Origin of the sequence: Paraburkholderia kirstenboschensis (genome assembly GCF_032806925.1) — a bacterium.
In the GTDB taxonomy this organism is placed as follows: Bacteria; Pseudomonadota; Gammaproteobacteria; order Burkholderiales; family Burkholderiaceae; genus Paraburkholderia; species Paraburkholderia kirstenboschensis.
The window spans coordinates 1498725-1729410 of sequence record NZ_CP136511.1 but is presented as its reverse complement, the minus strand read 5'-3'; the positions used below and the strand labels follow the sequence as shown (position 1 = coordinate 1729410).

Genomic DNA, 230686 nt, shown 5'->3' with positions numbered 1-230686 from the left:
TTGAACAGCGCTACGTCCGGAGCTACATCTAATGACTACCGGCGGTAGATATCCGCGAGCACCTGCAATGGGTGACGAAGCGTCTTGCCTCGCAGACGCTTGACCTGACAGCGACAGGAATAGCCTGTCGCCAGGACCTCTCGGCTTTCCTCGTTCCTGACTGGGCAATCGGACTCAGGAATCTGCTGCGCCCACGACAGCGCGAAAATGTCGGTCGATGTAGTCACGTTCCTCGCTTCATGACCGTAAGTGCCTGACATCCCGCAACACCCTGTTGAGGGCATCGCCACGTCCAGACCTGCCGCGGCAAAAACCGCTTTCCAAAGCGCTGTAGCTTGCACGGCATTGGTTTTCTCCGTGCAATGAGGTAGTAACTTGAACGACACGCGTGCCGCTTTGGGCATGTGCGACGAACTGATCGCAGTCGCGAGCCACTCCTGTGGCAACAACACATTCGGGACATTTTCGCTCCCGAGTACTTTGGAATATTCCTGGCGATACGTCAGCGTCATGGCCGGGTCGACCCCAACCAGCGTGACACCCGTGTTTGCAATATCGAGCAGTGTCTGGGCGTTCTGCCGCGCGGCCCGCGCGAACCGTGCCAGAAAGCCCAGAACGTGGAGAGGCTTCCCATTCGGATGAAAGGGTGCGAAAAATACGCGAAATCCCAAAGAATCTGCAAGCTCGACAAATGCGGTTTCGACGTCGCCACTAAAAAAACTCGTGAAGGTGTCGCGGACCATGACCACGCAACGTTTCCGTTCGCTTGCGTTCATCCGCATCAGAATCTCAGGCGTCGCGATAGCGCATCGGTTCGACTTGCTGGCTTCGCTCTGGCCAATAATCGGTGTGTCGACTACTCCAACAACGTGCTTGAGCAATAGTCGCGCGAACCGGCTTTCCACAATGCCGTTGTAAAACTGTCGCCCCCCGGGCACGGAGACCAGCCGTGGAATCGTGTATTCGAGAGAAGCAATCATGTAGTCGCGAGCCGGGCGAAGATATCGCGTGTGGTAATGCTCCAGGAATCGTGATCGGAACTCCGGCACGTTCACCTTGACAGGACACTGAGCGACGCAAGATTTGCAGGCGAGGCAGCCGCTCATCGCTTCATACACCTCGTGCGAAAAATCATCTTTGTTTCGACCGCGACGCAGCGAATTCAAGAAACGTACGGGCAAGCGCTTCGCACGCGGTCGAGCGATCAGATCGGTACCTGCAGCTACCTGCAGACGTAACCACTCACGCATCAACGACGCACGGCCTTTCGGAGAATGAATGCGTTGACGTGTCGCTTTCCATGAAGGACACATCGAATCGTCCGGATCGAAATTAAAGCAAGCGCCATTGCCGTTACATTGGACGGCGTCACCGTTCGCTTCCCACACAGCGTCGCTGATCTCGCGATCGAGTTCACCTCGCCAGGTGGTGGAGTCAATCTTGAGAAGTGTGCTATCCACGCCTGCCGGTACGGCGATCTTTCCGGGATTTAGCTGGTTATATGGGTCAAACGCTGCCTTGATTCGCTGCAAGGACGGGTAGAGGCTCCCGAAGAAGGTCGGTGCGTATTCCGAGCGCACGCCTTTCCCGTGCTCTCCCCAAAGAAGTCCTCCGTACTTCATCGTGAGCGCCGAGACTGCATCCGAGATGGGCCTGATCAAGGCGGCATCCTCGGGGGCTCTCAGATCGAGCGCAGGACGCACGTGCAGCACGCCAGCGTCAACATGCCCGAACATCCCATACTTCAAGCCATAGGAATCGAGCAACGCGCGAAACTCTGCGATGTACTCCGCAAGTTGCTCCGGAGGGACAGCTGTGTCCTCGACAAACGGCTGCGGCCGCCTTTTTCCGCGTACGTTGCCAAGAAGGCCGACTGCGCGCTTTCGCATTGCATAAACACGGCTAACCGCCACATCTTCCCAGGCGATCGTGTGGCCGAGACGCCGAACGCTCTGGTCCGTGCTGATGTGCTCGACAAATTCAGCGACACGGCTTTGCAGCTGACCGAGATCATCGGCGCTGAATTCAACGAGGTTGATACCTTGAGCACTTCGCTCGTCGTTATAGTCCGGGAAGAACTCGGATATCGAAGTCCAGACAACGTCATCGCGGGCTAGCGCGAGTACCGTGGAGTCCACCGTCTCGATGGACAGCGGTCGATGTTCCATCAGAGCGCGCGCATCCCTCAGCGCATCCATGAATCCTTCATACTGGATGTTCACCAGCGCCGAATGAAGCGGTATCGGCAACACGTTCAATGTCGCCTCTACAACGAAGCCGAGCGTACCCTCTGCGCCGCAAATCAGGCTTTTCAGGTTCAGCCTTCCGTCACGTTCGCGAAGATGCGCGAGATCGTAGCCCGTCAGGCAGCGATTAAGCGGCGGGAAAGTGTCTCGTATGAGTTCAGCCTGGTTGTCGGAAATCTCGCGGGCGGTTTTGTAGGCCCGTCCGACAATATCCGTCCGTGCACAAAGCTGTTCCAGTGCTGCATCGTCGACCGGCTCGGAGACGAGCGGAACGCCTCCAAGCAACACGCTCTTCAGCGCGATGACGTGGTCGCGCGTTTTTCCATAGGTGCAGCTGCCTTGTCCGCTGGCGTCCGTGCTGATCATTCCGCCAATTGTGGCGCGATTCGACGTGGACAGTTCCGGAGCAAAGAATAATCCGTGCGGTTTGAGAGCCGCATTCAATTGATCCTTGACGACGCCTGCCTGAACCCTTGCCGTGCGTTTAATCGGATCGATTTCAATGATGCGGTTCATGTGGCGGGACAGGTCGACGACGATACCGTCGGTCAATGACTGGCCGTTGGTGCCGGTGCCACCGCCTCGGGGCGATACCACGACGCTTCGAAATCGCTCCTCGGCGAGCAGCCGCGCGATGCGCTCAACGTCAGCGGCGTTGCGAGGGAAAATCGCAGCCGTGGGTCTGCGCTGATAGATCGAGTTGTCCGTTGCGAGTACCGTGCGCGTCGCATGGCTGACGTCGATCTCTCCCACCAGTCCCGCAACCCGCAGAGCTTCGAGAAACGCTGCTTCGGAAGTAGTGTCTCGTGCTTCTTCTAGTTTTATCTTTATGACCTTCATGTCGCTTACCTTTCATGCGTCCTTGCGCGGCACTCTGCGTACGTATTGCTTCACCTGCGTCCATCAGAGCAACAGGCCTGACGCGTCGTCGTGATGGCCGCATTCGGAGAGAAAACGCGAGGTCACGCGTCGGCGACATTCAGGAGATAAGGCTTACCCTGTTGATGTGACTTGCCGCTGCTCGCCAGGTACATGCGTCCCGGCGAGCGACGCGCGCGCAAGTTCAGCCGATCTGAACTCTGTCGAGAATCTCGTCTGAGCCAACCTCGAGAGGAACGAAATTGGTCGAGCGCACATAATCCGGTCGCGGCTGCTCGACCTGTTCAGGCTTGTTCTTCACCTGGTTGTAGACGACATAGGCCTGCCATCGATCGTCACCGGACAGGTTGTGACCCGAGGAATGCACGATGTTGGCGTCGAAGAACACGACTGTTCCCGGGCGGCCGATGATAGGCACGGCCTTGGGATGACTGGACAAAATATCGAGCATCGTCGGCTTGGGTACAACGTAGAAGCGGTAACCGGTTGCCTCATCGAACGTCGGATCGAGTGAACCAAGCTTGTGGCTTCCCGGGATGAAGTAGAGACATCCGCCCATTTCGGTCGGCTCGTCGAGCATGACCAACGCGGTTGTCATCCGCGGTTCTTTCACGCCGTCGATATGCCAGGTGCCGAAGTCCTGATGCCATTGCCAGACGGAGCCGTCGATAGCCGTCTTCAGATTGCACTTCGTGTGATAGATGTAGAGTTCGGGATCGTCGATCAGTTGTTGTGCCGGCTCGAGCAATCTGGGGGAGCGCACGGCGGAGTGAAAGACCGCCGATGCCGTCGGACTTTCGGTTTCGTGAACTTTGTAGATCGTCTTCGCGATGCCGCCCGTTTTTTCACGGACGAGATGGTCGGTGTCGATCTTCTGGATCCGGCGCAACTCGCTCTTCATATGCCCGACTTCTTCTTCCGAGAAAAGCTCCGGCAGAACAACGAATCCATCGCGCTCGTACGCTTCCAATTGTGACGCGGTAAGTTTCATGAGGGCATCTCCTGACTTATTGGTGTGATGTCATGATCCTAAGACCCGTCGCGTCCAATGTAAAAGATATAATAAGTTGCGTATCGATACCTAAAAGGTTTCAAATGGAGCTGCGTCATCTTCGCTACTTTCTGACGGTGGCACGCACACTCAACTTCACGAAGGCGGCGGAGGAACTGCACATGGCCCAGCCGCCGTTGAGCCGGCAGATACGGGAACTGGAAGAGGAACTCGGCGTGGCGCTTTTCGAGCGCCGGGGCAAACGCGTTTTCCTTTCATCGGCGGGCCAGGTTTTCGAAGAACGGGCCAGGCGAATTCTGGCGGACACGGACTCCGCGATCGTGGATTCGCAACGCGCAGCAAGAGGGGAAATCGGCCGGGTGGCGGTCGGGTTCTTTGAGCACATCGCGTACACGCTGCTGCCGCCGCTCTTGCGTGAATTCCAGCAGCGTTACCCCGCGGTGACAGTCGAACTTCGATGGTTCTCCTCTGCGGAACAGATCAATGCGCTGGATCGAGGGGACGTCGATCTGGCGTTCGTTCGCTCTTTGCCGTCGGATACCCAACTGAACAGCGTCTTGTTGCTACAGGAGCCGTTTTACGTTGCCATCGCGAAGGACAACCCTCTCGCAGCGAAACGGCAGATTTCCATCAAGGACTGTATGCACCTGCGCGTCATCAATTACCGGAAAGATGTCGCGCCGGACTATCACGCCACCATCAACCAGTTGTGCGCACTGGCAGGCTTCTCTCCTTCCACGAGCTTCGAAATGGGACAGATCTACGCCTCCCTTGGCCTCGTAAGCGCCGGGTTTGGTGTGACGCTCGTACCTGCGTCGGTTCAACGAACGCACATGGACAACGTCGTTTATCGTCCTCTGCGCGAACAGCACGCGCAAAGCGAACTCTATCTTGCATGGAAGGAGCCGAATCCGCCCGCTGCGCTAGGCAGTTTCGTTGAACTCGCTTGCGAAATAGCCGCGGACACACCGCAGAAAGCGAACGTCGAATAAGCGAAGCGGTACCGCTTCAATTGCGGTGAGCGGTTCGCGGCTTCCCTATGCGACGCTGATGCGATTACTGCCGATTTTTCGATTAATCCAGCGCAAATGACCGGATCATACGACGCCTGGAATTCACGAGTCGCCTCTCCCACGCTTGCATGTTGTCGTACACGGGTAGGTCCGACCGAGTATCAAAGTCTTTGACAGGAGCGGTGGCGCCGGTGGTCGTGCCTAGCCCGATCTCCACAACCATCGCAGCTGAGTATCAGCTGTTTAGCGACTGCGCGAAGCTCGCCGCGGATTCCGGAGCGAGGCCGAGAAACTTGCCCGAACGGCCGGCGCGTACCGTCACGCCCTGACAATGGCGGGGCAGGCACGACGCGTCGTAACAAAATCAGTTGTGCGAGCGGTTGTTGCCGCCCTGGTCCGTCGACGTCTATAAATGAAGGGTAGATAGCCACAACTTTCATCCCCTTCATTTCTGGACGTTTCCCGCACAAGACCGATTGCTGATAAAATGTATCGCAAATGCAATACATGGAGCTCCTCATGAAGACAGCCACGATCCCGGCGCTGCGCGTCGAACCCGAATTGCGGCGTGCGGCCGAAGAGGTCCTCAACGACGACGAAAGTCTGTCCTCGTTCATGGAGACATCCCTGCGCGCAAGCATCGCGCAGCGAAAGCTTCAGCGCGAGTTCATCGCCCGGGGACTAGCCACCCGCGACGAAGCGCGCAAAACCGGTAAATACTATCCGGCCAGCGATGTTTATGCCGAGCTCGAGGACATGCTGCATACAGCGAAGCGGGCGAGAGACAGCGAGTGACATACCGAGTCCGCTACAGCGGCGGCGCCCGGAGTGACTTGCTGCGGCTCTACGAATTTCTGCTTGACCGTGACGTGGTATTGGCGGAGCGCGCAGTGGAAGCTTTGCGCAAGTCGACAGACGTGCTAGAACAGTTTCCTTTCACTTGTCGCAAGGCCGATGCCGACAATCCCTTCCTCCGAGAGTTGATCGTGCCGTTCGGATCCTCCGGCTACGTTGTGCTGTTCGAGATCGAGGACGCAGCAACCGTTACAATCTTGGCCGTGCGGCATCAACGCGAAGCGGATTACCAATAGGAAACGAGAGTAAGTGCGCACAGTTCGGTCAGCCCTATGACATATCAATCGGGCCGACAATATCGGTTTAAGAGGTCGTCAACTCGGTCATCGCGGCTGACACATGGCCGTGCCCGCGCCGTGCCCCGAAGCGGCCTGAATTTCCCAACTGACCGATGCGCAGCACCGGTGATGATGTCCAAGCTTCACCCCGGCTCCCGCAAAATTTCACCTTCCATTCCTTCTGCTCATGAAGCGCGTCGCGATGCGATGACATCACTCCCATGGACTATTGCCGGCTTTGCGTTGCAAAACTTCTGAGCCGTTGTGCAATCGGAACCTCGTCAGCGACCTCAGGCGACTCTCGGAAAACGGCGGCTAAAACCGCGCTATTAGGATAAGTTTTCTTATCTTAAGATGCCTGTTGATGCGCTAAACTCCCCTGCATGAAAACGCGCCTCACCCCGCCCTTCACGCCCGCCGCTGATGCTGCATCGACTTTCCCCGATGCCGACGAGCTCGCCGTGCTGCGCGCGTGGTATGCGGGCGTACCGGTGCGCCAGGCCGTCGCGCGTTACCTGCGCTCCGCACTCGGTGACGGGAAATCCGCAATCGGCGTGCTCGGGCGCATCCGGTGCAGGCTGGTGGCCCATCGCACATGCCGCCCATCGCGATGACCTTGTTGCACTCCTGACTCATCCGGCGGCGGGACGTCAACAGCATGCAAAAGGTGCCGCGCTGGCGATCGACGCTTTGCGCACCGCCCGCCCGCCGGAACCGCAGATCGCCGACGACATCGCGCAATGGCTCGCGCCACGCGCGGTGCTGGTGCTGCGCGCGCACGGCATCACGACGCTCGCTGATCTCACCGTGCGAGTTCCGCGCCGGCGCCAGTGGTGGAAGGCGGTGCCGGGACTCGGCGCCGCGAGCGCCCGCGCGATCGAGGCGTTCTTTGCGGCATGGCCCACGCTCACGGATAAGGCGCGCGCACTCACCATTGCCAGCCAGCGTGGCGACATCGTGCCGTGGGAAAGCCTGAAGCTGCCGCACGAGGTCGACGGCTCCGCAGGCGTATTCCGCGCATCGCCCGCTACCTGTACACTCGACGCGTCCAACGACTACGATGCCGTGCAGACGTGGCTGTCCCTGCACGAGTCGCCCGCCACCCAGCGGACCTACCGCAAGGAAGCCGAGCGGCTGATCCTCTGGGCCATCGTCGAGCGCGGCCGCGCGCTGTCGTCCCTGACGACCGATGATGCGATCGCCTACCGGACGTTCCTGCGCCATCCGTCTCCGCGCGGACGGTGGATCGGCCCGGTGCGCCCACGCACGTCGCCTGACTGGCGGCCGTTCACTGGCAGTCTGTCCGCGCGTTCGGTCGCGCACGCGCTTTCGGTTGTCGGCGCCCTCTTCCGCTGGCTGATCGAACAGCGCTACGTGCTGGCCAATCCATTTGCGGGCATCAGGGTGCGCGGTGGCAAAACCGCATCGGCGCTCGACGCGTCGCGCGCTTTTACGGACGGCGAATGGGCACTCCTACGTACGATCGCCGACGGCCTCGAATGGTCTTACGGCTGGACGGTTCAGGCCGCACAGCGCTTGCGGTTCCTGCTCGACTTTGGTTTTGCAACGGGTCTGCGCGCGAGTGAACTGGTCGGCGCGACGCTCGGCCACGTCGAAACGGACGCACGCGGCGAGCACTGGCGCGTTATCTGGCTGAGCGCCAGCTGCCGGCTACTGCTGCACGCTGGGGCCGGACACGCCGGTCATCGGGAGCCTGGAAGCGGACAGCGCCGCGACGATCAGCAGCGTGCGGCTGTGGGGTGTCCTTGAGCGCTTCTTCTGTGTTGCCGCCGATGCGATCGAAACCGATCACCCGCCGCTCGCGGAGAAACTGCGCCGTGCCAGCCCTCACTGGATGCGGCATACGCACGCCACCTACGCGCTCGGGCACGGCGCAGGACTGACGACGGTGCGCGACAATCTCCGGCACGCCTCGGTGTCGACTACCTCGATCTACCTGCACAGTGACGAGGTTAAGCGCGCGCGGCAGATCAGTGAGGCCTTTACAACCCGGAAGTGAGCGCGACAACCTGCATGACCCACCGAGGCCCAGTGGTTGACTGTCTCCCGATAATGGTTCGATCGGCCGGTACAACCCGGCAAGCGGAGCGCGCAATGCTCCGCCGACTTTTGTGATGTCAGGCAGTCTGTGGGCTGATGCCAGCGACCATCGCTGACATCATCGGAGCGATCGACAGCCTGCTCCCTCGCCTACGAAATGACGCCCGGAGCCAGCCATGGAAAAACCTGAACTTGAGCCGCAAATTCTGGCAAATCGACAAGGCGTGTCGTTCTGGCTCGTCCGCGGAAACACCACCGTCGAATGCATCGTCACGATTGCAGCGCTGGAGGCCCGCTTCTGGCTTGAGCCGCGGGCCGGGGACGCTGGGATCCTGGGGATTTTCCGGGACGGGTACAGCCGCATCCGCGTGATCGCCGAACGGAAGCTGCTTGCGCATCCGTGCGCACGCCTGGAACTGACACCCGATGACTTCGAGCGCCCCTGAACAGCGTGGGTGAATTGGGCACTCTCCTCGAAGCATGAACAATCTGCCAGTGGCTTTTTTTGCGCAACGCTGTTGTGGCGGAGCCAAGCCGGCCGCTGCGAGGGCCTGACCGTTAGTTGCATACCAACCAATCGGTTTGATTCTCGGGAACGCGACTATCTTTAGCACTTCTTAGCTGGAAAGGAGAATCGGCGGCCGCTGCGGCCTATACCCATGCGCGAAAGCGCCAGCGCTGCTCCTGCCTGCGATCGTGGCACTGCTGCTCGGCACCGGCATCACGGCGGCCGAACTCAGCGCGTTGAGCGTCGGCGATCTCGACACAGAAGGATCACGAGCGAGCGTGTTCGTCAGAAAGCGCGGGCCGCGCATCGCACGGCGCGTGCCCGTCGACGGGTTCGCGGTTGAAATCCTGCGGGAGTATGCGAAGGCGTGCGCTCCGCTCCGCGCTTCGGATGATCTGCTTTTCATGGCTACGGCGGGCGGCAAGCCTATGAAACCCGCCACCCTCGGGCAATGCGTGCGGGCCGCGTTGCGCGCTGCCGGCGCTACGGCCGCCGACGAAAGTCCCGGTTGCTGCGCAACACCTATGGCCGCAGGCATCTTCTCGGAGGCAAGACCAACGAGCAGGTCAGTAACCTCCTGGGCCTGTCCAGCCACCGGACGGCAACGCGGCTGCGCGAAACCATCCCTGACACTAACGGGACGGACGATGAGCAGAGGCTCGACGAGTCAGGAAACGCCGCCTAGGTACTCTGCGTTGGCGGCGTCCCCTTGACTTTGGCCAGCGACGCGTGGCCTGGTGAGTGGGCCGTACACGGGGTGCGGCAACACTCGCGGGGTGAGGCATGATTTATAGAAGCTCGTTCAAGGACATTATTTACCCGGCGCAGAGCCGGGAGCCACGCGTCACGCGATATCGCATCGTGCTCGCGAAAAGTTCAAAGCTTGTCCGCGCCATCGTTCACATCATGGCGGACCAGCCGTTGCGGATCTGTTGCAGTAAGACGCTCCGTTATGATGTACTGAACGACACGAACAACTGAAAGCCCGATGAAGACGTTGAATCCGGTAGTGGCCCGAGTGCTCAAGCGCTTGCATTTTCCGCTGGACGTGATTCTGACCTGCGTGCGCTGGTATGTAGCCTATCCTCTGAGCCTGCGGCACCTCGAAGACATGATGGCCGAGCGCGGCGTTTCGGTCGATCATTCGACTGTGCACCGCTGGGCCGTCAAGCTGTTGCCGGTGCTGGAGAAAGCGTTTCGCCTGCGCAAGCGGCCAGTTGGCAAGAGCTGGCGCATGGACGAGACGTACATTCGCGTCAAGGGCGAATGGCGATATCTTTATCGAGCCGTCGACAAGGACGGCAACACCATCGACTTTCTGCTACGTGCCCATCGGGATAAGACTGCAGCCCGGCGTTACTTCGAGAAATCCATCGCCTGGAATGGCGCGCCCGATACAGTGAACATCGACAAAAGCGGTGCCAATCTCGCCGCGCTCGATGGGATCAATGCCGACCGCGAAACGCCCATCAAGATCCGCCAGTCGAAATATCTTAATAACCTGGTTGAGCAGGACCATAGGGCGATCAAGCGGCGAACGCGACCCATGCTGGGGTTCAAGAGTTTTCGCTGTGCCCGGATCCTTCTGGCCGGAATCGAGTTGATGCACATGATCACGAAAGGGCAGATGAAGTGTGTTCGCGGAACCCATCCGTCGGCCGCTGATCAGTTCTACGACCTCGCAATATAAGTTGTACTTCGCATATCGATCTCGCTCGCCGTTCGGTTCTTATCGCGACAGGGCCCTCGCATGTCGCCCCGTTGCTGCCAGTCACTGAGCCTGCCGTATCGTCCGCTTTCTGACCTGAACGCGAAAATCACGGTTGCGTGGGCTGCTTGCGCGCCGAGACACCGCTGCGCGGTAGGGCGCCGACCAGGTAGTTCAACTGCTGCCGATGAACCCTCGAGGTTCCATGAACGTGTGCCGGAAGTACTCGCGCACCGCATGCATCGCCGGACTCAAGTCGGCGCTTCTGCGCCATGCGAGGCCCACGCTCATCGGTGGCACCGGGTCGCGTAGCTGTATGGTCTCGATGCGTCTGCCCTCCAGCGACCACGGGCGATACACCATGTCCGACAGGATCGCCACGCCGCTTCCATTTGCCACCATGCTGCGCACCGCTTCAACGGACGATGTGCGTAGTTTCACGTTCGGCCGGTATGGCGTCTCGTTCCAGTAGCGCAAGGCCGTAAAGGCCGCTTCGTCGACGGTCAACATCACGAACGGTTCGGCGGCGACATCGGCAAGCGTCACGTTCTCGCGCTTTAACAGTGGGTGCTGCGCGCACAACCACAGGCGCCGCACCGAATGAATGACCGGCTCAAGTATCAACGCCGGATTCGCAACGTTCGATGTGAGCAGCACGGCCATGTCGTATCGGTCTGCGATCAGCCCCTCTTCGATCGACTCACGGTTTAGCTCGTGCAGCTGGATGGTGAGCCGTGGATAGAGCGTGTTCAGACGCTGCAGATGATGCGGCAAAAAATAGCCGAGTACGGTGTAGCTCGCGGCAAGCGTCAAGGTTCCCGTGAGCGTGCTTTCGAGATTCGGAATGCGCATTGCCTCATCCACCGACGACAGGATCGTGTACGCCTGGTTGAGGAAACGCCGCCCGGTATTGGTTAAGGTCATCCCGGACGCTGTGCGCATGAACAGTTGCGCGCCGAGGCTGTCCTCCAGCTCCTTGATGGCATTGGTCACTGCCGACTGCGAAATCGTCAGTTGAATGGCCGCCTGTGAAATCTGACCGAGCTCAGCCGTGGCGACGAAGTATTTCAGCTGCCGGAGAGTCAATGCCATGGAGTCCACCTGAAAAAATGATATTGCCCGGTGCAATATCTTACTCTCGCAAGTGATCGAAAACGGCTTTGGATCATCCCCCCAAGACTAGGCTGATGCATGCCTGATCTCCCCCGTCCTCCGTCTGCCGCAGTTATCTGAAAAACAGATACCGTGCCATATAAAAATAGAACTATTTTGGCGGCCGGCGAGCGGATAACGTCTTCTGAGCCGGTCTGGCACGTGTCCTTCAAGCTGACCGGGCTGCTGACCCAGGAGAGAGTGAGTATGAACAAGCATAGTGTCGACTTGAATTCCGACATGGGGGAAGGTTTCGGCTCATGGAAGATCGGTGATGGCGTCGACGAGGAGATCATGCCCCTCATCAGCTCCGCCAACATCGCAACCGGGTTTCATGCAGGCGACCCAAACATCATGGCGCGCACGGTGCAACTCGCAAAACAGGCAGGCGTCGGTATCGGCGCGCATCCGGGATTTCGCGATCTGGTGGGCTTCGGCCGCCGCAATATTGCCGAGACGCCGCAGGCGCTCGTCAACGACATCACCTACCAGCTCGGCGCACTGCGCGAATTCGCACGCCTCTACAACGTCAGCGTGCAGCACGTGAAGCCGCACGGGGCGCTTTACATGCTCGCTGCGCGCGACGAAGACCTGTCGCGCCTGCTGATCGGGACGCTTCAGACGTTGGATCCCACACTATTGCTGTATTGCATGGAAGCGTCGGTGACGTATCGGATCGCGCGCGAACTCGGCCAGCCGGTGATCCGTGAGTTTTACGCCGACCGAGACTACGATCGCAGCGGGTCAATCGTCTTCACCCGTCGCGTCGGACGGCTCGATCCGACGCAGGTGGCGGCGAAGGTGTTACGCGCCTGCGTGGAAGGACGGGTGGCCACAGTCGACGGCGATGACATCGACATCGATTTCGACTCGGTCTGCATTCATAGCGACACGCCGGGCGCGCTCAAACTCGTCGAGGCCACTCGCGCCGCACTGACCAATCACGATATCCGTGTGGCAGCCCCCTTATACCCGGTCGCCCGCTAATTCCCGTTATCCGAAAAGACTTGAGGAGCACATCCATGGCACTGCACGATATTGTCAGCCCCCTACCCGGCACCTTCTATCGGCGCGCGTCGCCGGAGGCCGCGCCCTACGTCGAAGCAGGCGTATCCGTCGAAAGCGGCGCGGTGGTTGGGCTCGTCGAGGTGATGAAGCAGTTCAACGATGTCGAGACGGGCGTGGCAGGCCGCGTCACCGAAATTCTTGTGGACGACGGCGAGCCGGTCGATGCAGGACAGGTCTTGATGCGGATCGAAGGGTGACCACGATGAATACGTCGAACACGGGCCACTCCCCGGGCATGTTCTATCAGCCGAAGCGAATCCGCACGGTGCTCGTTGCCAATCGCGGCGAGATCGCGGTGCGCGTTATCCGCGCGGCACATGAACTGGGTATGCGGGCGGTCGTGGTGGTTAGCGATGCCGATCGCGACAGCCTAGCCGCGCGCATGGCCGACGAGGCCATTCACATCGGCTCCGCGCATGCGGCGAAAAGCTACCTAAACCCGGCGGCGATCCTCGCTGCCGCACAGCAGTGCGGGGCGGATGCCATTCATCCAGGATACGGTTTTCTCTCGGAAAACGCCGCATTTGCAGCGCAAGTTGAGAACGCCGGGTTGATCTTTGTTGGCCCCTCGCCGAGTGTCATTGCGACCATGGGCGACAAGGCAAAGGCGCGAGAAACAGCGCAGCGCGCCGACGTCCCGACAGTCCCCGGTAGCAACGGCGTTGTCCTGTCTCTCGACGAAGCGCGCGAGATCGCCACAAGAATCGGCTATCCGGTGATGATCAAAGCAGCAGCCGGCGGCGGTGGACGCGGCATCCGGGTGGCGCACGACGCTACCCAACTCGACGCTGAATTGCCTCTTGCGCAACGCGAGGCCCAAGCAGCATTTGGCAACGGCGGCGTGTATCTCGAACGATTCATTGCGCGCGCCCGGCATATCGAAGTGCAGGTACTCGGCGACGGCAACGACGTTGTCCATCTGTTCGAACGCGAGTGCTCGCTGCAGCGGCGGCGCCAGAAGATTCTGGAGGAAGCGCCGTCACCTTCGCTCACGCCGGCGCTGCGCAATGCGCTGTGCGCATCTGCGACGCGGTTAGCGAAGCAGGTGGGCTATCGCAGTGCCGGAACGCTGGAATATCTGTTCGATGGAACGCGCGACGAGTTCTACTTCATTGAAATGAACACACGCATCCAGGTCGAGCATCCGGTGACCGAGGCTATCACCGGAATCGATCTGGTTCGCGAGACGCTTCGTATCGCGGACGGCGAACCGTTGCGTTTCAGCCAGAGCGACATCGTGATGCGCGGCGCCGCACTCGAATGCCGGCTCAACGCGGAAGACCCCGAGCAGGATTTTCGTCCAAATCCGGGCCGAATCGACGAACTGGTTTGGCCGACGGGCCCTGGCGTGCGCATCGATTCGATGCTCTACCAAGGTTACACCGTCCCGCCGTTCTACGATTCGCTACTCGCCAAGCTGATTGTCTTTGACGAAAGCCGGCCTGCAGCGCTTGCCCGGCTTAATCGGGCGTTGAGCGAACTGCGCATCGTGGGCATCAAGACCACCGCGACGCTTCACCGCGCGCTGCTTGAAGACGACGACATTCGCGCCGGCCGTTACCACACCAACTATCTGGAAGTATGGATGACGGACTGGCGCACCAAACGGGTGGCAGCCACGACAGGGAACGAGGAGGCGGTATGACGATCCGCTACACATTCGGCGGCGACGAGTTCATCTTCGTGGAGATCAGCGAAGACATGTCGCTCGAAGCGTTCTTCAAGGGGACTGCGATCACGCGAGAACTGCAGCGCCGCAAGGTGGATGGCGTGACAGAGATCTGCCCGGCTAACGCGTCTTACCAGGTCCGCTACGATCCAGACGTGATCGAGCCGGACGCGCTGCTCGCGCTACTCAGGCAGATCGAGGCCGAAGCCGCTGGCGCAACCGAGCTGGACCTCGCGACACGCATTGTCGAGGTGCCCGTGCTTTACAACGATCCGTGGACGCACGAGACACTGATGCGTTTTCGCGAGCGCCATCAGGATCCTGACTCGACAGACCTGGAATACGCGGCACGGATCAACGGGAAGAAGGATGTCGACGATTTCATCGCGGCGCACTCCGGCTCCCCGTGGTTTGTCTCCATGGTGGGCTTCGTGGCCGGCTTGCCGTTCATGTTCCAGATGGTCGAACGTGCCCGTCAGTTGCAGGTGCCGAAATATCTTCGGCCTCGCACCGATACCCCCAGGTTGACGGTCGGTCATGGTGGCTGCTTCGGCTGCATTTACTCGGTGCGCGGCGCGGGAGGCTACCAGATGTTCGGCGTGACGCCCGCACCGATCTTCGATCCGGCACAACGTCTGGACTACCTGCGCGACTTCATGGTGTTCTTCCGGCCCGGTGACATCGTAAAGTTCAAGCCGATCGATCGTGACGCTTACGGCCAGGCCGCGGCCGCTGTCGATGCAGGGACTTATTCGTTGCGCGTGCGCGATGTGAATTTCTCGCTCGGATCCTTTATGCGTGACCCCGAAGCCTACAACCGTTCATTGATCGAGGTGCTCAATGCGGACTAATCTTCTCCGCGCTATCGAGGTCGTCAAGCCCGGACTGGCTACCTCGGTGCAGGATACCGGCCGGCAAGGGTTTTACCACGTCGGCATTCCGCCGTGCGGCGCGCTGGATCAATATGCATTGCGCGCGGCCAATCTTCTGGTCGGCAACCCCGAAAATGCGGCTGCCCTCGAATGCACGCTTCTCGGCCCCCAGCTTCTGTTTCATGTGGACACGCTGATTGCCGTGACGGGCGCTGAAATGCAGCCCAAAATCGACGACGTGGCCCAGGCCTGCAACGTCGCCCTGCGAATCAAGGCAGGCAGCACGCTGACGTTCGATTATGTGAAAGGGGGGGCGCGGGTCTGTCTCGCGGTGGCAGGCGGCATTGACGTACCGATGGTGCTCGGAAGCCGCTCCACATACGCGCTCGGGGCTTTCGGCGGCCACGAGGGGCGGCGCCTGCAGAAGGGCGACCGGCTCGGAATCGGCCGCGCCCGAGGGCCTGCTCGCGAAGGCACTGAATTGCCGGAGCGGTTGCGCACGCCGCTCTCTCGCGAAGTCGAATTGCGCGTGCTGCCGGGCCTCTACCATCACCGTCTAACGGGCGAGTCGGCCATCACGTTTTTCGAAGACACATGGACCGTCGCCCCTGAAGCAGACCGTATCGGTTATCGCTATAAGCAGGGCCGGGCGCTTAAATTTCGCGAACGCGAGCAGCCGTTTGGCGCAGGCTCCGATCCCTCAAACATCGTCGACGCCTGCTATCCGATCGGCTCGATCCAGGTCCCAGCCGGACTCGAACCGATCATCCTGCATCGTGACGCGGTGTCCGGCGGCGGGTACGCCACGATCGGCACGGTCATCAGCGCCGATATGGATCTGATCGGGCAAATGCAACCCAACCATCAGGCGCACTTCCTGTCCGTCACCATGACGCAGGCGCTCGCTGCCCGCCGCGACGCCCAACTGCGGCTCGCCCGGTTGCGCGAGGTGTTGCTGCGCTAGCGTGCAAGGGACGCATTCACGGGCAGGCTACCTCACGCGCCTGCCCCGTGATCCCGTAAGTGCATTTTCGCCAATCCGATCGTGCGGCGCCACGCGTTGCATGCGGACGCGTGCGTTCGTCATTTTTCGCCACATTGGTTGTCTTTCTTTCACACGTCGCCTTGGTACCGGACACGGTCCCTATCACGGCGTCGTTTCCAAACCTGCAAATGCATTGAGGAGCACGATCATGGCCAATCTGGCACAGGAACCAGCCGAAAACGATCTCGATCTATCGACCGTCGCCATTCCGGAGAACGCCCGCATGCCGGCGTTTTCGCTCACGATGGCTTGGTGGGCGGTTTGCAGCGCGGTGTTCTACATTGTGGTCGGCGCGACGCTTGCACTCAATTACGGTGCGCGCAACGCCTTGATCGGGATGTCGCTTTCGGTAGTGTCGTACGGTCTTGTCAATTCCATCATCAGCCGCTACGCGGTTCGTACCGGCCTGTCCGTCGCGCTATTTTCGCGGGTCCTGTTTGGCAGCGCGGGCGCTGCGCTCGCCACATTGATCTTCTTCGCGACTGCGATCTACTACGCGGTATTCGAAGGATCCGTGATCGCCGTTGCGGCGCATAACCTGTTTCCTGTGCTCGACTACCGGTGGGCGGCGCTGATCGTTGTTTGCTACAGCGTGCCGCTCGTGTTCGGCAGTGTGCAGCACTGGCTCGACAAATTCAACGGCGTGCTGTTGCCGTTCTATCTGCTCGGACTGGTCGCTGCCGTCGCGCTGGCTACACATGAATATGGCTACAACGCAGCGTGGCTCGACTTCGGCCCGAAGGGCAGCACACCGGCCAACGGCTGGTGGAGTTGCTTTGTGTATTACATGGGCGTCTGGGTGCTGATGATGTTCACCTTCGACTACGCCCGCTTTGGGCGCAAGGAGGACGCGGGCTACCACGGCCGCTTCAACTTTGGCATGCCGTTCTATCTGGTCACGTTCCTGCTGAACGGAGCTGTCGGCATCTATCTGGTCAGCACGATTCCCGGCCTCGGCACACTCTCTGAAGTATCCGTTGTACTTGCGCTGCTCAAGCTGATGGGGATCTGGGGCCTGCTGTTCGTGTGGGTCACTCAGTCGCGCATCAACACCGCGAACTACTATCTCGCTGCCATCAACATGCAGGCTTTCTTTCAGAAAGTGGCCGCCCTTCGCGCGCCGAAGTTCGTGTGGGCACTCGTCGTCGGCGCTGTTATTTATGCCTTGATGATGGCCGACGTATTCTCGAAAATCCTGCAGGCGCTGGCGTATCAGGGAATCTTCGTGGTCGCGTGGGTCGGTGTGGCGCTCGCACACATCCTTTCAACACGCTACGACGAACTGATCGGCAGCGAAATCGAATGCCGCGATTCGCATGTGCCTGCTTTCAATCCGGGCGGGTTGACCGCATGGTTTGCAGGTGCGTTCGCCGGCCTTGTATTGATGAATGTGCCGGGACAGGTGCAGTCGTTCTCCGCGCCAGCAAGTTTTGTCGTGTCCTGGCTTGTGTATCGGGGCATGCTCGCTTCGGCTAAACGAACATGGTTCGTGCGTGGCTAGAACATAGGCAGACATCGGAAGGCGGCCAAGCCGCCTTTCAGAAACTTATATCTCGGGGTTTGTGCAGGGTGCTTAGCCATTAGGAGGCGGTGACGGCTTGCGGAGCCTTGCCGATCCAACGCCATTTTTGTGTTTTTCACGCTGTGGGTAGAACTTGCAGTCGGCACCTGCGGTTCACACTCAGCAACCGACTGCACAGATTAATAAACTGAAGCTCAGCGTCTCACCATCCACCGTCTCACCATCCACCGTCTCTCGTTAGTAGACCAGGGGCGCTCGCATGACTCGTCATATCGGACGAAAGTGGCCGGTCTGAGCTGCTCAGCCAGCGTACGCAAAACAGTTGCCGCGTTGAACACCCTAACAGGAAATTTTGATGTTAGTGGTCACGGGCCGGGCGCAGTGGCCGGAATCCACCGCGCCGCGCCTTCGGATCCTCACGCCACACGTAATCGCCTGTCAGGTTGATGTGCTCCCAGCCGAGTGGAGAAAGGTATGGTAGTAGCGTTGCGTCGGCCGACTCGCCCCGGGCGGCCATTGCCTGCACGGCCCGCTGCAGATAGACGGTGTTCCACAGTACGATCGCCGCAGTCACCAGATTCAGGCCGCTGGTACGGTAGCGCTGCGCTTCAAAGCTTCGATCGCGGATTTCACCGAGGCGATAGAAGAACACTGACCGTGCGAGTGCGTTGCGGGCCTCGCCCTTGTTCAACCCGACGTGAACGCGGCGACGCAGTTCGACGTTTTGCAGCCAGTCGAGGATGAACAATGTGCGCTCGATTCGCCCGATTTCGCGCAACGCCACGGCGACGCCATTCTGCCGCGGATAGCTACCGAGCTTGCGCAGCATTAGCGACGGTGACGGTGCCTTGCCTGATTGATGTCGCCAGGCGCAGCACTTCGTCCCAATTCCTCCGGATATGGTTCTCGTTATATGAGTCGCCAATCATCGAGGCCAGCGCGGGATAATCCTTGATGCTGCCCGGCACGTACAGCTTCATGTCATGCAGATCACGGATGCGGGGCTGATGCATCTACTCGGCATCAGCGCGAAGACGTGATCCGTGAAACCATTGGTATCGGTGTAATGTTCCTTGATGTGTAGATCCGACTCGTGATATAGAAGCCCGTCGAGCACGTAAGTTGAATCGCGCACACCGACATTGACGAGATGCGGATAGAACGGTGCGTACTGGTCGGAGATGTGAGTGTAGAACATCCTGCCGGGCTCAGTGCCGTACTTCGGGTTCACGTGCCCGGTACTCTCAGCGTGACCGCCCGCCCGGAAGCGTTGACCGTCCGACGACGAGGTGCTGCCGTCGCCCCAGTGGATTGCGAACGGATGCGCGAACTGTGCGTTGACCAGTTCGGCCAGGGCCTGGGAATAGGTTTCGTCGCGGATATGCGAGGCCTGCAACCACGACAGCTTCGCGTAGGTCGTGCCCGGGCATGCCTCTGCCATCTTGGTCAGCCCAAGATTGATCCCGTCGGCCAGAATCGAAGTAAGCGGCAACGTCTTGTCCTTCGCCGTCTCGTCGGTCTTCAGGTGCGTGAAGTGACGGGTGATCGGTCCACGCATCGACTTCCATCAATAGTTCGGTGATTTTCACGCGCGGGAGCATGAGCGACGTCTGGTCGATCAGCGCTTGGGCAAGGTCGGGTACCGCCGCGTCGAGCGGCGTGATCTTTAGCCCCGCTTCAGTGACGATGGCGTCCGGCAGATCGTTTGCAGCGGCCAACTGGCTGACGGTTTTCAGCCGCTCCTCCGCAACTGCCGCCGCTCGTTCAGGTAGTGGTCGCAGTCAGTGACGATAGGCAACGGCAAAGTATCGTGCCGCCTGATTTCCTCGAACTTGTCCGCCGGCAGCAGATACTCGTCGAAGTCCTTGAACTGCCGGGAGCCCTGTACCCAGACGTCGCCCGCGCGCAGCGCATTCTTCAGTTCGGACAGGGCGCACAGTTCATAGTATCGGCGGTCGATACCAGTGTCGGTCAACACCAGCGGTTTCCATCGTGGCTTGATGAAGGCAGTCGGCGCATCGGGTGGCATCCTGCGTACGCCCTCGTTGTCCATCGTCCGGATCGTGTTGATGGCAGCGAGCACGTCAGTGGCCACCGGTGCCGCGCGCAGTTTCAGGACTTCGAGAAAGGCTGGTACGTATCGTCGCAGCGTCGAATAATGGTCGCCGATCTGATGCAGGAAGTCGAACGCTTCAGGCTGGGCAAGTTGCTCGGCCTCGCTGACGCTTTTCGTAAAGGCCTCCCACGACATGATGGATTCGATTGCGCCGAACGCATCATCGCCGCTTTCCTTCGCCTTCAGGAGGGCCCGGCCAAGCTTCCCGTAGAGTCTCACCTTGTCGTTGATCGCCTTGCCGGATCGGTGAAACTGCGCCTGGTGCTTCTTCTTCGCCGCATTGAATAATCGGCCAATGATCCGGTCATGCAGATCGACGATCTCGTCGGTAACCGTTGCGCTAGCTTCCATGACGATCGCCGCCAGTGTCGCGTGACGTCGTTGCGTTTCGAACTTTGCAAGATCGTGCGGCGTCATCTGCGCGCCTTCCCGTGCGATCTTGAGCAACCGGTTCCGGTGCACCAGCCGGTCGAGGCCTGCGGGCAGGTCGACGGCATGCAGGATTCGCAGACGGTCAATATGTTGCAGCATCTGGCGAGAACTTGCCTTACCAGGCGGCAGGCGCAACCACGCGAGCCAGGGCATCCGACCATCCGCCCGGCGCTGCAGCAACTGGTCGAGGCGTTGCCGATGGTCATCCGACAGTGATTCAGTGAGCACGCCGTAGATCCGGCGCGTCGCACGCGTAACCGCTTCCGCACAGACGCGCTCGATGACACTTGACCCGGGAACCAGTATTGCCAGTCGGCGCAGGTGCTCAAGGAGCGCCTGCGCGAGTACGATGCCTTTATCAGTCTGCATCGCAAGGTCGACGAGCGATTGCACCGCCGGACGATATAGTCGGCTACCGTAAGCAGGCGCATTTGCAGGGCCGCCTGCAGCTCGAGCGCGTGTTCACATTTGGGGTGTTCTCCAGCATTGCGAGAAGGTCTTCTTTGGCGAGCACCAGTTCACACAGCTTGCGCGGTTGGTCGTCTTCGCCCATCGTCATCACATCGACGAACATAAGTGACCGAGATGGAATGGACACCGCCCTCCCTCCGGGGAATTGGGCCGATAGAGGGCCTCCAGGACCGAACGGCATCAATGTGCCAAAGTGGGAGTTGCGACACAACCACTTAAGGAACGGAGGCCCCAGATGAATGCTACGACATACGGACTCGATATTGCAAAGCGGGTGTTCCAGATGTACTGGGTCGACGCCCAAACTGGCGAGATCGCGAATCGGAAGTTCGGACGCGACGATTTAATTGCATTTCTGGCGCAGCGCCCCGCTGGTCGCGTCGCCCTCGAAGCTTGCGGAAGTGCTCACTGGTGGGCGCGCAAGATTCGCGCGCTCGGACACGAGGTGGTGCTATTACACGCCCAATTCATTCGACCTTTCGTGCAAACGAACAAGACTGACGCGGCGGACGCCCGGGCAATCTGGACTGCGGTGCAGCAACCCGGCATGCGCACAGTTGCCGCCAAGACGGAGGATCAGCAAGTGATGCTAAGCCTTCATCGTATGCGCTCGTTGCTCGTCAAATTTCGAACGATGCAGATAAATCAGCTGCGTGGGCTGCTGTATGAATTCGGCGCTACGTTTCGCGCAGGACGCGTAGCAGGACTCGACGAGATCAGGGAGCGCATGGCAGAACTCGAAGACACCCTGCCAAGATCGATACTTCTTAACCTTCTCGAACAGTTGCGTCGCATCAACCTGCTTGACGAGGACATCGATCAACTCGAGAAGCGGATTGGCGCCTGGCAGAAACACGAAGCGGCATATCGTGCGATCTCCGAAGTGCCGGGTATCGGCCGCCTGACTGCAACGGCGCTGGTGGCTACAATTGGAGATGCGAAGACATTCAGGTCGGGGCGCGAGTTCGCTGCGTTTCTGGGACTTGTTTCTCGTCAGAATGGTACCGGAGGAAAGATACGGCTGGGCTCGATCTCCCAACGTGGCGACCCATACTTGCGTACGTTGCTGATACATGGGGCGCGTTCTGTTCTGTGTCACACCAAGGTACCAACCGCATGGCAAAAGGCAATACAGGTGCGACGTCCAGCAAATGTAGCAACAGTGGCCATGGCGAACAAAATGGCACGAATCGCTTGGGCGATCCTCGCTCACGGGACTTCGTATGAAGCGCATCATGTGAGCAACAGACCTGCATAACAGGACGAGCACTTTGAATCGTTGTGGAACTGGTAGGTTGCTAAGGTTGATTTCAATGTGATGGCGAGACAGGTCGGACCGCAGGAACGCAAACCTGAACACAGTCTTGTGCTTCAAGCACGTGACCGAGATGAGGACGTTCCTGGCGAATTCCATCAGGGCCCGCAGCTTCGGCTTGCAAAAGGCCGCATATAAGACCGCAGCCGATACCTTGTTCACGTATCACAAAGGATCAACTTGGCAAACCGGGCGGTGTCCATATAAGGCTGTGTGAATACGCCATGATCGCCTAAACTGGATTAACTCATTCAGCCTGGGTGACCGGATGAAGCGATTCATAGAAGGTGAAGATCGCAAGCAGGTGACGCTGCTTCCAGAGTGCCTCGATGACTTCGTCGCCGAGGACAATCCGGTCAGAATCATCGAGGCGTTCGTTGAAGAGCTTGACCTTGAATCACTGGGCTTCGATGGAGCGATGCCATCGACTACAGGTCGCCCGTCATATCATCCGGGCGTGCTGCTGAAGATCTATATCTACGGCTACCTGAACCGGATCCAGTCGAGCCGCCGCCTGGAACGTGAATGCCAACGCAATGTTGAATTGATGTGGCTCACCGGCCGTTTGGCGCCGGACTTCAAGACCATAGCTGACTTCCGCCGTGACAACGGCACCGGCATCCGCAACGTATGTCGCCGCTTCGTTATCTTATGCCGCGAACTGAAGCTGTTCTCGCAAGCGCTCGTTGCCACCGACGGTAGCAAGTTCAAGGCAGTCAACACCCGCGATCGCAACTTCACAGAGGGTAAGGTCGACAAGCGTCAGAAGCAGATCGAGGAGAGCATCCAGCGGTATCTGAACGCGCTGGAGACTGCCGATCGTACGCAACCCGCTGAGCTGGAAGCGAAGACGACCCGGTTGCAGGACAAGATCGCACGCTTGCGCGAGCAGATGCGAAACCTTGATCAGATCAAGGAGCAACTCAAGACGCAGCCTGATGGCCAACTCTCGATGACTGATCCCGACGCGCGCTCCATGGCGACGAGCGGCAAAGGCTCGGGAATGGTCGGCTACAACGTACAGGTGGCAGTAGACGCCAAACACCACCTCATCGTTGCTCACGAGGTCACAAACTCTGGCAGCGACCGGGCGCAACTCAGCCCCATAGCGAAAGCTGCACGCGATGCGATGGGCAAGACCAGACTGCGCGCAGTCGCCGATCGTGGCTACTACAGCGGGCTTCAGATCAAAGAGTGTGCGGATGCCGGGATCGCGGTAATGCTGCCGAAACCCACGACATCGAGCGCGAAATGCCATGGTCGATTTGATAGGGCTGACTTCATCTACATTGCGCGGGACGACGAATACCAGTGTCCAGCCGGTGAACGGGCAATCTACCGTTTCACAGGAGAGGAACACGGTATGCAATTGCGCCGTTACTGGAGCAGCGCCTGTCCTCATTGCCCAATAAAATCTCAATGCACGCCAAGTCCATATCGACGAATCACCCGATGGGAGCACGAGTCGGTGTTGGAAGGTGTTCAACGTCAAATCGACAAAACGCCAGAGGCGATGACGATACGCAGACGCACCGTCGAACATGTCTTCGGGACGTTCAAGCACTGGATGGGGTACACGCACTTCCTGACACGCCGGATGCCCAACGTGGGGACCGAGATGAGTCTGAACGTGCTTGCCTACAACCTCATAAGAGTGCTGAGAATCCTGGGATTCCAAAGGACAATGAAAGCGATGCGGCTGGTGGGTGCCTGAGTACCCATCGACCGTAAAAACAAGCTCACAATCGCCAGTTAAAGGGCGCTAGACCCCTTCAGCAGTTCGTCATCGCCGAATGAACCGTCAACATGCAAACCGCCACACGTGTGATGCGAGGTCGGAACCGCGTGCATTGAAACTCTCTTGGCGTTTCCACACAGCCTGGACCCGTTGCGGACGGCGGTGGCACTATCTGAGAACTGCAACCAGCGGCCGGACACAGCACAACGCACCTTGCGGGAAATCAGATCGAGGCGCTTACGGTTTGCCGCACGGGGCGACCCGTTGAATGAACAAGAGCGCCGGTTTTTCTTCATTGCCTCCCTCGCCGCGCCAATCACGCGACAAGCACGCGCTAGCGATACCTCAACGGGCTCGGGCGCGCTTTTCGTGTGAGTTGTGATATCCGCCTTTTCCATACTTCGATGTTACTGGAAATGCAGCCGCCCATTTGTATCGCGCGCGAGCCGCGCTTCATCGAACAGCACGGTCAGCGCCGGCACGGCGGTGTCCCATTCGGTCAGCGTCGGCATCGCACCGAAACGGCGCAGCGCACGCTCGTAGAGCGGCCAGACATCGGATGCCACGCGCGGACCGTGATCGTCAATCACAACGTCTTCGGTCACATGAGCCTGAGTGCGAAGGCGGAGGCATTAAGTTCATCAGGCAGCAAAGACAGTGGTGAGCGCAACGGGAACGTGGAGCAACCCATACGTGCCGGAATATCCCGGACAGGCGGACTTCGAGGGCGTCCAGGTGCATTCAGCGCGCTACCTGGGGCAATCGTCCTTTGCGTGCAATTTCTGGCGGCCATGCCCGCAGAGCCCCGTCCAGCAAGGATCCGCTGTGCTGCAACATTTCCTCGAAACACACATTCACCAAGCCTCTGATAAACAAGCGTTCTTAGACACTAACCGCCAGAAATTGAACGAAAAGGACGATTACCCCACCTTCCACATGGCCAAGCAGCAAAGCAACTGGAAAAGAAAGCCGCTCACACGCCGGGTCAAGAGTGAGTGGGCTCCGCTCTTCGTCGCGTTCCTTGCCCACCGAAAGATGGAGGGTGTTACTGGTGCCGCGCGTTTCTTTACGGTTGGTTCGAGCTACGAAGCTGTGCACGGATTGCCGCCCCCGTGTGGGACCTTGGGCGGCGTTCATAAGGCCGCATGCCGAGGTTATCGTCCGGCGCGTGAAGGCGACGTTGCCGAGCGCACCGATGCGCCGCTCGGCAGGTTACCGGCGTGAGCAAAACCTGCACAATTGTCTTGTTCAACCCCACGGCTTACTTCAAACGCCAACACGTTCAAACGATACTATCGAGCAGGTCCAGCAATGCGTCTCCATCTACAGGCTTTCTGAAGAAACCTAATGCGCCTCTCTGCAGAAAGTAGGCTTCCGTATCCTGGCCCGGCTTTCCTGTGATGGGCGTCGTTGTATCAGAATGAACTGTTCTCTCGAGCATTTGAATGCCGTCAATCGGCCGCATTCCGAGGTCCGTGATAACGCATACGAGGCCCGCGTAGCCGTCGGCAAAAAAATCTTGTGGAGATTCGTAGGCCCGTGTTCCATACCGGCCAGAGGCAAGCAGGTTCGCAAGAGACATCAAAACGCGCCGATCGTCATCAATTACGGCAACGGTCCGAACCGAAGGCGTGGGGATTTTTTTCTCCGGGTCATCGAGTCGAACAAAGAATGAGCGTGAGCGTCAGACATCGAACGTGGTCGTCGACGCTGTTTCGAGCTGCAGTTTGCTTGCCTGCCTGACCAGCGTGGCAAATGAATCGGCCTGCATTTTTCTCATGATCTTGCCGCGATGTACCTGTACGGTGTATTCGGTGATACCAAGAACTGCGGCCGCCTGTTTGTTGAGCAGGCCGCCTCCGAGTAACGGTAAAAGCTCCTGCTCACGAGGCGTCAGCGATTCGTAAAGAGCCCGGAGCGCCGCTGTATCTTCCGCCTGCTTGCGAAGAACGTGCGCCCTGGCGAGTGCCGCATCAACCGCGCGCATCAACGTATCTTCATCGAGGGGCTTTGTGAGGAAGTCAACCGCCCCGCCCTTCATGGCCAAGACCGTGGACGGCACATCTCCCCTCCCGGTAATGATAATGACGGGAATCGGAGATTCCATGCCGACAAGCTTCTGGACTTCCAGCCCACTCATGCCTGGCATTCTCAGATCCAGGATCAGACATGCAACGCCATTCTGACGTGGTCTGTCCAGAAACTCTCTGCCGGAGTTGAATGCGTGGACGTCTCTTCCGTTTGCGCGCAGCAGTGCAGAGAGTGCTTCTCGCACACGACTGTCGTCGTCGACCAGATACACCAATTCGGTTGCCGATACCATGGAACGCCTCGGGCAGCAGGTGAAAGCCTATCCTATGAAGGCCCCTCACGCGGTGGGCCGCCAAAAGAACTATAGCGGCCGAAATCGTCTGACGTTAGCACGGGCAGCCGTGTTGCGCACTACATGAATATGTAATAGCACCGCCAGACGCGAAGCTATAGATTTATCTTTTCACTGCGGCGTCCCCGGACGGGCATCAGTGCCGTCAGCCCGGCCATGCTACGCTGGCTGTGTGGCGTACACGCTCGAACCTTCCCGCTTTCGCCACGCCCGGCGACAATGTTAAGTCGAAGGCCTGCATGAGGGCTCCGGCGCGTCGGATGCAGTGATCGGGGACGAATACAACGAAATGGATCCTGTGACGCTGACCGCGCCTCTCCCCACCGACGCTCGGTCAGGACTCACCGCAACCCGGCAATCACCACTTTTCGACAACCACGGTCATCTGTGCCAACGGGGACGGGTTTATCTTGGACGGCTAATAGTTTGAATTCTCTGATACTCTTTCGGCGGTCGTAATGATTCGATCGTAGGCGCTCGATCATCCCCAGCCAGCCTGCCGGACCCGGCCTTCCAGCGTTTTCGCGAAGTACAAGAACGGCGTCCTCATGAACGCGTCGTAGGCAGGCCGCTTATGACTTGGGCAAGCATCAGAATGGACCGGCATTCCATGAACCAGATCGAACCCGATGTAGATCGCGCTCCGTGGCTCCGCGAGCGCGACCGAACAGTGCTTGTTCCCGACGATTCCGGCTACAAGCTCCTGGACGGTCTCCTCGATGCGCCGATCGACTCCGGAATCTTCCTGCGCCGCGCCATCGGCATCGCGTCGGCGCTGGCCACAGTCCACCGGAGCGGGCTCGTTCACAAGGACGTCAAACCGGCCAACATCCTGGTGAATCCCGATAGTGGTGAAGTCAGGCTCACGGGTTTTGGCCTCGCGTCGCGGCTCACGCGAGAGCGTCAACGGTTGCCCCTGCCGCCCGAGTCGATCGCCGGTACGCTCGCCTATATGGCACCGGAGCAGACCGGGCGGATGAATCGGTCGGTCGACTCCCGCAGCGATCTCTACGCGTTCGGCGTGACGCTCTACCAGATGCTCACGGGATGTCTGCCATTCACTGCTGTCGATCCGATGGAATGGGTGCACTGCCACATTGCGAGAAAGGCAGTGCCGCCCCACGAGCGTGTGGCCCACCTGGCACCGGTCCTTTCCGCGATTGTGATGAAGCTGCTCGCCAAGACGGCGGATGAGCGCTATCAGACCGCGGCAGGCGTTGAAGCGGACCTGCAACGCTGCCTTGCGCAGTGGGAAACCGAACGACGCATTGGCGAATTCCCGCTCGGCGAGTTCGACACGCCAGACCGCCTGATGATTCCCGAAAAACTGTACGGGCGGTCGCGCGAGGTCGAGACATTGCTTGGCGCCCTCCAGCGCGTCGTCGAAAGGGGGGCGCCAGAACTGGTGCTGGTCTCAGGATATTCCGGCATTGGCAAGTCGTCCCTCGTCAACGAACTGCACCCGGTGCTGGTGCCTCCGCGCGCGCTCTTCGCCGCCGGCAAATTCGACCAGTACAAACGCGACATCCCCTACTCGACACTGGCGCAAGCCTTCCGGAGTCTGTTACGGCCGCTGCTTGGCAAAAGCGAGGCGGAGCTTGCGACGTGGCGCGACGCCCTTCGGGAAGCGCTCGGGCCGAACGCCGGACTCGTTGTGGATCTCGTTCCCGAAGTGGCGCACATGATCGGACAGCCCGCGCCAGTCCCCGAGTTGCCTCCACAAGACGCGCAGCGCCGGTTCCAGCTCACGTTCCGGCGGTTCATTGAAGTGTTCGCCCGGCCAGAACATCCGCTGGTGCTCTTCCTCGACGATCTGCAATGGCTCGATGTGGCAACGCTCGACCTGATGGAAGACCTGTTGACGCGATCCCATCCGCGCAACCTCATGCTGATCGGCACGTATCGCGACAACGAAGTCACGGCCGGGCATCCGCTGATGCGCAAGCTGGACGCTATCAAGGCCGCTGGCGGCAAGGTGGAGGAGATCACGCTCACGCCGCTTGCCCGGGAGCATCTCGAACAGTTGATGGCGGACGCGCTTCGTTGCAGGCCGGAGCGGATCGCGCCGCTGGCGTGGCTGGTGCATGACAAGACCGCCGGAAATCCGTTCTTCGCCATTCAGTTCATTTCTTCCCTGACAGAAGAGGCGATGCTTGTCTTCGATCATGATGCGGCGCGCTGGTCATGGGACCTCGATCGCATCCACACAAAGGGTTATACCGACAATGTGGTGGAGCTCATGGTCGGCAAGCTGAGCCGCCTGTCAGACGGAACGCGGCGAGACCTGCAACTGCTTGCGTGCATTGGAAACAGCGCCGAACTCTCCCTACTGGAAACAGTGTCCCAGCGCAAGGGAGACGATCTCCATGACGGGCTTTGGGAAGCAATTCGTGCCGGCCTCATTACCTGCACGGAGCATTCCTGCGGCTTCGTGCACGACCGGATTCAGGAGGCGGCGTACTCGTTGATTCCGGAGGAGGCGCGTGCGCAGATCCATCTCCGGATAGGCAGGCTGCTCGCGGAATGCACCCCGTTGGAAAAGCTGCCGGAGATGATCTTCGAGATCGTCAACCAGCTCAACCGCGGTACACACCTCATCACGTTACAGGACGAGCGCGAGAAGCTCGCCGGGTTGAACCTGATCGCCGGCAAGCGTGCGAAGGCCGCATCCGCCTACGCCTCTGCGCTGACGTATCTGCGCGCCGGCGCAGCGCTGCTGCGGGAGGATGCGTGGGAGCGCCAGCAGGAGCTTGCCTTCGCCCTGGAACTGCATGGGGCCGACTGCGAGCTCTGGATGGGGGGACTGCCGGCCGTGGAAAAGCGTCTCGCAGCGCTTGCCCCGCGCGCTGCCGACACGGTCCAACGAGCGGCCGTCGCGAGCCGGCGCGTGGATCTTTACACGATGCTCGGGGACTGCGATCGTGCGGTCGCTGTCGGTCTGGAATATCTCCGCCATGTGGAGATCGATTGGGCAGCCCATCCCACCCCACAGGAAGCGCATCGCGAGTACGAACGGATCTGGTCCCAGCTCGGAAGTCGTCAGATTGAGGAAATCATCGACCTGCCGCTGACGAACGATCCGGAGTGTCTTGGTACGCTCGACGTGCTCATCAACCTGGGCGCCCCGGCGTTATTCACCGACGGGAATCTGTACGCGCTCACCGTCTGCAGGGCGGCGAATCTCAGCCTGGAGCGTGGCAACAGCGACGGTGCACCCGCGCACTACGTCGCGGTTGCGCTTATCGCCGGCGACCGCTTCGGCCATCACGACGCAGGTTATCGACTTGGAAAGGTCGCCTGCGATCTGGCCGAACATCGCGGATTGACGCGCCTGGGAGGAAAAGCCTACCTGCTCTTCGCACTCGTGGTGCCGTGGACACGACCGCTGCGGGAGGGGATCGATCAGGCCCGACGTGCCTTTCAGATGGCGAACGAGCAAGGCGACCCGACGTTTGCTGCCTACGCCTGTCGCACGTTCAGTTCCGATCTTTTCGCTGCGGGCGATCCACTCGATCAGGTTGAGCGTGAATCAGAGCAAGGCCTGGAGTTTGTGCGCACGGTACGGTTCGGACTCGCTGCCGACATGATTGTGCCCGCGCACACACTGGTCCGCACACTCCGTGGCGAAACCGCGAAATTCGGCTCGCTCGACGATGGCTCGTTCACGGAGCGCTCGTTCGAGGCGCGCCTCACCGGTCATCCGGCTCAGGCCATGCCTGAATGTTTCTACTGGATCCGGAAGCTGCAGGCGAGATTCTTCGCTGGCGACTACGCATCGGCTGTCGATGCCGCGGAAAACGCGGAGGGATACTATTCGACGGCCACGTCGCTTTCAGTGATGCTGGTGGAGCGAGCGGAATACCATCTCTATGCCGCCCTCTCCCGTGCCGCCTGCTGCGAGCCCATGGGTCCCGATCCGTATGCGAAGCATCGGGATGCGCTGTCGGCACACGAACAGCAACTCCGGGCATGGGCTGAAAACTGCCCACAGAACTTCGAGGATCGCGCGGTGCTGGTCGGCGCAGAAATCGCACGCATCGAGGGCCGCTTGCCCGACGCAATGGATCTGTACGAGCAAGCGATTCGCTGTGCGCGTTCGAATGGCTTTATCCAGAACGAGGCGCTGTCGTACGAACTGGCTGCCCGCTGCTACGCGGCACGCGGCCTTGAGGAGTTTGCGCATCTCTACCTGGGAAACGCACGGCGTGCCTATCTGCGATGGGGAGCCTTGGGGAAGGTGCGACAGCTCGATCAGCTCCATCCCGCGTTGAGGCAGGACGATCGTGCCCCGGCCCCTGCAGTCACGATCGACGCGCCGGTCGAACATCTGGATCTGGCTACGGTGATCAAGGTGTCGCAGGCGGTGTCGGGTGAGATCGTGCCGGAAAAGCTCATCGAATCGCTGTTGCATACGGCCATCGAGCATGCCGGCGCGGACCGTGGGCTGCTGATCCTGCCGCGTGATAGCGAATTCCTGATCCAGGCGGAGGCGAAGACTTCCGGCAGCTCCGTTTCGGTCAGCCTGCGCGAGACGCCAGTTGCCGCGGACGAGCTTCCCGACTCGGTGGTACGTTACGCCGCGCGTACCCGGGAGATTGTGATTCTCGACGATACTTCAGTCCCGAATCCGCATTCCACTGATCAGTACATCGCTGCACAGGCCGTCCGGTCGGTACTCTGCCTGCCTTTGATGAAGCAGGGTGCGCTGGTTGGGCTGCTGTACCTGGAAAACAGGCTCGCTTCAGGCGTTTTTACGCCAGGCAGGATTTCTGCCCTGAAGGTGCTCGCTTCCCAGGCGGCGATTTCGCTCGAAAACAGCAGTCTGTACGGTGAAATCCGGGGACGGGAAGCGCAGATCCGCCGGTTAATCGACGCCAACATCGTCGGGATTATCTTTGGGGACCAAGGTGGTCAGATCTTCGAGGCCAATGACGCGTTTCTTCGCATGGTCGGATACGAGCGCGAGGATCTCGTCGCGGGTCGCTTGCGGTGGACCGACCTGACACCTCGCGAATGGCTCGAACAGCAGCAGGAACAAAACTCGCAGCAGTTCAGGCGGACCGGCAGCGTGCCGGCCTTTGAAAAGGAATATTTCCACAAAGATGGCAGCCGGGTGCCGGTGCTGATCGGCGTGACCGCTTTCGACGAGGGCTGCGAGCGCGGCGTGGCCTTCGTCGTCGACATGACGGAGCGCAAGCGCGCGGAGGCGGAGCTGCGGCGCAGCCGCCAGTACCTGGCGGAGGCGCAGAAGGTCAGTCACACCGGAAGCTGGGCATGGAGTCCCGTTTCAAATGCCATTCTGTACTGGTCGGACGAGTGTTATCGCGTCCACGGCCACGACCCCGCGAAGGGCCTGCCCTCGTTCGAGCGATTGGTCGAGGACGTTCATCCTGACGACCGTGCCCGAATCGTGGAAAGCTTCACGAAGGCCGTGCGCGATGGTGCTGACTGGGAACTCGAGTACCGACTCAGGAACTTTGATACCGGAGTGAGAACCCTCCGTTCCGTGGGAAATCCGGTTCTGGACCGCTCGGGCCAGGTGATCGAGTACATCGGCACCGTGATCGATGTCACGGAGCAGAAGCGTGCAGAGCAGGAGCGAGAGGAACATCTATGGTTCCTTGAGTGCATGGACCGCATCAACCGCGCGATGCAGCGAACGAACGAGGTCGAGGGCATGACGCGCGGCGTGCTTGAGGAGGCACGGGCAATCTTCGATTGCGATCGCGCCTGGCTGGTCTATCCCTGCGATCCCGATGCGCCGACGTGTCGCGCGTTGATGGAGCATACGCATCCGGACTATCCGGGCGTCTTCGCGCTCGACCATGAGCTGACGGTGGACGCCCGGACGGCGCAAACCCTGCGCGACATGCTGCACACCCCAGCGTCGGTGGTGGATCCAGGCATCCCGCCGGAGGTTCGCGAGCGGTTCAACATCCTGTCGACGATCGCGATTGTGGTGCGTCCCAGGGGCGACAGGCCGTACCTGTTCGGGCTGCATCAGTGCTCGCATGTACGCTCGTGGACTACCGTGGAGCAGCGGCTCTTCGAGGAGATTGGCCGGCGCCTGGAAGACGCGTTGACGAGCGCGCTCGCGCACCGCAACCTGCTCGCCAGCGAGGAGGCGCTGCGCGCGAGTGAGGAACGCTTCCAGACCCTGGTCGATCACGCGACGGATGCCATTTTTCTGTACGACGACGAAGATATCGTGATCGACGTCAACCGTCAGGCCTGCGAGGCGCTGGGTTATACGCGCAAAGAGCTCATCGGCATGGGTACGTGTCAGTTCGACCCCGACCTCTCGCCGGAAAAGCTCCAGTGGATCAAAGAGCGACTGCGCGAGGACGGAAGTGCGACGTTCAACGCCCGTCACCGCCGCAAAGACGGAAGTCTCTTTCCCGTCGAGGTGCGTGCGCGGACGTTCAACCGCGGTGGGCGCCTGTTCGCCATTGCACTCGCCAGCGACATCACCGAGCGCAGGCACCGCGAGCAGCGGCAGTTCGCGCAATTCAGCGTCACGCGCACGCTGTCGGAAGCGGGCTCGCTCGAAGAGGCGGCACCGCACATTCTGCGCGAACTGTGTGAGGCACTCGAGTGGGATCGCGGCGCATTCTGGTGCGTTGATCCGGAAGCGGGCGTGCTGGTGTGCGTGCAAACATGGCCGTCGGACACCTTCGCGCGTGCCGGTTCCGGGTTGCTGTCCGCGACGGGCGGCGTCGGCAAGGAGCTCCCCTGGAGAGTGTGGTCGAGCGGCGCACCTGCATGGATTCCTGACATGGCACTCGATCGGGAGTTCCAGGAGGAAGCGGCCGCGAAGGAAGGGCTCCGCGCGGCCTTCGCCTTCCCGGTCATGCTCAGGACCGGTGTACTGGGCGTGATCGAATTCTTCAGCCGCGAGGCCCGCGACGCCGATCCCGAACTCCTGCGGATGATGACCTCCGTCGGCTACCAGATCGGGCAATTCATCGAGCACACGCGAGCGGAAGACGCGCTGCGACTTGCGCGGGAAAAGCTTGTGCAGGCATCACAGATGGCGACTGTTGCCGAGCTGTCCGCGTCCATTGCCCACGAAATTAACCAGCCGCTGCAGTCCGTGGTGGCCAACGGGCAGGCGTGCCGGCGCTGGCTCGCTGCAACGCCGCCCGACATCGACAAAGCCCGACTCAGCGCCGAAGCCATGGTCCGTGACGGATATGCCACAGCGGACGTGATAAGCCGTATTCGCGCGCTGTTCCAGCGCACGACTCCTGCGAAGGTCGATCTTGACATCAACAAGCTGATACTTCAGGTCTGCACACTGATGGATAACGAAATCCACGGAAACCTGATCTTGCTCGAGACCCAGCTAGCCCAGGACGTGCCGATGATCAGAGCCGACGCAGTGCAGATTCAGCAGGTGATCGTCAACCTTGTGCGCAACGCCATCGAGGCGTTCTCAGCGACGGTGGAACGACCGAAGTCGCTAGCGATCCGCTCGCGGCGCGATCGAGACAACGTGGTGGTCGACGTTGAGGATGAAGGCATGGGAATCCCGAATCTGGAGACGATATTCGAGCCATTTACCACCACAAAGGAAACGGGCATGGGCATGGGGCTGGCGATCTGTCGGTCGATCGTCGAAGCACACACCGGCCGTATCTGGGTCGTGCGCAACGAGATCCGTGGCGTGACGTTCAGCTTCAGCCTTCCGACCGGGCCGTCGGATGCGACGTGAAACCAGTGACCATACTGCTTCATGTCCTCGATCGATTGGACTACCGGCGACAGTGTTATTCACCGTCCGAACATAAGCATCTTCAACGAGCGCGATTCACGACCAACCCTCCCACTTCTGGATTGCATGCATCGAGCCTTCTGCTGAAAGCACGTTTTGGGCCGCTACGCGACTAGTCGCGGCGATGCGCACCGCGGTGTATGCAGGAGTTCGGCGACGAGGTGCCCGACGTTTGGGACGCGCATTTCAACCGCGCAGTCGGACGTGAGAAGCTCCACAAGTGGTCCCGTACACTTGTCCCGAAGTCGGCTCCAAATTTAGGTCGATGTAGACTTTGCGAAGCATGAATGCTCCCTGACGTATATGCTTTTGTTGGACCGGAAACTCCCTTAGTCGAGCACCGAACATGGGCCTTATACACGAAGCGACGACCTTTTACGAACAGTAGGCGTACGGCGTTGTAGAGACCTACGATGTACTGGTTGATATCGCGCACGCGATCGGGCACCTCCGCGCGTTGCCGGCGCTGCAGCCGCAAATCGCCGACGACATTGCAGGCCTGTACGCTGGATGCGCCCAACGACTACGAAGCGGTGCTGGCCTGGTTGGCGCCTCTCGCTGGGTGCGCTGCTTCGCTTGCTGATCGATCAGCGCTACCTGCTTGCTAACTTTTTCGCTGGCATCAAGGTGCACGGCCGCACGCGCATCTCGCCACTCGTGTTCAGGCGGAATGTCATTACGGCCGACCATCCTGCGGTCGCCGACGAGCTGTGGCGCTCCAGCCCGCACTGGACGAGGCATACCCATGCCACCCATGCGCTCGCGGTCGAGGCGCCTACCGTAAGGAGGCTGAGCGCCTGATCCGGTGGGCGATCGTCAAGCGCGGCCGCGCCTTCATCACTGACCTCTGAAGATGCCATCGCGTACGGGAGCAGGGTTGACCGCAAACGGCCGCCAGTGGGAGGAGTGTGCGGTCGCGGCGGAGCGGGCAATTACGAGCGACACGGTGATTTCCAACGGGACGCATTCCAGCCAAACTTGAATTTTTCATGTGCGACCCATTAGGGCGTGTTTCCCCATATAGCTGGCGCTAGCGTCGCGCCAGCCTTTGCTGAACTTGAGTGAAGAGCCAACTGACGAGCAGCGTGGACACCGTGCCGAGGACGACCTGCACGAGCCGGAACAACGGCACGCCCCATAGTGGCCCTTGCGGGGGAAACAGCAGCACGATAGTCGCGGTGATGGCGCCGAGGCGCGCTGCGCTGCCCACGTTCACGCACCAGCAGACGATGATTACCGCGGCAATTGTCGTCGCGTAGCCTAGGATCTCGTGCGTGCCAGCGCCGAGAGACGCGCCAACGAAACCGAACAGGCCACCCGCCATGGCTCCGACGAACTGGTCGCGCGACAGGTTGCGGGTGTCCGAGTAGCTGCGCTGCGTGACGGCGATGGCCGTAATCGCGGCCCAGAAAGCCTGCTGGGTGTGCAGCGCGCAGGCGATGCCGTAAGCGAGACATGCGCCGCAGACGGCCTGCAGCGCCGTCAGGCTGCCCTCGGCGAGCCGGTCGCGAAACGGCAGGCTCTTGAGCAGGTCGATCAATACGTCGGCGGCGCGGATGCGCGCTTCGTTTCGCGTTTCTTTCGTTTCAGTCATCGTTCGTGCTGGTTTTTTTGAGCGCAACGGGGCGGAAAAGGTAGCGGCGTATCCGCCATCTTGAAGGCGGCGCTCCGGCCGAACGCCGCAAATTTGCAGCGCTCAGGACTACCGGGTGCCCTTCAGCCCTCCAGGCGCAGCCCGAACCGTTTCGTCCTAGATGGCCGCGACCCAAGGTCGCAGTACGTGCAATTCTGGCGTTTCCTGGAAACGCCGCGTATCACCTGACGCGGACCGTTCGAGGGCACGACTCGCGGCCTTCCTGAGCATAGTCAGCACGCTGGAGAACGGCTATTACATAAAACTGTAGTTACCTGCGCCCCAGCCTCCCTCGCGAACCAGGCCGCGGCCTTCAGGAGCGGTTCTCACGAGGCAGCCACGCGAGTTGCAGCGTCGACCGGGGTCTTTTCGGGCACGATACAAAAACTTCATCAGGACCGGCCCCTCGCCCTTTCAGTCATCCACGGCGACGGTACGACGACTGTGGCGAAGACAGGCGGGCACAACCTCGGGTACGGCCGGCACAGGCATCTCAAGGGGGACAAGGTCGTGGCCTTCCGCGATCGCGACTGCAACATGGGGTGCCTTTCTATGAGCAGGAAGTTGTCAATACCTTTGACGATCTGCGTCGTAAATCATAGAGATCCTTTCCGCCACGAGCGCGAGACAAGCAGTTGCGAACTTGATTGCATCCGTGCGTCACTGCATGCGGGCTGGACTCCAGCTTTATGTAATAGGCAACGCCCCGCGGGCTTCCTATCATCAACGCAATGTCGGCGAGCCGGGCACATATCGAGTCCATCATTTCGCGACTGCATATCATCGAATCAGGTAGAACGGCCGATGTCATTGCTCAGTCGACAGCTACGCATTGTTTTCGATTGGTCAAGGTCCAAGAGGCGGACGTTACGTCAACCAAGGAGTAAACATGACGATCTTCGTGGAATTCTTTGCGCTGTCCATGATATTTATTCTATGTGTTCTGGTTGGCATCGATCAATGGTCGGAGCGTCATCAGTACTACGCCGCTGCAGACCCGTCTTTTTTGGATGAAGCGTATCCGCGCGATGAGGCTTGACAGTCATCGTAAATATAAGTGGCTCGGTGGCTGTAGAGCCGAGCAAATATCGGTTTGGCCTGTCGCGGTGGCACGCCAAATCAGGTCCTCGGCGCTTTAGGGAGAATGGGATGACATTGCTGAAACGGATGCTTGCGGCGCTCGGGAGTTTAATCGTCGCGAGTGCGAACGCTGGTGACGTCCCGTGTCCTTCGATGACACTTCGCGCAGTGACGACTACGGACGGGTCAGGTGTCACCACAATATCTACGGCTGTGGATGGTGGCGCGGACGGCGGGCAGCACGCAAGGCAAGACGCGTCCCCGCAATATTTGACTTCGGTTATTGGGTCGTTACATTGGATTCAAGGCCCGAAGATCGTCACCATTGATGGAAAGGCCACTTTTGCCGTGCCGGCTCGATTTGTATTCCTCGGAAGGGAGGACACGGACAAGCTTATGAAGCTTCTCCAGAATCCAATAGAACGTCAATATTATCTCTTTAGTCCCCTTGATTTCTCTTGGTACGGCCTAATTTCATACGCGGAGACGGGGCATATTAGCGAGCATGATGTTCTTAACGCTAATGAGCTCCTCGAAAAGATCAGGTTAAGCACGGAGGCGAGCAACAAGCGGCGAGACGCTACCGGATGGGGCCGAGTCGCGATTTCAGGATGGCGCCAACTCCCTAGCTTCGACTCTCTGACAAAGAAGCTGGAATGGGCGGTATCTGCTCTCGACGCCGATCATGTTGCTGTGACCAATTTCAACACGCGGATATTGGGACGAACAGGCATCCTTTCGGTTGACCTTGTTGCCGATGAATCCCAATTCGAAACAGCAGTGCTCGACTTTCGCGCCGCAATGAAGAGCCTAAGGTTTGTTTCCGGGCAAAAATATGAAGACTACCGGCAGGGAGATCAGATGGCAAGCTACGGAATGAGCCAACTTGTAGCCAATGAAACCAGGCCGCGAGGTGACGTTCCATTGAGCGAATGGGGATTGGCAATGTTCGCTGCGATGTCCTTGATCGCTATCGGAAGGAAATCGCTGAGGCGACGTAAGTAGGCAGTCTGCTTCATCAGTCATGTCAGTCGTCTCGTTCGCTCGAATCATACCGCAGCGTCTTATTGCGACACCCATTAGCCGAGCGAAGTCAAGGCACAAATTTACTCCACCGCCCGATTGCAGTGGCGATGGTATTTTTATCGCCACTGCAATCGGGCGGAATTCTTTCTGTAACTTGCCATGCTGTCTGCCGATCGTAGTCGCATCCGTTTTCTCCAAACTGGTTGCGAACCGGATCGCACCAGACACCCATCTATAAGGACTTGCCCGTTTTAGCAAGAGGGGTTGAAGGGGTTTGTGCTGGCTCGTAATGCGTCTCCTGAGTCATCGGGACGGGACATATGCGGCGTGTAGCGGCGGGAGAGACTGCGCACCTATAAACGGCCTTGCTGGGCGACGTGGTTGCTGCGCCCGGGCCCGGATAGTAACCGCGCAGCAGGACTCCATTCGGGATGCGGCGAATACAGAGGCTGTAGCGCCTGATGGGTGTTCGAGTTCGCCTGCTGCCGGTCTGACCTGTCGCTATCGTTGCCTGTTGCGTCCTCTATGGGGAGTGGTGTTCAGTTTGAGGCTGTGCGGGCTGCTTCACGCGCCCGCCGTCTGGACGGGACGCGCGGGCGCGTGGGATGGATCGAACTTCTCGCCCTTCGCAAGAATTGCCCACAGAATGCGGGCGTGTTTGTTGGCGATGGCGATGAGTGTCTTCTGGTAGCCGACGCGGGCCTGCAGCTGGACAATCCACCGTGAGAGCCGGTCAGCGCGTCGGGGCGCGGCGGCAATGGCTGAGCGTGCCCCCAGGACCAGCAGGGTGCGCAGGTAGTCGTTGCCCTGTTTGGTAATACGGCCGAGCCGCTGCTTGCCGCCGCTGCTGTTCTGTTTGGGCACGATGCCAATCCAGGCTGCCAGCTGGCGACCGTTCCTGAACTGGCGCGCGTCGACCACGGTCGCTACCGTGGCGGATGCAGTGAGGGGCCCGACGCCACACATTTCCATGCAGCGCTTTGCCTCGGTATCCTGATTGGCGTGTTCGGCAATCTGCCGATCGAACCAGGCGATTTCCTGATCGAGCGCCTGCCATTGGACCCACGCGCGCATGAGCGCCTCGCGCGCGGATCCGGTGAGTTCGTTGCTGCCGTCTTCGACGCAGTCGACGAAGTATTTGTGCAGCTGGTTGATACGTTGTGGGAAGAAGACGCCGAACTCGGCGAGCAGTCCCCGCAACCGGTTGATGAGCGCGGTGCGCTCCTCGACATAGCCGGTACGCATCCGGTGAAGCACGAGCACGCTTTGCTGGGCGGGTGACTTGACGGGCACGAAACGCATCTGCGGCCGGCTCGCGGCTTCGCAGACGGCTTCGGCGTCGCGCGCGTCATTCTTCACGCGGGCGCCACCCTTGCGGTAGGGCACGACAAACTGGGGTGGAATCAGGCGGACCTCGTGTCCGAGCGCGCGGAGTTTGCGGGCCCAGTAGTGGGCGGCGCTGCAGGCTTCCATTGCGATCAGGCACGGCTTGAGATTGGCAAACCAGCTCAGGAGCCGGTTCCGCGCAATTGCCCTGCGGGCGACGACGCGCTCGGCGGCATCGACCGCGTGGATCTGGATGACATTCTTGGCGAGGTCAACACCGACGCGGGTGATCGTGTCCATGACTTCCTCCTTGGCGGAAGGTTGCTCAGCGGCCCCATGATCGCATCTGCGTGTGGTGTTCCGCTGGCCGGGCAAGTCCTTTACCAATTCGGGATCAAGCATGCCGTGATGTAACTAACGGCTGCCCTGGCGGCCATTGCCGCCCCAGAGAAACGTTGGTGCCAGACGAGGTCCAATGGGTTTCGCAGAACCGTGGCTGTTGCTTGCGCAACGCCAGTCAATGGTGGCTCATCGCCTGGGCGACCCGGTCATCCGCAAACAGTCGGTGGGGCAAAGGGAAGGCCCAATCAAAACCATGGCTTTCCACCAGTCGCAATACTGGGCTCGTTCCCCTTGCACCACCTTTTAGTCAAAGCAGCGGGTTACCTCAAATGACTTGTGCTCCCGAAGCATGTGATAGCAGGCGCGCGCCAGTTTGTGCGCCAGCGCCTTGATCGCCACAATTCCGTTTCGCGCGCGTTTCTTGCGCTCGTAAAAGCGCCTGGCTTCCGGGCACGAGCGGATCGCGAAGTTGGCCGCCTCGACAAACGCCCACGCGAGATATTTGTTGCCGTTCTTCGTATTGCCTTCGCCTTTCTTCCTGCTGTTGCTTTCACGCCGGCTGTCTACGCAGCGGCAATACGAACTGAAATTGCCAACCTTGGTGAAACGGGAGATGGTCCCGGTTTCCAGCATGATCGTGGTTGCGAGAACCGGGCCAATGCCCGGCACCGTGTTCAGCAACGCGTAATCCGGGCGCAGTTTCACCCGCTCCATGAGTCGCTTCTCGATGATCCCGATTTCCTCCTGCAAGGTTTGCATGACCGCGAGATTGGCTTGCATCGCGAGCGTCACGTCAGATGCAAAACCGAATCCATTCACCTGCATCTCATCCAGGCGCTTAACCCGCTCACCTTGCATCTGCCCACCAGTATGGCGTGAGAACAGATTCTCAATCGCGAGGATCTGGGCCGTACGACACTGCACCAGTTGGATTCGCTTGCGAGAGAGGTCACGCACCGGACGTTCTTCTGCTGGATAAATGTAGCCTTCAGGCAATAGTCCCAGACGCAGCAGTTGTGCGAGATGGGCGGCATCGGCGAAGTCACCACTGTATTTCAGTCCCTCGTACTGCCTGATTGCCGCGGGGTTGGCCAGATGCACCCGGTAGCCATCGTTCATCAACTGATCCACCAGCCAGTACCAGTTATACGTTGCTTCGATGACCACGCCCACCAGATCTTCGCGGTGCGGCGCCAGCGCCGCCCGGATCTGCACCGGATCGTTCGGCAACCGTCGCTGGTAGACAACCCGGTCAGCGTCATCGCTGACGACGACCACACTGTTGTTCGAGTGCAGGTCGATTCCACTAAACTTATTCATGCCGGCCTCCTGTGCGTCACGTCGGTGTTCGCACCCTGACTGTACGCCGGCCGTTCGATTCGAACGGAGGGAGGTCGGCTATATGATTATCAAAACCTCAACTGGAAGCAGCCTTCCCGAACGCGCACGGCACTGTCGATGTTGTAAACCACGCGGGAGGTGCGTAAACTCCCGCGCATGCCTGATACGACGCCGCTTCCTGACGACATCGATGCCTTGAAGGCGATGCTGGCCGAGGCCCGAGCGTTGCTTGCCGAGCGGGACCTATTATCGAGCAGCTCAAGGCGCAGATCGACAAGCTCAGGCGCATGCAGTTCGGCCACAAGCGTGCGGGAAATGGGTGTCATGTTTCTCGCTGATTTCCATCGCCTTTTGGTTGTCAAAGCCCCCACCGACGGCCAGCTCGGAGATGGCCCGGAAGTAGTGGTCCTGGCCGCCTGGCACGCTCCAGTCCAGCATGTGTCCAACTGTCGTTCCGATGTTCCTGAAGCGATGGGTGACACCCCGCGGGACGAACAGCATGGTCCCCGCTCCCACAGTGCGAGTGATCCCTGCAATGGTCACTTCATAGCTTCCGTCGACAATGAAAATGCATTCTTCCAGCGTGTGGTGAAGATGGTCCGGCGGCCCTTCCCCCGGCTTGTGGCTACAGTAGATGACCGAGACGGCACGGTGGGTTTGCTCGCTAGTTAGTAATACTTGCATCTCCAGGCCGAATGGTTTGATCGGCAATGCTTCTTCGAGCGTGACGATGAGCGGCTTGATTGCGGTATTGGAAGTGACCACGTTTTCTCCTGGTGGACTGATGACGCTTGAGCGGGTGAGAACGATGCGATCTCGACTGCAGAGAACTGCATGCTTCCCACAACTTCCAGAACGCTTGAGTGTTGTTGTTATTCCATCGGAGTTCGACGGATGAGTTCGCGCGGGTGCTCGAAGGTGATAGACCTCGCCGGGGCTAATCCGCGTCGCGGGTCGGATTGCAGCGAGCGGCGCATTGGCATCGCTGGGCACGACAGTCGAGCGAGCATCGTGGGTACGCTCGTCGCGGTCGACGCTTCGTTTTCCCATCCGGGGCTTCCCATCGCGAACCAACTCAACTGCCCCATTCTGTCCGCCGCGCAGCGCGCGCTTGCCAGAGGCTCACAGCGGGCGATGGCTGACATGCAGGCCGAGATCCCACGCTCGCCCAGAAGTTTCAGCAGGACGCGACGAAGGGTGACGGCAATGCGATGGTCGAAGATATGTACCAGTTGAAGCGCGAAGAGCAGAACGGACCCGTGCCGAATACGTTTAGCGGCCAGGACGCGCAGACGCTCGGCGGCGAAGTTGGCGATCTGGGTAAAGGCAAGGTCAACTCGACGGAAGAGCAGAACTTCACACAGGCTTTCGGGATGGATGCGCTCTATCGCGGGTCCAGCTCGGCGTCGAAGACGTGGGACAAGATCGTGAACGCCGCTGGCGGCTTCATGCAGCCCGCGGCGTGTCCCGAACGACGAGTTACGAGTTGATGTTTTCACCGGCATCCGTTGTGTAAATTACCTTGCGCAGTAATCAGTCTGTCGCGGCATTCAGTTTCGGTTGGAAAATAACCCTCATTCCGGTGCTCCTTGTTCCCATACCCGCTTCTGTGCATTACGGTTTTGGGGTAGGGAGAGTGTGAAAAAAGTTCTTGATTTGGAAACGATTACTTCCTAATATTCCACGGATGAACAATCCCCTCGATCACGGGGCCGAATCACGCGGCCCTGGCCGTCCGCGTGAATTTGCTCTAGACGACGTGCTGGACAAGGCGATCGTAGTCTTCAGCGAATTCGGTTTCCATCCCACGTCGCTCGGCAGGCTGACGAATGCGCTCGGCATCGCGGAAGGCAGCATCTACAAAGCGTTCAAGGACAAACGCACCATTTTTCTGGCGGCTTTTGACCGCTATGTCAACCAGCGGAACAACCGGATGGCGCAGGAACTGGCGCGCGCACGCTCGGGTAGGCAAAGCGTCAAGGCAGTCCTGAGCCTTTACGCGGAAACCAGCCATGGCGTGATGGGTCGACGCGGCTGTCTCGTGGTTGGCAGCGCGGTGGATCTGACGAGCTCGGACGCGGAGATCGCGAAGCGCGTGGCCAGCGTGCTAAAGACGCTCGAGAGGCGTCTGGTGGAGGCGGTCCGGCAAGGCCAGGCAGACGGCTCGATCATGTCCGGTCTGGATGCCGAGTCTGCCGGACGGTTACTGCTGTGCGTCGTTCAGGGCATGCGAGTGCTGGGCAAGACGGGGCGGTCAAATGGCGAAATGATGGACGTTGTGGAAAGCGCGCTCACGTTGCTCGACTGATTTTTTTGTTCAATTTGGAAGTATCCGCTTCCTATTATCGAAATGCGAAACATGACAACAAATCAACTTGGAACGGCAGCGGATCCGATGCAATCATCCCGCGCTCGCTCTGATCCTTGTGACGGCAGGCGTGTTTCACTACCGCGAACCTCTGTTCGGCGCAGTCTGTGGCGCTTAGTGCGATAGCTTACGACGTCTCACATCGCTCAGCAAGTGCGCAAGCCAGGGTTCTTTTTGGTCGACGAGACAACTGCGTGCCGCTCACTGGGAAATGGCACCGCCCGTAGCAGAGACGCGGTTCCGCGAACGGGTTCCCCATCATGAACACAGGAAGAGACCATGACCTTTGACGGCTCGGCTATCAAGGCGCTACTGGCCGACGCGGTTTCGAACGGTGCTGTTCACGGCATTGCGGCACTGGTGGTTGACCGCAGCGGTCCGCTGTTCCATCACGCCGCCGGGGAGGCAGGCCAACACGCGATGTTCCGCAATGCCTCGATGACGAAGGCAGTGGCCACTACGGCAGCGCTCCAGTTCGTGGAGAACGGGCGGCTGAGCCTTGATGCCGCCGTCGAATCGATTCTGCCCGAGTTCGGTCAGTTGCAGGTGCTGGACGGTTTCGACGGCGACAAGCCACGCTTGCGTCGTCCTGCCAGCAAGGCCACGGTGCGCCAACTGATGAGCCACTCGGCGGGCCTCGGCTACTTCTTCTTCAACGAGAAGCTGATGCGCTACCACAAGCTGACGGGTGAGCCCCACCCGCTCACCGGACTGAAACGGAGTCTCTCTGTGCCACTCGTCAACGATCCCGGCACGGCCTGGGAGTACGGCAGCAGCACCGACTGGCTAGGGCTCATTGTCGAGAAGCTATCGGCACAGAGTCTGGGCAGCTACCTCAAGCAGCATGTGTACGCGCCGCTGGGAATGCACGACTCAACATTCGCGCCCAGCGACGAGCAGCGCGAGCGGCTGCTGCGCGTGATGCAACGTGAGGCCGACGGCATCCTCACGCCTTCCAACGTCGATCTGCCGCCGACCTCCGAATGGGACGCTGCCGGCCACGGCTCTTACGGCACGGTGCAGGACTACGGCCGCTTCCTGCAGGCATGGCTCAGCGATGGTGCCGGCATCCTTGAACCGGCGACCGTGCAGATGGCACTGCGGAACCATCTCGGACAGATCAGGCTCCCTGAACTGTTGAAGTCCACCCTGCCCGGACTGTCGAACGACGTGCCGGCATCGCCGGTGCCGCAGGGCTGGGGGCTGGGCTTCCACCTCACGCTCGCCGACGTGCCGGACATGCGCAGCAGGGGCACGGGTGACTGGGCCGGCGTCTTCAACTCCTACTACTGGATCGACCGCTCGAAGGGCATCGCCGCGGTGCTGATGACGCAGCTGCTGCCCTTCTTCGACATGCCTGTCATCGAGACACTCGTCGGGTTCGAGATGGCGGTGTACCAGCAGATGGAAGAGGCCGTACCCGCCGCATGACGCCAGAGCGCGAGCGGTGTGATCGGGACCAACTGTCCGTGTGCTCAGGTTGGTGCGCTCGCTGTCGTCCTTGAATGATAGCTCTCAGCCGGTCAGCTTCGGCGGTTACGTGCCCGGCTTGGGGCGGGTATGAAAGTACAACGTAGGACCAGGTCCGGACAACTACTGCCGTTGATCCGGCCAACGCAAATCTGAAGGAACAGTCATGGCCTCATTGATCCGCGCAATACTCGTCGCTCCGGTTGTGGCCGCGCCGGTTGCATTGTTCGCGCAATCGAGCGCGTCAGTAGCCGCTCACGGGCAGGCGAAAATCTTCGACATCTTCGTCGACCAGCCCACGGGTTTCACGTTTGTAAAGATGCCGGACGGGTGGAAGTTTGTGGGGGGCTGTCCCATTCCCCAGCGCATCTAGTCATAGCGCTGGGCCGGGGCGACAAGTGGTACCTCGATGAAGTGGCGGTCACGATCAACGGCAATAGGCACTGGCTTCGGCACGTGGTGGACCAGCACGGCCGTGTTTATTCGGTAGCACTCTTTAACATGTCAATTCACTACTAACCCGCAGCAAATCAGGAGTGTTCCAATGACAATGCGCCAGGCAGCGGCCGAGGAAAAGGCAAAAGTCCAATCGATCGTGGGAGACAAATTCGGCCTTATTACCGGCGATATCGAGCGCGTCCGCAACGAAGGGACGATCGAGGACGCACTGAAAGTCGGGCAGTCCGTGCCGGATTTCACTTTGCCGGACGCCTTCGGCGCTCAGACCTCCATCAAGACTCTGCTGGCCAAGGGCCCCGTGGTGATCATGTTCTATCGTGGTGAATGGTGCCCGTTCTGCAATATCGAGATGCACGCCATGCAGAAGGCACTGCCTCAAATGCAAGAGTTTGGTGCAACCCTGGTCGCGATATCCCCGGAGAAGCCGGATCATGGAATTGTCATGGCCGAGAAGAACAAACTGACTTTCCCGGTGTTGAGCGACTACGACAACAAGGTGGCGAGGCAGTTTGGGATCGTGTTCCAGATGAGCAGGGAGTTGACCGATTTTGTGAGGGATACTTTCAAGAACGACATCGGCCTTCGCAACGGCCTGGATTCACGGGAGCTTCCGGTTCCGGCGACGTACGTCGTTGACTCGGCTGGTGTCATCCGTTTCGCCCGCGTTGAGGTGGACTTCATGGTGGGCCGCGCGGAACCTGACGAAGTCGTTGCGGCACTTCAGGCGTTCGCGCTGAAATGAGAATCCCGCCGTCAGCAATCGAACAAATTAATTGCTGACGTTTAACTCAGCCCTCCTCAATGGAGGCTTCGGCCGATGACTTGTCGTCGAGCGACGGTGCGGAATGACCGTTCCACCCCGATGCTGTTGAAAAAGTCGGCGACCGTCGAATCGCGAGGGTTTCATGGGTCGCTTTACCCTTACCCAAGGGCTGCGAGCGGCTTGTAGGCCGATCTGAGAGGTCGATTTCTTTGCTGTTGCACGACAAACCGTATGGCGCGACTTTTTCAACAGCATCCCCCGATACCTGCCTTTAGAGCAGCGATGGCTCGACCGGCAGCAAAGAGTCGAGCTTGTGTGAAAACACGTCGATCGCCTAAACTGAAGTAACTCATTCAGATGGGTGACCGGATGAAGCGATTCATAGAAGGTGAAGATCGCAAGCAGGTGACGCTGCTTCCAGAATGCCTCGATGACTTTGTTGCTGAGGACAATCCGGTCAGGATTATCGAGGCATTTGTTGAAGAGCTTGACCTTGCATCATTGCGCTTCGATGGCGCAATGCCGTCGGTTACAGGTCGCCCGTCCTATCATCCAGCAGTGCTCCTGAAGATCTATATCTACGGGTACCTGAACCGGGTTCAATCAAGCCGGCGTCTTGAGCGCGAATGCCAGCGCAATGTTGAGTTGATGTGGCTCACGGGCCGACTGGCGCCGGACTTCAAGACCATAGCCGACTTTCGTCGTGACAACGGTACCGGCATTCGCAACGTGTGTCGCCGCTTCGTGATGCTGTGCCGTGAGCTGAAGCTGTTCTCGCAAGCGCTGGTCGCCATTGACGGCAGCAAGTTCAAGGCAGTCAATACACGCGATCGCAACTTCACCGAGGGGAAGGTCGATAAGCGCCAGAAGCAGATCGAGGAGAGCATCCAGCGGTATCTCAACGCGCTGGAGACGGCCGATCGTACGCAACCCGTTGAGCTGGAAGCGAAGACAACCCGATTGCAGGACAAGATTGCACGCTTGCGCGAGCAGATGCGAAACCTCGACCAGATCAAGGAGCAGCTCAAGACGGAGCCTGACGGTCAACTCTCGATGACCGATCCAGACGCGCGCTCCATGGCAACGAGCGGCAAAGGCTCGGGAATGGTGGGGTACAACGTACAGGTGGCAGTAGACGCCAAACACCACCTCATCGTGGCTCACGAAGTCACAAACTCCGGCAGTGACCGGGCGCAGCTGAGCCCCAGGCAAAAGCTGCGCGCGACGCGATGGGTAAGACGAGACTGCGGGCAGTCGCCGATCGTGGCTACTACAGTGGGCCTCAGATCAAGGAGTGCGCGGATGCGGGGATTGCGGTCATGCTGCCGAAGCCGACAACGTCAGGTGCGAAATACCATGGCCGGATCGACAAGGCAGACTTCATCTACATTGCGCGGGACGACGAATACCAATGTCCAGCTGGAGAGCGGGCAATTTACCGATACACCAGCGAGGAACACGGGATGCAGCTACATCGATACTGGAGCAGCGCCTGTTCGCAATGCCAAATGAAGTCACAGTGCACTCCCAGCGGCCAACGACGGATAAGTCGATGGGAGCATGAGTCGGTGCTGGAGGCAGTTCAACGTCGGCTCGACAAGACGCCGGACGCAATGACAGTGCGCAGGCGAACCGTCGAACATGTCTTCGGAACGTTCAAGCACTGGATGGGCTACACGCACTTCCTGATGCGCAGGTTGCCTAACGTAGGTACCGAGATGAGTCTGAACGTACTCGCCTACGACCTCGCCGCCGCAGCACGAAGCCTGGCGCGTGCAGTCATCCAACTTTCCTAGAGTGACGAACGTTGCATACCCTACGAGTGCGCGCCGATGCCGGCCGTATGTTCGGTAGCCACTCGGTCGAACCAACCACCGAATTTTGGCAGATCGCGCGACGATCGGGTTAGAGCGAACGCGAGCGGGTAGAACATGAAATGACCGCATAGCGTACTGTAACGGACGCCCGGAGCCAGCGGCTTGAACGGCCGCAAACGGCCGACGGACTAAACCGCTCGCGCGGTATGGGGCTCCGGTCCAATGCTAGTAGTTCTGGAGAGGAAGCCGACTCTGTTTTCATGTTGAAGGGCGAGGCAATCCGCCTCGTCGTTCAACGGGAGCAGAGTCATGACCCACACACCTCAGCCCATCAGTCCGCTGCGCCAGCGCATGACCGACGACATGCGCACGCGTCAGCTCGCACCGAAGACGCAGGCCGGTTATCTGCGTGTCGTACGCGAGTTCACGCGCTTTCCCGGACGCTCTCCTGACACCGCCACCGTCGGGGACCTGCGGCGCTACCAGTTGCATCTGGTCGACCACGGCGTGTCACCCGTGTCGCTCAATGCGGCGATCACCGGACTGAAGTTCTTCTTCGGGATCACGCTCCACGAGCCCGACCTGATGGCACGCATGCAACCCGTGCGCGTGCCTCGCGTCCTGCCGGTCGTGCTCAGCCCGGACGAAGTGGGCCGCCTGATTGCCGCCACCGGCAATCTGAAGCACCAGACCGCACTATCGGTCGCCTACGGTGCCGGCCTGCGCGCCAGTGAAGTGGTGGCGTTGAAGGTCGGCGACGTCGACGGCCAGCGCATGACCCTGCGCATTGAACAGGGCAAGGGCCGCAAGGATCGTTACGCCATGCTCTCGCCGGTGCTGCTCGAACGCCTGCGTGTCTGGTGGCGAGTGGCGCACGCGCAGGGCCGGATGCTGGAGCGCGGCTGGCTGTTTCCGGGCCTCGATCCGGTCGATGCGCCCAGCACGCGGCAGCTCAACCGCGCCATCCATGCCGCCGCCGAAGCCGCGAACATCAACAAGCGTGTCTCGATGCACACGCTACGCCACAGCTTTGCGACCCACCTGCTGGAGCAGAAGGTCGACATCCGCGTGATCCAGGTTCTGCTGGGGCACAAGAAGCTGGAGACGACAGCACTCTATGCGCCGGTCGCCACCGACCTGCTGCGCGAGGTGATCAGTCCGCTGGAGAAACTGCAGAACAACGGCTGAACGCGGCGCACGGCCGTGCCCGAAGTCGCGGACGTGTTCCGCGCGCATGGGCCCGTGTGGCGACAGACCGCACAGCTGAGTCTGGGACAGCTGAAGGTCATGTCGGCGATCGAACAGTGCCGCAGCGCGGCGCTGGGTGGTCACGTGTTGCGCTGTTCCGGCTGCGAGCAGATCGAGGTTGCCTACAACTCCTGCCGTAACCGCCATTGCCCGAAGTGCCAGGCGAGCGCCGCGCACCGTTGGCTCGAAGCACGTCAGGCCGATCTGCTACCGGTCGAGTACTACCATGTCGTCTTTACATTGCCCGCCACGATCAGCGCGATCGCCTGGTACAACAAAGCGGTGCTCTACGGCCTGCTGTTCGACGTTGCCGCCGAAACCCTGCGCACTATCGCCGCCGACACAAAGCATCTGGGCGCGCAGGTCGGCGCGACACTCGTGCTGCACACGTGGGGCTCGGCGCTCACGCACCATCCTCACGTACACGGCATCGTTGCCGGCGGAGGCCTCTCGCCAGACGGTGAGCGGTGGGTCGCCTGCCGGCCCGGCTTCTTCCTGCCGGTACGTGTGCTGTCGCGGCTGTTCCGGCGGCGCTTCCTGGAAGAGCTCACCCATGCACATCGCCGGGGCCAGTTGCGTTTCTTTGGTGAGTACGCCGGGCTTGCCGATCCCACTGCCTTCGCACAGTGGCTCGCGCCGCTGCGTACGTGCGAATGGGTCGTATATGCGAAGCGCCCGTTCGCGGGACCGAAAGCGGTGCTTGCGTATCTGTCGCGCTACGCGCATCGCGTGGCCATCTCCAATCAGCGGCTCATAGCACTCGACGAACGCGGCGTGACCTTCCGATGGAAGGACTATCGGGCCAGCGGCCGCACACGCCAGAAGACGATGACGCTTGAGCCACGGGAATTCATGCGGCGTTTCCTGCTGCATGTACTGCCTGTCGGCTTCCATCGGATTCGCCACTATGGTCTGCTGGCCAATCCCGTGCGTCGGCAGAATCTGGCTGCGATACGGGCGCTGCCAGACGTGCCAGCTTCCATTATTGTGAGCGAAGGTCCGTCACCGGGCACTCCCGCCCCGAAGTTCGTCTGCCGGCATTGCGGCGCGCCGATGATCATCATCGACATCCTCCTGCGCAGCCACCCAATTCGCGCTCCGCCCACTTGCCGAAGCAACGTATGAAGACGAATCACCCTGGCTGTCCAGACCGACTGTCGGCTCTTCGGCAACGAGCGCCAGGAGAAGACGCTTGTGCCTGTCGTTACCAGCAGACCTTGCCGCGCTCGCGACACCTCTACAGACGTGCAGCATGGATGCAGCAGAATATTTACGTGACCACCAAACCCTCGCTTCGACTGAAGATTGTGAGTCTCCGCAGTTCATGAGAGCACTTAAATCCCCATAGCTGCGCAATATTCCTGCCGTCCTGGACCACTCCGCGGTTTCCTCCCTCGAGCGTTGTCCAACGCCTGCCCGCATGCCTCGTCGTGTACTCACGCGGTGGCAGACATGGGCAGGCGTCGAACAACGCTTAACACATGAGGTCGGGAGTACGCACTGGCGACTGGCCGTTTCCAGGCAGCGAAATCACTGACCGCTTTCGGGCGATGCATGTGACGAGCGGACTGACGCAGCCCGACCCGTTGCCGTCGTTCAACCGAGCGCGGCTCTGGCGGCCGCTTCAGGTGAAACGGCGCTTGGCCTTTTTGCCTCGCCAGACACCGTAGCACAGACGCGAACGGACAGAATGGCGGACAACCCGACGATGCCGTCGGTGAATCATCATCCTCCCGGCTCAGTGACCCAGACCGCGGCTGGCGATCTGCTGCTCCACGTACTGGGCGAACAACGCGTGCAGATGCGTCGTCGGATGAAGGTCGTCGGCGAACATGTACGTCTGGTCCGCGTTGGCGGTCACGTAGGTTCGCGGCGAGCACAGCAATGCCGTGGCATGGGGCGTTTTCGTAGGGTCGCAGGCGACGCTGGTGTTCGACACGGCGAAGCCATTGGCCTGAAAGTTCGCGACGATCTGGTTCACCCAGCTATAAGAATCGATCTGGATGACCTTGCCTTGCAGGCCATTGCTTTGCAAGGCCGCGTTCAGGCTACCGTTGAAGAGTTGCGACAACTGGGCAAGGTTGGCCCCACCGTCGGCCGACGCAAGCCCCTTGGGCGCCAGACCGATGTTTGGAACATTGACCACCACGATATGCGTGGCGCCGTTCTGTGCAATCTGCCTGACCACCTCGGCCAAAGTGGTAGCCGCCGTCTCCACGGTCTGCGCAGCGGCCGGCAGCGCCCCGGCGCGAAGCACATCGTTCGCGCCGGCCCAGACGAGCACCAGTTGATTCGTGTTAAAGCTCCCGTGAGCGGCCAGATAGCGCGACACCTGCTGATTGACGGGCATTTCGACGTCGCCGATCACGTCGGTTAGAAAGTCGGACTGGTTTGCCGGCGTTGCCACCGTGGCACCACCTTCCGCATAGCTGAGGCCGCTCTGCGCACTGAGCTTATGCGTGAGGTCGATCGTGTACGCAGCGCTTAGCGTATCTCCGTAGTATTGCGCAACATCCTGAGTCCACACTTGTCCAGGATTGGTCGTGAAACGCCCCCCGCCAACCGCGCTTGCGATCGGTGCATAGGTGCCGACGTCCGAAAGACTGTCGCCGAACGAGACGATCTGCAGATTGATGCCGCCTGCAGGTGTGGCCGCGCTGCCATTACTCGAACTGCCTCCGTTCCCGCCGCATGCCGAAAGCAGTGAGATCGCCACGGCAAAAATTGCAGCACGTACCTTGTTATTTATTCCTCGCATCGCTACGCCTCCTTAACGGCTCGGCAGCTGAGCAACATGGCGCCCTGTCGCGTGTCGCTCTCCTGATAAGAATCTCTCGCAGCAAAAAGTGTGCGCGATCGCGGTTGGACACGGGCGTACCACACACGGTGTGAGCCTGGCCGTGAAGGTCGATGCAGAGCAAGACATCATTGCTCGCCGTTAAGCCGAAACGCTGTGAAATGAAACAGGTGCTGCCCGGTCGTCGAAATATCTGAACAACGTGATCGAGCAGGACCATCGCCACATAAAATCCAGAACGAATGTGATGCTCGGTTTCAAACGGTTCAGGAGCGCCGCGATCACGATTTCAGGCATCGAGCTGACGCATCGAATTCGCAAGGGCCAGTTCGATCTCGCGAAGCTCGGCCTCAAGGATGCCGCTGCGCCCGCCGTATGGAATGCTGTCCTGTCCACTCGATAAGGTATCCTGCCTATAGGAAACTTCTCAATCGGGTTACCTATTTGCACCAGAACCATCCATACTTTGGGCATGCTGGCGAGGCGAGCAATGGCTGAGCAACGGACAGCCCGGCAACCAGGCGCGAAGGAGCGGAATAAATAGCAGACGAGGAGCCATGATTGAAGGCGATGCCAGCTGGAACAGAGAGGATCCGAAGCGGTCTGTGGCCTGCGTCTCGCGGCAGTCGGCCGAGGGACTGTGGAAACGGTTTTCGTATGGCTGGAAACGAACTCGCCAGCCCGATCAATCGTGGTCGCCAGTCCGGGCACACGCTAACGTAGGCGCTGGGGTGCAACCGGAGACGGCGTGACTTCGCGTGACCATCGACGCCGTCCGCTCCATTCACGCTTACGCTGCCATCACGTGACGAGCGTGGGGAGTCGGGTCAATTGTCGCGCTGGCCGCCTTCGCCAGGCCGTACCCTTGCTGTCGCTGCGCGTGCGCCACGCGATCGCGCTCCGCTTGCACGGCGGCCGTGGCGTCGACCGGGTCGTCGCGCTGCCGCATCACCAGTACACGTTCCCCAGCGCTACGAGCGCAAAAAGCAAGCGCCGCGATCTGGGCGGGCGCACTGGCCGGATCGAGAATGATGACTCTGCGGGCGATAGCCAGCAGCGCAACCAGAAGCACCGTTTTGACCTGCACGATGTGATCGCGCCGCGCCATCACGCGCGTAATTGAATGTTTGAATTCCATAGCGATCAGCAGCGTCATGACCATGCCGAAGATGGTCTGACATACCGCGTGATCCAGCGGGTTCAGCGCGTCCGAAACCAGCAATGAAATCACGGCGCCAATCAACTGCCACAGCGACACGAGAACGATGATAGAAATCACGACGCTCAGCACATGCGCGACAAGCTGCTCGACTCGTTGATAAAGGGTGAGCATGTCCCACTGCAGACGCAACGCATCGAGATCCTTGCGCAGCAGCTTTTCTTTTTTTTCATGATTCGGCTCCCGGGCGGCCATCGCTGCGCCGCGAACGCACGACGCGCGTGCAGGGATTGCATATGCGCCGTGCACAGTTCATTCGACGGTCGCGTAACGCACACGCTTCGGTCCTTCGCGTTTGCGCGGGTTCTTTGCGGATAGCTGCCCAAAGCAGAACTGACGTATTCAGTTATTGATAACAAAGGTCGAACTATTTCGCGCTTCGGATACAGGGTACCTGTCATATGTTGGAAGAGGTACCAAGCTTGAAGTAGCAGGTTCCCGCACTGTACCCCGACGAACGAAATATGGAATACGCCATTTGGGTAGCGCGCATCAGGGATTACGTCACCAACCGCCCCACCCACGATGCGCCGAGCGGTTGTCAACCGCTCATACGATCTGTGCAGGTCTTAGGAGGCATCGCGTGACGCACGATGCAGCCTCGCACGCGTCACGCGCGGCCTTTTCCCCTTGGTCCGCTTGCGTATGTTGGATAACAAACAACCAGTCTCCATCGCGGGCGGGTGTCGCCTGCTTCAAGACCACAACTTGGGCCTAGCACGTCGAGTATCTTCTTTTTGGCCAGCTCACCAGCAGCTCATCAGTTGCGGACACCCGCTTCAGCTACGATGCGGGCTGACCTGGAGAGGATCGGGCCTTTGCTTCTTTCGGCTTTGCGCATTCTTCCAAAGAGCAGCTTTGCGGCCCGCCCTCCCTTGATGCAGTCCGCAGAAGCGAGCGATTATCCGAACATCTCGGGATTAGCGACTAGACTTAAAGCATCGTCGGCGCATGCTCAGGCAGGAGGAACGTATGCGCGATTCAGTCACGATCCGGACGTGCGACCGAAGGGAGGCAGACCGATGCCGAAGACCGTTCGAACCGCTGAGCGAATTCGCGACGAACTGCAGAACCGCATGACGAAAATCGCCGCTGGCGTGCCGGGAGCTTTGCGCGTGCGCATACCGCTACCAGAGCGGCATCCGCCCGATGCATCCGGCCCCAACTGGAACCTGGTGCCGCTCAATGACCTCGGCGCAGATTGCGCACATCATGTCCGGAAGGTGATCGAAGACATGCGTACCGAGTTCGTGCTTCCGGATTGACGCCTTGATACGGAACCGGAGCGGCTCATGCAAACGCACGTATTTGAGCATCGAGGCTACGAGATCGTGGTAGAGCCGGAGCAGAACGCGTATGGGGCGTGGCAGGCGAAAGTGAGAGTGCGCCATGCCGATAGCGCCGTGGCCGAATTCCGTCCGGATACGGTTCAGCCGGAATGGCTTGCGCAGGAGGAGGCGGTGCGGGACGGCATCGAATGGGGCATGCGTTTTGTCGATCGCAAGCTCCAAGAATCGCACGATCAGACGTGATGGAAAATCAGCGCAAAGGAAACAAACCCGGCAGGGTCGCGAAAGACGCTACTCTCCGATGCGCTTACGGTGCACGGATATGGGCAACCGCCGTTATTCTGGCGGGGGGCGCCTACTTGTGAAGCGCGTGAAACGAAAGAAAAGTCGCTAACCTCCTCAAAGGTGGATAGCATTTTCATGGTCACCATTATGGACGCATGCGCAGCGCAAATGGATACGCGATACGCGACTTCCTGCATCGCTGCGACATACCGTTCGAATGGGTAGAATTGGGCAGCGATAAGGAAGCGGAGGAACTGGCGCACGTGCAGCATCTTCGCGATTCGCGCTTGCCGGTCTGCATTTTCCACGACGGCACGCGGCTCGAATGTCCCACCATCCGGCAAATCACCGAGAGGCTCGCCTGGTTTGCAAGTCCATCCCGTGAGGCCTACGATCTTGCGATTTACGGCGCAGGACCGGCGGGAATTGCGCGCGGCGGTGTACGGTGCATCGGAGGGCCTGCATACCATACCGGTGGAGCGCTGGGCACTGGGCGGACAGGCAGGCAGCAGTTAGAAGATCGGGAGCTATCTGGGCTTTCGACAGGGCGTCAGCGGCGCAGAGCTCGCTGAACGGGCGCGCGTTCAGGCCATTAAGTTCGGCGCCGAAATCCTGCTGGCGCGCGCCGGCGTGCACGCGGAGTTTCCACCAGGCCTTGGCATCGTGTACCTGGAAGACGGCACACGTATCACGGCGCGCACGTCTATCTGCGCGACCGGCGTGGCATATCGCACACTGGCTCTGGCGGGTGAAGAGCGCTTTCTCGGCACGTCTGTATGCTCGTGCGTGCCACATCGCTTAAGAACACGTTGTCCCAGTACCTGGTGGATCGCATCACGTCGGCGCCGAATATCGAAGTGCGTACGTGCACCGAAGTCACCGCGCTCGCAGGCAATGACGTGCTGGAGGAGATCACGCTGACCGATGTCCGCACCGGCCGGCAAAGCACGGTAAGGACGAATTGGCTATTCGTCTGCATTGGCGGGGTGCCGCAGACCGAATGGGCGCAGGAGGTCGGCATTGTCCGCGATGAAGGCGGCTATCTTGTGACCGGTCCCGACCTGCAGGAATATCGGGCGAATTTGAACTGGCCGCTGGAACGCGCGCCGCTGCATCTGGAAACATGTGTGCCCGGCGTATTCGCAGCAGGCGACGTGCGTCACGCGTCGATCAAGCGCGTGGCGTCGGCAGTCGGCGAGGGAGCAATGGCTGTCGCGCTGGTGAATCGCTATCTCAATAGCGCCTGAGCGAACGCGCGGCCCTGATCCGCGCGCGTCTCGCGTACCTTGTCCGAGGAGGACGATCATGACCCCTGGTTGCACGCACCAAGGCGCGGCCCGCATTTTCCACACGTCCATCGACTATTGCGAGGACTGCGTGGAGCTCGGCCAGCCGTGGGTACATTTGAGGCTTTGTCTTTCATGCGGACACGTCGGCTGTTGCGATTCGTCGCCGAACCGGCATGCAAGCAAACATTTTCACGCGACCGGCCATCCGCTGGTACGTTCAATCGAACCCGGCGAAACGTGGATCTGGTGTTATCGCGACGAGATCGTCGTAGGTGAACTTGAATCGTGACGGCAACACCGGCCGCATGTGCGGCCGGCGTTGCGTTCTTCAGCATGCCGGTGTCACGCATGCGCCGGTGCTTGCTTCGGCGCCTCGCTTGGCGCTTCCGTAGGCGCTGCTCCTTTCTGCACACGCACCGAACGCGTACCCGAGTCGTAGGTCATTGTGACCTTGTCGCCGTCGCGCACGTCGCCTCGCAGCATCGCATCGGCGAGTTGCGATTCCACTTCAAGCCGAATCTTGCGTTTGAGCATCCGGGCGCCGAACTCGGGGTCATAGCCGATCTTCGCGAGGTAATCGCGCAACGCATCGTCGAACGACAGATCGATGCCCTGGGCCAGCGCCGTACGCCGTACACGCGCGAGTTGGAGATCGACGATGCTGCGAATCTGCTCCTTGCCGAGCGCATGAAACACAACCACCTCATCGACGCGATTGAGAAACTCCGGCCTGAAATGATGCCGCAGGATCTCCATCAACCGGTCGCGCAGTTCAGGATAGTCGAGCTGCTTCGAGTCGGCCTTCATGTTGTCCTGGATCAGCTGTGAGCCGACATTGCTCGTCGCGATGATGATCGTGTTGGTGAAATCGACCAGACGTCCCTTGCCGTCGGTGAGCCGCCCTTCGTCGAACAGTTGCAGCAGAAGGTTGTGCACCTCCGAGTTCGCCTTTTCGATTTCGTCGAGCAGCACCACGCAATATGGCCTGCGCCGCACGCGCTCGGTGAGTTGCCCGCCTTCCTCGTAGCCGACATATCCGGGCGGCGCGCCAACCAGCCGTGCCACCGTGTGACGCTCGGAATACTCGCTCATGTCGATGCGCACCAGCGCGTTCTCGTCGCCGAACACCGAAGCGGCAAGCGCCTTTGCGAGTTCGGTTTTGCCCACACCTGTAGGCCCAAGAAAGAGGAAGCTCACAGTCGGCTTGCCGGCTTCCGTCAAACCGGCGCGCGAAAGCCGCACGGCTTTGGCGACCGCGGAGACGGCTTCATCCTGGCCGACCACGCGCTCCTTCAGGCGGTCTTCCAGTCGCAACAACTTTTGACGGTCCTCAGCCGTGAGTTCAGATACCGGTACGCCCGTGAGCGACGAAACGATCTGCGCAATGTCCTCCGCCGTCACTTCCTGCGAACTGGTGCCGCGCTCCTTCTTCCACGTTTCAACGGCTTCATGCAGGCGCTTCTGTTCGGCGACGAGCTGTTCTTCCAGTTCCTTGGCCTTATCGAATTTCTTTGCAGCGCTGGCCGCGTCCTGTTCCTGTTTGATGCGGCGGATGCTCGCCTCGACATCGTGCAATGGCTGCGGACGCGAATTCGACGAAATGCGCACGCGTGCTGCGGCCTGATCCAGCAAATCGATCGCCTTGTCCGGCAAAAAGCGCGCGGCGATATAGCGGTCCGAGAGCTTTGCCGCAGCAACGACCGCCTCTTCGGTGATTTTCACCTTGTGATGCGCTTCGAGCCGGTCGCGCAGGCCACGCAGAATCTCGATCGTTTCCTCGACGCTCGGCTCAGGCACCATGATTGGCTGAAAGCGCCGCTCCAATGCAGAGTCTTTCTCGATGTACTTCTGGTATTCGTTCAATGTGGTCGCACCCACGAGGTGCAGCTCACCACGAGCGAGCGCGGGCTTGAAGACATTGCCGATATCCAGACCGCCTTCCCCGCCGCCCTGGCCGGCGCCGACAATGGTATGCAGTTCGTCGATAAACACAACCAGACGGTCCTGGTTCTCGATGATCTCGTCCAGCACCTGCTTCACGCGTTCCTCGAACTCGCCTCGATACTTCGCGCCTGCCACGACGCTGTTGATATTCAGTTCCACCACGCGCTTGCCGCGCAGCACTTCCGGTACCTGGTCCTGAGCAATGCGTTGCGCGAGGCCTTCGACGATAGCGGTCTTGCCCACACCCGGTTCGCCGATCAGCACAGGATTGTTCTTGCGCCGCCGCGCCAGCACTTCAATGGTGGTTTCGATTTCCTTGTCACGGCCGATCACCGGATCCAGCTTGCCTTGACGCGCAAGCGCGCTGAGATCGCGCGCGTACTTGTCGAGCGTGGGCGTGGTGGAGCGGCCTTCCATCTTGCCGTCTTCGGCACCCTTGCCGACCACCTTGACTGCTTTTTGACGCAGCGATTGCGACGACAGCCCGAGCTTGCGCAGCAATTCACCGGCAAAGCCGTCTTCTTCCTCGACGAGCCCAATCAGAATGTGTTCCGGTCCGACGTAGCTGTGGCCCAGTTCCAGCGACGCCTTCAACGCATTTTCCAGCGCACTTTTGGCGCGTGGCGACACACCGAACTGCTCGTTGTCGCTCGGTTCCTTGCGGGTGCCGCGAGGCGCGGTCTGGTCGATGGTCTTCTTGATCTCTTCTGGATCGAGCTTGAATTCGCGCAGGATTTCCTGCACGACATTGTTATCGGCGAGCGCCAGCAACAGATGTTCCGTATCGACCTCGTTCTTGCCGTATTCGGCGGCTGCTTGCGCCGCGGCTTGCAGGCGGTCCAGACCGCCCTCGCTCAGGTACGTCTGCAGGTCGACCGCTTCGCGCGCCCGGCGATGCCGGCGCGTGCGGCCGCCAAGCTGTGCGCCCGCTGAATCGCCGGCTTGCCCGCTGCCGGTGCCTGTGTCCTGATCCGCGCCGCCGGATTGTCCCGGCGCGCGTCTGACGCGTGACCGGCTACCGCGGCCGTCTTCCATCTGTGGCCACATGTCGTCGAACAGACTGTCGAAAAGTCCGCCGTGAAAGAGGGACTCGAGCGGCGACAGGCGGCGCTGATTGCGCGCCATAAACTCCATGTAGTGCTCATCGCACAGCATCAGCTGACGGCGTTGACCGTTTTCGGTGATCGTGATCTGCGAGGTCGCGGGCTTTCCGCAAACACTGCACTTGGCCATGATGATCTCCTGTTCGTCCGTGAGCGCATCGCTTCCCGGGCGGGTAAGGGGTGGGTGGAAAATACCTGTTGCGCTGCTTATTCCGATGCCGCCTTGTTTGCGCGCTGGACTTGCACTGCACTCGAAACGACGCAATCGGGTGGGCGGCGTCGATTGATCTGTTGTTCGCGGCACCCCGTTCCTCTAGCCGTGCGCGCAGGAACGCATCGGCATGCTCAAGGCCGTGCCGCACGGTGGCTTCGTCCGTGCCGAGGCCTATCGCCACTTCCGCCAGCGGCACATCGTCCACTTGTACTGGCAGCACCGTGAGCCGCCACGCGTTGGGCAACTGGCCCAGCAGCATGCCCGTGAGCGAGCGCACTTCATGCTCGCTCGCTGCCTCTTCGGGCTGTTCGTCGCTGCTGGGCAGCACATCTTCGAGCTTGAGCGCGTCATCCGGTTGCCAGAATCCAAAAGTCTGCTGATCGCCTCGTCGATTTGGTCTGGGGTCGGAACGAGCGTAGCGGCGCCGCGAGATTCAGGCGAAATCCGTCTTCCTACGTCGCGTCGGCCGCGCACTGCTTCGTCGTGCGGTACCGACAGCACGAGGCGGTGCAGCGTGCCTCTTCAATGGATATGCCTGGATGCCCGCGAACGCGCTGAAATCGGCAACGCATTCGGCTTCTTCTCCGGCCGCCCGCAAGGTAGTGGTAGTATCAGCCGCAGCTTCACGCGATAAGTGTCGCCGGCGCGCAGCGTGTCCCTTTCGACACGCGCCCGCGAACTGATCAGTTCCGTCGAAAACGGGTGCAGATGCCGCTTTAGATGGTGCGCGGCCAGTACACCAATCTGCTGCTCGATGCTGACATGGGCCAAATCATCGCGACCGCGGAACATGACGGGTTGTCTCACGATAGGCCTGAGCGCGGAGTGCGGATTGTGTTATTTGATCTCGATGCGCCGCTTCGCTGCCGGTTCTCCGGCCGCTTTGGGGACGCGCAGCGTCAGCACGCCGTTTTCAAATCTGGCTTCCGCCCGATCGAGATCGACGCCCGCGGGCAGCGGGACCGCGCGCTGGAAGTGTCCAAACGACCGCTCGACCCGATAGCAACCCTGTTCTTCGCTCGTCGATTCGACGCGCTTGTCGCCGCTGATGATCAGCATGTCTTCAACCACTTCGAGTTCGACGTCGTCGCGGGTCATGCCTGGCAATTCGGCGACAACACGAAGTGCGTCGCCTTCGTCGGTGACATCGATCCGCGGTTGAAACTCGCTGGCGCTGAAGTCGCCGAACCAGCTTCCGAGCGGTCCACGGCCGCCGAACGGATCGCGTATCAATTCAGCGAACAGATGAATCGGATCAGGCAGCGGCCAGCTGGCAGGCGCACGTGATACCGGGGCAGCAGCGGCTGCCGTCGGTGTCCCGTTACCCGTTTGCGTGCCGGTCTGCGGCCCATTTTGCTGGGCGCTTTGCTGACCGGTGCCGGGCGCACCCGCGTCGCCCGATGCGATTTTTTGCGCGGGGTGCGACCGTGAAAACCGGAACGGATTCCATTTGTCAAGATCCAGAAGCATGTGATTCTCCTTACACGAAGTACGCCAGTGCGAGACCTGAGGCTGGACCACTGGGGATCACGGGCGGTCCATTCGACCTCCCGATGCGACATTGGCCGCGGGCTTGACCTTGCGACCCGCGCGCTGAACGGTGCACCTACGGATGCAATGGCGCGTGTGGCTCGCCGGTCAGTCCGTCATGGTGCCAGGCACGCGCACTGATGCCGAGTACGAACAGCAGCGCGCCCGTGAACAACGCATACACGCCGATCAGCCAGACAAGCGTGTTTGCGCCGATGACGGCGATCAGCACGAGTGTGGTAATTCGCGGCACTAACGCGGCTATCACACCAGCGCCGATGCTGCAGATGCCCAGCAGCAAGGGCACCCACCAGCTGGCGTGCGTCGAGCGGTAGCGGATGGCCGCGACAATCGCGACAACGCCGCCGGCGATTGCGTAGGCGCTAAAGAGGGTGATGAGCAGTAGCAGAGTGAGACCCGGCCAGAACAGCGCCAGAATGCCGAACAGCAGCGCTACCTAGTTCACCCATGTGGGACTCCAAGCTGTAGCGTCAGATGACGAACTTCAGTCTAGGCCGCACGCATCTGCGATTCTTTCGCGTTTCCGCCATGCGTTTCGCAATTCTGCGTTCATTCAGGACGCGTGCTGAACGGCATCCAGATTGGCATCGCGGATGCACCGAAATGACCCGATCCATCACCGTTTTTTTAAAGCGGCTCGCCGTGAGGAGTTCTAACACGAACTGATGCAGCGGACGGTCGGCATTGGCGTCTTCATTGCCGTCCCGGTGTCGCACCGTCAACCCAATAATTAAGGGAATGTCACGAAAACGAATCTGCTTGCATGGCTGCTCGTGTCGTCGCTGGGACTCCCTCTAGACGCGCACGCCCAGGTGGCGATCTTTCACCGCTTTTTTGATAGCCGCTCCCCGTGAGGCGTTCTAACATGAATTTACGCCGCGCACGGAATGGCACTAGCGTGATCATTGCTGCGGAGCCCAGCCGCTTGGTGTCAGCGTGGAAGAGTCAGGCGCGATCGTGGCAGGCTGGAGCGTGAGAAAGTCGATCATGGACAAGCCAGTCTCCAACGAGAAGGGTGAGCGTGTCGGCGTCGTTCACGACATTATCGTGGCACCGGACCGGTCGATATCGTTTGCAATCATCGCCGCGAACCAGTTGCTGGGGGTATCGCATCGAGACGTGGCCATTCCAGTCGAGCAGCTCGATTTCGTCAATGGCAAACTGGTGCTTGCCGGTGCGACGAAAGATGCGATCAAGGCGCTGCCCGAGTTTCAATATACAAAGGTACGCGCGACACCGAAACCAACGTCCGGCTACAGCAAGCATCACTGACATAGGTCTCGCATCCTCCATGGTGGCTGCATTGACGCGCGGCACATTTGTTCCGTGGGCAGCGCGCCGATGACTGCGCCGCTGGGTGTCTATTCGTCGTGCTGCGTGATCGCCGCCTGCTCTTCAGGCGATTTTCTCAACCAGCGCCGGTGCAACGCCCGTTCAATACTGCTGCCCACCGAGAGCAGCAGCAGGAGCAGGGCGGTGGCAATACCCGCAATCTGCCATGCGCCAATGCCGCACACAATGCCGAGCTCAGTTATTCCTGGCGCGGCGCAGTTGACCACGATCGCTGACAACGATCCCAAGGGGTGGGTCATCGCACTGAAACCGGGCATACTTGGGCAAGTCTCGGAGGAAGCGTTTGGGGCGGTCCCGAAATTTTCGAAGTCTTGGGATCCGTTCCTGCGCGAGGCCGCGGATGCACTGGGTGCTCTGGATAGTGCGGATCTTGTCGACGCTGCCTGCGCCGACGCTTTGCCGATGTCATCTCGGCGCACATCGCCGTGCGCTACGGGCACTGTGCTGGGGCAGTCGAGCCGGAGATGCCTCTTACCCGACAAATGCTGGCTCGCATTCAAGCCTTCGTTCATGACAACATAGCCGAAACCATTTCGGTCGAGCAACTCGCAGTTCTGGTGCACATGAGTGCTTCAAAGTTTGCGCGCGTTTTCAAAACGGCGACGGGCAACCCGCCCCATCGGTACGTGACACTCGAACGGGTGAAATTAGCAAGGACGATGCTGTGCGAGGAGACCATCCCGCTGGTTGACGTTGGCGCGCGCGCGGGGTTTCAGACCCAGCAGCATTTCACTGACGTGTTTCATCGATACACCGGTGTGACGCCGCGCGCATGCCGACTTGCCCACCGGAACGTCGGTAGCTGATTCATTTAGCGACGTTGCGGACAAAACAATAACCGCGGGACGCCAGCGCTCGCGCTTAAACCAGAGCGACAAGAGCTTCTCGAAGTAGCTTATCTGTTGTCTGCCTTGGCAGTGGACGGGTCAACGTTGATCGGGACCGTGGCCCGGCGTTTTCGTGTAGTACAAGATAAACGTGCAAGCTCAGGCGCATGTATCACCTCGCTGGATTGGTTTCGGGTCTCGGACCTGCTGGCCCTGGTCGTCTTGCCATGACTCGCACCTTCAACACAACCGTCGTGTCAGGCGATGCTCAGCCTCGAGAGCAGCGCTTCTGCTGCTGCTTCCGACGACGCGGGGTTCTGCCCCGTAATCAGGTTTGCCGCGACAACCACATGTGACTGCCAATCTGGCCCCTTCGAATACTTGCCTCCATTCTTCTTCAACATCTTCTCGACGAGGAAAGGCACTACGTCCGTAAGACCGACGGCCGCTTCTTCCGAATCGGCAAATCCGGTTACGGGCTTATTGCGGACGAGTGGAAAGCCATCAGGCAGCTTTGCATGACGTAGCGCACCGGGAGCATGGCAGACCGCGGCGACTGGCTTTCCCGCCGCATACATGGCTTCGATCAACGCGATCGACTGCGGATCTTCTGCCAGATCCCATAGCGATCCGTGCCCGCCGGGATAGAACGCGGCGTCATAGTCCGCAGCCGAGACAGTTGAAAGCTTCGCTGTATTTGCCAAAGCCGCTTGCACTTCGTTGTCCTTCTTGAGACGCCGGGTCGCTTCGGTTTGCGAGTCCGGATCGTCGCTCCTAGGGTCAAGGGGCGGCTGCCCGCCTTTGGGCGAGGCGAGTGTCATCTCGACACCTGCGTCCTTGAACACGTAATAAGGCGCGGCAAACTCTTCGAGCCAGAATCCGGTCTTTCGGCCCGTATCGCCGAGCTGGTCGTGTGAAGTCAGTACCACCAAGATTTTCATGACGACCTCGCGAGTCCGTTAAATTCGCGTTGCAATGGGCCGAAAAGGGGTGTCATCCACCCAAGTCATTCTGGCAGTATAGGCGGCTGTCAAGAGCACCGAGGGTGTTTCCGGTCTTAGGGCTGTGCCCTTTCCCACCCTCGGCCATTCGGTATGCAAGCGAGCCGCCCGGTCTCCAGCGGCCTGTCAGTAATCGATGGTGATCCGGTTGTCGACTCGCATCACACCGGGGGCAAGCCATGCAACCCGCTCGGCCTCCTCGCGCTCGGCCCACGAGCGGACCGAGCCACGCAGGACGACCTTATTGCCTTCGGCCTCAACCGTGATGTGCTGCGCGTCGATTTCCGCGTTGCGCTTGAACGCGTCCTCGATCTTGCGCTTGAGGTCCTCAGGCTTGACCTTCGGCTTGATCTCGATCTCGTTCGTCAGGCCGGTTACGCCGCTCACCCGCAGCGCCGTGTCGGCCGCACGGCGGCGCTGGTAGTCCCATTCGACTTCGCCCTTCAGCGTCACGTCTCCGTCCCTGACGACCGCCTTGATGGCGTCCGCCGCATCAGGCAGCTCGGCCTTCAGTTGGGCAACGATCTCGCGCGCGATCTCCGGATCGGGTCGCTTGTCGATCAGCGGCACTCGCACTTCCACGTCATTGGCGACGCCCTTCACGCCGCGCACGCGCGCCGCGTCCTCTTCGGCCTTGCGCCTTTGCCGGAAGCTGCGCGCGAAACCGGACAATGTGACCGCACCATCCTTGACCGCCACCCCGATATCCGATGAGTCGATGTCAGGATCCCACTTCAGTTCGTACTCCACATCCCGCTTGATGTCTTCGTCGGTTCTCATCGCTGCTCCTCGTCGGTTTGTTGATGGACTAACGCGCGCACGCGGGCCGCGTCCAGCGTCACACGCATCCCCGTCCACGGTAGGGCGCACCGGGCCGGTTTTCTTCCCTACGCCTGTGCAGTTTTTGCGGAATGCTGCTGCACGTTCATATGTGAAAGCCGCGCAGCAGGAACTGCAGAGATCCGACACGTCTCCGCAGGAATGAGAAAGAAGTGCAACCGGCAAGAGGCCAGTATTGATGTCATCTTCATCGGGCTAATGGCCCTGTCAACATCCGACGGTACGCGCGGCGCGGCACATGCAGGGCTCGCTGGCGCCGCCTCCGTTTTGCTGCGCGGTCCACCGGCTTGCGCGCGGCGCTGAGCATGAACTCAACCGTCCTGCCGCGGTCGGTCCTCGTTTATTTACCAGAAAAAAGGAGCAAATCGATGAGCGATCTGGTCGTTGTAGCTTTTAAAGGCGAAGAGACGGCCGACAAGGTGTTGACCAAACTCCACGAGATGCAAAAGGAGCACCTGATCGACCTTGAGGATGCCTGCGTCGTGGTCCGTAACGCGGAGGGCAACGTACACGTCAAGCAAGCCGTCGATCTCGTCAAGATCGGCGCGCTCAGCGGCGCGGCTTGGGGTGGTCTGTTTGGGTCGCTGGTTGGCCTGATGTTGCTCAATCCGCTCGCGGGGCTGGCGACAGGCATGGCCATCGGTGCTGGCACGGGTGCATTGTCGGGCGCGCTCTCAGACTATGGAATCGATGACGATTTCATGCGTTCGACGGGCCAGAACATCGAGCCGGGTTCGTCGGCGCTGTTCATCCTCGTGCGTCATGCGAATTTCGACAAGGTGCTGCCGGAGCTGAAGCCTTTCGGCGGAAAGGTACTAAAGACGTCTCTCACGAACGATCAGGAGGAAGGCCTGAGGAAGGCGCTAGAGAGCCTGAACCGCAGTGGCACGACAGCATGAGCACCCCTCGCTGCATCAGGGTTCTCATATTAAGTTCTGTTGAAGTTCGTATTTGGGTCGGATCGGCACCCCGACAATCTGCCGGACCATACCTTGTGGACGTCGATCACATCGACCCGCAGTTCGGCATTGGAGAGTGCTCCCGCTTAAGCTTCCGAATACTGACAGGACCGCACCTGAAGGCCGGAAAGGTCGAAAAATCAGCAATTAGCGAACTGAGCGTCGGCCGACCGTGCTGTAGCGGACGCTTCCTCGCTGGATGAGCTTCCCGGGGCAACAAGGTCGTCTTGAGAACACCGGGGCGCGCCGGACAAGCGGCCCGGCGAAGTCTCTTTCCGGTCGTGAACCAGGAGCGTAGAGCAACGGACTTTTAATATTGTTCGTCACCCGTTCGCATGCAGCACGGCGCGTCCGCTGCAGGGCGGTAGGCAAACAGGAAGCACCCCTCTTGTGTTGCTCGAAGCGGTCGCCCTCTCAGGGCTGGTCTATATGAATTGACCACGCATAAGATCGATATGTACTGAACGCATGGCACTCGACTTAAATGTCTGCGCTGGTCCTGGATCCAGGTCGCATGTAAAACTGAAGGGTCCAGTTCGGGACTGACCTTCGCAGGCGATGGACTCTCGCGCCACCCGACAGATCAGTGACGTCGATTTCGATGTCGTCGATGCCGCGATTTTCGATCTGCGCAGGAAGGTGGCGATCTCCGCCTGCAATAACCGTGATTGCATGCAGACAACGCCGCTGCAATAACGAAATGCCGCTGGTTCTCTTATGGAGCGCAACATGACGAAGGAAAGTCGCGTCGACATCCCGAAGTCGAAAGCCGGGGCGCAGGAAGCGCCGATGACCCTGGACGAACAACTGGACGAAGCGCTCGAAGAGACCTTTCCTGCGAGCGATCCAATTGCCGTTCACCCCGAGCCCGAGCAACGCGCGAAGAAGTAAACTCAATCGCCGTGGGTACTGGAAAGCCACAGAGCGAGCTTCTCGACGCGCTGCAAACAGCGTTTCCTGTGCGTAGATTTGTTCGACGCGCCCGAACAAGTCGGGAAGTCTTGTGATCCAACGTGCACATTTACCGCGATCGGGGCGACGCAGTTCGACCGCCGAGTAACTGCGGCGAACACGAAGCGTCCCGGGGGATGGCGCCAGCCCGATTTCATTGCGTTGACAATTCCGTTCGACGTTCGCAAAGTCGCCACGTTCATTCGCAAAGAAAGGATGGAATTGAAAGCAGCATTGCGCAATAACTGCGCAGGCGAAGGGAAGAAATGCACGTCGGCACGCTTTACGATGGGCCAATTCGTGCGGCGCAGGCGCAGCCCGCGTGCGCGCGTTAGTCCATCAACAAAGCGATAAGGAGCAGCGATGAGAACCGACGAAAACATCAAGCAAGACGTGGAGTACGAACTGAAGTGGGATCCGGACATCGATCCATCGGATATCGGGGTGGCGGTCAAGGACGGCGTAGTCACGTTGTCTGGTTTCGCGCGCAGCTGGAGGCAAAAGCGCAAGGCCGAGGAAGATGCGACGCGTGTCCACGGCGTGAAGGGCGTCGCCAATGACGTGGAGGTCCGGTTGCCTCTGATCAACAAGCGGCCCGATCCGGAGATCGTGCGCGAAATCATTGCCCAACTGAAGGCCGAGCTCCCTTATTCGGCGGACAACATCAAGGCGGTCGTCAGGGACGGATACGTGACGCTGAAGGGCGAAGTCGAATGGGACTACCAGCGCCGCCGTGCGGCCGACACGGCGCTGCGGGTGAGCGGCGTAACCGGCGTGACGAACGAGATCGAGATCAAGCCGAAGGTCAAGCCCGAGGATCTCAAGCGCAAGATCGAGGACGCGTTCAAGCGCAACGCGGAAATCGACGCGCAGCACATCACGGTTGAGGCCGAAGGCAATAAGGTCGTCCTGCGTGGCACGGTCCGCTCGTGGGCCGAGCGCGAGGAGGCCGAGCGGGTTGCATGGCTTGCCCCCGGTGTGACGCACGTCGACAACCGGATCAACATCGGGCGCTGACGGGCTAGAGACCGGTCGGTTCGCTCCCAACCGGTCATCGCGCTCGCTTCGGCGGTCTCTATCGACCCGAGTGCGCGATACAGCAAAGCCTTAACCGGCTTGGTTCGCGTCAAAGAGCCCTGCTGTGGCCCAGATTCGAACGGAGCGCAGCGCCTATGTCGTTTGCGCCTACGAGAGCTATGCGATGACCTACAAAATAATCGTCGTTTTCAACTCAACGCGAGCGAGCACGTTCATCCGCGACCCGGAATCACCCTGCGGCTCGCGAAGCGCTTCAGCGCGCGTCTGACGGGCCTCTGCTCCGTGCTCACCCCCGTCACGCGCTCGGCATGTGATGCGGGCGCGGTTGAATGCTTTCAAAACGATGAAAAGCGCGTCATGAACAGCGTGGCGCACTCGAGAAGCTCTCCCAAGCAAACTCGCGCGTGGTGAAGTGTCGGGACAAGACTGTCGTTGACCGGCGAGTTCGCTGGCGTCACGCGGCGATTTGCGATGGCCGCGGAGTAGGCGACCGATCATGCTGAGAGGCGCACCGTGGCTGTCACCACCTGGGTTGTCGTTGCCGACGGCAGCCGTGCACGAATCTTCGAGACGCCGGGACATAAACTGGACTTGCCGGAAATTCAAGACCTCGTCAATGTCGTCGCTGGTGGACCGGCGCTGAGCGAGAAGGATCGCGAAAAATTTGCGAAAACCGTCGCCTGCGTCGAACAGGGACGGCTTCATCACCGGTACCAGCGATTGCGATTTGCCGTGCAGCCGAAGTGCACCAGTCGCCTGGTGCTGCTGGCGAACATGGAAGACGCCACCGCCGCCTCGGCACTGGCGGGCTTCACTGCCAAACTGAATTCGATCGCCTCCCCACTGCGCCAGGGCTTCACCTACGACCAGGGTAAGGAAACGACCCGGCATCAGGAGCTCAGCGCCGCCACCGGCGTGCGCCTGTACTTCTGCGATCCGCACAGTCCATGGCAACGCGGTACCTGCGAGAACACCAATGGGCTGTGCGGCAGTATCTGCAGATAGGGTACTGACCTCTCGATCTACAGTCAGGACGACCTCAATGCCATCGTCGACAGCCGACCTCGCGCCACCCATGTATTTTATCCGCCATTCGAGCTCTTCGAACGTATGCTCGCAACCGCTTCGATAACCTCAGCTTCCATTCATTAGGCACTGTTGCGCTTCACTCTTGAAACCGCCCACCACTCCGTCGACCTATTCGCGACGTTGCAGCGCGGCAATGCGCTTGTCGATCGGAGGGTGCGTCGCGAACAACCCAAGCCAACCGGGTTTGTCCGTGATGCCGAATGCCTTGAAAGTTTGCGGAAGTTCGCCGGGTTCAAGCCCACCCAAGCGGGCGAGCGCGCTGATCATCGGCCGCGGTGAAGCCAGCAGGTGAGCAGATCCCGCATCGGCGCGAAACTCGCGCAAGCGCGAGAAGTAGGCGACAATCACTGAAGCGAGGATACCGAAGACGATCTGGCAGGCAATAACGGTAACGTAAAAACCAGGGCCCACCCCGCGTTCAGTGCGGAAGAAAGTCTTGTCCACGAAGTAGCCGACTACACGCGCGAAGAAAATCACAAAGGTGTTCACCACACCTTGAATGAGGGTCAGCGTCACCATATCGCCGTTGCTCACATGCGTAATTTCATGTCCGAGGACCGCTTCTATTTCCTCGTTATTCATCGATTGCAGCAAGCCGGTCGAGACGGCCACCAAGGCTGAATCCCTGAATGCGCCGGTGGCAAACGCGTTCGGCTGACCTTCAAAAATTGCAACTTCCGGAATACCGATGCGGGCTTTCTGTGCGAGTTGCCGTACGGTGCCCACCAACCATTGCTCGGTCGCATCGCGTGGGAAGTCGATGACACGCGCCCCGGTTGTCAATTTCGCCATCGGCTTTGAAATAAGCAGCGAGATAATCGAACCGGCGAAGCCTACCACTGCGGAGAACATGAGTAGGGAATTGACTTTTAGCCCGCTCTTAGTCAGGAAACGGCTGACGCCGAAGACATTCAGTACTATCGAAAACACCAATATCACCGCGAGGTTGGTGGCGAGAAACAGTATGACGCGTTTCATTTGCGAAGCTCCTTTAGAAGCTTGCTACGGTTGGCCTGGGGCAGAGCATACGTCCATGGTTCTCGCGCTTCTTCCTCCTTCCCGCCCAGACATGTTGGATTCCTGCGTTTGTGCGCGAACTGCCTCCGCAACGGCGGCACGATGCATCGAGACTCCCTTGCCGCATGTGAGGTAAAGATGGGGGACCTGGCGTAGCGCCGGGGTATCAATCGATTGGCCAACCATCAATGCCATCCAATCCAATCAAGCTGTCTCGGGAACAGCACAGCGCGCGGAATTTTCGTCGGAAGTGGAGGGCAGCCGGACGATGAGTCCGGCTCCAAAGATCAACGCGCCATGTTCGTAACCGAGGCCAAGGCCACCCCGCTCTGAACCGGCCATCCAGTCGGCGCGCGCAACGCCGCAGGCTCAGCCACATGGACGATGCCGTTCAGGCGGCATCGCCTACGGCCGTGCATCGCGTCAGACGTGCGCCGGTTTCCTGGTCGACTTGTTCGGAGTTCCGTCTCTGGTGACTGCATCTGTACGAGCACGGCGTTTGCAACCTGTCGTAGGTCATAACGACTTTGTCGCCTTCGGGCACGTCGCCGCGCAAAACGGCATCCGCGAGCTGCGACTCCCCTTCCTGAGGGATTTTTCCCTTGGGCATGCGTGCGTCCAACTCCGGGTCATAGCCGATGTCCGCGAGATGGATTGCTGGCGGCGATGATTATCGTATTCGTAGAATCAACCAGACGTCCCTTGCCGTCCGTGAGTCGGCCTTCGTCAAAGAGTTACAGAAGCAGGTTATGCACCTCCGAATTCGCTTTCTTGCGCTCGTCGAGCAGCGCCACGCTATACGGCCGGCGGCGTACGCGCCACATGAACGGGGCCAAGGGTGAAAATCGGATTATCTGCGGCTGATTTCAACCCTTGGCGTATTCGAATTCCGGGAGCTTGCTCAGCGCATCCTTGCTCGCGCCCTCCAGTATCATCTTCGGTGTGATCTGCTTAAACCGCTGCACCGGGATAGCGACGCGGTGCGCGGCGATGCCGAGAAATCCGCCAACATCGATAATGGCCACGGAAAGTGACCCGTCGGGCGCGATAATCAGGTCGTCGATCCGTCCTATCTTTTCGTTTTTGTCGTTGTACACGTCGGTGTGGACTAGCTTCGATGCACGCCACCCCTTCGCTACGAGTTGCGTTTGGGTGACGCTCACGCCGAGAGGCACCGTGCCTGCGACCGGGGCTGCGGGCTGCTGCCCCGTCGCGGAGCCGGCCGGGAACACGGTAGCCGTCACGGCGAGCAAAAGTGAGAGGTTTCTCGCAGCCTTTTCGAGTCTTTCATTCATGATGTACTCCCAATGCGTACGAATGAATAATGGAGCACCCTGCCGGCCGGCGGCCTTTATGGGTGCAGTGGCCCGCTCCGCTTGCCGGAGAAGTTGCTACGCCGACGGCCGCGCGGACTGTTGCGGAGTGCTATCAGCAGCACTGCAGTGATCAGGGTCTGCATAGGCCGAGCGGCAGTGGAATCCACCGGTCTTTTTGGCTCGAGCGAGGCCGGAACGCTGTGACGACCGCCGCGGCGCACCCTAACAGAGCGCCAGGCGCCAACAGCGCGAGCAGGCCCAATAGTCGTCCCGCGATGCCTCGCACCTGGAGCAGCATCCGCCATGCATGCGCTAACAGTTCGTCCATCGGTGGTGCTCCGATCTGAACCAAGTGAATTTCATCTTGGGCGTCAGCTTTTGCGCCGAGCTGGTTCGGCCCATGACGTCAATCCTAAGCTCGCCAAGGGCGGGCTTCTTTCTCTTTTCTGCCTATAGGTATCGAAAATCTGCAGTGTGATCCGCGGGCGGACCGGTCGCGAAACCGGGACGAAAGGATCGGCGGAGGCGATGTTCATGTCCTCCTGCAACTCGCGAGTTGCCGCACCGATCAACCCTACTTCCGGCTTCACTTTTTCGCCCGGCAACTACCACCTCGAACCCCACCTCGCGACGAGCAAAAATGCGGCTATCCGCTACCAGGCGGGCGTCCAGCTTACCGCTGACTACGGCGTCAATTACCACATCAAACACAACTGGCTCGTCGGCGTGGACGGATAGCCGCTCGTGCTTCAGCGCCATGGCGAACTCGAGTATCTCGCAATCCGTGGCCGAGAGTCCGTGAGGTTTGCGAGCCGCGCGATATTTGCGCTGAGGCAGGCGAAATCTCGGCGTCGTCGCGTTGATTTTCGGCGACGCGATAAAAGATTGCTCAGCTTCTTGCGCGCCGCCCTTGCATCGAGCGGCACCTGCTCGGGGCCGATCCACTCTCCGAGGCCCAACACATCAGCGAGGTGTCGTCACTGAAGCAATTGTGTTGAATGAAGCCCAGGTGCCCTTCGAGGGGTAACTGTGGAGTGCCTGGACCACGTCCGCATGAAGCGACAGCGCTTCCGCCTCCCCAATGGCCTGCTCGAATGCTTCCTCGAGCGCGGCGGGCCGCCTGTCACCGGAACACGCGGCTGCCACGAGCCGCGCCATCAGAAGCTGAATGTTGAGGCGCACGCGCTCACTTCCGGGCGTTATTGCGCGAGCGTGAGCGATCCCACGTTCAGCGACAGCGAGGGCTTCAGCAACGGCGAACACCCGAAGACAGTGGTGGCTCGCTTCGACACCTGCCCGCGCGGTCATCAGCGGGTCCTCGGCCAAGGTAGCGTGATGAACGACTGCGCGATGCAATTGCGGATCGTACCTGCTCGCTGCCAGCGACTGGCTGGGATGCGTTGCGCGCCTATTCGGCTGTGAAAGCGTCTGGTACAGACGTCTCACGCACCAGGTCATGTGCGAAATCGAACCCGCTCTGGTTGGGCGCGATCAAACCGCGGCGTTCGAGTCCCGTCAGGGACGAGAGAATGTCCTGAAGCGGCTTATCGGTCAGTTCCGCAAGTTGCTCCGGGGCGAAGCTGCGGCCGATGGGTCGCCGCGAAACAAAGCAGGTTTCGAGTCGTGTGATCCAGCGCAGTGAGACGTTCTTCGATTAGCGTGGCGATAGACGGCGGCCAGTCGCCCCTCTCCGGTGTCGCGGCCCGACTCAGTTCAAGCAGATAGAGCGGATTACCACCGCTTTCACGCAACGCCCGCCCGACCGACATGTTGTTGCCAAGTGCGGCAACGACAGCAATGCTAACCCGCGCTTAATTCCCCTCGGCGGCCAGCCTTGCCGAACGGGAGTCATACTGCCTCTATGAACGCGTCCCGTTTTGCAACAGTTTTCGTTTGTTCAGACTGACAGGCTGGGTTGCAGCTCTCTATCCGGCCTTCATGCAGCCGATACAGCCGCTGCGGGCCCCTATGAAATCCGCTGACTCGCTCCTCATTCTTACCACGAGCTCGAAGCTCAAGACAGTATGCAGGTTTAGCGAGTCCCAGGTCCTACCTGACTGGTCATCACAATCTCTATGAACGCGTCCCGTTTTGCAACAGTTTTCGTTTGTTCAGACTGACAGGCTGGGTTGCAGCTCTCTATCCGGCCTTCATGCAGCCGATACAGCCGCTGCGGGCCCCTATGGAATCCGCTGACTCGCTCCTCATTCTTACCACGAGCTCGAAGCTCAAGACAGTATGCAGGTTTAGCGAGTCCCAGGTCCTACCTGACTGGTCATCACAATCGATTGCTGCGCAACTTTCTCGACGTTCACCCTGTGTTGAAACGTTGAAGTTCTATTTAGCGAAGACTTTTTCAGACGGGCTTTACACTGACGTAGTCTTTGCAGTATGGCCTGTCGTGAGCAAGTACCGCCCAGATTGTGCGTGCCATCTTGTTTGCCAGAGCGACGACTACGACGTTCTTGGGTCTGCGCCTGAGCATCTGCTCAACCCACGGACCAGGCTCCTTCCCGTGCTCCAGGACCGATCGCGCGCCGTGAATTAACAGGGTGCGCAGGTAGGTGTCTCCGCGCTTCGATATGCCGTGCAAGATCACCTTACCTCCGGAACCCGTTTGCCCGGGTACAAGACCGGCCCATGCCGCGAACTCTCTGCCTGAACTGAATGCCTTTGGATTGCCCATGGTCGCGACGGCTGCTGTCGCGGTCAGCAATCCCACGCCCGGGATTTCGCTGATGGCCTTGACCGCCTTGTCCTCTTTTTTCCACTCCCGCATCCGAAGCTCAATCTGCGCGACCTGCTCATCGAGTTTCGTCAGTCCGTTCCACTGCTCGCGAAGTGAGTCGATCACAACCGCCGGCAGTCGCTCGGCAACCCGTTCCAATACCGCTGGAATCGCCTCGTCAAGCGCAGCACGGCTCTTGCCCATCACCTCGCCGTATTCCGTCAGCAATCCACGCAGGTTGTTGACCTGCATCGTGCGAAACTTGATGAGTTGCTGGCGCATCCGATGCAGCGCCAACATCGCCTGCTGTGTCTCCGTCTTCACCGCAACCGGCTTGCCTGGTTGCTGAACCGCCAACCAGATCGCGCGTGCATCAGCAGCATCACTCTTGTTTCGAATGTTGAACGCCTTAGCAAATTCAGCCGGTATCAGTTTGACGTCATGTCCCATCCTGATCAGCTGACGTGCCCAGTGATGCGCACCGCTACACGCTTCCATTCCGATGAGGCACGGCGCACGATTCGCAAAGTGCTCAAGGAACTTCGCCCGCTTGATCGGTTTGTTCACGATCTCACCAGTTTCCTGATCGACGTAATGCACCTGGAAAACGAGCTTGGCTATGTCTACGCCCACTGCCATACTGTTCATCGTGGATCCTCCGGTTGCCGGGAAATGCGTGCATTTCCCATTTGGGCACATCGATGCCGTTGGCCCGTGAGGGTCCACCTTACCTCTGCTCTCACATTCACGGGTGGGACGCGTTCATTTCATTCTTAACCGGCAAATCGCTGGCATTGGCGTTACCTCAGTGGCGCGCTCCTCCAGCAACCCGCACCTCCACGACACCCCTCTCAAAGACGTCCTCGCCAACAACGAGAAGCCGGGGTGGCCGCGTGTAGCCCTCAACATTAACCGCCTGCCGGCTTGGTTCTACGTTATGCCACCGAGCGGGCGGCCTGGGGTTTATTCAGGTCAGGATTGCATTAACATCAGTGTGACAGTCTGGCAAAGCCCGAAGAAATCCAAATCTTATGACCGCATCGATTTCTGCGGTGACGATATCGTACCCAACACCTCATTCAGCCAGGTCATGACATGGAAAGACATGGCTTTCAGCATGAATGGCGCGAATACCGGCGTCCGCCGGACCATGGGTCCAACAGCGCCGCAGCACCTGTTCCCGAATAATCCCGGCACGCAGACTTTCACGATGCTTAACGGCTCATACTTTTTGGGCAGCATCATGGCCACAATTGGATATAACTGGGACAACATGCAGGACATGCGCTTCTGGGTGGTGAACGTACCGTCTATGCAAGATAGCAAGTCGGGGACCGAGCGCCCGGCCAATATGCCGAGTTGATCCACGATAGGACTCAATGATTGATTCTCGTAGCGACAATGCGGGGGTTACCTAGCGCTCACTCGCGTTGCTGTTGACTGCTGTAGCGATAGCGATGTGGATTCCATCGTTATTCTCGTCTGCACGGGCTCGTATCGCCCGAACAGACGCCGAGCTAATCGCAGCGGAAAACTGAATCTTAAGTAGGGGGAGAGAGCGATGGGAATGTTCGGATGGGGTAAGCGGCAAGATCGTGAAATCTCGAGCGCGGAGATTGAAAAGGACCTCATTGCCGTTGAGAAGCCTTTGGCGCGTATGTATCTTTTGAAATCGCCCCATCCACTCGATTTCCGCCGAGCAGAGGAGCGGTATCTTTACGTGGTCGGCAAGCACTATCCCAAAGCGGACGCGACCCGATTGCTATCAGCGTTGTATCTGGACTACGACGGTTACTATCAAAGCGCCGCAACGAAGGACTGGGGCGACGGTACTTCAATGCTGTTCGTCAAAGAGCAAGACGCGGTGGGTTGGGCGAAAGGATTGCCGGAATATGAAGAGCAATTGAGACTGCAGTACCCCTGGCTGTACCGGTCTGACAACGGAAAACCGCAAAACTGACTCCGCGCCCTTCCCCGCCTCGATCCCGATGATCCGTTGCAGCGCGAGCAAGTCCACCGATGAACGAGACGTTTCCCGCCAGGCTACCAGACCACGTCAGCGACGCGACGCGAATAGTCGCAACAGATCGTCGCGAAGGTCCGATACGTCCAGCAGATGCTGGGCACGCGTGAAGGCGACATACAGCAGCCGAAGCTCGTCTTCATCGACCGCCAGCCTGCCGTCGACGTACTTGAACAGGAAGTCGTTCACGACCTTCACCCTCCTCCACTCAAGCCCCTTAGCCAGAAAATCAAGGAGACGAAAAAACCGGGAGTCGACGTGACAGTGCCACATCCGCACGGATTCAAGCAGGCAAGATTCCTGGCAAGCTGGACGTCGCCAATTGCATTACGAGCGACTGGATGCGCGGGCAAACCACGCGCGGCGCATCGGCTTGAGTGCGGCGATCGCGAGCACGGCGGTGCAACTATCCAATGCGATTGCCGTGCCGAACACCGCGTCCCAACCGCCCGTATGCTCGTGGAGTAGCGCCGCCACCGGTCCGCCCAGGATCGAACCGATACCTTGCGCATAAGACAGGCACGCGTAGTTGACGATCGCATGCTTGCCGCCAAAGGTGTCCGTGAGCGTCGAAGGGAAAAGCGAAAAAATCTCGCCCCAGCCGAGAAAAACGACGCCCGACAGCAGCACGAACAACAATGGGTCGTGCCGCGACGTGAGCCACAAGGTCATCGCTATCGCTTCCATGCCGAATGCGACCAGCATCGTATGCTCGCGGCCGATCAGATCGGAGATCCATCCGAACATAGGCCGCGTCACGCCATTCGCCACGCGATCGATCGTCAACGCAAGCGGCAGCGCGGCGAGACCGAACACGGTGACTCCCGCCATGCCGAAATCTCGCGTGAAGACTGCCATTTGTGAGGTCACCATCAGGCCGGAGGTCGCCATCATCGACATCATCACAAACATCAGCCAGAACAGCGGCGTGCGCAGCATATTGCCGGGCCGCGTGTCGGGTACGGCCGCGGCGGCTCTCTGCGACCGCCAGTCAGCCATATAGCCGGGAGGCGGCAGCCTCATGCCGAGGGCGGCAAGTATGCCGACCACGCCAAGGATCACACCATAGACGACCAGCGTATGCTGATAGCCGTACCTGGCGATGCTATTGGTGATCGGAAACGTCGTGAGCATCGCGCCCATGCCGAAGCCTGCCATCACCACGCCGATTGCAAAACCGCGACGGTCTGGGAACCAGCGTGCCATCAGCCCAATCGTGCCGACCACGACAATGCCAACGCCGATTCCCCCGAGAACGCCATAGCAGAGATAAACGGACAGCAGAGATTCCGCGCGGCTCGTCAGTACCCAGCTAAGTCCCGTGATCGCGCCACCCGCGGAGAGCAGCCAGCGCGGCCCGAAGCGCTCGATCAGATAGCCCTCGAGCGGCGACAGAAACGTCTGGCAAACAATGAGGATGGAAAAAGTGACCTGCAGACCCGGCAGCGACACACCGAGCTGGGCGGTCAACGGGCGCGTCAGCAAAGTCCAGATGTATTGTGGATTGGACGCGACCATCGCGCACACGAGGCCGCACAATAATTGCCACCAGCGGCTGTGTAGCGAAAGGACAAGCGGCGCGCGGGTGCGGGCGCCGAAATTCTGGGTGCTCATGCTCCAACTCCGTACGAATAAGTGACACGAAATGACTCAGGCAGCGCGCTTGCCCGAAGGCCTGACGCGACGCTTCCTGGACGGCGCGCTCAGTACATCGAAACGTAAGTTCAGATGACCCGGCCGTGAAAACGACACCTTTCGACAATCCACCAGTGCATCTGCATCATGCCGATTTAGTTGCAATTTCCAATAATTTACATTTACATGTGCTTTCGATGTGCACGAAGTGTGCCATGTCCCAATAAACCCCTGTTCATGGACAGATCAGGCGTTTTTCATACCGCGATGAAAGCGCGGCCATGCGCAAAAACCATGCGCGGTGCGCGAGAAAGGTGCACTGCGCGAGGCGAGATCACCGTTGCACCGATTCCGGGCCAACATTGGCCAGTCGTCGAGCCCGTACGGCTGCGACGACCCCAAGGAACGATTTAAATGCGAAGATGCAAACTGCCGAAAACACCCGACGCAATTCGCCGCGGTGTGCAGTATGTCGTTCCCGCCGCTTGCCGATGATGGAGAACGCCGCCGGTTCGTGTGAACCGTCTTTGATGCGTTACCGGTCTGAGAGCCGCGCAGGTTGCTGCATCAGGCGGCACGCCATGCATGCGGAATGGTCCGCTTCGAAAGCATGTGGAGAGAGTCGCGCGATCTGGGATCAGGGCTCGTTGGGGCGGATGATTGCCATGCCGAGGACGCCTGTGACGTTCCAACCGACATGGGCAGTAGCACTGCAAATCTGCTTCAGCGATCTCCGCAATGGTTTTCAACAGCATCGGCGCAGGGGCCTGCGATGCCGATGAAGGACTGCACGAGAAACACGAGACGCCGCACGTTAGTCCTCAAGAAGCCCGGTTATTGCAGCGGAAATAAACGCGGCATCGTCCAGATTGGCTGTCGGCAACCCGGCGCGATGGCCCCATATCGACGAAATGGGAAGGAGCCTGGCGTTTTGCATTTGCTCGACCTCGAGACGATTGTCTTCCACCTGAAAATACAGATCGGTTTCGCTAGGCATGATCAGCGACTTTGCCGTAATCGCTTTCAGCGCCGCGTGAAAATCGCCGTTATATTTGGAATTGGCCGCGATGTTCGCATGCTGCCACGTCCACAGGTGAGCCAGCAGATTGTTCCCATCGCGCTTCAGGAAATTCGCTTCCCACGACATCACGAGAAAATCTTCGAGCGAGGAAAACCCGGCCTGGCGCCACACCTCGTCACGATAAAACGTCTGCGACATCGCCATGGCAGCGTAGTTGCGGCCCATGGCCCGCAGACCGCGCTCGGGACGCTGGACGAATGTTCCGTTTTGAAAAGCGGGATCCGTCGTCAGGGTCGCACGCACACCCTCGATGAACACCTGATTGTGCGGCGAGGTTTTTGCCGCGCCGCAGAGCACAACGAGGCGCCTGACCATCTCTGGATACATTGCCGCCCACTGATACGCCTGCAAGCCACCCATCGACCATCCGCACGCTAACTGCAATACGTCGATGCCGAGTTCTTGCGTCAGGAGCTGGTGTTGAATCGCGACGTTGTCAGCGATCGTGAAATTCGGCCAACGGCTTCCGCTAAAGGGCTCGGTTGCGTTGCTGGGCGAGGACGACAGTCCATTGCCGAACAGGTTCGGAACCACGACGAAGTACTTGTCGGTGTCTAGCGCCTTGCCCGGACCGACCATCCACTCGATGTCATAGTGATGCGCGGAAAATGACGTCATGTACAGAATGACATTCGATTTGTCTGCGTTCAACTTTCCGTAGGTTTGATAGGCGAGCTTGGCATCTCTGAACGTGATACCAGATTGCAACACCACGTTTCCGGCATTGAATACAAAATAGTCCTGCATGGATCGGGATCCCTCTTGGTGAAATTTGATGAGCGGATAACTGAAAAAGTCAGACAGAAGGTATCGATGCACAACTCGGCCCGGTGGGTCGATTGCATCCTGGCGGAAGTGCCGAGATGTGCCTGCGACAGGCTGATCTCCGACTCCACGGTGCCGCGTTAATTGCAACTTGCAACAATTGCAGTTCACATGCTTATAGGCACGAAGCGTACCATTATGCGGCAAATCCTATGTGTGGGCAGATCAGGTTGTTGCGTCACCGACATGAGCACGCTGCAATGCGCGAGACTTGTGCAAGTGCGCGCGAGGACAGTTCCGCTGTATTGAGCGCACCCTCAAGCCGCAACATAAACGTCAGACGTGGCTCGCCCGCAAAGCCGCAGCCCTCGCCGGGCAGGCTCATTCGGGGCCGCTTCTCAATCATGTCCACAGGACATGGTGGTTTGCGGAGTTCATCGGCCGGAAGCGGCAAATGAAGTACGATCGCGAACTGGTTTATCTCGCATCGCTGCTTCACGACCTGGGTCTGTCGGAGAATCATGCTGCGGAAAGATCTATTCCGACGACCAGAACAGGCTCGACACAACGGCACGCGCGGTGGCCGCGCGAATCGGGAAGAGTCAGGGCGTGGTCGATGTGAATGACGGCATCAATCCAGTGGGCGACGCGCTCGAATTGCATATACGGCCCGAAGCCGCTGCCGCAGAAGGCATGGACCCGCAGTCGATCGCACAAGCCGTTTCCGACATGGTCGAAGGCACCTGCTCAATGAAGCAGTGAACGGCTGATTGTCGACGCGTAGCTGACGCCTGAGCGTGGCATCGCGGCAACAGCGGCTGACCATTCATGACCGAGCTGTGCCCGACGCGGTCGCCCGAAGCCGACCCCAAGCGGCGACCCGACTCAGCGTCTATCGTGTGGCCGGTTTCGACATTAGACCGGTCTTCCGGCCGGGCTGCCCTGGCTACGACCGCGCTTGCGCGACGACCACGCTAGCCGATGCCGATGCGGCGGAGCTGTTTTCGATCCAGCGCTTTCTCATCGGCGCAAGTATGAATTTGGCTGACACGGCTGCCGCGATCGACACCACCGCCGCAGAAATAAACACCGTGCTCCACCCGCCGTTCGCCGACAATACCGAGGCGATCGGCACCAGCATCGACGCCGTGCCCTTCGCGGTATAAAGCGTTCCAGCATTGGCGGCGGCGTACTTGCTGCCGAATGTGTCCGCGCAGGTCGCCGGGAAGATCGAGAAGATCTCGCCCCAGCACAGGAACACAGCGGCCGCGAAGAACATGAACGCGTACGGGTTATGGCCGAATTGCATCAGCCCTAGCAGGGCCACGCCCTCGCCCAGAAAGATCATGAACATCGTGTTTTCGCGGCCGATGCGATCCGACAGAAAACCGCACAACGGACGCGTGAAGCCGTTGCACAGATTGTCGATCGACAGCGTCATCGTCAACAGCGGCAACGTGATGCCCATCAGGCTGACAGGCAGCTTCGCAAAGCCGTATTCCTTCGCGATCGGACCAAGCTGCGCGGTCGCGATGATACCGCCGGCGGCGACGAACACGAACATCAGATACAGCACCCAGAAGAGCGGCGATCGGATCATCTGACCGGGCGTGTAGTCGACCTTGGTGGCGACCACGCGCTTGGCCGCGACCGCGGTTGCGGGCGGCTTCGGTCGTATCAGCATGGTGGCGAGCAGCAGAATGCAGACGCCCTGGAAAATGCCGAAGAACATGAACGTGTGCTCATAGCCCGAGCGCTGAATCATGTTGGCGATTGGAATCACGGTAACCGCCGCGCCAGCGCCGAAACCTGCCGCGGTCAAACCGGCCGCAAGACCGCGCTTGTCGGGAAACCATTTGAGCGCCGTGCCGACACACGTGCCGTACACGCAACCCGCACCGATACCAGCGATCACTGCGGCGACGTAAAGTTCGGTGAGACTGCTCGCATGCGCGTCGATGATCCAGCCGAGCGCTGCGCACAGCGAGCCGCCGATGACAACCGGACGCGGCCCGAATTTGTCGACGAGCCAGCCCTCAACGGGAACGAGCCAGGTTTCGGTGACGATGAAAATTGTGAACGCGGTCTGAATCGCCGCCTGCCCCCAATGGTGCGCGTTGTCCATAGGTACTACGAATAGCGTCCACGCATATTGCAGGTTCGCGACCAGCCCCATGCACACTATACCGATAGTCAGTTGCACCCAGCGGTTATGCGTGAACGGCGCAGTGCCTCGCTGGGCTACGTTGGGATATCCCATGTCTCCGTCTCTCCTGTAGATTCCGTCACGCTCGAACGGCGCGTTGGACTCGCTGATCGAATCGCCTCATTGCTGTTTGATCTGCTGCAATGAGACGGAATGGCCGGGCAGAGGAATTGTATTGATGAAAACCCTTGCCCTCGTTAACCGCGCAGCGACAGGAACAAAAAAGAGGTTGCGCGGACAACGGGTCTGAAGGCATCCTGCGCGAGAAGAGCAATCAGCGAAAGTTAAAACATTTTATGGATTGCATTAGGCATCCCTAATAGATGGGGTTTGCCCTTACTGAGTAACGTTCATGAGAAACGGACTCTTCGCCAATTGAAGATCTTCGAGACGGTCGCCCGGCACCTGAGTTTCACTCGGGCAGCCGACGAGCTGTGCCTCACGCAGCCTGCCGTCTCCACCCAGGTCAAGCAGTTCGAAGACCATGCCGGTCTGGCGCTATTCGAGCAACTCGGCAAAAAAATCTATCTGACGCCGGCTGGCTCGGAAATGCTTCATTACGCGCGTTCGATCATCGAGCAGTTTCGGGAAATGGCAGCAATGCGCCGGTTGCAAGGCATCGCGGGCGGCCAGCTCAACATTGCGGTAGTCAGCGCCGGCGACTATTTTTTCCCGCGCCTCTTGGGCGAATTCACGCGTCGCAATGAAGGCGTGCGACTCAACCTCGCAGTGCACAGGGTGAATGGACAACCCGACGACCTACCGAGCGTGACCGTTTAGGGCGGCGTGCGGATCTTCATGTTGCGGTTGCTCAAACGGTCTCTATAAGAAAAAGGCTATCGTTATCCATTGTAACTTTAACTGTTGTTTATTTACCGCCGCTTTTATCCTTGGTTCATGCCACCTGCCTGAAGGAGACGATCATGAACCCCTTTCAATTCGACGCTCACAGCACGCTCGATGCCCAAGTCCAGGCGCAACTGTGCGCCTACAACGCGGCGTTCGATGAACTCGGTCTGCGCTTTCGCTGGGATGCGCGCACGCTGACGTCGCTGGCCGCAATCGACGGTGAGCAGGCGCGGATTACCGCTTACATCGAAGCACACCATGCGCATTTGCTGAAGGCGTATAGCGCGGAGTTTCTGAGCCGGGCCATTCTCGGGAAAAAGAACGCGCGCTATCCGGCATGCCTGTCGACGCGCGTGGAAACCGTACCGCATGCGGGCCACGCGGCGCGTCAGCCGCAAGCGACCCATCGCCGCGAGCACCTGTCGTACGGCGCGGAACTGCCGGCACTGGCTGGCGTTTAGCCGCAGCGCGCGCGGACGCACGTTGGCCCACCCGCAGGGCTTGTGGTGCAGATAGCTAGTGCGGCTGAGGCGTTACCTGTCAACACGGACGCTTGTCGATTGAACAGCACAGGGCCATACCGGAGCCGGAGCCGGAGCCGGAGCCGGAGCCGGGATTGCATCGCATGATCCCGGTGGTCAAGCAGCGCGAAAGCGGGAGCGTTGCACGTGACGATGTAAGCCGGCGATCAGATCGCTCGGCGTCACCATCCCCACGAGCCGCCGTTCGGCATCCAGCACCGGAATGTGATGATGCCCGTGATTCGCGAACAGCGGCACGAGATCAGCAATCGGCGTATTCACGCTAGCCGCGCGCGGGCCGGCGTTCGCCGCTTCCGTGCTTGCCGCTGTCGGCCGCGACATGATCGTGGCGCAGGTCAACTGGTCCAACGCGCGGGCGTACCCCTGCATTTGCGTCTCGCGCAGCAGTGCTTCGAGATCGTCCGCGTCGATATCGAGCCATTCGCTCCGTTTGGCGAGCACCGCATCCAGATCGCCCCGTGTGAAAGCCGACGTCGGTGCCGCGCCTTGTTGGCGAATCTGCGCGGCAACGTGCGGATAACGATGGCCCGTCAGCGCATGAAACGCGAGCGCCGCGCAGAGCAGCGCAGTTGACTGAATCGCAATCGGCTCAAGGACGAAACGGTAGCCCATTGCATGAATCGCGGGACCCCCGAGCACCGCCGTCAACGCGACCGCCCCCGATGGCGGATGCACACAGCGCAGCGCGAACATCGCGCACATCGCGAGCGACACGGCGAGCGTCGCGGCCGCAACCGGATTCGCAATCCAGCTCGCACACGTGACCCCGACCACGGCCGACACCAGATTGCCGCCGATGATCGACCACGGCTGCGCGAGCGGGCTCGCGGGCACGCCGAACAGCAACACGGCCGATGCGCCCATCGGCGCGACCAGAAGCGGCATCGCCGCATCAGCGCCGATCAGAAAATGCATCGAAACGCCGGTGACCGCGATGCCGCACAACGCGCCGACACACGACCGGAAGCGCTCCCGCCAGTTGACCGTCACCGGATGCGGCGCGAAGCTCAGCAACCAGCGCACCGCCGCAGAGGCCAGGCTCGTGTTCGGCATAGTTTTTTGTCTCCGTCGTCTGCGGCGGTGTGGCTTGTTTCGCAGCCTGCTTTTCGGCCTGCTTTTCAGGCGGCCTCTAGCTGCCTGAGCAACGCGTCGACGCTGCCCTTCGCGTCGCCGAACAGCATCCGCGTGTTGTCCTTGTAAAAGAGCGGGTTGTCCACGCCCGCGTAGCCGGTCGCCATGCTGCGCTTCGACACGACCACCGTGCGCGCCTTCCACACTTCGAGCACCGGCATCCCGGCAATCGGACTGCCCGGATCCTCGAGCGCGCCAGGGTTGACGATGTCGTTCGCGCCGATCACGAGCACGACGTCCGTGCTGGTGAAGTCCTCGTTGATCTCATCCATTTCGAGCACGATGTCGTACGGTACTTTCGCTTCGGCAAGCAGCACGTTCATGTGGCCCGGCAAACGGCCCGCCACCGGATGTATGCCGAAGCGCACGCGCACGCCGAGCCCTTCGAGCTTGCGCGTGATCTCGCTGATCGTCGTCTGTGCCTGTGCGACTGCCATGCCGTAGCCCGGCACGATGATCACCTCGGACGCGTCACGCAAAATCGCGCAAACTTCATCGACGGTGGTCGGCACGACTTCGCCCGCGATATCCGCCGAACCGGTGCCGCTTGCCGCGCCGAAGCCGCCGAGAATCACCGACACGAAACTGCGGTTCATCGCGCGGCACATGATGTAGCTGAGAATCGCTCCGCTCGAGCCGACCAGCGCGCCGGTCGTGATCAGCAGATCGTTGCTCAGCATGAAGCCGGTGGCGGCGGCTGCCCAGCCGGAATAGCTGTTCAGCATCGACACGACGACCGGCATGTCCGCGCCGCCGATCGCCATCACCAGATGCACGCCGAGCGCGGCGGCCAGCACGATCATCGCGAGCAACGCGACAATGCCGTCGGTCCCCGCCGGCACCGTCAGAAAGCGATAGCCGATCACGATGCACAGCACGAGTACCGCAAGATTGAGCAGATGCCGGCCCGGAATCACGAGCGGCTTGCCGCTCAGCGTACCTTGCAGCTTCAGGAACGCGACGATCGAACCGGTGAACGTAACGGTGCCGACAAACACGCCGAGGTAGATCTCGATCAGATGGATCGCGCGTTCGGCCCCAACGGGTTCGCCGGCAGGCATCAGGTAATTGGTGACGCCGATCAGCACCGCGGCGAGCCCGACGAAGCTGTGCAGGATCGCGACGAGTTGCGGCATTTGCGTCATCTCGACACGCCGCGCAAGTAGCGCCCCGACTGCCGCGCCGATGACGGCTGCCGCGAGCACAACTCCGATGCCCGCGCCTTGCGCGATGAGAAGCGTCGCGACGACCGCTATCAGCATGCCGGCGACGCCGTACAGATTGCCGCGCCGCGCGCTGCTCGGGTGACTCAAACCACGCAGGCTGAGAATGAACAGCGTGCTTGCGCCGAGATACGCGATGTTGCCGATTCCGTTCAGCATGAATTCTCCCTAGTTGCGCTGAAACATCTTCAGCATCCGCTGGGTCACGAGGAACCCGCCGGCGATGTTGATCGTCGCGACCAGCAACGCAATCCCGCCGAGCACCGTCACCAGTACGTTCGGCGTGCCGAGTTGCAGCAGCGCGCCGATCACGATGATTCCGCTGATGGCGTTGGTCACGCTCATGAGCGGCGTGTGCAATGCGGGCGTGACGTTCCAGACCACCTGATAGCCGACGAAGACCGCGAGCACGAACACGGTCAGATGCGCGACCAGGGCGGTCGGCGCGACCGCGCCCAATGCGAGCAGTCCCAATGCGGCGGCCGCGAGGAGGATCAGCGAGGTGTAGCGCGAGCCGCGAGCCTGCTCCTTCGCATCGGCGGCAGTGGCGGCAGCGGCCTTTGCAGGCGCCGGCTTGTGCACCGCGATCGCCGCCTGTTTTGGGGGAGGCGGGGGCCAACTGATTTGACCTTCATACACCACCGTTGCGCCGCGCATCACGTCGTCATTCATGTCGATACGGGCGATGCCGTCTTTCTCTGGCGTCAGATCGGTTAGCAGATGCCGGATGTTGGTGCCGTAAAGCTGGCTCGATTGCGTCGCCATCCGGCTCGGCAAATCGGTGTAGCCGATGATCGCCACGCCGTGCACGGCGGCCACGACACCCGGCTGCGTCAGTTCGCAATTGCCGCCCTGCTCGGCCGCCATATCGACGATCACGCTGCCCGGCCGCATGTTCGCCACCATCGCGGCCGTGATCAGCTTCGGTGCCGGCTTGCCTGGAATCAGAGCGGTCGTGATGATGATGTCGACTTCCTTCGCCTGCGCGGCGAACAATGCCATCTCAGCTTCGATGAACTTCGCGCTCATCTGCTTAGCGTAGCCGCCGGCGCCGCTGCCTTCTTCCTCGACGTCGAGCTTAAGGAATTCGGCACCCATGCTTTCGACCTGCTGCTCGACTTCCGGCCGGGTATCGAACGCCCGCACGATCGCGCCGAGCCCGCGCGCCGCGCCGATCGCCGCCAGTCCCGCGACGCCCGCGCCGATCACCATCACCTTCGCCGGCGGCATCTTGCCTGCAGCGGTGATCTGCCCGGTGAAAACGCGGCCGAAGTGCTGCGCCGCCTCGATCACTGCACGATAGCCGGCCATGTTCGCCATCGAGCTGAGCGCGTCGAGTTTCTGAGCGCGGGAGATACGCGGCACGCAGTCCATCGCCATCACCCTCGCGCCGCGCTCGGCGAGCTGTTCCAGCAACGCCTCGTTCTGCGCGGGCCAGATGAGACTGATCAGGGTGGCGCCCGGTTTGAGCAGCGAGGTTTCGCTGACGCCGAGCGCGGGGTGATGTTCCGGTGCGCGCACCTTGATCACGATATCGGCCTCTGCCCACAACGCATGGGTATCGCTCACGATGCGCGCGCCGGCTGCGCGGTACGCATCATCATCGAATGACGCGCGTATGCCGGCTTCGGTCTCGACGTCCACCGTGAAGCCGAGTTTCAGCAACTGGCCGACCGTTTCGGGTGTCGCGGCCACACGCCTTTCGCCGCCGCGGATTTCGCGCGGCACGGCAATCCTCATCGGCATGTCAACTCTCCAGGGCGAGAGTGTTCGACAGGACACCGATGCCGTCGATCGATATGTCGACCGTCGCGCCGTCCTTGATCGAGCCCACGCCGATCGACGTGCCGCACGCGATCACGTCGCCTGGTTCGAGCGTCATGTCCTGCGAGATCAGGCTCACCTGTTCAGCCGGCGAGAAAATCATGTCCGCGAGTGGATAGTTCTGCCGCTCGACGCCGTCGAGCGTCGTCACGACGCGCGCGGCGCGCCAGTCGAAATCGCGCCGGATCGCGGGGCCGATGCAGCTAAACGTGTCGAAGCCCTTCGAGCGGCACCATTGCGCGAAATTGACGTCTTCGTTCAGGAGTTCGGCGGCGGTGACATCGTTGATGCACGTGTAGCCGAAGATGTAGTCGGTCGCCGCTTCGACAGATACATTGCTGCAACGCTTGCCGATCACAATGGCGAGCTCGCCTTCGTAGGCGATCTTGCCGCCATACGCGGGCGGCCGCCGGATCGGTTCGCGTTGACCGATCACCGAGGTCGGCGGCTTGATCAGAAAGAGCGGATGCGTGGGCGGCGCCTTGCCGAGCTTCTCCGAGAGCGCGTAAAAGTTATTCCACAGCGCGACGACCTTGGTCGGCACGCACGGGCTCAGCAGCGTCAGTTCATCGACGCCGTGCACGTTGCCAGTCGATGTCGATTCGCCGAACATCTCGCCGGCGTATTCAGTGACACTTTCTGCGCTTAATGTCCCGAAGCGGGTATGGCCATCGGCGAAACGAAAACGTATCCACGATGTCATCGGATTGTCTCCTGCAGTATTGTTTAGCGATGGCGCGACCGGAAAGGTCGCGCCGCAACGCGACCTCGGAGAAATCGTCTTTCAGTTGCGGCAGGCATGCGGCGGGCGTCGCGTGGTCTGCGTGCGTGGTCCATTCGTCACGGCCTGTCACGTTGCAGATTTTTGCCCACACCGGCACGTGTGCAATGATCCACCAGCACGCCGCACGACTGGATCAGTTCCTCGAGAACCAGTTTGCCTTCGGGATGCTTCGTGTCGATCGTGATCGGGCGCTTGTTGTAATTGAGCATTGTGAAGTACGGGCTGTCCGCATCGGGAATGTCGCGCAGTTGCTCGCGCGTGAAGTCGAGGATTCTCACATCCTCCAATGCTTTGCCCATCGCGAGTCTCCCTGAATTAATCGTGGTTCTTCTGGACAAGCCGGCCGGGCGCGTCTGGCTCGGTGTCGTACGCAATGTGGGCTTAGCGGTTTCGGACGGCGGGCGTGAGCAGCGCCATCGCGGCACGGCGCGCCCCGGCGATCGCCGCCGCTTCGCTTTCGAAAACGGCTTCGTCGATAACCTGCTGATACGGCAGCAGGTCGGGCTGCGCCGGATGATTTTCCTCGACGGTGCGAATCGCCACGTAGGCGGCCCAACCGCCGTTGTGTATCCATTGCATCGCGGACAACTCAAGCCAGTATTTGCCCCAGTGCTTCTACATGCATAGGAATTCTCCTGTGCGGCCATTCAGGCGCCCGCTGACGCTTCCAGTTCCGCGAGGCGCTTGCGCAGCGCGCGGTCTTCCTGGAAGCGGCTGGTGTCGTCGCGGATCACTGCGACGATTCCGGTCAGCTTGTCTTGCGGCGAATGCAGCAACGCGACCGTAAAGGCGATCGATACCGAGCGGCCGTCCTTATGCACGGCGGGAACGCGCAGCACGTCGTTGCCATAACGCGTTTCGCCCGTTGCCATGGTCTTGTGATAGCCGTCCCAATGACGGCCGCGCAAACGCTCGGGAATGATCAGATCCAGCGACTTTCCTAACGCCTCGCTTTGCGTGAAACCGAACATGCGCTCGGCGGCGGGGTTCCACAGGGTGATGCTGCCCGTCGCATCGGAGATGACGATCGCGTCGCCGATTGCGTTGACGAGCTGCTCGAAGTCGATGGTTGTTTGCATGGATGGCGCTCCCCCAACAAGTAAAAACGTAGATCCCGATACGGCGTCCGCGAGAGGCGCCGTATCCGCAGGCGTCGGCGTGAAGCCGGGCCTGCGTGACACTGTCAAACTGCTTTCACTTCGCGCAGATTGAAGATTTGCTGCTGGCTGTAGCCAAGGCTCGCCAGCACTTCGTCCGTGTGTTCGCCGAGCAGCGGAGATGCGGTGACTTCCGGCTTCAGATCCGAGAACTTGATTGGGCTACCGACCGTCAGATACGTGCCGCGTTTCTTGTGCGGCACCTCGACGATCGTGCCGCTCGCGCGCAACGACGGGTCGTTGGCCAGTTCCTTCATCGTCAGCACCGGCGCGCATGGAATGTCGAACTTGCGCAAGATGTCGACCGCTTCGAATTTGGTCTTGTCGGCGAGCCAGCCTTCGATCGTTTTGAAGATGTCGAAGATATGCGGTTGACGTGCTTCCGCCGTCTTGTAGGCCGGGTCATCGATCCACTCCGGCTTGCCGAGCGCCTTGCAGATCGGCTCCCACGCGTGGCCCTGGATCGTGAAGTAGATGTATGCGTTCGGATCCGTTTCCCAGCCCTTGCATTTGAGCACCCAGCCCGGTTGGCCGCCGCCGCCCGCATTGCCGCCGCGCGGCACGACATCGCTGAATTCGCCGTGCGGATACTGCGGATATTCCTCGAGGTAGCCGACACGTTCCAGCCGCTGCTGGTCGCGCAGTTTCACACGGCACAGATTCAGCACGCTGTCCTGCATCGACACCGCGACTTTCTGGCCCTTGCCGGTTTTGTCGCGTCCCAACAGTGCGGTCAGAATGCCGATGGCCAGATGCATGCCGGTATTGCTGTCGCCGAGCGCAGCCGCGCTGATGGTCGGCGGGCCGTCCCAGAAGCCGGTGGTGGAGGCCGCGCCGCCCGCGCATTGCGCCACGTTCTCGTAGACCTTCAGGTCGTCGTAGTGGTGGCCGTCGCTGAAACCCTTCACCGAAGCGACGATCATCTTCGGGTTGAGTTCGTTCAGCCGTTCCCACGAAAAGCCCATCCGGTCCAGCGCGCCCGGGCCGAAATTTTCGACCAGCACATCCGATTCGCGGACGAGCTTTTCGAGAATCTCCTTGCCTTCGGGTTTTTTCGTGTCCAGCGTCAGCGACTTCTTGTTGCTGTTGAGCATCGTGAAGTACAACGCGTCGGCGTCGGGAATGTCGCGCAACTGGTTGCGCGTCACGTCGCCGGAACCCGGCCGCTCAACCTTGATGACGTCCGCGCCGAACCAGGCGAGCAGCTGCGTACAGGCAGGGCCGGCTTGAACGTGGGTGAAGTCGATGATCTTGATGCCTTCGAGAGGTTTGGTCATTTCGTTATCTCCGTGGTTGCTCTGGGTTACTTTTTCATCGCCGCGCTTTGCGGATTCAGATTCGTCAGGCGGCCGCTTTCGGTGCCCGCCGCTTCGTCGATGACGGCATTGATCAAGGTGGGTTTGCCCGATGCGATTGCTTCGATGAGCGCCTTCGTCAATTCTTCCGGTGTGGTCGCGTTGTGGCCGACACCGCCGAATGCCTCGATCATCTTGTCGTAGCGCGCGTTCTTCACGAACACGGTCGGCGCGACGTCCTTGCCGCCGGTCGGATTCACGTCGGTGCCGCGATACACGCCGTTGTTGTTGAAGACGATCGTGCACACCGGCAAGTCGTAACGGCAGATGGTTTCGAGCTCCATGCCACTGAAGCCGAACGCGCTATCGCCTTCGATCGCGACAACCGGCTTGCCGCTCGTCACCGCCGCACCGATCGCGAAGCCCATGCCGATGCCCATGATTCCCCACGTGCCCGAGTCGAAGCGTTTGCGCGGCTCGTACATGTCGATGATGCTGCGCGCGTAGTCGAGCGTGTTCGCGCCTTCGTTGACGACGTTGATGTCGGGGCGCGTCTTCAGCACGTCGCGGATCGCGCGCAACGCGCTGTGGAAATTCATCGGCGACGGGTTCTTGTCGAGCGTCGCGGCCATCTTGGCGAGGTTCTTGTTCTTGCGCTCGGCGATCGCGCCGGTCCACTCGGCGCTCGGCTTCGCGAAGCTCGCGTCGAGCCCGGCGCGCAATGCCGCCACGCACGAGCCGATATCGCCGATCACCGGCGCGGCAATCGCGACGTTGCTGTCGATTTCGGTCGGCGAAATGTCCACCTGCACGAACTTCTTCGGCTCCGCGCCCCACGTCTTGCCTTTGCCATGCGCCAGTAGCCAGTTCAGACGCGCGCCGATCAGCACGACGACGTCGGCTTCCTGCAGCACGAACGAGCGCGCCGCCGACGCCGATTGCTCGTGCGTATCCGGCAACAGGCCCTTGGCCATCGACATCGGCAGATACGGAATGCCGCTTTGTTCGACGAACGCGCGAATCTCCGCATCGGCCTGCGCATAGGCCGCACCCTTGCCGAGCAGGATCAGCGGACGCCTGGCGCTCTTCAGCACATCGATCGCGCGCTTGACCGATTCCGGCGCCGGCAGCTGACGCGGCGCGGCGTCGACCACTTTGACCAGCGACTGCTGGGCCTTTACGGCATCCAGCGTTTGCGCGAGCAGCTTCGCCGGCAGGTCCAAATACACGCCGCCGGGACGCCCCGACACCGCGGCACGAATCGCACGCGCCACGCCGATGCCGATGTCTTCCGCATGCAGCACGCGATAGGCGGCCTTCGCGTAGGGCTTGGCCGCATTCAACTGGTCCATTTCCTCGTAGTCGCCTTGCTGCAGATCGACGATTTCGCGCTCGCTCGAGCCGCTGATCAGGATCATCGGGAAGCAGTTGGTGGTCGCGTTGGCGAGTGCGGTCAGGCCGTTTAGAAAGCCCGGTGCCGACACTGTCAGGCAGATGCCCGGCTTCTGCGTCATGAAGCCCGCGATAGCCGCCGCATTGCCCGCGTGCTGTTCGTGACGAAAGCCGATGAACCGCATCCCTTCCGCTTGCGCAAGCCGCGCGAGGTCGGTGATAGGTATGCCGACCAAGCCAAAGATAGTGTCGATGCCGTTCAGTTTCAGCGCGTCGATGACGAGATGGAATCCGTCGGTCGTCTCGGTCGCCTGTCGTTTCAATGTTTCTTCTGCTGTGGTGCGGTCGGCTTCTGCCATGACGTCTCTCCTCCTTGGGCGTGGTCTCCGTGATATACAATATTCCACACACAGTATTTCCACAAGCGGATTTTGCTAAGGCTTGGTTGCCCCCCTGCGGCTTGCCGAAAGTAGGGTTTGCAGTAAGCCCATTGAAATCCAATATATGATATATCAGCTCATATATCGAACAGGCGTCCCGGGGCAATGGGTCGCTCCAAACCTGGAAAGCACTGTCAATGGCTGATACGCAAACCGTTGTCCGTCCAATGGCGTTGCCATTGACGCTCGAGCCGATCAACACGACGGCTTCGCTGCGCGACCAGGCCTACCCCAAACTGAAGCAGGCGATTGCCGAAGCCGACATCTATCGCTCGCGCGAGGAGGTCCGGCTCGACGAAAAGGAATTGACGGAGGCGCTCGGCGTAAGCCGAACGCCGGTTCGCGAAGCGATGACCCTGCTCGAGCAGGAAGGTTTTCTCCGTACGGTTCCGCGCCGTGGCATCTACATCCAGCGCAAGACGAAGAAAGAGATCGTCGACATGATCTACATGTGGGCGGCGCTCGAAAGCATGGCTGCCCGCCTTGCTACGCAGCGTGCGTCCGAAAGTGAGATTGCCGGCCTCAGGCGCATGTTCGACGACTTCCGCGACACCACGCTGGCCCAGCATATCGACGAGTACTCCGAATCGAATATCGCGTTTCATCAGGCGATCGTGCAGCTCTCGCAATCGCAGATTCTGCTCGACACAATCCAGAATCTGTTCGTGCACGTCCGCGCAATCCGCAAAATGACAATCGCGCAAAGCAACCGGGCGTCGCGCTCAATCGTCGATCACATGCGCATTATCGAGGCGCTGGAGCGCCGCGATACCGAGCTGGTCGAGAGACTCGTGCGCCAGCATTCCCTCGAACTGGGGGCATTCGTCGAGGCGAATTGCGATTTCCTCGACTGAGCCTCGCATGATTGGCGGCGCGACATAACGGCTGTAGGCAGCCAGCGTCGGCTTAGGTATAAGAATCGCCAGGCATTGCCACGCGTCGAGCGTCGCAGTGCTTTTTTGTTGTTGGATCCAGAGCTGTGGACGGCGACAAAAGCGGCCTTTCTCAGTGGACACTCGCCTACAGGGGCAATGCGAAATACCGGCGTCTAGCAAACTTCAACGGCCATCCATCCGTGAATCCACGGCGGCCGGCACCTGGCCATACCGATGCTGCCATTCATCGCAGGATCTGTATCGACATTCAAATCGATAGTGCAAAGACGTGTCGTGCAGGTCGACACTGTTTCGCCGCGTGGATCGAAACGCTGACGCGCGGGATCCATGAAAAGGCCGCACGCGGACGGCATGCCAGGTTGGAAATGGTAGCCGACGCCCTTCGATCCGCACAATCAAATCCACGCCCGGGGGCGACTTATGTCGACATTCATTGAGCGTCTTACAGGAGAAGCGCGTGAGCGCCTGATCTGTCGGCTCACGCGTCGCATGGTGCAATCTCAGATCACGATCGAAGCGCTGGAGCACGCGTTCAATCGCGATGTCGAGGATGATCAGGTGATCCGCTATCGCGATGCGTACGGCAACGCGTGGACAGGTCTCGGCGAGATGCCCGAGTGGCTGCGCCGCGCAGTGGCCGAAGGCGAGAGCATCGATCACTTCCGCTGAGGCTGAGGTTCCCGCCTGGACGCGATGCGAAATACCGACACCGCTTGCGACAGCTGACGCACCTCTCTTCTCCCGCACGCGCCGCTTTAACGACTGCGTTCAACTCGGAAATGTTCGTCTGAAATGCGATGTCGTCGACGACGCCGACGATCCTGTCGGCGTTTGCGCAATGCGGTCGTAGTGTCGACTACATGTCGCACGGCGTCGCCGCCGCGCTGCGCCGTGTCCGATGCCTGCATCACCACTGCACTCGCCTGAAATGCTCAGTATTCTGCGAAATGATCCTGACGCCCGAAACAGGCCAGGAAAAAAGTGGTCATGGCTTGCCAGGCCGCCTTGGCGAAGCGAGGTGTCGCAGTGCTAATCGTTCCGGTGAACGTGTCCCACGGCGAAGTGAAAAAAGATTTCCCTTATCGCATTCATCATAGTCGCCCGACCGTCAGCCCGAGCGACGCGGAGATGGAAGAGAACGCGCGGACGCTCAACGCCGGCACAAAGATCGCAATTTATGCGGGTCCGGCTGCGAGCGGGGCACTCGACGAAATCAAGGCGGTTGCAATGACGAGATCCAAGGATTCGCCCGACACTGCCCGATCGTGTACCTGGCCTGCCGTGCCATAGATCAGGCGGACATGGTCGCCACTCGCCGCAAAGTATTGCTCTGGCAGTTTCTCAAAAGCGCCTTTCAGCGCGGCCGCCGAAAAAACTATCAGGTCCGCTGCGTGAGCCGGCTGAACTACCGCAAGCAGCGCGCCGATTAAAATTCCGCTTTTACTTTCACGAGAACTGTCCATTCGCGTCGCTCGTGCCAACCGAGTGCGCATTATCTCCCGTCGGGATGCTCTGCAAGAGCGTGTTGGTCTGGGCGCCGACCACGCCCAGAACCGGACCATTCGGCATCTGACGGCCGCTGACGTAGTACTGCCGGTTTTAGCGGTATAAGCCACTTCGTCAGCTGCGCATACATCCGCGGCGCCATGCTCGACGATCCAGCATCGAGCGCCTGAACCTTCAGCCGGCTACATCGACGAATCTATGCGTCCATATAGACCCGTCGTCGCCGTCGGACCTGCCGCGAAAAACAGCGTGTTGGAAGGCTGATTCTCGGCGTTGTTGCCGAACGCCAGGCCCCAGAGTCCAGGCTGCGTCACCTTGGAACCATCGGCCTGCGTGAGCGAACCTTTCGACTCGCCAGTCGCAGGATCGAACGCATTGATGGTGCCGTCGCCGAAGTTGCCGATCAGTAGATCGTTGCTGAACGCGCCGAAATTGGCCGGCGCCATGGCGATCCCCCACGGCGAGTTGAGCGCCCCGTTGGAAGCGACGCGCCTGATCAGGTGGCCGGTGGTATCGAATGCATCTACCACGCCGTTGCCTGCTCCGCTTTGATCTCTGTGACCATCGGGCCCGAGCTTCGCATACGCCACATAAATCGTAGTGCCGACGGCCTGGATGCCGAACGGATTAAATCCCGCAGGTACGTTCGGGTCGCTGAAGGAGCCGGCAACCGAGACTTTCGTGAAAGTCTTGTCGAACATATCAACTTTGCCGTTATGGAAATCGGCGGCGTACAGCGTGCTTGTTCCGGCGTTGCCGGCGATTGCAAGACCTGTGTATTCGGCTGCGCCCGTGCCGTCATCGTGAACGGTCACCGCTTGCGTTGGCAGCACCTTAGGCGACCAAGCAGCGATCGTGCCGGCGAGCGTGGCAAAAATGAATGCGGCGTTGCCGGTTGCGCCATTCGCCGTGATAGCGAAGTCCGTAGTACTGTTGAAAACGATGCCGGTCGGACTCGCGCGTTGACCGCTTGCAGTCGGCGGCAGTGTGACGACGAGCGACTGCACCACGCCATTGCCGTCGTATAACGAGGACTTCTGTGTATTGTTATCCGAGACCCAGACGGGGCTGGTCGGACCGAACGCGATGCCCCAGCCGTTTTGCAGTTCGGGGTCGACGTGCGGCGCGGCGACGCTGCCGTCGGACACGAGAATGGTCGACTTGAATGTACCGGCGGACGCTGCGGGCATGTTGTTGTTCGAATTGCCGCCGCACGCAGCAAGCGCGAGCGTGGCCGCTCCAGCAAGCGAGAAAACAGTTGCAAGCTTATGCATGTCACATCCTGATCTTTGAAAGATTTGCTTATAGTCCCGGCGCGGCAAGACCGCAGGCAACGCGCATCGACCCCTTTCTGTTCTGGACGAGCGCACCAATCCGCGAATGGCGTGGATGGGCATCTTGCCCCGCGACCTTCCCGTCGGCGGTGCGTCGTCATTGCACATTGAACGATCAAGCACGCGTGTTTATTCCGTGCGATCCGTATTTGAGCCAACCTGAGGTTTACATTGTGAGTCGATGGTGCGCACGGCTACTCGGGCCGGCACCGATACTCATATAGCGGGTAGTACTTACTTTTTTTCTCGCACAGCCTTCGACAACGTGACAGTACCATCGGGCGTGCTGCCTGGACCGCTTCACAAAATCCGGGTCGCCTACACTATCCTTGCTCTCGCCTTCCTGTTCTATTTCCGATCCTTGCACAAAGATGACCGCCCTAGCCAGCCGAGGTCGGCGCAATCTTCGACGACATTTCAGGCAGCGCGGCCGCCGGCAAACCGGTCACAGCGACACTCGTCTCGCGCCCCACGCCGCTGTTCTTGAAACCGCCCCACGGCGACGCCGGGTCGAGCCGGTGGTGATCGTTGATCCACAGCATGCCGAATTCGAGCTTGCTCGCCACGCGATGCGCGCGCGACGTCCTGCGTCCACACGGAAGCGGCGAGACCGAACTGGGTGTCGTTGGCGAGGCGGATCAATATCCGTCTTCGTCGTGCCAATCTTGCCGAGCAGTTCTACCTCGCCTGTGCCCAGCGCTAGGCAACCGTGATCGAATCCTTGTGAATATCAAGCCCTACGTACAGTGTGCTATCGTTTTCCACGCTGAATTCCGTGATGGATATCGCCGGGTGTCGCCCTGTCCACACCGTGCGGCTCTGGCAGAAATACTGACCCGCATTTGAGTCCTCGCGGCGGGCCAGCCTTTACCTCGCGGGGTCATACTGACTAGTTGCGTATTGGTAATCAACGTTCCTCGTTCGGGTGAGCTTTTCCGGGAGCAAGCGTGTGCCACCATCTTCACAAGTGGTCCGGTACTACAGCGCGAAAGCCAATATGGCTGAGTTACCAACGGGAACGCAATAGCCGTTTCCGAAGAAGCGTTCGTAGATCACAGCGCGTATCGGTGACGACGTGAATGTGAATCATGTCGTCGCGCACCTCCGCTCAACGCTTCCCGGAAATTGAGACCGCCGCAATCTGAAAGCTCCGCGCGACATAGCTCTGCGGGAACTGCCTGATATTGCCGAAGGTGGCGGCCAATTCCGTGGACGTTTGTTTCCGCGTCTGAGCACCAAAGCTTTTGAGGATATAGCGACGCAAATCCTTCGTATCCTCCTGCGCCTCGCGACGGCATTCTGCCAAGGTCAGGTCGTTCGTCGACCAGGTTGGAAAGGCTATAGCTCGAAACTGAAACAGGCTGCGTTGCCGATCACGTGCCGGAAAGCAAGGCTCCGGCGCCAGGCACAATCGGCTCGAGCTCCAGATGGTCCAGCATGCGGCGCACGGTGCACACCGCAGTCGAGACGGTGCCAATTCCCAGCATGTCTTCGATGCGGTGAATCGCCGGCAATGAAGGCATCTGAACACATGCGGACGCCACCACGACGTCCGCGCCTTGTTCAGACGCCGAACGTCCTCGATCAGTTGCATCGGATCGCGCAGACCGACTTGGAGGTTGTCGGGAATTTCAAAGCAGACGGAATCGATGACCTCGATTCCTTCGTTTTCGATGTAAGCAGCCGAGCACGTCCACCGGGCCGTCGTGACCGAGATGCTTCAGCAACTCGTTGGTCAGCGCGGAGAGCGTCGAAAACCGGTATGACACAAGCGGTACGGGCGAGCCACCCACGCCGGGGATGTCGAAGATGATGACGCCGACATCGCCCAGCGCTTCTACGAACGGCTCGACGAGTTCCAGATTGGCGCCGATCCCGTTGAAGATCAGAAGCGGCGGCGAAGCGTCACTGCCATGCCGGACGCCGACGCGCAGTATCTGGCCGTGCAGATCGACCGCCTGGATTTCCATGCTGCTGACTGACTCGGGAGTGGCATTCATTTCTCTCGTCATCCGGACATAACTCGTGGCAACACACTGTCTGCAACACGACACCCATCATGGGAATCGCGAAATAGCATTCGAGATAACGGTGACTATCCCAGTCCATCACTGAGACGGTGCTGCCGTGGCGCGCGCCGAGCTGGCTCAGCCCATTCGCGAGCCGCGCGATGCGCTCACGCAGCGTCGTATAGGTCATCCGCACCTGTCCCCGGTGTACGATCTCCTGATTTGGCGCCTGAACGAATGGCGTATGCAGCAGCTGCTTGATCAGCTATGGATAGGCGTAGGCGGAAGGCGCGGCGGCCTGGATGTCGTCCCGCATCTGAATCTCCTTGAGTTCTGAACTGGATGGCGGGTTGACACAGGTTCATAGCTGCGTTCGGTTTTCCGTGCCGTCCCGATATACGAATCATCGGGACGAACGCGGTGCAGGGATATCCCCCGAACGGGGCAGCGAAAAAAGGGGATACGGGAGGAAAGCACCTCCCGTCGAGCACGGTATGCAAGGGCTAAAGGGGCACCTGGGTCGATTAACGTCCCATCGGTCACATCGAAAAATACGGGTCAGGCGTTAATATGATGGGTGATTGGCAAAGTGAGAATAATCCATGAATACATCGGTCATCTCTGCCCTGGCGGCGCTTGTTGGCGCCGCCACCGGCGGCCTGACTTCGCTCTTCGCCACATGGCTGACCCAACGCACCCAGGTTCGGTCGGAGTGGCTGGCGCATGACCGCGCCAGGCGGCAAGAGCTCTACAAGGAGTTCATCGAGGATGCAACCAAATGCTATGTCGACGCGCTCCAACACAACCAGCCTGACCTCGCCGCGCTCGGCAACCTCTACGCGAAGATCAGCCGCATGCGCGTCCAGTCGTCGCGCGAAGTGGCGGACGAAGCCGATCTGATCGGACGCAAGATCGTGGACACCTACCTCGCGCCGGACAAGACCTTCATCGAGATTCGCGCGATGCTCGCGGATGGCTCGATCGACATTCTCGGCAAGTTTGGCGACGTGTGCCGCGCGGAATTCGAATCGCTGCGCGCACAACAGTTTTGAACGCCATATGCGTTCTTCAACGCGGCTTAAGTTCGACAGGCGGATCGGCGCGAAAGCCGCCGCCGAGCGCCTTCGTCAAGGTAATTTCCTGACTGAGCGCCTGACCGTTGAGCGTGAGCAGGGCAACCTGTTCGGCGATCACCGGCTGGCGCGCTTCGAGCGCGGCGAGCCGGCTCGTCAGTCCGCGTTGATAATACGCTTCGACGCTGTCCCTCGCGAACGCAACCGATTCGATCCGTCGCTTCTGCAACTGCGTCTCCGCGTCGAGGGCCTGCAGACGGCTGCCTGTCTGCGCGACATCGCGTACCGCGTTGAGGACGGCCTGGTTGTACTGCTCGATCAACAGGTTGCTCCGCTCGCGTGCACCGCCCAGGTTCGCGTTGAGCCTACCGCCGTCGAAGATCGGCAGGTACAGGCCCGGAATCAGGTTGATCTGCTGGCTTGCATGCGTGAAGAGGTCCGCGAGATGCAACGCGTTGAAGCCGAAGAACGCCTTGATGTCGAAGGTCGGATAGAACGCCGCCTTTGCCGCGTCGATCCGGTCGAACGACGCCTCTATATACCATCGCATCGCCTGCAGATCGGGCCGCCGGGCGAGCAATTCATATGACAGCGTCGCCGGCAAGGCCGCCTGCGAGCGCGGCAGCGCGACGGGCTCGATGGCGGGCAGGCTTTCGGGCCCTGAGCCGACCAGCGCACGCATCGATTCGCGCAGCTGCCTGATCTGCGCCTGCGCCGACACGACCTGCCGTTCGATGGCCAGCTGCTGCGCGCGTGCTTGTTCCAGCGAAGTGCGGGCCTCGAGGCCGCGCGCCCCACGTGCTTCGTGTGCCTGCACTGCGAACGCCGCGATCTCATGCGATTTGTCCAGCAGATCAATGAGCTGATAAGTCGTTTCAATACCGTAGTAAAGCTGTGCGACATCTGTCGAGATTTCGAGTTCGACAGCGGACGTCTCGGCGAGCCGCGCATTACTCACGCCAAGCGACGCGGCGACCTGCGCGCGTTGCTTGCCCCAGATATCGATGTCAAGGCTTGCGCCAAGCCCGACGACGCCCTCGGTGTACCACGGGCCCGTCAGCCCCAAAGCGGGTTCGTTCCTCGCGAACGGGCCGAGAAAGCCGTTCGCGGAAACATGCTCGCGATCCAGCGACGCCAATGCGACCACCTGAAGATTCGACCCCGCCCTGACAAGCTCCACATCCGACTTTGCCTGCGCGACGCGCGTGCGCGCAATCACCATCGCCGGTGCATCGGCGAGCGCCTGATCGATCAGTGCGTCGAGCTGCGCATCGCGATAGCGTGTCCACCAGCGCGCGGCGGGCCAGCCATCGCGTGCGAGATGGATGTCGTTGGCGAGATTGACCTGCTCGGGCGCGATCTCGGTATAGGGCGTGTCGTTATGATGGATCAGCGCGCACCCCGGCAGCACGGACGTGATCCACGCGATGCATAGAAAGCATCGACACCATCGCGAGGCGCGCAAACCCGATCCCGCATTCATGTTCGTATGGGCTGTGATGAGGGCGCCGCGACGGGTGCCTCGATGCGCCAGTCCGGCAGCCCTGCGACCTGTCGCGACAGGTCGTCCGCTGCGGCGATGAGCGGCGCGTCGGCCGGTTCGACAGCTTGCGCTGCGATCTCGATGCGTCGCGGCGCATGGGCCTCGGGCGGGTTGGCCGCAAGTTCAGCGGCGTACCGGTTGAGTTCGACGGACGCCTGTTCCTGGGTCGAGCGCACTGCATCGACCGTTCGTGAGCCCGACGATACCGCTTGTGCCGCGAGCGTGCGGCGCAGCGCATCGCCCGCCAGCATGATCTCGCGTCCCTGCGCGAGCACCGTTTGCGCGCGCAGTGTCAGCTGGGCCTGCTCCCCTTCCTGCCAGGCGGGTTCGAGTGCGACACGCGAAAGCGTCGCCTCGCAATCGGCCAGCACGGCCCACGCCTGCAACTGGCGCTGTGCATAGGGCAACTCATCCCGCCTGTCGGCACCCGGCCCGCGTTGCTGCGCGGCAATCGCCCGCAACAGGGTGGCGAGCTTCTGCCGCAGCACGTCGCCCTCGCCCTCCCGCCAGAACGACATCTGCACGACGGTCGCCACGCCGACGCCGAGCAGAATGCCCACCATCCGGTCGCGAATTTCCGTGAGGTTCGTGGTTGGGCCGAACTGTTCGAGCAAAGCGAGCGCGAAGGTGAACATCACCTGGATACCGGCATAGCTGATCCGCTCAGACCCGGCCGTTATCCACGCCCCTAGCGCGACAACGGGCAGCGTCACCAGCAGCAGACCGACGATATCGTCGAGATGCGGAATGACGAACACCACCATGCACAACGCCAACGCACTGCCGATGAGAGCCCCGGTCAGTCGCAGCAGCGCACGCTGCGTCGATGCGCCAAGGCTCGGCAGCGCGACGATGAGGCAGGTCAGCATGATCGTGTGAACGCCCTGCCAATCGGCGGCATTGTAGAACACGTAGCAGACGAGAACGGCGAGCAGCGTCTTCAGCGAGAAGCGCATGTACGCAGGATTGGTCCAGGCGTCGGGCGCGACCATCGGCTCGCTCACGGGCGGTTTGCCAGGTGCTGCATTGCTTGTGACCAGATCAGCGAATGCGCGCAGCGCCCGCTGCAATTCGGCAGCAGCAGGAATCGTGTCGGAGACATTGCGCTCTTCAGGTGTCGCCGTGCTCACGTAGCGATATGGCTCGCCGGTCATCACCGAATTGTCGAGCGCGACGCAGTTCGCGCGTAACTCGCGCCACATCGCCAGTTGCGCTGCCGATGAGCGAGGCCTGCTGAATGGCAGTTCGCTCGCCCCGCGATAAAGACGCGACACGGTCGCAATGCATGCAAGCTGCAATGCCTGATGTTCAAGATAGTGGGCATCACGCATCGTCGTGAACCGCAGCAGCTTCTGCAGCGTGAGCGCACCTTGCTGGACGGCCGCGAGCGTGATCGGCGCGGCGCTCGTGGTACCGTCGATCTGTTGCGTCAGGCGTGTGTCCAGCGCCGCGAGTTGCCGATGGATTTCCGCCTTGAGCTGCAACTGCGGTTCGGCAGGCAACAGCAACGTATTGACCACGAGTGTCAGCGCGATCGGATAGTTGACGGCGACCCACACCCACAACACCGCGCGGATCAGCAGGTCGGCCTGATCGGTCTGGTCCACGAAACTCTGCACGTAGATCACGACGATCGCGACGCAGAAGAACACCACGCCGATCTTGAGAACGCGAAGCAGATACACGCTGCCGAAGAACACCAGACTCGCGATCACGATGCGCAGCAGTGGATAGTCGAATGTGTACTTCAGCACGAGGATCGACAGGCCGATGGCGAGCGTCGATCCGACCATGAACATCACGCCGACCAGCCGCGTAAGCACCACGTTCGACTGCGTGACGTAGAACACCACCAGCAGCGACAGCGCGAGCGACGGCACCTCGAGCGCCATCGACACGACAATCACAATGGCGCTCGTCAGCATGCAACGCAACGTCACGTTGAGACGCCCGGGAAAGGGCGCAAGCTCGCGCCTCAGAAAAGCGCCTGCATTGCGCACGGTGACAGGCAGGTAGTCAGCGGCGGCCATGGCTGTTCCTCAATGACGCTCGCCGTCGTTGCCGCGTCCGGGGTACAGCACCGCCACCGCCGATGTGCCGACGCGAAACAGCTCGGGGTTCGGATTATCAACGCGGATCTTTACCGGGAAGCGCTGCGATACATGCACCCAGTTAAGCGTGCGTTGAATGCGCGGCAAGCCGCCTGGCAATGCAAGGCCGGCTTCGTCCGGCGAGACGCCGTAGCTGATCGAATTGACGCTCCCCCGGAAGCGCTGGTCCGTATCGCTCATCAGGTACACCATCGCGGCGGTGCCCACGCGGATGCCCTTGAGTTCAGTCTCGCGAAAGTTCGCCACCACGTACCAGTGGCGCGTGTCGATCAAGGTGAAGACAGGCTTGAGCGCCGACGCAAACTGTCCTGTCGATGTCTTCAACGACGCGATGCGTCCGTCGAACGGTGCGCGCACCGTCGCATACTCCAGGTTCAGTTCGGCAATCGCGATCTCCGCCATGACGACGGCACGTTGCGCGACCAGCGCATCGACACCGCTCACCGCCGCTGCCGCCTGCTGCGCCTGCAGCTGCGCAGCGCTGAGTTCGGCTTGCGTCGCGCGTTGCGCGGTGCGTGCACGGTCGACGTCTTCCGCCGACACGTAACCGTGTGACAAAAGCGGTTCCATCCGGTGCAGCGTATCGGACGCCTGGCTCGATGCGGCTCGCGCGCGCTCGACGGCAGCACGCACCGACTGCGCGTTGTACTGCTGCGCATTGACCGTGCGCTGGGTCAACTCGATCTGGTGGTCGAGCGCGACAAGAGACGCCTTGCCCCGCGTCAGCGCATCCTGATACGGACGTGGATCGATACGGAATAGCAGATCGCCCTGCTTCACCGCCTGATTGTCGCGCACGGCCATCTCGACGATACGCCCGTTCACCTCGGGCACGACGTCGATCGTATCCGCGTAGACATAGGCGTCGTCGGTGCGAGGCGCGCGGTCCCACAGCCGGATGACGTAGACGAGCAGCAACAGCGTCACCACGACCAGGACAATGGCCAGCCACGCTCTCTTCCTTGTCCCGCCGGCAGTTATCGCCATTGCATTACCTGAACGAGATTCATTGTTGGAACAGCGTCAACCAGACAGCGAGTGAAAGCAAGGCAACAAGCGTGGGATACGTCACGGCTGAAGGCCTCATCAAATGGTCGGCCTGCAAACGCTTCAGCATCAGGTAGATGACGACCGTGAGCACGACGCCCGCGACGATACAGAACAGCCAGTCAGGAAAGTACGCGCCGAGCACGCCGATCGATGGCGAATTCGCGCATCCCGACATCAGGATCGCGGCAATCGCGGCGATGCCGATTGCACGCTTTGGACCGCTTCCTCTGGCGCCTGGAATGTGTCGTTTCAAGGTCGTCCCCGTAGTTCGAATCAATGTCGCACCTGGCCGTTGCGCCGATGCGTCTTGCGTCGGAGTCCGGGGTTTTGGGCAGCGATGGAACAGCTTCTGAGGCACTATTCCCGTACCGGTCAGCGCGGATCGTTGTCGTCCGCTCATACGGAACGTGAATGACTTCCTCCGATAAACCCAAACGCTGCGATCTGCTTACCGAGAGATTGCAGGTGTACCCATTCGTCACGATAACGCGAAAAAAGGCAGGCCGCATTGCATAAACATGTAATGTCGCCGCGAGAAGCGACGATGTATATCAGGCGCTGCTGGCTATCTGAACTCTGCAAGGACAAAGGGTGCCATCTCGTCGTTCAAACGATGCTATCCAGCAGGTCCAGCAACGCGTCTCCATCGACAGGCTTCCTGAAGAAACCTAACGCGCCTTTTTGCAGATAGTAGTCTTCCGTATGCTCGCCTGGTTTGCCTGTGATAATGATGACCGGCGTAGCCGCGTCCGAATGAACCGTTCTATCGAGCACCTGAATGCCGTCGACGGGCCGCATTCCCAGGTCGGTAATCACGCAGACGAGGCCCGAGTAGCCGTCGGAGAAAAAATCCAGTGCAGATTCGTAGGCCCGTGTTCCGTACCCGCCAGAGGCCAGCAGGTTCGCCAGCGACGTCAGAACGCGTCGGTCATCATCAATTACGGCAACGGTTCGAGCCGGAGGCGTGGGCATTTTTTTCTCCGGGTCATCGAGTCCAGCAAGGAATAAGCGTCAGGCATCTAACGTGGTTGTCGACGAAGTTTCAAGTTGCAGTTTGCCTGCCTGCTTCACTAGCGTAGCGAACGAATCCGCCCGCATTTTTCTCATGATGTGGCCGCGATGGACCTGCACGGTGTATTCGGTAATACCAAGGACTCCCGCCGCCTGCTTGTTGAGCAGACCCCTCGCGAGTAACGGCAAAAGCTCCTGCTCGCGAGGCGTGAGCGACTGGTAGAGCGCCTGGAGCGCCGCTGTATCCTCCGTCTCCTTCCGAAGAACGCGTGCCTTGGCGAGTGCGGCATCAACCGCGTGCATCAGCGAATCTTCATCGAGGGGTTTGGTGAGGAAGTCGACAGCCCCGCCCTTCATGGCCAGAACCGTGGACGGCACATCTCCCCTTCCAGTGATGAAAATGACAGGAATCGGAGATTCCGTGCCGACAAGCTTCTGGACTTCGAGGCCATTCATGTCTGGCATTCTCAAATCCAAGATCAGACAGGCTATGACCTTTTGACGTGGCGTGTCTAAAAACTCCCGTCCGGAGTTGAATGCGCGGACGTCTCTTCCGTTTGCACGCAGTAGCGCAGAGAGTGCTTCTCGCACCCGTCTGTCGTCGTCCACCACATAGACTAGTTCGCTTGCGGATTCCACGGAACCCCTCTCTTGTTAGGTAAAAGCCTCTCCTAACGTCGGCACGCCCGGTCGACGACAAACTCACTGAAAGTTCGCTCACGCGTCCGTGCCGACAAAAAATTATAGCCGTCGGGATCGTCGCAAGGAAGCGCGGACAGCATTACATGATTATGTAATGGCACCGTCCGATATGAAACTGTAAATTGACCTTTTGCCTCACCGGCCTTGCCCCCCCCGGAGCGTGCGCGGATTGGCGTGACTGCTAAAAGGCTGCAGACCCTATGCGCGTTGATGTCCCCGGACGATGACAGCCACCCGCAATGCGATGACGTATCTCCATTGCCGTTTCGACGAAAGAAAAAGGGATGGCCATCGGTCTTGCGGTATCGCGTTCAATCATCGAGGCGCATGAAGGCGGGATCACTGTATCAAACGACGTGGAAATTCGGAGCAACGGTCGGCATCGTCCTTCCAGTCCTGCCCACCCGGGCTGCCCGGCAGGCACAGAACGCACGCTGCTTACCAACGAACCCACTCAGCCGCCACGCTGTCCGCCATCCCGTGTCGAATTTGAACTCCCGATCGGAAGGCTGAAGCTGAACGTGACACCGCGGATCTCATTGCTCGTGGCCCAGATGCGGCCGGCGTGTGCTTCGATGATCGTACGGCAGATTGCGAGCCCCATGCCCATGCCAGTTTGCTTAGTGGTGAAGAATGGCTCGAATATCTTGTTGAAGTCGACGAATCCTGCCCCGAGATCCTCGACATCGATCACCACGCTATCCCCGTCGCGACGCGAGTGGACCAATAGCAGCTTCGGCCGTTCCGGCGTTTCCGCCAGTGCCTCGATCGCGTTGCGAACGAGATTGACGAGCACCTGCTGGATCTGCACCGCGTCGGCCCGAAGTTTCGGCACGTCTTCAGCTAGCGTTGTCTCGAGCGAAATCGCGTTTCGCTGAATATCGTCGGCCATCAACGTGCATACCTGAAGTATCAGTTTATTGATATCGATATCGACCATTTCAGGAGTCGTTTGCTTGAAAAGTGCTCGGATGCGGCTTACCACGTCAGCCGCGGCATTGCCGTCGCGCACGATGTGCTCGGCGGAGAGTCTGGCTTCTTCGATGTTGGGCGGCATTGCGGAGAGCCATCGCAGGCACGCGCGCCCATGCGCGACAACCGCCTGCAGCGGTTGATTGATCTCATGCGCGATCGAAGCAGACAGTTCGGCCACCGCTGCGATCCGCGACGCTTGCGAGAGCTTCTCCCGGGCATCGCGCAAGGCCTCCGCCAGTCTCTCAGTGTCGTCGATGTCAACTTCGAGACCGAAAAACTGCATCAGGCGCGCATTAGGCGTTTCGCCGCGGCGTTGCTCGCGGGCGGGATGGACATCGAGCCTGGAGAGCAGGTGTGGCTCGGTCGACAACTGATCGTGGAGCTTGAGAAGTTGGCGCCGGACGTCTTCAGAGCGACGTGCGTCTTCCTCGACGCCGGCGGTCAGATGGGGCCGCCGCAGCTGTTCGTCATGGTCGGCCAGATAAGTGCGGACAACGATCTGAGCGATGAGATCGAAGTAGTCGAAAAGGTACAGCGAGACGTCGAACAGCAGCTCTCTGGTGAGCCTTCCGTCCGGCTCACCCAGTGCGATGTACGTGCTCCAGATTTCCCGCAATCCGTAGCGCAGCGCCTGCAACAGGCTGTTCAACGGCACACGCTGATGCTCGCGTCTTTGTCCGATTTCGTGGAAGATGGCCATGTCCCGTGCCGATGGAGGTTCGCCCGACAGAAGCGTCTCGAACCACACTTTGGCCGACAGCGCGACGGAATCCTCGACGTCCCGCATCTCGGACGGAGAAAGCAGCGTGTATCCGTCGAGCGACTTCAGTATCTCAAGTGCGCGTTCGACAACATGAGACAGATCTGCTGCGAGGAAAGCCGTCTTCTCCCGCAAATGACTGCTGATTCTTGGAACGTTGGCAAACACGGCAATATGCCTAAGAGGCCAGTTCAAAAACCCCTGAGGGGGCTGTTTACTTTCTCGGCAAACTGTTAACCTTGGATGTCTGAACAAGGGAACCCAAGGGATGGAAGCGCCGATCATTGATGACGAATTGTGGATACTGATCGAACCGTTACTGCCGCCGCCCAAGCCTCGGCGCAAAGAGCATCCTGGTCGCCCACGCGTATCGGATCGGGCGGCGTTGAATGGCATCCTGTTCGTGTTGAAAACCGGTCTGCGATGGAACCACCTGCCGACCGTATTGGGCTTTGGCTCCGGCGCGACCTGCTGGCGACGACTGAACGACTGGCGCAATGCAGGAGTATGGGATCGACTGCACGAACTGCTGCTCGACAAGTTGCGCGAGGCCGGGCAGATCGATCTTTCATACGCTGCTGTCGATTCCTCGTCGGTACGCGCTGTTGGGGCGGGCGAAAAACTGGCCCGAACCCCACGGATCGCTCGCGACCCGGTTCCAAGCACCACATCCTCGTAGACGCCAATGGCGTTCCCATCAGCGCCATCCTGACCGGCGCGAACCGCAACGACGTCACCCAGTTGCTGCCGCTCGTCGACGCGATTCCCCCGATCCGCGGCGCGCGCGGCCGACCACTTCAGAGACCCAAGGTCATCTATGCCGATCGTGGTTACGATTCCGATCCGCATCGTCAACGATTGCGCGAACGCGGCATCAAACCGGTGATCGCAAGGCGCCGCACTGAACATGGCAGTGGTCTGGGCAAATTCCGTTGGGTCGTTGAACGGACTCACTCGTGGCTCCACAACTTCCGTCGTCTTCGCATACGCTTCGATCGTCGAGCTGACATTCACGAAGCATTCTTGAAATTCGGCTGCGCCCTCGTCTGCTGGAACATCTTCAGGCGTACGGAGCAGCCTTTTTGAACTGGCCTCTAAAAGTATCGGGTGGACGGATAAGATGAACGAACGTACCGGCGATGTGTCGGACCGAGCCCGTGCAGTGCGACGCGGGTCGATGCGGCATTCGAGTCGCTTTGTCGGGCGGGCGTATCATCTGCCGGGAATGTGCCGCTTCCGGAGAAGTTCCGGTGATCACGCGGCAGCGATGGGACAGCGCGATAACCCGTTGTCCGGTCCGCGCTTCAAGTTCCGTCCGTCGTATGTATGGTCTCCCGGGGCAGCCTGGCGCAATATCCCCCTTTCGGGGGGGACGCGCCCGCGGCGATGGGGGATGGGGACGGGGGATGGGCAGCAGCCACACCCAACCGCGAGTTCCGGGCATCTGAACGTGGTGACTGAACAATGCGTGTGATCAAAGCAGCACCTACGAGAAGCAAGCGCCTCTTTCTCGCGACGAAAGTCCTTCCGCCGCGCCTGCCCACGGGTCTGATCGATCGTCCGCGGCTAGCCGGTCTGGCGGGGCGCGCCGAAGACCGGCGGCTTACCGTGATCAAGGCTCCCGCCGGGTTCGGCAAGACTTCGCTGGCGCTCACCTGGCTCTACCAGCTGCGCGCCCACGGCGCGCAGGTGGCCTGGCTGTCGCTCGACACCGGGGACGACGAGCCGGCGTGCTTCCTCAATCATCTGGCGCACGCGTTGCGGCATGCGTGCGGCAAGGTCGGCGCGGCAGCGATCAGCCTGACAGCCGACGCCGCCTTCGTGCCCGCGGACGCGGTCGTTTCCACACTGGTCAACGAGCTCGTCGACGTCGACGACGACGTGTTTCTATTTCTCGACGACTATCACCTGATCAATCTTCCGGCGGTTCACACGGCGATGGCATTCTTCATCGCGCACGCACCGTCACACGTGCACGTGGTCCTTTGCACGCGCACAGAGCCGCCGCTGCCGCTGGCGAGGCTGCGGGCCGGAAACGATCTGCTGGAAATCGATGCGTCGGCGCTCCGTTTCAACTTCGACGAAACACGCGATTTTATCGAGCAGACATTACCCGGACAGCTACGCGCTTCGAGCGTCAAATCGCTCTTTGCGACCACGGAGGGCTGGGCGGCCGCGTTGCGCATATCGGTTTCCACGCTTTCGCACGAGGCATGCCGACCGGATTGGGAGCCGCGTACGCCGTCCGGCCATTCGCGGCCGTTCGCCGCCTACCTGGAAGACATGCTCGAGCGGCTTCCTGTCGAGATGGTCCAGTTCATGCTGCATACCTCGATACTCGAGCGTCTGAACGCATCACTTTGCGAGGCGGTAACGGGTCTGGGCACGAGCCAGCGCATGCTGGACGAGATTGCCGCAGGCCAGTTACTGCTGCAACCGCTCGACTGCGACGAACACTGGTTTCGCTATCACCATCTGATGAGCGAGTACTTGCGCCAGCGGCTCGAAACGCAGCACCCGGACGAGGTCGCCGCACTACATTGCCGCGCGTCTGAATGGTATGCGGGGCAGGAACTATGGACGGAGGCAGTCGAACATGTGATCGCAGGGGGAGCGACCGACAGGTCCGTTCGCCTGATGGAACGATGTGCAATGGCCCTCGTCCAGAAAGGCGACCTGCTCACTGTGCTCGAGTGGCAACGCAGGTTTCCCGCGTGCCTCATCGATGCGCAGGCGAAGGTCACGCTCGCGATTGCCTGGGGCATGGCACTCGCAATGCATTTCGACGAGGCGCTCGCATTGCTCAGTGCAATAGACCGCGATAGCGCGTCCGGAACAGGTGTCCCGCCTGACGACGTGCTCTGGGAGTGCAATGCCATCCGCTCGGTGGTCGCGGCGCTGCAGGACGATGCTCAACGAGGGCTCGCTACCGCCCAGGCATGCCTCGAGCGTCAGTCTACGGACGTCTGGACGATCAACGTGTTGTCCAACGTCGTGCGCTTCGGGCACTGGAAGGCCGGAAACCTTGCGGCCCTCTACGAAACATCATGGATTCCCCATTCAATCGAGCAAGACCAGCGCAACGTCTTTGCCTCGGTCTACCGGCTATGCCTGCTCGGTCATGCCGAGATGGAGCAGTTGCACCTTTCGCTCGCCGATCGGTATTTCACGGAGTCGATGCAACTGGCCGAGCGCTACTCCGGTGCCGGATCGGTTTCGGTCGCGCTGTGCGCGCCGATGGTAGCGCAGCTCCGCTATGAACAGGGCCAACTGGACGAGGCGGAAGCGTTCGTTGCGGATCTGATGCCGGTTATCGATCTCGCCGTGCTGCTCGACAGTGTATTGATTGCATACCGTCTCCTTGTCAGAATCGCTGTCGCGCGCTCGAATGCGGCCCAGGCATATACGCTCCTCGACAGGGCGCAGGCCCTCGCCCATGCGCGTCGATGGGACAGGTTGATGGCCGCCGCCCTCGTCGAGCGCACACGGCTCTATCTGAGAGAAGGCAGGACGATCGAGGCGGCCGCGTGCGTCGCACAGCTGGCGCGCATCGCACGGCCCGGTGCCCGCCGCGCGGGTTCCGTGTCGCAGGAAATCGAGACTTACCATGCGGTTTCGGCAGCCTCTCTTGCAGCAAGCGAGCAGCGCACGCTGGAGGCCGTCGACATCCTGAGCACGACGCTGCAAACGGTGGAGCACCGGCATGGCGATTTCCTGGCGTTACGCCTGCGTACGATGCTCGCGCTCGTCTGGCTGAAGGCGAACGAACGACGCCGCGCCGTGGAGGTCTTTCTCGACGTCCTGAAGGTCGCCGCGCCAGCGGGCATCTACCAGTCCATTCTCGACCTTGAACCGGACCTCGGATTGCTGTTCCATGCCGTTCTCGAAGACGTAGCGCACACCGCGCACACGGACGAGCTGATTTCCTACGCGAATCGCCTGCTCGATGGCTGGCGAATGCTCTATCAGCCCGGCAGCGCGCCACAGCATCGGGAAGCGCTCAGTGCAAGGGAGCGTAATATCGTCGGCTTGATCGCTCAGGGACAGTCGAACAAGGAAATCGCGCGAGCCCTCGGCATCGGACCTGAGACTGTCAAATCCCATATGAAAAGCATCTTCGTCAAGCTGAATGTCGAAAGGCGCGCTCAAGCGGTTGCACGCGCGCAGGCGCTCGGTCTTCTCGACGCTGCCTAGTTCACGCGTTCTGAAGGAGCGCCTCAAGCGTCATCACACTTCTACTGCCGGTGCCCGAAATGCGCGTGGGCGCCCCGCCAGCAGGAGCTCTACCCAAGCCCCTACTGTTCAAGCCGGCGCGCATTCTACATTCATGTAATAGCAGCCCGCCAGTCTGCTACCTATCATCAAGCCAGAATCGAACGTTGGCTCGACCCTTACCGGAGCACCAGAGCGCTTGCTTGACCATGTCACCGAGCGTTCCAGCGCTTTTCCGGTCGCTCGATGGAGCGCCTCTTTGTCTAACGAGAATCCAGGAACCGCACCATACAAGCCCCCTGTGAAGCCGACAGAACATGGCAGTCGACGATGGCGCTCCTCCCGAGCGAAGCCGATATGCGGTCCACCGCAGTGTCCAGTCTCGTCCGCTCACGGTACAGCGAAAGCTGCTTTTCGAAATGTGCGATCCGGGTTCTGGAGCGCAGCGGGCGAACCTCGGCAACGGTTGCGTGGAGCGACGCGACGTCCTGCCACTACGGCGAACAGCCATGGCGGCGCTGCATCGCGCGGAAAGCTGGGGTTTGCGCTCTGAGTGGCCAGACCATTGCAAGAGGCGACGCCGTGTATCGACCCAGGCGCGTTCGACCTGCACCACGCAATGTCGCGGCGATGATTCTGGCTGCCGTCATGGGGGTCATCCCGATGGAGGAAGGTGTCTGACGATCCAAACGTGGCTTTCGTCAACGCCACCGCGTCTGCCCGGCATTGCGATGCACGAAGGCGTGCCGGAACGACAATCTCCTTGCAAGCCCACGGTCACCATCCGAACTTGGCTTCGAGGCCCACATAGTCCGCAATGCGCGCCCCCAGCGCACGAATCGAATCAGTTCGCAACTGGCGCGACGAGTTCAGCTGGTCGTCGAACGGGAGCTTCGGGCCTTTGGCAAGCGTCGCGTACAACAGCCCCGCGTTGGGACGCGCGATCAGCATACCCGGAGGATTGCCGCGGCGGTCGCGCCGGATTTCGCCGCCCGGCGGATTCGGCGTGTCGCGGTCATAGCCGACTGCGCGCAGCGCCGCCGCATTCAACAGCGCGCTGTCGTAGAGGTGGAGAATGAAGACGGGCGTATCCGGCGCGATTGCGTTGATCTCTTCGAGCGTCGGCGCGCGCTTCTCCGCGAACTGGAATTCGTTCCATCCACCGATAACGCGCACCCATTGCGGCGCGGGCGTGCGCGCGACTTGCGCGCGCAGCCTTCCGAGTGCATCGCGCAGTGACGGCACGCCATCCCAGTGAAGTTCGAGATTGAAATTCAAACCGCCGCGAATGACGTGAAGATGCGAATCGTTGAGACCGGGAATGACCGTGCAGCCCTTCAGATCGATGCGGCGCGTGGAATCGCTCGCCCACTGCATCACATCGTGGTCGTTGCCGCTCGCAATGATCTCGCCTCCTGAGATCGCAAGCGCCGTCACGAACGAACGTTTGTCGCCCTGCGTCGCAATCTTGCCGTTGTAAATCACCAGCTCCGCAATACGGGCGGGCCGAAGGGGTGCGGTCATCGTTGCTCTCCGTGGTGCTGGGTCGAACGCGTCCCACGCGCGACGACAGCAGCGTCGCGCGTGACGCATGACAGGGAATGCGTGGGGAGATCGGTCCGATCGACGCGCCTAGTTCGCGTGCCCGCCGAGAATCTGCTTTGCGTAGCGCACGCCGATGCCATACGAGGTGTGTGCCTTGAAGATCTCCATGACGCCCGCATACGTTTCGCCACGCGCCCAGTCGCGTTGCAGTTCGCACATGAACTGCACCGACGTCATCGGCACCGCGCCGGCCTGGACGACGCGCTGCACGGCACGCTCATGCGCTTCTTCGGTGATATCGCCACAGGCGTCCGTCGGCACGTAGATTTCGAAGCCTTCGGCCAGCATCTGCACGGTCAGCACCTTGAGGAGCCTGGCGCGCTTCGCGAGGATCTGGATGTTGTGCATCAGCGTCGTGCACTCGTGCGAGTGGGTGCCGAAGAACATCTGCGGCTGATGGTTGATAAGCGCGAGCGCGCATGTGTCGGGCGTCAACAGTTCATAGGCCATGAGTACCTCCATTTGGCAGCAATACGAGGGACTCGCACGGTTGCACGAAAGCGCCCGCGTCCGGTTACTGGATGACTTCAGTCGTGCATCGACCAGGCAGAACACGAACGGCTTGCCCGCGCGGCTTGAGTGCGAGTTTGACCATGCCGTGCGGGCGTGGCGACCTGCGGCAAGCGTCCACGGAAGCAAGATATAGCGCTGTGCCCACCCGGAACATTGCACGTTTATGTAATGTGAGCCACGTCGAAGTGTCTAGCCTCGTTGCTCATGCAGCGTGGAGCGCCAGCAATTCCGCCGGTGTGATTCCAGATTCATGTAATAGCCGCGCTTCGCTCCGGCGACTAGGATCCGTAACTGACACTCTGAACCGTTCAACTCAGTTGCAACGGAAACGAAATGTCCGTTTTCCGTGCCACTCGTATCGCTGCCGCCGCACAGGCAACAGCGCGCGGGTGGGTTTCCCGTTTTCCTTGCCTCATCTCAAGAACGCACTCACGTGGGATGAGTCTGTCTTGCCTCGCCGGGAAGCATCCGATCTGCAGCAATTTTTTTACCTATGGAGATGTGAGATGACGACGATAGCTGCCGACTACATGGTTGATGCACTAGTCAACGCGGGAGTGAAGCGTGTGTTTGGTGTGGTGGGGGATTCGCTGAATGGGTTCACGGATTCGCTGCGCCGGGATGGTTCGATCGAATGGGTTCACATGCGGCATGAGGAAGGCGCGGCATTCGCCGCCGGCGCCGAAGCTCATCTCACAGGGGAACTTGCGGTGTGTTGCGGAAGCTGCGGTCCGGGCAATCTGCACCTGATCAACGGCTTGTTCGACTGCCATCGCAGTGGCGTTCCTGTTCTAGCGATCGCCGCGCATATTCCAAGTTCGGAAATCGGTATCGACTATTTTCAGTCTACTCATCCCGAAGTACTGTTCAAGGAATGCAGTCACTACGTCGAACTCGTCACCAGCCCGGACCAACTGCCGCAAATTCTGGGCCGTGCCATCCGGACGGCCGTCGCGCGTAAAGGCGTCGCGGTTGTCGTCATACCGGGCAATGTGGCACTCGGGCCGCTCACCAAACCTGCGCCGAAATGGAGTGCGCCTGTCGCTCCGGTGATTCGCCCATCGAACGACGAAGTCGCGAAACTCGCAGGTCTGTTGAATAAGTCCTCGCGCGTGACGTTGCTTTGCGGAGCGGGTTGCAAGGATTCACACGCGGACGTCGTGGAACTCGCCCGCAAGCTGCAGGCGCCCATCGTGCACTCGCTGCGAGGCAAGGAGTACATCGAATACGATAACCCGTTCGATGTGGGAATGACGGGTCTTGTCGGGTTTGCCTCCGGCTATGCCGCGATGAAGAGTTGCGACATGCTCCTCATGCTGGGTACCGACTTCCCTTATCGACAGTTCTACCCCGAGAAGGTGACTATCGCGCAAGTCGATACACGGGCGGAAGCGCTCGGCAATCGATGCCCGATCGAGCTCGGCGTATTGGGAACAGTCAAGGATACGCTCGGTGAACTTCTGCCCATGATTCAGGAAAAAACGGACAGCAGTTTCCTGAGTCACGCGCTCGACGACTATCGCAGGGCTCGCCAGAGTCTGGATGAACTGGCGCAGCCGGAAGCGGGCAGCAGCACAATTCATCCGCAATACGTAACCCGGCTCGTCAGCGAACTGGCCAACGAAGATGCCATTTTCTCCTGCGACGTCGGCACCCCCGTCGCATGGACAGCCAGATATCTGAAGATGAACGGCAAGCGACGCCTGATTGGTTCGTTCAATCACGGCTCAATGGCCAATTCGCTGTTGCATTCGATCGGCGCGCAAGCCACGTTCAGGGACCGGCAGGTGATTTCGATGTCGGGTGACGGCGGCTTCGCCATGATGATGGGCGAGTTTTTGACGCTGATTCAGACGGGTTTGCCGGTCAAGGTCGTGGTGCTCAACAACGGAACGCTGGGCTTTGTGGAAATGGAAATGAAGGCCAGCGGGTTCATTGATACGGGTTGCGACCTGAAAAATCCGAACTTCGCTGCAATGGCCAATGCGATCGGAATTAAAGGCGTGCGCGTCGAGCACCCGGCGGAGCTGGAAGGCGCCCTACGCGAAGCATTCGCCCATCCGGGTCCGGCTCTCGTCGACGTAGTGAGCGCACGCCAGGAGCTCGTGATGCCGCCTGCGACCAGCGCTGACCAGGCTTACCACTTCGGGCTGTTCATGCTTCGTGCCGTCATGGACGGTCGAGGCAAGCAGCTCATCGACCTCGCCAAGGTCAATCTGTTCCGGTAGTGCAGTCCGCAAGTGTACAGGGACCGTTATCCACCCTCCTTCACTACTCAATGGAATCGAATCATGTCGAGCAAGATCGCAAGCACGGTAACCGTTCCATCGAAACGCGAGCCTATACACATGGGTTTCGTCATCGCGTGGCTTTTTTGTGCCGCGTTCTACTTCATGCAGTACATGTTGCGTTCTGCGCCGGGCGTGATGATTCCGGAGCTGAGCGCGGCGTTTGCCCGCGATGCGCTGGGCGTGGGGGCGCTTGTCGGCCTTTACTACTACTCGTATGCACTGTTCTCAATCGTCTGCGGTGCGTTGCTCGATCGGCTCGGCGGCAAGGCGGTCATTCCGGCCGGCATCGTGCTTGTTGCCGTCGGGGCGGCACTGTTCGGACTCGGCACCGTGGAGGCCGCGCAGGCCGGCCGCCTGCTGCAAGGCGCGGGTTCGGCGTGCGGGTTCATCGGAGCGGTGTATCTCGCCACGCACGGCTTTCCCCCGCGTTCTCTCGCGACGGCGGTCGGTTTCACCCAATGCTTCGGCATGCTGGGCGGCTCCGCGGGTCAGTTCGCCGTTGCGCCGCTCATTCACGGCCTCATCACGTGGCAGCAGTTCTGGTGGTTGTCCGGCTTCGTCATTCTGTTGATCGCCGTGCTGGTGCTCGTCGTGACGCCGGCAACCCGTGAAGACAGCCCGGCCGGCCAGGGCTCCTGGATGAAGATGTTCACGCCGTACAAGGAAGTGCTGTCCAATCCTCAGTCGTATCTTTGCGGTTTTTGCGCCGGCCTGCTGTTCCTGCCGACTACCGTAGGCGACATGATCTGGGGCATCCCGTTCCTGCGCGACGGGCTGGACGTCAGCTATGCGGAGGCCGTCAACCGCGCGAGCATGGTGCCGCTCGGCTGGGTGATCGGCTGCCCGCTGTTGGGCTACCTGTCTGACCGCTTGGGGCGCCGCAAGCCCGTCTTGATCGGAGGCGCCCTGCTGATGCTTGCGTCGGGCGCAGGCATTTTCTATCTGCCGGCCGGCGTCGCGCCGCCTTACGTGCTAGGTCTGCTGCTCGGAATCGGCTCCGGCGCCGCAATGCTGCCCTACACCGTGATCAAGGAAGTCAATCCGGACAAAGTGAAGGGCAGCGCGAGCGGCGCGATCAATTTCCTCGTGTTCACGTTCAGCGCGTTGCTCACGCCGCTGTATGGCAAGCTGCTGGCGCACCTTGCGAACGGTGGCGCAATGGACCTGCCGGTGTTCCGCTCAGCCGGCGCGTGCCTGCTCAGTGGCATCCTGCTCGCCATGGTGCTTGCGATCTTCATGCGCGAGACCGGACCGCGCGGGCGCGCAAACGCCTGAAGCGATGTAAGGCGACCACGCTCGATGAACGCTGGACGACTCAGTGAACCATCGTCACCGGTGTGATCGTTCGCATTGAGATAGAGGCGAGCGTTGCCAGTCTTCGAAAGAGTCGCAGATGACTGGCGTCGATCAGCATGGCGTGTTTTTCCAGCCGTAAACGCTGCCGCGCGCCGCGCATCGACCGGTTCGAGTATTTCAAGCGGTTCTACTTCGGTCACGCAGCGCTCCAAAAACATGAACGCGGCAAAGCGCGCGGCCTCTGCCGCACCGGCGTCGTCCATTGCAGGCCGCCTATCCCGCGGTTAGTTTTGTCCTTTGATGCTAGCTAAAGCCGGGTTAACGTCGCATAAAATTTTTGACGAAAGTCGCGCGTGCTTCAGTCCTGAACTGCGCAAACACAACGCGACTACGACGCGCGGGGCTTTGTCAAGCTGATCGCTGCAGACTACCCTTTGGCTGAAGCATAGTCATCCTTACTAGACAGATTCTTAGATACGGCATTGATGGTCCACTCATGACATGTGGCGAGGCATTGCTGGAGTACGGCACGAATAGATGCCGCGTTCCGCGAAAGCGGCACATCTGGCGTTCGCGCCTGCGGGTCGGCTGGTGCTATTCTCGGCACGGTTGTTCAAGCGTGCAGCCGCCTTGACGAAAACGTGCTTCACATGAGCGAGCTCAGGAATGTCAGCCTTCGCCGTCGGGTAGCTGCGCAACGGCTCTGTCAACTTGTCGAGACCGAGGCGGAAAGACGGCAGGAAAAAGCGTCCCTCAGAACGCGTAGGACGGATTCTGGGTGACTTTTTTAGCTCCCCTGCTCTCGTAGGCATCCAACTTCATGCCGAGAAAATATGGCGCCTGCACGACCTTCAGCCTGGCACCAGAGGAAAGCTCGTGCCACTCCGCCGTGGCAAGCGCTTCGCGATACCAACGATTTGAGTAACCGAGAATCCTTTCGTTTGTCGGCATCACATCGACGATCAGCTCGCCCAATCGCCAGCGGCAGTTAATGTCGTCCTCTGAAGATACAACGAACCCTCGACTGCGGAGCATGGCCTCCAATTTCGTGTAGTCGGCATACGATACAACGTCGACCACGAGATCCACGTCGTCGGTTGCGCGGACTTGTTGTCGACTGTGATGGTCGGGAAAAATCCCGCACGCCGATAATCGACCAGGGAGCGGCGGCGTCACGGGGAATCCGGTAGATGACAGAACGGTAATGTGGGGGTCACTGAGGCGACAGGTCAAATAACAAGAATGGGAAGTGTGATTCAGGCCATTCACTTCTTGCCGGTTCTTGGAGAGACATCATGAAATTGCTTACCGCCGTCGCCATTGCCGCCCTTAGCCTGCCGTTCGGCACCACCGCTTTTGCTCAATCGAGCCCGTCCGGATTAACACATGCCGAAGTCATCGCCCAACTGAAGCAGGCGCAGGCCGAAGGACTCGTGCCAACGCCCAATGGCGACTATCCGCCGTCAGCGGCCACGATTGCCCACAACCGTGAAATTTACGCAATCCAGCACGGCACGGATGGCGCAAGCGGGGTGCGGACTCGAGGTATGCCTGCTTCGCATCCGGTGGCGGCTTCGGATTAGTTGACGGCGCTGCTTCACGCAGGAGCCGCCCCATGTTCGACGTGTGGGCTATTCTAAATGTACCGGCTTATGCGGCGCTTTTGGTTAAGGCTTCCTTCAGCGTGAATCGCTACTATCGCGCCTCAACACGTTGCAGCCAGATCGCCGAGATGGGCATGCGGGCTACGCCCAGCGTATCGTAAGGCCACGAGATCAAGCCATGAAGCCAGTCACCATCGACATGCTAAGAGCTCATCTGATGGCCGCGTCACTTACGGCCATGGCCGCCGAAGTGCTGATGGGTCTTGCGCTACTGGTATCGCCGGTATCGCAACCCATCTTTACCAGCACGCGGTTCCGAATGCTCGCGACCGCAGCGATCGTTGGCGGCGTAGTCGTCATACGCCAATGCGCGCGCATCGCCTTTGCTATGGCCGTGCGAAGCAGTCACGCGACACCTGGCGTCTGTATCACCGGCCCTGTCTGGGTCGCGGCAGATTGCCCGCGGCGCTCGCTCGTGATACTCCACCTACGCTTTACAGGCAAACCGTTCGTGCTTGACAGTCAGTGACAGGAAGCGGCGATGTCGGTTGTCAACGAGTCAACGCCGTCGGACCAGGAACGGCTGATGAACTTGCAGAGCCGCAGCAACTCGCAGACGTCACATCTGAGCGGCAGGCGGACGCCAGCTACGCAACGCCGCTAATAGACCGCAAGACCACGTCGGGTTTTCACATTGCCGCGCAATAGGTCGATGACATGGTCTGCGAGGCGTTCGGTCAGCGGCAAATTGCACAGCATGCACGAGCACCGTGTCGAATGCGAATGAATCCGCGGGTTGAGGATGGACTTAGCGTCGCGCTGCATGCGAGCGTGCGATACCCGACACCCGCACTTTTCACTTAAGTTCCCACGAAGCTGTCGCGAGGCGCCGCGAGGTTCCCCGGCGGTCCTTCGCTTCAGATGCAACCCCGCAGGGTTGCTGAGTTAGCGCGGCAACAGAGCATGATTCCTCTAGGGGCTGTTGTCACTACGGGCACTCTGTCTGTCCCCATCGACGTGGAGAGCACTGGAAACTTCCGCGCACAGTTCTCAGATGCGAAGGTAGACGTCACCGTTCAGCGTTCGAATGAAGGTGAAGTGCAGTCGCGAACGGTTTATTGTACGTATGCATCCACAACTGACTGGATGGATACTGGCGAGCCATTCAAGCAAACAGAATACAAGTTGGCGGCCGCCGGCCTTTGCATGGCATCGGTGCGAATGACGTCGATTTGCCGCTGGCTGCGAAACATTGGTGATCGCGGTTGCGTGTCTCGTATAGGCGCGCGTTCGCATTCGATTGCAGATTGAACTTCACTTCTTCCCTACTCCTCCCTGATGACATATCCAACCCTCCGCACCGTTTCGATCTTATCCGCGCCGAGCTTCCTGCGAAGGTTCGAGATGTGAACCTGAATCGCATTGCTCTCCACTTCCTCTTTCCACCCATAGATGCAGTCTTCCAGCGTTGACGACGACTGAGGTACGCCGCGGTAGGCAATAAGCTGGAGCAGGATTGCCCACTCGCGTCCCGATATCGTGACCGGCATACCCGCGCGCGTCACCGCTCGCGATGCCGTGTCTATGAGCAGTTCGCGGTGCCGGATCTGATTCGTACTGCGCCCTTGGGAGCGACGTACTAGCGCGCGACATCGAGCGACCAGTTCGCGGGCGTCGAAAGGCTTGTTCAGATGATCGTCGGCGCCGGCCGCGAGGGCGCGGACACAATCGGCAGGGCTGTCACTTTCCGCGAGGATGAAGACCGGCACCACACCATTGATGCGGCGTAGCCAGACAAGAAGATCGAGACTCGACCCGCGAGGCAACATCATGTTCAAGATCACCAGCGCATATCGCGCGGTGGTGAGTGCGAGTTGCGCCTCTCGATCGTCCTTGACGCGGTCGACGGCATAGCCTTGGGCGCGCAGAATGGACGACAATCGCCTTGCATCCCTCTGAACTGATTCGGCTAAAAGAATACGCATGATCGGCTGGATGAAACGAGTGAACCGGCGAGCTCAACGAAGCTGGGTCAGAGACGGGCGAAATGAGTCCTCCGCGTCTGCGAGTGGATTTGACGATTCAAATGTCGCGGAACGATTGTGCACAACCACACTTTATCCACGCACTGACCGAGAGATTACATTTTTGTCATATGCGTCGGCCCAACCGTAGCGCTGCTAACTCGCTAGGATGACAAATGCAGTGGACACAGCGCGTAATCGAAAAGAACACGTTGCAAGCACACAACGTAGAGCGTTCCGGAGCTACGCGGACACCTTTTTCCGCAGGCCAAAGATTTTGCGCCCTTATCCTGTACAACCAAGGAGTTAGCCATGTGCGCAAGAGAACGAGCAATTCTGAATTCGTGTGGCGGACGAGGACCGGCGTCCATCCTAATGATTAAGATGCCGTGGCTTTCATCTCACAGAAGTTGAGCCTTTCCAACATCTCTTTCGCTTTGGATAACGTAATGAAAAAGAAGTCATTGTTTGCAGTTAGTGCCTTGTGCATTTCGGCCAGCGCCGCCCATGCTCAAAGTAGCGTCACGCTGTACGGATTAATCGATGCAGGTCTGACCTACACCAACAATCAGCACGGTCAGAAAAATTTCCAAGCGACCAGCGGTGATACAAACGGCAGCCGTTGGGGGTTGCGTGGCGCCGAGGATCTTGGCGGCGGACTGAAAGCCATCTTCACATTGGAAAACGGTTTTAGCATTCAAAGCGGCTCGCTCGGTCAAGGCGGGCGCATGTTTGGACGTCAGGCATTCGTCGGTCTGTCGAGCGAAACGTATGGTGCGCTGACCGCCGGACGTCAATACGACTCCGTGGTGGATTACCTCGGCCCACTTTCGTTGACCGGCACACAATACGGCGGCACGCACTTCGCCCACCCGTACGACAACGATAACCTGGACAACTCCTACCGGGTCAGCAATTCGGTCAAGTATCAAAGCGTCAGTTACGACGGCTTCAAGTTCGGTGGTTTGTACGGTTTCTCCAACCAGGCGGGTGGATTCGCATCGAATCGTGCGTACAGCGTTGGCGCGTCGTATAACTGGGGTCCGTTGAATGCAGCAGTCGGCTACCTCCAACTTAACAACTCGGGTTCAACGTTTGCGACGGGTGCTGTTTCTGATGATGCGACGTTTAGCGCGGGCACCCAGCGCACGTTTGGCGGCGGCCTCAGCTATGCTTTCGGTCCCGCCGTGGCGGGTGTCGTGATCACGCAGACAAAACTGTCCGCAGCGACGGGCATTGGCGCGTACGCCTCGGGTACGAATAAGGGGCTGACGCTGACACGTGGAGATGCCCGATTTACGAATTACGAAGTGAATGGACGCTATAACCTGACGCCGGCATTGGCTATCATCGGGTCGTATACATTTACCGATGCGCGTGTAAGCGGCGTCAGCCCAAAATATAATCAAATCAACTTGCGCACGGATTACTCGCTGTCCAAGCGCACCGACGTTTATCTCGAGGGTGTCTATCAGCACGTCAGCGGTACTGGCAACTCCGGCATCACGGCGGACATCACGGGCCTGTCAGCGTCGTCGGGCAACAATCAGGTAGCAGCAACAATTGGCTTGAGAACGCGCTTCTAATAGGTTGTCCGGACATCCGTCGTTGCTGCCAAGGTGCATTGCGACGGATCCTGAGTTCTCACTTTTGAAGAGCACAGGACGCATTCGCGGGCGATCCATCCGCATTGTTTGCGATGACAATGACCTGCGTGCCTGGCTGCCTCCAGCATGTTCCCTTGCCCAAAGTCGGCTCGCTCCACGATAGCGATTTTTATGGTTCTACTGAGATGGACCCGACGCCTCCCTTCGGGAGACACTGACGGACGTCAACTTGACGTGTGGAGGTTCATCATGGAAATCGACATTCTCGGTATCGATCTCGCGAAAGAGGTCTTCCAGCTTCACGGGGCCGATCGCCGCGGACGGGCCGTACATCGGGCAAAGGTTTCGCGTGGCTCGCTGGCTGAATGCGTGCGTACGCTCAAGCCGAGACTGGTCGTCATGGAAGCCTGCAGCACTGCTCACCACTGGGCACGGCGCTTCCAGTCAATGGGAACAGAAGTCCGGCTGATCAGCCCCCAGTACGTCACACCGTTCGTCAAGACCAACAAGAACGATCGCAACGATGCCGAGGCGATCGTCGAGGCCGCCAGCCGGCCCACCATGCGCTTCGTGCCGGTTAAATCCGTCGAGCAGCAGGACATCCAGGCGGCGCATCGCATGCGTGCCATCCTGCTGCGCCACCGTACCGCGCTGATCAACCAGATGCGCGGCCTTCTTGGCGAACGCGGTCTTGCGATCTCGCGGTCACCGGAAGCATTCAAGCGTGCGGTCCCGGAACTGCTGCGTAACAGCGCCGACGAGCTCACCCCGTTTTGCCAAACACTGCTGACCGAACTCCTTGAGCACCTGCGCGCGGTCGAAGAACGCATCCACTTCATCGAGGTATCTATCCAATCGTTCATGAAGCGATCGGCGCTCTGCCGCAAGATCGCCCAGATACCCGGCATCGGCCCGATTTCAGCGACGGCCATCGTCGCAGCAGTCGGCGACGCCAGACAGTTCCGCAATGGTCGGCATCTGGCTGCCTGGCTGGGCCTCGTGCCGCGGCAGTATTCTTCCGGAGGCAAGTCGCGGCTGTGTCACATTAGCCGGCGCGGTGACACCTACCTGCGCACATTGCTCATTCACGGCGCGCGAGCGGTGCTGCGGTTCGTGAAGTCCAAAACCGACATGCACAGCGTGTGGCTGCAGCAGCTCATAGCACGACGAGGATATAACTGCACAGCGGTCGCGCTGGCCAATCATAACGCGCGAGTTATCCAGGCACTACTCAGCAGCGATGCCAGCTACGTTTCCCGAGGTATTGCCAGCATAGCTGACTAACTCCAGATTTACATGCGCCGTCACTCACCCTGGTTTGCGAAGCTTCTGCGAAACGATGACGAAACTGGTTGAACCAGCACTCCGAAACCTGTTTATTGCGACGGCTGTCGCTCGCGGCAAGCCGCGGTTCTGTTAAGGACGGGGTGCGCGGATCTCATCAAGGCTGCGGGCATGCTTCGGCAATCGCCCACCGGCAAGCCGGATACATGTGTGCAGACCGTTTTGACATCGTGAACAGGAAGCTTGCAAAAGGCGTCGGGTCCATACATGTCGCGATAAGGCGAGCTGCTATGCTGGCTCCGTGTAAGCGAACGCTTTGATCGATGAAACAGAACCTGAATCCGGCCGTGGCAAAAGTCCTCAAGCGCCTGCACTACCCGCTCGACATCACATCCTGATGTGCGTGCGATGGTACGTGGCGTATCCGTTGAGTCTGCGCCATCTTGAACAGATGATGGCCGAGCGCGGCATTGCGGTCGATCACTCGACCGTGCATCGCTGGGCGATGAAGCTGTTGCCCGTGCTCGAGAAAGCGTTTCGCTGTCGCAAGCGCCCGGTCGGTAAGACCTGGCGCATGGACGAAACGTACATCAAGGTCAAGGGGCAGTGGAAATATTTGTACCGCGCGGTCGACAAGGCCGGCAACACGGTCGATTTCCTGCTGCGGGCCCATCGTGACAAGATCGCCGCGCGGCGGTATTTCGAGAAATCTATCGATCAGAACGGCGAGCCCGACACCGTGACGATCGACCGAAGCGGCGCGAACCTCGCCGCTCTCGAAGCGATCAATGCCGATCGTGAAGTGTCCATCAAAATCCGCCAGTCCAAATACCTCAATAACCTGGTCGAGCAGGACCATCGGGCGATCAAGCGACGGACGCGGCCAATGCTCGGTTTGGCTGTGTCAGCTTGACGGGGAGGCGGCGGTAGAATGAAGTGATGAAGAAAACGAAATCGCTTTATCACGGTCACCGCTTCCCAGCCGTCGTCATCAGCTGCGCGGTTCGCTGGTATTTCCGGTTCAGCCTGAGCCTTCGCGACATTGAGAAATTGTTGCTCGAGCGTGGTGTCGTGGTCACATACGAAACGATCCGTTGCTGGTGCGACAAGTTCGGCGCTCGATTCGCCCATTGTGCCAAAGCGGCGCGGCGCAAGCCGGGCAGCACATGGCATCTGGACGAAATGTTCGTGATGCTGCGCGGCGAGCCGTATCTGTTGTGGCGAGCGGTCGACGAGCATGGTGCCGAACTCGACGTGCTGGTGCAAAAGCGACGCGACAAGGCTGCGGCAAAGCGTTTCTTCCGGCGGGTGCTGCGTTCAAACCCGCTGCCGCGCAAGATCGTTACCGACCAGCTGCGCAGCTACCCAGCAGCAAAGGCTGACATTCCCGAGCTCGCTCATGTGAAGCACGTCTTCGTCAAAGCGGCTGCACGCGTGAACAACCGTGCCGAGAACAGCCACCAGACGGCCCGTAGGCGCGAACGCCAGATGTGCGGCTTTCGCGATGCGCGTCGCACGCAGGCATTCCTCTCATGCTTCGGCCCAATCAGGCAACACTTTGCGTTGCCCAGACATCAAATGAACGCAGCATGTCATCGTGCCGTACTCAAAGGACGCTTCGCCACATGGCATGGTTGGACTGTTACTGCGGCAGTCGAGGATGTTATCTGATAAGGATAACTACGCTTTACCTGCGCAGGTAGTCTATGTCCGCCAAGTTGACAGAGCCCGTCACTTGTATCCGCCGGCCACCACCGCTAAACGGCTGGCACTACAGCAATTGGCGGGCTATGGAGCGCCCTACCCGCGGCTTTGCCCAACCCGATCCATCTCCTCAAAGATGGCGAAATGTTATAACATTTCGCCATTCTGCGTTCGGCTCGGTCCACATGCGTGGTGCAAAAAATCTATTGACGTGACCTTTTGGAGTGCAAATGCAGGCATCCGAGTTGACCGACGACCAGGCTGCGCGCCATCGAGAATCTGTAACTGGCCGGAGTCAAACGTATTCAGTGAGTGCGGGCGCCGCCCGCGTGAGCATATGGCGAGCTTTGTCCGGTCCCAGCAACGCCGGCGCGACCCATACGCCGGCCTCGCGATTGGCGAGTCCGGCGTGCAGGAATTCCGCCGTAACACTGAGTAATTGGGCTCGTGATTCGTAGAAGTGACACAGACGGGTGCCCCAGGAGATGGGCCCAAGCGGGGAAAACCGCTTTACGAGTTCCGGCGGTCATCGTTTCGCTGAAAATACGTGGACCAAGGACCATCGCGCTAGGCGACGAAAGCGGTTGCGCGTTTGGAATGAATGTAACCGTACATAGCAGTCATATCCGGCAGTCCCGACCTGAGGGCAGGAAGCGGAACAGCCGCCATCAACTGGTTATGCCGGAATCAACAGAGGAAAAATAAGGGAGGGCACTTTTGGAAAAATAGTGGTCTTCCCCTGGCGCTTCCTGGTGTTGAAAAGTGAGATTCGTAATACGCATGTAATGGTGGCAATGGCCGCGTGTCGACCGTGCACTTCGCTGGCCACGTCCAGGCAATATCTCCCCGGTGCTGCCAGTCCACGCGACAACGAACCCCAAAGGAATAGCCGCTCGGGGTGGCATGAAACGCCGTACGCTTGGCAGGCTGCGATGCATCCACTTGCTTGGATATGAGTCGCCTGCATCACATACTTCGCCTTAAGGGAACGCCGTCGGATAGCTATCCATGATTCGGAAACATCGTGCAGTGCCAGAAGAGCTTCTGCGTGCACAACGGCTGGCGAAACCTTAAATAGCCTTCAACCGAACCGGGTAAACGTATGCTTTTCACTCTCCTGTTAGAACGTCTCGACCGCTGGCTGCGAAATGCTCACCGGACCCACTGTGATGAATACCTCGCAGCTTTGACCTTGCCCCTGTTTGACGAATCCCATAACCGAGGGAGTTATGCGGCCTCGCCTTGTTGGGCTGCCAGCCAGTTCTTCTCGAACGTCATAGGGCTGACGTAGTCGAGTGTCGAGTGTAACCGGCGTGCATTGTAAAAGCCCAGCCAGTTAATCACCTCATCCATTGCGGCACGCCTCGTGGCGAAGTGTCGTCCATGCATGCGTGCTACCTTCAGCGAACCCCACAGACTTTCCGTCGGCGCGTTGTCCCAACAATCGCCACGTCGGCTCATCGATGAACGCATGCCGTAGGCCTTCAGCGTGTCCCGAAACAGGCCGCTGCAATACTGGCTGCCCCTGTCGCTATGCACGATTACGCCGGCTTGTGGACGACGTCGGAACCATGCCATACGCAGCGCGTCTGTGACCAGCTCCGCTTTCATGTGCGGCTGCATCGACCAGCCCACCACCTGCCGGCTGAACAGGTCGATGATGACCGCGAGGTAGACCCAGCCTTCGGCTGTCGCCAAATAAGTAATATCACTTGTCCAGACCTGGTTCGGTGCGGTGGCGGTGAAATTGCGCTCCAGCAGATTCGGCGCAACCGGCAAATCGTGGTTCGAGTTCGTTGTCGCGATGTACTTGCGCTTGTGGCGAGCCCGAATGCCATGCTGAGCCATCAGCTTGCGAACCCGCTCCTTGCCCACGCGCACGCCAAGTGCGAGCAGTTCCTTCCACATGCGCGGCCAGCCGTATTCGCCTTTGACCTGCGCGTGAATCGCCTTGATGTTTGCCAGCAGTGCATCGTCACTCACGCGGGTTCTGTGCGGCCTGTCCTGCGCAGTACGTTGCCGGCGCTGATGATATCCGCTCGGGCTGACTTCCAGCACTTCGCATAGCACTGAGACCGGCCAGTGGCGTCGATTACGCTCGATGAACGCGTACTTCACATCGATTCCTTCGCGAAGTACGCCGCGCACTTTTTTAGAATATCTCGCTCCATCTTCAGGCGAGCCACTTCTGCACGCAGCCGTGCCAGCTCCATCTGTTCCGGACTCACCGGCTTTGCGCCAGCTCCTGCCAGCTTGCCTTCCCGGTCGGCCTTTACCCAGTTGTACAGCGTCTGTTCAACCACACCCAGTGTCGCCGCCACCGCCGCCATGCTTTGCCCGGCCTTGACCAGCCGCACAGCTTCCAGCTTGAACTCGAGCGTGTACTGCGCTCGCTTTGCCATGCTCGTCATCAATGTTCTCTCCTTGCGTGAGTTTACCGCTCAGCAAGGGATTCGTCTTTCGGGGGCAAGCTCACTTCGAAGGATATTGCCGAGCTTGAGCGTCGGATGAAAGAGTGTGCCGGTTAGCAAGGGCAGACGCCGGGCGCGAGCGATTCACGATAGCGGCGCGAATACTCCGCTCTATGGCCGCCGCGAGGGCGACGCTTCTGAGGACAATGCGGTTGTCGTTGCCATTTTCCACCTTCGAGGCATGGGATTTCTGTGACAGATTGAATGGCGGGTTTGGCCAAGGATGCGACATGGATCGTCGGTGGGTGAGCAGCCGGTTACTCTGCACGCCCGAATGTCAGGCCCACGCCCGAGGCAAACGACGCTTCCTGGCCGCCTGCCGCCTGGTGCAATGCGCATCTACTTTCCCCGACCTTGCAAGGCCACAATCGGCAGCCGGACTATGCCCTGTGGCGACTGGTGGCAGTCGACCCATCTCCTGTCGCACAGAACGACTTCTCGCAGGTCTGGTTTCAGATCGATCTGCAACGGCCGTCGACGATGCCCGCCTGCGCTGCGCGGCCTTTAGACAACGCTTAAAATACCCGCGTCATCGGTGGGCGGGGTTGGGTCAACCGTGGCCTGGGTAGGGCTCATACAAGCGAGCGGCAGGGAGAAGATGAAAGACAGGGCAAGCGTTCTGTGCGTTCGGGACGACCGTATTCTGCTGGTTGCCAGGGAAAGGTCGCGATGGGCGCTACCGGGCGGAAGAATTCGTCGGGACGAGGCGCCCCATGAAGCCGCGTTGCGGGAACTGGAAGAAGGGACCACGCTTGTCGCAGATGATCTAGCGTATCTTTTCCGGTTTGACGGCTTCAATACGCAGCACCATATCCTCTTTGCTGAGGTGGGGCCTCACCTGACCGCACAGCCCAGCAACGAAATTGCGAAGTGCAGTTGGTTCGCGCCGGTCAAAATCGCGACGCTTTCCGCGAGTGTGCCTACGCGTGGCATGCGCTGCGGACATGACCGCAATCCTCCCGAATGCCTGGCGCGGCACTGAGCGCTCCAGCAAATGTCTGCGTCGCTATCAAAGCGTCGATGGTCAGTTTGTTGCCTGCTGGGAGAACGCTCGCCTGCAGGTCTGCGCGGCGACGCCCGCGGCCGCGATGGCGGGACTGCGGCGTTGCGCGACGATATGCCCGCACAACGGTGGTGATGCGCTCCCCTACCCTGCCTCGGCGCGTGTGGTCACGCCCAGCCCGATGTCCACGAACGTCGCAACTGAATATCAGTTGTTTATCGACTGCGTGAAGGCCCGTCGCTGCTTCTGGAGCGAGCCCACCGTCGCGCGCTTGCGGTGGCGTTTGTCCCACCCTGCTCCGTCGATGTCCAGAAATGAAGGGGGCGAAAGCCACCAACTTTCGCCCCTTCATTTTCGGCAAGTTTCCCGCTCAAGAACTAACTGCTGACAGAATGTATCGCAAATGCAATACATGGAGTTCGTCATGAAAACAGCCACTATCCCGGCACTGCGCGTCGAACCGGAATTGCGTCGTGCAGCCGAAGAGGTTCTGAAGGACGACGAAAGTCTGTCCTCGTTCATGGAGACATCCCTTCGCGCAAGCATTGCGCAGCGAAAGCTTCAGCGCGAGTTTATCGCGCGAGGGCTAGCCGCGCGCGACGAAGCGCGCAAAACAGGTAAATATCATCAGGCTAGCGATGTTTATGCCGAGATCGAGACATGCTGCATGCAGCGAAGCGGGCGAGAGACAGCCAGTGACATACCGAGTCCGCTACTGCGGCGGTGCCCGGAGTGATTTGCCGGGGCTTTACGAATTTCTGCTTGACCGTGACGGGGTATTGGCGGAGCGGGCACTGGAAGCTTTGCGCAAGGACAGACGTGCTAGAACAGTTCCCTTTCACTTGTCGCAAGGCCGATGCCGACAATCCCTTCCTCCGAGAGTTGATCGTGCCGTTGGGATCCTCCGGCTACGTTGTGCTGTTCGAAATCGAGGACGCAGCAACGGTTACGATCCTGGCCGTGCGGCATCAACGGGAAGCGGATTACCATTAGGAAACGACAGTAAGTCCGCCCAATTTGATCAGCCCGATGACATATTAATCGGGCCGACGATATCGGTGTAAGAGATCGTCAACCGCGGCCATGGCGGCTGACACATGACCGTGGACCCGCTCGTGCCCGAGAGCGGCCTGGATTTCCCAACTGACCAATGCGCAGCACCGGTGAGCACGTCCAAGCTTCACCCCGGCTCCCGCAAAATCTCACCTTCCATTCCTTCTCCCCATGAAGCGCGCCGCGATGCGATGACATCACTCCCATGGACTGATGCCGACTTTGAGTCGCAAAACTTCTGAGCCGTTGTGCAATCGGGACCTCGTCAGCAACCTCAGGCGACTCCAGGAAAACGGCACCTTGAACCGCGGTATTAGCTGCGCGCGCACGGCATCATGACGCTCGCCGATCTCACGGTGCGCATTCCGCGCCGGCGCCAGTGGTGGAAAGCACTGCCTGGACTCGGCACAGCGAGCGCCCGCGCGATCGAGGCGTTTTTCGCAGCCTGGCCTGTTCTCACGGAGAAAGCGCGTGCGCTCGTCATTGCCCGCCAGCGCGGTGACATCGTGCCGTGGGAGACCCTCAAACTACCGCACGAGGTCGACGGCTCTGCCGGAACATTCCGCGCGCCGCCCGCCACCTGCACACTCGACGCGTCCAACGACTACGAGGCGGTGCAGACGTGGCTGTCCCTGCATGAGTCACCCGCCACCCAGCGGACCTACCGCAAGGAAGCCGAGCGGCTGATCCTCTGGGCCATCATCGAGCGTAGCCGTGCACTGTCGTCCCTGACGACCGATGATGCGATCGCCTACCGGACGTTCCTGCGCCATCCTTCGCCGCGCGCACGGTGGATCGGCCCGGTGCGCCCGCGCACGTCGCCGGACTGGCGGCCGTTCAGTGGCAGTCTGTCCGCGCGCTCGGTCGCGCACGCGCTTTCGGTTGTCGGCGCCCTCTTCCGCTGGCTGGTCGAACAGCGCTACGTGCTGGCCAATCCATTTGCGGGCATCAGGGTGCGCGGTGGCAAAACCGCATCGGCGCTCGACGCGTCGCGCGCTTTTACGGACGGCGAATGGGCACTCCTACGTACGATCGCCGACGGCCTCGAATGGTCTTACGGCTGGACGGTTCAGGCCGCACAGCGCCTGCGGTTCCTGCTCGACTTTGGTTTTGCAACGGGTCTGCGCGCGAGTGAACTGGTCGGCGCGACGCTCGGCCACGTCGAAACGGACGCACGCGACGAGCACTGGCTGCGCGTCACCGGCAAGGGCGGCAGAATGGCACGGGTGGCGCTGCCGCCACTCGCGTGGGACGCACTGGCGCGTTATCTGGCTGAGCGCCAGCTGCCGGCTAGCCCTGCACGCTGGCGGCCCGACACACCGGTCATCGGCAGCCTGGCAGCGGACAGCGCCGCGACGATCAGCAGTGTGCGGGTGTGGGGTGTCCTTGAGCGCTTTTTCTGCGATGCCGCCGATGCAATCGAAGCCGATCACCCGCCGCTCGCGGAGAAGCTGCGCCGTGCCAGCCCTCACTGGATGCGGCATACGCGCGCCACTTATGCGCTCGGGCACGGCGCAGAACTGACGACGGTGCGCGACAACCTGCGGCACGCCTCGGTGTCGACCACGTCGATCTACCTCCATAGTGACGAGGCGAAGCGCGCGCGGCAGATCAGCGAGGCCTTTACAACGCGGAAGTGAGCGCGCCAACCCGCGTGACCGACCCCCTCGCAGTCGCCCCGGCGGTTGACCGTTTCCTGATAACGGTTCGATCGCCGGTACAAACCCCCAAGCGGAGCGCGCAATGCTCCGCCGACTTTTGTGATGTCAGGCAGTCTGTGGGCTGATGCCAGCGACCATCGCTGGCATCATCGGAGCGATCGACACGCCTGCTCACTCGCCTACGAGATGACGCCCGGAACCAGCCATGGAAAAACCTGAATTCGAGCCGCAGATTCTGGCAAATCGACAAGGCGTGTCGTTCTGGCTCGTCCGCGGAAACACCTCCGTCGAATGCATCGTCGCGATTGCAGCGCTGGAGGCCCACTTCTGGCTTGAGCCGCAGGCCGGGGACGCCCGGATCCTGAGGATTTTCGGGGACGGGTACAGCCGCATCCGCGCCATCGCCGAACGGAAGCTGCTTGCGCATCCGTGCGCACGCCTGGAGCTGACACCCGATGATTTCGAGCGCCGCTGAACAGCGCGGGTGAATCGGGCACCCTCCTGGAAACATGGACAATCTGGCCGGGGGCCCTTTTTTGGGCAACGCTGTTGTGGCGGAGCCGAGCCGGCCGCTGCGAGGGCCTGACCGTTAGTTGCGTACGCAAACCAATCGGTTTGATTCTCGGGAACGCGGCACCATCTTTAGCACCTCTTAGCTTGAGAGGAGAATCGGCCGCCGATGCGGCCTGTATCTATGCGCGAGAGCGCCAGCGCGGCTCCTGCCTGCTCAGTTGGGTGGCGTCGGTCGATGCGAGCGAAGCCGGAAACGTTACATGCCTCAGAAGCCAGTATCGGAATGGACACATCGCCCCGCCAAGCCGCTGTTCGCCGGCGACGAAGCGGCACTTCAGCGGACGGCTAGCTGAGCGGTCGGGCAGCCGGCGGTGATCCGCGAGGACGGCAAGTCGGCCAGGGCCGACGGTCGCCAATCCCACAACGTACGGCGGCTGCAACTCAGGTTGCTGTCGTTCGCAAACCGGCGCCGGCGAACGTCAGCTATCACTGTTGGTGAATGGGTCATCCCGACCCACTCCGGTCAGACAACTTTCTGCGAACCGGTCCATCAGCCAATTGCGGATTTCGCAAACTGGGATGCCACCAAGCGGTCGTTGGCGACCTCACCCAATCGGCCACGAACGGTCATTCGTCGGCGCCATTCTTCGGTCGCTCAGAAGACGGCTCCGCAACAGCTACTGTTGAAAAAGTCGCTGGTCGTCTGTTTCATGAGGTTTTCAGGGGTCCTCTTACCTTGGGCGGCATGTGCGAGCGGCTTATAGGCCGATCTGAGAGGTCAATATTCGCGCAGAACAACTGATAAAACCTCCTCGGCGACTTTTTCAACAGTATCCAACAGCAAGCGGCCACTCGTTTCGCGACAACAAGCGTTGCTTCGTCGGCCAAACACGCCCGATGCTGCATCTGTCCTCGAAAGAAAGCAGAGCGTGACGCTCCATACCGACGCCCTGCGGGCACCGGCGCTGGACAACTCCGTGCAGCATGGCGAGTCAGACGACGCGAGTCCCCCGGGGCCTTGCAGGTCTGACCCGACCACTTTGAATTGGCCATGCTTGCATGGCGACGTCTGCGATCGCCCTCAGCTTCTGCGGGCTGCCTCCGTCCCGTGCCTGGACGGCCATTCCACGGGTCACGGCGCTGTAGAAGGCAGCAAGTGCGGGCACGTCGGTGTCAGGCGGTAAGTCGCCGTCTTCGACGCCCTTGCGCAACCGCTGCGCCATCATGTCTTCAGCCTTTGCGCGGTGCCCGGCCATCGTCTCGCGAATAGAAGCGAGTTCGGATGGCAGGTGAGTGCCGGCCAGAGAGATCATGCAGCCCGGCGGGTGGCTCCTTCGCGTGAATTCCACGACGGTGGCGTCGAGAAGTTTCGTGAACGCTTCTCGCGTGTCGGCCGTGCCGAACAGTCCGCCAGCAAACCAGACTTCGGACAGGCTCAGGTATGCGTCAGTCGCTTCCTTGTAGAGCTTCTCCTTGCTGCCGAACGAGTTATAGAAGCTCGACGGGCTGATTCCCATGGCCTGGATCAACTGGTCGAAGGAGGTTCCTTCGTATCCCTGCTCCCAGAAGAGATCCATGGCCCGGTTCAGAGCTTCTGTGCGATCAAAGGTTGAGGGCCTGCCGCGGCTACGCCGGGGTTGCGTATCTTTTTTTGTAGTCATAGCTCCAAAAATCCTTGACATGCTGTAGAGACAAACCTATTCTGCCATAAAGGAGCGATCGCTCCAATATTCGAATCCTTGCGGAAGGAGTCTGTGATGCAGCGAATTGTTCACAACAACCACGGCGAGCCTGCCGAGGTGCTCAGACTGGAAGCGTTTTCCGATGCCCCGCCTCTTGCGAGCGGAACGGCTCTCGTGCGCGTGTCCGCCGCACCGGTTCATCCGGGCGACTTGCTGGGCGTCTCGGCTTCCCCGGCCTTTGGGGCGGCTCCCGTTGTTCCGAGGGGAGGTCAAGTGCCCGGCATCGAAGGTGTTGGGGTGGTGGAAGCGCTCGCCGCTGACGTCGCCCCTTCACACCGGATTCAGGCTGGTACACGGGTGGCCTTCTTTCCCGTCAATGGCTCATGGAGCTCCCGGATTGCCGCGCCCGTCCAGTCGCTGATACCGGTGCCCGATGAAGTGAGCGACGAGGTCGCAGCACAAATGGTGGTCAACACATTGACTGCACGGCTTGCGGTGCGGGCTGGTCACAACGCGTTGCCTGAAGACAGGCGCGAAGATGTCACGGTTATTCAGACGGCTGCCAATTCGGCCGTCGGAAAGCTGCTCACTCATCTGCTCGTCGAAGCGGGTGTCAACCCGATCCTGCTCGTCGGCTCCGCGGCGAGCGCGCAAGCGCTCAAAGCTGCTCGCCCCAACCTTTCTGTCATCGTCACGGCAAACCAGGGCTGGAAGGACGAGCTGCGCAATGCGCTTGCGAACAAGCCGGTCTACGTGGCGTTCGATGGCGTCGGCGGCGCGCTATTGCCCGACGTAGCGGACTTCCTCACTCGCGGCGGAACGATCGTTAGCTACGGCTCCCTGGGCGGCGCTACGACGGACATTCGTTCCATTGCCCCTCGAGCGCTGACCATCAAGGGTGTGTCGATGTTCAGCTGGCAACTCGAACCTGCTGCAGTACGCGAGGCAGACCTGACCAAGGCACTCGAGCTCGCAGGCAAGTTCCCAAACCTGTTCCCGGTAGCAAAACGCTATCAGGCGAGCGACTTCCTGGGCGCGCTTGAACATGCCAATCGCCGGGGAAAGACCGGCACGGTGCTCCTCGCGTTCCAGAGCTACGCCTCCTGCGCAATGTGAGGCGCCCCTCGTCAAGAGGGGCGGCTTCGTAGCGCTCACCCCAGCTTTGGCACGATTTCGAAACGGACTCCGAAAGCCGAAGTATTGCCCTTCGGCTTTCCACCAAATCTTGTGAAAGGACGCAAGCCATGCGCGCTATCCATAACACCGCTTTCGGCAACCCCGTGGAGACTCTGAAACTCATTGACCTTCCGGAGCCGGCCAACCCGGGCCCGGATGAAGTCCTGATCGCGATGGAGTATGCCCCCATCAACGGCAATGACCTGGCCGTCATCACCAATCGCTTCGTCTACTCGACTCCACTGCCTTCGATCGTGGGCAACGAAGGCGTCGGGCGCGTACTGCAGGTCGGTCCGAATGTTTCCAGCGTGAAGGTCGGCGACCGCGTGTTGCCCCCGCTTTATGCGTTGACCTGGCGCGAGCGCCTGGTGATCCCGGCCAAGGGGCTGATTGCGCTACCTGCCATTGTCGATCCACGTCAACTGGCCATGCTGCGCATCAATCCTCCCACGGCCGTACTTCTGCTCGGGCGCTTCGTTGACCTCAAGGAAGGTGACTGGATCGCGCAGAACGCGGCCAACTCCGGCATCGGCCGCACGGTAATCGCCCTGGCGAAGAAGCGTGGCCTGCGGACGATCAACTTCGTACGTCGTCCGGAACTGGTCAAGGAACTGGAAGAAGCTGGTGGGGACGTCGTTCTCGTTGATGAGCCGGGCGCCATCGACAGGGCCAGGGCCGCGGTCGGTCCGGGCAACGTCCGTCTGGCTATCGACGGCCTGAGCGGTTCGGCTGCGGTACGCCTGATCGACGTGCTGTCGCAAAACGGTACGCTGGTCAGCTATGCGTTCACGAGCGGCGAGCTGGTCACGCCGGTCAAGGTCGTGGACCTGCATCTGCGCGGCATCGTCGTGCGCGGCATCTATATGGACCTTCCCGAATACCAGCCGTACATCGCAGACGCAATCAAGGAGTCTGCCGAACTGATGGCTCGCGGCGAACTTGACCTGCCAGTGGCTGCCGTGTATCCGCTTGCGGACTACCAGAAGGCCGTCGCTCACGCAATCAAGGGTGGCAAGGTGCTGCTCGACCTGCACTCATCAACCTGATCAAGCCGTTCTCCCAAGTGCCGTGCTCCTGGAGGAGCATGGCTTCGTTGACTCACGTTGCCGCTGAGGTGTCGAAATGAAGATTGGTTTTATTGGAGCCGGTGCTGTAGCGCAGTCCATCGCCAGGAGTGCCATTCAAGCAGGACACGAGGTTGTCTTGAGCGCTCGTCGTGGGCCACAGGCTTTGGGCGATATCATGGCCGCACTCGGTCCGAACGCGTCGGCAGATACGGTCCAGGAGGTGGCCGGGCTCGACCTGGTCGTGCTCGCCATTCCATGGCTTCAAGTCCCGTCGGCCTTGGATGGGCTGCCCAATTGGGCGGGTCGCATTCTGGTAGATACCACCAACCCTTTTACGCAATATGAGCCTCGATTGATTCTGGCGGACCTGGGGGACAAGGGCGCCAGCGAGATTGTCGCGGCGCACGCGCCAGCGGCTCGCGTGGTCAAGGCGTTCAATGCCATTCGCATGGAGCACTTCGACAAGGGCCCGAAGTTTCATGATGGAAAGCGCGTCATCTTCGTCTCAGGTGACGACATGGACGCAAAGGCGGTGGTGATCGCACTCGTCAGGGAGTTTGGCTACGCAGCAGTGGATCTTGGCGGTCTGGTTGCAGGCGGTCGCATGCAGCAAGCCGGTGGCCCGATTGCTGGCCACGACTGGGTCGTCGCATAGGATTTGCAAGGTATGCAAACCAATGTCGCGTTATTTTCGGGGAGCAGGGCGGCTGGATGCCCGGTTGTCTTTTGCGAGCTGCGGTTGGCGGGATGCGGCTTCCAGCGTCGGCAACGGGGTCGCGCTGCGTCAGTCCGCTCTTCAAACTCATGGCCGGAAAGCGGCCAGTGGTATTTCGCTGCCCCGAAGCGGCCTGTCGTCAGTGCGCACTCCCGACCCAGGTTGTGTGGAAACCCGATGAAATTACGATGCGGCGTGCCCGCGCCCCCAGCGGCTCGTTTGGCTGCCTTTGCGGCCATCACGGCGACGACGAGGGTGAGCGGCATGAGCGTCTCCGGTGCGTTCTAGAGAAGCTTAATGGCTTTGTTTAGGACCTGCGAGGTGCTCACGCACCCACCAGCCGCATCGCCTTCATCGTCTTGTTGAAACCTAGAATTCTCAGCACTCGAGCGAGATTGTAGGCGAGTACGTTCAGACTCATCTCGGTACCTACGTTAGGCAACCTGCGCGTCAGGAAGTGCGTGTAGCCCATCCAGTGCTTGAACGTTCCGAAGACATGTTCGACGGTTCGCCTGCGCACTGTCATCGCGTCCGGCGTCTTGTCGAGCCGACGTTGAACTGCCTCCAGCACCGACTCATGCTCCCATCGACTTATCCGTCGTTGGCCGCTGGGAGTGCACTGTGACTTCATTTGGCATTGCGAACAGGCGCTGCTCCAGTATCGATGTAGCTGCATCCCGTGTTCCTCGCTGGTGTATCGGTAAATTGCCCGTTCGCCAGCTGGACATTGGTATTCGTCGTCCCGCGCAATGTAGATAAAGTCTGCCTTGTCGAATCGGCCATGGTATTTCGCACCTGACGTTGTCGGCTTCGGCAGCATGACCGCAATCCCGGCATCGGCGCACTCCTTGATCTGAGTCCCGGTGTAGTAGCCACGATCGGCGACTGCCCGCAGTCTGGTCTTACCCATCGCGTCGCGCGCAGCTTTTGCCTGGGGCTCAGCTGCGCCCGGTCACTGCCGGAGTTTGTGACTTCGTGAGCCACGATGAGGTGGTGTTTGGCGTCAACTGCCACCTGTACGTTGTACCCCACCATTCCCGAGCCTTTGCCGCTCGTTGCCATGGAGCGCGCGTCTGGATCGGTCATCGAAAGTTGACCGTCAGGCTCCGTCTTGAACTGCTCCTTGATCTGGTCGAGGTTTCGCATCTGCTCGCGCAAGCGTGCAATCTTGTCCTGCAATCGGGTTGTCTTCGCTTCCAGCTCAACGGGTTGCGTACGATCGGCCGTCTCCAGCGCGTTGAGATACCGCTGGATGCTCTCCTCGATCTGCTTCTGGCGCTTATCGACCTTCCCCTCGGTGCAGTTGCGATCGCGTGTATTGACTGCCTTGAACTTGCTGCCGTCAATGGCGACCAGCGCTTGCGAGAACAGCTTGAGCTCACGGCACAGCATCACGAAGCGGCGGCACACGTTGCGAATGCCGGTACCGTTGTCACGACGAAAGTCGGCTATGGTCTTGAAGTCCGGCGCCAGTCGGCCCGTGAGCCACATCAACTCAACATTGCGCTGGCATTCGCGCTCAAGACGCCGGCTTGATTGAACCCGGTTCAGGTACCCCTAGATAGATCTTCAGCAGCACTGCTGGATGATAGGACGGGCGACCTGTAACCGACGGCATTGCGCCATCGAAGCGCAATGATGCAAGGTCAAGCTATTCAACAAATGCCTCGATAATCCTGACCGGATTGTCCTCAGCAACAAAGTCATCGAGGCATTCTGGAAGCAGCGTCACCTGCTTGCGATCTTCACCTTCTATGAATCGCTTCATCCGGTCACCCATCTGAATGAGTTACTTCAGTTTAGGCGATCGACGTGTTCTCACGCAAGCTCGACCCACAACTGCCCTTCGGCAGCAGCGAGGTTGGATGACCGAAGCTTGGCAGATGCTGTTGAAAAAGTCGGCGACCGTCGAATCGCGAGGGTTTCATGGGTCGCTTTACCCTTACCCAAGGGCTGCGAGCGGCTTGTAGGCCGATCTGAGAGGTCGATTTCTTTGCTGTTGCACGACAAACCGTATGGCGCGACTTTTTCAACAGCATCTGGCATAAGGCGGACGGTCACAAATGGCGCATACCGGCCCCAAGCGCCGGCGTTACTTCGATAGAAGCAGCCCACCGACATGGGGGAAAGCGACGCGGCACTTTTTGCCGTCCTGTGGGCCACCATAAATAAAAACTTTTTAGACATATGCGCATCCGCGGCGCCCCTTGAACGCGGCAGCGGATGCGCTCGTGTCGGTGATCGCCGACGAGTTGCGCAAGGTGTCGAGCGCGTCGGAGATAGAGGCCTCGATCGAGTAGCAACGCTGGGCGCGAACCGCTAACCGTTGGCCACATCGGCGAAGCCGCCGAGGTTTGCGCCGAGGGCTCGAATCGCGCGAGCGACGTCCGGCGAAAGCAGCGCTTGGAGCTCGTCGGCGTGGCGGTAATCGCGCATGCCGTCGGTCAATGGGCGCTCGCCTGCAATGGCAGGATGGCAGTAGATTTCCGCGACCCCGCCTCTGAGCGAAGCGAGCGCCGCGAGCCACGCGGCCTCATCCATGCGGCCGCTGCCGGCGATGCCGACGACATAGTCGTTGTGAAAAATGCCTGCGCGGTCGAGCCGCGCTTTGACCAGCGCGATCCACGGTCTCAGCCACAGCGGCGCATTCCACTCGAACGGCAAACGCATCGCCTTCATGCCGAATTCGCGGCCAATCTCAAGGATCAAGCCAAGCACCGTCGGATGCAGATGAAAATGCTTGTGCGTGTTCACGTGATCGAGCGCGAGTCCGGTCTTTGCAAACGCCTGGAACTGCGCGCGAATTTCGCGCGCAAGCTGCTCGCGTACATGCGGCAGAAAAAAGAACCGCACGCCGTCGCGGACCATGTTGTCGCCGAAGCGTCCATGCTCGTCCAGCAATGCCCCAATGCAGGTGCGCGGCAATACCGCGTCGCCATCGGCGAGGACTAGATGGAGGCCCACGCGCAAGTGCGGCATTGCGTGCGCGCGCTCGACTGCATCCGTCGCGGCGGGCGCGCCGATCATCAGGCTCGCGGCCGTGAGCACGCCGTGGCGATGCGCCTGCTCCACGGCCACATTCACACGGGGGTGCAAGCCGAAGTCGTCGGCGGTGATGATCAGCGCGCGGGGCCTCGCGGCGCACGGCTCGACCGGACGCGGCTCGAATGCATGCGGCCTGGACGCATGCGGCCTGGATGCGAGCGGCTTTAATGCGTGAGACTCTGCCACATCCACCTCAGCGGCCATCGGATGCCTCCATCACGTCCATCGAGCGCAGTGGCCTCGCACCTGCAGCCGAACGCGAACTTCCGACCGGAACGCGTGCGCCCCGCCAGGTGACATGCGAACCGAAAGCCGCAGCGAGCCATTGGAATAACAGCAGCGTATCGCGCAACGGCAGAAGCGGAAGATCGCGCCAGAACGCACGCGCGAGCGAAGCCGCCGCTTCACCGGGAAATGCGCACCGTAATGCAACGTTATGGCGCACGGCACGCAGATGCAGCAGCAAACGCGCGGCAAGCCCCGCCATTGTGCCGGCCGCGCCGACGAGCGCGCCCCAGGCAGGCGCGCCACCGTTCGCGCCGGCAGCGAACACACCCGTCAGACATGCACCGGCAATGAGCCACGGAGTCGGAAATGTGATGAACAGAAAAGCGAAACCGGGCGGATTCACCGAACGTATCGTGCGCAACCAGCGGGTCTCGCGTTGCCACAGTTCCGCAAAGGTGGGTTCGGTCACATCGGTGGCCACCATCACGCGCGAGAGCACCGTTTGCAACCCTAGCGCGCGCGCATGTTCGGCTAGCCAGTAGTCGTCGGCAAGACAGTTCTTGAGGGCCTCGAAACCGCCGATGCGTTCGAGCGTTTCACGCCGCAACGCGAGCGTCGCGCCGAAACCGAAGCGGCGCGAACCCGCCATGTGCGCGACGCGTACCGAGGGCGCAAACCATTCGTTGACGAATAGCGCGCCCACGCGCGGCCAGAAGCCGCCCACGCCTTGCGCGGCATAAAGACAGGTGAGAACGCCGATGCGCGGGTCAGCGAGGGGCGCTGCCACGCTCTCCAGATAATCGGCCCGCACGGCGATATCGCTATCGGCAATCACGATCACGTCGTGACGCGCGCGCTCGGCCATATTCATCAGATTGCTGACTTTCAGGTTGCTGCCGTGAACCCGCGTGTCGATCGCAAGTTCGATATCGAGCAACGGATACGCAGCTTGCAAACGACGCGCGACGGCAATCGCGGGATCGTCAGGAGAACATACGCCAAGAACAAGCTGGAAATTCGTGTGACGCTGCTCGCAAAAAGTTTGCAGGTTCTCATAGAGGCGCGGCTCGGCGCCACACAGCGGCTTGAGAACACTCACGCCCGCATGGGGGAACGGATAAGCCCGACGTGAAGCAGGTGCGCCGAGCTCCGCACCGTGCACGAGGCTTGCCGGATCGACTGCGGGAGCGGCTGGCGAAAGACCGTCGTGGCCAAACGCGGCGCGGCCACGAACGGTAGAGAACGGCATCGCCACCGCCGCGACCAGCGCATACAGCGACGCCGCGATGCAACCGGCGAGCAGAATCCATTCGCCTACTGTGAATGCGTGCGCAACCATTGGCGGATTCCGTCAGTGTCCGCGCAAGACGAACGGTGTGCCAGTGAGGCGAAGATGCAAGATGACGAGCCAAAGCCGCGGGCAATCGGACGCGACGGCGACTGGCCTGGCGTAGAGTCCAGCAGCGTTCGCGTAGCGGTCTTCAACGGCAAGGTGGAATGCGGCCTGCGCCACCTGGCGCGCGACGATCACACCGCCCACTACCATGGCGAGCGCGGCGAGCCGGAAAGCCGCGGAGACAAACAGATGCTGCGCGCCTGGCAGCGCCGCTACCGTCACACAGGCGAGCACGTCGGCCGCGAGAGCTGTGAGCGAGGCCACCATGAGATGGGCTCGCAGCATATCGACTGTGACTGGCTTCATGGCTTCGTTTCGTGGCCTGATGAACGCATCGTGCGGCTTCCCGTAGGCAGCCAGCGCCCGCGCTTCGACGCATTCGTCAGCAAGAAGAAAGACGGTCACTACGGCCACGCGCCTGCCGTGAATCCGTCGATGTACTTACGATTTCATTTCGGTACGCCGACAACAAAAGGCGATGCCGCGTGCTCTGTCGCAAGTTCATTTAGCGAATCCCTATCGCCAATACAACAGTAAGCCGTTGATGAGCGATAGTATCGATTCAAGCTGAAGGGAACCTTAAGCAAAACGCGGTGTACCCAGCCGCCGAACCGCATGGCTGACGCGCGAAGCTGCAGCGTCGCTGCGTTCATCCGGTGCATGCCGTCACACAATGAAAACATCTACAGAATTTTGCCCCGTGCGTGGAAAGCCAACAGTCTGCTCAAACGGGCGCTCCTCAAAAGCAGGCGATGCGCACTGGACTCACATGGTTCAGGTACGGGCAACGGACGACGGCCTGTTTTCCAGCAGCTGCTGTGGGGCGATGCCGTTCGCTCGTTGAAAGACCTGAACGTCTAGCACGTGCCAGTAACGGAAGCAGCCGTCCGTACTTGACGCGGTCAGCCCGGATCGGGAGCGAGCCAGCCAGCAGGGTTTTGCGTGTCAACGACCGCCTCACGGTGCGATACCGGTCGCAGTCGTCAGAAGTTACATTGCAGGTATAGCTGGTGGAAATTTATACCAGGATTCGGCTCTTTGATACCGCCATTCGAAACATGCTGGAAGCGGTAGCCCGCCTGATACTGCTGATGGCCGCCGAACTGCATGCCCACGCCCGCCATATCGGCGAACTGGAACGCAGTGGACAGCGTGAAGGTCGAAGAAATTCTCGGGCTCGACAGCAAGCGCACGCCCGCGCCCAACTCGACGAAAGGCCGGATTGATCCCGATCCTTTAATGAAGCGAATGATAGGCGTCACACCGATCTCGCCGATGTTCTCATGCACATTGCCTTCGTTCGTATGCCACCAGGCCACGTGGGCCTCGCCGATCAGCGCGAAATGCCGTCGCCGATCTGCCACCACGTTAGATTGGGGTTCCACACCAAGCCAAGGTCCAGTTTCTTGACATGGCGATCCCCGAGAGCCCCGGTGACCTGGACGCCGAACTGTTCGGCTGCCGGCAGTCGGAAGGAACCGAGTAGCAGAGTCACGCACGCAATGTTGAGAGCCAGACCACGGACAGCATTGTTTCTGTTGCGCATTCAACACCCGAGCTCAGCGAAGGCTAAAGATCATATAGGTCTTGCTTACCTAAGGAGGTGGCGCCGAAGGTGACGCCCCAGAGCCTGCTCGGTAAGGCAATCGCCTATGCGCGTAACCAGCGCGAATATCTGAGCCGCTACGTCACTGACGGGCGAGCCGCAATAGACAACAATCTGCGAGCGGGACATCAGGCCGTTCGCCACTTCGAGAAAGTCGTGGCTGTTCAGCGACACGGTCGACGGCGCAAAAGCGAGCGCCACGATTTACAGTCTCATGCTGAGTGCCGTGCCTGCGGTGTCGAACCGTACGACTACCTGTTGCACGTGCTCAAGGAGCTGCCGCAGCGTCCACCGGACGCCGACGTGACGGACCTCTTGCCCGGACTTGCCCCTGCATGACCGGACATGCGGTCACGCTTGGGTTGGTGAATTTGCCCGCTGGCGAAACTCGCGTGGTGAGCAGTATTTCAGGGCGCTGTGTGGATGGGATTCGTTGTAGTGGTCAAACGCGATGGCCAGGTTGTGCAACGCCGTTCTCGCGTCCGGCTTGGGCATCCACGAGACGTAGTCTCTCTTCATCGTTTTGACGAAGCTCTCGGCCATCCCGTTGCTCTGCGGACTTCTGACCGGCGTCGTGATGGGTTTCAGGCCCACCTTTTTCGAGAACGTCAGCGTCTCCTCGGCAATGTAGCAGGAACCGTTGTCGCTGAGCCATTCGATTTTGTTGTCGGCCTTCAACGCACCATCGAAACGGTTTTCTACAGCCTGAAGCATGACATCACGCACCATGTCTCCGGTATAGCCTCCAGCGGTCGCAGCCCAGCTCATGGCCTCACGGTCGCAGCAGTCCAGTGCAAAGATGACGCGCAGCGGCGAGCCGTCATCACAACGGAATTCGAAGCCGTCCGAGCACCAGCGCGCATTGCTCCGGTCCACCGCGACCCTGCCATCGTGCCGGCGCCTCGATTCGGGATGTCGAGGGCGGCGCTCGAGCAGCAGGCCGTGAGTATGCATGACCCGATAAACCCGTTTTGCATTAACCCGGGGCTGCCCCTGTGCGTCCCGGTTTCGGCGTAGGAGGGGCCCAGGCGCGCCGGTAACCGTAAGTAGGCAAATCAGCAACCAGCCCCTGGAGCTCCGCAACGAGCGGTATGTCGTCACGGGCGGGCGTCTTGCGCTTGTCGACCCATTCAGCGTCGCGCTTTGATTTCACCGCAAGATTAGAGCGCGACACACCCAGGACTTCACAGACCGTCTTCATCGGTCGTCCCCCGGCAGCAATGGTGAGCGCGCAATCAATTTTTTTGCCCGGCCGTACTCCACTGCTTCGCGGAGGATTTCCACTTCCATCGTCTTCTTGCCCAGCAGTCGCTGGAGTTCACGAATCTGCTTCATCGCTTCGGCCAGGTCGGATGCCCGCACCACCTGCTCGACGGCACTGACTGCCGACAGGCTTCCGTCCTGATAGAGCTTGCGCCAGGCGAACACCTGGTTTGCATTCACCTGATGACGACGGGCAACTCCGGAAACGGTTGCTCCGGGCTCGAAGGTCTCGCGCACTATCGCGAGCTTCTCATCGACAGAGCGCCGGCGGCGCTGTTCGGGCTGGGTCAGAACTTCAATGGGTTCCACGTTAGAGCTGGGCTTAAACATAGGCGTAAGACTACCTCAAAGTTTAAGCGTTACCTCGTGTCCGGTTTTCGCCGGGGCCGGCCCATGTTCCTGGCGCGAAAGGCTCGCCTGATCTGACAGAGCATCCGCGCCGCTCCGAAGATAACGTCCAGAATGATCGTCCAAGCGATCGATGTCGTCTTCGCCGAGATAGCTGCCTACCTGAACCCTGGTCGTCTCGCCCGGCAGGCGCCTCTCGTTTTCGAGCCTATGCGCGACAGCAACCGGCAGATAGGTCGATTGTTTCTCCGCAAACAGGAACGTCTCGTCAGCACGTTCGAAGTTGCCGGCGTTCCAGACGAGTTTAGGGGCTTTTTCGCCGCGCGGAGTGAGTCGGGCGTCAGGTCGCCATCGCGGGCAATTTGAGCAAGTCCAGGAAAGCACGGGCGACAGGTATGAGCGGTTCTCCCGTGCTTCCCTTAAAAACGGCCGCGAGTTCCCAGCAGGGCTCCTCGGCCTCGCGCAGGCGCGCTGTTGCGACCGGCGCGCCGTGCGTATTGCTCTCCCTTGCGGCGGCCACGGATTCGGGCACCATGCTGATCGCAAGCCCCTGTGCGGCCAGTTCGAGCAACATCGGCATGTCGTTGACCTCGAAGCTGGTGCGGCGCTGCAGCGCTGCCGCCGCAAAGCATCGATCGACGAGCCGTCGCACGCTCCACTCCGGGCGCAGGTCGGCGAATGTTTCGTCGACGAGATCGGCCAGCTTCAACCCGCTGGTGCCCGCGAATCGATGATGCGGTGCGCAGACGACGACCATTCCTTCGCATGCGAACATGTGCGATCCGATATCGTCCAGCGACGTGTCCGGTGGCTGTGTGAACGCGAGATCGAGGCGCCCTTCCTGCACCCCGTCGATCAACGCGCGCGAGCCGTCCAATGTCAATTCGATATCGATCCCACCGAACGCGGCCCGAAACTGTCCGAGAGAAGCGGGCAGGTCGACGAAAGGCGCGAGACCGTGAATCGCACCGATACTCAGCCGGCCGCGTGCGAGCCCGTGAACCTGCGTTACGGCGTGCCGCGCGTCGCGCGCGGCAGCCAATACCCGCTGCGCCTCTGCGAACAGCACTTCGCCGGCAGGCGTCAAGGCGACTCGCCTCGTGCTGCGATTGAACAATGGCCCGCCCAGATCTTCTTCCAGCGAGCGGATCGACGCAGACAATCCGGACTGCACGAGGTTGAGGCGCCGCGCCGCGCGCGTGAAATGCCGCTCTTCTGCGACCGCCACGAAATGTTCCAGCTGCTTCAAATCCACGTTCGCACTCTTTCTTACAGAAACGATTGATCACGAAAACCGCACAATTGAATCATATCTTTCTATTGGAATGGTAATTCGATCTACGCTATCGTCGGACGTCTGGGGACGTCAAGGAACACTGGGCACCCAATACGGGCGCAATGGGACTTTACGGCTGCACGCCGGCTGTGAATCCTCGCAACATACATGGAGATTGCTTCATCATGGATTACCGTCAACTTGGCCGTTCGGGCCTCAAGGTGTCGACCATCACGCTAGGCACGATGACGATGGGCGGCAAAGGCAAATTCGCGAGCGTCGGCGAGGTTGGCCTCGACGAGGCGCGCCGACAGATCGACATGTGCATCGACGCGGGCGTCAACCTGATCGATACGGCGGACGTCTATTCGAACGGTGCATCGGAGGAAATTGTCGGCCAGGCGCTTGGCGGCAAGCGCAAAGGCGGCGTGCTGATTGCGACGAAAGCCCGTTTTCCCATGGGTGACGGCCCGAACGACCGCGGTCTGTCGCGGCATCATTTGATAGAAGCCTGCGAGGCGAGCCTGCGCCGTCTCAAGACCGATGTGATCGATCTCTACCAGGTGCACGAATGGGACGGGCTCACGCCGCTCGAAGAAACGCTCGAAGCGCTCGATCTGCTTGTCCGGCATGGCAAGGTCCGCTATGTCGGCTGCTCGAACTACTCGGGCTGGCACCTGATGAAGACGTTGCATGTGAGCGAGCGCGATCGTCTGCCGCGCTTCGTGAGCCAGCAGATCCATTACACGCTCGAAGCACGCGAAGCGGAATACGAACTCGCGCCGATCGCGCTTGATCAAGGCCTGGGCATTCTCGTCTGGAGCCCGCTCGCAGGCGGCCTGCTGTCGGGTAAGCACCGCCGCGACGCGACGCCCGAGGGCACGCGCCAGCTCGCCGGCTGGACGGAGCCGCCGATCCGCGACGCAGAACGACTATGGTCGATTGTCGACACGCTTGTCGAGATCGCCAACGAGCAGAATGTCTCGGCCGCTCAAGTCGCGCTCGCATGGACACTCGGGCGCCCCGCCGTCACGTCGGTCATCATTGGCGGACGCAACGAGAAGCAACTGCTCGACAACCTCGGCGCGGCGAATCTCAGGCTGAGCGCCGAACAGCGCGAGCGGCTCGACAAGGTGAGCGCGCCGCCCCTGCTCTACCCGTACTGGCACCAAGTGCGGACCGCGCACGATCGTCTTTCAGTTGCGGACCTGTCGCTGCTGGAGCCCCATCTCAAGGCGTAGGTGTGATGCGGCCGACATCGACTGCCGGCCGCCCTGAAAGATCGCCCGTCATCCACAGATGTCCACCTTGGCCGGATCGCAGTAGTTCCGTCGCGAAGTCGACTTGCGCCTGCAGCGACTTCACTTGACCGTGGCGCACCGTCATGAGCCTGCCGCGCAATCAAGCCGATGGATGCCCCTTCACTCCTGGCGTCACGCAATCCGCGATCGACATCGTGCGCTGCCACCGGACCGGTGGCAGCAGCGCCTCGCTCGCCTTCAAACTAACGGCGCAACACCGAATCACCATGAAAAAACTCAGAACAGCCATCGTCGGCTGTGGAAAAGTCGGTCATTTCCATGCCCGCGCGCTTTCGAATCTCGAGAACTCGGACTTCGTCGCAGTATGCAGCACCTCTCACGATCGAGCAAAGGCCTTCGGCAAACAATACGGCGTGCATGGGTTCGATAGCGTCGAAGAAATGGTGAGCGCCGCGCAGGTCGACGTTGTATGCATCTGCACTCCGCATCCTCAGCACGCTCCCGTTGCGATCGCCGCCTTGAAAAGCGGCTGTCACGTTCTCATCGAAAAGCCCCTCGCTTCTTCGCTCGAAGACTGCGATGCCATCCTTTCATGTGCTGAAGAGCACCGGCGTACGGTCGGCGTCGTGTGCCAACGGCGCTTTTACCCGTCCGCGATGCGAATCAAGCAGGCCATCGACGCAGGCAAGATCGGCCGCCCTATGATCGGCAACGTGGTCATGCTTGGATGGCGCGACCGCCAGTACTACGAAAGCGATCCGTGGCGTGGCTCGTGGGCTGGCGAAGGAGGCGGCGTGCTCGTGAACCAGGCGCCGCATCAGCTCGATCTGCTCCTCTGGTATCTGGGCGATATCGATGAGGTCTACGGAGTGTGGAAAAACGTCAATCACGACTACATCGAAGTCGAAGACACCGCGGCGGCCATCATCAAGTTCAAAAGCGGCGCGATTGCCAACATTCTGGTCAGCAACTCGCAGAATCCTGCTTTGTACGGGAAGGTCCATGTTCACGGAGACAACGGCGCGTCGGTCGGCGTGCAGACGGACGGCGGTGCGATGTTCATTGCCGGCGTCTCGACCATCACCGAACCACCTTACAACGATATCTGGACAATCAAAAGCGAAGAAGGAATGCTCGGCGAGTGGAGAAAAGCGGATGCGGAGTATTTCAATTCCGCGGATTCCCTGTACTTCTATCATGAGCGGCAAATAGACGATTTCCTGACTGCCGTCGGCAACGGCACGAAGCCTTTGATCGACGGACGGGACGGCCGGAAAACCGTAGAACTCTTCACAGCCATCTATCGCAGCACGCAGAACAATGCGGTTGTAAAACTCCCACTCTAGGCAGGACGACGAGTCGCCGGCGCTCCATGCGGCAAGGCATGTTTGGGCGAGCCTCCAGACGGCCTCTTGAATGCGAAATCATGAAAACAACTAAGACCCGATACTTCATTGTCTTTTTACTGTTTGTAGTCACGGCCATCAACTACATGGATCGTGCGAATCTCTCGATCGCGGGCAGCAGGATCCAGGGGGAATTCGGCCTTTCGCCGACCCAGCTAGGCCTGCTCTTTTCGATGTTCACCTGGACCTATGCGGTCGCCCAGCTTCCCGTCGGGTATCTCCTTGATCGAATCGGATCGAGGGTTCTGTACGGAAGTGCAATAGTCATCTGGAGCATATGTACATTCGCGATGGGCTTCGCTTCACATCATCTTTTCGCGACCCTGGGCGCCTCGTTTGCGATGCTGCTGGTCTGCCGAGCCCTGATCGGCCTCGCTGAAGCGCCGTCATACCTCTCGAATACGAAGATCGTCGCGAACTGGTTTCCGAAGAACGAACGCGCGCGCGCGACGGCGACCTATATCAGTTCCCAATACATCGGGCTTGCATTGTTCACGCCTGTCCTGACTTTTCTGACGAGCCGCTACGGTTGGCAAACGGTGTTCTATGCAACGGGTGCAGCGGGGATCGTCTTTGGGGTCTACTGGCTGATCGTTTATCGCGACCCCAAAGACAGCAGGAACACCGGCCAGGTCGAGCTCGACCTTATCAAGGCAGGCGGTGGCTACGGATCTCAGGATCAAGCCACCGTCAACACCGTGGTCGCGAGAGACGACGTCCTCTACTTCCTCAAGAACAAAACTGTCTGGGGTCTGTTCATCACGCAGTTCGCCTACAACTCGACGCTGATCTTCTTCATGACATGGTTCATCGTCTACCTCGAAAAGGCATTGAATCTCACGCTTTCCAAAGCGGGACTGGGCGCATCCATTCCTTATCTCATGGCCATGGTCGGCATGCTGGCGGGCGGCTTTCTCAGTGACAGCCTCCTGAAAAAGGGCAAATCGGTCACTATCGCGCGCAAGTTGCCGGTGATCATTGGTCTCGTGTTGACGGCCATGATCTTCACTGTCAATTTTTTCGAGAACCAGCCCGTCATCGCGATTGGGATTCTTTCGCTGGCCTTTTTCGGCAACAACGTCGCGAATCTCGGCTGGGTGGTGTTTACGGACGTCATTCCTCGCAATTTCATCGGTACGATGGGCGGCTTTCTGAATCTGTTCGGCAATCTGTCCGGCATTACTACGCCCATCGTTTTCGGCATGATCCTGCAGCGCACGCATAACTTCCACTATGCGATGTGGTACGTCTCGATCGTCGCCGTTCTGGGCATCCTTTCGTATATTTTCCTCGTCGGTGAAATCGAAATGATCGTGCCGCCGAAGAAGCGGGAACCGGATGCGTACCGGCGAGCGGGCGCTTCCAACGCGGGACGGATCGTGTGAGTCGACATGACGACAGGGATCGACGAAAGCGTGCCGACGATAGCCTTAGAACGATGTGCCTATCTGAAACTGGAATTTCTGATACTGATCGCCTGCGTGCTTGACGAGCGGAAAGCCCAGGCTCAGCTTGAGTGGACCGATCGGCGAGATCCAGGCGAGACCCAGCCCATAGCCGTAGCGCAATCCGTTCGCGCCGATGCTGCTGCCTTCGCTGCCCCATACATTGCCGCCGTCGAGGAAGGTAAAGACGCGCAACGTGCGGTCATAGCCGGATCCCGGCAATGGAACGGTCAGCTCGATATTGCCGACGACCATCTTCGAGCCGCCGATGGGATCGTTGGTGGTCGCGTCACGCGGCCCGAGAGAACTTGGCTCATACCCACGCACTGAACCGATACCGCCCGCATAGTAGTTCTTGAAGATCGGATAGGGCTTGCCGTTCAACCCATTGCCATAGCCGCCCTGTAAATTCAGGCCAAGCACGAAGCCACGCGCGAATGAATAGTAGTATTGCGCCTGGAGGTCTGCCTTGTAGTACGGCGTGTCACCCAGCGGCGTGCCGTATTCGGCATTGGCCTGCGTGTAGTAGCCCCGGCTTGGGACAAGCACACTGTCACGGTCGTCACGCGACCATCCCGCCGTCAACGGCACATTGTTGGAGACACGGCCAAATTGCGTGACGTAATCCTTATAGCTCTGAGGCGTATTGGCGTCGATATCCAGACGGTTTTGCTCAAACCCCAGCCCGAAGTACACCATGTCGGACTCGGAGAAAGGCACGCCGAATTTGAGGTCCGCTCCTGCCGTGATGATTCGGAAGCTCGAGTCGGTCGAATAATACAAAGGCTCCGTCGTGCGGTAATAGACGTCGGTGATGCGCTTGATGCCGTCGATAGTGAAGTATGGATCGACCTGCGTGACCGTCAACGTACGGTTGGTGGTCGAGGTGTTCACATTCAGTGCGAGACTCGTGCCCGAGCCGAACACGTTGTCCTGCGATACGCCCGCGGAGATAATGGGCCCCTCACCCGAACCATAGCCCAAGCCCAGCGAAATCGAGCCCGTGGGTTTTTCTGTCACCTTAACGTCGATATCGACCTGATCCTGCCCGCCTTGGACCGGCACCGTGGTCACGTCGACATCGGTAAAGTAGCCGAGACGGTTGATACGGTCTTTCGACAACGCGAGGCGGTTCGAATCGAACCACGAGCTCTCCATCTGGCGCATTTCGCGGCGCACCACTTCGTCACGCGTACGCGTGTTGCCGACCACGTTGATGCGGCGCACGTAGACGCGGCGGCTCGGGTCCACCTGGAGCGTCAGGTCGACCTTGTGGTTTGACTGATCGATTTGCGGCTGCGCGTTGACGGTCGCGAATGCATAGCCGTATTCGCCCAGTTTGTCGACGATGGCCTTGGTGGTGGCCTGCAGCTTTTCAGCCGAGAAGCGGTCGCCCGGTTTTATCTTGATGAGCTTGGCCAACTCCGGCTCGCGGTCGAGCAGATTGCCGGCGAGCTTGATGCTCGAAATCGTGTACGGCTCGCCTTCATGCAGCGTGACCGTCAGATACATGTCCTTCTTGTCCGGCGTGATCGACACCTGGGTCGACTCGATGTTGAACTCGAGGTAGCCGCGGTTCAGATAATACGAGCGGACATTTTCGAGGTCGCCGGTGAGCTTGTCTTTCGCGTACAGGTCGTTCTTCGTGTACCACGAGAACCAGTTCGGCGTGGACAACTGCATTTCGTCGCGCAGCGTGCCCGTGCTGAACGCCTTGTTGCCGATGAAGTTGATCTGACGGATCTTGGCGCTCGGCCCTTCGGCCACCGAGAACAGCACCGAGACGCGATTACGGTCGATCGGCGTGATCGTGGTCGTGACTTCGGCTGCGTAGTAGCCGCGCGTCAGGTACTGGCGCTTCAGTTCCTGCTCGGCCTTATCGACCAGCGCCTTGTCGTAGTAGCGACCTTGCGACAAGCCGACGACGCGCAGCGCCTTAATCAGGTTGTCCTTGTCGAACTCGTGAATGCCCGCAAAGTCGATCGTGCCAATGGCCGGACGCTCCAGCACCTGCACGATGACCACATTGCCTTCGGTCACGATCTTGACGTCATTGAAGAAGCCCGTTGCGTACAGTGCGCGAATGGCTTCCGACGCCTTGTCGTCGTTGAACGTGTCGCCCTGCTTGATGGGCAGATAGGCGAACACGGTACCAGGTTCGACGCGTTGCAGTCCTTCGAGCCGGATATCGCCAATCGCGAACGAGTCGCTGGCGTGCGCCGACATCGCTGCCACACTTAGGCCGACGAGAGTCACCGCCCTGCTACGGCGTGCAGTTGAAGTTTGAACGAGCATGCAAAGGGAAGCCAATGATAGAGACACAACGTGAAGACCCGATCGCTATACGCTGTGTCGCGCATATCGATGGAGGGCGCGGGAGATTGAGACGGGAGCCCTATTGCACCGTGATGGCGGACAGATCACCGGCCTTTGCAATGCCGCTCACAAGCGCCAGCACTTCCGTCATGTGTGCAGCCTCAGTGCGTTGCATGCGAAACGAGAGTTCCGCACCGCCGGGCAGACGGAATGTAAGGATCAGATGAGCTGCCCCACCTGCGTCCTTGCCAATCTCCCAGGCCTCACATGGCATCGCGAATTTGACGCTCTTTTTCTTGCTGCGAATCCGCTCCGACACGCCAATAGCGTTCGACAAGGCCGCCAGCAACTCGTGCATGACTGAGCAATGCAACGCAATGCTGGAAGTCTGATTGGCCTTCAACATCAGATACTGACCGTCGCCCGTCAATTCGAAGCCACGTACCGAGTCGATCGCAAGGGAGGGTCGTGGTGCCATGGAGCACTCCAGAATCAAGCAAGGACTGAAGTCTAGGATGCGCTCCCAATGCTTGAGTTACGCGACGATTAACTAAACTTTCCTTCGACCGTGATCCATTACGAAATCTTCAATCCAGCACATTGCTACACCGTGGAGAAAGCGGGTTGACAACTCACGGTCACCCGACGGTCCGCCTCTTTAGACGGCGACGGACGATCTATGCCGCGGTGTCACAGCCGCTTTCTAGTCCACCTGTTTTGCACATAACTGTTTTGTGCAAAGGTGGCTTTTCCAACGCTTTATCGCCTGTCATTCCGTTCAGGTGCGTCGCTGCGTTCGGCACTGTCGACGTCGACTTGCGAAGGCATGAACGCTCGTTGAGCGAAACTCTAGCGACACCCCGTGTGGAACCTGTTTAGTGCGTGCGCTGAGAGCGCGGATGGGTCTCCTGAACAATTGGTAATAAAAAACGCTGACGGTTTAGCCGTCGCCGGAAGTGACGCTCGTGGGCCCGTGTGCGGTTCTTACCAAACATCACTTTCTCCAGCAACGACAAGGTATTCCCGGCACGCACGCGAGAAACGCAATGCGCTCGCTCGGCATTCATACGTGCCTGACATCTTGTTTGTCCGTCAGCAGGAACGCCGGGCTTTGTGTACATTCGCGTTTGGGTTGCGTTGCGGCACATCGGCACACGCTCCAAGGCAACCCCCTTCGTTGTGCATGTCTTTCTCTTCCAAGCGCCGGGCAATTGAAAGATGCGCGCAAGGTTTTTGACCAATCGTAAGCAGCAGAGCAATTCTCAAGAAATGCAGATCATGCGTAGCCCTAGTCAATATTCCGTCACGGTCGAACGTGCTGCCAGTTCAAGCGCGACCTGCGCCTGTTTCAGGTACAAGCACGCGGCTGCCGGACATCGCACGCCGCATTAGCCTCCACCAAGACACTCTTCGTTTTCCCCAAGCCCTGGAATTCTCATGCTCGGCCTAGTCCGTATTGCCCTTCGGCGACCCTACACCTTCGTAGTCCTGGCGATCTTCATCCTCATCATCGGTCCTTTGTCCGCGATGAAGACGCCAACCGACATCTTTCCGGACATCAGGATTCCCGTGATCAGCGTCGTGTGGCAGTACACGGGGCTGCCGCCGGACCAGATGGTCGGCCGCATCACGTCGCCATTCGAACGCACGTTGACAACCACCGTGAACGACGTCGAGCATATCGAGGCGGAATCGGTTGCGGGCTTCGGGATCGTCAAGATCTTCTTCCAGCCGGGCGTGAATATCAGCACGGCGAACGCGCAGGTGACTTCGGTCGCGCAAACTCAATTGCGGCAGTTGCCTGCAGGTACGACGCCACCTCTGATCCTGAACTACAACGCGTCGACCGTGCCAATCATCCAGTTGGCGCTGTCCGGCAAGGGGCTCTCTGAACAGGCGCTCGGCGATCTTGGCCTGAATGCGGTGCGCCCGGTTCTCACGACGGTCGCAGGCGCGGCGATTCCTTATCCGTTCGGCGGCAAGACACGTCAGGTACAGATCGACGTCGACCCGGCGGCGCTCCAGGCGCGCGGCTTGTCCGCACAGGATGTCGCCAATGCACTCGCCGGCCAGAACCTGATCACACCGGTCGGCACGGAAAAGATCGGTGACTACGAGTACACGTTGCAACTCAACAATGCGCCGTCGCAAATCAAAGCCTTGGGCGATCTGCCGGTCAAGGCGGCCAATGGCACCACGGTCTATATGCGTGACATTGCGAATGTGCGCGACGGCAGCCCGCCCCAGACCAATATCGTGCACGTCGACGGCCGGCGCTCGGTACTGATGTCCGTGCTCAAGAACGGCTCGGTTTCGACACTCGGCATCATCTCCGGCATCAAGCAGCGGCTTGCTGCAGGGAAGGCGTCGTGGCCCGATAACCTGCAGATCGAACCCATCGGAGACCAGTCGCTGTTCGTGCGAGCGGCCATTACCGGCGTGGCGCGCGAGGGGGTGATAGCGGCCGTGCTGACGAGCTTGATGATCCTGCTGTTCCTCGGCAGCTGGCGCTCGACGATCATCATCGCAACCTCGATCCCGCTCGCTATCCTCGGCTCCATCGCCACGCTATCCGCGCTCGGCGAGACCTTGAACATCATGACGCTCGGTGGTCTCGCGTTAGCGGTGGGGATTCTCGTCGACGATGCCACGGTAACCATCGAAAACATCAACTGGCACCTCGAGCATGGCAAGGAGGTGGAGACGGCGATTCTCGACGGCGCCGCGCAGATCGTCACGCCGGCGTTCGTCTCGCTGCTGTGTATCTGCATCGTATTCGTGCCGATGTTCTTCCTGAACGGCGTCGCACGCTTCCTGTTCGTGCCGATGGCTGAAGCCGTGATCTTCGCGATGATCTCGTCGTTCATCCTGTCGAGAACCCTTGTGCCGACGATGGCCAAATATCTGCTCAAACAGCATGTAAAGGATGAGCACGCCCATGAAACGAAGCGCCCCGGTCCGCTCGGGCGTTTTCAGCGCGGCTTCGAGGCGCGGTTTGAAAAGGTGCGTAGCGCCTACCGTGGATTGCTCGAACTCGCGCTGACGCGCCGGCGTCCGTTTGTCACCGGCTTCCTCGGCTTTGTCGCCCTCTCGTTCACGCTGGTGCCGTTCCTCGGCCGCAACTTCTTCCCGTCGGTCGATTCCGGACAAATCCTGATGCATGTGCGCGCACCGGTCGGCGTTCGCGTTGAAAAGACCGCGCAGATTTTTGCGAATGTCGAAGGCGCGATCCGCCGGATCGTTCCGCCGGCGGATCTCGGCACAGTGGTCGACAACATGGGTCTGCCGGTCAGCGGCATCAATACCGCGTACAACAACACCGGTACGGTCGGCTCGCAGGACGGTGACATCCAGATCGCGCTGAACGAAGGCCATCGTCCGACCGACGAGTATGTTCGCGTCATGCGCGAGAGATTGCCGCGGGAATTTCCGGGTGTCACGTTTTCGTTCCCGCCGGCGGACATCATCAGTCAGATCCTGAACTTCGGCTCGCCCGCGCCGATCGACCTGCAGGTTCGCGGCAATAACCTGAGCGGCAACTATGCGTATGTGGACCGTCTGCTGCGCCAGGTTCGCGATGTGCCGGGCGTGGTCGATGCACGGATCGAACAGTCGCACGGCAACCCGACCTTCAACGTCGATGTCGATCGCACGCGCGCGCAATTGCTCGGCATCACCGAACGTGACGTGACCAACAGCATGGTGGTGAACCTCGCGGGTTCCAGTCAGATCGCGCCCACGTTCTGGCTGAACAACGCGAACGGCGTGTCCTATCCGATCGTGATGCAAACGCCGCAATACAGCCTCGATTCGCTCGCCGCCTTGGAAAATCTGCCGATCACGGCCAGCAGCGGAAGCGCCGCCCAGATCCTCGGGGGTCTGGCGACAGTCGAACGCACCAGCAGCAATGAGGTTGTCAGCCAGTACAACATCCAGCCCATGGTCGAGATCTTCGCGACTACCCAGGGCCGCGACCTCGGCGCGGTGGCATCCGATATCCAGCGCATCGTGCACGACAACGCCAGCACCTTGCCCAAGGGCTCGACCGTCGCTCTGCTAGGTCAGGTGCAGACAATGAACAGCGCCTTTGCCGGCATGTTGTTCGGCCTTCTCGGTGCGGTGGTGTTGATCTATCTGCTGATCGTGGTCAATTTCCAGTCGTGGGCCGACCCGTTCGTGATCGTGACCGCATTGCCTGCTGCATTGGCGGGTATCGTCTGGATGCTGTTCGCAACCCACACGACGCTCTCGGTACCGGCATTGACTGGCGCGATCATGTGCATGGGGGTGGCGACCGCCAACTCGATTCTGGTCGTCAGTTTCTGCCGCGAACGATTTGCCGCACATGGCGACCCGTTCAAGGCCGCACTTGAAGCCGGCTTTACACGTTTTCGCCCCGTGCTCATGACCGCGCTCTCCATGATCATCGGCATGCTGCCGATGGCGCTCGCCCTCGGCGAAGGCGGCGAACAAAACGCGCCGCTTGGCCGCGCCGTGATCGGCGGTCTGCTGTTTGCCACCACCGCTTCGCTGTTCCTCGTCCCCGTCATCTTTTGTATCGTGCACGCGCGCCCCGGGCGCGCGGCTACCCCGGCATCCATCTCGGGAGATCCTGCCCATGTCGTCTGAATCCGCTTTCCCCACTGATACACCCTCGCGCCGCCCGCTTTGGGTAGCGAGCGTCGTCGGCCTGCTGGTCGTGTTTGGCATCGTCACTGCCGGTATCGCGCTGCGAGCCGTGGACGCCCGCAAGCTGAAAACGTGGACTGACGCCCAAGCCGTACCGACCGTCAACGTGATCCAGCCCTTGCGCGACGCCAACGGCCCCTCGCTGCAACTGCCCGGCCGCCTCGAAGCGTTTACGCGGGCGCCGATTTTCGCGCAGGTCAGCGGCTATCTGAAATCATGGAGCGTCGATATCGGCGCGCGTGTCAAAGCGGGTCAGGTGCTCGCCGAAATCGAAACGCCCGAGCTCGACCAGCAGCTATTGCAAGCGCGCGCGGATCTCCAGAGCGCGCAGGCGAATGCTTTAGTTGCGGGTACGACGGCGAAGCGCTGGGAAGCGCTGAGCGGCACGGATTCCGTCGCCCAGCAGGATGTCGATCAACGTACCGCTGATTACACCGCCAAGGAGGCGATCGTCGCGGCCGCGAAGGCCAACGTGGACCGCCTCGTCGCCACCAAGGCCTTCGCGCGCATCGTCGCGCCATTCGACGGCGTGGTGACCGCCCGCGATACCGACGTCGGCGCGTTGGTCAACGCCGGCAGCGGCGGGGTCGGACAGGAGTTGTTCGCAGTCTCCGACGTCAAGCAGTTACGCGTGTATGTCCAGGTGCCGCAGAATTACGCACCGGCGATCCACGACGGCACGACCGCCATCCTGACCGTTCCCGAGTATCCCGGCCAGCAGTTCACCGCGCGCGTGGTTGCAGCGGCAGACTCGGTCAATTCGAGTTCGGGAACGACGCTGGTTCAACTGCTGGTCGACAACGCTAACGGCAAGCTGCTGCCGGGCGGGTTTGCCAGCCTGAAACTCTCGTTGCCCGCTTCCGCCGATTCGCTTCGCGTACCGGCCAGCGCGCTCGTCTTCGATAGCCGCGGCGTCGTGGTCGCCACGCTTGGCGCAAACGGTCGCGTGCTGTTCAAACAGGTGAAGATCAACCGCGACCTGGGCGACTCGGTGGAGATCGGCTCAGGGCTCGCCGCAACCGATCGCGTGATCGATACACCGCCCGACGGACTTGCTGACGGCGACAGCGTGCAGGTGGCGACGGCAAGCGATAAGAAGGCAGCTGCACATGGTTAAGTATGGACTTCCGGCGCTTCTCGCGAGCGTCGTCGCGCTCTGCGCCTGCTCGTTAGCGCCGCAATATCGCGTCCCGCCAACGCCGGTCGCGGCGCAATACAAGACGGTTGGCCCGTGGACCACGGCACAGCCTGCCGACCGGATAGACCGCAACGGCTGGTGGAAGATGTATGGCGACGCGCAGCTCGACGATCTCGAAGCGCGTCTGCTGGCCAATAACACCGACTTGCGCGCGGCGTACGCCCATTATGCGCAAGCGCAAGCGTTCGTGGCGCAGGTCGAGTCGGGACTGTACCCTTCGATCAGTGCGAGCGCCGTGCCGCTGCGTGAGCGCCAGTCCGACAACCGGCCGTTGCGCGCCGGCGGCCCGAACAACTACAACTCCGTCACGCTTGGCGGCGAAGTCGACTACGACCTCGACCTCTGGGGCCGCGTGCGCGACTCCGTGGTGGCCGGCAAGGACGAAGCGCAGGCGAGCGAGGCCGATCTGGCCTCGGTCAGGCTGAGCCTGCAGGTCGAACTGGCGGACACTGACCTCCGCTTGCGCGGCCTCGATCAGCAAACCGAGCTGTTGAACGAGACTGTCGTGGCGTATGCGAAGGCCCTGCAACTCACGCAAACATTGCACAACGGTGGAATCGTGTCGGGCCTCGACGCTTCCCGAGCGCAAACGCAACTTTCGTCGGCGAAGTCACAGCTGTCGCAGAACCTGGCGCAACGGGCTCTGCTTGAACACGCGGTCGCGGTCCTGGTTGGCGCCTCCGCGTCCGAATTCAGCCTGCCGCCCCAGACCGCCGCCATCGCGTTGCCGGCGATTCCGACCGGCCTGCCCTCGACGCTGCTGCAGCGCCGGCCCGACGTCGCTGCAGCGGAACGCCGGGTGGCCGAGGCCAACGCAAAAATTGGCGTCGCGCGGGCGGCCTACTTCCCGGACATCATGCTGAGCTTGCAGGGTGGTGTGCAAAGCGCAGCCTACGCCGGCCTCGTGAGCGCGCCCAATCTGTTCTGGGCGGTCGGCCCGCAGCTCGTGCAGTACGTGTTCGACGGCGGGTACCGTCGTGCGCAACTCGATTCCGCCAAGGCGGCAACCGAAGAAGCGGGAGAACGTTACCGCAGCGTGGTGCTGTCCGCGTTCCAGCAGGTTGAAGACAACCTTGCCCTGCTGTCGTATCTCGGCACTGCACTTGGTGAGCAAAGGGATGCAGCAAACGCAGCCCAGTACTCGGTCGACCTCGCGTTACGCCAATATCGCCAAGGCATAGTGGGTTACCTCGATGTCGTGCAGGCGCAGACGGTCGAACTCGAGGCGCAACGCAGCGTGCTCGATATTCAGACACGGCAGCTGAGCGCGAATGTGCAACTTCTGCATGCGCTCGGCGGTGGATGGTCGAGCGATGAACTCGCTCGAGCGGCTGCCGCGCCTGCACTCGTCGCGACAGCAACGGAACACAACGCTAATTGAGCGCCGCCGCACGGCGCGGGAGAAGGTCGACGCGCCGGGCTTTCGTCATCTTCACTATATGGCCCACGCTATTGAAGCACGCTGCGCCGCCTAGCCGCATTGGAACTCCGAGGCCCGTGCGGAAAGGCCTCGGCTAGCGTGAGATGAAGGCCGATGGTCTGCTGCCTGCGAACACGCAGCTCCGTTCCTCAAAGTACCTGAACAACTGATCGAGCAGGACCAGCGCCACATCAAATCCAGAACGAACGTGATGCTCGGCTTCAAACGGCTCAGGAGCGAGCGCATTCCTGTGGGCTAGAGAGTCAGCGTTTCGTGCGCCTTGACAATCTCGCTTGCCACCACCTCGATCTGTTCACGCTTGAGCATCGCCTTTGAGCGTAGCAACTGATACGCGTGTTCTTCCGACACGCCGCGCCTTTCCATCACAAGCCGCGTCGCCTGCTGGATCACTCGAACGTTCTCTTGCTTCTTCTCGAGCCGCTCAATGTATCGGTCGCGCATCCGCAATGCCTGACTTTGCGTCAGCGCCACCGCAATCGCGGTCAGCAATCCGAACGAGCGCACCGGTGACGGTATCATCGTCAGCGCGTTCAGGCGCAGCACCGCTTCGACGGTGATTGGATTTTCATGGGTCACCACTGGAATCACCGGCGGCGACATGCTGGTTCCGAGCCACGGAAAATTGATCGAGAGGGTTTCGGGGCGCATCGCCATTAGCACGAGCCCGGTTCCGAAGGGCAAGCAGTCGAGTGTCGGCCAGCATACCTCTACGTCGCATCCAATGCGGTGGAGTTGCGCGAGAAGCTCGTCGCCATCCTGATCCTGTGGATGAATCACAACAACTTTCAGCGAGCGTAAATCGCGCAGGATCGCAAACGTATCCGCGGTCCACTTCATCGCTCCACCCTGGCATGTAAGCACTCACGACGCGAGTCTGCGGTCCGTTCCGGCGTACTGCGCAATATCATGCAGAGATCGGCCTTCAGTAGTGAGCGTCGCAGGGCCAGTGAAGCGTGACTCGCAGCCTCGTCTGCGGGCTCGACCTCGGCTGGGTCAAATACATCGTGGAGGCACGGAGAAAGCATGTCCAAAGTCGCATTGTGTTCAGCGTTCAAGAACGTGCCCCTCTTCAGGAAAAAGTGGAACAGTAGTCCGACAAAGGTAGCGGTCAAACAGGTTCTGACTTTGCGGCTATTGCATACATACTGAGGAGAAGTCGACCGTATGGCGATAAACGGTCCTGCCAGGCTGCGGCACGAACGGGTACTCGCCATATGTGTTGCTTCCGATCATGGGGCCGAACCGGGAGCTTTCCGCTGGTGTAGCAGCGAGCGTGCAGCGATGAGAGAAGATTAGATCGAGCCGGAGGGCGAATCCACTCTACGGTTGGATATGCCAATGCCGCGTTAGCATACCCCGCTTATACGGGCGTATAAGCGCAGCGAGGGTGAACGCTTACGATTGACCGCCTGTCTCAGTAGATATCAGGACGGCGGTCCCGCAATACGTGATTGAACGCATTCAATTGCCGGTGCCGGCGCGCGTCGGCCAAATTCACCGTCGCCACCAGAATCTCTTCGTCCGTTGGACTGGCCGGACCGGCCGCCGGCCATCCTTGCGAGTCGACAATCAGACTGCGTCCAAGAAACGGCTGGTCGCGCTCGATGCCGACCCGGTCCGCCGCGGCCACGAACAGTCCGTTCGAATGCGCGCCGCTCATCGCCAGCAGATTCGCCATCGCAGGCAGCTCGGCCGGCTGCGCAGGCATCGGCACCCAATTGGTCGGCACGCACAGGATGTCGGCGCCCCTGGTAGCCGCCATCCGGAAAACTTCAGGGAACCAGATGTCATAACAGATCGCGCAGGCCAGCCGGCCGAACGGCGTATGAAACACTGGCATGCCGAGATTACCTGGTTCAAAAAAGATGTGCTCGTCACCCCATAAATGCATTTTTCGATAGCCTCCCAGCACGCCGCGCGGACCGATCACAGCCGCCGAGTTGTAGAGCGCATCGCCGTCGCGTTCAGCATACCCGGCCACCAGCGTGACGCCCAGACGCGCGGCAAGCGTGCTCCATTGCCCAATCGTATCGCCGTTCGCCAAGGCTTCGGACAGCGCGAACGCTTCTTCACGCGACTCGAATACATAGCCGGAATTGCATAACTCCGGCAGCACGATCAGGTTCGCACCGCGCGCATGCGCCTGCTCGATCAGTTCGGTCGAGTGCGCCACGTTGCGCACCTTGGCCCCCACTTCCGGGCACATCTGCACGCACGCCACCGTCACCTTGCTCTCGTTACCTGTCATCATGACTGCACTTTCCTCGCAATCGGCGAGCGCACCGCGTCCCAGCGGTGCACGCTTTCATAGGACGCGGCTACGCGCAGAATCGTAGCTTCGTCGAACGGTCTGCCGGCGATTTGCAGGCCGATCGGCAAGCCGCGCGAATCGAAGCCGCATGGCAGCGACAGCGCCGGCAAACCGGTCAGGTTGAATGGATAGGTAAGACGCCATGACGCCGCGAGCGGGCTCTCTTCCCTGCCCCCAGTTACCACCGTTGCCTGTCCGCGCCGCCATGCGGTAACCGGCGACGAGGGCGTCACGACAACGTCGACGCGCTCGAATACCGCCTTGAAATCATCGATCAGGCACGCGCGCAACTGCTCGGCCTTCAGATAGTCCGACGCCGACACCATGCGGCCGATCTCGACGAGCGTACGCACGTCGTCGGCCATCGCGGCGGTCGCGCCGCGCTGCAGGCCGCGATCGTGATACGCGCTCGACGACGCGAGTTCGATTGCGAAGATCGCACCCAACCCGTATTGCAGATTGGGCACCTCGAAGTCGATCACCTGCGCACCCAGCGCGGCGAGCGCCGCAATGGACCGCTCGACTTGCGCCTCGACTTCCGCCTCGTTGGCGCCGAAGAAGTGATTGCGGCACACGCCGATGCGCATGCCCGCGATGCCGCCGTCCAGCGACGCGGTGTAATCTGGCACCGGTACGTCGGCGCTACCGGGGTCGCGTGTATCGTGTCCGGCGAGCACGTTCAGCAGCAGCGCCGCGTCGCGCACCGACAGAGTCAACGGCCCCGCATGATCGAGCGACCAACTATGCGGCACGATCCCCGCGCGGCTGACGCGACCGAACGTCGGCTTCAGGCCCACTACGCCGCACAGACTCGCCGGAATGCGAATCGAGCCGCCCGTGTCCGATCCGAGCGCACCGTAGGCCATGCGCGCGGCCAGCGCCGCGCCCGAGCCGCCGCTCGACCCACCGGGAATGCGCGACGGATCCCACGGATTGCGAGTGGGCGGCGTCTCTGTGCCCCACGCGAACTCGTGCGTGCGGGTCTTGCCGATCACTACCGCGCCGGCCGCCCGCAGGCGCGCAACGGCGGCGGCGTCTTCCTTCGGGAACGTATAGCCCGGCGCAAGGCTGCCTGCGGTGGTCGGCATGCCGGCCGTCAGGTAGTTGTCCTTGATCGCAATCGGCACGCCATGCAACGGACCGCGCCGCACGCCGCGCTTCAGTTCGTCCGTGCATTGCTCGGCTTCGGCGCGCGCGGCCGGGTTAAGACATTCATAAGCCAGCACTTGCGGATCGAGCGCGGCGATGCGCGTGAGCAGCGCGTCCATGACGTCGGCCGGCGAGACCTCGCCCGATGCAATATCCGCGGCGATGGCGGTGAGATCGTCGTTCATGCTTCGCGCTTGGTGGAAGGTCCCGCATGAGCGCGCGCCGGATCGAACACGACCACCGGGTGCACTTCTGACAGATCGAGTTCTCGCAACTTGCTAATCTCCGCGAGGATCGGCGCGTAGGTGGCGAGGTTGTGCGCCACGCGTTGCGCAGCGAACGCGACGCCGAGCCACCGGCCGAGCACCCGCATGTCGGTATCTAACGGCTCTGTTGCACCCGGCCGCGATTGCGGCGGCCTCAACAGCAACTCAGTCACGGCGGCCGGCGGCGCACGGCCGGGATCGTCGCGTGTGGGCATCCCTTCGACGAACGGGACGAACTGCCGCTGCGCCACCTCGAACACGCGCCGCAATTCGGCAACCGGCTCGTGATGTTCGTCGACTCGCAAATCGAGGTGGGCATAAGCCTCGTTGCGCACCACCTTGAGCGCCGCTGACTGGCGGCCGCGCTTGTCGCCGCCGGCGGCTTGTCCCGCTTCGAGCGCGCGCATCAGGCGCTCCTCCAGCGCGAGCTGGCCGCTCGCCTCATACGCGGCGAGCATCGCATCGAGCGTCCCGGCGCCGGTCAGCATGTTGCCCTGAATCGTACAGGACGTGCCGCTGCGCTGCCCCGCCCAACCCGTACATTGCGAACCGGTCCAGCACACACTTTGACCGTTGCGGTCGACAATGCCGAGCTGCCGCAGATCCGCTCCGGCATCGTCTTTCAATACCCGCGCGAGCGCCTGTTCGGCCGCCACGCCCTGCTCGAGCAAGTCAAGCACATGGAGCGCGAGATACGGATTGACCCAGGATTGCGTCGACACCGCGCCCACGCCGGTGCGTAGATGCACGCACATTGCGCCCACCGCCGGCACCGCCGTGCTGACCGCCACGCCCAACGCGCCGGTCCGGGCACAGCGCGCAACGATGGAAAACGTCATGGCAAACTTTCCCTTTAGCGTTACAGCGACAGGAAACGCGAAACCGTGGCTTGCGCCGACGTATCCGCCGTGTCACCGGCCGCCGGAATCTCACCAAGTTCGAGCACCGCGTAGCGATTCGCGACGGCAAAAGCAAAACGCACGTGCTGCTCGACCAGCAGCATCGTCGTGCCGGCACTGTCCCGCTCCCGGCTGAGAATGCCGACCAGCCGTTCGATCACCGACGGCTGCATGCCCTCGGTGATTTCGTCGACCAGAATCAGCTTCGGCTGGCGAATCAACGCTCGCGCGACCAGCAGCATCTTCTGCTCGCCGCCCGACAGCGTGCCCGCTTTCTGTTTGAAGCGGTCCTTCAGAAACGGAAAAAGATCCTCGATACGCTCGAAAAGCGGCTTGAAATCACGATCGCGCATGAGGGCGAGCTTCAGGTTCTCTTCGACGGACAAGTCCTGAAACAGGCCCTTTTCCTGCGGGATGTAAGCGACGTCGCGCCGTGCGATCCGGTTCGGCGGCACGCCCGTGGTCCGCTCGCCGAACAGCACAATGTCGCCGCTCTTCGGGCGAATGAAACCCATCAGCGTTTTCAGCAAGGTCGATTTGCCCATGCCGTTCTTGCCGAGAATCGCCACCGCTTCGCCGCGCGCGAGCGTGAGGTTCAGGCCCTTGAGCACCATCGCCTCGCCGTACCCGCTGTGCAGCGCGTCGACCTGAACAATCGTCGATGTATTCATGCGTCCGCCTCCGGCTGACCGGCGGCGGCATGCGCACCGCCCGCGTACACCGCGCGCACGAGTTCGGAGTGCACGACTTCTTCGACACCGCCGTCCATCACAATGCGCCCCTGGTGCAACACGACGATGCGGGAACTGATCTGCTGCACGAAATCGAGGTCATGCTCGACCAGCAGAAGACACATCCGGTAGCGCGACGACAGTTCGACGAAAATCTCGCCGATCTGCGTGCGCTCCTGTTTCGTCAGGCCCGCGGTGGGTTCGTCCAGCAGCACCGTGCGCGGTTCGAGCGCCAGCACCATCGCCAGTTCGAGCGCCTGCTTCTGGCCGTGCGACAGGTAGCGGCACTCGCGTTCGAGGATCCGGTCGAGTCCCGTCAGACGCAGCACGTCGAGGGCCGGCTGCGGCAGCGCGAGCATCGGGTCGCGTTGCCATTTCGACGGCGGCGCCACCCGATAGCGCGCGACGCGCAACGCCTCACCGACGCTTAGCGATTCGAACACCGTCGCCGTCTGGAACTTGCGGCCGACGCCAAGCGCCACGCAGTCGTACGGCGCAAGCGTGCGGATCTCCGTGCCGCCGATCTCGACTGTGCCGCCCGAGCGTTCCCCGCCGTCCGCAATGCAGCGCATCAGCGTGCTCTTGCCCGCGCCGTTCGGTCCGATCAGACTGAGCAGCTCTCCGGCGCGCGCGTCAAAGCTGATGTCGTCAAGCACCTTGAGGCTGCCGAAATGCTTTCGCACCTGTTTGATCGATAGCGCCGCATGGGCGTTGTCCACCATGCCGTCACCGCGCGGCGGCGCCGCGACCAGCGTCATTGGCGCCTCACGGCGGCGGCGTCGCGGCAACGCCTGGCGCGCTGCGCCCGCTACGAGCGGCGCGAGCCCGCGCGGCATCGCCACGATCACGACGACGAACGCCACGCCTACCAGCAGCGTCCAGACATAAGGCAGATTGCCGCTGAGATAGGCGCTGCCGACGTCGATCAGCATGGCGCCGACAATGGGCCCGATCAGCGATCCGCGGCCGCCGAGCGCGACCCAGATGACCAGTTCGGTGCCGAACACAAAGCCCGCGTATTCCGGTGCCACCACCATCTGCACGCAGGCAAAAAGAAAGCCCGCGAACGCGGCGATGACCGCGCACGCGTCCATCAGCCGCGCCTTGTAGCGCGACACATCGATGCCGAGATACTCGCAGCGTGCTTCGTTTTCGCGGATGGCGACCAGCAGTTGCCCCGCATCGCTGCGCACGAACATCCACGCCATCACGGCCAGCAAAACCAGCAATGCACCCGCGATGAAGAACCAGGCTTCAAGCGGAATATCGAAGCTGTCGAAGCCGGACAGGCCGCTGCTCGATCCGGTGAACTCACCGCCTGAATAGATGCACTGAACCAGCACAATCGGCAACACGAGGGTGACGACCGAGGCGTAGAGCGGCGATGCCCCGTGATAAAACGCCAGCCAGCCGACCGCACGCGACACGATCCAGGCGGCGGCAACGCCGGCGGCGAGCGCTGCCGCCGCAAGCGGAAACGAAAAGCCGACATGCGTGAAAATCAGACCGGCCGCGTAAGCGCCGATACCGAAAAATGCCGACTGCCCGAATGTGAGGATGCCGGTATAGCCCCACAACAGATCGACGGTCAACGCGACCGCCGCATACAGAAACGCGCGAATCAGGTTGTTGACGAGGAAGGTCGGCAGCGTGATGCTGCATATGGCCAGAGCGACGAGCGCAACGACGCCGATCGCTGCCGGCCCCTTCCACGGCGAAGCCACGGCGGTGCGAAACGACAGGGTGGAAGCGGGATCAGCCACGTGCGAAGCCCTCCGGTCGAACGCGTAACAACAAAGCTGCGAGCACCGCGATGGTCAGACCGCCGAGTACGGGATTGACGAAGGTGCTGACCAGCACCTGCGCGCCGCCAAGCACCACGCTTGCCACCGCAAGACTGACCAGCGACGAACCGGACACCAGCACCAGCATGAACGCGCCGACGATCCACGGCACGCCCATGTTGGGATCGACGCTGGCAAGCGGCGTAATCAGACAGCCCGCGGCCGACGCCAGCGCCGCGCCGGTGCAGAAGGTCATGAAGCGCACCTGCGAACTGCTGATGCCGAGCCCGCGTGCGAGCGCTTCGTTCATGATTACCGCCCGGGTCTGCAAGCCTAGCCGGGTGCCGTTGAGCATCCAGCCGAGCGCGAGTGCAACCAGCACGGCCACGCCGACCAGAATCAGCCGATAGGCCGAGTACTGATTACCGGCGAGCGAGATCGCGCCGTCCACCGGACTGGCCACCATTTGCACGCCGCGGCCGAACGCCAGCGTGATCAGCTGGCCGACGATAATGCCCAGACCCCAGGTCGCCAGAATCGCGTCGAGCGGGCGCGCGTAAAGTGGACGAACGATGAACCGCTCGACCGTCATCCCCGCCACGAAGCCGATGGCGAGCGCGCACGGCACGCCCCACCACCAGTTCAGGCCGGCATGCTCGACGAGCACGCTCGCATAGCCACCCATCGTCAGAAACGCGCCATGCGAGAAGTTGATGATTTTCATCACGCCGAAGATCATCAACAGCCCCGCAGAAACGATGAACAGGATGGCCGCCGTGGTGACGACATCAAGCCCGAGATTCAGCATTGCCGGAACTCCGTAGTACGGCTTACTTCAAAGCCGGACACTGTGCGCCCGGATCGACGTTGCGGAACGATTCGATTACCTTCACCGAACCGTCCGCCTGCACCTGGCCCAGATACATCGTGAGCGGCGCATGACGTTGCCTGTCCATCTGGATGTGGCCGCGCGGGCCGTCGAACGAAACCTGCGCGAGCGCCGGAATCACCTTCGCCGTGTCGATCGAACCGGCTTTCTCCACCGCGGCCTTGTAGAGGTAGATCGCCTCGTACTCCGGCACCGACAGATCGTTCGGCGTCTTCAGATCCGCCCCGAAGCGTTTTTGCATCGCGGCGAGGAACATGTGGTTTGCCGGCGTATCGATGTTGGTCACATATGAACCGGAGATGTAGATACCCTGCGCGTCCGCGCCCATGCTTCTGGCGGTGCCCTCGTCGACGGCGAGATTGCCGTACGGAACCTTTACGCCCGCCGCACGCAGTTGCTTGGTGAGGGTGACGTTCGGCGCGCCGCCCGCGGTCGAGGTGATGATCGCGTCAGGCTTGGCCGCCTGCAGCTTGCTGATGATCGATGTCCAGTCGGAACCGTCCATCGGCAAATACTCGTTGCCGACCACCTTGCCGCCGTGCTTCTCGATGTAGGTCTTCGTGAAGTCGAGCATGCCGCGACCGAACGCGTAGTCGCTGCCGATCAGGAAGAACGTCTTCGCCTTCTGCTGCTTCATGAAGTAATCGACGATCGGCGCGACCTGCTGGTCGGGCACCCACGCATCGACGTACATGTAGCGGTTGCAGGAGCGGCCTTCATAAAACGACGTGTAGACGAACGGCACCTTGCCGCGCGTCACGATCGGCAGGCCCGCGTTGCGCGCGGCACTCGTTTCCATCGAGACGAGCGCATTGACCTTCTTTTCAAAGATGAGCGAATCGAACGCCTTTTGCGCGCCCGCCGCACTGCTACCGTCATCGGCCACTTCCAGGCTGACCTGGCGCCCCAGAATGCCGCCTTTCGCATTGATCTCGTCGACAGCCAGTTGCGCCGCCTGAACCACCGACGGAGCAACCACGCTATTCGCACCGCTCAGACCCACGGGCACGCCGATCCTGATCGGATCGGCGGCCATGGCTGCGTGGCTCGTCATCGAGAGCGATACCAGCAGTGCGGTCGCCGCGCCGCGTGAGCGGCCGGCAGTCAGAAGGGAAGAGATTCTTTTCATTATCGTCAAGGCTCCTAGGTTTTATGTCGAATCAACTTTAGACGCGGCTTTGCGGCACTTAGAGCTGCACCCCGCGCGTGAGCGCGCCATCCACTACGAGATTCGCCCCGCTCACGAAGCTCGCCGCCGGACTCGCGACGAACGCGACCGCGTTCGCGATCTCCTGCGGACACGCCATGCGTCCGCTGGGATTCAACGCGAGTGCTTCCGCGAACAGCTTCGGGTCGTTGTGTTCGATGTGATCCCACACGCCGCCTTCGAAATAGACGTTCCCCGGCGACACGGCGTTCGCACGGATGCCCTTCGGCGCGAGGTGGTACGCGAGGCCCTGCATGTAGTGAATCAGCGCCGCCTTGAAGGTCCCGTAAGGGCCGGCGGCGAAGTCAATTTCACGGCCGGACACGCTCGATATCGCGATGATCGAGGCGGCCTTGCTCGCTTCGAGAAACGGCAGCGCGGCGTCGACCAGGTTGACCGTGCCCATCAAGTCGGTTTCAAACTCCTTGCGCCATGATTCGAGATCGTTCCCGATCGACAGCGCGCTCACATTGGCGACCACGATGTCGATACCGCCCAGTTGCGCGGCGGCGTCGCGTGTCCAGGCCTGCAACGCCGGACCGTTAGAAACGTCGACCGAGGCGCCGCACACCTTGACTACACCACCGGTGACCTGCACGATGCCGGCCACCGTCTGTTCGACCACGGCGCCGTCACGCGCGCAGAGCGCGACGTCCGCGCCTTCGGCTGCCAGCGTTTGCGCAATGGCGCGGCCGATACCCTTGGTGCCGCCGGTTACGAGTGCCTTCAAACCTTTGAGTTTCAAATCCACGGTGGTGTCTCCTCAGGCCGCCGGTGCGAGATATTTCTTGCTGATCGCCGCACCGACCGAATACTTCGGGTCGACGAAATTGCCCAGCCGCACCCTGCCGCACTGACTGAGCATCATGTAGGCATCCCAGCGGTCGAAGCCATATTCCTTTTCCATCCAGAGCACCAATTCGTGGTACGCGATGCGCGTCGCGTCTTCAAGCGGGCGCGCACTGCCGATCGCCATCAGCAGCTCATCGGTTTCGAGGCGCGGCCATTCGATGTGCCAACCCTTGATCAGATCGACGTGGATCGTGGTTGTGCTGGAGAATTCGACGGCGGTGCCGCACACTTCGCCGTCGCCCTGGCAAGCGTGCGCGTCGCCGATAAAGAGCCGCGCACCGGCGGAGCGCACCGGCAGATAGGTGATGCTGCCCGGGCCCATGTCGGGCACGTCCATATTGCCGCCGTGGTTGTCCGGCGTGAGCGAATTGATCGAGTCGATTTCCGGCGACAGGCTCAGTGTGCCGATATGCGGCTTGTACGGCAGCGTGACGCGCTTGCTCCAGTAGACGCCTTCTTCGTCCACGTCGATCTTGCGGGTGATCTCGGGCAGCGGCTCATTGAGCGTTGCCGTATATTCCGTACCGGTCAGCGCGCCGAAACGCGGAATCAGGCAGCAGGTGCCGCGCGGATTGTCGCCGCGCGGCAGCATCGATTCGATGTACACCGCAACCACGTCGCCCTTCTCCGCGCCTTCGATCATGATCGGGCCGCTTTGCGGATTCAGGAACGGCACCCGCAGCTTCTGACTCGGCAGATCCTGTTCCGTAAGAATCTTGCCGTCAAATGCGTCGCGTGTCTGAACCACAACCCGGTCGCCCGGGGCGATGTTCATCACCGGCGTCGAGTACGGTCCGATGGTGTAGTGAAATGTGCCCTGACGGGATTCGCTGAGTTCATGCGTTTCGCGCACTTGGCCGCGTGCGACGCCGCGCGTGTACATGATCGATTGTTCGAGCCAGTTCATCATGGTGTTCCTGTTCAAATGTGCGTTGTCGATGTGAATGAGCGCAACGCTGACGCCGCATCACACTGAAATCAACGCTCTAACGTTATTGGCTTCCATCTGGTCCCCGGCCCCCGCCGACACGACCTGGCCGCGTACCAGCACGACATAGTCGTCGGCTACCGCCTGCGCGAAATCGAAAAATTGTTCTACCAGCAGGATCGACAGCGATCCTTTCAGCGAACGGATCACCGCCTCGATCTCCATCACGATCGAGGGCTGGATGCCCTCGGTCGGCTCGTCGAGAATCAGCAGCTTTGGATTGGTCAGAAGCGCCCGGCCAATCGCAAGCTGCTGCTGCTGTCCGCCGGACAGATTCCCTGCAATGCGCCGGCGCATCGTCTTCAGCACAGGAAAGGTATGAAAGACGTCATCGAAGGAAAATTGCTTGCCCTTGGCGGTCTGATTGCTCTCGCCCGCGTAGGCGCCGATGCGCAGGTTTTCCTCGACGCTGAGTTGCGGAAAAATCTCGCGTCCTTGCGGCACGTAGCCCAGACCCGCCAGTACGCGCCGGTGCGACGGCGTGCGCGTCAGCGGCCGGCCCGCCAGTTCGATTTCGCCGCCTTTGACCGGCAGCAACCCGACGAGGCACTTCAGCAAAGTCGTCTTGCCCACGCCGTTTCGGCCGAGTACGACGGTACAGGCGCCTTCGGCCACGTTCAGCGACACGTCGCGCAACGTGTGGCTGCTGCCGTAAAACTGATTGAGTGCGGAAATCTTCAGCATCTTCACCGTCCGAGATAAACCTGAATCACGCGTGGATCGTTGCGCACCCTCTCCATCGATCCCTCGCCGAGCAGCTGCCCTTCATGCAACACGCTGACGAGGTCCGCGATCTCGCCGACAAAATCCATGTCGTGCTCGATCACGACCACCGCCCGCTCGGGTGACTTGAGCCGCGCGATCAGTTCGGCGGTGCGTGCGGTTTCGTGGTCGGTCATGCCGGCAACCGGTTCGTCGAGCAGGATCACCTGCGGATCGGCGACAAGCAGCATGCCGATTTCGAGCCACTGCTTCTGGCCGTGCGACAGCGTGCCGGCGATCCGATGCCCTTCGTGCGCGAGCCCGACCGTCTCGAGCACTTCGTCGATGCGCCGGTTCTGCTGTGCGCCGAGGCGCGAGCGAACCATTTCCGCATATCCGCGACCGTTGCGAATCGCCAGTTCGAGGTTTTCGCGAACCCGCAACGCTTCGAACACGCTCGGCTTCTGGAACTTGCGGCCGATGCCCAGGCGCGCGATGGACGTTTCGTCGAGCGTCGCGAGGTTCGTGACCTTGTTCAGAAAGACCTCGCCGCCGGTGGGCCGGGTCTTTCCCGTGATGACGTCCATCAAGGTCGTCTTGCCCGCACCGTTCGGACCGATGATGGCGCGGATCTCGCCGTAACGGAACTCCATCGACAGATTGGTGATCGCCGCGAAGCCGGAAAACGTGACAGACAGGCCGCTGATGTAGATAGCGGTGGCCGGTTGTGGCTGGTTCATTGGCCGCCCCCCCTGCTTTCGCTGCCGGCGGCCTTGAGCGTACCCCACACGCCATTGCTGAAATAGACGACGATCACGAGCGTCACGCCGGCAAGAATGAACGGCCACATCGCCGGCAGTTGCGCCGTCAGCCAGAACTTCAATCCGTTGACCACGATAGCGCCGACGATCGCGCCGATCAGGGTGCCGCGCCCACCGATGGCCACCCATACGGCAATCTCGACGGACAGTTGTGGCGATACGATAGTCGGGTTGACGATGCCGACCTGCGGCACATACAGCATTCCCGCAAACGCCGCGAGGACCGCCGAGAGACACCACGCGAAGAGCTTCAGCGTATGCGTGCGGTAGCCGAGAAAACGCATCCGCGCCTCGTCGTCGCGCACCGCGATTAGCGCCCTGCCAAAACTGGAGCGCGCGAGAAAGCGCACGCCGACATAGGCCACCACCAGTAGCAGGCACGAACACACGGCGAGGCCTATCTGCGTGGACGTATCGGCAAGCTTGCGGCCGGCGATGCTCGTGAAACCGGTCATGCCATTGTTGCCACCGAGGCCCACGTCGTTGATGAACAGCAGCAGCATCAGCGCATACGTGAGCGCCTGAGTGATGATCGACAGATACACGCCATTGATGCGCGAGCGGAACGTGACAAAGCCGAACGCACCCGCGACCAGCACGGTGACGATGATCGTGCCGACGATCGTCACATCGAGCCGCGAAAGCATCTTCCATACCGCGGGAAAGTCGCTCGCGCCCATGTATTGCATGAAGTCCGGCAAGACGTGCGTTTCGGCATAGGCGCCGTTCAGCAGATAGATGGCCATCATATAGCCGCCTATGCCGAAGAAGATGCCATGCCCGAGGCTCAGGATGCCCGCATAACCCCAGACCAGATCGAGCGCCAGCGCGAGCAGCGCGAAACACATGATCTGTCCGATCAGGTTGACGCCGAACAGCGACAGATGCAACGCATTCGACTCCGGAATGACAAAATAGGCGAAGGGCAGATAGAGCGCCAGCAGGACCAGCACCGGGACGATACCGACCTCCACGGACTGGCCCATCCATTTCGTTGCGAACGCCGACAAGGTGACTCTCCCGCTGTTACGCGGATCAGGAAAGGTATTCATACGCGGGTCTTCAATGCGAAGAGTCCTTGCGGGCGCTTCTGGATAATCAGCACGATGAGCAGAAGCACAGCCACCTTGGCGGCAACTGCTCCATAGAACGGTTCGATAAACTGGTTGATTTCGCCGAGCGCGAGCGATGACACGACTGTTCCCGCGAGACTGCCGGCACCGCCGAGCACCACCACCATGAACGAGTCGACGACGAAGCCCGTGCCCATCGACGGATTGACGCTGGCAATCTGCGTCAGCACCACGCCGGCCAGTCCCGCGAGGCCAGCGCCCAGGCCGAACGCGATGCGATCGACGCGCTCGGCGGGTACGCCAAGGCAGCGCGCCATGTCGCGCAGTTGCGTGGTGGCGCGCATCAGCAACCCAAGCTTCGTGAAGCGGACCACGGCGAAGGTCGCCACGAAGATCAACACGGCGAGTACGATTGCAAACACGCGGTTGTAAGTCACGAAAAAGCCGGGCGCGACCTGCATGCCGCCGTTGAGAAAGCCGGGCGTGATGAACTCGACGTTCTGCGAGCCGAACAGCACCTGAATCAGCTTGATCAACGCAATGCTGACCGCCCACGTGGCGAGCAGCGTCTCCAGCGGCCGGCGATACAGAAACCGGATGACGAAGAATTCGAGCAACATGCCGCACGCTGCGCAGATCACGAACGCCACGGGAATCGCAACGAAAATGTAGGCGTCGAACAAGCCCGGCAAATGCGTCTGCATGAAACGTTCGACGAGATACGTCGCGTACGCGCCGATCATGATGAATTCGCCATGCGCGAGATTGATCACGCCCATCAGGCCGAACACGATCGACAAACCGAGCGCCGTCAGCAACAACACGCCGGCATAGCTCAAGCCGCTAAACAGAATCGACAAGCCCTTGCCGAGCGACAGCCACGTGTCCATGTGGCGGATCGCGCCCTCCACTGCAGCCAGCACGTCGGGATCCGAGCTCACGGAGCTTTGCGCCGCAAAGTTCGCCAGCGCGGTACGCGCGGTTTCGCTCGGCACCTCTGCCACAGCCTCGATCGCCGCCAGGCGATCGGCCTTGACGTTACTGTTCAATCCGCGCTTAGCCAGCGCCAGCCTCAGAACAGTCGCGATATCCGGGTCGTGCTGCGCCATGACAGCACGGGCGACGATAGTGGGATCGAGCAATGCAAAGAACTTGTCGACTTGCCGCGCGGCCGTCGCGCGGGTGCCTTGCTGTGGCGAGAACAGGTCCATTTCCGCCGACACCACTGCGAGCTTGCGCATCATCACAATGCTCGGCACATAGGGCGAATCCGCCGGCGCATTGGCGCGCGGCTGGAGGGTCGCGGCGTCGAGAGCAGGGCTTCCTTGCAGCGTCGCTTGACCATCGGCGCCGCACAGCAGCGCGCCGTTACGAATCGCATCGACGATCTGACGCGCCCACCCACGCTCGTGCGTATCGTCCGACACGCCGGCTTCGACGAGTTGCTCTAGCGCAGCGGCCTTATCGCCGTTCGTCGCGCAGAACGACGTGAGCATCGCAGCGCGGCCCGGCGCGGCGCTCGCGGTAGTGGCCCAAACAGCCGCCAGACAAGCGATCGCGAGAAAGATCTGCCTGAAATTCATCATGGGTGTTTCCATTCGATCCTGCTAGGGGGATCGGCATGCTTGCGTATGCCGATCCCACAACTGCTGACTGTCAGACAGGGACTGTCAAGCCTTGCCGATGAACGGGCTGAATGCCACCGGCTTCTCGATGTCTTTAGACTTCCACAAAATGTCGAAGCCCTGAGTCGCGTTGATCGAGCCGATCATGTCGCCACGCCACAAGTACTGCGTCGAAGCATCCACCTTCACCGTGTAACCCGCCGGATCGACCATCGACTGACCGGCAAGCGCCTTGCGCACCGCGTCCGTGCTGGTGGACTGCGCTTTCGCGGCAGCCTGCGCCCACAGATGAATGCCGAGGTAGGTCGACACCATCGGGTCGATCACCATGTCCGGCCGATGCTTCAGGTTATGGGCGCTGACGTAGCTCTTCCAGTCGCTCTTGAACTGGCGGTTCTGGGGCGTATCGACGTTCTGGAAATAGCACCAGCAGCTGAGGTGGCCGACCAGCGGCTTAGTATCGAGACCTTCCAGATCGCTGTCGACCACGTCCAGCCCAAGAATCGGAATATCGGTGGCGCGCACGCCCTGATTGATCGCTTCCTTGAACATCGCCGGAATCGAATCGCCGACCACCGTCATCACTACGATGGCCTGGCCGCCCGGTTGCGCAGCGAAATCCTTGATGTCGCGCACGATGGTCTGGAAGTTCGACTGCCCAAATGGAACGTAGTGTTCGCGCCATGCCGAGTCAGGAATGTTCTTGGTCTTCAGATAGCCCTTGAGCATCTTGTTGATCGTGCGCGGCCAGACGTAGTCGCTGCCGATCATGTAGAAGCGCCGGGCGCCGCCGCCCTGGTCACTCATCAGGTAATCGATCGCCGGGAGCACCGAACTGCTCGGCGGCGAGTTCAGATAGACGACGTTCTTCGACTGCTCTTCGCCTTCGAAGTGAAGCGGATAAAACAGCAGACTGTCCTGCGACTCGACCACCGGCAACACCGACTTGCGCGACACCGACGTCCAGCAGCCGAACAGCGCCGCGCATTTGTCGCGCAGGATCAGTTGCTTCGAGAGCTGCGCATACATGGGCCAATCCGAGGCCGGATCGACGACGACGCCCTGAAGCTTGCGCCCGAGCACGCCGCCCTTGGCGTTGATCTGATCGATCGTCATCAGTGCCGTATCTTTTAGCAGCGACTCGCCGTTGGCCATCGTGCCCGATTGCGAAAACAGCAAGCCGAGCTTGATCGGATCGCTGGCTCCCGCGGCAAACGCGGCCTTAGGTAGCGCAGTGCCCGCAGCGGTCACCAATCCGGAGCCGACTGCCGACAGGAAGGTGCGTCTTTTCATTTGCTTCACTCCCACATGGATTAGAAATCGCAAACGCAAAAAGCCCGAAACCAGACAAGCTGGTTTCGGGCTTTTTTGGCCGGTGCCGCTCAAGACGCCTTTGTCTCGAACAGCGAAATGGATAGTGTGGACCCCCGTTATGCACGGCGAGTCAGCGCGACTCTATTAGCAATGGCTATGCCAGGTTTTGCAGTCGGTCGGGATGCGTGCCGCAAAACCCTTTTGTGAACCGGGTCGAATTGATCAGTTGCGTTCCGGTCATGGCGGAGGGCATCATAAATAAAGCAGTCTGCGCGGCTGACTGGCTCAGCACCGCACAAAGAGGGTGCGCGTGCGCACCACACGCGTGCCACACGCACAAGCAGCGTACTTCCCAAACGTAGCGACCATCGGTTTCGACGAATGACCCGTATTGATGCTGGCCGTACCTCAGACCCAATCAGAATTGGCGTGCTCTACTCACGTTCAGGCGTGACCTCAGCCGCGGAGCTCACTCAACTGCAAGCCACCATGCTTGCGGTGGAGGAGATCAATCGCGCAGGCGGCGTGTCAGGACGCGAGATCGAACTCGTCTGTCTAGATCCGCAATGCCAGCCGCGGCGTTATTCCGACCTCGCCGAGCAACTCATTCTCGAACACCGGGTTCGGGTCATCGTCGGCTGTTATATGTCCAGCACGCGCAAGGCGGTCATTCCGATTGTCGAACGGCACAATGCGCTGCTCTTCTATGCGACACCGTATGAAGGCTTCGAATACAGCCGCAATGTGATCTACACGGGTGCGGCGCCCAATCAGAACACTCTTCCGCTCGCCGGTTTCATGCTCACGCAGTTCGGCTCACGTGTGAGCATGATCGGTTCAGACTATGTGTGCCCCTACGAGTCGAATCGCGTGATGAGCGATCTGATCCTCGAACGCGGCGGAGAAAAGGTGGACGAAACCTATCTGCCGCTCGATGCGCCGTGGGAGAGTTATCTGGATGTCGCAAAGCGGATCAAGCAACTCGCACCCGACTTCATTTTCTCCACGGTAGTCGGCGAAGGTATTCCGCATCTGTACCGTGCGTTTGCGCAGGTCGGGCTCGATCCGTATCGCACGCCTATCGCCAGCCACATGACCAGTGAAGCCGAAATCGCGCTAATGGGAAACGACCTCGCACACGGACACATCACCTCGGCCGCGTACTTCCAGAGTGTGGATACACCCGCGAACCACGACGCCGTCGCGCGCTACCAGGCCCGCTTCGGCGAAGATCAGCCGACCAACATGTGCTGGGAAGCGGCCTATTTCCAGATGCATCTGCTCGCGGATGCGATCCGCCGCGTCGGCTCCGACGACCCGACGCTGTTGCTGCGCGTGTTGCCCGGACTCGAGTTCGACGCGCCGCAAGGCCGCGTGCGTATCGACGAGCACAATAACCACACATACCTGCATCCGTTGATCGGCCGGGTCGACGTGCATGGCCGTTTCGATATCATTGGGCGTGCGCCTGAACGCGTGAAGGCCGATCCCTACGTCGTCTCTCACCGCACGCCCGCGTGGACCGCGCATGCGCATCCTGAACTCGCACGCGCGGGAGAGGTTCGATGAAGCGGACCGCGCAGACGCCGGCGATCCTGCGCGACCTGCGTTCGCTAAAAGTCGTTGTGATTCATCCGCAGGATCAGGACGGTGAAGAGTTGCTCGCGCAGCTTCAGCGCATCGGCTGTGACGTGCAGGTATGCTGGCCACGCCTCGACAGCCTACCTTCCGACACCGGCCTCGTCGTCATGGCGATGCGCCCAGAGACGCTGTCAGTCGATTATCCGTGGCTCGGAACCAGCATGTCGCCGCCGGTGATTCCGGTCGTGACCTACGAAAATCCGATCACCATCGAAGCGGTGCTGCGGTTGAATGCGTTCGCGACGATCCCGTCGCCGGTCCGCTCGTTTGGACTATTGACCGCCATCGCGGTCGCACTCACGCAATTCAAGGCATCCCGCACACGTGAGCGATACATCGAGCGGCTCGAGCAGAAGCAGGCGAAGGTTCGGGTGATCCAGCAGGCCACGCGGATCGTAATGGACTCGCGCGGCATGTCTGAAGAAGATGCATATCAGCTGCTGCGCTCACAGGCCATGCTCAAACGCGAACAGATCGAGACGGTGGCCGGCGACATCGTCAAGGCACACGAAACCCTGAGTTTCTAACCTCGGCGATCCGGTTGTTCAAACGGCCTAGCTGGGAAGGGCGGCATGAGCAATCTGCAGATCCGCAATCTGCGCGCGGGCTACGACAAGGCGGATGTGCTGCACGATGTGTCGATCGAACGTTCAACGACCTCGACACCACCGTGCCGCTCGTCGAACAGAACGCCAACCAGACCCTGGCGATTTCACACTACGGCTACGTGCTGTCGCAAGGGCGCGTCGTTGCGTCCGGCACCGCGCAGCAGTTGGCCCAAAACAATGAGGTGCGCGCCGCGTACTTCGCCTGACCACCTGACTACAGGAAACAAGCTATGACTGACATTCCAGGATTGAGCGTACGCGAACTCGCCCGGCAGGTGGCGCAGCGCACGTTGAGCGCGCAAGCGGTAGCACGCGCCTATATCCAACGAATCGAAGCACAGGAGGCCGTGCTGCACGTGTGGCAATACTTCGATGCGGCGCAGGCGCTTGCGCAGGCGCGCGGCATCGATGCCGCGGGCGGCGCAGCCGGGCCGCTTGCCGGGGTGCCGGTCGCTGTCAAAGACGTAATGGACACCGCCGACATGCCGAGCGGCTATGGCTCACCGATCTACGCGGCACATCGCCCCATGGTCGATGCGGCCGCGGTGGCTGCGGTACGCGCCGCCGGCGGGATCGTGCTGGGCAAGACCGTGACGACCGAATTTGCAACGTTCAAACCAGGACCGACCGTGAACCCGCGCTCGCCCCGCCTGAACGAACCGCACACGCCGGGTGGCTCGTCGAGCGGCTCGGCCGCCGCTGTGGCCGCCGGGATGGCGCCGGTCGCATTCGGCACGCAGACCGCGGCGTCGATCGTGCGTCCGGCTTCGTTCTGCGGCATTGTCGGCTACAAGCCGACCTTCGGTACGCTGCCTACCGCCGGCATCAAGCCGCTGTCGCCGAGTCTCGACACGATCGGCGTGCTGACCCGCCGCGTCGATGACGCGGCCTTTTTCGTGGGGATTCTCACGCAGCGCGAGTTCGTCATTGAGAAGGCCGGTTCGCTGCGGGTCGGCGTGTGCTCGACGCCGTACTGGGATTCCGCGACGCCGGCCAGCCGCCAGGCGCTGGGCGACGCGGCGCGTTTGCTGGAGGCAGCCGGCGCAACGGTCGCCGACGCGGTGCTGCCGCAGGCTTGCGACAATCTCGCCGACGTGCAGAGCGCGATCATGAGCTACGAAGCGTCGCTCGCGTACGTGCCCGAGTATCGGACACGCCCGAACGATCTGAGCGAGCCGTTTCGCGCCGTGCTTGCGGCCGGAGCGTCGGTGGGCGGGGCCCGCTATGCGGCTTTGCAGGTCCAGGCCGAGCAGGGCCGTCATGCGTTGGCAGCCCTGTTCGACCGATTCGACGTGCTGCTGGCGCCGAGCGCACCCGGTGAAGCGCCTGCGGGCCTCGCTTCCACCGGCGACCCGATCTTCAGCCGTATGTGGACACTGCTCGGCAATCCTTGCGTGAACGTGCCGGTCGGCACGGGCCGAGCCGGACTGCCGATCGGTGTCACGGTGATCGGCCCGCGCTGGCGCGACGAGGTGGCGCTGTCAGCCGCCGCGCGGCTGGAACACGCAGTGGGCGCGCGCTAACGCCCAGCGCCTCGCTTAAACAGATGCAATCTCAGGTAATCAGGATATGAGCAGTAGTGACGTCAGTCAGGCAGCGGCCGAAGCCGCTGCGCGCACACAAGATGCGGTCGACCGCCGTCGGCTGAACGACGCTATCGCAGAGTTGGCCGGGTTCGGCAGCCGCAGCGACGGTGGGGTGCCCGCGAAACCTTGACGCCGCTCGATTGGCAGGCGCGGCGCCATCTGATCGAGCGAGGTTCGCGCGTGGCGGCGAACGCCGGCGAAGGGGCGCGGATACGCTGAAGTCGGGCGCCTTCCATGATGCGATGTATGTCGCGGACCTGTGTCCCACCGCGATGATTTTTTGTGCCCAGCCGTTCCGGCATCAGCCATAATGCCGCCGACTATACTGAGCCCCACCAGCTTTGTCTGGGCGCACAAGCGCTCGCGTACGTCGTGGCCGAACTGGCCTGTCGCTAACTCTCTGAAGCCGACACATACCTTGAGCTAGCCGAACAGCGTCGCCGAGGCGCAACCGGAGCCGGACGATGCCTGCACGCCCGGTGCTTGATGAGACCCCGGCGTCTCACTCATATCTGTATTCCAGCTGCGATGATGATGGAGATGGCGAGGACCCACAACTCGATGGCGGTAAAGCGGGGGTATCTGATTTTCATCATCATCATTTTCCTCATGCCCCACGACAGAAACTTCATCAGGTACTTATCCTCTACCGTCACCGTGTGGTCTGTCGCATTGATGTACTCCCCTAAATCAGGGCTTTCATGCGGAACTCGGTCTTCCTAATGGTCCTGTTCGTATTGCATAGTTTCGGTGTGAAGCCTCCGTTTGAGCCTCTCTCTGTGCGCACTGGCGAACGGCTGGAGGTGGGTCGACCACTGCCCGATGCCGTCCCCGTATCCGACCCGCTTCGGACAGTCATCCCGATCGAAAGCGGCCGTTCAATTGAAAGGCCTCGTTCCATTCGGAGGAGTCGATGGGGCAAGTCGCGAGTTACGGAGGACGGGAAAAGCGACAACGAGAGCAGAATGCCCTCCCCTGAATTTCAGCGCCGAAGCGCAATGGCGAAACGAATTATCAAGGAGTGGGCACAATCGCGTGGCGGTCCAGCCTCTGCGCTGCCTTAGTCATGCGACTCTTCTGTCAGCCGAAACGGCTGACAGAATGGAAAGGCCCGTATCGGCAGGTTGCAATCGCTTCAGCGTCGGACTGTGAAGCGGCCTGTGCGAACGCAACCGACCAACGGCCGCAGACATCGCGATAACGGATCGAATATGTGAACATGGCAATCTCCCTATCTGTGAGTAGCTTCGTGCATTCGCCATCAACGGGGCCGTGGCGCCCTTCGTCGCCGATGCGGAAGGGTTCATCTCATTCCAGTCATGGTTGGCTACTGGCAGACCGCAAATCCGCTGCACTCCGCGGTCATTTCGGCGAAGCACTTCGCACAGCAGACGGCGGTAATAGTCGGCCAAAGGCTCACGTGCTTCCGAACGTCATCCTTCAAGTCGCCGCATTCATCGCAGCGATCCAATACACGGACCTGCAGCGGTCGGTTGTGCCACTTTTCGAGCGCGTTCATGTCAGCAGTCCTCGTGTTGATCGGCGACGTCGACGCCGCTGATGTTCGCGTTCAACATCCGCAGTTCTGCGGGCGTCGGATCATCTCGGCGCGGATCGAGCAAATCTCTTACCTTCGTCCTCATCGTGCCCTCACTGGATACAGATGCTGCTAAGTTCAACAGTCCGGCGATACACGTTCTTATTCAACCAGGGGACGAACGTGTACTCGGCGTACGCGTTGCTGCCGATATAAACGCAGTTATGCAGAACGTTTTACATGGCTGACATTCAAATGAAATCGCTAAGTCCATGGAACCAAGATAGACGGACGACTCTAAGAAAACTATTCTACGAACGGCCGCTGCAGTTCTACGTGGACATAGTGCTTTTATACTTTTGGATACCTCGAGGCATCCAGGAAACTAGTGTTCGAGTCTTGGCGACGATGTCGGGGATCCGTTACCGGAAGCCGGTCATACGGAGATGGGAGACCTCCATTCCCAAGCAGGAGCAATGCCTGCCGTTCGTAGAATGGTCTTTTCAGCCTGCACGTTTAACTTGGCTCCATCGTCGGTGCATTGGCGCCATGCAGCGTGCAGCTGGCGCGCAGACCATCAGACTGGCGGCGGTCAGCACGCCGTGCCGGCCCGCGCGCTCGACAGCTTCATTCACACGCGAATGCAGGTCGAAGTCATCGGCCGTGTGGATCAGCTTGCGCTGGGGCTTCCGATGCACGGTGTACGTGTTTGTCATCACGCTTCGTGCGCGCGCAGGAAGCGGAAAGATTCGACGCCTTCGCGTAAGCGCCGTTTCATCATGTCCCAGCTCGTCAGCATTTCACGCAGAATTTCGCAGATCTTCGACGGCCGCAAATAGAAACGCTTATAGAAATCCTCGAGCTGGTGATAGATCTCGTCACGCGACATCGGCGCGCGCTCAAGTACGGTCACAATTGGACTCATACGGATAGTCTGCCAATCTACTCACTGAAGACGTCTCCCACAAACCCGGAGAATCTGGCGTGAAGGATAACAAGTTTGCGCCTCGGACAAGTTGCCGAAACCGATACGACCCGGCGTTGAGCGCCGAGAAATGTCACGTCGTTTCGATCGATGGCAGCTAAGAAGGCGCTCCGCGCAAAGTACCTCGTCACTGCGACCATGCTGAGTATCAACACCGCCGCTGCCAGATGGAATATGCCTGTCTCAAAGAAGTGCTCCGGTACGCCAGCTACAAAAATGGCTGTCAAGGCAATCAACTGGATCAACATCGCCGCCGCTGACGCGACTATCAGATGCGCACGAAAAGCACGCACGGTCTCTGGCGCTTTCAGGTTAGGCAACCACATTGTCAAATTGAGCCTGGTTTTCATTCCCGCTCGCGCCTCCCGCATAACTTAACCAAACCGATTGATCTAGGCCATAAAAAAGATCCGCATTGCCACCCTGATGGTCACCGCGTGCACTGACGATCAATCTCAGTGATGGGAATAGATCGAGTGGGCGCCCACGATTGTCGTGGGCGCACTCACCTGCGAAGAGCCATTCGACACGCCCCCCACATCGGTGTTGCCCGATGCCGTGACGTTCTGCGCGTTGAGGTGGGTCTCTGCCGTCTGGATATCAGCCGGATAGTTCAGTTTGCTCGGCCGGTAGCCAGCCTGTTCCAACCTGATCAGATCCGCCTGTACGTCCGCACGCGTCACTGACACACTAGCGTCCTGAGCGAAGGAGACGGTCGGGAGCGCGAGCAGCCCAGTAACCAGGGCAGCATAAAAATGCGACTTCATCGTGAATTACCTCATAAACGTGGGTATGGTCGGCTTCGATCGGTGACCGAAACCGCTGATCGCCTTCCTCGTCGCAACGGGAGTGAGCAACAGTTATCGTGCATAGCGAAGGTGGACGTGTCCTGACGCTTGCATTACATCGACGTCATGTTTGGATTTCGATTCCCGGAGTGGCCGCCACTTGTTCCTTGCATCTATGAGACGCGGACGTTCACCGAACACGACAGCGGGCAGGTCACACGCGTCGCGATAGGCCGACGAACCGCCGGCAGAAAAATCGCTATGTGGCTGACTCCGAGGCCGGAAGGCCGTGAATAGCTGACTGCCGTTTCGGAGAGCACTGCCGAGGCGATGCCAATAGAGTTGCCAGTATTGGCCTTTAACCTGGTAGTCCTTGCCTCAGCTTGCATGGTTGAGACCAGGAAAGTCGCACCGTGCAAAGCATGACCTGGCAGCAGGTGGGCGAGGAAGTTTTCCGGTCCGCGCGGTGGATTGTTAATGTACAAGCGGTATGGCCGTCCTCCTGCCACCGTCGCGAGAAACAAGAAGACCTTGCAAATCACGCATTCGCCGCTGGGGCATAAAAGGCTCTACACAGCCTGCGGCGACACTGCCCATTCCTTGGTATTTGCTTGAAATTGCGTCGCGGCGCGCAGCGGCGCTAAGTTTAGACGTAGCGTACGCTACCCAATGAACTCCGGCTCAACGCGACCCGCTGCGCAGATGCGCTTAGCGTCGTGTGCTATCTGCATTGAATGCACGACTTGCTGTGCGAAAGGGTTTTTATCATGCGTATCCTGATCGTCGAGGACGAACCGAAGATGGCCTCGTATCTCCGCAAAGGGCTGATGGAGGCAAGCTTCATCGTCGATGTATCGAGCGATGGCAACGACGGTTTGTTCCTCGCGCTCCATGAAGACTACGATCTCATCGTACTCGACGTCATGCTCCCGGGCATCGACGGGTTTGAGGTGCTCAAGCGCCTGCGAGCGAAAAAACGCACACCCGTCCTCCTCCTGACGGCGCGCGACGCGGTCGAAGACAAGGTCGCCGGACTTGAATCGGGGGCGGACGATTACCTGGCGAAGCCGTCCGTCTACTCCGAATTTCTTGCGCGGATTCGCGCGGTACTGCCGCCGACGGAGCGTACTCGCTGCTCAGGCGTCTGAGTGTCGCTTTTACCGTCGTCGCCGTACTGGTGCTCTCGCTGGCCGGCGCCCTTCTCTATCATTCGCTGTCGAGCCAACTCATGGACCGCGACGACAGCGAGATTTCAGTCCAGCTCGGCGGGTTTCTCGCCGCAGCCCGCGGATACGGCTCGGCAGAGGCGATCGGCAAAAATAGCGGCGTGTTTCGCGAGGCCTTGCTCGCGCATCCCGCAATCTCATTCGCCATACTGGATGGTCAAGGAAGGATATTGGCCGACCTGAGCCGTGGGGACCAGCCCTTGCGTTCGATTGGGTCTGGCAATCCGGCAGAACAACAGACTTATTCATGCTCTCCCCCGTCCATCGGGCCTTCTCGCTGCGTATTCGGCGACGAAACGTTGCCTTCAGGTGAACCGATTCGCGTGCTGCTCGCCCATGAAGCGAAGGAACGCTACTCCGTCCTTCGCGATTATCAAGGCGATGTATGGCTCGTGCTCCTCGGTGGTTCCGCGCTGATGGGTCTGCTCGGCTACGCCATCGCAAAGCGGGGATTGAGGCCGGTCAAAACCATCGGCCAACGAATCTCGCGCATTGAAGCCCACAATCTTGGTGAGCGCCTCGATATCGGCTGCGGACCCGTCGAACTCCATGACATCGCGGGTCCGGTGAACCGGATGCTCGACAGGCTTCAACGTGCATTTGCGCAACTCTCGCAGTTCTCGTCCGATCTGGCGCACGATATGCGCACTCCGCTTGCCAACATGATCAGCGCATCGGAAATCACTCTTTCGCGTGAGCGATCCACCGAGGAGTACGAAACACTGATCGACTCGAACATCGAAGAATGCCAGCGCCTTCAACGGATGATCGAGACCATGCTGTTCCTCGCGCGAGCGGACCATTCAAAGGAACTGCTTCGGCTGGGCGTACTCGATTGCCATGAAGAGTTCGCAAGGCTCACCTCGTACTTTGAAGGAGTGGCCGAGAACAAGGGCGTCCAATTCGCCATCGACGGCGCGATCCAGGTTCGCGCCGATCCGTCGATGCTTCGACGCGCCCTCAGCAACCTGGTATCGAACGCGCTTGCGCATGCTGACGCCGAATCGAAGATCGCGCTGCGCGCCTACCGGTCTGACGAGTATGTCGCCGTGGAAGTCACGAACACCGGCCAGACCATCCCGCCCGAGCATATCGACAAGATCTTCGACCGCTTTTATCGAGTCAATTCCGCGCGGCAAGGGTCGGCGAAAAACATGGGACTGGGCCTCGCCATCGTGCGATCGATCATGGAGTTGCATCGTGGCCGGGTCGACGTCGTGAGCCGCACCGGCTTGACGACCTTCACGCTTTACTTTCCTTGCGTTACCGAGTGACACCCTGAGTCGCCGTGCCGCGCAATCGCGCGGCATTCTTTTCTCGCAGAGTTCCGTTAGCTGATCCGCTCAAGACGGCGCGCCCTGGCTCGCGCCGCGTCCGCCTTCCGTCCGCAAACCAACGGCGCAATCTGTGCTTGCCTCCCCAAGATGTCCGAAATGACATCTCCCCGCCACCTCGCAATCAGACGCTCAACACGAAAATACGCTCTCCCGCACTGAGGGAAGCGGTCGCGATCCCTCGGCGTCCCAACGTTTGTTCAACCATCGAGAGCTTTCGTGAACATCCGCTATCGCAACCGTCTGCAGTTGTCTGTCGGTGCAGCGGGCATCCTCGTTCTTTGCGGTGCCTTGTTTTCCCTCCACTCGCGGACTTCCCCCGCGGCTAGCGGGTCAGCGCCGCCAGCCACGGCAGTCGATCAGGCTGCGCCTCTGCCCAATACCGTGGACCTGTCGCCCGAGGCGCTCGCGAACGTCAAATTGCAGTTCGCGAAAGCGGAGCTTCGGCCCGGAGTGCATACGATTGCCGCTACCGGTGTTGTCGCGTTCAACGCGAAGCGGCTCGCGCAGCTAGGCTCTCCTTCAAAGGCAAGGATCGTCGCTGTCGATGTTGCCGCGGGCGACCATGTACGCGCGGGGCAACGGCTCGCCACACTGGACGAGTTCGACTTGAGCGACGTGCGTAGTCAGGTCGCAAGTGCGTCCGCCGCGGTGGCGGACGCGAATGCTGCAGCCGATGCGGCCAATGCAGCACTGCAGCGCGGCACCGAGCTCGTCACCGGAGGCGGCATCGCGCAGAGCGAGCTCGACCGCCGCCGTGCCGCTGCGGTCAATGCGCAGGCCATGCTGAAGTCGCGGCACGCAGACCTGCAAAAGTGGCAAGGCATGCAGCAACGCCTGATGCCGATCGGTGCCCCGGCGAGCCGAAGCAATGGAACGGACACGCTAGGCCGGCAGACTCCGGGCGATTCGCTGGGGGCGCTAGTCGCGCCGTTCGACGGTGTGATCAGCAGCGTGGGCACCGCCGCGGGCAACATCGTCGACATGTCGTCGCCGATTGTGACGCTGGCCGATCTTTCGACGATGTGGGTGCAAGCCAACGTCCCTGAACGCGATGCCGCAGAAGTACGCCCCGGTCAGACGGTGCTCGTTCACATTGATGCGTATAGCGATCGACAGTTCACCGGCCGCGTCATCGATGTTGCCGACCAGGTCGACACCAACACCGGCACAGTCGCGGTCCGCTGCGAGCTGCCCAATGGCGACGGCGCACTCCGCGCCAATATGTTCGGCACGGTCGATATCCAGGCGCCGCTCGGTCGGGACGCGACGCTTGTACCCGACGCGGCGCTCCAGGATGTGAATGGACAGCCAGCCGTATTCATCCCTACCGGCAACGGCCGTTTCGCGTGGCGCGCCGTTCGCACCGGCTATGCCGCCGACGGCATGACACAGGTTGTCAGTGGCCTGTCGGCCGGCACGTCCATCGTAGCCGACGGCAGCTACTGGCTGAAGGCCGCGCTCATGAAGAGCACCATTCCCGACGAAGGCTGATCCGCGAGCGCACGCCATGATTACCAAACTTCTCGAGGCGGCACTGAAAAATCGCGCCGCCGTTTTGATCCTCGTTGCCGTACTGATTGTCGCCGGGCTCTACAGCATGCAACGCTTGCCCTTCGATGCTGAGCCGGACATCTCGCCGCAGCAGGTGCTGGTGACGACTCAGGCGCCCGGCCTCGCGCCAGTCGATGTCGAGCGCTCGATCACCGCGCCTGTCGAGCTCGCGTTGCAGGGTCTGCCGGACATGCAGAGCCTGCGCTCGATCTCGCGTTACGGTCTCTCCGTGATTTATGTGCGATTCGCCGACGCTACGAACCTGTACCTCGACCGCAATCTGATCAGTGAGCGGTTGCAGACGATACAGCTTCCGCCCGGCACGACCGCGCCGCAGATGGGGCCGCTGTCGGATGGCCTCAGCGAGATCTATCAGTTTCAGGTGCGTGGCCACGGACAGTCGCTGATGACGTTGCGCACGCTGCTCGACTGGCAGATCGCACCAAAACTGCGCCAGGTGCAAGGCGTGGTCAACGTGAATGTGAACGGCGGCCTCCTGAAGACGTACGAAGTGCAGGTCGACGACAATTCGCTCACACGTTACGGCCTGTCGGTCGGCGACATCTTCAATGCGGTGCAGATGAACAACGGCGCAACAGGCGGCGCGACAATCGAGCACAACGGCGGAGAATCGATCATCCGCGGCGAGGGGTTGCTGCGTAACACGACCGACATCGGCAACATCGTGCTGCGTACCGCTGCGGGCGGCACACCGCTCTACGTTCATGACGTGGCGCATGTCGACGAAGCACCAATGCCCCGGCTCGGCGCGGTCACGCGTGACGGCAAAGGCGAAGCCGTCGTCGGCGTCGTACTGATGGGCATCGGGCAAAACACGCGCGTCGTCGCACAGCGCGTGCAGGACGCGATCAAGGAAATCAACCAGACGCTGCCGCCCGGCGTCGAGGTTGCGCCCTACTATAACCGCGCGGACCTGATGGACCGGGTGCTGCATACGGTCGCTCACAACATGGTCGAAGGTGCCGTGCTCGTCATCGCGGTGCTGCTTCTGCTGCTCGGGAATGCGCGCGCAGGATTGATCGTCGCCATGGCGATTCCGCTGTCGATGCTCGTCGCCGTCATCGCCATGTACGTTACGGGACTATCCGGCAATCTGATGAGTCTCGGCGCGATCGATTTCGGCCTGCTTGTCGACGGTGCGGTCGTGATGATCGAAAACGTCGTACGGCGGCGCTCCGAAACGCCCAATCGGCCGTTACGTCCGCTCGTGCTGGAGGCAGCCAAAGAAGTGTCCCGGCCTGTGACGTTCGCGGTCCTCATCATCACGGCCGTCTATCTTCCGATACTGAGTCTTCAAGGCGTCGAAGGCAAAATGTTCCGGCCGATGGCGATGACCGTTATCTTCGCGCTGCTCGCGTCGCTCGTCCTCACGCTGACGGTCATGCCGGTGCTCGCCAGCCTGTTGCTGCGCGGCAAGGTCGCAGAGCGTGAGAGCCGCATCCTTCACTGGGTGCGCGTGCGCTATGAACCGATTCTCGCGCGTGCCGCGCAACAGCCTGCGCTGACGATGGGGCTCGCCGTCGCGCTGCTCGCGGCCGCGGCCTTCGCCGCCACGAGGCTGGGCGCTGAATTTCTGCCGCGCCTGGACGAAGGGGCGCTGACCGTCACGACGACGAAGCTGCCCGGCATATCCGTGCCGTCGGCGGTCCAGGCGCAAACCATGGTCGAACGCACGCTGATGCGCTTTCCCGAAGTGCAGTCCGCTGTCACGCTAGGCGGCAGCTCGGAGATTCCGACCGACCCGATGGGCGTCGAGCAAAGCGACACCTTCATCATGCTGAAGCCACAATCCGAGTGGAAGACGGCGCAAACCCAGGACGGGCTCGTCACCCGGTACTCCGCGGCGTTGGATCGCGCCGTCCCAGGCCTGACGCTCAATTGGGCGCAACCGATCCAGATGCGCATGGACGACATCATCGCGGGCGTCCAGGCCGATGTTGCCGTAGAGATTCACGGGAACGATCTGCAAACACTGCACGATACCGCCGAACGCGTTGCGGGTGTGATCTCGCGGGTGCCGGGTGCGGCAGACGTCGCGGCGCAGCAGACGACTGGCCAGCCTTACCTGCGTGTCATCGTCAAGCGCGACGCGGTGGCCCGGTACGGACTGAATGCGAGCCAGGTGCTCGATGTCGTGCAGTCGTTGGGCGGTCGCAATGTCGGGACGGTTGTCGACGGTGAAGGCCAGTTCGATATCCGGGTCCGCATGCAACCGGAGGATCGCGACGATGTCACGCGCATCAGTGCGCTACGCATCAGCAATGGCGATGGCCGTGCCGTGCCGTTGTCGGCGGTGGCGGACATTCGCATGGAGCCGGGACCGTCGTCCATCGAGCGCAAGGAAGGCAGGCGGGTCACGCTCGTTCAGGCCAACGTGCGCGGCCGCGACCTCGCCGGCTTCGTCCTCGCTGCACAACATGCGGTCGAGACGCAGGTCAAGCTCCCGCCTGGGTACACCGTGTCGTGGGGTGGCAGCTTCAAGAACCTGCAGGACGCGATGGCACGGCTTTACGTCGTGGTGCCCATCTCGCTTGTCGTGATCTTCGCGCTGCTCTACCTGATGTTCGGCAATGCCGGCCTGGCTGCGCTCATCTTCTGCAACGTGCCGTTTGCAGCGGTCGGCGGCATCTTCGCCCTCTGGATACGAGGGCTACCGTTCAGTATTTCTGCTGCGGTCGGCTTTATCGCGCTCTTCGGTATTGCCGTGCTCAACGGCGTCGTGCTGGTCAGCAGCATCGTCGAGATGCGGGCGCGCGGTCTGGGCGCCGTCATGGCTGCGAAACAGGCTGCCGCGGCCCGGCTGAGGCCTGTGCTCATGACGGCGACCGTGGCCAGCCTCGGCTTTCTGCCCATGGCCTTCTCGATGAGCTCGGGTGCGGAAGTCCAGCGTCCGCTAGCGACTGTCGTTATCGGTGGCCTTGTGTCGGCAACATTGTTAACGCTGCTGGTTTTGCCGACCGTTTATCCGTGGTTCGATCGCCGCAAAGACACGTCGCAGCTTGCCCAGTTGCACGAGCGCGAAACGCAATTCGCAGAATGATGGAGGGATGCTCTACCGTGATTGCCCTAAAACGTTCATCCACCCTGTTGCTGCCGCTCCTGCTGGCGGCCTGCGCGGTAGGTCCTGACTTCAGGCAACCGGCCGCCCCTAGCGGCGCTGGTTACACGCAGGCTCCGCTGCCGTCGAAGACCGCAGCGGCCGCCGGCGCAGTGGGAGGAGCGCAGCAGTTCGCTGTTGGCGGCGATATTCCGGGCCAATGGTGGACGCTATTCCAGTCGCCCGAGCTCGACGCGATGATCGACCGCGCGTTCAAGGCCAGCCCAACCATCGCCGCCGCGCAGTCTGCGCTTGCCGTGGCCCGTGAGAACCTGTTGAGCCAGCGGGGGACGCTTTTTCCGAGCATCGGCGTCGACGCATCGGGCAGTAGAAACGAAACGTCCACGGCGAGTCTTGCTCCCGTAGCTGCGAACAACCAGCGCATTTACTCACTCTACACGGGTGAGCTGACCGTTTCGTATTCGCTCGACGCATTCGGCCTGAATCGTCGCATGATCGAATCGACAGCCGCGCAAGCCGACAATCAGCGCTTCGAACTGGAAGCGGCCTATCTGACTTTGAGCAGCAATCTCGCGCTTGCAGCGTTCAACGTTGCGTCGCTGCGCGGGCAGATCGCTGCGCAGCAGGAGGTGATCAAGGCCAATGCGGAACTCCTCGACATCCTTCGGCATGAAAGCATGCTCGGTGAAGTGGCCGAGGCGGACGTCGTGCAACAGCAGGCGGTGCTTGCGCAGTCGCAGACGGCGATACCGCCGCTCGAGAAACAACTGGCGCTGCAGCGCGACGCGCTGATCGCCCTGATGGGCGGTTTTCCGAATGAGGACGTCGCGGCCGATTTCGACCTGTCTTCGTTACGCCTGCCTGACGATCTTCCCGTCAGCCTGCCATCGACCCTCGTGGAGCGCCGGCCCGACATCCTTGCCGCGGCTGCGGCATTGCATGCTGCCAGCGCGCAGGTGGGTGTCGCAATCGCCAACCGGTTGCCGCAAATATCGTTGACAGCCGCGTTGGGAACTTCGCCCAGTGCCATTGCGAACGCATTTACGCCATACAACCAGTTCTTCGCCATTGTCGGGAAGATGGCCCAGCCGATCTTCCAGGGTGGAGCGCTACTGCATCGCCAACGCGCGGCGCAGGCGGCATTCGATCAGGCCAGCGCCCAATACCGCTCGACGGTAATCAACGCATTTCAGAACGTCGCCGATGTATTGCAGAGCGTGCAGGCGGACGCGAAGACGTTGCAGGCGGCCGTCAATGCGGAGCAGGCTGCCTCGCGCAGCGTGGCTATCCAACGTGAAAAGCTGCGCTCAGGCGAAACGTCCTACCTGTCACTGCTGAGCGCGCAGCAGACCTGGCAAATGGCACGCATTGCGTCGATACAGGCAAGGGCCGCCAGACTGGCTGATACGGCAGCATTATTCCAGGCCGTGGGCGGTGGCTGGTGGAATCGGTCCGATTCGCTCGGCTCGACGTTCGCGTCAAACCAACCTCGATAAACACAGGTCATGAAACGACTTTGTACAATCCTTGCGTTTGCGATCGTGCTGGCCGGTTGCGCGACGCAGTCACAATCGCGCTATGCCACCCGAAACCGACCGGCATCGGATGGCACAGTGGTCGACTACGCTGGCGTGCCCTGCCGCAATCAGAACATGCATGTGAAATCGCCCGTCTGCCTGTTTCCGCGGACCCTGGTCGCACCACACGGAGTCCCTTTGGGTTTTCGCTAACCATCTCTGTTCGAGACGCGCACCGTGTGCGGAATCTTCAACGACTCGAAGCGGGCCTTGCTGCCATCCGCGAGAATGGCGTTGATGGGCGACGGTCCGTCAACTCAGTCCATGGGGTTCGAATGATTTATCTCGACTACTCCAACGCCGAATGGAGCCGCCTACTCCGCTCGCTACGAAACGCCGCGCCTGCCAAACGCATATCCCTGCCAATGTGTTGTCACGTTGTTTGCGGATTGAGGGAGAGGCGGCGACAATCGCGGGCACGAAACGAACCACCTTGCCGCGGAGCGCGCCAGCCACCGACACCATTTCCTACAGCGGCTACTACCATGGATGAACGCGAATTCTCCCGATTGCCTCCTGCCGCGCAGGCTTACATTCGCGAGCTCGAGGCCAGCAACCGCCAGTTGGGCGAACGCGTTCGCCATCTCGAGGAACAGTTCCGGCTCGCGCAATACAAGCGCTTCGCGCCGAGCAGCGAGAAGCTCCAAGATCGGGTGTTCAACGAGGCCGAGCAGATCGCCATTGAGGACCTTGACGAGTACGTAGACGAACTCGACCTACCAGACACAGGTCTGCCGGAGGCGCCCGAGCCTGCTCGCCGCAAATGAGGACGCAAGCCTCTGCCTGCAGATCTTCCGCGTCAGCGAATCGAGTACGACTTGCCCGAGGAGCAGAAGATCTGCCGCTGCTGCAGCAACGCAATGCATCGTATGGGCGAGGAAATCAACTACACGCTTAACCAGTGGGAGTATCTCAGCCGTTACGTCGGCGACGGGCAAGCCCCAGTGGACAACAACATCGCGGAACGGGACATTCGCCCGTTTGCCACCAGTAGAAAAGTTTGGCTCTTCAGCGACACGGTCGCCGGAGCGAAAGCCAGCGCCGTCATCTACAGTCTCGTGCTTACATGCCGCACGTGCAACGTCGAGCCATACACGTACCTGCTTCACGTACTGACCCAACTGCCTCAACGAGCACAAGACGCCGACATAAGCGACCTACTGCCATTTCGGTTCATGCAGTCTCAGGCTTCGACCAACGCCGCCTGAGCAAAGAAAATCAAACGCAAACGTCGCGCTTCCGCGCCAGCAGATTTGCGGCGCTAGGCGACATTCATGCGCGCGCCCGTGCGCTCAAATTAGCGCTTACCAAATTGCTGGCCGCCCGTGGCTTCGATCTGACCTACAAGAAAGCGCGTTGCGCACCGGTGACGGCGGGATCGTGAACGGCGACTTTGGTCCTATCGAGCGCCGTACCGTCGCCGTTGTAGCCCGGGTTGTAGTTGTTCAGCACGTACAGGCCAAACTTTGACGATGTCGCATGCCCGTCGAGCTTGCCACCCGGCTGTGTTCCAGGGGACGAAGGGCCGGCTACTACGATTCGGGCTATATCCAACCAGTGGACTTCTTTGGCAATGGCCCACGCATTCCGATGATCGCGGTGTCGCCGTATTCGCAGCGCGGGCACGTCGCACAGGCTATGCCGACCACGCATCGCTGACCAAGTTCATCGAACCAAGCTGGGGGCTGCCGCCGATCACTGACCGCACCCGCGACAACCTGCCGAACCCGGTCCAGCGGAACGACAACCCGTACCTGCTGTCAATGCGCCGGCGCTTGGCGATCTGTTCGACATGTTCAACTCCGATTCGGGTCATGGTCACGGCGGCGATAACCAGCAAATCGGCAACGCGAATGCTGACGAGCCGAGCGGCGCCAAAGGGGCGATGCCGTTCTAATCGGCTTTGAGCTGCGCGTGGTGGGTAAGGTCACGCATCGCCGCGCGCATAGACCATCTGTGCGCAAAATTCCTGACGCATGAGTAACCTCTGAAGACCCGGCCATTTTCAGCAATGCAAGCAGGAAAGCGCGCCTGCAGATAGACAGGCACTACGAGACCGACACGCCCAGGAGCCGCCCAACGCCGAACGTGAAAGCCGCAGCGATAAGCCCGATGACAACTCGGCGCGATGCGGAGCAAGCCGCATTTCGTCCGTTGAAGAGCGACGTGAAGACTTCGATGGACGCGAGGGCAACAGCCCCCCATAATCAGACAGAAGTTGGACACCAGTCCTTCGTTCGCACCGAGCACTGCCGCGCGCAGATCGTTCCCCGACGACACCCCCTTGTGCCATGATTCCGCAGCAGCGATTCGCGGGCCTTGCGACATGTTCGGGCCGCCGCCATGGGCCAGCGTCTGGACCGCTGCGGCGTGGTGATGCTCATCGGCCGACATGTGCCCCGCATCCGGTTGCCCGCGATATTTATTCCGGTCTGCATACTCGGCTGCGGCAAGCGTGGGCAATACAAAACCGGCACCGAAAAGATGGACCAATGTCCGCATCAGGCGCGTTTTGACAGCCTGCCCGCTCCCCTTCGGACGGACGCCGTTGGCACGCAGCTTGTCGGTCCAGACCTGCGCATGCTCACCCTCTGATTTGGCCAGGTCGCTATCCACCTGCTTGCGCGTTCCATCTTTTTCGACTTTCGCGAGCGTTTCGTATAACGCAGCACTATTGAGTTCATCGGAGAGGTTTGTCCTGAACCGCTTTATTTCGTGTTTCGATGCCATGGTGAAGCACCTGCCTGTCTTTCTCCGGAACGCGAAGCGTAATGTATCCAGGGGTCACGAAACACGAAGCCCTAAAGCGCGCCTTAAGCGAGGATGTCAACAGCTCTCATGCTGATTTCGGGCAAAGCGCGCCTTCAGCGTGGTGCCGTGTTCAGGAACGGGGCACCTACCGGGGGGCACGCGGACTGCCCGCACTGCCCTCGCCCGATCATAGCGGTGCGTGAAACAGGTGTGAACGACAAAAATAACGATGCTGTAATCCGCCGGACGGCTTTAGGTAATGATGTAGCCGCTATGCTGAGAACTAGCCTCCCGCGCTCGGGCGCGCGCGTAGCGACGCGGATGTAACCCCGCGTGGAGCTCACCGTCAGCAGATGGAATGCCCACTATGGTTTCTCGCCCTGCCACACCGCCGAATTGCGGCCGAAGCCTGTCAGCCGATGCACGCCGGAGAACATGTTGAACCAGTTGGCGTCGATACGTATCTTCGCGAAAGTAGCGGAATGCCTCAATTTTGCCGAAGCCGCGAAACAGTTGGGCATTTCCAATTCGGTGGTCACGCGCAGTGTCGCAACGCTCGAGGAACACCTTGGCGTTCGGTTGGTCAACCGGACTACCCGACGCGTATCTTTGACAGGGACCGGCGAACTATATTGGAAGCGCTGCATCGAGTTGCTCAGGCAGCTCAATGACATGGACGAATGTATCGCCTCCGCAGTGGGAGAGCCGGCCGGTTCGCTGCGCATCGCCGCCTCGTCGCTGTACACGACCACGGATCTGCCGGAGCTGCTGGCCGCATATCGCGCGCGGGAACCCCGCATGAGTTTCGAGCTGACGGTGTTCGACAACATGAGCGACGTCGCGGCCAGCGAGTTCGATGTCTGTTTCAGTGCTGAACGTCGCCTGCGCGATTCATCGCTGGTATGCCGACCGCTCGCGCAAACACGCGACGTTATTGTTGCCAGTCCCGACTATTTGGCGCGCCGCCCGGCGCCGCGGACCCCTGGCGAGCTGGCCTCGCACGATGTGCTTCTCGCGTCGGATGCGCCAAGTCGATACTGGGAGTTTCGCGACACTCACGGCACGCAACGCGTGGTTGTCCAGCCAATCATGAACGTACAAAGTCCTCAGGTCGTCAAGCGAGCGGTGCAGGCGGGATTGGGCATTGCGCGCTTATCGCGTTTGTTCGTGCGGTCCGAACTGGCGGACGGCAGCCTGAGTGCATTACTGGACGACGCGACACTGTGCGGCGACGAACGTACCGTGTGGCTGCTGTATTCCGGGCAACCGCACATGGCCGTTGCGTTGCGCAGCTTCGTCGATTTCGTTGTGGAGCATTATCGCCAGAAATCGCCGCAAAACAAGGCGCAAGAGGAGGAGCGCGTCGGGCCGGCACAACACCGATCGAGCAACACTGAATTGCTGCTGGGCGAAATTTTGTAGGTCCTAAAGTGCGGACACCTGACGTCGGCGGAGCCGCTCGATTAGCGCGAGCGACACACTGGCGCGGTGTTCTCACCTACAAGGATCCGCATTCATGAAAAGACTCCTGGTTGCAGCAGCCGCCAATACGGTGCTGTGCTGTTCGCTTGCCCCTATCAGCGCGATGGCGCAAAGCAGCGTCACGTTGTACGGCGTGATCGACGAAGGCCTGAATTACACCAGCAACACCGGCGGCCATTCGAACATAGAGATGCAAAGCGGTTTTGCGCAAGGCAGCCGCTGGGGCCTGAAGGGTTCGGAGGATCTGGGCGGCGGCACCAAGGCTATCTTCCAGTTGGAAAATGGATTTGATGTCAACACGGGCAAGCTCGGGCAAGGTGGGCGGATGTTCGGACGTCAGGCGTATGCCGGCTTAAGCTCGGCGCAATTCGGCACGCTGACGATGGGTCGCCAATACGACTCGGTCGTCGACTTCCTCGCACCGCTCACGGCGAACGGCAACTGGGCCGGCTATCTGATGTCGCATCCATACGATAACGACAACACCGACAACTCCTTCCGCTTGAACAACAGCGTTAAGTACACGAGCAATACGTACGGAGGCGTTACGTTCGGCGGTCTGTATGGCTTCAGCAATCAGGCAGGTGCCTTCGCGAACAATCGGTCTTACAGCCTCGGCGCGCAATACGTGGGCAGCGCAGTGACGGTGGCCGCCGCTTATATGCAGATCAATAATCCGGGCGGCACGACAGGCGGGTCGTTGGCAACCGACGACACCAATTTCTTCGCCAGCCGTCAGCAAGTCTGGGGCGCGGGCATCAACTACACCATCGGGCCGGCGTTGCTCGGCTTTGTGTATAGCCATACGAGCCTGAATGACGCGACCGGTTCGGTATACGTTGGCAACTTCGCAAACACCGCGAGTAATCTCAAGTTCGACAACTTCGAACTTAACGCGAAGTATCAATTCACGAAGGCCGCGTATGTCGGTGCGATGTACAACTATACGATCGCCCACTTCGACAGCAGTGCGGGCAATTCAAAGCCGAAATACCAGCAGTTCGGCTTGATGGCGGATTACAACCTGTCAGCACGCACTGACGTCTATGTGCAGGGCATGTACCAGCATGCATCGGGTGGCGGCACAGTGTCGGCCCCGCTGAATACCGCGTTTATAACGGGCGCGGATGCTCCGTCTTCGAGCGCCAATCAGTTAGTCGCGCGCGTCGGCATCCGGCACGCATTTTAAGCGCACGCGCTTTGCGGTTATCGGGCAGTGTGTGCCCGATAACCTGGCGCCACGCATTGCGTCGCTGGATCAGTCCGACACCGATCCTGAACGGATGGCCGCCTACGCTGAATAGAGAATCGATCTGGTCACGACAGAGCCGCCGCGTTTTTAACCCTGCGGTAAAAAGGCCTAAATAGCGCCGCGTGTTGAGCAGGTCCGATGCCTGGCCCAGTTGTAGCGACGGAATATAGACCGAAGTCTTGCCGTCGAGCGTGTCGAGATGCTGTTTGACCGCGTATCGATCCGGCCCGACAGGGTCGACGACATCTAGACCCGTCGAGCCTGTGATGCACAGATGACGATGGGCCGCGTCGACAGTCATGTCTTCCGACGTGTTGACGATGTCGAGCGTCTGGACGATCGAGCCATCGCGCGCATTCATCACGAACAGCTTGCCGGGGTCGCGCGAACCGATAAACACGCGCTCGCTCTTCCGGTCGAACGCCATGGCCGAGTTTCGGCTCGGGCCGGGAACGTGCCAGGTGGCCGCGAATTCTGCGTGAGCGCAAACCGATCACGCCGATTTGATTTAATTGCAGACTGGACGTCACTTCTGCGCTACTCGCCCCGGATAACATATCCCGCGCTTGCCATCGCCTCCACAACATCCGCGCCGAGCTTCTTGGGGAAGTTTCAAGTGATGAAGCCAAATCGTTTTGAAGCGTCCTTCGCCGAATTGGCGCTGGTCGCGAATGTATTTATATCCAAGGCGAATCGGACCTGACGTTCAGCCCACCTTTGAGAGGTGGCGGTTCAACAGGATTGTGTCGCCGACGTCAATTCACTATTGCCACATTCTGTCGCGCTTCAAAGATAAACTGCGGTCGAGCCCCCCATCTCTTCTGGGCGTTGTTAGGTTCCTGAAACGAGACGCAGGTTCTCACATGAGAAATATAACGATTCGACAACTGAAGGCTTTCGAAAGTGTGGCGCGTAACTTGAGCTTTTCCCGCGCAGCTGAGGACCTTCACCTGACGCAGCCTGCGGTATCCATGCAGATCAAGCAGATGGAAGATCAGGCTGGCTTGCCGCTGTTCCGCCACGCCGGTAAGCGCATCTCGCTGACCGAAGCAGGCGAACTGATGCTACGTCACTGCCGGGTAATTCTTGCAGACCTGCAAACCGCCGAGCAATCACTGGCGGACCTCATGGCAGGTGGCATCAAGCGTCTGCGAGTCGGATTGATTACCTCGGGCAGCTACTTCTTTCCGCATCTGATCGACTCGTTCATGCGGAGCAACGCTGGGGTCGTTCTCGACATGACGGTGCGCAGTCGCGATCAACTCATCGTCTTGCTGCGAAGCGACGAGATCGACCTCGCCGTGATGGTCCAGGCGCCGGATGGCGCTGCCATCGCAGCCGAGCCGTTTGCACCTAATCTCTTCGTACTGGTGGCGGCGCCGACGCATCCCCTTGCAAATGAACCCGACATCCCATATGCGCGCATCCTGCTCGAATGCCTGCTCGTTCGTGAGAGCGGTACTGACACCCGCAAGGCCGCCAACGACGCATTCTGCAGTCTCAAATCGACGCCGCGTTTTATGGAAATCGGCTGCGAAGAAGCGATAAAGCAGTCGGTCATGGCCGGCATGGGGATCAGCTTTCTATCAACACAAGCGGTTCAGTCCGAAGTGCGCGCCGGCCTGCTAAAGGTGCTCGATGTGCAGGGCTTTCCGCTTAAACGCCAGTGGTGTGTGGCCCATCGCACGGACCGCCCCCTGCCGCCGGCGGCTCGCGACTTGCGGCAGTTCCTTCTTACCGAGGGCGGCACACGGCTTGAGGATTTCACGAGAATCGAGAGTGTGCATACGGGCATGGATCTTCAGCGGCCTCACCACGCTGCTCCGGAAACAAGGACGACTGCCGTCATTAGCGCCAGCCATGAAGTCGCGCGTCGCACTCGCGCGCTATTACGAGAAGACCGACTGCCAGATGAGCATCACGTTCAGGGCCACAATCACGCCAGTGGCGACGACGGCCGTGACGATCAGCTTGCGGCACGCAGTGAATCGACCCATCACTGAGTGTCGCGATGACAGCACCACGAGCGCGATCAGCGGGACTGGCAGGACGATGCTGAGCACGATCTGGCTATCCACCATTGCGTTCATTGGATTGCATGTGATGCAGACGATGACGGCCGGCACCATCGTGATCAGGCGTCGTGCCAGCACTGGCATCTTGAATCCGACAAAGCCCTGCATGATGTTTTGACCGGCCATCGTTCCCACCACCGAGCTGGAGATGCCCGAAGCCAGCAGTGAAACGAGGAACAGCGCTGCCGCGCCAGCGCCAAGAACAGGCGTCAGAGTGTGATACGCCACCGCGAAGTCGGAGATGCCCGGCGCCTTCTTGCTGAACACGGAGGCCGACATGGCCACCATCGCCAGGTTCACGAAGCCGGCAAAGCCCAGTGCGATCACCACTTCACGATTCGAAAACCGCACCAGCTTGCGGCGCTGGTAGTCGTTGCGCGCCGGTACCCGGTTCTGCGTCAGACCCGAGTGCAGATAAATGGTGTGCGGCATGATGGTCGCGCCGATGATGCCCACCGCGAGCATCAGCGAGTCGCTGCCATGCAGATGCGGCACGAAGGTGTGAAAGATAGCGGCGTGCCAGTTCGGTGGTGCGATCACGAGTTCGCATAGATAGCTCAGACCGATGACGGTGATGAGCGCGGCAATTACGATTTCGAGGGGCCGGAAGCCCTTTTTATCCAGCGACAGAATGCCGATAGTGGTGGCACCGGTAATCAGCAGTCCCCATCCGATCGCCACATGAAACAGCAGCGAGATGCCCATCGCCGCGCCCATGAACTCTGCCAGATCGGTCGCCATCGCGGCAATCTCCGAGCCGATCCACATGCCAATCACGAGCGGACGCGGAAACTCGTCCCGACATAGTTCCGCGAGACTGCGGCCGGTCACGATTCCGAGCTTGGCCGACATCGCCTGAAACAGCATCGCCACGAGGCTCGACAGCAGCACCACCCAAAGCAGTTCATAACCGTAGGTCGAGCCCGCCTGGATATTCGTCGCGAAGTTGCCCGGGTCCATGTAGCCGACCGAGGCGATCACCGCGGGGCCGGCGAACGGCAGCAGCGCACGGACGCCACGACGCTTGTTGTCAAGGACAGCACGCATCGCCGTGACAGTGTCGGCCGTTGATTCCCCGGACAAAGCGTAGCTAGCAGTGCGTTTAATTGCCATCAACATGGTGGGCGCCTCTTCAAAGTGCTTCGTTGTGTCGATACGGGACGACTGCTTGTGCCCCGCAATCACAGCGAGACAGCATTGAATCCGGGTGGGGCGCCGTGAGTCCCTGCAGGTCGAACCTGCGTGCTCGCGGCGCGCCACTCTTAGTGCAGGACTGGGAGCCCTTACGCCAGCACGTCGCGACGGTTCTTCAGCTTGTGAATAACGTCGAGCGTGGCGTCATCGACGCGCAGGTGTTCACGCACCAGCTGGCGCGGCGTATTCGCCAGCCACTGCGCCAGAGTCACTTCGGAGAAGTGATCCGACTTGAAAATTTCCAGAAAAACGAGGTCGGTCTTCCCGGTGTTCTTGATGTAATGCCCCAGGTTCTTCTCGACGTAGCCCACATCGCCCGGATTAAAGTCGACCGTCTGAGCGGCCGGGCCCGCATTGAACACGGTCATGCGGCCGCTACCCTGGATGAAGTACTGCCATTCATCCGCGTCCGGGTGCCAGTGCATCTCGCGCAAACCACCCGGACGGAGCGTCACCATCGCGGCCGCCACGGTCTTCGACACCGGGAAGTTGCTGCTGTCGACGATGCGCACTTCACCGCCCGGCTGCGCCAACGTCGGCGCCATGGAGCCCATGCGAAAGATGAACGGATGGTCCGGGCGGCCGATCGGTGCTGCGGCGTAGGCCTGGTCGGCTGCAAGCGGCCCTGCCTTGGCGCCCTGATAGATCCACAGCTGCTCGAGCGGGATTGCCTTGAACTTCTCGGCCGGCACCCCGAAGTTCTGCGCGAGGATGTCCGGTGGCGTGTGCGCCATCCAGTCCGACACCATCAGGGTGTTGAATTCGCCTGCTGCGCCGTTGTCGAAGGCCAGCACGAATTCGCCGCCGTCGTTGCCCAAGCCTTGCAGCGAATGCGGCAGGCCCGGTGGGAAGTACCAGATGTCGCCGGCTTGCACATCGGCGACCTCGGCTCGGCCCTTGGTGTCGATTGTCGTGATACGAACCTCCCCCGTGACCATGATGGCCCACTCGGCCTGCTGGTGCCAGTGCAGTTCACGCACGCCGCCCGGTCCGAGGCGCATATTCACGCCCGCGATGTCCTTCGATACTGGGAACGCCTTGGTTGTCACTTCGCGTGCCCAGCCACCCGCCTGTACGCGCTTGTGCGCCTCATTGAAGGATGCCCATGGGATCTGCATTCCGCCGACGTCTGTCGGCGGCGGGTTGTTGAACGACGGCAAAACGTCGCGCAGCTGCGGATTCTGCGGGCCCGGCTCGGAAATCGCAGCGGGCGTCGAGTTGATATTTCCTTGCAAAGGACGGTCTGGATTGCCGAATTCGGCGGCTTTGGCAGCGGCCGTTGCGCCGAGTGCCACAGCTCCGGCGGCCGCCCCGGCCAGTACACTGCGACGTTTCAGGTCAGTCATGGTTGTGTTCTCATAAGTACTGCTATTGAAGAATCCCCAGGTAGTCAGGATAAAACTCCTGTACGACGCAGGTGTGGACAGAAGCCGGCTTCGCTTAGTGCTGCAGTGAGCCGTGTCGGCTCTCTGCTGAATCGTGAGATCGCCATCCGCTCCGTGCGGCGAATATTAGGAACATTGCGGCGCAAATAAACAATCAATATTTCTTTGAAGAACCTATAAGAACGTTTGATACACGCTACGTGCGAATGCCACTACGATCACCACGACCTGAAACGAACTGCTTAAGTTCATTAGATAGAAATGGAGTTGATGATGGGGAGCCTTAGCATTGCCCACTGGCTTATCGTTCTGGCAATCGTTGCACTAGTTTTCGGCACGAAGAAGATCCGCAATATCGGCGTCGACCTCGGCGGAGCAATCAAGGGTTTCAAGGAAGGCATGCAGGAAATCGAGCCGGTTGCGGCAGACGCCGCCGCGAACGCCGCACCGGCGGCCGCGCACATTGACGTGCAGGGTCACCCGGCAATTTCGCAACAATGACCCGTGCATCTGATTGATCCGCAAAAAACAGGAGACACGATTGCGATGTTTGACATCGACATTTCCAAAATGGCCGTCATCGGCACGGTTGCACTGGTCGTGCTCGGTCCAGAACGACTGCCCCGTGTCGCGCGCACCGCCGGCACGCTACTAGGGCGCGCGCAACGTTATGTGAATAGCGTGCGGGCGGAAGTAGACCAGCAGATCCGGATCGACGAATTGCGCAAAGTGAAGGATGAAGTGGAGCTGGCGGTGACCAATGTGCAGAGCGCGGTCGAGCGTACCGTGCGCGAGCATGCTGGTGAATTGCAAGCTGGCGTCGACGCGGCCGCAGGAATCTTGAAAGAAGGGTTGCCAACCGCCGACCTGCCCTCCGTCCACGACCGTACCGGCGATTTGCACGTGGATCTATTCAAGGTTCGGCCCGCGCAGTTGCCGATGTCGGGACAGTCCGATGCCTCGGTTAGCTCGCCTCGGCCAAATGCTGTTTCGTCCATGGCACCAGCATTTGCCGGCCGCCAAAGGCGGGCGACGTGGCTCAGTTCGATAGCAGGCGGCCGAGGCGCCGCAGTCAAGCGCACCCGCGTTGTCTCGATGGCGGCCAGCAAGGCGCTGGGACGAAATTGCAACCGCCTCACGTGAAGCTCTACGGCCAGATGTGCGGCTTTCGCGACGCGCGTCGCACACAGGCGTTTCTCTGATGCTTCGGTACGATCCGGCAGCACTTCGCGTTGCCCAGATATCAGATGAACGTGGCATGTCCATCGCACCATGCTAAAGGAACGCTTCGCCATATGGCATGACTGGACTGTCTCACCCCAGCCAGGCGCGTTATCTGATAACGACAACTACTCTCTTGAGCCAGACAATGTAGTCCACGCTCGTCAACTGCCCAGCGAAGCGACCTCCAATAACTTTTCGTAAAACCACTGTTGAGCGGGATCATTGGATTCTCGCTTGTGCCAGACCATATCGACCTCGACGATATGAGAGAACGGCAGGTCAACGACCTGAATGCCGGTCAACGACGCGAGTTGTTTTCCAGTCCTTTAGGGTACCGACGCGATGTAGTCAGATTTGCGTAAGACGGGAGGCAACGCCAAAAAAGTAGCAACGACCAAACCTATCTGTCTCCATAGTCCTCGAGATTCCAGTTCCTTGTCGACCGCACCGCGCTTTTCCCCGTGGGAGAGACCAGCATATGTGTCATCCCGAGATAGTCGGCAAATGCCAGCCGTCGTTGATGTGACTACGTGGGATGGTCCCGCCGGGCCACAGCTACCGATTTCTCCGCATAGAGAGGGCGCGAATCGATATGAGTGGGCTTTCAGGTGTCCAACCGCGACATCGATGTCCTGTGCATCCAGCTGCGAGACAAAGTCCTACTTGCTCATCGGCACAGTCTGCTGTCCGCGTGGGAAGCCGAGCTTATAAACGACTTGATGATCCCTTCAACCAATGCAATTTCGGCATATTCGGCGACACGGGCAACGAAAGTGCGCTTTGTGGTTCGCGGCGAGAAATTTTCTGTCTTGGTCAGCGCGTTTTGAATATGGCTCAGTGCGGCAGAGACTTCCCAAAAATACCATGCGCTGATGTGGATCCCATCCCACGCGGGACCCGAACGAACACTTGATCGTTGAATTTCCGGCGCAGCCTGGCTAGAGCTTGGCTCATGGCTGGCTGAGTCATGCCAATCTTGTCGCCAGCGCGGGTGACGTTTCGCACGCATCAGAGCGTCAAACGCTTTCAGGAGGTTCAAGTCCATAGCCCTATTGCCGAACCTCAGACGTCAATTACTGCGTCTGCAGATGAAGGATGCCCTGCGCTTCAAGCTTATCCACCGAAGCTCGTGGATCTGCGTAGTCGTCCGTCGCCGCCAGACCGCGTTGAAAAGCCGCCAACCATTAACGGCCTTTTTTAGCATGGTCCTCGGTGGTTTCAGGTTGAGCGCCCTGAGCACCAGTCTTCCGGCTTCGTTTTGCCCTGAGCGAGACCGCTCCTCGCAGCCTCAAAGAGCTCAACTACTTGGTGCTCGCCCGATCAAGCGGCATGGCGGACACTCCCTCGCCGGAAATACATCGAAGCCAGCTTGATCAATCAATTCGTGTCGAAAACCGACATTAGTTGATGGATTGCACAAGACGTTTGCGTGGGAGCCCTTACCAGGAACAGGGCGGAAGGCAGCCGGAGTCGAACCGACCTAAGAGCGTCTGACGCCCTCAACTGGGTTTGAAGCCCAGCCGCACCACCGGATACGAATGCCTTCCTACGGTGATTCAATTACACGACGCGGATCGATGAGCAACGTTGACGATCACAGCAGATGAAGACAACGACTATCTGTACGCAGCATATGCAGGCCGCGGTGGAAGCGAGTATATCCAACCCGGTCGAAGAATTCCAGGAGCTGAATCGCACGTTTGCGCCCCAGTCCGGTGATATCGCGAAACGGCGCAGCTGCTACCGTGCCCGCGTTCTTCCCAGCCTCGGCTGCCGCGATCGTGGCCAGCTCGCGAATCGCCTCGCGGTGATAAAAGAGGTCATGCACGACCTGAAAAACCTCACCCTGGCGCGCAAGTTTGCGCATCAACACACGCATGTGCTGCTCGGGCACGCCGTGCGCGTTTGCCAGATCCCGAACCCACGGCGGATCGAAACGCCCTGCCTTGACTTCAGGTAGCAGCGCCGCTGCGAGCGCGCGGTCGGCGGCGTCGAGCGTTACCGTGTGGCCGGGCAAATGCAGCCAAGGCCCTTGTTTGACAATCTCACCGCGCGCAGCGGCATCGTCGACTAACGCGCGCCACAACGCATCGTCCATTAGAGGCGCCGCAATTCGCCGCAAGCGCGACACGTCGGGCCCCACTTCGTCAGGCGAGCGCTCGTGGTACTGCGCAAGTGTCCTGGTCAGCAGGTTGGTCAAGGCCTGCCATGACACGTCGGCAACGAGCAACGCATCGTGACCGGGCAGATCGACAACGCGCGCGCCGGACGGCAACGCGAGCGCGGCCGCCGGCAGGTTCGTCAATCGTTCCAGCAACGCGCGCGACAACCCTTGCGGGGACCTCGCGAACATCGGATCAAGCGCGCCGGTGTCGAGCATCGTCTGGATCGCATCGAGCCACGCGAGCCGCTCAGGCGAGCGCCGCTTGCGCGACGGCGCAAACGGATCGAGCACATGGCCACCGCCCACCGTGCGATCGGCCTGCGCATTGCGCACGACGAAGCGGTCACCCGGCACGGCGCATACCGGCCGCTCGAACACGAGCTGCACGCGTGCGCGCCGACCGGCGTCGAGCGTTTCGCCTTCGAGCAACGCCAGATGCGCAACCTGATGCTGCGTGCCCAGGTGCACGTGCAGCGGCGTCCAATGCTCGAGCCCGAACGGCGCATCGGCGAGCAACGTCAGCATGACGTCGATCCGCTCCGATGCTTGCGACAGACGTGGATCGACCACACAGTCGCCCCGCTCGATGGCGCTCTTCTCGATGCCGGCGAGGTTCAACGCGCAGCGCTCGCCAGCCCGTCCGGTCTGGGCCGGGCGATTCTGCGCATGGATGCTGCGCACGCGCACCGGCTGATTCTTCGGCGCGAGCAGCATCGTATCGCCGACGGCCACGCGCCCGGAGAGCACCGTCCCGGTGACGATCGTGCCCTGCCCCGCGAGCGTGAAGACGCGATCGATCGCAAGACGGAACAGGCCGTCAGCACGCTTCCTATGCCATGCCGCGGCCGCTTCGTGCAGGTGCGCTTTGAGCGCAGCCACGCCCGGATCGTCGGCGCGCATCGCACACGTCTCGAACACCGGCGCATCGTGCAGCACGCTACCGCTCAGAAATACGGTCAACTCGTCGCGCACTTCGCGCAAGCGCTGCGCGTCCACGCGATCCACTTTGGTCAACGCGATTGCCCCGCGCTGGATGCCGAGCAGTTGCACGATCGCCAGATGCTCGCGCGTTTGCGGCATCACACCGTCGTCGGCGGCGATCACGAGGAGCGCGAAATCGATTCCGCTCGCACCCGCGGTCATCGTGTGCACGAGCTTTTCGTGGCCCGGCACGTCGATCAGACCCAGCACGTCGCCGTTCTCGAGCGGCACGTATGCGTAGCCGAGTTCGATCGAAATGCCGCGCGCTTTTTCTTCCTTTAGACGGTCGGTATCGACGCCCGACAATGCTTTCACCAGACTCGTTTTACCGTGGTCGATATGTCCCGCCGTACCGACGATCATGCCTGCGTGTCCTTCGGTTGGTCGAGCAGTTGCGCAATCAGTTGCGCTTCATCGGCGGCTTCGAGGCAGCGCAGATCGAGGCGCAATGCGTCCTCCGCGATACGGCCGATAACCGGCCGCGCCATCTCGCGCAGCACCTTTTCCAGCGCGAGCAGGTGACGGCCGCCGCGTTTGCCGTCGGCCATTCTCACGACGACGCCGTAGCTCGGCAGCACTTCGACGGGCAATGCGCCGCTGCCGATCTGGCTGAACATAGGCTCCGCAAGCACCGCGTAACGCTCGCCGATCGCGCGTTGCAACGCAGGCTGCACGCGCTGCGCGGCCAGGCGGATGTCGTCGGCGGGACGCGTGAGCAGACGCAGCGTAGTTAGCCGTTCCGCCAGCTTCTCCGGCGCGCGATATAGCTGAAGCACGGGCTCCAACGCCGCCAGCGTGAGCTTGCCGACGCGCAGCGCGCGCTTGAGCGGATGTTTCTTGATCTTCGCGATCAGATCGCGCCGCCCGACGATCAAGCCGGCTTGCGGACCGCCGAGCAGCTTGTCGCCGCTGAACGTAACGAGGTCGGCGCCGGCTTCGACAGTTTGGCGCACGGTCGGCTCGCGCGGCAGGCCCCATTGACTCAGATCGACCAGCGTGCCGCTGCCGAGGTCCACGGCAACCGCAAGGCCGCGCGCATGCGCAAGCGTCGCGATTTCGTCGACGGCGACCTCTTTGGTGAAACCGTGGATCGCGTAATTGCTCGCGTGGACCTTCATGAGCAGCGCGGTCTGCGGGCCGATGGCTTCGTCGTAGTCCCGCAGATGCGTGCGATTGGTCGTGCCGACTTCGCGCAGCCTCGCGCCCGCGCGGCTCATGATGTCGGGAATGCGAAACGCGCCGCCGATCTCGACCAGTTCGCCGCGCGACACGACGACTTCCTTCCTCGCCGCCAGCGCGGACAGCGTGAGCAGCACCGCGGCAGCGTTGTTGTTGACCACGGTTGCGGCCTCGGCGCCGGTCAATTCGCAGATGAGTTCGTCGATCAAATCGTCGCGGTCGCCGCGCTTGCCGGTGCCGAGATCGAACTCGAGGTTAGCCGGTTGCGTGAGCGATTTCGTCACGGCTTGCACCGCCTCGTCGGGCAATAGCGCGCGGCCGAGATTGGTGTGCAGCACAGTGCCGGTCAGATTGAATACGCTGCGCAAGCGCGATTCGTTGCGCCGGCGCAGCGTAGCTGCGATGGTCGCATGCAGTTGCGGGATGTCGAGCTGACCAACCGACGCGCCGCCCGATTGGGCGCTCGCGCGCCAAGCGTCTAGCGCCGCGCGCACGGCGTCCAGCAGCTGCGTGCGCCCATATTCGCTGATCAGCGCGGCGAATTCCGCCGACGCCATGACCTTTTCCACCGACGGCAACCGCGCCATCAGCGCGCGCAATTCCGAGCCGCTCACATCGCTCACGAAGCAATCCCTTGTGTAGTCGTGTCCGCTAGACGCATCCGGCCGATGCTAATCGGACCCGGACTCGTCGGCGGGCTCCTCCGCGCCGCCGGCCTGCTCGGGCCACAGCCACGGATGCGGCGACGCGCGCCGATAACCCTCCGCCCCCATCAGCAGATCCAGCGTGAGGCTGGCGAGATCGTCCGCGAACGGATCGAAGTCGTAGTCTTTCGACTGAATGCCGATCTTCCGGTAAGTATGGCATTCGTCGCACGACTCCGCCTTCAGCGCGGCGTCTTTCGCTTCGGCTTGCCGCGTGGCGTCGTCGGCGTCCGGCGAGCCGACCGCGTGATAGGCAATGCCCTTCGTCGAATCGCAGTTCGAGCATTTGGAGCGCACCATGTGCCACTCGGTCGAGCACAAGCCGCATTGCAGGTAGCGGTAATTGTCATGAGCGCCGCCCACGCGGACCGTGCTCGCCACCGGATGCGATCCGCACACGGGACACAGGCCGAGCGTTTCGATATACGGCACCTGGCGCTTGTCGATGTCGGCGGCGAGATCGGTCCAGACCACCTGCAACGCGGCCATGATGAACGGCGCGCTGGCCGGATCCACTTCGTCCAGGCGCTGCGCGAAGAGCGCATCGGCCTGCGCTTCGAGCGTGGCGGCGTCGAGCGTGCGCAAGCGGGCGACCAGCGCTTCGAGCGGCGGCGTGAGCGGGCCCGCGCCCTCGATGCTGTCGAGCAACTGGCGCAGCACGTCGCGCCACCCCGGATCGCGCATGCCGGAGAGCGCCGGAATCAGCGGCAAGGAATGCTGTTGCGCGCTCGCAATCGACTCGGGGGTGGGCGGCTGCGCCTTGAAGCTCGTGATCACCGCTTGCTGCGCGTCGGCGAGCACGGCCATCAGTCGCAGATAGCCGGCGATCGGATTGTCGCGAGCCGCGAGCTGGCGCAGGCGCGCGGCGCGCGGCGCGAACACCGCGAGCCGCTCGGGCGTGCGGATGCGCGGAATCGCCGAGTGATCGAGCGACTCGATGTCGCCGGCTTCAAGAATGCGTTGAACCAAAGTATCGACCTCAAAAAACTGCGCTGATAAGGCGCCTGAAACTGAAAAGCCGCCGCGCTTCATCGAACGAGCGCGGCGGCTCGGTGGGCAGAGCGCGCAAACGCGCTGCTGTTACTTGCCGATGATTTCCTTGAACCAGTTCGGATGATGCTTCCTCGCCCAGCCGTAGGTTACGGTGCCGCGCGTCATGGCGCCGACCGAGCCCTTGATCCACAACGCCGCATAGATATGCACGACGATGCCGACGATCAGCACGAACGCCGCGGCCGCATGCACCACCGCTGCAAGCCGGATGATCCCGATCGGGAAATAGAACGAGAAGTAACGCCGCCAGATCACGATGCCGCTTGCGAGCAGCAACACGAGGCAGACTACCATCGTGAAGAACAGCAGCTTCTGACCGGCGTTATATTTGCCGATCGCGGGCAGTTTGTCCTCGCGATTATTGAGCACGTCGCCGATCTGCCGCATCCACTGCATGTCGGCTTTGTCGAGATAATTGTGATGCCAGAAGCGCAACGCAAGAATCAGGAACGACACGAACATCACGCAGCCGATGAACGGATGCAGAATCCGCGTCCATTGCCCCCCGCCGAGAATCGCGTAGAGCCACGACATCGCCGGATGAAACATGGCGAGGCCGGAGATCGCCAGCAACACGAACGAGATCGCGGTGATCCAGTGATTCGTGCGCTCGTTCGGCGTGTAGCGCACGATCAGGCGATTGCCCTTCACGTCCTTCAGCCCGGTATGCTCAGGATGCTTCATTGGATGCCTCCGTCGAACGGCGTGCTTCGTCGGCTTCGCGTTGGGCTTCGGCCTCGTCTTCTTCCGTCACCTCGTTCGGACCGACACGCGTGTAATGGAAGAAACCGGCCACCGCCGCGAACGCGATGCCGGCCAGCGCGAGCGGCTTCGCCAAGCCCTTCCACAGCGCAACCATCGCGCTGATTTTCGGATTGTCCGGCAAGCCGTGATACAGCGTCGGACGATCGGCATGATGCAGCACGTACATCACGTGCGTGCCTCCCACCCCGGCGGGATCGTACAGGCCGGCGTTCTCGAAGCCCCGCTCCTTCAGATCCACGATCCGGTCCGCGGCCTGCTGATGCATGTCCTCCTTGGTGCCGAACATGATCGCGCCCGTTGGGCAAGTCTTCACGCAAGCCGGTTCCTGGCCCACCGCCACGCGATCCGAACACAGCGTGCACTTGTACGCGCGATTATCCTTCTTCGAAATGCGCGGCACGTTGAACGGGCAGCCAGTGACGCAATAGCCGCACCCAATGCAGTTTTCCTCGTGGAAATCCACGATGCCATTCGTGTACTGCACGATCGCGCCAGGCGCCGGACAGGCCTTCAGACAGCCCGGATCCTCGCAGTGCATGCAGCCATCCTTGCGGATGAGCCACTCCAGATCGCCTTGCGCGTTCTCGTACTCGGAGAAGCGCATAACGGTCCACGAATGTTCGGTCAGATCCGCCGGGTTGTCGTACACGCCGACGTTTGTGCCGACTTCGTCACGCAGGTCGTTCCACTCCATGCAGGCGGTCTGACATGCCTTGCAGCCAATGCACTTCGACACGTCGATGAGCTTGGCGACCGTGCCGGTGGCCGGCTCGCGCGCTTGCGGCGCGGGCACGGTGGTGGCCGACATGCGTTTGATATCCAGTGATTGCAGTGCCATCTCTTTTCCTTATGCCTTTTCGACCTTGACGAGGAACGACTTGAATTCCGGTGTTTGCGAATTCCCATCGCCCACGGAGGGCGTCAGCGTATTGACGAGATAGCCGGGCCTCGTGAGTCCCTTGAAGCCCCAGTGCAACGGCAAACCGACCGTCTGTACTTTCTTCCCTTCGATTGTCAGCGTTTTGATCCGCTTGGTGACGAGCGCCACGGCGATCACGTGCCCGCGATTGGACGACACCTTGATGCGGTCCCCCGCCACCACGCCGACCTCTTTCGCCAGATCCTCGCCAATCTCCACGAACTGTTCCGGCTGAATGATCGCGTTCAGATGCGCATGCTTGGTCCAGTAGTGGAAATGCTCGGTCAGACGATAAGTGGTCGCCGTATGCGGGAAGTTCTCGTGCGTGCCGAACGCGGCGCGGTCGTCGGGGAACACGCGCGCCGCCGGATTGCTGACGACCGCCTTGTTGTCAGGATGCAGCGGGTTGTAGCCGAGCGGCGTTTCAAACGGCTCGTAGTGCTCCGGGAACGGCCCTTCCACCAGACCGTCGCGCGCGAAGAAACGCGCCACGCCCTCCGGGTTCATGATGAACGGATTCATGCCGTTCTCGGGCGGCTCATCGGCCTTGAAGTCGGGGATGTCGGCACCCGTCCACGCGCGGCCGTTCCACGCGATCAGCTTGCGCTTTGGATCAAACGGCTTGCCGCTCACGTCGCACGAAGCGCGGTTGTACAGAATCCGCCGGTTCGCCGGCCATGCCCACGCCCAGTTCAGCGTATTGCCGATGCCGGTCGGGTCGGAGTTGTCGCGGCGGCCCATCTGATTGCCCGCCTGAGTCCACGATCCGCAGAAGATCCAGCAGCCGCTCGCGGTGCTGCCGTCGTCGCGCAACTGCGCGAAGCTCGCCAGCTGTTCGCCCTTCTTCGCGAGCACCTTGGTTTTGTCGGTCGGATCGGTGACGTCGGCGAGGGCCTTCCCGTTGAACTCCATCGCGAGTTCTTCGGGCGTCGGGCTTTCCGGATCGGCATATGGCCAGCTCATGTTGAGGATTGGATCGGGGTACTTGCCGCCGTCCTTTCTATAAGCATTGCGAATGCGCAACCACAGCCCGGACATGATCTCGAGGTCGCTCTTCGCTTCGCCTGGGCCCTCCGCACCCTGCCAGTGCCACTGCAGCACGCGGCTCGAACTGACGAGCGAGCCCCGCTCCTCCGCGAAACAGGTGGTCGGCAGACGGAACACTTCGGTCTGGATCGAGGCCGTATCGACGTCGTTGAAAACACCGTGGTTCTTCCAGAACTCGGAAGTTTCGGTGGCGAGCGGGTCCATGATCACGAGCCACTTCAGCTTAGCCAGGCTCGCGCCGATCTTCGCCTTGTTCGGCGCCGCGGCGAGCGGGTTGAAACCCTGCGCGATGTAGCCAGTCATCTTGCCTTGATTCATCAGCTCGAAGACCTGCAGCATGTCGTATGACTTATCGAGCTTCGGCAGGTAGTCGAAGCCGAAGTTGTTCTCGGCCGTCGCATTGTCGCCCCACCACGACTTCATGAAGCTGACGTGGAACGCGCGGTAGTTGCGCCAGTAGCTCAGCTGGTTCGGCCGCAGCGGCTGCGTCGCGCGCTTCGTGATATACGCATCGTAGTCCTGCTCCGCTTCCATCGGCAGCGTCATGTAGCCCGGCAACAGGTTCGACATCAGGCCCAGGTCGGTCAGGCCCTGGATGTTCGAATGGCCGCGCAACGCGTTCATGCCGCCGCCCGCGATGCCGATGTTGCCCAGCAGCAGCTGCATCATCGCGCCGGTGCGGATGATCTGCGAGCCGACCGAGTGATGCGTCCAGCCGAGCGCGTACAGCACAGTGCCGGCGCGTCCCGGGACCGCCGTCGATGCCAGCATCTCACACACGTGCAGGAACTTCTCCTTCGGCGTGCCGCACGTTTTCTCCACCTGCTCGGGCGTATAGCGCGAGTAGTGCTGCTTCATCAGCTGATACACGCAGCGCGGGTGTTGCAGCGTCGGATCGACCTTGGCGAAGCCGTCGTCGCCGCGCTCATAGTCCCACGAGCTCTTGTCGTAGCTGCGCTTTTCGGCGTCGTAGCCGGAGTACAGACCGTCGGTAAACGAAAAATCCTCGCGGACGATGAACGACATGTCCGTGTAGTTCTTCACGTACTCGTGCTGGATCTTGTCGTTCGTGAGCAGATAGTTGATCACCCCACCCAGGAACACAATGTCCGAGCCGGTCCGGATCTGCGCGTAATAGTCCGCGACTGACGCCGTCCGCGTAAAGCGCGGGTCGACCACGATCAATCGCGCCTTGCGGTGCGCCTTGGCTTCCGTGACCCATTTAAAACCGCATGGGTGCGCCTCGGCCGCATTGCCGCCCATCACGAGAATCACATCCGCGTTCTTGATGTCGACCCAATGGTTCGTCATCGCTCCACGGCCAAACGTCGGGGCAAGACCTGCCACCGTCGGGCCGTGTCAGACACGTGCTTGATTGTCGAATGCGAGCATGCCAAGACTGCGAACAGTCTTGTGCGTCAAATAGCCTACTTCATTACTACCGGCAGAGGCGGCCAGCATGCCGGTGGTCAGCCAGCGATTGACCTTCTTGCCGTCTGCCGTCGTCTCGACGAAGTTGGCATCGCGGTCTTCCTTCATCAGCCTGGCGATACGGTCGAGCGCGTCTTCCCATGAGATGCGTGTCCATTCATTCGAACCTGCCGCGCGGTACTCGGGGACTTTCAACCGGCTCGGGCTATGAATGAAGTCGATCAGGCTCGCGCCCTTCGGGCAAAGTGTGCCGCGATTGACAGGATGGTCGGGATCGCCTTCGATGTGGATGATGCTGGACTTCGCGTTCTTGGCGTTGTCGCCCAGTCCGTACATCAGGATGCCGCAGCCCACCGAACAGTACGGGCAGGTATTGCGGGTTTCGGTAGTGCGCGACAATTTGTACTGACGGACTTCCGCTAACGCGGGTGTCGGCGAGAAGCCCATCAGGGCTAGACTCGATCCGGCGAGCGTGGCGGCGGAAACCTTCATGAATTGTCGCCGGGACATGTGGGTCATTAATGGCCTCGGCTCTCTTCGGGGATACTGGTCGCGATTATAGATGCCCGTGTTAAATGCTGCAGCGAGGTGTTTTTTTACCCCGCGATGCGACAAATATGAAGCGTCGCAGCCGGTTGAACAATTTCGGGCATTCATTCTGCTACATCGCTACATCTATAAGCAATTCATCCACCTTTACAGTTGGTCGCTATTTTCCTTTCACCATCTATAGGCAGGTTTGTGTCATGACACCGAATCTTCACTTTCTACCCACCCGCCGCGCGTGGAACGGCTGGGCGTCGCTCGCAGTGGGAATCGCGATGCTCGCTGCGAGCCAGTGCGGTATTGCGCAAATTCCGCAGAACAGCGGCGCATCACAGCAAGAAAACCGTACTTCCCCCATGGGGTCCCAGCCTGATCCGGCCGCCTCGGCCGTTCATGAATCGCAAAAGCCGCAAACCCGGGACGGCAGCTCGGCGACGTCGCGCGGCAAAACCGGGGCCAAGGATCACAAGACGCAAGGCGCGGGCGGATTTGACAATGGTTTGTACGGGACAGGGGCTGGCAGCAACAAATAAGAGACCCTGCAAAAAAGACTCCAAGAGCGTTAACGTTGGCCATCTGACCAACTGGAACCACGGGATAGGCACGCCGATCATTGACGACGGGCAAAAGCCCCGCCGCTCCCGTTCCTTCTGGACTCCGAAGAAAACCGTCTTACTGTCGCCTGCGGTGAATGGCCCATAAGGTGCGATGGTTGCCTGACGCGGGCTGGAGCGTTCTACCGGCTTGCAGCTGTCGCGCGTCTAATACGCCCGGTAACTCATCCACTCAGCCATGGCGTCGAACAGCGAGACTCCAAATGCGGTACCTCTGCCTGTCCGCTCGCGGCGATAGAGCGCGAGCAAAATGCCGTTTAGCGCATATATGCCGGTTGCGATATCGACGATAGACAAACCGCACTCTGCCTCTTAATCAGGTGTGCCGTTGATCGCGACCGTGCAAACAAAATAGCGGTACCGGCGAGTACTACCGCAACTGCAATGCCTTGAAGGAGGCGTTCGGTTTGGCTGCGCTTAGCTTTTCGAAGTCTTGAGCAGACATGCCGCGTCCTTTATAGAGGAATGCCGTCAAGTCCCAGATGGCCTGGTCGTCTTGCGTTTTGCCGAATGCTGGCATTGCGGTCATTTTCACGCCGTTTTTAATCACCCAGAACATCATCTGAGGATTGTTACGGCGCGTTGCGCTTAGCAATTCCGGCGCCATCGGAAGGATGCCCTGACCAATCGGACTCAGCGTCTGTCCCGGCGCGCCGTGACACGCGACGCAAGTGCCGTTGTAGAGACGGGCGCCAGCTTCGACGTTGGCGACGGTCATCAGGTCGGTCGGCACCTGGATGCCGGCCGCATGGCGGTGCAGCGACTGAAGGTAGGTCTTATGCAACGCCCACGCGACAAGTGGGTTGTGTCCGGACGCGGCCGACACATCGTACAGGCCCGAATACATAAAGCCGAATCCAGCCGCCACGACCGCGACAATGGCTGCAATGAAAGCGCTCAGCATGGAATGACGGACAAGAAAAGAGGAGTCTTTAGCTATGCTCATGTTTGATCACCTGCTGGAAGCGATATAACTGTCCGCTCGAACCTCGAATGAGATGCAAGCAAACAGGATGGCGATTACGTCGCGAACAACGAATGTGCCGTGAAAGGAGCGGCTGTTTCAGGCCGCCCAGTGCGCCTTCACGTGCAGGTACTGAGATGCGACCGGCGTCCAGGACGACGTTCGCACGCCGGATCAAAGTGTCTCTGTTGCTGATTGACCCGGATGAGTATTCGCACAACCGCCGGTACCAAGCACGGCGAGAACGATCGCAAGAAAAAGCGCGGCTTTCATGGACATCGAGATATTCGGAAAGATCGATCGTCCGGGGCAAAGGGGCCTGGCGCAAGGGTGCCTTCTACGCGGGAAGTGAATGGTCACGCGGTCATGGCATATAGGTGCCGTGCGTCCACGATGCTGACACGCATGGCGGTCGACGCGAGCGACTCTACTCGAACGCGCCTTGCTGGCGTTGAGACCGTACAGTCATTATCGGATCGGGTAGTTGACGGCACCCTTGCTCGCTGATTACAGGTCTGTCATTAACGGCGAAGGACCGGACCATCGGCAGCACTCGCTTTCGACGGAATGCGCTGGTCGTTTACATCCGCAAGATTTGCCGCCGCACCAGCCGCATATAGAACTGTGCGGGCGTCGGATCAGAACTGCGCCGCGCATATCTGTCGCGCGACTGTCTCTTACAGGCGGGCACGCTGCCGGTCGCGGATTCCGGTCGACCGGCTCTTGTCGGTCGCCCACCAGCAGTCGCCAGCTGAGCGTTGCCGCGTCGCTGCTGCGTCGTTGGTGGTATCTCCCGGCTGCTTCTTCGTTGGCGTCGGCGACGGCGAGCCGGATTCGGGCGGCGCAAGAGATGGCAGCAGCGCAGCCCGACAGCGACTAGCCATCCGGTGACAGACGCATCGCTGACACTGACGTATGCAACCGAGACACCACGTAGCGTTCAAACGTCTTTGATGTCGAATACGAGAAGCTCGACGCCGGCAAGGGCGAAATTGGCCAGATCATTCGATGTCGCTCGGCGTTCGGGTGAATTAAGTGCCTGCTGCAGGGAATCCATCGAGTCAAAGCTCAGGATGTGAGTCAGTTCCTGCGCGTGATTCCGCGCGTCTCGGCGCTCACGCTGGTCGCCGAGACGCTGGTCTCGCGTGGCGTCGCGGAGGACGAAGCGCGCGAGCGCGCCGCTGCGTTGCTCGCGCGGCTCAAGGTGCGCGAGCGGCTGTGGCCGCTCGCACTGCAATCATATCGGCGCTGCGCGGCGCGTGCTTGAGCCTGTGCCATAGAAGCGCTGGCTGAATGCTACCGGCGCTCTTCACGAAGTTTCTTCCCGTAGGTGGCCTTGGTTACACTATTCTCGGGCGACCGCATCGGCATGGCAGGCCCATGCAGCGTCTGCAAGTCGGTCGGCGTTGAGACCGAATTGACGCGCGATCGAGCGCAGCCTGTTGCCCCATTGCCAGACGCCCAAGACGTCATGTACGTTTTGCAGGCAGCTCAGTAGGCCGACCGTCTGCGGGTCGTCACGCGACCATCCCACCGTCAACGGCACGTTGTTGGAGACCCGCCCAAAGCCCGTCACCTAATCCTTATAGCTCTGCGGTGTATTGGCGTCGATATCCAGACGGTTCTGCTCGAACCCCAAGCCGAAGTACACCATGTCAGACCCGGAGAAAGGCACGCCGAATTTGAGGTCCGCTCCAGCCGTGATGATTCGGAAGCTCGAGTCGGTCGAATATCGTGCGGTAGTAGACGTCGGTGATGCGCTTGATGCCGACGACCGTGAAGTACGGATCGGCCTGCGTGACTGTCAGCGTACGGTTAGTAGTCGAGGTGTTCACATTCAGCGCGAGGCTCGTGCCCGAGCCGAACACGTTATCCTGCGATACGCCCGCAGAAATAATGGGGCCCTCGCGCGAGCCATGGCCCAGGCCGAGTGAAATCGTGCCCGTCGGTTTTTCCGTCACCTTCACGTCGACGTCAACCGGGTCCGGCGTGCCTTCGACCGGCGCCGTGGTCACGTCGGCATCGGTGAAGTAACCGAGACGGTTGATCCGGTCTGTCGGACAGCGTGAGACGGTTCGAGTCGAACCACGAGCTCTCCATCTCACGCATTTCACGGCGCACCCCTTCGTCGCGCGTGCGCGTGTTGCCGACCACGTTGATACGGCGCACGTAGACGCGCCGGCTCGCGTCGACCTGCAGCGTCAGGTCGACCGTGTGGTTGGCCTGATTGATCTGCGGCTGTGCATTGACCGGGCGAACGCGTAGCCATATTCGCCCAGCATGTCGACAATCGCCTTAGTGGTGGCCTGCAGTTTTTCAGCCGAGAAGCGCTCGCCCGATTTGATCTTGACCAGCTTCGATAGCTCCGCTTCGCGATCGAGCGGATTGCCGGCCAGCTTGACGGCGCAAATCGTGTACGGCTCGCCTTCGTGCAGCGTGACCGTCAGATACATGTCCTTCTTGTCCGGCGTAATCGACACCTGGGTCGGCTCGATGTTGATTCGCGGCTATGGCGATTGATAGGCTCGGATGGTCAGTGGTGTCGGATGCGGCACGGTCAGGCGGAGTGCCGGCGGGGCACTGACGCCGTAGCGAAGCGGTGTAGTCGTGCATTCGCGATAATGAAGCGGGCGGGTGAAGCGCTTCGCGAAGCGACACGCGCAGACGTCCGCCCCTGGGCCGCGTTGCTGCGGAGCCAATGTTCGACAGGCAGGTCGAGGAACCGTGGAGTTCTTGTCGGATCGCGGCGCATGGGCGGTGGGCGGATCGGGGCGCTGCGCGCGAGGATGTCGATGACGATCATCGGTGCTCCGCAGTGCCGGCAGATGAAGACGGGGCGGGTTTCGATGATGGCGTCGTCCGGTGACGGGCTGACCTCGGGTGCGATGTGCAGCAGATCACGCACCTTTGCCAGACTGGCGCGGCGCACCGGGTTGGCGAGCAGCCCGTGGTGACGGATGCGATGGAAGCCACCGAACTAACAGCACCTCGGCCCCTTGCGACTGTATTTCCGATCGATGGCCCAGATGAAGAACTCACGTCGCGACAGCAGCGGATCGCACGGGTGGCGCGAGGCCATGTGCTCAATATAGCGTTCATAGTCCGGGATGCCGAACATCTGCGCGCAGGCTCCGCGCATGGTGCGCGCAAGCTCCGACAGCCGTGTCCCCAGTGCGTTGCTCACGGCCCCGGCGTTCGCGCCCCGAACTGGCACCGCCGCGAGTTTGCCATTGAAGATCGTTTTCATGATCAAGCCCCCTTGGCGCGCACAACAACAGGCGTCTCGTTGACAGTGGGCTGTGCCTGCCGCAGCGCCCGCAAGCAGATCGTGACGGCGAAGACGCACATCGCCAGCACCAGCACGACAAAGAAGCCGCAGACCACCGCATCCAGATAGTTGTTGAAGGCGACCCGCTGCATTTCCGCAATCGACCTGGCGGGAGCGAGTACGGTCCCCTGTGCGGCGGCGTCACTGAACTTGTTCGCCAGCGCGAGGAAGCCGATACGCGGGTCGCTATGGAAGATCTTCTGGATGCCGGCAGTGAGCGTGGTAATGAGGAGCCACGCTGTCGGCACCAACGTCACCCAGATGTAGCGCTCCCGCTTCATCTTCACCAGGACGCTCGTGCAGAGCAGCAGGGCAATGCCGGCGAGCATCTGGTTACCCACTCCGAAAAGCTGCCACAGTGTGTTGATGCCACCGAGCGGATCGACCACGCCCTGATAGAGAAAGTAGCCCCAGGCAGCCACGCACAGGCCGGTGCCCAGCAGGTTCGCGGGCAGGAGCTGGGTGTCGCCGAGCGGCCGATAGACATGACCTAGCATGTCCTGGATCATGAAGCGGCCGACCCGCGTGCCGGCGTCTACGGCAGTCAGGATGAACAGCGCCTCGAACAGGATGGCGAAGTGATACCAGAAGGCCTCCATGGTCTGACCACCCAAGGCCTGACCGAGAATCTGCGCCATGCCTACGGCAAGCGTCGGGGCGCCGCCGGCGCGCGACAGGATGCTGGTTTCGCCAATGTTCGCGGCCGTCTGGTTGATCAGGTCCGGCGTGATGACGAATCCCCAGTTCGACACGACTTGCGCCGCCTGCGCGGCGGTCGTGCCGATGATTGCCGCCGGTGCGTTCATGGCGAAGTAGATGCCCGGATGCAGTACGCATGCTGCCGTCAGCGCCATGATCGCGACGAACGACTCGGCGAGCATGCCGCCGAAGCCGATCAGACGCATATGCGACTCACGCTCGATCATCTTCGGTGTGGTGCCGGACGAAATCAGCGCATGAAAACCGGAGACCGCGCCACAGGCAATGGTAATGAACAGAAAAGGAAAGAGCGTGCCGGAGAACACGGGCCCAGTGCCGTCGATGAAGCGCGTGGTCCGCGGCATCGAAAGCGTGGGCGCGACCACGTAGATGCCGACCGCGAGCGCAATGATCGTGCCGATCTTCAGGAACGTACTCAAGTAGTCGCGCGGCGCGAGCATCAGCCAGACCGGCAGGCTGGAGGCGATGGCGCCGTACAGAATGAGAGCCCACGCGAGTTGCGGGCCGGTAAGGGTAAAGACCGGTCCCCAGGTGGGATCGTTGGCGACCGTCTTCCCGAGTACGATCGAAACGAGCAGAAGTACAACGCCGAACAGGGACGCTTCTCCTACCCGCCCCGGGCGGATGAACCGCATGTAGACGCCCATCAGCAGCGCGATCGGTATCGTCGCCGCGATGGTGAAGAGACCCCACGGGCTGGACGTAAGCGCCTTGACCACCACGAGGCTCAGGACCGCGAGAATGATGATCATGATCGCGAGTACCCCGACGAGAGCCAGCGAGCCGGGAACCGGGCCCAGTTCCATCTTGACCATCTCGCCAAGAGATTTGCCGTCACGGCGCACTGACGCGAAAAGCACAATGAAATCCTGCACCGCACCGGCCACCACGACGCCCGCGAGGATCCACAGTGTGCCAGGCAGGTAGCCCATCTGCGCTGCCAGCACGGGGCCCACCAGCGGACCGGCGCCGGCGATTGCGGCGAAATGGTGGCCGAACAGCACCCACCTGTTAGTCGGTACGTAGTCCATCCCGTCGTCGTGGCGCTCAGCCGGCGTCTGGCGCGTGTCGTCGAGTCGCAATACGCGCTCCGCAATGAACTTGCTATAGAAGCGGTATGCGATGAAATAAACGATGAGGGCCGCAGTCACGAGCCACACGGCATTCACACTTTCACCGCGCCCGAGCGCGAGCCTGGCGAAGGCGAAAGCGCCGACAGCGGCCAGCACACCCCACACGAGAATGGACGCAAGCTTGTTCATGACGCCTCCCCTGTCGAACAACGCATGGCAAAACCATAGCCGCGCAATTTATGTGCCGGCGTTCTTTTATGTTCCGCCGCCCAGCAGCTCACCCGCTCCGCGGCACTACAGGAGACCAGCACCCGCCGCGCCCCTTCCATCAGTGTGGCCAGATCTGTTGCCGCGATGCTTCCCAGCGTTTGTGCAACCTTCCGCTCACTGGCCATCTCCAGCTTGGCGTGGATTGGCAAAATCCGACCATGAAGAGACGGTCACCGGCGCTGCATCGACCGGTTGAATCCGCCAGCCACTTCGGACCATCGCGATGGCGCCAGGCACCTCATGGCACGAGAGGTTGTCGATCCGGCAAGCGAAGCTGGGCTAGATTTCGGGCCCGTGACCGCAATCAATCGGGATCTTCAGCCGTCGCGACTATCTGTTTCAGTTTCGCCTCGGTTACTTCGACATTCATCCGCGTAGCTCTTTACACTCGATTGCATCGATCTGGCCACGGCGTGATGCGGAGCAGCGCCCAGTTGGCGCTCGTGCAACGTCAGAAGATCGGCGAGCAGCTCGAACGTCGTCTCATTGACGCCCCAGAGGCCCGTTTCCACCGAATCGCGGAGACTCCGTTCGCAGTGCATCGTGGACCTCCATCAACCCGTGTAAGGACGGCAACCGTGACAACGCAAAGTAACAGAAACAGACAACCGGTCTTCATACGGTTGGCCCCGCGCATAACTTGAGTCGCTTCGCCCGTCCAGAAGGCCACGACCGCCGGCGTGAATATGGCGAGGCCCAAAGCATGCGAGACGTACCAACGGGCCAAGGTCAGAAATAGAGAGTCGCTCAGTTGCCGGCCCAACAAAGCCGTCTCAAGTAACCCGGCCCGGGCGCAATAGGCGCCAGCAGTGCGCCACCGACGAGAAACCTGACGAGCGGTTTGGGACGAATCAGTTCGGCAACCGTGGCAACACGCGGGACGAACAGCAACGCAATCACGACCTCGAGGATGCCGCTGGACGAATACGAGAAGAGCGCCGCCAGACTCTAACCGGCCATCAGCCTGGCCGCGAGATTGCCGAGCGTTCCGCCGGCGAGCACCTAATATCGCTGCCGGGGCCCCGCAACCACGATCTGCGCGACCAGAACCGAGTTGGTAAGCCAGATCGGCGCGATTTCGTCGTCCACGGTCTTGAGTGCAAAGCTGACCATGTAAGCGAGCGATGTCGCCATCAAGGCTAGCAGCACTGACCGGAGATTGTGGACCCACGGAGGCGACGCGACGTTTATCGACGCGTCTCCGGTGATTTTTTGTATGAATTGAAATGCATATCTCGACCATCAACCTCCGCCCACCGCACTCCATTCAGGTATCAGCGACATGCGCTCTCGTTGTAGCGGAGCCCAGGCAATGGCTCAATACTTATCGTGTATTGATACACGCTGGTATTCCACGTGGGACCCCGATGAGCGTTGTCCGGCGGAGTTTTGTGCGTTGAGCGGCGAACCTTCAGTGCCAAGCTGGGCTCACTGCTCTGCCGCTCAATCGCCTGTGATACGGGTGGCCCCCTAAAAGCTGCCCCATTCTCCGGCCGGTGCGGTTTGCGCCCCCCCGAACGGTCTGCGGCGCGGATCGCTTCAGGGCTGGTGTGGCTGACGCCCTAGCGCGCGCCGGTGTCGCCTTCGTATGCGTTTGCCCGACAGGGCGGCTGACCTCGGCGTCGCGTGAGGCGTTCAGCCTGAACATCGGAACGGACGCTTTCAGATCGTTCGCCTGCGACTCGAGCGAGCCGGCGGCGGCCGCCGCCTGTTCGACCAGCGCCGCGTTCTGCTGCGTGACTTCATCCATCTGCGTGACGGCCTGGTTGACCTGGCCGATCCCCATTCTGTTCCTGCGACGCGGCGGTGATTTCACCCATGATGTCGGTCACGCGCCTGATCTCGCGGGTGATCTCGTGCATCTTCGTTCCGGCTTCCTGTACATGGCTGGCGCCTGTGCGGACCCGCTCCACGGAATCGTGGATCAGCTCCTTGATTTCCTTGGCTGCCGCTGACGAACGTTTGTTCAAAAGCTCTGGCTGCCGCTCGTGCTGAGCCTGCTGTATCTCGCCGGAATATCGATCTATAACGTCTTACCAGACGAGAGAAATGCGGCTGGCGGAGCGGAAGGCCGACCTGATACACGCGTCGGAGATCGCCCTGAGTGTCGTCAAGACCTCTGGCGACGACGTGGCCGCCGGCACCCTTCCTTTGGCGGAAGCCCAGAAGCGGGCAATGGCTCGCATCCGGAACATGCGGTATGGCGAGGCTGGCTATTTCATGATCGTCAATTCTCAGCCGAAGGTCCTGATGCACCCGATGCAAGCGGAGATGAATAACAAGGACGTCAGCGACTACACGGATCCGAACGGTGTTTACCTCTTCAGAGATATGGTTGCTGTCATCAAGCGCGACGGCAAGGGCTTTACCGCATTTGCGGGTAACAGGCCGGGAAGCACCGGAACTTTCCCGAAGATTGCCTACAGCGTGACCTACCAGCCGTGGGACTGGATTCTCACGACGGGGCTCTACGTCGACCACCTCGACTCGGCATTCCGCTCGTCGCTGTACCAGAGCCTCGGGATTCTGGTGGTACTGGCCGCAGCCCTGTCGGCTGTCGTGGTGCTGCTCAATCGCGGCATCCTTCGCTCATCGGTTTCATAGGATTAGAAATCTTTCCGCGGGGAAGGCCATCAGGCGGAATCGCCAAACGGGCAATTGTAAGTAACTACATAAACATGTCATAACGGCACTTGAGCGGCAAACTTAAACGCGCCGTGAGTACCTAGTGACGATGCGATGAAGCAGTTCGCGAAGGTGGGGACATTCGAAGCAGATTATTGACGGGCAGCAGTGGGTCGTTACGCAAAGCTCTACATAGAGCAGAGGTTTTTTATTGGCGATCATGGCCACGGACGCGTGCCAAGCCGGTCAGAGCCAGTCCGCGCTCGGTAAAACAATTCGCTGGATGGCAAACCCGTAGGCCTCGAGTCGTAGCAATACCGGCTGCGAGTCCTGCACCAAGGTGGCGAGCGCATTAGCGCGATAGTTCAAGAATATGAGCCGGGGCATTTTCGGTTCGATGAAGCGCTCTAGGCACAGACACGCCGCTTTGCGCCCGAACTCAATCGATAGGTCTTCGCGTCCGGCGGCCTTGAGCAAAGCTAGCGGATTCTCGAGTAGAGAGCCTCGAAGACCGCGTATCGGTGTTGCACTACATCATCATCGAGGTCACACAAAACTTTGGCCAAGCCAAATGGACGAACAGCGGCTCCGGGTCAAGGTCAAGGTCAAACGTCCAGACTGACACACGGACTGTGCGCGGAGCCTAGGCCCCGTGATCAACTGCGCATCTCACCCGTTACGTGATATTGGGTTTTTGAGGCGCGGCGGGCGTTCTTCGGCGTCGAGCGCAGGCCCTACCCCCAACGGAGCAACGGTCCTCCAGGCGTCGAGATGCTGGCCGCGGCCTTCCTTGGCGAACGAGATGGCAACCAGGGAAACGATGCCGCAGAGAACTACGAAAAGGGCGATCGGGACATAGGACCCGTGGAAGGCAACCAGAAGCGCCGTAGCGATAAGGGGGAGCGGACCACCAACCAGTGCGGTTCCGAGCTGGTAACCCAGCGAAATACCTGTGTATCGAACTTCCGGCGGGAAATTCTCGGCAAACAACGGACCCATTACAGCGCCGACCATGGGATAGATGACGGCGAAGCCTACAACGACGGCCAGGTACAGCAACGCGACCGATCTTTGATGAACGAGCCAGAAGAAGGGTAGGACGAAGGCCATACTAGCGAGGGCGCCGATAATAAAAATCTTTTTCCGGCCGATTCGGTCGGAGATCCACGCGCTAAAGAGAACCATCGGAGCAGACAAAAGCGAGGCAACCAACACTGCATTGAGTGTATCGGTCCGCTCGAAGCCGAGGCCGATCGTATAGGAAATCGAGAACACTGCGAAGATATAGAAGACCGAGGTTTCGATGAACTTCGCCCCGATGGTCATCAGCACTGCCCGCCAGTGGAATTTGATGGTTTCCAGCAATGGCACCTTGTTCGCGCTCTCGTTCGCAAGGACCTTCTTGAAGGACGGCGTTTCATCGACTGAGCGGCGAATCCAGAAAGCGATGATGACAAGGAGGAAGGACAGAATGAACGGAATTCGCCAGCCGACCCTGAGAAAATCCTGTTTCGAGAAGATCGCGCTCGCCTCCGATGCTGCCAGCGAACCCAACGCAAGGCCCAGCATGGTTCCGACTTGCGGGACCGCGCCGAAAAGGCCCCGGTATTTCCTGGGCGCGTACTCGACCGCCAGCAGTACGCCTCCGCCCCACTCACCCCCGAGCGCGACTCCCTGAATGACGCGCAGTACTGTCAAGAGGATAGGAGCCCAGACTCCGATGGCGTTGTAATCGGGCAAAAGACCCATAGCCAGCGTGCTGCCGCCCATCAACGAGAGCGTCATGACTAGCGTTTTCTTACGGCCGATCCTGTCACCGATATGACTGAAGATGATGCCGCCGATCGGGCGCATCGCGAACGCCAGCGCAAATGACGCGAACGAGAGCATCAATGCGACCGACGGATCGCGCGCGGGGAAGAACAAGGGGCCGAAAACGATTGCCGCCATGGTTCCGTAAAGGATGAAGTCGTACCATTCAATGGTGCTACCGATCCCGCTGGCCAACAGCGCCCGCACTCGCGTGCCGGGATCAATTGTCTCGACATCTCTGATATCGGTTGGGTAAGTCATCGGAATCCCTATTTTGCCGTGAATTAAAGTGAATGCGTGACAACCGTCTCGCTAAGATGTGCATGAGCCGTAGTGAGTCCACTGCGAAGATTGCGGATAACGGCGAAGCCGTATAAACGGGACTTCAGGGAAACGCAAGAGCCGTTTGATCGGAGTGCGTCGATCTCTCAAAGAAAGAAGGCTCGGTGTCTCGCGCCAACGAAAGCAGCATGGACTCTGTGCCAGGCCGCCCGATGGCCTGTACACCGCCTACGGCAGCCTGAAGACCGCCACCGACGAGCGCAAATCGCCGGCTTGCGATTCGAGCGAGCTCGCGGCCGCGGCGGCCTGCTCGACGAGCGCCGCGTTCTGCTGTGTCACCGAGTCCATCTGCGTGACAGCCTTGCTGACCTGGCCGATACCATTGCTCTGTTCGATCGACGCCGCCGCGATCTCGCCCATGATGTCGGTGACACGCTGCACTGATTGTGAGATCTCGTCCATTGTCACGCCGGCCGCGTTGACGAACTCGGCGCCGGCTCGCACGCGTTCGACGGAGTCCTGAATGAGCCCCTTGATCTCTTTCGACGCCGACGACGAGCGCTGCGCGAGCGAGCGTACTTCACTCGCAACGACCGCAAACCCCCGGCCCTGCTCGCCCGCGCGGGCGGCCTCGACGGCCGCGTTGAGCGCCAGGATGTTGGTCTGGAACGCAACGCTTTCGATCATGCCGACGATATCGGCAATTTTGTCCGAGCTGGCCTGGATCCCGCTCATCGTATCGATGACCTGCGACATGACGCCGCTGCCGCGCTGCGCGACCTGTACCGCCTGCGCAGCGACCTGACTTGCCTGACGGGTGTTGTCGGCGTTCTGGTTGACTGTCGAGGTCAGCTCTTCCATGGTCGCAGCAGTTTCCTGCAGCGCCGCGGCCTGCTCCTCCGTTCGCTGGGAGAGGTCCTGGTTGCCGGCGGCAATCTGGCCCGTTGCCGATGCGATCGACTCGGCCGACGTCGTGATCGTGCGAATTGTCTCCGTCAGTTGATCCTGCATCCGCTTCATCGAGTAGAGCAGGCTGCTGCGGTCGTTCGGCGCGGTGTTCACGACGACGGTGAGGTCGTTATTCGCAACCCGCGTCGCGATCGCGGCCGCGTAACCGGGCTCGCCGCCGAGCGAGCGCAGAATGCCGCGATTGAGCAGGATCACTACGAGGCTTAGCAAAGCGCCGACTGCGACAAGCAAACCGATGCTCTGGTACAAGGTTGTATGGAAAGCAGCGTTAATATCGTCGAGATAGACACCTGTCAGAATAATCCAGCCCCATGGACGATAGGCGTCCTCATACGTGATCTTCGGGAAGACGCCGCTGACACCGGGCTTCGAAAACCCGATACGAGTGAAGCCTTTGCCCTCCCGGTTCACTATATCGATGGCGACCTGAAAGGTGAGTACGCCATTCGGGTCCTTGAACCCTCTCACGTCCTGGCCCTGGATCTCCGGATGGATCGGATGCATGAGAACGTGCTCCGAGTCGATGATCGTGAAGTAGCCGTCAGAGCCGGCGTAACGCATGTTGCGCACGGCATCCGTGGCCCTCTTCTTCGCCTCGTCGACCGTGATCGTTCCGACAGCAGCCTGACCGGCGAATGTCTTGACGACTGCAATGGCGAGTTCCGAGGCATGCACCAGATCGGCTTTTCTTTCTTCCAGACGAACGTCTCGAGTGCGATAGGCGTCGATCACCGAGAGTCCGGCGAAGCACAGAAGACACAAAACCAGTGGCAGCCACAGTTTTTGCGAAAAAGACAACTTGATCACCTAAATCTCCTGATTCGTTGCGCAAGCGCGCAGCTTTAGTGGTCTGCGTTTTAATTACGGCATACGTGATTGAAAGCCATAGCTTTTGCCGTAAAAAATTTGCATTCCGAAGGACAGCGTACCGCTACCATCGAAAGTGTCCAATGAAGGGACGAGACTTATCGGTGGTCCGTTGTCTGGGGAGCGACATTTGCATGCCGATTCGGAATGCCCGGCAATGGCTGAAAATGGCCCGAAACTGGCCAATTTCGCACGTCCATAGTCGACCCTGAGCAACCTGTCGCCCAGCATCTCCGAGCATCTTTAGCTCGATCAAAGCGGCCACCCAGACGCCCGCTAGAGATGCGCTGACAAACCTGCAGTCAGCGTATGCCATGGGATGACAGCTGGAAACACCGTTGCCCGATCTGCCTTCATGTCGACAACGAGCCATCCTTTGCCTGGTGCTTCGTCGAGCGCAATATCAAGCTTGCCCATTTTCGACGCCCGGTCCTAGGCATAGTCTCTCGCCGCGGCGGACACCATGATTCGGCGCCAATGCAAATCGCTCCGTCAGAAGCGTGTCCTGACCCCGGCGATGACCTGCGTTTCCGAATCGGACGTTGAGGCAGTCGAGGAGAAAATCTGCGCGTATTGCGCTGCACCACCAGCGCGCTGGTAAAGGCCAACGAGATACACATCGGTACGGCGGCTCAACGAATAATCGATCCCCAGATTGACCTGGTTATAGTGCGGCTTTTCCGAGTTTGAATATTTTCCCGTCGTATAGATGTACGCTGCGCCGACGAGGAGACTCGGAGTAATGTTGTGAGCCAGCGACAACTCGGCGTTCTGCAACCGAAGGCCAGACGTATCCAGATAGTCGAACAGCACATTGGTGTAGGCGAGGGTAGCTTGTACGATTCCGAAATCGTATCCCGCCCCGACGCCAAGAATTCTCTGCTTCTCGACGCCCGAACCACTCAGGCTCTTCGGAAACGGGGACGTGAATCCATAGTTGTCGCTGATCGCCCCCGAAGAATTGTCCGCCGCAGCGGGGTGATTGTATTGCGACATCGCGGCAGCTACTTTAAATGGCCCGCCGACGATTGTTTTGCCTCGCATCAGCCGGGCCGGCCCTGCACTAGAGGTCCGGCAACGATCCGCCATTCTTCTGGTGTGCAGGCAGCTCAAACTGCAATCTTCTTCTGGTAGTTGATGCACGTCGAGCAGAGCAGCAGACCGATACCGGCACCGGTAAAGACCATCAGTGCGAGGAAGTAGGAGCCGGTCAACTGCACGATCAAGCCGACCGCGAGCGGTACGAGTACCCCGCCGATATTGCCGCCGAGGTTCATGAGGCCCCCGAGCAGGCCCACCCTGTTGCGCGTCCCGACGAGCGACGGGATGCTCCAGTAGAGCCCGGTCCAGCGCTGAAAAAACAATGTTACCGACAACAGTACGACCGTCAGAGTGGGACCGCTCGCGTAAGCAACCGAAAACACCGCGACGGTAACTACGATCGAAGCGAAAGCGAGCATGGTGCGCATGACCTTGTTCGGCGAGCCGCCTGCGCTTTTCCATTTATCGCATAGAAAGCCGCCGACCAGTTCGCCGACGAATCCCGACAGGAAAATGATGAAGCTGGCGCCTCCCATCTGCTGGATATTGAAGCCATGTACCTTGCTCAGGTAGTTCGGCATCCAGGTCAACAAGCCGTAGAACACGACGTTCGAAAACATATAGCCGAAGAACATGAGCCATACAGTACGGTACTTGAACAGGTCGAGCCTCTTGCCGCTTAGCTGAGCAGGCTCGCCCTCGTCTTCGATCGCCCGAGCCTGCTCGATATAGGCGGCCTCCGCTTCATTAACGCCGCGATGCTCGCGCGGGCTGTTGCGAATGAAGTGCCACGCGTAGAGCCCGGCGAGCACCGTGCCGACGCCGGCCACGATGAACGCCAGGCGCCAGGATCCCAGCATGGTAATCAACGAGGTGATTAATATCGCGCCGATGGCCGCGCCCAGCGGGGCGCCGCCGTCCAGCAGTGTTGCGCCGCGGCCGCGTTCGTTCTGCGTCAGCCAGATCCCGTTGAGCTTGCCGCCGGACGGGTAGATCGGAGCCTCAGCCGCACCCAGTCCGAACCGGGTCAGCAGCAACGTGGTGGCGTTGGTGGCCATGCCTGCAATTGCCTGAAATCCGCCCCAGAAGACTGCAGCGGCCGTGATCACGATGCGCGGCTTGAAACGGTCGGCGAGCATGCCGCCCGGCACCTGCATCAACGCATAGGTCCAGAAGAACGAGCTGAAAATCAGGCCCTGCAACGCCGGATTTATGTTGAAATCCTTCGAGATCAACGGCATCGCGACCGATAGCGATGCTCGATCGATATAGTTGATCGCTACCAGCCCCAGCAATACGAAAAAGATTTTCCACCTTACCGACGTCTTGACCTGAACGGCGGCATTCTCGACAGGTATGCTCATGGTCTCCCACTCCTTCCTCAACTGAATATCGTTTGCAATCCTACGGAATCGTCGGACCGGCCGCACACGATTGCTGCGTGAACGGCCGAATGTAGCAGGGACTACTTATTTGAAAGACGCCCAGTTGCTTCGCTGCAAGATGGAACGGACCTGATCGGCTGCGCTTTGCAGCGCGGCGACTTCAGCGTCGGTCCACTTGCGCGTGCCCGGCACGTAATGGACCGAGATCCATCCGATCACTTCGCCATCGGCCGCCTCGAGGCCAACCAGCATCTGTGCCTTGACACCATAGACTTCCATCAGCGCCTTCGGCGGTTTGACCTCCGCGTTCGCACAGTCGTCCTGGACCAACGGCTTGCGGGTCGCGATGAGCCACTGCACGGTCGCCAGGCTGCGCTGATTCAACGAGGTATTCAGTTTCAGCTCTGGGATGCCCGGCGCGACCGATTCAGCGCAGACCCTGTCGACATTGCAGTTGTGCTCGGGAATGTCGATGCGCAATGTGGTGCGGCTGCCGCCAGTCACTTCACGAAGGGCGGACATGACACGCTCGAGTTCCCCA

183 protein-coding genes, 1 tRNA gene and 33 pseudogenes (1 of these 217 running past the window's edge) are annotated in these 230686 nt (G+C 60.5%); 101 read left to right on the top strand and 116 right to left on the bottom strand.

What is annotated here, in order from left to right; genetic code table 11:
* Positions 1–35: 35 nt before the first annotated feature.
* Together ydiJ and RW095_RS08395 are read right to left on the bottom strand one after the other, a co-directional pair.
* Positions 36–3086: a D-2-hydroxyglutarate dehydrogenase YdiJ gene (ydiJ, locus tag RW095_RS08400; RefSeq protein ID WP_317015647.1), complete on the bottom strand. Its 3051-nt coding sequence runs from the start codon at positions 3084–3086 to the stop codon at positions 36–38.
* Between the two features lie 223 nt (positions 3087–3309).
* Complete coding sequence (locus RW095_RS08395) at positions 3310–4116, bottom strand: phytanoyl-CoA dioxygenase family protein (protein ID WP_317015646.1); 807 nt, start codon at positions 4114–4116, stop codon at positions 3310–3312.
* Between the two features lie 104 nt (positions 4117–4220).
* On the opposite strand from RW095_RS08395, the gene RW095_RS08390 reads away from it, so the two are divergent.
* From RW095_RS08390 to RW095_RS08360, 7 genes and pseudogenes are all read left to right on the top strand, one after another.
* On the top strand, positions 4221–5129 hold the full coding sequence (locus RW095_RS08390; RefSeq protein WP_317015644.1) for a LysR family transcriptional regulator: 909 nt from the start codon (positions 4221–4223) through the stop codon (positions 5127–5129).
* 540 nt (positions 5130–5669) lie between these two features.
* A complete protein-coding gene (locus RW095_RS08385) occupies positions 5670–5945 on the top strand; it encodes a YlcI/YnfO family protein (protein ID WP_317015643.1) in 276 nt (91 codons plus the stop codon).
* Positions 5942–6241, top strand: coding sequence for a type II toxin-antitoxin system RelE/ParE family toxin (locus RW095_RS08380; RefSeq protein WP_317015641.1), 300 nt, complete (start codon positions 5942–5944; stop codon positions 6239–6241). Before RW095_RS08385 ends, RW095_RS08380 begins: the two co-directional genes overlap by 4 nt.
* A gap of 425 nt (positions 6242–6666) precedes the next feature.
* Positions 6667–8303: pseudogene (locus RW095_RS08375) on the top strand (phage integrase family protein).
* A 217-nt stretch (positions 8304–8520) separates the two neighbouring features.
* Positions 8521–8790 carry a DUF1488 family protein gene (locus tag RW095_RS08370; protein ID WP_317015640.1) on the top strand — a complete coding sequence of 90 codons (270 nt, stop codon included), beginning with the start codon at positions 8521–8523 and terminating at the stop codon, positions 8788–8790.
* 250 nt (positions 8791–9040) lie between these two features.
* Positions 9041–9565 carry a tyrosine-type recombinase/integrase gene (locus tag RW095_RS08365; RefSeq protein WP_317015638.1) on the top strand — a complete coding sequence of 175 codons (525 nt, stop codon included), beginning with the start codon at positions 9041–9043 and terminating at the stop codon, positions 9563–9565.
* 275 nt (positions 9566–9840) lie between these two features.
* A complete protein-coding gene (locus tag RW095_RS08360; protein WP_317015637.1) occupies positions 9841–10542 on the top strand; it encodes an IS6 family transposase in 702 nt (233 codons plus the stop codon).
* A gap of 192 nt (positions 10543–10734) precedes the next feature.
* Here RW095_RS08360 and RW095_RS08355 read toward each other — a convergent pair whose 3' ends face one another.
* Complete coding sequence (locus tag RW095_RS08355) at positions 10735–11652, bottom strand: LysR family transcriptional regulator (RefSeq protein ID WP_317015635.1); 918 nt, start codon at positions 11650–11652, stop codon at positions 10735–10737.
* 267 nt (positions 11653–11919) lie between these two features.
* Between RW095_RS08355 and RW095_RS08350 the strand changes: the two genes are divergently transcribed.
* The 6 genes from RW095_RS08350 (at position 11920) to RW095_RS08325 (ending at position 17867) form a co-directional block, all read left to right on the top strand.
* Positions 11920–12699, top strand: a complete 780-nt coding sequence (locus RW095_RS08350; protein WP_317016656.1) for a 5-oxoprolinase subunit PxpA — start codon at positions 11920–11922, stop codon at positions 12697–12699.
* 35 nt (positions 12700–12734) lie between these two features.
* Positions 12735–12977, top strand: a complete 243-nt coding sequence (locus RW095_RS08345; protein ID WP_317015634.1) for an acetyl-CoA carboxylase — start codon at positions 12735–12737, stop codon at positions 12975–12977.
* Between the two features lie 5 nt (positions 12978–12982).
* Entirely contained in the window at positions 12983–14425 is a 1443-nt protein-coding gene (locus RW095_RS08340; protein WP_317015633.1) for an acetyl-CoA carboxylase biotin carboxylase subunit, read from the top strand.
* Complete coding sequence (locus RW095_RS08335) at positions 14422–15300, top strand: 5-oxoprolinase subunit B family protein (RefSeq protein WP_317015631.1); 879 nt, start codon at positions 14422–14424, stop codon at positions 15298–15300. The genes RW095_RS08340 and RW095_RS08335 overlap by 4 nt, the downstream gene beginning before the upstream one ends.
* On the top strand, positions 15290–16285 hold the full coding sequence (locus tag RW095_RS08330) for a 5-oxoprolinase subunit C family protein (protein ID WP_317015630.1): 996 nt from the start codon (positions 15290–15292) through the stop codon (positions 16283–16285). The genes RW095_RS08335 and RW095_RS08330 overlap by 11 nt, the downstream gene beginning before the upstream one ends.
* A gap of 229 nt (positions 16286–16514) precedes the next feature.
* A complete protein-coding gene (locus tag RW095_RS08325) occupies positions 16515–17867 on the top strand; it encodes a purine-cytosine permease family protein (RefSeq protein WP_317015628.1) in 1353 nt (450 codons plus the stop codon).
* A 379-nt stretch (positions 17868–18246) separates the two neighbouring features.
* Here RW095_RS08325 and RW095_RS08320 read toward each other — a convergent pair.
* A pseudogene (locus tag RW095_RS08320) lies at positions 18247–20915 on the bottom strand (Tn3 family transposase); the annotation flags it as partial.
* 227 nt (positions 20916–21142) lie between these two features.
* Here RW095_RS08320 and RW095_RS08315 point away from each other — a divergent pair.
* Both RW095_RS08315 and RW095_RS08310 read left to right on the top strand, forming a co-directional pair.
* Complete coding sequence (locus RW095_RS08315; RefSeq protein ID WP_317015627.1) at positions 21143–22165, top strand: IS110 family RNA-guided transposase; 1023 nt, start codon at positions 21143–21145, stop codon at positions 22163–22165.
* 325 nt (positions 22166–22490) lie between these two features.
* Positions 22491–23936: an IS1182 family transposase gene (locus RW095_RS08310; protein WP_317015625.1), complete on the top strand. Its 1446-nt coding sequence runs from the start codon at positions 22491–22493 to the stop codon at positions 23934–23936.
* Between the two features lie 431 nt (positions 23937–24367).
* Here RW095_RS08310 and RW095_RS08305 read toward each other — a convergent pair whose 3' ends face one another.
* Positions 24368–24565: a multinuclear nonheme iron-dependent oxidase gene (locus RW095_RS08305; protein ID WP_317015624.1), complete on the bottom strand. Its 198-nt coding sequence runs from the start codon at positions 24563–24565 to the stop codon at positions 24368–24370.
* Positions 24566–24785: 220 nt separating this feature from the next.
* Here RW095_RS08305 and RW095_RS08300 point away from each other — a divergent pair, with 220 nt between their 5' ends.
* Positions 24786–25184 carry a hypothetical protein gene (locus RW095_RS08300; RefSeq protein WP_317015622.1) on the top strand — a complete coding sequence of 133 codons (399 nt, stop codon included), beginning with the start codon at positions 24786–24788 and terminating at the stop codon, positions 25182–25184.
* A 58-nt stretch (positions 25185–25242) separates the two neighbouring features.
* On the opposite strand, the gene RW095_RS08295 is transcribed toward RW095_RS08300, so the two are convergent.
* Positions 25243–25566, bottom strand: coding sequence for a response regulator (locus RW095_RS08295; RefSeq protein ID WP_317016655.1), 324 nt, complete (start codon positions 25564–25566; stop codon positions 25243–25245).
* A gap of 78 nt (positions 25567–25644) precedes the next feature.
* Positions 25645–26283 (bottom strand): response regulator transcription factor, encoded by a 639-nt coding sequence (locus RW095_RS08290; RefSeq protein WP_317015621.1) that lies wholly within the window; start codon positions 26281–26283, stop codon positions 25645–25647.
* A gap of 670 nt (positions 26284–26953) precedes the next feature.
* Between RW095_RS08290 and RW095_RS08285 the strand changes: the two genes are divergently transcribed.
* On the top strand, positions 26954–34057 hold the full coding sequence (locus RW095_RS08285) for a PAS domain S-box protein (protein ID WP_317015619.1): 7104 nt from the start codon (positions 26954–26956) through the stop codon (positions 34055–34057).
* A gap of 636 nt (positions 34058–34693) precedes the next feature.
* Positions 34694–34918: a hypothetical protein gene (locus RW095_RS41405; RefSeq protein ID WP_394365082.1), complete on the top strand. Its 225-nt coding sequence runs from the start codon at positions 34694–34696 to the stop codon at positions 34916–34918.
* Between the two features lie 229 nt (positions 34919–35147).
* Here RW095_RS41405 and RW095_RS08275 read toward each other — a convergent pair whose 3' ends face one another.
* Positions 35148–35711 carry an FUSC family protein gene (locus tag RW095_RS08275; RefSeq protein WP_317015618.1) on the bottom strand — a complete coding sequence of 188 codons (564 nt, stop codon included), beginning with the start codon at positions 35709–35711 and terminating at the stop codon, positions 35148–35150.
* Between the two features lie 928 nt (positions 35712–36639).
* Between RW095_RS08275 and RW095_RS08270 the strand changes: the two genes are divergently transcribed.
* Positions 36640–36789 carry a hypothetical protein gene (locus tag RW095_RS08270; RefSeq protein WP_317015616.1) on the top strand — a complete coding sequence of 50 codons (150 nt, stop codon included), beginning with the start codon at positions 36640–36642 and terminating at the stop codon, positions 36787–36789.
* A gap of 110 nt (positions 36790–36899) precedes the next feature.
* On the top strand, positions 36900–37835 hold the full coding sequence (locus RW095_RS08265; RefSeq protein ID WP_317015615.1) for a DUF2167 domain-containing protein: 936 nt from the start codon (positions 36900–36902) through the stop codon (positions 37833–37835).
* A 585-nt stretch (positions 37836–38420) separates the two neighbouring features.
* Here the strand turns inward: RW095_RS08265 and RW095_RS08260 are convergent.
* The 3 genes from RW095_RS08260 to RW095_RS08250 all read right to left on the bottom strand — a co-directional run bounded on the left by RW095_RS08260 (position 38421) and on the right by RW095_RS08250 (position 41630).
* Positions 38421–39482, bottom strand: a complete 1062-nt coding sequence (locus RW095_RS08260) for an IS110 family RNA-guided transposase (RefSeq protein WP_317015613.1) — start codon at positions 39480–39482, stop codon at positions 38421–38423.
* A 345-nt stretch (positions 39483–39827) separates the two neighbouring features.
* A complete protein-coding gene (locus RW095_RS08255; RefSeq protein WP_317015612.1) occupies positions 39828–40844 on the bottom strand; it encodes an IS110 family RNA-guided transposase in 1017 nt (338 codons plus the stop codon).
* A 300-nt stretch (positions 40845–41144) separates the two neighbouring features.
* Positions 41145–41630, bottom strand: coding sequence for a cupin domain-containing protein (locus RW095_RS08250; RefSeq protein ID WP_317015610.1), 486 nt, complete (start codon positions 41628–41630; stop codon positions 41145–41147).
* 446 nt (positions 41631–42076) lie between these two features.
* On the opposite strand from RW095_RS08250, the gene RW095_RS08245 reads away from it, so the two are divergent.
* The 8 genes and pseudogenes from RW095_RS08245 to RW095_RS08205 all read left to right on the top strand — a co-directional run bounded on the left by RW095_RS08245 (position 42077) and on the right by RW095_RS08205 (position 50115).
* Entirely contained in the window at positions 42077–42355 is a 279-nt protein-coding gene (locus tag RW095_RS08245; RefSeq protein ID WP_317015609.1) for a hypothetical protein, read from the top strand.
* Between the two features lie 197 nt (positions 42356–42552).
* Positions 42553–43173 (top strand): TetR/AcrR family transcriptional regulator, encoded by a 621-nt coding sequence (locus RW095_RS08240; RefSeq protein ID WP_317015608.1) that lies wholly within the window; start codon positions 42553–42555, stop codon positions 43171–43173.
* A 339-nt stretch (positions 43174–43512) separates the two neighbouring features.
* A complete protein-coding gene (locus RW095_RS08235) occupies positions 43513–44664 on the top strand; it encodes a serine hydrolase domain-containing protein (RefSeq protein WP_317015606.1) in 1152 nt (383 codons plus the stop codon).
* A 205-nt stretch (positions 44665–44869) separates the two neighbouring features.
* A complete protein-coding gene (locus RW095_RS08230) occupies positions 44870–45076 on the top strand; it encodes a hypothetical protein (protein ID WP_317016781.1) in 207 nt (68 codons plus the stop codon).
* A gap of 171 nt (positions 45077–45247) precedes the next feature.
* Positions 45248–45904, top strand: coding sequence for a peroxiredoxin-like family protein (locus RW095_RS08220; protein ID WP_317015605.1), 657 nt, complete (start codon positions 45248–45250; stop codon positions 45902–45904).
* Positions 45905–46294: 390 nt separating this feature from the next.
* Positions 46295–47721: pseudogene (locus tag RW095_RS08215) on the top strand (IS1182 family transposase).
* A gap of 330 nt (positions 47722–48051) precedes the next feature.
* Positions 48052–48930, top strand: a complete 879-nt coding sequence (locus tag RW095_RS08210) for a tyrosine-type recombinase/integrase (RefSeq protein WP_317015603.1) — start codon at positions 48052–48054, stop codon at positions 48928–48930.
* 15 nt (positions 48931–48945) lie between these two features.
* Positions 48946–50115, top strand: coding sequence for an IS91 family transposase (locus tag RW095_RS08205; protein WP_317015602.1), 1170 nt, complete (start codon positions 48946–48948; stop codon positions 50113–50115).
* A gap of 613 nt (positions 50116–50728) precedes the next feature.
* On the opposite strand, the gene RW095_RS08200 is transcribed toward RW095_RS08205, so the two are convergent.
* Complete coding sequence (locus RW095_RS08200) at positions 50729–51748, bottom strand: SGNH/GDSL hydrolase family protein (RefSeq protein WP_317015600.1); 1020 nt, start codon at positions 51746–51748, stop codon at positions 50729–50731.
* Between the two features lie 217 nt (positions 51749–51965).
* On the opposite strand from RW095_RS08200, the pseudogene RW095_RS08195 reads away from it, so the two are divergent.
* Positions 51966–52190: pseudogene (locus RW095_RS08195) on the top strand (DDE-type integrase/transposase/recombinase); the annotation flags it as partial.
* 387 nt (positions 52191–52577) lie between these two features.
* Here the strand turns inward: RW095_RS08195 and RW095_RS08190 are convergent.
* Positions 52578–53201, bottom strand: a complete 624-nt coding sequence (locus tag RW095_RS08190; RefSeq protein ID WP_394365017.1) for a phosphate-starvation-inducible PsiE family protein — start codon at positions 53199–53201, stop codon at positions 52578–52580.
* Positions 53202–54028: 827 nt separating this feature from the next.
* On the opposite strand from RW095_RS08190, the gene RW095_RS08185 reads away from it, so the two are divergent.
* The 4 genes from RW095_RS08185 to RW095_RS08170 all read left to right on the top strand — a co-directional run bounded on the left by RW095_RS08185 (position 54029) and on the right by RW095_RS08170 (position 56158).
* Positions 54029–54271 (top strand): hypothetical protein, encoded by a 243-nt coding sequence (locus tag RW095_RS08185; protein WP_317015599.1) that lies wholly within the window; start codon positions 54029–54031, stop codon positions 54269–54271.
* 27 nt (positions 54272–54298) lie between these two features.
* Positions 54299–54538: a DUF6566 family protein gene (locus RW095_RS08180; protein WP_317015597.1), complete on the top strand. Its 240-nt coding sequence runs from the start codon at positions 54299–54301 to the stop codon at positions 54536–54538.
* An 818-nt stretch (positions 54539–55356) separates the two neighbouring features.
* On the top strand, positions 55357–55827 hold the full coding sequence (locus RW095_RS08175) for an NAD(P)/FAD-dependent oxidoreductase (protein ID WP_317015596.1): 471 nt from the start codon (positions 55357–55359) through the stop codon (positions 55825–55827).
* Positions 55828–55885: 58 nt separating this feature from the next.
* The gene (locus tag RW095_RS08170) at positions 55886–56158 is read left to right on the top strand and encodes a UBP-type zinc finger domain-containing protein (RefSeq protein WP_317015594.1); all 273 of its coding nucleotides are present in this window, start codon (positions 55886–55888) and stop codon (positions 56156–56158) included.
* Between the two features lie 53 nt (positions 56159–56211).
* On the opposite strand, the gene RW095_RS08165 is transcribed toward RW095_RS08170, so the two are convergent.
* Entirely contained in the window at positions 56212–59046 is a 2835-nt protein-coding gene (locus RW095_RS08165; protein ID WP_317015593.1) for an ATP-dependent Clp protease ATP-binding subunit, read from the bottom strand.
* 211 nt (positions 59047–59257) lie between these two features.
* Between RW095_RS08165 and RW095_RS08160 the strand changes: the two genes are divergently transcribed.
* Positions 59258–59764 carry a hypothetical protein gene (locus RW095_RS08160; RefSeq protein WP_317015591.1) on the top strand — a complete coding sequence of 169 codons (507 nt, stop codon included), beginning with the start codon at positions 59258–59260 and terminating at the stop codon, positions 59762–59764.
* 203 nt (positions 59765–59967) lie between these two features.
* Here RW095_RS08160 and RW095_RS08155 read toward each other — a convergent pair whose 3' ends face one another.
* A complete protein-coding gene (locus tag RW095_RS08155; RefSeq protein WP_317015590.1) occupies positions 59968–60600 on the bottom strand; it encodes an Hsp20/alpha crystallin family protein in 633 nt (210 codons plus the stop codon).
* Positions 60601–60736: 136 nt separating this feature from the next.
* Positions 60737–61108 carry a DUF308 domain-containing protein gene (locus tag RW095_RS08150; RefSeq protein ID WP_317016652.1) on the bottom strand — a complete coding sequence of 124 codons (372 nt, stop codon included), beginning with the start codon at positions 61106–61108 and terminating at the stop codon, positions 60737–60739.
* Between the two features lie 509 nt (positions 61109–61617).
* Here RW095_RS08150 and RW095_RS08145 point away from each other — a divergent pair.
* Positions 61618–61953 carry a PRC-barrel domain-containing protein gene (locus RW095_RS08145; protein WP_394365016.1) on the top strand — a complete coding sequence of 112 codons (336 nt, stop codon included), beginning with the start codon at positions 61618–61620 and terminating at the stop codon, positions 61951–61953.
* A gap of 89 nt (positions 61954–62042) precedes the next feature.
* Here the strand turns inward: RW095_RS08145 and RW095_RS08140 are convergent, their stop codons facing one another.
* Positions 62043–62273 (bottom strand): hypothetical protein, encoded by a 231-nt coding sequence (locus RW095_RS08140; RefSeq protein WP_317015588.1) that lies wholly within the window; start codon positions 62271–62273, stop codon positions 62043–62045.
* A gap of 225 nt (positions 62274–62498) precedes the next feature.
* Here RW095_RS08140 and RW095_RS08135 point away from each other — a divergent pair, with 225 nt between their 5' ends.
* Positions 62499–62840 carry an AraC family transcriptional regulator gene (locus RW095_RS08135; protein WP_317015587.1) on the top strand — a complete coding sequence of 114 codons (342 nt, stop codon included), beginning with the start codon at positions 62499–62501 and terminating at the stop codon, positions 62838–62840.
* Positions 62841–63118: 278 nt separating this feature from the next.
* Here RW095_RS08135 and RW095_RS08130 read toward each other — a convergent pair whose 3' ends face one another.
* Positions 63119–63802 carry a type 1 glutamine amidotransferase domain-containing protein gene (locus tag RW095_RS08130; RefSeq protein ID WP_317015585.1) on the bottom strand — a complete coding sequence of 228 codons (684 nt, stop codon included), beginning with the start codon at positions 63800–63802 and terminating at the stop codon, positions 63119–63121.
* Positions 63803–63988: 186 nt separating this feature from the next.
* Positions 63989–64642 (bottom strand): BON domain-containing protein, encoded by a 654-nt coding sequence (locus RW095_RS08125; protein ID WP_317015584.1) that lies wholly within the window; start codon positions 64640–64642, stop codon positions 63989–63991.
* Between the two features lie 365 nt (positions 64643–65007).
* Between RW095_RS08125 and RW095_RS08120 the strand changes: the two genes are divergently transcribed.
* The 4 genes and pseudogenes from RW095_RS08120 to RW095_RS08105 form a co-directional block, all read left to right on the top strand.
* Complete coding sequence (locus tag RW095_RS08120; protein WP_317015582.1) at positions 65008–65601, top strand: DUF1269 domain-containing protein; 594 nt, start codon at positions 65008–65010, stop codon at positions 65599–65601.
* A gap of 789 nt (positions 65602–66390) precedes the next feature.
* Entirely contained in the window at positions 66391–66552 is a 162-nt protein-coding gene (locus RW095_RS08115) for a hypothetical protein (protein WP_317015581.1), read from the top strand.
* A 423-nt stretch (positions 66553–66975) separates the two neighbouring features.
* On the top strand, positions 66976–67629 hold the full coding sequence (locus tag RW095_RS08110; RefSeq protein ID WP_317015579.1) for a BON domain-containing protein: 654 nt from the start codon (positions 66976–66978) through the stop codon (positions 67627–67629).
* Between the two features lie 768 nt (positions 67630–68397).
* Positions 68398–68802 (top strand): annotated as a pseudogene (locus tag RW095_RS08105) (IS30 family transposase); the annotation flags it as partial.
* A gap of 45 nt (positions 68803–68847) precedes the next feature.
* On the opposite strand, the gene htpX reads toward RW095_RS08105, so the two are convergent.
* From htpX to RW095_RS08090, 3 genes and pseudogenes are all read right to left on the bottom strand, one after another.
* Positions 68848–69717, bottom strand: coding sequence for a protease HtpX (gene htpX / locus RW095_RS08100; protein WP_317015578.1), 870 nt, complete (start codon positions 69715–69717; stop codon positions 68848–68850).
* Positions 69718–70409: 692 nt separating this feature from the next.
* Positions 70410–70574: pseudogene (locus tag RW095_RS08095) on the bottom strand (AAA family ATPase); the annotation flags it as partial.
* Between the two features lie 48 nt (positions 70575–70622).
* On the bottom strand, positions 70623–71051 hold the full coding sequence (locus RW095_RS08090; protein WP_317015577.1) for a PRC-barrel domain-containing protein: 429 nt from the start codon (positions 71049–71051) through the stop codon (positions 70623–70625).
* 555 nt (positions 71052–71606) lie between these two features.
* Between RW095_RS08090 and RW095_RS08085 the strand changes: the two genes are divergently transcribed.
* Together RW095_RS08085 and RW095_RS08080 are read left to right on the top strand one after the other, a co-directional pair.
* A complete protein-coding gene (locus tag RW095_RS08085) occupies positions 71607–71810 on the top strand; it encodes a hypothetical protein (RefSeq protein WP_317015576.1) in 204 nt (67 codons plus the stop codon).
* A 291-nt stretch (positions 71811–72101) separates the two neighbouring features.
* Positions 72102–72494, top strand: coding sequence for a hypothetical protein (locus RW095_RS08080; RefSeq protein ID WP_317015574.1), 393 nt, complete (start codon positions 72102–72104; stop codon positions 72492–72494).
* 934 nt (positions 72495–73428) lie between these two features.
* On the opposite strand, the gene RW095_RS08075 is transcribed toward RW095_RS08080, so the two are convergent.
* Positions 73429–74448, bottom strand: a complete 1020-nt coding sequence (locus tag RW095_RS08075; RefSeq protein ID WP_317015573.1) for an IS110 family RNA-guided transposase — start codon at positions 74446–74448, stop codon at positions 73429–73431.
* A 160-nt stretch (positions 74449–74608) separates the two neighbouring features.
* Here RW095_RS08075 and RW095_RS08070 point away from each other — a divergent pair, with 160 nt between their 5' ends.
* Positions 74609–75163: a hypothetical protein gene (locus RW095_RS08070; protein WP_317015571.1), complete on the top strand. Its 555-nt coding sequence runs from the start codon at positions 74609–74611 to the stop codon at positions 75161–75163.
* A 198-nt stretch (positions 75164–75361) separates the two neighbouring features.
* Positions 75362–75760, top strand: coding sequence for a hypothetical protein (locus RW095_RS08065; protein WP_317015570.1), 399 nt, complete (start codon positions 75362–75364; stop codon positions 75758–75760).
* Between the two features lie 96 nt (positions 75761–75856).
* Here the strand turns inward: RW095_RS08065 and RW095_RS08060 are convergent, their stop codons facing one another.
* The 3 genes from RW095_RS08060 to RW095_RS08050 form a co-directional block, all read right to left on the bottom strand.
* Complete coding sequence (locus RW095_RS08060) at positions 75857–76012, bottom strand: hypothetical protein (protein WP_317015568.1); 156 nt, start codon at positions 76010–76012, stop codon at positions 75857–75859.
* A gap of 138 nt (positions 76013–76150) precedes the next feature.
* Positions 76151–77437 carry an oxalate/formate MFS antiporter gene (gene oxlT, locus RW095_RS08055; protein WP_317015567.1) on the bottom strand — a complete coding sequence of 429 codons (1287 nt, stop codon included), beginning with the start codon at positions 77435–77437 and terminating at the stop codon, positions 76151–76153.
* An 835-nt stretch (positions 77438–78272) separates the two neighbouring features.
* Complete coding sequence (locus RW095_RS08050; protein ID WP_317015565.1) at positions 78273–79454, bottom strand: alpha/beta fold hydrolase; 1182 nt, start codon at positions 79452–79454, stop codon at positions 78273–78275.
* Between the two features lie 304 nt (positions 79455–79758).
* Here RW095_RS08050 and RW095_RS41400 point away from each other — a divergent pair, with 304 nt between their 5' ends.
* On the top strand, positions 79759–79926 hold the full coding sequence (locus tag RW095_RS41400; protein WP_394365015.1) for a hypothetical protein: 168 nt from the start codon (positions 79759–79761) through the stop codon (positions 79924–79926).
* Positions 79884–80066, top strand: a complete 183-nt coding sequence (locus RW095_RS08040) for a hypothetical protein (RefSeq protein ID WP_317016780.1) — start codon at positions 79884–79886, stop codon at positions 80064–80066. Before RW095_RS41400 ends, RW095_RS08040 begins: the two co-directional genes overlap by 43 nt.
* A gap of 184 nt (positions 80067–80250) precedes the next feature.
* Here the strand turns inward: RW095_RS08040 and oxlT (RW095_RS08035) are convergent, their stop codons facing one another.
* Positions 80251–81564 (bottom strand): oxalate/formate MFS antiporter, encoded by a 1314-nt coding sequence (gene oxlT, locus RW095_RS08035; RefSeq protein ID WP_317015563.1) that lies wholly within the window; start codon positions 81562–81564, stop codon positions 80251–80253.
* A gap of 285 nt (positions 81565–81849) precedes the next feature.
* Between oxlT (RW095_RS08035) and RW095_RS08030 the strand changes: the two are divergent.
* A pseudogene (locus RW095_RS08030) lies at positions 81850–82245 on the top strand (LysR family transcriptional regulator); the annotation flags it as partial.
* Between the two features lie 188 nt (positions 82246–82433).
* Positions 82434–82820 (top strand): hypothetical protein, encoded by a 387-nt coding sequence (locus RW095_RS08025; RefSeq protein WP_317015562.1) that lies wholly within the window; start codon positions 82434–82436, stop codon positions 82818–82820.
* A 177-nt stretch (positions 82821–82997) separates the two neighbouring features.
* On the opposite strand, the gene RW095_RS08020 is transcribed toward RW095_RS08025, so the two are convergent.
* From RW095_RS08020 to oxc, 9 genes and pseudogenes are all read right to left on the bottom strand, one after another.
* A complete protein-coding gene (locus tag RW095_RS08020) occupies positions 82998–83954 on the bottom strand; it encodes an HPP family protein (RefSeq protein ID WP_317015560.1) in 957 nt (318 codons plus the stop codon).
* A 65-nt stretch (positions 83955–84019) separates the two neighbouring features.
* The gene (pntB, locus tag RW095_RS08015; protein ID WP_317015559.1) at positions 84020–85414 is read right to left on the bottom strand and encodes a Re/Si-specific NAD(P)(+) transhydrogenase subunit beta; all 1395 of its coding nucleotides are present in this window, start codon (positions 85412–85414) and stop codon (positions 84020–84022) included.
* Positions 85415–85423: 9 nt separating this feature from the next.
* Entirely contained in the window at positions 85424–87001 is a 1578-nt protein-coding gene (locus tag RW095_RS08010; RefSeq protein WP_317015557.1) for a Re/Si-specific NAD(P)(+) transhydrogenase subunit alpha, read from the bottom strand.
* A gap of 1 nt (position 87002) precedes the next feature.
* Positions 87003–87782, bottom strand: a complete 780-nt coding sequence (locus RW095_RS08005) for a fumarylacetoacetate hydrolase family protein (RefSeq protein ID WP_317015556.1) — start codon at positions 87780–87782, stop codon at positions 87003–87005.
* A gap of 185 nt (positions 87783–87967) precedes the next feature.
* A pseudogene (locus tag RW095_RS08000) lies at positions 87968–88162 on the bottom strand (CoA transferase); the annotation flags it as partial.
* Between the two features lie 82 nt (positions 88163–88244).
* Positions 88245–88442 (bottom strand): hypothetical protein, encoded by a 198-nt coding sequence (locus RW095_RS07995; RefSeq protein WP_317015554.1) that lies wholly within the window; start codon positions 88440–88442, stop codon positions 88245–88247.
* A 68-nt stretch (positions 88443–88510) separates the two neighbouring features.
* Positions 88511–88942, bottom strand: coding sequence for a PAS domain-containing protein (locus RW095_RS07990; protein ID WP_317015553.1), 432 nt, complete (start codon positions 88940–88942; stop codon positions 88511–88513).
* A gap of 104 nt (positions 88943–89046) precedes the next feature.
* Positions 89047–90297 carry a formyl-CoA transferase gene (frc, locus tag RW095_RS07985; protein WP_317015551.1) on the bottom strand — a complete coding sequence of 417 codons (1251 nt, stop codon included), beginning with the start codon at positions 90295–90297 and terminating at the stop codon, positions 89047–89049.
* Between the two features lie 26 nt (positions 90298–90323).
* Positions 90324–92066 (bottom strand): oxalyl-CoA decarboxylase, encoded by a 1743-nt coding sequence (gene oxc / locus RW095_RS07980; RefSeq protein WP_317015550.1) that lies wholly within the window; start codon positions 92064–92066, stop codon positions 90324–90326.
* Between the two features lie 218 nt (positions 92067–92284).
* On the opposite strand from oxc, the gene RW095_RS07975 reads away from it, so the two are divergent.
* Both RW095_RS07975 and RW095_RS07970 read left to right on the top strand, forming a co-directional pair.
* Positions 92285–93001: a GntR family transcriptional regulator gene (locus RW095_RS07975; RefSeq protein WP_317015548.1), complete on the top strand. Its 717-nt coding sequence runs from the start codon at positions 92285–92287 to the stop codon at positions 92999–93001.
* A gap of 462 nt (positions 93002–93463) precedes the next feature.
* Positions 93464–93712, top strand: coding sequence for an H-NS family nucleoid-associated regulatory protein (locus tag RW095_RS07970; RefSeq protein ID WP_317015546.1), 249 nt, complete (start codon positions 93464–93466; stop codon positions 93710–93712).
* Between the two features lie 67 nt (positions 93713–93779).
* Here the strand turns inward: RW095_RS07970 and RW095_RS41395 are convergent.
* The 8 genes and pseudogenes from RW095_RS41395 to RW095_RS07935 form a co-directional block, all read right to left on the bottom strand.
* Positions 93780–93869 (bottom strand): annotated as a pseudogene (locus tag RW095_RS41395) (methyl-accepting chemotaxis protein); the annotation flags it as partial.
* Between the two features lie 349 nt (positions 93870–94218).
* A complete protein-coding gene (locus tag RW095_RS07965) occupies positions 94219–94506 on the bottom strand; it encodes a hypothetical protein (protein WP_317015545.1) in 288 nt (95 codons plus the stop codon).
* A gap of 225 nt (positions 94507–94731) precedes the next feature.
* The gene (locus RW095_RS07960; protein ID WP_317015543.1) at positions 94732–95823 is read right to left on the bottom strand and encodes a TIGR03118 family protein; all 1092 of its coding nucleotides are present in this window, start codon (positions 95821–95823) and stop codon (positions 94732–94734) included.
* A 440-nt stretch (positions 95824–96263) separates the two neighbouring features.
* Positions 96264–96465, bottom strand: a pseudogene (locus RW095_RS07955) (aldehyde dehydrogenase family protein); the annotation flags it as partial.
* Between the two features lie 58 nt (positions 96466–96523).
* A pseudogene (locus RW095_RS07950) lies at positions 96524–96648 on the bottom strand (IS110 family transposase); the annotation flags it as partial.
* A gap of 608 nt (positions 96649–97256) precedes the next feature.
* Positions 97257–97561, bottom strand: a pseudogene (locus RW095_RS07945) (Asp/Glu racemase); the annotation flags it as partial.
* A 4-nt stretch (positions 97562–97565) separates the two neighbouring features.
* Positions 97566–97883 (bottom strand): annotated as a pseudogene (locus RW095_RS07940) (alpha/beta fold hydrolase); the annotation flags it as partial.
* A gap of 34 nt (positions 97884–97917) precedes the next feature.
* Positions 97918–98157: pseudogene (locus RW095_RS07935) on the bottom strand (AMP-binding protein); the annotation flags it as partial.
* A 337-nt stretch (positions 98158–98494) separates the two neighbouring features.
* Between RW095_RS07935 and RW095_RS07930 the strand changes: the two are divergent.
* Entirely contained in the window at positions 98495–98944 is a 450-nt protein-coding gene (locus tag RW095_RS07930; protein WP_317015542.1) for a hypothetical protein, read from the top strand.
* A 16-nt stretch (positions 98945–98960) separates the two neighbouring features.
* On the opposite strand, the gene RW095_RS07925 is transcribed toward RW095_RS07930, so the two are convergent.
* The 7 genes from RW095_RS07925 to RW095_RS07895 all read right to left on the bottom strand — a co-directional run bounded on the left by RW095_RS07925 (position 98961) and on the right by RW095_RS07895 (position 107402).
* Positions 98961–100448 (bottom strand): MdtP family multidrug efflux transporter outer membrane subunit, encoded by a 1488-nt coding sequence (locus RW095_RS07925; protein ID WP_317015540.1) that lies wholly within the window; start codon positions 100446–100448, stop codon positions 98961–98963.
* Positions 100445–102538 (bottom strand): FUSC family protein, encoded by a 2094-nt coding sequence (locus tag RW095_RS07920; protein ID WP_317015539.1) that lies wholly within the window; start codon positions 102536–102538, stop codon positions 100445–100447. Before RW095_RS07920 ends, RW095_RS07925 begins: the two co-directional genes overlap by 4 nt.
* A 9-nt stretch (positions 102539–102547) precedes the next feature.
* Complete coding sequence (gene mdtN, locus RW095_RS07915) at positions 102548–103606, bottom strand: multidrug transporter subunit MdtN (RefSeq protein WP_317015537.1); 1059 nt, start codon at positions 103604–103606, stop codon at positions 102548–102550.
* 19 nt (positions 103607–103625) lie between these two features.
* On the bottom strand, positions 103626–103922 hold the full coding sequence (locus RW095_RS07910; RefSeq protein ID WP_317015536.1) for a YtcA family lipoprotein: 297 nt from the start codon (positions 103920–103922) through the stop codon (positions 103626–103628).
* A 353-nt stretch (positions 103923–104275) separates the two neighbouring features.
* A complete protein-coding gene (locus RW095_RS07905) occupies positions 104276–104641 on the bottom strand; it encodes a response regulator (RefSeq protein WP_317015534.1) in 366 nt (121 codons plus the stop codon).
* Between the two features lie 39 nt (positions 104642–104680).
* Positions 104681–105289 carry a response regulator transcription factor gene (locus RW095_RS07900; RefSeq protein ID WP_317016650.1) on the bottom strand — a complete coding sequence of 203 codons (609 nt, stop codon included), beginning with the start codon at positions 105287–105289 and terminating at the stop codon, positions 104681–104683.
* A gap of 547 nt (positions 105290–105836) precedes the next feature.
* Positions 105837–107402 (bottom strand): sensor histidine kinase, encoded by a 1566-nt coding sequence (locus tag RW095_RS07895; protein ID WP_317015533.1) that lies wholly within the window; start codon positions 107400–107402, stop codon positions 105837–105839.
* On the opposite strand from RW095_RS07895, the gene RW095_RS07890 reads away from it, so the two are divergent.
* The 3 genes from RW095_RS07890 to RW095_RS07880 all read left to right on the top strand — a co-directional run bounded on the left by RW095_RS07890 (position 107386) and on the right by RW095_RS07880 (position 112010).
* Positions 107386–108203, top strand: a protein-coding gene (locus RW095_RS07890; protein ID WP_317015035.1) for an IS5-like element ISRme6 family transposase whose coding sequence is annotated in 2 segments (ribosomal slippage) — positions 107386–107734 and positions 107734–108203 — 819 coding nt in all. Because the reading frame shifts where the segments join, the coding sequence is not laid out codon by codon here. The genes RW095_RS07895 and RW095_RS07890 overlap by 17 nt on opposite strands.
* 378 nt (positions 108204–108581) lie before the next feature.
* Positions 108582–111311 (top strand): LuxR C-terminal-related transcriptional regulator, encoded by a 2730-nt coding sequence (locus RW095_RS07885; protein ID WP_317015531.1) that lies wholly within the window; start codon positions 108582–108584, stop codon positions 111309–111311.
* A gap of 348 nt (positions 111312–111659) precedes the next feature.
* The gene (locus RW095_RS07880) at positions 111660–112010 is read left to right on the top strand and encodes a DUF3331 domain-containing protein (RefSeq protein WP_317015530.1); all 351 of its coding nucleotides are present in this window, start codon (positions 111660–111662) and stop codon (positions 112008–112010) included.
* Positions 112011–112184: 174 nt separating this feature from the next.
* Here RW095_RS07880 and RW095_RS07875 read toward each other — a convergent pair.
* A pseudogene (locus RW095_RS07875) lies at positions 112185–112853 on the bottom strand (amidohydrolase family protein); the annotation flags it as partial.
* Positions 112854–112961: 108 nt separating this feature from the next.
* Positions 112962–113384 carry an isochorismatase family protein gene (locus tag RW095_RS07870; RefSeq protein ID WP_317015528.1) on the bottom strand — a complete coding sequence of 141 codons (423 nt, stop codon included), beginning with the start codon at positions 113382–113384 and terminating at the stop codon, positions 112962–112964.
* A 569-nt stretch (positions 113385–113953) separates the two neighbouring features.
* Between RW095_RS07870 and poxB the strand changes: the two genes are divergently transcribed.
* Positions 113954–115675 (top strand): ubiquinone-dependent pyruvate dehydrogenase, encoded by a 1722-nt coding sequence (gene poxB / locus RW095_RS07865; protein ID WP_317015527.1) that lies wholly within the window; start codon positions 113954–113956, stop codon positions 115673–115675.
* Between the two features lie 63 nt (positions 115676–115738).
* Entirely contained in the window at positions 115739–117013 is a 1275-nt protein-coding gene (locus RW095_RS07860) for an MFS transporter (RefSeq protein WP_317015525.1), read from the top strand.
* Positions 117014–117053: 40 nt separating this feature from the next.
* Here the strand turns inward: RW095_RS07860 and RW095_RS07855 are convergent, their stop codons facing one another.
* The 3 genes and pseudogenes from RW095_RS07855 to RW095_RS07845 all read right to left on the bottom strand — a co-directional run bounded on the left by RW095_RS07855 (position 117054) and on the right by RW095_RS07845 (position 118210).
* Positions 117054–117215, bottom strand: coding sequence for a hypothetical protein (locus tag RW095_RS07855; RefSeq protein ID WP_317015524.1), 162 nt, complete (start codon positions 117213–117215; stop codon positions 117054–117056).
* A 368-nt stretch (positions 117216–117583) separates the two neighbouring features.
* Positions 117584–117744 (bottom strand): annotated as a pseudogene (locus tag RW095_RS41390) (IS6 family transposase); the annotation flags it as partial.
* Between the two features lie 43 nt (positions 117745–117787).
* Positions 117788–118210 (bottom strand): hypothetical protein, encoded by a 423-nt coding sequence (locus tag RW095_RS07845; protein ID WP_317015522.1) that lies wholly within the window; start codon positions 118208–118210, stop codon positions 117788–117790.
* Positions 118211–118329: 119 nt separating this feature from the next.
* Between RW095_RS07845 and RW095_RS07840 the strand changes: the two genes are divergently transcribed.
* The 3 genes from RW095_RS07840 to RW095_RS07830 are packed head-to-tail and all read left to right on the top strand — an operon-like array spanning position 118330 to position 119167.
* On the top strand, positions 118330–118617 hold the full coding sequence (locus tag RW095_RS07840; protein ID WP_317015521.1) for a DUF4148 domain-containing protein: 288 nt from the start codon (positions 118330–118332) through the stop codon (positions 118615–118617).
* Positions 118618–118649: 32 nt separating this feature from the next.
* The gene (locus RW095_RS07835; RefSeq protein ID WP_317015519.1) at positions 118650–118799 is read left to right on the top strand and encodes a hypothetical protein; all 150 of its coding nucleotides are present in this window, start codon (positions 118650–118652) and stop codon (positions 118797–118799) included.
* Positions 118800–118816: 17 nt separating this feature from the next.
* Entirely contained in the window at positions 118817–119167 is a 351-nt protein-coding gene (locus RW095_RS07830; protein WP_317015518.1) for a hypothetical protein, read from the top strand.
* A gap of 796 nt (positions 119168–119963) precedes the next feature.
* Here RW095_RS07830 and RW095_RS07825 read toward each other — a convergent pair.
* Positions 119964–120623, bottom strand: coding sequence for a response regulator transcription factor (locus tag RW095_RS07825; protein ID WP_317015516.1), 660 nt, complete (start codon positions 120621–120623; stop codon positions 119964–119966).
* Between the two features lie 488 nt (positions 120624–121111).
* Between RW095_RS07825 and RW095_RS07820 the strand changes: the two genes are divergently transcribed.
* From RW095_RS07820 to RW095_RS07805, 4 genes and pseudogenes are all read left to right on the top strand, one after another.
* The gene (locus RW095_RS07820; protein ID WP_317016649.1) at positions 121112–122248 is read left to right on the top strand and encodes a porin; all 1137 of its coding nucleotides are present in this window, start codon (positions 121112–121114) and stop codon (positions 122246–122248) included.
* A 270-nt stretch (positions 122249–122518) separates the two neighbouring features.
* Entirely contained in the window at positions 122519–123553 is a 1035-nt protein-coding gene (locus RW095_RS07815) for an IS110 family RNA-guided transposase (protein ID WP_317015515.1), read from the top strand.
* A gap of 323 nt (positions 123554–123876) precedes the next feature.
* Positions 123877–124448 (top strand): annotated as a pseudogene (locus tag RW095_RS07810) (IS6 family transposase); the annotation flags it as partial.
* 44 nt (positions 124449–124492) lie between these two features.
* On the top strand, positions 124493–125224 hold the full coding sequence (locus tag RW095_RS07805) for an IS6 family transposase (RefSeq protein WP_317015513.1): 732 nt from the start codon (positions 124493–124495) through the stop codon (positions 125222–125224).
* A gap of 328 nt (positions 125225–125552) precedes the next feature.
* Here RW095_RS07805 and RW095_RS41385 read toward each other — a convergent pair whose 3' ends face one another.
* Both RW095_RS41385 and RW095_RS07800 read right to left on the bottom strand, forming a co-directional pair.
* Positions 125553–125726 carry an MEDS domain-containing protein gene (locus RW095_RS41385; protein WP_394365050.1) on the bottom strand — a complete coding sequence of 58 codons (174 nt, stop codon included), beginning with the start codon at positions 125724–125726 and terminating at the stop codon, positions 125553–125555.
* A 758-nt stretch (positions 125727–126484) separates the two neighbouring features.
* Positions 126485–127668, bottom strand: a protein-coding gene (locus RW095_RS07800) for an IS3 family transposase (RefSeq protein ID WP_317015511.1) whose coding sequence is annotated in 2 segments (ribosomal slippage) — positions 126485–127404 and positions 127404–127668 — 1185 coding nt in all. Because the reading frame shifts where the segments join, the coding sequence is not laid out codon by codon here.
* Positions 127669–128326: 658 nt separating this feature from the next.
* Between RW095_RS07800 and RW095_RS07795 the strand changes: the two genes are divergently transcribed.
* The 5 genes and pseudogenes from RW095_RS07795 (at position 128327) to RW095_RS07775 (ending at position 131920) form a co-directional block, all read left to right on the top strand.
* The gene (locus tag RW095_RS07795; RefSeq protein ID WP_317015510.1) at positions 128327–128710 is read left to right on the top strand and encodes an NUDIX hydrolase; all 384 of its coding nucleotides are present in this window, start codon (positions 128327–128329) and stop codon (positions 128708–128710) included.
* 445 nt (positions 128711–129155) lie between these two features.
* Entirely contained in the window at positions 129156–129467 is a 312-nt protein-coding gene (locus tag RW095_RS07790; protein WP_317015508.1) for a YlcI/YnfO family protein, read from the top strand.
* Positions 129427–129724, top strand: a pseudogene (locus RW095_RS07785) (type II toxin-antitoxin system RelE/ParE family toxin). Before RW095_RS07790 ends, RW095_RS07785 begins: the two are co-directional and overlap by 41 nt.
* A 377-nt stretch (positions 129725–130101) precedes the next feature.
* Positions 130102–131424: pseudogene (locus tag RW095_RS07780) on the top strand (phage integrase family protein); the annotation flags it as partial.
* Between the two features lie 226 nt (positions 131425–131650).
* Complete coding sequence (locus tag RW095_RS07775) at positions 131651–131920, top strand: DUF1488 family protein (protein ID WP_317014804.1); 270 nt, start codon at positions 131651–131653, stop codon at positions 131918–131920.
* Positions 131921–132950: 1030 nt separating this feature from the next.
* Here RW095_RS07775 and RW095_RS07770 read toward each other — a convergent pair.
* Positions 132951–133535, bottom strand: a complete 585-nt coding sequence (locus RW095_RS07770) for a TetR/AcrR family transcriptional regulator (RefSeq protein ID WP_317015507.1) — start codon at positions 133533–133535, stop codon at positions 132951–132953.
* A 180-nt stretch (positions 133536–133715) separates the two neighbouring features.
* Here RW095_RS07770 and RW095_RS07765 point away from each other — a divergent pair, with 180 nt between their 5' ends.
* The 3 genes from RW095_RS07765 (at position 133716) to RW095_RS07755 (ending at position 136538) form a co-directional block, all read left to right on the top strand.
* Entirely contained in the window at positions 133716–134756 is a 1041-nt protein-coding gene (locus RW095_RS07765) for a zinc-binding dehydrogenase (RefSeq protein ID WP_394365014.1), read from the top strand.
* A 128-nt stretch (positions 134757–134884) separates the two neighbouring features.
* Positions 134885–135862: a zinc-dependent alcohol dehydrogenase family protein gene (locus RW095_RS07760; protein WP_317015504.1), complete on the top strand. Its 978-nt coding sequence runs from the start codon at positions 134885–134887 to the stop codon at positions 135860–135862.
* Positions 135863–135938: 76 nt separating this feature from the next.
* Positions 135939–136538, top strand: a complete 600-nt coding sequence (locus RW095_RS07755; RefSeq protein WP_317015502.1) for an NADPH-dependent F420 reductase — start codon at positions 135939–135941, stop codon at positions 136536–136538.
* A gap of 385 nt (positions 136539–136923) precedes the next feature.
* Here the strand turns inward: RW095_RS07755 and RW095_RS07750 are convergent.
* From RW095_RS07750 to RW095_RS07725, 6 genes and pseudogenes are all read right to left on the bottom strand, one after another.
* Positions 136924–138366 (bottom strand): annotated as a pseudogene (locus RW095_RS07750) (IS1182 family transposase).
* A 50-nt stretch (positions 138367–138416) separates the two neighbouring features.
* Positions 138417–138785, bottom strand: a complete 369-nt coding sequence (locus RW095_RS07745; RefSeq protein ID WP_317015501.1) for a hypothetical protein — start codon at positions 138783–138785, stop codon at positions 138417–138419.
* Between the two features lie 132 nt (positions 138786–138917).
* Positions 138918–139847 carry a hopanoid biosynthesis-associated protein HpnK gene (gene hpnK / locus RW095_RS07740; RefSeq protein ID WP_317015499.1) on the bottom strand — a complete coding sequence of 310 codons (930 nt, stop codon included), beginning with the start codon at positions 139845–139847 and terminating at the stop codon, positions 138918–138920.
* Positions 139837–141210, bottom strand: a complete 1374-nt coding sequence (hpnI, locus tag RW095_RS07735; protein WP_317015498.1) for a bacteriohopanetetrol glucosamine biosynthesis glycosyltransferase HpnI — start codon at positions 141208–141210, stop codon at positions 139837–139839. The genes hpnK and hpnI overlap by 11 nt, the downstream gene beginning before the upstream one ends.
* A 12-nt stretch (positions 141211–141222) precedes the next feature.
* Positions 141223–141573 carry a hypothetical protein gene (locus tag RW095_RS07730; protein WP_128592529.1) on the bottom strand — a complete coding sequence of 117 codons (351 nt, stop codon included), beginning with the start codon at positions 141571–141573 and terminating at the stop codon, positions 141223–141225.
* A 677-nt stretch (positions 141574–142250) separates the two neighbouring features.
* Positions 142251–142813, bottom strand: a pseudogene (locus RW095_RS07725) (acyloxyacyl hydrolase).
* Between the two features lie 54 nt (positions 142814–142867).
* On the opposite strand from RW095_RS07725, the pseudogene RW095_RS07720 reads away from it, so the two are divergent.
* Positions 142868–143212: pseudogene (locus tag RW095_RS07720) on the top strand (IS66 family transposase); the annotation flags it as partial.
* A gap of 12 nt (positions 143213–143224) precedes the next feature.
* Here RW095_RS07720 and RW095_RS07715 read toward each other — a convergent pair.
* The 3 genes and pseudogenes from RW095_RS07715 to RW095_RS07705 form a co-directional block, all read right to left on the bottom strand.
* Positions 143225–144466 (bottom strand): annotated as a pseudogene (locus RW095_RS07715) (IS3 family transposase).
* Between the two features lie 15 nt (positions 144467–144481).
* The gene (locus RW095_RS07710) at positions 144482–144868 is read right to left on the bottom strand and encodes a cupin domain-containing protein (RefSeq protein ID WP_317015494.1); all 387 of its coding nucleotides are present in this window, start codon (positions 144866–144868) and stop codon (positions 144482–144484) included.
* Entirely contained in the window at positions 144825–145739 is a 915-nt protein-coding gene (locus RW095_RS07705; RefSeq protein ID WP_317015493.1) for a LysR family transcriptional regulator, read from the bottom strand. Before RW095_RS07705 ends, RW095_RS07710 begins: the two co-directional genes overlap by 44 nt.
* Before the next feature lie 206 nt (positions 145740–145945).
* Here RW095_RS07705 and RW095_RS07700 point away from each other — a divergent pair, with 206 nt between their 5' ends.
* The 3 genes from RW095_RS07700 to RW095_RS07690 all read left to right on the top strand — a co-directional run bounded on the left by RW095_RS07700 (position 145946) and on the right by RW095_RS07690 (position 149813).
* Positions 145946–147001, top strand: coding sequence for an aldo/keto reductase (locus tag RW095_RS07700; protein WP_317015492.1), 1056 nt, complete (start codon positions 145946–145948; stop codon positions 146999–147001).
* A gap of 143 nt (positions 147002–147144) precedes the next feature.
* Positions 147145–148368: a Gfo/Idh/MocA family protein gene (locus RW095_RS07695; RefSeq protein ID WP_317015491.1), complete on the top strand. Its 1224-nt coding sequence runs from the start codon at positions 147145–147147 to the stop codon at positions 148366–148368.
* 80 nt (positions 148369–148448) lie between these two features.
* Positions 148449–149813: an MFS transporter gene (locus RW095_RS07690; RefSeq protein ID WP_317015490.1), complete on the top strand. Its 1365-nt coding sequence runs from the start codon at positions 148449–148451 to the stop codon at positions 149811–149813.
* Positions 149814–149858: 45 nt separating this feature from the next.
* Here the strand turns inward: RW095_RS07690 and bamA (RW095_RS07685) are convergent, their stop codons facing one another.
* Together bamA (RW095_RS07685) and RW095_RS07680 are read right to left on the bottom strand one after the other, a co-directional pair.
* Positions 149859–152099, bottom strand: coding sequence for an outer membrane protein assembly factor BamA (bamA, locus tag RW095_RS07685; protein ID WP_317015489.1), 2241 nt, complete (start codon positions 152097–152099; stop codon positions 149859–149861).
* Positions 152100–152268: 169 nt separating this feature from the next.
* A complete protein-coding gene (locus tag RW095_RS07680; RefSeq protein WP_317015488.1) occupies positions 152269–152667 on the bottom strand; it encodes a hypothetical protein in 399 nt (132 codons plus the stop codon).
* 959 nt (positions 152668–153626) lie between these two features.
* Between RW095_RS07680 and RW095_RS07675 the strand changes: the two genes are divergently transcribed.
* The 4 genes and pseudogenes from RW095_RS07675 to RW095_RS07660 all read left to right on the top strand — a co-directional run.
* Positions 153627–156818 carry an efflux RND transporter permease subunit gene (locus RW095_RS07675; protein WP_317015487.1) on the top strand — a complete coding sequence of 1064 codons (3192 nt, stop codon included), beginning with the start codon at positions 153627–153629 and terminating at the stop codon, positions 156816–156818.
* Positions 156808–157995, top strand: coding sequence for an efflux RND transporter periplasmic adaptor subunit (locus RW095_RS07670; protein WP_317015486.1), 1188 nt, complete (start codon positions 156808–156810; stop codon positions 157993–157995). The genes RW095_RS07675 and RW095_RS07670 overlap by 11 nt, the downstream gene beginning before the upstream one ends.
* Positions 157988–159457, top strand: a complete 1470-nt coding sequence (locus tag RW095_RS07665) for an efflux transporter outer membrane subunit (protein ID WP_317015485.1) — start codon at positions 157988–157990, stop codon at positions 159455–159457. Before RW095_RS07670 ends, RW095_RS07665 begins: the two co-directional genes overlap by 8 nt.
* A 137-nt stretch (positions 159458–159594) precedes the next feature.
* A pseudogene (locus RW095_RS07660) lies at positions 159595–159755 on the top strand (IS6 family transposase); the annotation flags it as partial.
* Here the strand turns inward: RW095_RS07660 and RW095_RS07655 are convergent.
* From RW095_RS07655 to RW095_RS07585, 15 genes are all read right to left on the bottom strand, one after another.
* On the bottom strand, positions 159752–160354 hold the full coding sequence (locus RW095_RS07655) for an ANTAR domain-containing response regulator (protein ID WP_317015484.1): 603 nt from the start codon (positions 160352–160354) through the stop codon (positions 159752–159754). The pseudogene RW095_RS07660 and the gene RW095_RS07655 overlap by 4 nt on opposite strands.
* A 577-nt stretch (positions 160355–160931) precedes the next feature.
* Entirely contained in the window at positions 160932–161768 is an 837-nt protein-coding gene (locus RW095_RS07650) for a nitrilase family protein (protein ID WP_317015483.1), read from the bottom strand.
* Positions 161765–163162 carry an amidase gene (locus RW095_RS07645; RefSeq protein ID WP_317015481.1) on the bottom strand — a complete coding sequence of 466 codons (1398 nt, stop codon included), beginning with the start codon at positions 163160–163162 and terminating at the stop codon, positions 161765–161767. Before RW095_RS07645 ends, RW095_RS07650 begins: the two co-directional genes overlap by 4 nt.
* A complete protein-coding gene (locus RW095_RS07640; RefSeq protein WP_317015480.1) occupies positions 163159–164082 on the bottom strand; it encodes a DUF1028 domain-containing protein in 924 nt (307 codons plus the stop codon). Before RW095_RS07640 ends, RW095_RS07645 begins: the two co-directional genes overlap by 4 nt.
* Positions 164083–164102: 20 nt before the next feature.
* A complete protein-coding gene (locus tag RW095_RS07635) occupies positions 164103–164813 on the bottom strand; it encodes an ABC transporter ATP-binding protein (RefSeq protein ID WP_317015478.1) in 711 nt (236 codons plus the stop codon).
* The gene (locus tag RW095_RS07630) at positions 164810–166636 is read right to left on the bottom strand and encodes an ABC transporter permease subunit (protein WP_317015477.1); all 1827 of its coding nucleotides are present in this window, start codon (positions 166634–166636) and stop codon (positions 164810–164812) included. Before RW095_RS07630 ends, RW095_RS07635 begins: the two co-directional genes overlap by 4 nt.
* Positions 166629–167462, bottom strand: coding sequence for a branched-chain amino acid ABC transporter permease (locus tag RW095_RS07625; protein ID WP_317016647.1), 834 nt, complete (start codon positions 167460–167462; stop codon positions 166629–166631). Before RW095_RS07625 ends, RW095_RS07630 begins: the two co-directional genes overlap by 8 nt.
* 25 nt (positions 167463–167487) lie before the next feature.
* Positions 167488–168600: a substrate-binding protein gene (locus RW095_RS07620; protein ID WP_317016645.1), complete on the bottom strand. Its 1113-nt coding sequence runs from the start codon at positions 168598–168600 to the stop codon at positions 167488–167490.
* A gap of 133 nt (positions 168601–168733) precedes the next feature.
* Positions 168734–169504: an SDR family NAD(P)-dependent oxidoreductase gene (locus tag RW095_RS07615; protein ID WP_317015475.1), complete on the bottom strand. Its 771-nt coding sequence runs from the start codon at positions 169502–169504 to the stop codon at positions 168734–168736.
* 12 nt (positions 169505–169516) lie between these two features.
* Positions 169517–170512, bottom strand: coding sequence for an acetamidase/formamidase family protein (locus tag RW095_RS07610; protein ID WP_317016643.1), 996 nt, complete (start codon positions 170510–170512; stop codon positions 169517–169519).
* Positions 170513–170572: 60 nt separating this feature from the next.
* On the bottom strand, positions 170573–171277 hold the full coding sequence (gene urtE, locus RW095_RS07605; RefSeq protein WP_317015474.1) for an urea ABC transporter ATP-binding subunit UrtE: 705 nt from the start codon (positions 171275–171277) through the stop codon (positions 170573–170575).
* 2 nt (positions 171278–171279) lie between these two features.
* Complete coding sequence (gene urtD / locus RW095_RS07600) at positions 171280–172035, bottom strand: urea ABC transporter ATP-binding protein UrtD (protein WP_317015472.1); 756 nt, start codon at positions 172033–172035, stop codon at positions 171280–171282.
* The gene (urtC, locus tag RW095_RS07595) at positions 172032–173168 is read right to left on the bottom strand and encodes an urea ABC transporter permease subunit UrtC (protein ID WP_317015471.1); all 1137 of its coding nucleotides are present in this window, start codon (positions 173166–173168) and stop codon (positions 172032–172034) included. Before urtC ends, urtD begins: the two co-directional genes overlap by 4 nt.
* Positions 173165–174775: an urea ABC transporter permease subunit UrtB gene (gene urtB, locus RW095_RS07590; RefSeq protein ID WP_317015469.1), complete on the bottom strand. Its 1611-nt coding sequence runs from the start codon at positions 174773–174775 to the stop codon at positions 173165–173167. Before urtB ends, urtC begins: the two co-directional genes overlap by 4 nt.
* Before the next feature lie 84 nt (positions 174776–174859).
* Positions 174860–176107: an urea ABC transporter substrate-binding protein gene (locus tag RW095_RS07585; RefSeq protein ID WP_317015468.1), complete on the bottom strand. Its 1248-nt coding sequence runs from the start codon at positions 176105–176107 to the stop codon at positions 174860–174862.
* A 402-nt stretch (positions 176108–176509) separates the two neighbouring features.
* Here RW095_RS07585 and RW095_RS07580 point away from each other — a divergent pair, with 402 nt between their 5' ends.
* From RW095_RS07580 to RW095_RS41745, 5 genes and pseudogenes are all read left to right on the top strand, one after another.
* On the top strand, positions 176510–177697 hold the full coding sequence (locus RW095_RS07580) for a transporter substrate-binding domain-containing protein (protein ID WP_317015466.1): 1188 nt from the start codon (positions 176510–176512) through the stop codon (positions 177695–177697).
* Positions 177694–178296, top strand: coding sequence for an ANTAR domain-containing response regulator (locus RW095_RS07575; protein ID WP_317015465.1), 603 nt, complete (start codon positions 177694–177696; stop codon positions 178294–178296). Before RW095_RS07580 ends, RW095_RS07575 begins: the two co-directional genes overlap by 4 nt.
* 131 nt (positions 178297–178427) lie before the next feature.
* Positions 178428–178583, top strand: a pseudogene (locus tag RW095_RS07570) (ABC transporter ATP-binding protein); the annotation flags it as partial.
* A 24-nt stretch (positions 178584–178607) separates the two neighbouring features.
* Complete coding sequence (locus tag RW095_RS07565) at positions 178608–179900, top strand: amidase (protein ID WP_317015463.1); 1293 nt, start codon at positions 178608–178610, stop codon at positions 179898–179900.
* Between the two features lie 278 nt (positions 179901–180178).
* Positions 180179–180359: pseudogene (locus tag RW095_RS41745) on the top strand (M20 family metallo-hydrolase); the annotation flags it as partial.
* A gap of 1671 nt (positions 180360–182030) precedes the next feature.
* On the opposite strand, the pseudogene RW095_RS07555 reads toward RW095_RS41745, so the two are convergent.
* The 4 genes and pseudogenes from RW095_RS07555 to RW095_RS07540 all read right to left on the bottom strand — a co-directional run.
* Positions 182031–182216 (bottom strand): annotated as a pseudogene (locus tag RW095_RS07555) (ChbG/HpnK family deacetylase); the annotation flags it as partial.
* Positions 182216–182389: pseudogene (locus tag RW095_RS07550) on the bottom strand (hopanoid biosynthesis associated radical SAM protein HpnJ); the annotation flags it as partial. The pseudogenes RW095_RS07550 and RW095_RS07555, both read right to left, overlap by 1 nt.
* Positions 182390–182442: 53 nt before the next feature.
* Positions 182443–182835 (bottom strand): hypothetical protein, encoded by a 393-nt coding sequence (locus RW095_RS07545; protein ID WP_317015460.1) that lies wholly within the window; start codon positions 182833–182835, stop codon positions 182443–182445.
* A gap of 105 nt (positions 182836–182940) precedes the next feature.
* Positions 182941–183252: a DUF4148 domain-containing protein gene (locus RW095_RS07540; RefSeq protein ID WP_317015458.1), complete on the bottom strand. Its 312-nt coding sequence runs from the start codon at positions 183250–183252 to the stop codon at positions 182941–182943.
* Between the two features lie 788 nt (positions 183253–184040).
* Here RW095_RS07540 and RW095_RS07535 point away from each other — a divergent pair.
* The 7 genes and pseudogenes from RW095_RS07535 to RW095_RS41735 form a co-directional block, all read left to right on the top strand.
* Positions 184041–184385: pseudogene (locus RW095_RS07535) on the top strand (response regulator); the annotation flags it as partial.
* Positions 184358–185773, top strand: coding sequence for a heavy metal sensor histidine kinase (locus RW095_RS07530; protein WP_317016642.1), 1416 nt, complete (start codon positions 184358–184360; stop codon positions 185771–185773). The pseudogene RW095_RS07535 and the gene RW095_RS07530, both read left to right, overlap by 28 nt.
* Before the next feature lie 279 nt (positions 185774–186052).
* A complete protein-coding gene (locus RW095_RS07525) occupies positions 186053–187327 on the top strand; it encodes an efflux RND transporter periplasmic adaptor subunit (RefSeq protein WP_317015144.1) in 1275 nt (424 codons plus the stop codon).
* Between the two features lie 16 nt (positions 187328–187343).
* Positions 187344–190448, top strand: a complete 3105-nt coding sequence (locus RW095_RS07520; RefSeq protein ID WP_317015457.1) for an efflux RND transporter permease subunit — start codon at positions 187344–187346, stop codon at positions 190446–190448.
* Between the two features lie 17 nt (positions 190449–190465).
* Complete coding sequence (locus RW095_RS07515) at positions 190466–191962, top strand: efflux transporter outer membrane subunit (protein WP_317015455.1); 1497 nt, start codon at positions 190466–190468, stop codon at positions 191960–191962.
* A gap of 566 nt (positions 191963–192528) precedes the next feature.
* Positions 192529–192810: an IS66 family transposase gene (locus RW095_RS41740; RefSeq protein WP_449406529.1), complete on the top strand. Its 282-nt coding sequence runs from the start codon at positions 192529–192531 to the stop codon at positions 192808–192810.
* 102 nt (positions 192811–192912) lie between these two features.
* A pseudogene (locus RW095_RS41735) lies at positions 192913–193251 on the top strand (IS66 family transposase); the annotation flags it as partial.
* 133 nt (positions 193252–193384) lie between these two features.
* On the opposite strand, the gene RW095_RS07505 reads toward RW095_RS41735, so the two are convergent.
* A complete protein-coding gene (locus RW095_RS07505; RefSeq protein ID WP_317015454.1) occupies positions 193385–193597 on the bottom strand; it encodes a hypothetical protein in 213 nt (70 codons plus the stop codon).
* A 339-nt stretch (positions 193598–193936) separates the two neighbouring features.
* Positions 193937–194773, bottom strand: a complete 837-nt coding sequence (locus tag RW095_RS07500) for a VIT1/CCC1 family protein (RefSeq protein ID WP_394365013.1) — start codon at positions 194771–194773, stop codon at positions 193937–193939.
* A gap of 354 nt (positions 194774–195127) precedes the next feature.
* Between RW095_RS07500 and RW095_RS07495 the strand changes: the two genes are divergently transcribed.
* Together RW095_RS07495 and RW095_RS07490 are read left to right on the top strand one after the other, a co-directional pair.
* A complete protein-coding gene (locus tag RW095_RS07495; protein ID WP_317015452.1) occupies positions 195128–196216 on the top strand; it encodes a LysR family transcriptional regulator in 1089 nt (362 codons plus the stop codon).
* A 94-nt stretch (positions 196217–196310) separates the two neighbouring features.
* Positions 196311–197465: a porin gene (locus RW095_RS07490; RefSeq protein WP_317015451.1), complete on the top strand. Its 1155-nt coding sequence runs from the start codon at positions 196311–196313 to the stop codon at positions 197463–197465.
* Here RW095_RS07490 and RW095_RS07485 read toward each other — a convergent pair.
* A complete protein-coding gene (locus RW095_RS07485) occupies positions 197389–197955 on the bottom strand; it encodes a YncE family protein (protein WP_317015449.1) in 567 nt (188 codons plus the stop codon). The genes RW095_RS07490 and RW095_RS07485 overlap by 77 nt on opposite strands.
* A 436-nt stretch (positions 197956–198391) precedes the next feature.
* Between RW095_RS07485 and RW095_RS07480 the strand changes: the two genes are divergently transcribed.
* Positions 198392–199531, top strand: coding sequence for a LysR family transcriptional regulator (locus tag RW095_RS07480; RefSeq protein ID WP_317015448.1), 1140 nt, complete (start codon positions 198392–198394; stop codon positions 199529–199531).
* Here RW095_RS07480 and RW095_RS07475 read toward each other — a convergent pair.
* Together RW095_RS07475 and RW095_RS07470 are read right to left on the bottom strand one after the other, a co-directional pair.
* Complete coding sequence (locus tag RW095_RS07475) at positions 199418–200722, bottom strand: Nramp family divalent metal transporter (RefSeq protein WP_317015446.1); 1305 nt, start codon at positions 200720–200722, stop codon at positions 199418–199420. The genes RW095_RS07480 and RW095_RS07475 overlap by 114 nt on opposite strands.
* 164 nt (positions 200723–200886) lie before the next feature.
* Positions 200887–202143, bottom strand: a complete 1257-nt coding sequence (locus RW095_RS07470; protein ID WP_317015445.1) for a cupin domain-containing protein — start codon at positions 202141–202143, stop codon at positions 200887–200889.
* A 312-nt stretch (positions 202144–202455) separates the two neighbouring features.
* Between RW095_RS07470 and tatA the strand changes: the two genes are divergently transcribed.
* The 3 genes and pseudogenes from tatA to RW095_RS41730 form a co-directional block, all read left to right on the top strand.
* Positions 202456–202683: a Sec-independent protein translocase subunit TatA gene (gene tatA, locus RW095_RS07465; protein ID WP_317015443.1), complete on the top strand. Its 228-nt coding sequence runs from the start codon at positions 202456–202458 to the stop codon at positions 202681–202683.
* 3 nt (positions 202684–202686) lie between these two features.
* Positions 202687–203325 (top strand): Sec-independent protein translocase protein TatB, encoded by a 639-nt coding sequence (gene tatB / locus RW095_RS07460; RefSeq protein WP_394365012.1) that lies wholly within the window; start codon positions 202687–202689, stop codon positions 203323–203325.
* 11 nt (positions 203326–203336) lie between these two features.
* Positions 203337–203499 (top strand): annotated as a pseudogene (locus RW095_RS41730) (IS6 family transposase); the annotation flags it as partial.
* Between the two features lie 574 nt (positions 203500–204073).
* Here RW095_RS41730 and RW095_RS41725 read toward each other — a convergent pair.
* From RW095_RS41725 to fdnG, 8 genes are all read right to left on the bottom strand, one after another.
* Positions 204074–204451 carry a hypothetical protein gene (locus tag RW095_RS41725; protein ID WP_449406528.1) on the bottom strand — a complete coding sequence of 126 codons (378 nt, stop codon included), beginning with the start codon at positions 204449–204451 and terminating at the stop codon, positions 204074–204076.
* A gap of 409 nt (positions 204452–204860) precedes the next feature.
* Positions 204861–204953 (bottom strand) — tRNA-Sec (locus RW095_RS07450).
* Positions 204954–205000: 47 nt separating this feature from the next.
* Positions 205001–206914 (bottom strand): selenocysteine-specific translation elongation factor, encoded by a 1914-nt coding sequence (gene selB, locus RW095_RS07445; protein WP_317015440.1) that lies wholly within the window; start codon positions 206912–206914, stop codon positions 205001–205003.
* Entirely contained in the window at positions 206911–208353 is a 1443-nt protein-coding gene (gene selA / locus RW095_RS07440) for an L-seryl-tRNA(Sec) selenium transferase (RefSeq protein ID WP_317015439.1), read from the bottom strand. Before selA ends, selB begins: the two co-directional genes overlap by 4 nt.
* A gap of 48 nt (positions 208354–208401) precedes the next feature.
* Positions 208402–209403, bottom strand: a complete 1002-nt coding sequence (gene fdhE, locus RW095_RS07435) for a formate dehydrogenase accessory protein FdhE (protein WP_317015437.1) — start codon at positions 209401–209403, stop codon at positions 208402–208404.
* Positions 209404–209514: 111 nt separating this feature from the next.
* Complete coding sequence (locus RW095_RS07430; protein WP_317015436.1) at positions 209515–210171, bottom strand: formate dehydrogenase subunit gamma; 657 nt, start codon at positions 210169–210171, stop codon at positions 209515–209517.
* Entirely contained in the window at positions 210158–211090 is a 933-nt protein-coding gene (fdxH, locus tag RW095_RS07425) for a formate dehydrogenase subunit beta (protein WP_317015434.1), read from the bottom strand. The genes RW095_RS07430 and fdxH overlap by 14 nt, the downstream gene beginning before the upstream one ends.
* Positions 211091–211099: 9 nt before the next feature.
* Positions 211100–214168 (bottom strand): formate dehydrogenase-N subunit alpha, encoded by a 3069-nt coding sequence (gene fdnG, locus RW095_RS07420; protein WP_317015432.1) that lies wholly within the window; start codon positions 214166–214168, stop codon positions 211100–211102.
* Between the two features lie 227 nt (positions 214169–214395).
* Between fdnG and RW095_RS07415 the strand changes: the two genes are divergently transcribed.
* Positions 214396–214728: a beta-xylosidase gene (locus tag RW095_RS07415; RefSeq protein WP_317015431.1), complete on the top strand. Its 333-nt coding sequence runs from the start codon at positions 214396–214398 to the stop codon at positions 214726–214728.
* A 228-nt stretch (positions 214729–214956) separates the two neighbouring features.
* Here RW095_RS07415 and RW095_RS07410 read toward each other — a convergent pair whose 3' ends face one another.
* The 3 genes from RW095_RS07410 to RW095_RS07400 form a co-directional block, all read right to left on the bottom strand.
* Entirely contained in the window at positions 214957–215106 is a 150-nt protein-coding gene (locus RW095_RS07410; protein ID WP_317015429.1) for a CoA transferase, read from the bottom strand.
* Between the two features lie 73 nt (positions 215107–215179).
* Positions 215180–215755, bottom strand: a complete 576-nt coding sequence (locus tag RW095_RS07405) for a c-type cytochrome (RefSeq protein ID WP_317015428.1) — start codon at positions 215753–215755, stop codon at positions 215180–215182.
* Between the two features lie 958 nt (positions 215756–216713).
* Positions 216714–216845 carry an EthD family reductase gene (locus tag RW095_RS07400; protein ID WP_317016639.1) on the bottom strand — a complete coding sequence of 44 codons (132 nt, stop codon included), beginning with the start codon at positions 216843–216845 and terminating at the stop codon, positions 216714–216716.
* Positions 216846–216848: 3 nt separating this feature from the next.
* Here RW095_RS07400 and RW095_RS07395 point away from each other — a divergent pair.
* Positions 216849–217004, top strand: a pseudogene (locus RW095_RS07395) (phosphonate C-P lyase system protein PhnL); the annotation flags it as partial.
* 285 nt (positions 217005–217289) lie between these two features.
* Here the strand turns inward: RW095_RS07395 and bamA (RW095_RS07390) are convergent.
* A pseudogene (gene bamA, locus RW095_RS07390) lies at positions 217290–218271 on the bottom strand (outer membrane protein assembly factor BamA); the annotation flags it as partial.
* A gap of 294 nt (positions 218272–218565) precedes the next feature.
* Between bamA (RW095_RS07390) and RW095_RS41720 the strand changes: the two are divergent.
* A complete protein-coding gene (locus RW095_RS41720) occupies positions 218566–218727 on the top strand; it encodes a hypothetical protein (RefSeq protein WP_317015426.1) in 162 nt (53 codons plus the stop codon).
* 23 nt (positions 218728–218750) lie between these two features.
* Here the strand turns inward: RW095_RS41720 and RW095_RS07380 are convergent, their stop codons facing one another.
* From RW095_RS07380 to RW095_RS41375, 4 genes are all read right to left on the bottom strand, one after another.
* On the bottom strand, positions 218751–219020 hold the full coding sequence (locus RW095_RS07380) for a YbdD/YjiX family protein (protein ID WP_317015425.1): 270 nt from the start codon (positions 219018–219020) through the stop codon (positions 218751–218753).
* A gap of 2 nt (positions 219021–219022) precedes the next feature.
* Positions 219023–221083 (bottom strand): carbon starvation CstA family protein, encoded by a 2061-nt coding sequence (locus RW095_RS07375; RefSeq protein WP_317015423.1) that lies wholly within the window; start codon positions 221081–221083, stop codon positions 219023–219025.
* A 1083-nt stretch (positions 221084–222166) separates the two neighbouring features.
* Positions 222167–222298: a hypothetical protein gene (locus tag RW095_RS07370; protein WP_317015422.1), complete on the bottom strand. Its 132-nt coding sequence runs from the start codon at positions 222296–222298 to the stop codon at positions 222167–222169.
* 608 nt (positions 222299–222906) lie between these two features.
* Entirely contained in the window at positions 222907–223077 is a 171-nt protein-coding gene (locus RW095_RS41375; RefSeq protein WP_394365049.1) for a hypothetical protein, read from the bottom strand.
* 136 nt (positions 223078–223213) lie between these two features.
* Here RW095_RS41375 and RW095_RS07360 point away from each other — a divergent pair, with 136 nt between their 5' ends.
* Positions 223214–223768 carry a cache domain-containing protein gene (locus RW095_RS07360; protein ID WP_317015421.1) on the top strand — a complete coding sequence of 185 codons (555 nt, stop codon included), beginning with the start codon at positions 223214–223216 and terminating at the stop codon, positions 223766–223768.
* 690 nt (positions 223769–224458) lie between these two features.
* On the opposite strand, the gene RW095_RS07355 is transcribed toward RW095_RS07360, so the two are convergent.
* From RW095_RS07355 to RW095_RS07335, 5 genes are all read right to left on the bottom strand, one after another.
* The gene (locus tag RW095_RS07355; RefSeq protein WP_317015419.1) at positions 224459–225862 is read right to left on the bottom strand and encodes an MFS transporter; all 1404 of its coding nucleotides are present in this window, start codon (positions 225860–225862) and stop codon (positions 224459–224461) included.
* Between the two features lie 249 nt (positions 225863–226111).
* Entirely contained in the window at positions 226112–227659 is a 1548-nt protein-coding gene (locus RW095_RS07350) for a methyl-accepting chemotaxis protein (protein WP_317015418.1), read from the bottom strand.
* A gap of 552 nt (positions 227660–228211) precedes the next feature.
* Positions 228212–228763, bottom strand: a complete 552-nt coding sequence (locus RW095_RS07345) for a porin (RefSeq protein ID WP_317015416.1) — start codon at positions 228761–228763, stop codon at positions 228212–228214.
* A gap of 65 nt (positions 228764–228828) precedes the next feature.
* Entirely contained in the window at positions 228829–230124 is a 1296-nt protein-coding gene (locus RW095_RS07340) for an MFS transporter (protein WP_317015415.1), read from the bottom strand.
* 105 nt (positions 230125–230229) lie between these two features.
* Positions 230230–230686: the 3' portion of an aspartate racemase/maleate isomerase family protein gene (locus RW095_RS07335; protein WP_317015413.1), read on the bottom strand. It continues 767 nt past the right edge of the window; 457 of the gene's 1224 nt are visible here — the last part of the coding sequence; its start codon lies off the right edge, out of view; the stop codon is at positions 230230–230232.

Coding starts and splice junctions, on each gene's coding strand:
- ydiJ (WP_317015647.1), bottom strand. CDS start 3,086: ATGAAGGTCATAAAGATAAAACTAGAAGAAGCACGAGACACTACTTCC.
- RW095_RS08395 (WP_317015646.1), bottom strand. CDS start 4,116: ATGAAACTTACCGCGTCACAATTGGAAGCGTACGAGCGCGATGGATTC.
- RW095_RS08390 (WP_317015644.1), top strand. CDS start 4,221: ATGGAGCTGCGTCATCTTCGCTACTTTCTGACGGTGGCACGCACACTC.
- RW095_RS08385 (WP_317015643.1), top strand. CDS start 5,670: ATGAAGACAGCCACGATCCCGGCGCTGCGCGTCGAACCCGAATTGCGG.
- RW095_RS08370 (WP_317015640.1), top strand. CDS start 8,521: ATGGAAAAACCTGAACTTGAGCCGCAAATTCTGGCAAATCGACAAGGC.
- RW095_RS08360 (WP_317015637.1), top strand. CDS start 9,841: ATGAAGACGTTGAATCCGGTAGTGGCCCGAGTGCTCAAGCGCTTGCAT.
- RW095_RS08355 (WP_317015635.1), bottom strand. CDS start 11,652: ATGGCATTGACTCTCCGGCAGCTGAAATACTTCGTCGCCACGGCTGAG.
- RW095_RS08350 (WP_317016656.1), top strand. CDS start 11,920: ATGAACAAGCATAGTGTCGACTTGAATTCCGACATGGGGGAAGGTTTC.
- RW095_RS08345 (WP_317015634.1), top strand. CDS start 12,735: ATGGCACTGCACGATATTGTCAGCCCCCTACCCGGCACCTTCTATCGG.
- RW095_RS08340 (WP_317015633.1), top strand. CDS start 12,983: ATGAATACGTCGAACACGGGCCACTCCCCGGGCATGTTCTATCAGCCG.
- RW095_RS08335 (WP_317015631.1), top strand. CDS start 14,422: ATGACGATCCGCTACACATTCGGCGGCGACGAGTTCATCTTCGTGGAG.
- RW095_RS08330 (WP_317015630.1), top strand. CDS start 15,290: ATGCGGACTAATCTTCTCCGCGCTATCGAGGTCGTCAAGCCCGGACTG.
- RW095_RS08325 (WP_317015628.1), top strand. CDS start 16,515: ATGGCCAATCTGGCACAGGAACCAGCCGAAAACGATCTCGATCTATCG.
- RW095_RS08315 (WP_317015627.1), top strand. CDS start 21,143: ATGAATGCTACGACATACGGACTCGATATTGCAAAGCGGGTGTTCCAG.
- RW095_RS08310 (WP_317015625.1), top strand. CDS start 22,491: ATGAAGCGATTCATAGAAGGTGAAGATCGCAAGCAGGTGACGCTGCTT.
- RW095_RS08290 (WP_317015621.1), bottom strand. CDS start 26,283: ATGGTATCGGCAACCGAATTGGTGTATCTGGTCGACGACGACAGTCGT.
- RW095_RS08285 (WP_317015619.1), top strand. CDS start 26,954: ATGAACCAGATCGAACCCGATGTAGATCGCGCTCCGTGGCTCCGCGAG.
- RW095_RS08275 (WP_317015618.1), bottom strand. CDS start 35,711: ATGACTGAAACGAAAGAAACGCGAAACGAAGCGCGCATCCGCGCCGCC.
- RW095_RS08270 (WP_317015616.1), top strand. CDS start 36,640: ATGACGATCTTCGTGGAATTCTTTGCGCTGTCCATGATATTTATTCTA.
- RW095_RS08265 (WP_317015615.1), top strand. CDS start 36,900: ATGACATTGCTGAAACGGATGCTTGCGGCGCTCGGGAGTTTAATCGTC.
- RW095_RS08260 (WP_317015613.1), bottom strand. CDS start 39,482: ATGGACACGATCACCCGCGTCGGTGTTGACCTCGCCAAGAATGTCATC.
- RW095_RS08255 (WP_317015612.1), bottom strand. CDS start 40,844: ATGAATAAGTTTAGTGGAATCGACCTGCACTCGAACAACAGTGTGGTC.
- RW095_RS08245 (WP_317015609.1), top strand. CDS start 42,077: ATGGTCGAAGATATGTACCAGTTGAAGCGCGAAGAGCAGAACGGACCC.
- RW095_RS08240 (WP_317015608.1), top strand. CDS start 42,553: ATGAACAATCCCCTCGATCACGGGGCCGAATCACGCGGCCCTGGCCGT.
- RW095_RS08235 (WP_317015606.1), top strand. CDS start 43,513: ATGACCTTTGACGGCTCGGCTATCAAGGCGCTACTGGCCGACGCGGTT.
- RW095_RS08230 (WP_317016781.1), top strand. CDS start 44,870: ATGGCCTCATTGATCCGCGCAATACTCGTCGCTCCGGTTGTGGCCGCG.
- RW095_RS08220 (WP_317015605.1), top strand. CDS start 45,248: ATGACAATGCGCCAGGCAGCGGCCGAGGAAAAGGCAAAAGTCCAATCG.
- RW095_RS08210 (WP_317015603.1), top strand. CDS start 48,052: ATGACCCACACACCTCAGCCCATCAGTCCGCTGCGCCAGCGCATGACC.
- RW095_RS08200 (WP_317015600.1), bottom strand. CDS start 51,748: ATGCGAGGAATAAATAACAAGGTACGTGCTGCAATTTTTGCCGTGGCG.
- RW095_RS08190 (WP_394365017.1), bottom strand. CDS start 53,201: ATGGCCGCCCGGGAGCCGAATCATGAAAAAAAAGAAAAGCTGCTGCGC.
- RW095_RS08185 (WP_317015599.1), top strand. CDS start 54,029: ATGCCGAAGACCGTTCGAACCGCTGAGCGAATTCGCGACGAACTGCAG.
- RW095_RS08180 (WP_317015597.1), top strand. CDS start 54,299: ATGCAAACGCACGTATTTGAGCATCGAGGCTACGAGATCGTGGTAGAG.
- RW095_RS08175 (WP_317015596.1), top strand. CDS start 55,357: ATGCTCGTGCGTGCCACATCGCTTAAGAACACGTTGTCCCAGTACCTG.
- RW095_RS08170 (WP_317015594.1), top strand. CDS start 55,886: ATGACCCCTGGTTGCACGCACCAAGGCGCGGCCCGCATTTTCCACACG.
- RW095_RS08165 (WP_317015593.1), bottom strand. CDS start 59,046: ATGGCCAAGTGCAGTGTTTGCGGAAAGCCCGCGACCTCGCAGATCACG.
- RW095_RS08160 (WP_317015591.1), top strand. CDS start 59,258: ATGCTCAAGGCCGTGCCGCACGGTGGCTTCGTCCGTGCCGAGGCCTAT.
- RW095_RS08155 (WP_317015590.1), bottom strand. CDS start 60,600: ATGCTTCTGGATCTTGACAAATGGAATCCGTTCCGGTTTTCACGGTCG.
- RW095_RS08140 (WP_317015588.1), bottom strand. CDS start 62,273: ATGACCCACCCCTTGGGATCGTTGTCAGCGATCGTGGTCAACTGCGCC.
- RW095_RS08135 (WP_317015587.1), top strand. CDS start 62,499: ATGCCTCTTACCCGACAAATGCTGGCTCGCATTCAAGCCTTCGTTCAT.
- RW095_RS08130 (WP_317015585.1), bottom strand. CDS start 63,802: ATGAAAATCTTGGTGGTACTGACTTCACACGACCAGCTCGGCGATACG.
- RW095_RS08125 (WP_317015584.1), bottom strand. CDS start 64,642: ATGAGAACCGACGAAGACATCAAGCGGGATGTGGAGTACGAACTGAAG.
- RW095_RS08120 (WP_317015582.1), top strand. CDS start 65,008: ATGAACTCAACCGTCCTGCCGCGGTCGGTCCTCGTTTATTTACCAGAA.
- RW095_RS08115 (WP_317015581.1), top strand. CDS start 66,391: ATGACGAAGGAAAGTCGCGTCGACATCCCGAAGTCGAAAGCCGGGGCG.
- RW095_RS08110 (WP_317015579.1), top strand. CDS start 66,976: ATGAGAACCGACGAAAACATCAAGCAAGACGTGGAGTACGAACTGAAG.
- htpX (WP_317015578.1), bottom strand. CDS start 69,717: ATGAAACGCGTCATACTGTTTCTCGCCACCAACCTCGCGGTGATATTG.
- RW095_RS08090 (WP_317015577.1), bottom strand. CDS start 71,051: ATGAATGAAAGACTCGAAAAGGCTGCGAGAAACCTCTCACTTTTGCTC.
- RW095_RS08085 (WP_317015576.1), top strand. CDS start 71,607: ATGTCCTCCTGCAACTCGCGAGTTGCCGCACCGATCAACCCTACTTCC.
- RW095_RS08075 (WP_317015573.1), bottom strand. CDS start 74,448: ATGAACAGTATGGCAGTGGGCGTAGACATAGCCAAGCTCGTTTTCCAG.
- RW095_RS08065 (WP_317015570.1), top strand. CDS start 75,362: ATGGGAATGTTCGGATGGGGTAAGCGGCAAGATCGTGAAATCTCGAGC.
- oxlT (WP_317015567.1), bottom strand. CDS start 77,437: ATGAGCACCCAGAATTTCGGCGCCCGCACCCGCGCGCCGCTTGTCCTT.
- RW095_RS41400 (WP_394365015.1), top strand. CDS start 79,759: ATGAAGTACGATCGCGAACTGGTTTATCTCGCATCGCTGCTTCACGAC.
- oxlT (WP_317015563.1), bottom strand. CDS start 81,564: ATGGGATATCCCAACGTAGCCCAGCGAGGCACTGCGCCGTTCACGCAT.
- RW095_RS08025 (WP_317015562.1), top strand. CDS start 82,434: ATGAACCCCTTTCAATTCGACGCTCACAGCACGCTCGATGCCCAAGTC.
- RW095_RS08020 (WP_317015560.1), bottom strand. CDS start 83,954: ATGCCGAACACGAGCCTGGCCTCTGCGGCGGTGCGCTGGTTGCTGAGC.
- pntB (WP_317015559.1), bottom strand. CDS start 85,414: ATGCTGAACGGAATCGGCAACATCGCGTATCTCGGCGCAAGCACGCTG.
- RW095_RS08010 (WP_317015557.1), bottom strand. CDS start 87,001: ATGCCGATGAGGATTGCCGTGCCGCGCGAAATCCGCGGCGGCGAAAGG.
- RW095_RS08005 (WP_317015556.1), bottom strand. CDS start 87,782: ATGACATCGTGGATACGTTTTCGTTTCGCCGATGGCCATACCCGCTTC.
- RW095_RS07995 (WP_317015554.1), bottom strand. CDS start 88,442: ATGCAATGGATACACAACGGCGGTTGGGCCGCCTACGTGGCGATTCGC.
- RW095_RS07990 (WP_317015553.1), bottom strand. CDS start 88,942: ATGCAAACAACCATCGACTTCGAGCAGCTCGTCAACGCAATCGGCGAC.
- frc (WP_317015551.1), bottom strand. CDS start 90,297: ATGACCAAACCTCTCGAAGGCATCAAGATCATCGACTTCACCCACGTT.
- oxc (WP_317015550.1), bottom strand. CDS start 92,066: ATGGCAGAAGCCGACCGCACCACAGCAGAAGAAACATTGAAACGACAG.
- RW095_RS07975 (WP_317015548.1), top strand. CDS start 92,285: ATGGCTGATACGCAAACCGTTGTCCGTCCAATGGCGTTGCCATTGACG.
- RW095_RS07970 (WP_317015546.1), top strand. CDS start 93,464: ATGTCGACATTCATTGAGCGTCTTACAGGAGAAGCGCGTGAGCGCCTG.
- RW095_RS07965 (WP_317015545.1), bottom strand. CDS start 94,506: ATGGACAGTTCTCGTGAAAGTAAAAGCGGAATTTTAATCGGCGCGCTG.
- RW095_RS07960 (WP_317015543.1), bottom strand. CDS start 95,823: ATGCATAAGCTTGCAACTGTTTTCTCGCTTGCTGGAGCGGCCACGCTC.
- RW095_RS07930 (WP_317015542.1), top strand. CDS start 98,495: ATGAATACATCGGTCATCTCTGCCCTGGCGGCGCTTGTTGGCGCCGCC.
- RW095_RS07925 (WP_317015540.1), bottom strand. CDS start 100,448: ATGAATGCGGGATCGGGTTTGCGCGCCTCGCGATGGTGTCGATGCTTT.
- RW095_RS07920 (WP_317015539.1), bottom strand. CDS start 102,538: ATGGCCGCCGCTGACTACCTGCCTGTCACCGTGCGCAATGCAGGCGCT.
- mdtN (WP_317015537.1), bottom strand. CDS start 103,606: ATGGCGATAACTGCCGGCGGGACAAGGAAGAGAGCGTGGCTGGCCATT.
- RW095_RS07905 (WP_317015534.1), bottom strand. CDS start 104,641: ATGCCCACGCCTCCGGCTCGAACCGTTGCCGTAATTGATGATGACCGA.
- RW095_RS07895 (WP_317015533.1), bottom strand. CDS start 107,402: ATGATCGGCGCTTCCATCCCTTGGGTTCCCTTGTTCAGACATCCAAGG.
- RW095_RS07885 (WP_317015531.1), top strand. CDS start 108,582: ATGCGTGTGATCAAAGCAGCACCTACGAGAAGCAAGCGCCTCTTTCTC.
- RW095_RS07880 (WP_317015530.1), top strand. CDS start 111,660: ATGGCGCTCCTCCCGAGCGAAGCCGATATGCGGTCCACCGCAGTGTCC.
- RW095_RS07870 (WP_317015528.1), bottom strand. CDS start 113,384: ATGGCCTATGAACTGTTGACGCCCGACACATGCGCGCTCGCGCTTATC.
- poxB (WP_317015527.1), top strand. CDS start 113,954: ATGACGACGATAGCTGCCGACTACATGGTTGATGCACTAGTCAACGCG.
- RW095_RS07860 (WP_317015525.1), top strand. CDS start 115,739: ATGTCGAGCAAGATCGCAAGCACGGTAACCGTTCCATCGAAACGCGAG.
- RW095_RS07840 (WP_317015521.1), top strand. CDS start 118,330: ATGAAATTGCTTACCGCCGTCGCCATTGCCGCCCTTAGCCTGCCGTTC.
- RW095_RS07835 (WP_317015519.1), top strand. CDS start 118,650: ATGTTCGACGTGTGGGCTATTCTAAATGTACCGGCTTATGCGGCGCTT.
- RW095_RS07830 (WP_317015518.1), top strand. CDS start 118,817: ATGAAGCCAGTCACCATCGACATGCTAAGAGCTCATCTGATGGCCGCG.
- RW095_RS07825 (WP_317015516.1), bottom strand. CDS start 120,623: ATGCGTATTCTTTTAGCCGAATCAGTTCAGAGGGATGCAAGGCGATTG.
- RW095_RS07820 (WP_317016649.1), top strand. CDS start 121,112: ATGAAAAAGAAGTCATTGTTTGCAGTTAGTGCCTTGTGCATTTCGGCC.
- RW095_RS07815 (WP_317015515.1), top strand. CDS start 122,519: ATGGAAATCGACATTCTCGGTATCGATCTCGCGAAAGAGGTCTTCCAG.
- RW095_RS07805 (WP_317015513.1), top strand. CDS start 124,493: ATGAAGAAAACGAAATCGCTTTATCACGGTCACCGCTTCCCAGCCGTC.
- RW095_RS07795 (WP_317015510.1), top strand. CDS start 128,327: ATGAAAGACAGGGCAAGCGTTCTGTGCGTTCGGGACGACCGTATTCTG.
- RW095_RS07790 (WP_317015508.1), top strand. CDS start 129,156: ATGAAAACAGCCACTATCCCGGCACTGCGCGTCGAACCGGAATTGCGT.
- RW095_RS07775 (WP_317014804.1), top strand. CDS start 131,651: ATGGAAAAACCTGAATTCGAGCCGCAGATTCTGGCAAATCGACAAGGC.
- RW095_RS07770 (WP_317015507.1), bottom strand. CDS start 133,535: ATGGATCTCTTCTGGGAGCAGGGATACGAAGGAACCTCCTTCGACCAG.
- RW095_RS07765 (WP_394365014.1), top strand. CDS start 133,716: ATGCAGCGAATTGTTCACAACAACCACGGCGAGCCTGCCGAGGTGCTC.
- RW095_RS07760 (WP_317015504.1), top strand. CDS start 134,885: ATGCGCGCTATCCATAACACCGCTTTCGGCAACCCCGTGGAGACTCTG.
- RW095_RS07755 (WP_317015502.1), top strand. CDS start 135,939: ATGAAGATTGGTTTTATTGGAGCCGGTGCTGTAGCGCAGTCCATCGCC.
- RW095_RS07745 (WP_317015501.1), bottom strand. CDS start 138,785: ATGTCTAAAAAGTTTTTATTTATGGTGGCCCACAGGACGGCAAAAAGT.
- hpnK (WP_317015499.1), bottom strand. CDS start 139,847: ATGGCCGCTGAGGTGGATGTGGCAGAGTCTCACGCATTAAAGCCGCTC.
- hpnI (WP_317015498.1), bottom strand. CDS start 141,210: ATGGTTGCGCACGCATTCACAGTAGGCGAATGGATTCTGCTCGCCGGT.
- RW095_RS07730 (WP_128592529.1), bottom strand. CDS start 141,573: ATGAAGCCAGTCACAGTCGATATGCTGCGAGCCCATCTCATGGTGGCC.
- RW095_RS07700 (WP_317015492.1), top strand. CDS start 145,946: ATGGATTACCGTCAACTTGGCCGTTCGGGCCTCAAGGTGTCGACCATC.
- RW095_RS07695 (WP_317015491.1), top strand. CDS start 147,145: ATGAGCCTGCCGCGCAATCAAGCCGATGGATGCCCCTTCACTCCTGGC.
- RW095_RS07690 (WP_317015490.1), top strand. CDS start 148,449: ATGAAAACAACTAAGACCCGATACTTCATTGTCTTTTTACTGTTTGTA.
- bamA (WP_317015489.1), bottom strand. CDS start 152,099: ATGTCGGCGCACGCCAGCGACTCGTTCGCGATTGGCGATATCCGGCTC.
- RW095_RS07680 (WP_317015488.1), bottom strand. CDS start 152,667: ATGGCACCACGACCCTCCCTTGCGATCGACTCGGTACGTGGCTTCGAA.
- RW095_RS07675 (WP_317015487.1), top strand. CDS start 153,627: ATGCTCGGCCTAGTCCGTATTGCCCTTCGGCGACCCTACACCTTCGTA.
- RW095_RS07670 (WP_317015486.1), top strand. CDS start 156,808: ATGTCGTCTGAATCCGCTTTCCCCACTGATACACCCTCGCGCCGCCCG.
- RW095_RS07665 (WP_317015485.1), top strand. CDS start 157,988: ATGGTTAAGTATGGACTTCCGGCGCTTCTCGCGAGCGTCGTCGCGCTC.
- RW095_RS07655 (WP_317015484.1), bottom strand. CDS start 160,354: ATGAAGTGGACCGCGGATACGTTTGCGATCCTGCGCGATTTACGCTCG.
- RW095_RS07650 (WP_317015483.1), bottom strand. CDS start 161,768: ATGATGACAGGTAACGAGAGCAAGGTGACGGTGGCGTGCGTGCAGATG.
- RW095_RS07645 (WP_317015481.1), bottom strand. CDS start 163,162: ATGAACGACGATCTCACCGCCATCGCCGCGGATATTGCATCGGGCGAG.
- RW095_RS07640 (WP_317015480.1), bottom strand. CDS start 164,082: ATGACGTTTTCCATCGTTGCGCGCTGTGCCCGGACCGGCGCGTTGGGC.
- RW095_RS07635 (WP_317015478.1), bottom strand. CDS start 164,813: ATGAATACATCGACGATTGTTCAGGTCGACGCGCTGCACAGCGGGTAC.
- RW095_RS07620 (WP_317016645.1), bottom strand. CDS start 168,600: ATGACGAGCCACGCAGCCATGGCCGCCGATCCGATCAGGATCGGCGTG.
- RW095_RS07610 (WP_317016643.1), bottom strand. CDS start 170,512: ATGAACTGGCTCGAACAATCGATCATGTACACGCGCGGCGTCGCACGC.
- urtE (WP_317015474.1), bottom strand. CDS start 171,277: ATGCTGAAGATTTCCGCACTCAATCAGTTTTACGGCAGCAGCCACACG.
- urtD (WP_317015472.1), bottom strand. CDS start 172,035: ATGAACCAGCCACAACCGGCCACCGCTATCTACATCAGCGGCCTGTCT.
- urtC (WP_317015471.1), bottom strand. CDS start 173,168: ATGAATACCTTTCCTGATCCGCGTAACAGCGGGAGAGTCACCTTGTCG.
- urtB (WP_317015469.1), bottom strand. CDS start 174,775: ATGATGAATTTCAGGCAGATCTTTCTCGCGATCGCTTGTCTGGCGGCT.
- RW095_RS07585 (WP_317015468.1), bottom strand. CDS start 176,107: ATGAAAAGACGCACCTTCCTGTCGGCAGTCGGCTCCGGATTGGTGACC.
- RW095_RS07580 (WP_317015466.1), top strand. CDS start 176,510: ATGACCCGTATTGATGCTGGCCGTACCTCAGACCCAATCAGAATTGGC.
- RW095_RS07575 (WP_317015465.1), top strand. CDS start 177,694: ATGAAGCGGACCGCGCAGACGCCGGCGATCCTGCGCGACCTGCGTTCG.
- RW095_RS07565 (WP_317015463.1), top strand. CDS start 178,608: ATGACTGACATTCCAGGATTGAGCGTACGCGAACTCGCCCGGCAGGTG.
- RW095_RS07545 (WP_317015460.1), bottom strand. CDS start 182,835: ATGAAAACCAGGCTCAATTTGACAATGTGGTTGCCTAACCTGAAAGCG.
- RW095_RS07540 (WP_317015458.1), bottom strand. CDS start 183,252: ATGAAGTCGCATTTTTATGCTGCCCTGGTTACTGGGCTGCTCGCGCTC.
- RW095_RS07520 (WP_317015457.1), top strand. CDS start 187,344: ATGATTACCAAACTTCTCGAGGCGGCACTGAAAAATCGCGCCGCCGTT.
- RW095_RS41740 (WP_449406529.1), top strand. CDS start 192,529: ATGGATGAACGCGAATTCTCCCGATTGCCTCCTGCCGCGCAGGCTTAC.
- RW095_RS07500 (WP_394365013.1), bottom strand. CDS start 194,773: ATGGCATCGAAACACGAAATAAAGCGGTTCAGGACAAACCTCTCCGAT.
- RW095_RS07490 (WP_317015451.1), top strand. CDS start 196,311: ATGAAAAGACTCCTGGTTGCAGCAGCCGCCAATACGGTGCTGTGCTGT.
- RW095_RS07485 (WP_317015449.1), bottom strand. CDS start 197,955: ATGGCGTTCGACCGGAAGAGCGAGCGCGTGTTTATCGGTTCGCGCGAC.
- RW095_RS07480 (WP_317015448.1), top strand. CDS start 198,392: ATGAGAAATATAACGATTCGACAACTGAAGGCTTTCGAAAGTGTGGCG.
- RW095_RS07475 (WP_317015446.1), bottom strand. CDS start 200,722: ATGTTGATGGCAATTAAACGCACTGCTAGCTACGCTTTGTCCGGGGAA.
- RW095_RS07470 (WP_317015445.1), bottom strand. CDS start 202,143: ATGACTGACCTGAAACGTCGCAGTGTACTGGCCGGGGCGGCCGCCGGA.
- tatA (WP_317015443.1), top strand. CDS start 202,456: ATGGGGAGCCTTAGCATTGCCCACTGGCTTATCGTTCTGGCAATCGTT.
- RW095_RS41725 (WP_449406528.1), bottom strand. CDS start 204,451: ATGGACTTGAACCTCCTGAAAGCGTTTGACGCTCTGATGCGTGCGAAA.
- selB (WP_317015440.1), bottom strand. CDS start 206,914: ATGATCGTCGGTACGGCGGGACATATCGACCACGGTAAAACGAGTCTG.
- RW095_RS07430 (WP_317015436.1), bottom strand. CDS start 210,171: ATGAAGCATCCTGAGCATACCGGGCTGAAGGACGTGAAGGGCAATCGC.
- fdxH (WP_317015434.1), bottom strand. CDS start 211,090: ATGGCACTGCAATCACTGGATATCAAACGCATGTCGGCCACCACCGTG.
- RW095_RS07415 (WP_317015431.1), top strand. CDS start 214,396: ATGACACCGAATCTTCACTTTCTACCCACCCGCCGCGCGTGGAACGGC.
- RW095_RS07405 (WP_317015428.1), bottom strand. CDS start 215,755: ATGAGCATAGCTAAAGACTCCTCTTTTCTTGTCCGTCATTCCATGCTG.
- RW095_RS41720 (WP_317015426.1), top strand. CDS start 218,566: ATGACGATCATCGGTGCTCCGCAGTGCCGGCAGATGAAGACGGGGCGG.
- RW095_RS07380 (WP_317015425.1), bottom strand. CDS start 219,020: ATGAAAACGATCTTCAATGGCAAACTCGCGGCGGTGCCAGTTCGGGGC.
- RW095_RS07375 (WP_317015423.1), bottom strand. CDS start 221,083: ATGAACAAGCTTGCGTCCATTCTCGTGTGGGGTGTGCTGGCCGCTGTC.
- RW095_RS07370 (WP_317015422.1), bottom strand. CDS start 222,298: ATGGCGACATCGCTCGCTTACATGGTCAGCTTTGCACTCAAGACCGTG.
- RW095_RS07360 (WP_317015421.1), top strand. CDS start 223,214: ATGCGGCTGGCGGAGCGGAAGGCCGACCTGATACACGCGTCGGAGATC.
- RW095_RS07355 (WP_317015419.1), bottom strand. CDS start 225,862: ATGACTTACCCAACCGATATCAGAGATGTCGAGACAATTGATCCCGGC.
- RW095_RS07345 (WP_317015416.1), bottom strand. CDS start 228,763: ATGCGAGGCAAAACAATCGTCGGCGGGCCATTTAAAGTAGCTGCCGCG.
- RW095_RS07340 (WP_317015415.1), bottom strand. CDS start 230,124: ATGAGCATACCTGTCGAGAATGCCGCCGTTCAGGTCAAGACGTCGGTA.